The sequence below is a fragment of the Amycolatopsis sp. CFH S0740 genome (assembly GCF_004522315.1).
Classification (GTDB): Bacteria; Actinomycetota; Actinomycetes; order Mycobacteriales; family Pseudonocardiaceae; genus Amycolatopsis; species Amycolatopsis nivea.
This window is the reverse complement of the sequence record NZ_SDLS01000003.1, coordinates 343,447-530,304: the sequence shown is the minus strand read 5'-3', so window position 1 is coordinate 530,304 and position 186,858 is coordinate 343,447. Positions and strand designations below refer to the sequence as shown.

The following is a 186,858-nucleotide window of genomic DNA, read 5'->3' as shown; positions in this document are numbered from 1 at the left end:
AGTCTAACTAGCGACGAATTTACGACGCAGGACACTAGCAGCGGGCGGTGCATTGGTGCTAGCACTGCCGTACCTGTGGAGCGCGACGGCTTACGCAGCAGTCACCTCGATCGCGACGGTGGGCTTGTACGTCGCGTACGTGATCCCGGTCTTCCTCCGCGTCCGCCGCGGCGACAGCTTCGAGAAGGGCCCATGGAACCTGGGCCGCTGGGGCAAACCCATCGGCATCGTCGCGACGGTGTGGGTCGTGGTGATCTTCGTGCTCTTCATGCTGCCCCAAGCAAGCCCGATCACGGTCGACACGTTCAACTACACGCCGATCGCCTTCCTGGTAGTCCTGGGCGGAGCAGCCCTGTGGTGGGTGTTGTCGGCACGGAAGTGGTTCACCGGCCCGAAGGTGCAAGGTTCGGCGGAGGAATTGGCTGCGGTGGAAAAGGAACTGAAGGAACTCGGCTAATCCGGAGGGCCCTCGCGACGGACGACCGCTCTCCACCCGATGCCGCTCTGTCCGACACGGCTCGCTTCGGCGGCGCTCCGTTCGGCAGGACTCCCTTCGGCGACGCTCCCTCCGGCAGGGCTCCGTTCGGCAGGGCTCCCTCCGGCAAGGCTCTCTTCGGCGGCGCTCTGTTCGGCGGTGCTCCACGTTCGTCCGGCACCGCTCCGCTCGGCAACACTCCGAGGTCGGCTGCGCGGTCGTCCTGTGCCGCGCCACCCGGCAGCGTTTGGGCCTGCATCTCTCCATTCAGCAGCGGTGCGTTCGGCGGCAGTGCGTTCGTCAACGCTCCACCGTCGTCCGGCACCACTCCATCCGGCGGAGTTGGCCCCGCATCGCTTGACCGCCGAGCACCTGACCGGAGTCCGCGAGCAGAACCAGCCGTTCGCCGAACCACGGCGCACCGACCACGAGCCCGTCCCGCGGCGAGGTGAACCGGCCGCCACCGCGTCGCAGCGTCCGTCTGCCCGGCTCCTCAGCGCCGCACGTCCACCATTCGCGCGGTGCCGTCAGGCGACCTCGCCCGTCGCTGCCCGACCTCCGCACCGCCTACCGACCGCCGAGCCCGGCCGCCTGCCTCCGCGGCAACGCTAGGCGGCCATTGCGAGCCCACGACCCTTCCGGAGGCACCCCGCTGCCCAACCATCGCCGTCCCCCAACCACCGCGGCCACCCGCTGACTGACCCGTGGGCGCTGCCCTCCAAGTAGCAAGCCCGGCACCCGCTACCGATCCACGCCCACCGACCACCGCCGAACCTGGCACCGCCGCACCGGAAAGCGCCATGCCCATCCCACTCACCAACGCTCCACGCGGCCCACCAAACAAGCCGCCCCCAACCAACCCATCCGCCGCACGCCGAAGGGAGTCCGACACGAACCCACACCATCCGCGCCTCGCCTGATCCATGAGTCAAGATGCGAAGCATGGAGACCTTGACGCTGGTCGGCGTGCTCGCCGGGTCGCTGGGGCTGACCGCGGTCGCTCGGCGGTTCAACCTGTCCGCGCCGCTGCTCATCGTGGTGGTCGGGCTGGGGATCGCGTTGATTCCCGGCGTTCCGCGGGTCGAGCTGGAGCCCGAGCTGATCCTGACCGTCGTGTTGCCGCCGTTGCTGTACTCGACGTCGCTGGAAAGTTCGATCTCCCACTTTCGTGCGAACTTGCGGCCGATCATCACGCTCGGCGTGCTGCTCGTGGTGGCCACCGCGTTCGTGATCGCGTTCGTCGTGCACCTGCTGCTGCCTGATTTGCCGTGGGCGTCGGCGCTGGTGCTCGGGGCGGTCGTGTCTCCGCCGGATGCCGTGACCGCCGTCGCGATCGGGCGGCGGCTCGGGTTGCCGCGCGGGGTGATGACGGTGCTCACCGGCGAGAGTCTCGTCAACGACGCGGCCGCGCTCACGCTGTACAAGGTCGCGCTCGCGGCGGTGGTCGGGACGGCCGGGTCGCTCGGGCACGGGTTCGCGGTCTTCGCCGTCGCGACGGTGGTCGGCATTCTGGTCGGGCTGGTCGCGGGCGGGGTCGTCGAGGTGATCCGCACGAGGCTGGACGATCCGCTGCTCGAATCGGCGTTCGGGATCGTGGTGCCGTTCGCGGCGTACGTCACCGCCGAACACCTGCATCCGTTCGGGGCCGAGTTCAGCGGGTCCGGGGTGCTGGCGGTCGTCACGGCCGGGTTGTTTCTCGGGCATCGGTCGCTGAGGGCGTCGCCGGCGACGCGGGTGCAGGACCGGTCTGTCTGGGCGTCGATCGACGTCATGCTCGAAGCGCTGGTGTTCGCCTTGATGGCGCTGCAACTGCCGTTCGTGCTTGACGGGGCGCAGCATGCTGCGCGGGACAACGGTACGCTCGCGTTGTCGGCGATCGTCGTGTTGCTCGCCACGATGTTCGTGCGGATTCCGGCTGTCTTCCTGTCCAGCTATCTGCCGCGGTCGCTGCAACTGCTCAGACGCACTCGGCACGATCCGCCCGCTTGGCGGTCGCTCGCGGTGATCTCCTGGACCGGCATGCGCGGCGTCGTCACCATCGCCGCCGCGTCTGGGGTGCCTGCGGATACGCCTGGTCGTGCGGAGATTCAGCTGTTCGCGTTCGCCGTCGCGGTCGGGACTGTGCTGATCCAGGGGCTCACGCTGCCGCCACTGATTCGGCTGCTCAAAGTTCAGGACCCGGACGAGGACGCCCGCGACCAGGCCGAGGAGCTGGCCGCGCGCAAGGTCGCGCAGAAAGCCGCGCACGAGCGGTTGCGCGAGCTTGCTCGCGACCAACTGTCCACTTTAGACATTGAGCCGGAGAAGATGAAGCGGCTCGAGCAACGGCTGGAACGCGTGGTGGACACCCGTTACCGGTTCGCGCAGGCCGCGATCACGCTGTCCGGGGAGGAGCGTCGTGACAGTCCGCAGGCGCAGTTCGCCAAGGCGCGGCGGGAACTCCTCATCACCCAGCGGGCGGCGATGATCGAGGAGAACCGCGCCGGACGCCTTGACGACGACGTTCTGCAGAAGGTCCTGCGCGAACTCGATCTGGAGGAAATGTCCGTAACGACAACCCTTACGAACCGGATGAGTTGAGCTCGCCCGTCAGCCGCCAAGTGCGCCGTCGGTCTTCGTCGGTGTGCAGGGCGGTCTGGGTGAGCAGCACGTCGGTCGCGCCGGCGTCGAAGTAGCGCTGCACCCCTGCGGCGACCGTCTCCTCGTCGCCGATCAGCACCAACTCCGCCGCGTTTTCGACGCCGCCCTCCTTCAAGATGCGCTGGTACGACGGGATCGAGCCGTAGAAACCGAGTTGCTGTGCCGCGATTTCGCGCACCGCGTCGACGTCGCTGGTCACCACGGCCGGGACAGCCGCGATCACCCGCTTGCCCGGGCCTATCCCGGGCACGATCAGGTTCGCAATAGCCCGCGGGCTGGCCAGGTACGGCAACGTGCCGTCGGCCAGTTCCCCGGTGACGCGCAACGCCTGCGGGCCCATCGCGGCGACGAGCACCGACACCGGGGTGGCTGACGCCGGCTCCGGCAGGTGCGCCTCCACCGTCGAGCCGGTGAAATCGACCTGTTCTCCGGCGAACAGCGCCCGCAAGACGGTCAGGTATTCGCGCAGGTGCCGCACCGGCGGCGGATACGGCGTGCCGTAGACGGGTTCGAGGAAGTTCTTCGCGCCAAGGCCGATGCCGAGCGTGAACCGCCCGCCGGACGCCTCGCTCGCGGTGCGTGCGGCGGCCGCCAAGACCAGCGGGTGCCGCGGATAGATCGGCACGACGGAGGTGCCGATCTCGACTCGCGACGTCACCTGGCCCGCCAGCGCGGCCACCGCCAGCGCGTCGGGACCCCAGGGCAATTGGGCGAACCAGATCGACGCCGCGCCTGCCTCCTCCGCCTCTCGCGCCTGGTCCAGCACTTCGGTCACGGTGATGTTTTCCCGCGGAAGGGCGGGCAAAGTCAGTCCGACGCTCATACCTTCGAATTATTCAGGCGCACCACCGGTTTCTCACCAGCCGGAACAACCGCGCGGCTTTGTGCCAGCCGGATTCTCAGCCGACGAGAGCCCCTACCCGTCGACCGGGCCGACCCGCACCCTGGACGCCCGACGACTCCAGGAGGACCGATGTCACTGACCGACGTCATCGACGGCACCCGCCAGGCCGTGCAGACGGACCGGCACAACGCGGCGGTGTCGTTCAGCGTCGACCACGCGCTGGCCGCGAACACCGCGACCGTGGTGGACGTCCGGGTGCGCGACCACGCGTTCACCGTGGACGAACCGCCCGCGCTCGGCGGCACCGACCAGGCGGCGAACCCGGTCGAGTACGCGCTGGCCGCGCTCGGGTCCTGCCAGGTGATCACGTACCAGTTCTGGGCCGCGCGCCTCGGCATTCCGCTCGACGCGGTGCGCGTCAAAGTGGACGGTGACCTTGACCTGCACGGCTTCTTCGGCTTCGACGAATCGACCCGACCCGGCTTCAGCGACGTACGCGTGTCCGTGGAACTCGACGGCCCAGCCGCACCCGAGGCCTACGAACGACTCCGTCGCGCGGTGGACGAGCACTGCCCGGTGCTCGACCTGTTCCGCAACCAAACCCCAGTCACCACAACGGTTCGCTAAGCACAACGGCCAGGCCGGTACGAAACCAGCCTGGCCGCTCCGACCGAAAAGATCAGGCGAACTCGTGCCGCACGATCGTCTGCTCCCGCCCAGGGCCGACGCCGATGGCCGAGACCCGCGCGCCCGACAGTTCCTCGATCCGCTCGACGTAAGCCCGCGCGTTGGCGGGCAGCTCGTCGTACGTGCGGCAGTTCGAGATGTCCTCGAACCAGCCCGGCAGCTCTTCGTAGATCGGGACCGCGTGGTGCACGTCGGTCTGGGTCATCGGCATGTCCGAGGTACGGAAGCCGTCCACCTCGTAACCGACGCACACCGGGACCTTCTCCAGGCCGGACAGCACGTCCAGCTTGGTCAGGAAGTAGTCGGTGATGCCGTTGACCCGCACCGCGTAGCGGGCGATCACCGCGTCGAACCAGCCGGTGCGCCGGGAGCGGCCGGTGGTGACGCCGAACTCGCCGCCCTGCTTGCGCAGGTACTCGCCGGACTCGTCGTCCAGTTCGGTCGGGAACGGGCCGGAGCCGACGCGCGTCGTGTACGCCTTCAGGATGCCCAGCACGGTCGTGATGCGGCCCGGGCCGATGCCCGAGCCCGCGCTCGCGCCGCCGGACGTCGGGTTCGACGACGTGACGAACGGGTACGTGCCGTGGTCCACGTCGAGCAGCGTGCCCTGCGAGCCCTCCAGCAGCACCGTCTCGCCGCGCTCCAGGGCCTGGTTCAGCTGCAGCCGCGTGTCGGCGATGCGGTGCGCGAACTTCTCGCCCGCCGCGAGGACCTCGTCGGCGACCTGGTCGGCGTCGAGCGCCTTGCGGTTGTAGACCTTGACCAGCACCTGGTTCTTGAACTCCAGTGCCGCCTCGACCTTCTGGCGGAAGATCTTCTCGTCGAGCAGGTCCTGCACGCGGACGCCGACGCGGGCGATCTTGTCCTGGTAGCACGGCCCGATGCCGCGGCCGGTGGTGCCGATCTTGCGGCTGCCGAGGTAGCGCTCGGTGACTTTGTCGATCGCCACGTGGTACGGCATGATCAAGTGCGCGTCGGCCGAGATCAGCAGCTTGCTGGTGTCGACGTCGCGCTCCTCGAGACCCGCCAGCTCGTCCAGCAGGACGCCGGGGTCGATGACCACGCCGTTGCCGATGACGTTCGTCACGCCCGGCGTCAGGATCCCCGACGGGATGAGGTGCAGCGCAAAGTTCTCGCCGTTCGGCAGCACGACCGTGTGGCCCGCGTTGTTGCCGCCCTGGTAGCGGACGACCCACTGGACGCGGTCGCCGAGCAGGTCGGTGGCCTTGCCCTTGCCCTCGTCCCCCCACTGGGCACCGATCAGCACGATGGCCGGCATGTGACACTCCAGGTGTTCGGCAATAGGAATAGTGGCCCCGGACGGGGACACGGGTGGCGCTGGTAAATGCCGGTGCATGACTTTAACGGAGGACGCCGGAGTGCGCGGAATAGTGGTGGCCTGCGGCGCCGCGGCGGATCTCCCCGCACGGCTCGGCGACGTCCCGCTGGTGCACGCCGGGCACCGTCCCGGCAAGACGGAAATCGACCCCTTGCTGGGGGAACACGACCGGCTCGTCGTGCTGGGCTCCGACGCCGACCTCGCCGCGGTGGTGGTGCGTCTCATGCGCCGCGAAGTCCTCCCGGGCGTGTCCGTCGGTTTCGTGGCCACGGAGTCCGGCTCTCGCGTCGCCGCGCACTGGCGGCTGCCCGCGGACCCGGACGAGGCGTTCGCGCTCGCCTGGAAGGGTGAGGACGCCGAAACCTCCCTCGTGCGCGACGACACCGGCGGCGTACTCCTCGGGCACGCGATCCTGCGCGATGTCAAGGGCCAGGCGTATTGCGACGAACAGGTGGCTTTCGACGGCTCGGTTTCCGGCATCGAGGTCGCACCGGACGACTCTGGGGTGACCGCCCGAATCACCCGCGGCAAGCTCGTCAAACGGTCCTCGACGTTCCGCGGCCGCGCCTTCCAGCTCGGCTGCCTGCCGACGTCTTCACTGGTCATCGACGGTGTACCGCAGGAGCGCGAGGTCACCCGGCGGACCTGGTACCGGCACACAGTCGATCTTCGGGCAGTCCGCGGCTGACCCGCCCGCGCCGGACAGGGTTCAAGCGAACTGGGACGCTCGGTGACTTTCCGTTTACAGAAGGTCGGTTAGCTGTCACCTGACGGTGTTGCGCACGCCACTTTCGTGGTCAAAGGTGAATCAGTCCCGCATCTGACCAGGAAGGCAGCAATATGCCGACCACACGTACAGTTCGCAACTCCTTGACCGTCCTGGCCGGCGTCGCGCTGCTCGGCTCGGTCACGGTCGGCGTCGCCGACGCCACCCCGCCGGGCATCCCGTCGGCGGACACCGCGAAGAGCCAGCTCGCCGGTCTCACGGTGAAACCGGACGGCTCGCAGGACGGCTACAGCCGCGACAAGTTCCCGCACTGGATCGACCAGGGCAACAGCTGCAACACGCGCGAGATGGTGCTCAAGCGCGACGGCACGAACGTCCAGGTCGGCTCCGACTGCTACCCGACGTCCGGGAAATGGACCTCGCCGTACGACGGGGCGACCTGGAGCTCTCCGTCCGATGTGGACATCGACCACGTGGTGCCGCTCGCCGACGCGTGGCGCACCGGAGCCTCGTCCTGGACCCAGGATCAGCGCCAGGCCTACGCCAACGACCTGTCCGACCCGCAGCTGATCGCGGTGACCGACAACGTGAACCAGGAAAAGGGCGACAAGTCGCCGGACCAGTGGAAGCCGCCGTCCACCGGCTACTGGTGCACCTACGCCAAGATGTGGGTGACGGTCAAGTACAAGTTCAAGCTCACCGTGAATTCGGCGGAGAAGTCTGCGCTCACGGACATGCTGGGCCGCTGCTGACTCGATCGGCCCTACCGCGGGCACCGCTGCCGTCCTATGGTCCGAACCTATGCGGAAGATTACGGCGGCGGTGCTGGCGGTGTTCCTGGTGCTCTGCGGAGCAGCCCCGGCGACGGCGGCGACCGGACGCAGAGTCGTTGTGTACTACCAAACAACGCACCAAAACGGGTCGTACATCTCCCCGCTGGGGCTCATCGACCACGACGCTGGCGTCACTGACGTGATCGTCGGAGCCGTGCACCTCAACGACGGCGGAACCATGACGCTCAACGACGATCCGCCGTCGGACGCCAAGTTCACGCAGATGTGGGCCGATCTCGCCACGATGCAAAGCAAAGGCGTGCACGCACTCGCCTTCGTCGGCGGCGCGGCGAAGGGCAGCTTCCAGCGCCTGGAGCAGGACTTCGGCACCTACTATCCGTTGCTGCGAAACCTGATCCGCGACCATTCGCTGTCCGGGATCGATCTCGACGTCGAAGAACAGATGTCGAACGACGCGCTGAACCGGGTGATCGACGCGCTGCGGGGCGACTTCGGCCCGGACTTCCTGATCACCCTCGCGCCGGTCGCGACCGAACTCAGCGGCGGAGGCGGTCTTTCCGGTCTCGACTACGACCGGCTCTACCGCGAGCGCGGCGACCAGATCTCCTGGTTCAACACTCAGTTCTACTGCGGTTGGGGTTCGCTGGCGGACACCTCGGGCTACGATCAGGTCATCAGTCACGGCGTCGTCCCGGCGAGCAAGGTGGTCGCCGGAACGGTCACGAATCCCGCCAACTGCAACGGTTACGTCGACATGCCGACGCTGAAGAACACCGTCGGCAGCCTCGTCCAGAAGTACTCGGACTTCGGCGGCATCGACGGCTGGGAGTACTTCAACTCGCTGCCCGGCGACACCGCCGCACCGTGGGAATGGGCGCAGCAGATCGCACCGACGGTCAAGGGTTAGCCAGCCGCAGGATTTCCCGTGCCAACGCGTCGTTCTGCCGGAACGAGATCGCGTTCGTGCGCGGCCGGGTGAAGGCTCCCGCCGAACGGACGCTCGTGTGCGGCCCCACCGCGAACCGCCGCGGATGCACCCCTCCGTCCACAGTGACCAGTCGGAAGTCGTTGAGTGTCGTGGCGATCCGTCCGGACGGCAAGGTCGCACCGTCGACATCCGGCACGGTTTCCTCGACCAGCGCCCCGGTGTCCCGCAGGTTGCGCAACAGCGGATCGGACACTCGCGGCACGCTCGCGTCCGGCAGACGCGCCTCGATCAACGTGCGTGCGGTGACAGTGTCCGGATGGCTGACGCTCGACGCGACGAACGTCCCGGTCGTCTCGTCGGCGGCAATCGAGATGTCCGCACCGAGGAACGACACGACTCCAGCGTCTTCGAGGGCGAGCAGCTCTTCGAGCCGACGCGGCGGCGGACCGCTTGCGTAGTAAGAGAAGAAGCCGTGGAACCAGCCGTCCATATCGGACACTTGTGACGCGGCGGTCAGCCGTCCGGTCGCGAGCAGCGTGGGCAATTGGCTGACCACTGACAGCAGGGCCAGGAACGCGCCGAGGTCCGCACTGTGGTGCACATCGGCCCGGCGTGCGAGGTCGGACTCGATGTATTTCCGCACCGATTTCCCGAATTCCTCGCCGGAATCGAACCGGCGGCCCGCGAACGGGCGGTCCAGCCGCTCCAGGTCGAGTCGATCCTCCAGCGCTGGCACCGCGTCCGCGATCAGCGCGTCCATTTCGGACGACAACCACGGCAGGTCGGCGAATTTGTCCGCGAACACCGCGAAATTCGTGCGCACGCGATCCGGATGTCCGGTGAACAGCTCGGTGTAATACGCCCAGGCGAGTTCTTTCGCGATGAGCGGCCACACGTCCGCGCGGAAGTCGAGCGGGCCGGTCAACCCGTCGATGGCTCGCTTGTCGAAGAACCTGGGCAGCTGCAACGGTTTCCCGCGCAACCGGTAACCGGTCTTCGCGTGATACGGCACCCCGCGCCGGGAGCCGACGTGCAACACCGGTTCGGCACCGCTCGGGTGGTAGCGCAGGCCGCCGCACGGCAGTTCCTCGAATCGGCCGCCGCGCCCCTCCGTGAGCAACAGCATCAGGTCCACGAACGCGAGGCCAAAACCGCGTACAAGCACCGGTTCTCCGGCAGGCACCGCGGAGTAGTCGACGTCCGCGGTGTAGCCAGCGGGGTAGTAGGACAGTTCGTGCTGCTGGGCGAATGCCTCCAGCTCGCGTTCGCGAGAGTCGGGCACCGCGTCGAGGTGGCCGACGGTCAGCACCACCGCGTCGGCGGACACGGTCGTGCCGTCGGAAAGCCGCACGGTCTCATCGTCGTCAATGCTCTCCGCCGTGGCGAGATGCTCGACCACCGTGATGCCGGGCGGCAATTCGGCCACCACCTTGCGGTAGAACCACTCCAGGTACCGGCTCTGCAGCCGCCGGGTCGGGAAATCCGTGGAGGCGAGGGTTTCGAACTCGGCGCGGACATCGTCCGGCACCGGGTAGTCGAGGGTCCCCGCGCGCACCTGCCGCACCCACTCGATCAGCGACGGACCCGGCCGCACCGGACCGTCGATCCGGACGGAGTCGTCGGTGAACACGGTGACGTCCTCGGGCATCGAGTTCATCCGCAGCAGCGACGACTGCTCGTACCGCCACACCCGGCCGGGGCCGGGCGGGAACGGGTCGACGAGGTGGACTTCGATCCGCCGGTCGCCGAGCAGGCCGGAGGCGCTCGCGGACAGCCGTTCGAGGACGCCGACCCCGCGAGGTCCGGCGCCCACGATGGCGAGCGTGAACGTCGGGAGAGCCGTCACTCGGGCGAAGCTACGCGGCTGGGCGCCTCCGCGGCGGCCGTTCCACACTGCGGACGGACCACCCGAAAGGATGTGTCACAAACCACAAAGATCGAAGCGTCCCCGGCGGAGAGTGCGGAGCGCTATCGTCTGGACACGTGGCGAACTGATCGTGACCTGTCGGATACCGGCGAAAGAACCTAGAGAATCACCAACAGTCACGAGACACTGAGCTTGACAACTCACTTCGTGTGACCGGCCCGTGACCAGGAGGATCTAGGGTCACCCGTTGGTCACTAGTGCGGCACAGTCCGCACACAGCAGCGGGGAGAACACGCATGACGACAGCACCACACCGGGTCACGTTCCGCGAGGTGTTCGGAGTCGCCGAGTTCCGCGCGATGTGGTTCGGCGAACTGCTGTCGATCGCCGGTGACCAGCTGGCCAGGGTCGCGTTGTCCGTCCTCGTCTACGCCAACACCGGTTCGGCGACGCTGACCGGCCTCACCTACGCGCTGACGTTCTTCCCGTCGCTGCTGGGCGGCATCTTCCTCACCGGATTCGCCGACCGCTTCCCGCGCCGGGCGGTCATGGTCACCGTCGACCTCACGCGCGCGGTGCTGATTCTGTGCGTAGCCATTCCCGGACTGCCGTTCTGGGCACTATGCGTGCTCGTCGGCTGTGTTTCGCTGCTGAATCCGCCGTTCAAGGCGTCTCAGCTGGCGTTGCTCCCGCAGGTGCTCGAAGGCGACCGGTTCGTGGTCGGCATGGGCATCCGGAGCATGACCGTCCAATCCGCGCAGCTGCTCGGTTTCGCCGGCGGCGGCGCCCTGCTGCTCGCGATGGACGCCCGCCTCGCCCTGGTGCTCGACGCGGGCACCTTCGTGCTCTCCGCGCTCTTCCTCCGCTTCGGACTGAAGGCCCGCCCGGCCGCGGCCAGCGGCGAAAAGCGCAAGCCGTTCTTCTCCTCGCTGAGCGCGGGCGGCCGCGTCGCCTTCGCGACCACGGCGTTGCGTTCCTTGATGGTCTTCACCTGGCTCGCCGGCCTGATGCCGGTGTACGAGGGCATCGCCGCGCCGTACGTCGCTTCGTCAGGCGGTGGGTCCGAGATGATCGGTTTCCTGCTTGCCGCCGACCCGGTGGGCAGCGTGATCTTCACGTTCGTCTACACGCGCTGGGTGCCCGCGGCGATCCGGCCGAAGCTGATCGGCCCGATGACCGCGCTCGCCGCGATCCCGCTGCTGCTCTGCTTCCTGCAGCCGGGTCCGATCGTGTCGGTGGTCCTGTTCGTGATCTCCGGCGGCTTCGGCACGATCGCGCTGCTGCAGGCGACGGCGTCGCTGACGGTCGCCGTCCCGGACGAGAGCCGGGCGCAGACGATGGGACTGTCGAACACCGGACTGACCACGACGATGGGCGTCACTCCGCTGATCGGCGGGGTCATCGCGGACCACGTGAGCGCCCAGACGACAGTCGGGATCTTCGGCTTGGCCGGCCTGCTGATTACGATTCCGCTCGCGATCGCGTGGCAGCGGCACGTTTCCGGGCAGGCCGAAGAGGGGTCAGCGAAGGAAGCCACACGCGCCGAGCCTGCCTGATTACCCCGGCATGCCCCGCGCGTGAGGCTCTGACCTGCGCGACCTTGCGGTGCTGCTACGCGGTCACTGTTCCTTGCTGCGCATCGCTGGTCACCCTTCATCCGGCGTGTTCGGGAAAAATGTACACACCTAAGGCCCTTGTGGACAGGCGGCAAACGGTCTGAAACTGTGAGTAAGGCGAGTGTCACTGGAGATCCGCGCAAGACCCGGGGGGAAGAATGGTCACATTGGGGGAATTTTCTGGTCTGGGGCTGCGCGATGCGGTTTCCCGGTGGTCGCTCTGGTCCCGGCCGCGGCAGTGGGTCGCGGTCACGCTGACGAGCATGGCCGTCACGGTGGTGCTCACCGTGGTCAGCGCGCTGGTGTTCCCGGTCAGCCTGAGCCAGGTCGGCATCCTCGGCATGCTCGCCGGACTCGCGATCGCGCAGACCGAGGTCACGCGCCAGATCGAGCGGCAGCGCCGGATGCTGAGCCAGGGCCCGCACATCACGGTGACCTCGGTGTGGCTGCTTCCGGCGGCGCTGCTGGTGCCGCCGCAGCTGGTGGCCGCGCTGGGCGTGATCATCTACGTCTACCTGGCGTTCCGCAGCTGGAACGGCACGCGCCCCGGTGAGGCGCACCGCGTCGCGGCCAACGCGACCACGATGATCCTGTCCGGCTTCGGCGCCGCGCTGGCCGGACACCTCGCCGACGGCCACAGCGTCACCACGGTGGTGGCGGGCGCGCTCGGCTATTTCCTGGTCAACACCGCCCTGACCGGCCTTGGCCTGTTCCTGACCGACCCGGCGAAGGCGACGGCCGAATCGTGCCTCGGCACGATGGACGACAACCTGCTGGAACTGGCGACCCTGTGCGTCGGCGGGCTGCTCGTGATGGTGCTGAGCCACGAACCGCTGCTGTCGGTGCTGGTGATCCTGCCGCTGTACGTGCTGCAGCGCTCGATGCTGATCAAGCGGCTCGAGGAGCTCGCGACCACGGACCAGAAGACCCAGCTGCTCAACGCCACCACCTGGCAGGACGGCGCGCAGCGCGAGATTTCCCGTGCCGAGCGCGAGAACGGCAGCTTCGGCGCGCTGATGATCGACCTCGACCACTTCAAGCGGATCAACGACACGTTCGGCCACCTCGCGGGCGATGACGTGCTCAAAGCCGTGGCCGCCGTGGTGAAACAGGAGACGAGGGCACACGACCTCGTCGGCCGCTTCGGCGGCGAGGAGTTCGTGGCGCTGCTGCCGTCGACGTCGAAGGAAGACGCGATCGTGACGGCGGAACGGATCCGGCAGCGGATCAGCGAACTGGTGATCCCGACGCAGACGAACGAAGGCGAGTCGGTCTCGATCGAGAACCGGACCGCGTCGATCGGGGTAGCCGCGTTCCCGCTGGACGGGACGAGCATCGAAGAAGTGATGGCCGCGGCGGACGCGGCGGTGTATGCGGCGAAGAACAGCGGCCGCAACCGGGTCGTCGGCTCGGTAACCCCGACCCGGGAACTCGCGGCAGTCGCCTGACGACCTCGGACCCGGCCGGCACCCTCCCCCGGCCGGCCGGGTCCATCCTTCGTCAGCTCCGGAATTTCCGATAGGGAACCTGTGCCGCTCACCGAGATCCGCCCGGCCCACGACGACGAACTCGCCGCCGTCGCCGCGTTGCGCTGGCGGTGGGTCGCCGACCAGGGCGGTCCGCTGCCCCGGGATCAGGACGATTTCGTCCGAGAGTTCGCCGCCTGGGCCCGTGCGCACGCCGAAACGCATCGCTGTCTGGTCGCGGTGCGGGACGAGCACGTGCTCGGCATGGCGTTCCTCGCGCTGACCCCCAGAGTGCCGACACCCCAAGACTTTTCGCGGATCTGCGGCGACGTGCAATGCGTCTACGTCGTGCCGGAAGAACGCGACAGCGGCGTCGGCGGTCTGCTGATCGAGGCGACGCTGCGGCTGGCCGCGGAATTCGGACTGGAGCGGGTGACCGTGCATTCCTCGGATCGCGCGATCGCCGCCTACCTGCGGCACGGGTTTTCGGTGTCGAAGAACCTGCTGCAAGCCGAACTGCGGATCGCCGTCGACGTTCCGGCTAACCGAGCATATTCCTAGGCCCCTCCGACTTTTTCCGCTGCGCGATCTCCCTGAACTCCTGCGCGGTGCGCTGCACGAACGCCGCCGACGCGCGGGAGTCCAGGGAGATTTCGCGGACCCGGTCCGCGACCTCGCAGTACGTGTCGGTCCCCTCGTCGAGGAGGAAGGCACCCGCGTGCTGGTGCTCGAAATAGACGATCGGGTCGCCGACCTCCACGTAGTACACGCAAAACCGGCCGGCCAGACCCGGATGCCCGCCGATGCCCGCGGGCACGACGCGGACCGACAGCTTCGCCGACGTCGCCATGAGGTCGGCGAGGAAACGCAGCTGCCGGGCCATCGTCGCGGGTCCGCCGACCGGATTGCGCAATGCTGCCTCGCCCAGCAACACCTCACACCGGATCGCGCCGGGACCGACCACGAGCGGACGGCGCATCATCCGGATCTCCGCCTGGCGTTCCGCGTCCTGCACCGGCAGTCCGTCGGCGAGGAACAGCGCCCGCGCGTAATCCGGGATCTGCAGCAGTCCCGGGACGAGCATCGGCTGCCATTCGACGACCGATGTCGCGGCGCGTTCGCAGGCGAGCAGCCCGCCGAGGTGGTCCGGGTCGGACTGCTTGCCGCGGGCGACCCAGCCCGGTTCGGCGGTGCCGCGCGCCAGTTGCAGGATCCGTTGTTTCTCCGCACCCACGACGCCGAGCGCGCCGAGGATGCCCGCGACGTCCTCGAGCGCGGGAACCCGTTGTCCCAGCTCCCAGTTCGACACCAACGCGGGGTTGGTGCCGACTCGCCGGGCGAGTTCGCGCAGTCCGAAACGGGCGTCGATCCGGGCCTCGCGCAGCGCGGTGCCGAGGGTGCGGATCCGGGGGGTGAGCATGGCCGTGCCTCGCATGGCCGTCTTTGTAGGTGTCACCAAATGCGAACACCTCTAGCTGTCACCCGAAGGTGGGCAGCCGGCCCGGTCGCGCCCGGGTTTTCGCCGGGACGCGACCGGCGCGGGGTCACTTCAGGCCGGTCACTTCAGGCCGGTCGCCTCGGCCGCGGCTGGGTCGGAGTCGGCGAGGAAGGTCTTGCAGCGCTCGTACTCCTCGGACTCGCCGATCCGGCCCGCCGCGGTGCCGAGTACCGCGAGCGCGCGCAGGAATCCCTGGTTCGGCCGGTGCGCCCACGGCACCGGGCCGAAGCCCTTCCAGCCGGCGCGGCGGAGCTGGTCGAGGCCGCGGTGGTAGCCGGTGCGGGCATAGGCGTAGGCGGCGACGGTCTCGCCGTCGGCGAGCGCGCGTTCGGCGAGCGTGGCCCAGGCCTCGCTGTAGTCGGGGTGCTCGGCGGCCACGGAGGACGGGTCCGTCCCGGAGTCGAGCGCGGCCTGCGCTTCGGTGTGCTCGGGCAGCAGCGTGGGCTCGGGGCCCAGCAGGTTGTGCGTCATGCCGCCATTGTGCCCACGATGCTCCCTGCTCAGAGGAACAGGCTGGTCAGCACGCCTCCGCCGGCCAGAACGAGTGCTGCGATCAGCACGGCGGCGACAGCTCGTTTCGGCATCATGGGCCGACACCCTGCCGTGCCGGGCGGCGCGAGGGCAAATCCGCCACCCGTAGGGGTGAACCCCGGTTTTTGCCCCTTCTCCCGCCGCGTCCCCTTGCGGCAGGGAATGATGGCGCCTATGACGAAGGCGGTTGAAGACGTCGCCGGCCCCGCGGTCCCGCGCGGACCAGTGGGCAAGACCAGGCTTTTCTTCGCGACGCACTGGCACCGCGGCGCACCCGGAGCACCGACGCCGGCGTGGGTGCTGCGGTTCTGTTACGGCATGTGGCTGACCGCGTTCGCGTTCAAGCTCGTCGGGTCGTCGTGGGACATGTCGTGGCACTTCAAGTGGCTGCGCGACGACCTCGCCCCGCCGCACCTGATCAACACCGTCGGCACGGTGATCATCGTCGTGCTGGTGGCGATCCACAGCTACACCGGCCTCGGCTGCGACCGGCGCTCGCTGCGGCTCATGCAGGCCGGGCTGATCGTGTTCCTGGTCGCCGCGCCGCTCGACGTGATCAACCACCGCGTGAACGGCCTCGACCTGACCGCGTGGAGCCCGTCGCACATGATGCTGTACCTCGGCACCGGCATCATGCAGGCAGGCGTGCTGCTCGGCTGGCTCCGACTGGCCCCGCCGGGCCGCTTCCGCACCGGGGTGCTGCTCGCGCTGTGGGCGTTCTTCCTTGAGAACACCTTCTTCCCGAACGGGCAGCAGGAGTACGGCATCCTCGGCCTGCGCGCCTGGGAACGCGGCACGCCCGAAGCGGAGCCGACGCTGCTTTCCTTCGCCGCCAACCAGATCGGCCACCCGGTCGACCGGGCCGCGGTCGTGCACTTCACGATGCCGATCCCGGAGTGGGTGTACCCGCTGTGGGGCATCGGGGTTTCGGCGCTGATCCTGGTGCTCGCTCGCCAGACCGTCGGAAAGCGCTGGGCCGGGCTGACCGTGGCCGGCGCATACGTCGCGTACCGGTGCGTGATGTGGCCGCTGCTGCTGGCGCTGGGCTTCCCGGTGTCGACGGTGCCGTTCTATCTGCTGGCCGTCGGGCTCGCGGTGGACCTCGCCTTCCTCCTGCCGCGACCAGCGGTGGCGGGCGCGGTTTTGGTCACTGCGCTCGGGTATGGCGCGTTCTGGGTGCAGTCGCAGATGCGGCCTTGGCTGCTCGGGGAACAGCAGACGGAATCCGCGCCGCCGGTGGCATATTGGACGGCGTTGGTCGCGGTGGCGGCGGTGTTCGCGTTGTGGGCTGGGGCCGGTCCGGCGAAGGAGTGGTGGGCTTCGCGGCGCACGGTCGCGGCGTAACGCGGGGGCTCCGTGGCACTTAGCGCGCACGCCCGCAGGCAAGTCCAGCGACAAGCCACGCACCTGATCGCGGAGCGGTTCCAGGATTCCTTGCGGCGCAACGCGTTGACCGGGTTGCTGGAGCGGACCGCCGAAGGCTGGCACCTCGCGGTGCGCACCGGAGATCCGGGGACCGCCGACGCCTTCCTGATCGGCCGCGCCGGGGTGTTTGCAGTTGTTGTCACCGATCCGCCGCCGGACGAAGCGACGATGCGAGAGGTGGCGCGGGACGCGGAAGAGCGGTTCGCCGGGCTGCCCGGCCCGGGCGGACAGCGCATCGCCCGGAGCGCGGTGACCCTGGTCGCGATCGTCGGCGCGCAGTCTCCGCGGGGACCGCGCGACGCCGGGCCGTTCTGGGTGCTGCCCGCGGCCAAACTGGACCAGCTTTTCCGCCGTGACACGGTGCATCTGACCGTTCGGCAAGCCGCCAAAATCGCCGACGGGCTCGCCGCGCGGTTGCGTGGCTACGAGTGGCTCACGGTCTCGGCGCCGGAGAAGGAAGCCGGGTCGTTCGAGTTGCTCTCGGCGGAGAGCGTCGCGGACGACCAGCTGATCGCGGCGGTGGAGCGGCCGTTCGAAACGTGGATGACGTTCCTGCACCCCGACCAGGCCGCGCTGGCGGCGCGGAACTACTCCGGCCCGGCACGGATCAGCGGTCCGGCCGGGACCGGGAAGACGGTGGTCGCGCTGCACCGGATGCGGCACGTCGGCCGCCGAAGCACCGGTCCGCTGCTGTTCACGACCTACGTGCGCACGCTGCCGCCGGTCAACGAGACGACGTTCCGGCGGCTGGCTCCGGAGCTGGCGGACCGCGCGCAGTTCATCAGCCTGCACGCGTGGGCACGGGAGTTTCTCGAGCGCCGGGGGATCGTGCTGAACACCCATTCGCGGCTGACCAAGGACGCTTTCGGGCGCGCTTGGAAGGAGCACCGCGAACCCCTCGAGCGGCTGGGTCCGAACTACGACTACTGGGAGACCGAGGTCCAGCGCATCATCAAGGGCCAGGGCATCCGGACGCTGGAGAAGTACCAGTCTATTCACCGGGCCCGGCGCGGGCTTCGGCTCGATCGTGGCCAGCGCGAGAAGGTCTGGCAGTTGTACACGACGTACGAGGAGAATCTGGCCGCGAACGGGTTGCACGACTTCCATGACCTGCTGTCCCGGGCGAGCACCGAACTCGAACGGCAGCCGCTCGAAGAGCCGTATGCGTCCGTGGTGGTCGACGAAGCGCAGGACATGACGCTGACCGGCCTCCGGCTGCTGCGCACGATCGCGGGCGACGGACCGAACCAGCTGCTGCTCGTCGGCGACGGACAGCAGCAGGTCTATCCCGGTGGCTGGCGGTTGTCCGACGCGGGGATCCCGATCCAGGGCCGCGGCGAGGTGCTCAAGGTCAACTACCGCAACCGCGCGAGCATTCTCGACTTCGCCCGGCGGATCAACGCGGTCGACGACCTGGACGGCGCGGCGGGAGTTGCGCTGCGGGACGCGGATTCGGTCAACGAGGGCGGCGTCGTGCAGTCGTGGACCGGCACGCCCGCCGAACTTCCGGATGCGATGGCTGGGGCGGTCCGTGCGCTGGAAATTCCGCTCGGCGAGACGGCGCTGATCACCTTCAGCAATGCGGATGCCGATCAGTGCCGACGGTTCCTGGAATCCGCTGGCGTGCCGACGCGTGCGCTCGAACGCTACGTCGGAGCGGCGGAGGATCGGCTGCACGTCGGGACTGTGCACCGGGCGAAGGGGCTCGACTTTCGCGCGGTGCTAGTCGTCCAATTGCCGCGTCCCGCACCGGAAGACCCTGCTGAGCAAGAGGAACAGCGTGAATTGCTCAGCAGGCAACGGCTGGTCGCGGCTACCCGGGCGCGGGACTTTCTGTGGTGGGGTGTCGTTCAGTCCTAACTGGACAGAAGGCGACGGTAATAGTCGGTGGCCGGTTTGATGCCGTGGTCCGGGTCGGCGTTGTACAGGCCGTCTGGACCTTTCGGGCCGAAGCTGTACGGCTGGTACAGCGTCGCGCAGGAGGGTTCGGTCTTCGCAAGTCGTTGCCAGCGTTGCCATTCCGCGTCGTAGCGGGCGAGGTGGTAGCGCATCGCGGCTTTGTCGTGTGCGCCGGCGTAGCCGCGCAGCATTACTTCCCAGCCGTGGTGCACGACGCGGTGCCAGGATTGGCCGTAGCGCGCGGACACTCGCAGGTACGTCCGGTCGGCGTGATTGCGCAGCGGGAGCGTGCCGGACAGCGCGACGATTTCGTCCCACATCCGGGCCGCCTCGGCTTTTTCGGCGAGCACCGGTTCGACCCGGCCAGCGGCGACGATCGCGGCGTAATCGCTGGTCAGATCCTTGTCGGAGCCGCCGAGGAACTGGTCGCGGGTCCACATCAGCCTGCCCATCGGGTGCACCACGCTGTAGTGCCCGCGCAGTACGGCGGCCGCCGAGAGCAACGCGAGCCGACGGAAGCGGCGGACTTGGTCGCCGTGGAAGCCGAGGCGCGTCGTCGCGTATTCGGTAAACGCGCCTTCCTCGCCGAGGCCGGTGTCTCGGGTCCAACGGGCGATCACCCAGGTGTTGAGGTCGCACCACAGTTCGTTCTGCAGATACGGTCCGCGCCATCCGCCGCCTCGGGACCAGGTCCAGATTCCGGCGATGATCGGGTTGTCGGCCACCTCGGCGAGTCCGATCGGACCGGTGCGCGGCTGGGTGCGGAATTCCTCGAAACCGTTGACCACGCCGTCGATCACGTAATTCGGGAACGCTCCTTTGCCCTCGTACTCGCGTTGGCACTCCACTTCGATGATCTGCCGGTGCTTGCCGACGCCGACGGTCCGGTTGAACGGAATGGTCCGCCAGAAGTCCTTCGCGGTGTGCTTGATCGAGAAGACCAGGTTTTCGTGCGTTTCGACCTGGTCGGTGACCTCCCGGTAGAAATCGGGGTCGCTGGTCAGCTTGTCGCTGCCGGTCGACCAGGTGCGGTAGAAGACCCGCTTGCCAGCCCGTACACACAACTCGTCGCGGAGGATGCCGAGCAGGGTGAGGTGGCTCGTAGCGCCATTGGTGATCGGGTTGTTTCCGGTGTGGAACGGCACGTTCTGCACGTACGTCTCGCCGGTGCGCACGACAATTCCGTCCAGACCTGGGAAACGCGCGCAGATTTCGCGCAGCATCAGCCGGTGGATCTGCTGAGTGAGCGGGCGGTCGAAACTGATTCGGCCTTGGCTGTCGAGGATTTGGTCGCCGTACAGTTCGACCAGACGTTTCGGCAGCACGATGATGTCAGTGAAGAAGTACGCCGCGATGCCCGCCGCGTGCGCTCGCGCGATGTGTGCGTCGATCTTCTTCGCGGTCGCCTCGACCCAGGCGCGACCCGGTGAGCCAGCGGGAAAAATGCGCTCGTCGAACGTCTCGAAGGTCGTCGCGGTTTGCGGCGGGGTGAATTCGTTGATCACCTGACCGTCGTAGCCGTAGCTCTTCAATGTCGCGGGATCATTGAAGCGACTGGAAAACAGCGGTTCGCCCGGGTTGTTCTGGACCATGTCGAGCAGGAACGGCAGCCGTCGCCCCGGCCTCGGATCGGCGAACGCGGTCCCCGCGGTGGCAGCGAGAGCCGCAAGGGCGACCCCGCCGCGCAACGCCGTCCGCCGACTGGTTTCCCACGCTGCACCCATTGCGGCCACCCTCAATAGATCTGATGTATTTGCCTGACCATAAGAACGGCATTCGACCACGTCAATCGGCCAACCGTCGCGTTCATGCTTTTGAACAGCTGTCTTGACCAGACAGGATGCTTGCCGGTCGTTCGCCGAGCTGGTACCCCTGAAAGGCCAAGACATCTGATGACCGCCGCCGCCGACGGGAGTGGATGCGTTCATGGACCAGGCAGGAATCAGCCGCCGCAGCATGCTCGCCGCCGCGGGCTTGCTCGGACTCACCGCGACACCGGCGCAAGCCACCCCCGCGGCCACGCCTTGGTACCCGTCGGCAAAATTCGGCATCTTCATCCATTGGGGCGCTTATTCAGCCGCAGCCTGGGGCGACGCCAGACACGCCGCCGAGTGGTACCTGTACGCCATGAACGTCACGGATCCCGCGCGCGGCACCGGAACTCGTGACCACCACCTGAAAACCTACGGCGCGGATTTCGCGTACGACCAGTTCATCCCGCGCTTCACCGCCCGTCGCTACAACCCGCACTCCTGGGTACGCCTGTTCGAACAAGCCGGAGCCCGATATTTCGTGCTGACTTCCAAGCACCACGACGGTTTCCAGCTGTTCCGCAACACCGCGTCCGACCGCAATTCCGTCCGCATGGGCCCAGGCCGCGACCTGGTCGGCGAACTCTTCTCGGCCGCCGCGCACACCCGGCTCAAACGAGGCCTCTACTACTCACTGGGCGAGTTCTACAGCCCCGCGCTCGGCACCGCCCCCAGAAACCCTTACACTGGCGCGGAAATCCCTTATACCGGCTACCGTCCCATCGCCGACTACGTGACCCAATACGAGCACGTACACCTCAAAACCCTGATCGACCAGTACGATCCGGATATCCTGTGGGCAGACGGCCAGGGCTACCACGAATTCGGCGGCGGCCCGATCTTCCGGCCGAAGACGTGGGACTGGCGCAGCGACGAAATCCTGTCCTACTACTACCGCAACGCCGCCGATCGCCGTTGGCCGAAGAGCGTACTGGCGAACGACCGTTTCGAAGCTTCGCACGCGGATTTCGCGACCGTCGAGGGTGACAACAAGAAGTACGTCCTGCGCCCGGATCCCTGGGAAGCGTGCCTGAACATCGGAAAGTCGTGGGGTTACAACGAAAACGAGGATCCGGCGAAGATCAAATCCTCGGTACAGCTGCTCCGGCTGCTCGCCGAAGTGGTCAGCAAGAACGGAAACCTGCTGCTCAACATCGGCCCCCGCGAGGACGGCACGATCGCGGATTGGATGAGCTCGCGCCTGCTGGACATGGGCCGCTGGCTGCGAATCAACGGCCGCGCGATCTACGGTTCCACGCCGTGGACCCGAGCCATGGACGGCGACCTCTGCTACACGCGGACGAGCGGCGCGTTCAACCTGATCCCACTCCATTGGCCGGACGGCCGACTCCTCGTGCCGGGGGATGTGCCGATCGGCACCCGATCTCGAATCCGCCTGCTGGGCGGGCATTCCCGGCCACTGCCGTGGACCCGCACGACGGACGGGATCGTGATCGAGTTGCCGAGGCACCGGACGGATGACTTCACGGAGGAGTTTCCGGCAGTGCTTTCGGTGACGGATTGGTAGGGCGAACCGCTGCCTCGCCATGGCGCGTTTTGCCAGTTAGAAGTTCCGCGTTTTGCTGGCTAGACCAATCACCCGAGGTCAGGCGTCGGATGCGGGGAGTCAACAGGGCAGCATGTAGCTCGGTGAGCTACAACGGACTACACTGATGCTGTGAAGGTGATTACCCAGCGAGAGTTCCGCAACAACTCCGCTGCCGTCATGGACGCGGTCGAGGCAGGCGAGGTCTACTACGTCACTCGCAACGGCGTCGAGGTGGCCGAGTTGCGGCCGATACCGCGCAGGCGTCGCCTTACTGCCGAGGAGTTGGTGGAGCGGCATCGGCGGTTGCCCACAGTCGAGGCGGCCCAGCTGCGGCAGGAAGCTGACGAGTTCTTCGGCACTGAGGACCGGCTAGGTCCGGACGACGTGTGGGAGTGATCTCGTGACTGAACGCCACGAGGCAGGCGTGCTCGACACCTGTACTTATATCGACCTGGGCCTGCTCGACCCCGCGGCATTGCCCAAGATCCCGGAACTCACCGCTGTCACCATGGCTGAACTGCATCAGGGTGTGGCGATGGCGAAGGATGCCGCTGTCCGTGCGGCGCGCACCGAAAAGCTCGGTGCCGCCATCGTCGACTTCGCGCCGCTGCCGTTCGACGGCGAAGCTGCCGTCCGCTATGGGACGTTGGTCGCCTTGGTGCTCGCGGCGAAGCGGGACCCTCGCCCTCGCCGGATGGATCTCATGATCGCCGCCATCGCGTCCTCGCGGGAACTGCCGCTCTACACCCGCAACGCGGACGACTTCAAAGGGCTGGGCACCATGGTCGAGGTCATAGCGGTTTGAACCAACTACGTCCTCAGCTCAAGCTGATCCCATCGGTCGTCGCTGAGGTGCGCAACCGGTAACGACGCCGCGGACCAGTTCACCAGCCGCGTTCGCGCCACTCCGGAAGCTTCGGACGCTCAGCCCCCAACGTGGAATCCCCGCCGTGCCCCGGATAGAACCACGTCTCGTCCGGCAGCTCCCCGAAGATCTTCTCCTCCACATCCTTCAGCAGCGACGCGAAACGAGCCGGATCCTTCTCTGTGTTCCCGATCCCGCCCGGGAACAGCGAATCGCCGGTAAAGAGGTGCGGAATCCCCTCCGGATCACGGTAAACGAGCGCGATACTCCCCGGCGAGTGACCGACCAGATGCCGCGCCGTCAACTCGACCTCGCCAACGCGGATGGTGTCGCCGTCGTCCACCGGAACGTCGATGCGGGCCTTGATCCCCTCGATGTCGTCGCGCCCGGCATAGGTGCGGGCACCGGTTGCCTCAGCGACCTCCGCGAGTGCGATCCAGTGGTCCCAGTGCTGGTGCGTCGTCACGATGGACGCGAGACCGCCGTCGCCGGCCAGGGCGAGCAGTGTCTGCGGGTCGGCGGCCGCGTCGATCAGCAGTTGTTCGCCGGTGGCACGACAGCGCAGCAGGTACGCGTTGTTGTCGATCGTGCCGACTGAGACTTTCGAGATGGTCAGGCCACTGGTCTCCCGCACGTCGGCGGGGCCGCCGGTGGTCACCACTCCGGTGTAGGTCAATGGAGTTCCTCCCTCGTTACGACTCCGGAATAAAGCAGAAAGGCCGCCCCGATCACAAGATCGAGACGGCCTCCCCGTCGGAAACCCCGTCAGCCCAGCTTCTTGCCAGCCGAACCGAGCGCCTGCGTAGCCTCGACCACCCGGGTCGCCATGCCCGCTTCGGCGGCCTTCAGGTAGCTGCGCGGGTCGTACACCTTCTTGTTGCCGACCTCGCCGTCGATCTTCAGCACGCCGTCGTAGTTCTTGAAGAAGTGGTCCGCGATCGGGCGGGTGAACGCGTACTGCGTGTCGGTGTCCACGTTCATCTTCACCACGCCGTAGGACACCGCCTCGCGGATTTCCTCCGGGAGCGAGCCCGAGCCGCCGTGGAAGACCAGTTCGAAGGGCTTCGAGCCGGCGTCGAGGCCGAGCTTCTTCGCCGCTGCTTCCTGGCCGCCCTTGAGGACGTCCGGGCGGAGCTTCACGTTGCCCGGCTTGTACACGCCGTGCACGTTGCCGAACGTCGCGGCCAGCAGGTAGCGGCCCTTTTCGCCGGCGCCAAGCGCGTCGATCGTCTTCAGGAAGTCGCCCTCGGCGGTGTACAGCTTCTCGTTGATCTCCGCCTCGACGCCGTCTTCCTCGCCGCCGACGACGCCGATCTCGACCTCGAGGATGATGTTCGCCGCCGCGGCCTTGGCGAGCAGTTCCTGCGCGATCTGCAGGTTCTCGTCCAGGTCGATGGCCGAACCGTCCCACATGTGGGACTGGAACAGTGGCAGGCCGCCCGCCCGGACGCGTTCGGCGGAGATCTCGATCAGCGGGCGGACGAAGCCGTCCAGCTTGTCCTTGGGGCAGTGGTCGGTGTGCAGCGCGACGTTGACGTCGTACTTCGCCGCCACCACCTGAGCGAACTCGGCCAGCGCGGTCGCGCCGACAACCATGTCCTTCACCTTCTGCCCGGACGCGAACTCCGCGCCGCCGGTGGAGAACTGGATGATCCCGTCGCTCTCCGCCTCGGCGAACCCGCGGATCGCGGCGTTCACGGTTTCCGACGAGGTCACGTTGATGGCCGGGTAGGCGAATTCGTCGTTCTTCGCCCGGTCGAGCATCTCCGCGTACACCTCGGGGGTGGCGATGGGCATCGGTTCCTCCTCGAGACGACTGGCTTCTACAGCGGCATCGTACGAGGTGGACCGGCCGGGGCGACCGGTCCTACCTCACACGAGACGAAACCGACTGGAGCGATTCAGAGCAGCTCCGCCGCGATTGCCCGGTAGGCAGGGAACGGATCGTCGTCCAGCGACTGCACGCTGACGTGCTCAGCCCCGGCGTCGAGGTGCGCCTGCAGGCCCTTGGCCAGGGCTTTTCCGTCGCCGTGGACGGCCAGCGCGTCGATCAGCCGGTCGCTGCCCTTCCCCGCGATGTCCTCCTCGGAGAAACCGTGCTTGAGCAGGTTCGCGGTGTAGTTGGACAGGCCGAGATAGAACTGCACCGTCTTGCGGCCGGTCTCGCGCGCCCGCTCCGGATCGGTGTCGAAGACGACCTTCTGCTCGGGGGCGAGCACGGCTCCAGCACCGAGGAGCTCCCGCGCGGCCCGGGTGTGCTCCGGAGTGGTCAGGTACGGGTGCGCGGCCGCGGTGCGGTCGCGGGCGAGTTCGAGCACCTTCGGGCCGAGTGCGGCCAGCGCGCGCGACTGCGTGGGCACCCCGGCCGCGTCGAGCGCGTCGAGGTAGTCGACCAGCGCCGCGTACGGCTTCTTGTACTCCTGCGTGTGCTCGCGGTGGCCCGCGCCGACGCCGAGCAGGAACCGTCCCGGGTGCTTGCCCTCGATGCGGTGAAACGCCCGCGCGATGTCCTCGGGCGCGTCGGCCCAGATGTTGACGATCCCGGTGGCGATCTTGATCCCCTCGGTCGCGGCCAGCAGCTCGTCGACGATCGCCAGGTCGCCGCCCGGAGACCCGCCGAGCCAGATCGTGCCGTAGCCCAGTTTCTCCACCTCGGCGGCGAACGCGCTGTCCACCGCGGTCGACATCCGCCACACGCCTAGCTTGCCCAGTTCGATAGCCATGTCCCGCCCAACGCGCGAGAACCCGGTTTTCCTCCCGTCCCGGCCGGATTAGGTTCGAAAGCATGACGAAGCTCGGCACCACGGAATTGGACATCCACGGCCTCAACCTCGGCTGCAACGTCTTCGGCAACACCGCGGACGAACCCACGTCATTCGCTGTTCTCGACGCGTACACCGCGGCCGGCGGCAACTTCCTCGACACCGCCAACACCTATGGCGGCGGGGGCGGTTCCGAAACGATCATCGGCAACTGGCTCGCCAAGCGCGGCCGCCGCGACGACATCGTCATCGCCACCAAGGTCGGCATGGGAGACCAGCGGCCTGGCCTCTCCGCGGAGAACATCGCCGCGGCCGTCGACGAATCGTTGCAGCGCCTGCGAACCGACCACATCGACCTGTACTACGCGCACAAGGACGATCTCGACACCCCGCTCGAAGAAACCCTCGGCGCGTTCGACCAGCTCGTCCGCGACGGCAAGGTCCGCTACATCGCGGCCTCCAACTACGAGCCGGACCGGCTCGCCTCCGCATTGTCCATTTCGGACCGGAACGGGCTCGCCCGATACGTTGCCCTGCAACCGCACTACAACCTGGTCGAGCGGGATTACGAGCGAGAGCTGGCCCCGCTCGTCGCCAAGGAGAACCTGGCGACGCTGCCGTATTTCGGACTGGCCAAGGGATTCCTCACCGGAAAGTACCGTTCGAAGGACGAACCGGGCGACTCGCCGCGTGCTCCGCGGGCGCTGGCCTACCTCGACGCCCGGGGTGAACGGGTGCTCGCCGCGCTGGACGAGGTGGCCGCCGCGCACCAGGCCTCGGTCGCCAGCGTCTCGCTCGCGTGGCTCCGCCAGCAGCCGACCGTCGCCGCGCCGATCGCCAGCGCGCGGACCCCGGAGCAGCTCGTTGACCTGCTCGCTTCGGTCGAGCTGACCCTGACCGACGCCGAACTCACCGCTTTGGGCGAAGCGTCGAACTGATACTTACCGAACAGTAGCTTACTGCGGGTAGGTTGTTGTACGGTGCCCTCCGGACAGGCAAAACCGGCTCAGGAGGGCACCGTGGCTCAGAAGCAGGTCGACGGCAAGGTCGTGCTCATCACCGGAGCCGCTCGCGGGATCGGAGCCGGCCTGGCCGAGCGGCTCGCCGCGCGCGGAGCCAAGGTCGCGCTCGTCGGGCTCGAGGCCGACGAACAGGAAGCGGTCGCCAAGCGGATCGGACCGAACGCGAAGTCCTGGGAAGCCGACGTGACCAGCTGGGACGACCTCGAGCGCGTCACCGAAGGCGTGGTCGAGCACTTCGGCGGCATCGACATCGTCATCGCCAACGCGGGCATCGCGACCGCCGGGTTCGTGCGTTCGGTGGACCGCACCGCGTTCGAGCGGGTGATCGAGGTCGACCTGCTCGGCGTGTGGCGCACGTTCCGCGTCACGATGCCGCACGTCATCGAACGCCGCGGCTACCTGCTCGGCATCTCCTCGCTCGCCGCGATCACGCACGCGCCGGGCATGGCGAACTACGCCGCCGCGAAGGCGGGCGTCGAAGCGTTCTGCAACAGCCTCCGCGCGGAGGTCGCGCACCTCGGCGTGAAGGTCGGCGTCGCGCACCCCACCTGGATCCGCACCGACCTGGTCGAAAGCGCCGACGCGCACCCGGTGTTCGGCAAGCTGCGCGCCGGGATGCCGGGTCTGCTCGGCAAGACCTACCCGCTGGACGTCGCGCTCGACGACCTGGAGGCCGGGATTCTGCGCCGCGCGCGGACGATCCACGTGCCACGCTGGGTCGGCGGCCTGAAGCTGCTGCGCTCGTTCCTGCCGCCGATCGTCGAACTCGGCGCGCGGACGCGGGTGCCTGCGGCGGACCGGGCCGCGCTGAAGGACGTCGAGGAGCGCGGCGCGTTCGAAGCGTCGGTCACCGGCCACGGCGGACGCGCGGCCACCAAGCGCAGCTGAGGAGCGTCATGTCCCGTCGCGACCAGATCCGGATGAAGCCGGACGAGGTGCAGGCCTACCTGGCCGAGCAGAAGGTCATCAACGTGGCCTCGGTCGGCCCGAACGGCAGGCCGCACCTCACCGCCCTCTGGTACTACCCGCACGAGGGCGGGGTCGCGACGTGGACATACGGCACCTCGCAGAAGGCGAAGAACCTGCGCCGGCTGCCCGAGGCGACCGTGCTGATCGAAAGCGGCGATTCGTACGACCAGCTGCGCGGGCTCTCGTTCGAGGCGGACGTCGCGTTCGTCGAGGACACCGAGCAGGTCACGGCGATGGGGATCGCGCTGATGATGCGCTACTCCGGGGCCGAACCGGGCGCGCCGGTGCCCGACGAGCTGCGGACCTTCATCGAACGGCAGGCGCCCAAGCGGGTCGGGCTGATCCTGCGTCCGACGAAGATCGCGAGCTGGGACCACTCGAAACTCGGCGGCGTCTACTAGGGCACGAGCGCGACGAAGCTCAGTCCGGAAGTGCCTTCCGCCAGGTCGAGAGCGGATTCCGGATCGTCGAGGCCCACCTTCAGGAGTTCGACGGCGGAGAGGTCCAGCGCGCCTGAGCGGACGAGGTTCCACACCGTCCGCACCGTCGCGTCGTCGCTCATCCAGGAGCCGCGCAGGGTGAGCCTGCGGTGCATGAATTCGCCGTACGGAATGGTCAGGTCTTGGCGTACGCCGCCGACGAGCACCAGGGTGCCGCGCACCCGAAGGCAGTCGTAGGCGGCCATCGTCGCTTCCGCCGTCGGGGTGGCACCGAGAGCGTCGAGGGCTACGTCCACCGGGCCGATCGCCGCTGCGTCCGTCGCCCGATCGCCGGTCAACTGGTGGGTGCGCACGCGCGGATCGAGTTCGGCTAGCCGGTCGAGCGCCACTTTGTTGCGGCCCACCGCCGTCACCGTCGCCGCGCCTTCCGCCAGCGCCAGCAGCACGGCCGCGCCGCCCATCTGACCGGTCGCACCGATCACCGCGACGTCGCGTCCGGCCAGCGGACCCGCGGTGTGCAGGCCGGCGGCGGCAACGCAGAGCCACGGCAGAAACGCCAGCCGCGCCGGGTCCGGGTAATTCTCGGCACCGGGCAGCTTGATCATCGTTTCCTTGGCGCACAACGCTTTCTCCGCGAAGGTGCCGTCATGCCACACCTCGTGCATGCGGTCCGTGCGCTCGTTGCGGCCAGACGCGCCGAGGCCGACCCAGCCGACCAGGATCTCGTCGCCGTCGCCCGCGTTGAGCAGCGCTGTGTCCAGCACGAAGTCGCCCGGCGCGACGTGGAAGACGTCCGGCGCGACGTCGGTCACGCGTCCGATGCACGAGGGGCCGAGGACCAGCGGGACCGGCAGGCCGCCGCGCCCGCCCGTCACCGCCGCCTTCGTGTAGGCCGGGACGTGCGCGGCGAGCACCTCCACGACGACGCCACCGCCCTGGAGAGCGGGTTCCGGCAGTTCAGAGAGACGCAGGCCTTGCGCGTCGACATTCCAAGCTCGCATACGACCCAGCCTCGCGCGTCGTTAAGCTGGTATCCAGAATCGCGTTATTCTGGTACTGGAGGTTCTAGAGTGAGCGTCGAACTGGGCACCTTCCTGCGCAGCCGCCGCGAGCGGATCGCCCCGGCCGACGCGGGCCTGCCGGTCACCGGACGCCGCCGCACGCCCGGATTGCGCCGCGAAGAACTGGCTCTGCTGGCCGGAATCAGCGCCACCTGGCTCACCTATCTCGAACAGGGCCGCGACGTCCGTCCTTCCGACCAGGTGCTCGACGCCCTGGCCCGGGCGCTGCGGCTGACCAGCGCCGAGCAGGAACACCTGCGCCGTCTCGCCGACGGCGGAGCCACCGCCGAGGACGCGCCCGAGGAAGCCGCGCCCGAGGTCGCGGGCGTCCCGGCGATGCTGGGCGACAACCCCGCGTACGTCACCGGCATCTGCTACGACCTGCTCGCGTACAACGACGCCGCCGCGGAGCTGTTCCGGAACATCGAGCCGGGCGCGAACGTCGTCCGCTGGATGTTCACCGAGCCCGCCGCCCGGGAGGTCCTGGTCGACTGGGAGCAGGAGGCGCGCAACATCCTGGCCCGGCTGCGCGCGATCGCCGGACGGCATCCCGACCACCCGCGGGTGACCCGGCTGGTGGCCGAGTTGACCGAGGCGAGCCCCGAGGTGCGCGAGTGGTGGCCGCACTACGAAATCCAGTTCAGCCACGCAGGTCAGAAGCGCTTTCGGCATCCAACGCTCGGCGTGGTGACGGCGACGCACGCCGCGTTCCACGTGGCCGAGCGTCCGGAGCAGACGCTGGTGGTCTATCGGCTGCCGAGTGGTACTGACGAGTAGGAAGTATTTTGAAGTAACTGTTACCTGAGGTAACATCAACGCTGCCAGACCCCCAGCGCAGCGGAGGCCGACAAGATGACCGAGCGGTTCAAGGCCGTGATCGTGGGCACCGGGTTTTCCGGGCTCGGCCAGGCGATCCAGCTCGAAAAAGCGGGCATCCGGGACTACGTGATCCTGGAGAAGGCCGACGAGGTCGGCGGCACCTGGCGGGACAACTCGTACCCGGGCTGCGCGTGCGACGTGCAGTCGCACATGTATTCGTTCTCCTACGCGCAGAACCCGGACTGGAGCCGGTCGTTCTCGCCGCAGCCGGAGATCTTCGACTACCTCAAGGGCGTCGCCGACAAGTACCGGTTGCGGGACAAGATCCGGTTCGGCACCGAGATCACCGGCGCGCACTGGGACGAGGGCGAACGCCGCTGGACGGTGGAAACCAAGGGCGGCACCGAGTTTTCCGCGCAGTTCCTCGTCGCCGGCGTCGGCGGACTGCACATCCCGCAGATCCCGAAACTGCCCGGCATCGCCAAGTTCAAGGGCCAGACCTGGCATTCGGCGCAGTGGAACCACGAGTTCGACCTGGCGGGCAAGCGGGTCGCGGTGATCGGCACCGGCGCGAGCGCGGTGCAGTTCGTGCCGAAGATCGCGCCCGAGGTCGGCGAATTGACGCTGTTCCAGCGCACCCCGCCGTGGATCATGCCGAAGCCGGACCACGCGATGCCGGGCTGGGCCAGGCAGTTGTTCAAGCGCGTTCCGGGCACGCAGCGGCTGTACCGCAACGCGTTGTACTGGATGCTCGAATCCCGCGCGATCGGGTTCAACGGGCACCCGAAACTCATGCAGGCCGCCGAAATTCTCGCGCGCAGGCACATCGCGAAGGGCATCAAAAACCCCGCGCTGCGCCGGAAAGTCACGCCCGACTACACGATGGGCTGCAAACGCGTCCTGCTGTCGAATGACTACTTCCCCGCGCTGGATCGGCCGAACGTCGATGTCGTCACCGACGGCGTCGCCGAGGTCCGCGCGCACAGCATCGTCGACACCGCCGGGGTCGAGCACGAGGTCGACGCGATCATCTACGGCACCGGCTTCAAGGTGACCGACGCGCTGGAGTACCTCGACATCACCGGCGTCGGCGGCCGCGATCTCGCGAAAACCTGGGCCACCGAAGGGATCCAGACGCACAAGGGGATCACCGTGTCCGGGTTCCCCAACCTGTTCTTCCTGCTCGGCCCGAACACCGCGCTCGGCCACAACTCCGTGGTGTTCATGATCGAATCGCAGTCCCGCTACGTGGTCGACGCGATCCGGCTGGCCGATTCCCGCGGCGCGGCGGCACTCGACGTGCGGCCGTCGGTGCAGGACGAATTCCAGGAACAGATCCAGGACAAGCTCGTCAAGGGCGTGTGGACCCAGGGCGGCTGCAAGAGCTGGTACCTCGACGCGAAGGGCGTCAACCGGACCATCTGGCCGGGCTTCACCTGGCGGTACTGGCTGGAGACGCGGCGCGTCGAGCCGAGCGATTACGAGCTGAGCGGCCGGTCATGAGTGCCGACCACGAACAGATCGTGCTCCACGCGCGCGACGTGGAGTTCGACTGGTCGAAGCTGCCGATGCACTGGATTCCCGGGCAGCCGCAGGCCACGCACAGCATCAACGTGCTGCACCTGGCGCTGCCCGAGGGCGAACGCTGGTTCGTCGAGGTGTTCAAGCAGGCCGTCCCGCTGATCCGCGACGAGCGGCTCAAGGAGGACGTGCTCGGGTTCATCGGCCAGGAGGCGATGCACGCCGTTGCGCACGACGGCGCGGCCGAACACCTGGAGTCCGCCGGGGTTTCCGTGCGGCCCTACATCGCGCAGATGGAGTGGATGTTCCGGCGGCTGCTCGGCGACCGGCCCGGATCGAGCCGGGAATGGCTGATCGAACGGCTCGCGCTGGTCGCGGCGATCGAGCACTACACGGCGTTTCTCGGCCAATGGATCCTCGACGCGAAGGAACTCGACGCGGCCGGCGCGGACGAGACGATGCTGGATCTCCTTCGCTGGCACGGCGCGGAGGAGGTCGAGCACCGGTCGGTGGCTTACGACCTGTTCTGTCACCTCGACGGCCGCTACGGTCGCCGAGTGCGTTCGATGCTCGTGGTGACGCCGGTGCTGGCGTGGATTTTCTTGCGCGGCACCCGGTTCCTGATGAAGAACGACCCGACGCGTCCCGGCCGCACCAGCTGGCGGGCCTACCGGCGCGCCGCCCGGCAAGGCTTCTTGCCCGGACCCCGCGAGCTGCTGCACGAGATCCGGCCGTACTTCCGGAAGTCCTATCACCCCACCGAAACCGGCAACACCGACCAGGCGGTGGCGTACCTGGCGAGTTCGCCCGCGGCCAAGGCCGCCGACGCTCCGCGATGACCGCACCGCAGTTCCCGCCAAGACTCGACGGCAGCGGCAGGCGCGACCGGCTGATGTCCACTTTGGTCGCGGTCGGCGCGGCTTATCGAAGGCTGGCCGAGGTTTCCGGCCGGCGACGTCCGCCGGTGCAAGAGGTCGACCGTCGGCTGCCGTTGGTCGTCGACGCCGTGCGCGCCGAAGCCGACGGCGTGGTGAGTCTTCGGCTCGTACGACCGGACTCGACACCGCTGCCCGCGTGGCGTCCCGGCGCGCATATCGATCTCATCCTGCCTTCCGGAACGGTGCGGCAGTATTCGCTGTGCGGTTCGCCTTCGGACCTGTCGCACTACCGGATTGCCGTGCGGCACATCGGTTCCGCGTCCGCCGAGGTGCACGCGCTCACCGCCGGAACCCGCGTCACCGTGCGCGGGCCGCGCAATGCTTTTCCGTTCGTCGCCGCACCCGCGTATCACTTCGTGGCGGGCGGAATCGGGATCACGCCGATCCTGCCGATGGTGCGCCGCGCGGAGGAGATCGGTGCCGATTGGCGGCTGGTTTACACCGGCCGTTCTCGTGAATCGATGCCGTTCCTCGACGAGCTTCCCGCCGAGCGAGTGCGGGTCCGGCCGGACACGGAGTTCGGCATCCCGGCGTCCGGCGCGGAACTGCTGGAGGAAATGCCCGAGGGCGCGTCGGTGTACTGCTGCGGCCCGGTGCCGATGATCGCCGGCGTCCGCGTCGACCTGGCCCGCACGGGCGCGACCGCGGTCTGCTTCGAACGGTTCTCGCCGCCGCCGATCGTGGACGGCGAACCGTTCCGCGTGGTGCTGCGGCGCAGCGGCCGTACCCTCGACGTGCCTGCCGACCGCTCCACGCTCGACGTGGTGCGCGAGGTGCTGCCGGACGTGCCGTACTCGTGTCGCCAGGGCTTCTGCGGCACCTGCGAGGTAGCGGCCGAAGACGGCGGGCGCGTGCGGATCTGCGTCGACCGCGGGCCCGCCGTCCTGGAACTGTAGGTGTCGTGAGTGTTTATGCCGGTTAGAACCGGCATAAACACTCACGACCCCTACTGGACCCAGGCCCCCAGCAGCGGCTTGAACTCGCGCACTGTCCGCTCCGCCACCACACCCTCAAGCGCGTACGGGTCGTTGTCGATCAGCTCGGCCAGCGCCGCCTCGTCCTCGGCCTGCCAGAGCACCAGCCCGCCGGAGTTGTCGGCGAGCGGACCGGCCACCGCGACGCGGCCTGCCTCGACGTGCTCTTTCAGGTAGTCCCGGTGCCGCGGCCGGACGTCGGCCAGCTTCTCCTGGACATAGCGGATTTCGACGAGGTACCAGGCCATGCGCTTACTCCTGGGGTGAGCACGACAGTGACGCCGCAGACGCTACCGGTGACAGCCGGGCGGACGCACCATGCGAGCGGTGGCAGCGGCAGGCCAACCCGATAGGCTAGGCGCGGGCGGAACCTGTGTGCACGCTGTGCCTATCGCGCACGCGTTGGGGCCTGCGGAGCGGACACGTCGAGGACAGGCGGGGATACATGCTGGAGGGGAACGCGGAACGCAGCGTCGAGGCGACCCTCGGCCACCTGCGGACCATGGACGGGCCGGTCCCGGCGCAGCCGCCGACCGCCCCGTTGAACCTGGAAGACCTCTACCGGCAGCACCGGATGCGGCTGGTCCGGCTGGCCATCCTGCTGGTCGACGAGCCTGCCACGGCCGAGGACGTCGTGCAGGAGGCGTTCACCGGCCTGCACCGCAACTGGGGCAGGCTGCGCGACGCCGCCGCGGCCGTCGGCTACCTGCGCACCGCGGTGGTCAACGGATCGCGCAGCGTGCTGCGCCGGCGCAAGACCGCCCGCGAGTACGTGCCCCCGCACGCGGTGAACGCCCGGTCCGCGGAAAGCCTCGCGATGCTCTCCAGCGAGCACCAGGCCGTGGTCAACGCCCTGTCGAAGCTTCCGCCGCGCCAGCGCGAGGTGCTCGTGCTGCGCTACTACGGCGGGCTGAGCGAAGCGGAGATTTCGGAAGCCGCGGGCATTTCGAAGGGCACCGTGAAGTCAACCGCCAGCCGGGCGCTGGAAGCGTTGCAGAAGGCAATGCAGCCGCCTCAGTGACCTGGGCGGACCAATCTCGCGCTGGTCGACCCTCCTTGGTCCAGACCAATATATGCTGGACCGCGTGAAGCACCCCGGAGACTTCGTCATCACGGGCGGCCGCGTCGTGGCCCCGGACCGCGTACTCGACGACGGCTGGCTCGCCGTGTCCGGCGGACAGATCGCCGCGGTAGGCACCGGAACGCCCCCGAGCAGCCCGGACGCCGCCACGGTCGACGTCGCCGGGGCGCTGGTCGTGCCCGGTTTCGTGGACACCCATTGCCACGGCGGCGGCGGCGCGTCGTTCTCGACGCTCGACCCGGACGAGATCCGCACCGCGGTCCGCGCGCACCGGCGGCACGGCACCACCACCATGCTCGCGAGCCTGGTCTCCGACCCGATCGACCTGCTCACCGAACAGATCGCCGCGCTGCGCGAACTCGTGCAGGAGGGCGACCTCGCGGGCATCCACCTTGAGGGCCCGTTCATCTCGCGCGCCCGCTGCGGCGCCCACGATCCGGACACTCTGCGCGAACCGGACACCGGCACTGTCGAGAAGCTGCTGCGTGCCGGGCACGGCGCCATCCGGATGGTCACGCTCGCGCCCGAGCTGCACGGCGGCGTCAAGGCGGTCCGGCAGCTCGCCGAGTCCGGTGTGATCGCCGCGATCGGCCACACCGACGGGGTCGCCGACCAGCTGGTTCCGGCCATCGACGCCGGCGCGACGGTCGCCACCCACCTGTTCAACGGCATGCGCCCGCTGCACCACCGCGAGCCGGGCCCGGTCGGCGTGCTGCTCGACGACGAGCGCGTGACGGTCGAGCTGATCTGCGACTTGGTCCACCTGCACCCGACGGTCGTGCGGCTGGCCGCGCAGCACGCGGGCCGTGGCCGGACGGTGCTGATCACCGACGCCATGTCGGCCACCGACGCCGCTGACGGCCGCTACACGCTGGGCAGGTTGGAGGTCGACGTCCATGACGGCGTCGCCACCCTGGACAACGGTTCGCTGGCCGGAAGCACGCTGACCATGGACAACGCCTTCCGCAACCTGGTGAAGGGTGCGAAACTCGACGTACTGGACGCCGTCCGGGCGACGTCGGCGCGACCGGCCGAACTGCTCGGCATCGCCGACCGCACCGGCGCACTGCGCCCCGGCCTCGCCGCGGACGCCGTGATCCTGGACGACGACCTGCGCCCGTCCCGGGTACTGCACCGGGGCGAATGGGTGGCCGAGGCGGGCCGGGCTACCTTGAGTACGTGACGAGCTAGCACTTCGACAGGCGGACGGAGCGGATGAGCGAGCCGAAAGACCCGGAACGGTTACTGGCCGACGCGCTGCGTGCACAAGCCGTCTTCGCTCCGCACGTCCTGCCGAATCCAGCGGAAGACCAGGCCGGTTCGGAAGCTTCGGGTGCCGGCTCGGTCCAGCCCGGTGCTTCCGGCACGGGCTCGTTCAGCGCGGCAGGCGGTCCCGGCATCTCCGGCCCCGGCACCGCCGGAACCGGTTCGTTCGGTGCCGCTCCGGCGTCGGGCACCGGCTCGTTCGGCGCCTCGGCCCCGACCGGCCCGACCACCGAACTGCCGCCCAACTACGGCCTGCTGTCCGGCGCGGGTGCCGACTCGCTCGCCCGCGAACGCGCCGCCCTCGACGCGGCCGACACCTCGCCCGGCACCACCGGCTCGATCCCGCCGGTCGGGTCCGCCGACGCGACCGTCCGCCGCCCCGCCCAGGCGGCGCAGAACGGCCCGCTGCCCGCGCACTGGGTCCTGCTGCTGGCGGTGCTGCTCGGCCTCGCCGCCGGGTCCGTCATCGGCCTGCTGACGCTGATCTGAGCCCCGCCGCGCCCTCGGTTGCCCGGACGGCCACTGCCGCGGGGCACTCGCGGGCCAAGTTCTTAACCCCGATCCCACACCGATGACCTGCGATTCCTTGCCCGATGAGGCCACCCTGAGTCACCCTGTACCGTTTTCGGTGTGATTCTCGCCCAGAACACAGTGACCACCATGTCCCTGCTGCCGTCGTGGCTGGACCCGCAGCATCTGCTGAACGGGCTGACGGCCCCCGTGATCGCCGTGCTGTGCTTGATCATCTTCATCGAGAGCAGCATCTTCCCGGTCCTTCCCGGCGACTCGCTGCTCTTCACCGCGGGCCTGTTCATCGCCAACGGCACGCTGAAGGCTCCGCTGTGGCTGGTGTGCGTGCTGGTCACGGTCGCCGCGCTGCTGGGCAACGTCGTCGGGTACTACCTCGGCTACTTCGTCGGGCCGAAGCTGTTCAGCAGGCCGGACTCGAAGTTCTTCAAGCAGGAGTACGTCGACAAGACGCACACCTTCCTGGAGAAGCACGGTCCGAAGGCCGTCGTGCTGGCCCGGTTCGTGCCGTTCGTGCGGACGTTCATCACCTGGATCGCCGGCATCGGCCGGATGGACCCGAAGCGCTACTTCACGTACACGGTCATCGGCGGCATCCTGTGGGCCGCGGGCATCACCGTGCTGGGGTCGCTGCTGGGCAACATCGGCTTCATCCGGGACAACGTCGACGCGATCTTCGTCCTCATCGTGCTGGTGTCGGTGGTGCCGATCGCCATCGAGTACCTGAAGAGCCGCCGCGAGAAGAAGGCCCGTCCGGCCGACGGTTCGGCCGACGTCACGCAGCAGATCCCGCGCGTGCGCGACTGATTCCTGGTTTTACGACGAAGCGGCGTCCGGACTTTCCCGGACGCCGCTTCGCTGTTTCGGGGTTCAGTCGGTCATCGAGAACATCGAGCCCGGGTTGAAGAGGTTTTCCGGGTCGAGGGCCTGCTTGATCTGCCGGTGCACGCGGATCCCGACCGGGCCGATTTCGCGAGCGAGCCATTCGCGCTTGATCTTGCCGACGCCGTGTTCGCCGGTCACCGTGCCGCCGAGCGACAGGCCGACTTCGAGGATCTCGTCGAACGCCTGCTGGGCGCGCGCGAATTCGTCCTCGGAATCGGGCGCGTACACGATGGTCGGGTGCATGTTCCCGTCCCCGGCGTGGCCGACGACGGCGATCTTGAGCCCGACTTTTTCGCTGATCCGTTCGCAGCCGCGGATCAGCTCGGCGATCCGGGTGCGGGGCACGCTGACGTCGTCGGTGAGCCAGACGCCGTAGGTCTCCAGCGCGGTCAGCACGACGCGACGGGCCTGCAGCAGCATCTTGCCCTCTTCGAGGTCGTCCGTGGCGTAGACCAGGTCCGCGCCGCAGTCGGTGCAGATCTGCTCGAGCAGGGCCAGTTCGCGGCGAGCCGCCTCGCCGCCCGCGTCGGACTGGCCGAGCAGCAGGGCCTGACAGTCCGAGCCCGCGCCGAGGTCGGTGTTGAGGTAGGTCTCGGACGCCTTGATCGACGCCGCGTCCATGATCTCCAGCAGCGACGGCACCAGCCCCTCGCGCACCGCCCGCGCGACCGCTTCGCCGGCCGCCTCGGTGGTGTTGAACCCGGCGACAAAAGTGGCCGGGGCCTGCGGAAGCGGCCGCAGCGAGACGGTCGCCTGGGTGATGACGCCGAGCGTGCCTTCGCTGCCGATGAACAGCTTGGTGAGGTCGTAGCCCGCGACGCCCTTGACCGTGCGGCGGCCGGTTTTCAGCAGCGATCCGTCCGCGAGCACCACCTCGAGGCCGAGCACCGAATCGGTGGTCACGCCGTACTTCACGCAGCAGAGGCCGCCGGCGTTGGTGGAGAGGTTGCCGCCGATGGTGCACCAGTCGTAGCTGGACGGGTCGGGCGGATAGAACAGGCCGTGCTTCTCGACAGCGGACCGGAAGTCGAGGTTAACGACGCCCGGCTGCACGACGGCGAGCCGGTTGCCCGCGTCGACCTCGACGATCTCGTTCAGTTTCACCAGCGAAAGCACGACACAGCCGTCGATGGCGTTAGCCGCGCCGGAAAGCCCGCTGCCCGCCCCGCGCGGCACGATGGGGACTCTCGCTTCGGCACAGGCACGGACCGTCGCCTGCACTCCCGCGGTATCCGCCGGAAGCACTACCGCCAACGGTTTTCCCGAGGGAGCGAGCGGCATCATGTCGCGCGCGTAGGCGTCGGTGACGTCAGCGTCGGTGAGCACCGCGGCCGGGCCGAGGTCGTCCCGAAGCCGCTGGAGGAGGGCGTCGTTGCTCATCTCCGCATGGTAAACCGGGATCTCCGCAGTGCGGAATATTAATTCCGATATTAGCTGGTCCGCTGCGCGCGGAGCACGGTGTCACGGGTGTGCGCGGTGCCCGGCGGAGCGGGTTTTACCCGCGGCCGGCTCTCGTTGACGAGGACGGTCCACTCGTCCCCGAGAGCCCGCGCGATGTCGTCCGGCTGGCAGTAACCGGCGTGCTCGGGCGACAGGTCGCGCGGATCGTGACTGGCGAAAAGGAAAGTCCCGCCGGGCGCGACGGCGTCGAGCAGTTTCCGCAGCACCCCGTCGTCCTGGCGAAGCGGGAAATACTGGACGCTGACCAGGTCGAACGCCCTCGCCGGAACCGGACTCGCGGCCAGATCCGAACACACCCAAGCGATCCCGGCGTTAGCCGCGGCCGCCCGTTGCAACGCGGTGCGCGAGATGTCGAGCGCCGTCACCTGCCATCCGCGCGCGGCCAGCCACCGCGCATCAGCCCCCTCGCCGCACCCGACATCCAACGCCTGCCCCGGCGGCAACCCCTCGACCTCGGTGACGAGCACCCCGTTGGGCTCGCCGCTGAACACCTGCTCACGGCTGCGGTAGAGGTCTTCCCAGAACTGCGCGGTCTCCCCGGACGGAACCATTTTCGTTGCCACCTCCGCCGTTCACGATTCCGCTGACCGCGCTGAACGACAAGGTTCTTTGCCGGAACCGCAAATCAGCTCCGGATGTTCTCCAGGTCCGCCAGCAGACCGGGATGCGTCGGAACCCAGCCAAGTGCCTGCTGCGTGTGCGTGCTGGACGCTGGCTGATCGATCGCGAACAGCGGACCGAGCGTGCCGTACGTTTCCTCCGGGACCGATTCGACCGGAAGCCCCAGCCGCCGTCCGATCACTTCCGCGATGCCAGCGACCGCAACCCCTTCGTCGGCGACCGCGTGCCAGGCCGTTCCCGGTTCAGCCTTCTCCAACGCGAGCCGGAAAAGAACCGCCGCGTCGAGCGCGTGCACCGCCGGCCACCGCTGCGTGCCGTCGCCCGGATAACCGGAGACTCCCGTTTGCCGGGCGATGGTGGTCAACAGACCGGCGAACCCGCCCTTCCCGTCGTTGTGCACGGTGCGCGGCAGCCGGATCGCGGACGTCCGGACCCCACGATCCGCGAACCCCAGCACCTCGGTGACCGTGCGCCCCCTCCCGCCGACGGGCCCGTCAGTCGACAGCGGATCGGACTCGGTCGACGCGCGCCCCGGCACATACGGCGTCCCGGAAACCGTGACCAACGGCCGATCGCTTCCGACGAGCACCTCAGCCTGTGCCTTGAGCGCCGCCGTTTCCTCGGCGACCGCGTGCGCGAGGGCTTCGGCGCTGTTGAACGCATTGGCGAAGGCGAGGTGAATCACCCCGTCCGCTTTGGCCGCAGCCTCGCGAATGACGTCCAGATCAGCCAGCGCACCCCGCACCGGCTCAGCACCCGCCTTCTCAGCCGCCGCGGCAGAGTCGTCGGACCGAGCGAGCGCGACGACGGAATGCCCGCTGCCCAGCAGTTCGGCGACGACCGCGGAGCCGACCAACCCGGTCGCTCCGGTGACGAACACGCGCATGGATTTCTCCCTCAGAGTGATGGGACTCTTGTCCCGTCAGACGCTACCAGAGTGACGGGACAAAGGTCTCGTCACATAGGATGGCGTCATGGCCCGATGGGAACCCGGAGCACGCGAACGGCTGGTCGTAGCGGCCGTCGACCTGTTCGCCGAACAGGGCTACGACGCCACGACGGTCGCGCAGATCGCTGAGCGCGCCGGTGTCACGAAGAGCACGTTCTTCCGGCATTTCCCGGACAAACGGGAGTTGTTGGTGGCCGGACAGGAAACGCTGAGCAAGCTGCTCGCGGAGGGAATCGCCGATGCCCCCGCCGACGCCAGCCCCCTGGAAGCAGTAGCGGAAGGCCTGCGCCGCGCCGCGACGGCCATGGGCCCGATGAACCGGGAACTCGCCCCTCGGTTGAAGGCCGCGGTCGCGGCCAGCACGGAACTCCAGGAACGGGACGCACTGAAGAGCGTCGGCCTAGCCGCGGCGATGACTGCCGCCCTGACCTCCCGAGGCCTACCCGAGGCGACTGCCGCGCTCGCTAGTGAGTTGGGGGTGTTGGCTTTTAAGCGGGGGTACTTCGCGTGGTCGGAGAGCGATCGCAGGGATGCTGATCCGGCGGAGTTTTTGGTGGCTGCATTGGAGGAGTTGCGGGCGGCGAGCGCTTCGCTGGGGTGACGGCACGCTTCCGGCGCCTCTTGCCTGGGAGCCCGGACGCCGAATCGGTGGAGTTTTGGTGGCAGCGCTGAAAGAAGCTTCGACGAGTGCTTCGCTGGGCTGCACGGACGATGCCTGCCCACTCCCGCGCGCATTAGCGCGGGACGGGTCCGCGCCGAAGAGGCGACGTCGAACGCGGCCATCCCGAGGACTCGGAGAACGACCGCGGGGACGAACGCCGACCCAGCGGAGCATCCGGAAGAACCTTGCACAGCAAGCACTTCACTGACCCGAACGGCCGACTCCCGCACGCCTTGGCACAGAACGGGTCCGCGCCGGACAAACGACTGCCGCCCTCACCAACGGGAACGTCGAACGCGGCCATCCCGAGGACTCGGAGAACGACCGCGGGGACGAACGCCGACCCAGCGGAGCATCCGGAAGAACCTTGCACAGCAAGCACTTCACTGACCCGAACGGCCGACTCCCGCACGCCTTGGCACAGAACGGGTCCGCGCCGGACAAACGACTGCCGCCCTCACCAACGGGAACGCCGAACGCGGCCATCCCGAGGACTCGGACAGCGACCGCAGGGACGAACGCCGACCCAGCGGAGCATCCGGAAGAACCTTGCACAGCAAGCACTTCACTGGCCCGAACGGAGGGCTCCCGCTAACTCTCGCGCGCGGACGCCGGACCGATCCGCACCGGACAAACGACTGCCGTCCTCGTCAGCGGGAACGCCGAACGCGGCCATCCCGAGGACTCGGACAGCGACCGCAGGGACGAACGCCGACCCAGCGGAGCATCCGGAAGAACCTTGCACAGCAAGCACTTCACTGGCCCGAACGGAGGGCTCCCGCTAACTCTCGCGCGCGGACGCCGGACCGATCCGCACCGGACAAACGACTGCCGTCCTCGTCAGCGGGAACGCCGAACGCGGCCATCCCGAGGACTCGGACAGCGACCGCAGGGACGAACGCCGACCCAGCGGAGCATCCGGAAGAACCTTGCACAGCAAGCACTTCACTGGCCCGAACGGAGGGCTCCCGCTAACTCTCGCGCGCGGACGCCGGACCGATCCGCACCGGACAAACGACTGCCGTCCTCGTCAGCGGGAACGCCGAACGCGGCCATCCCGAGGACTCGGACAGCGACCGCAGGGACGAACGCCGACCCAGCGGAGCATCCGCAAGAGCCTTGCACGGCAAGCGCTTCACCGAGCTGAACCGGCGGGATCCGAGTAGTGCCAGGCGTCCGCCCGCTCCGGAGGCCCTAGCGCCTCTTCGGCCGGGGCGGTACCCGCGTCGGCGGACAGCCGTCCGGTCTGAAGCATTTCCCTTACCCGGCAACCGGAACTGCGCTGCCCGTCAGGCAGGCGGGTGGTGTTCGCCTGCCTGACAGGCACCGAATCATGCGCACATCGCGGGCTCCTCCCGCTTGGTGTCCTGCGGGCGGTTTCGCCGACGGCCCAGCAGGAAGTACGCCTGCAGTGCCGTGTACACGAGGATCGCGGCGCCCACCCACGCACTCGTGTGCAGTGCCGTCACGAAGGATTCGCGGGCGGTGGTCAGCAGCTCCGCGCCCTCGGCGGCGGGCAGGGAGTGTGCGGTGGCTACCGCGCCGCCGAGGGTGTCGTGGGCTGCTGCGGGGGCGGTGGCGGGCAGGCCGGACTGGTAGACCGCCGTGGCGAGGCTGCCCAGCAGGGCGGTGCCGAGGGCGCCGCCCAGTTCGTAGCCCGTTTCCGAGATCGCCGACGCGGCGCCGGCGCGGTTGACCGGGGCGGCGGAGATCACGAGGTCGTTCGTCAGAGTCTCCGAGAGGGCCACCCCGCCGCCGACCAGGACGAACGCCACTACTACTGCGGCCAGTCCGGCGTCGGCTCCGATGGTGGTCAGGACCAGGAAGCCGGCCGCGCCGAGGAGCAGGCCCAGGCTGACCAGGACCGGCACCCGGACTCGGCGGGCGAGCCAGGCGGCTGCCAGGGCGCCGACGACGCCGGCGACCGTGGCGGGCAGCATCCACAGTGCCGCGGTCAGTGGCTTCAGGCCGAGCACCAGCTGCAGGTACTGCGGCAGCAGGAACAGCAGCCCGACCAGGGCGAACACGCCCAGCAGGTTCGTGATCACCGATCCGGCGAACTTGCGGTTGGCGAACAGGCCGAGGTCCAGCATCGGCTGGTCAAGCCGTCGCTGCCGGCGCACGAACGCCGCGCCCAGCGCGAGTCCGAGCACCATCGCGGCACCGGCCGACCAGCTGATCCCTTCCGTCGCGGCGATCTTCACGCCGTAGACGACCGGCAGCATCGTGCCGAGCGACAGCAGCGCCGACCACGGGTCGAAGCGGCCCGGGTTCGGATCGCGGAACTCCGGCAGCAGCAACGGGCCCGCGACGAGCAGCAGCACCATCACCGGCACGTTGATCAGGAAGACCGAACCCCACCAGAAGTGCTCGAGCAGCCAGCCGCCGACCACCGGGCCGACCGCCATCCCGCCGGAGAACGCCGCGCTCCAGATCGCGACCGCGGTGCGCCGCGTGCGGTCCTCGGTGAAGATGCTGCGGATAAGCGACAGCGTGGAGGGCATCAGTGTCGCACCGCCGACGCCCAGCAGCGCCCGCGCGACGATCAGCATCAGCGGCGACGTGGCGAACGCCGCCAGCACCGAGGCCGCACCGAACGCGGCACCGCCGATGAGCAGCAGCCGCCTCCTGCCGATCCGGTCGCCCAGCGTGCCCATGAAAACTAGCAGTCCGGCCAGGACGAACGAGTAGACGTCGACGATCCACAGCTGCTCCGCACCCGTGGGCGCGAGATCCTCGCTGAGATAGGGCAGGGCGAACCCCAGGACTGTCGTGTCCACGCTGATCAACAGGACCGGCAGCACCAGAACCGCCAAAGCCCACCACTGGCCTCCGCGCCGCACCATGGCGCACTCTTCCTTCCTTGTACCGTCCAGACGGTACAGTTTCGTTCCTGAGGTAGAAGGTAAACCGTCTGGACGGTATAGTCAAGGTGATGGCTAAACCTTCAGCACGAGAACGCATCCTCGGTTCGTACGAGGTCATCCTCGCCGACCGCGGCCCGGCCGAGATCACGCTCGACGCCGTCGCGGCGCACGCCGGGGTGTCCAAGGGCGGGCTGCTCTACCACTTCGGTTCGAAGGACGCCCTGCGCGACGGCCTGCTCGAACGCCTGGAGCGGCTCACCGACGAGGACCTCGAACGCGCGCGGAGCGCCCCGGAAGGCGTGGTGCGGCACTACCTGCGCTCGTCGATCACCGACGTCACGCGCGACCTGGCGCTGCACCGCACGACGATGGCCGCGCTCCGCCTTGTCCTCAACGACCCGATCGCGGCGGAGGTGTCGCGGCGCTGCACCGAGCGCACCCGCGAGCTGATGCTGGAGCACGTCGAGGACCCGGTGACGGCGGAGCTGGTGATGCTGGTCGGCGAGGGCCTCTACATGCGCGCGGCACTGGGCGAAGAGGTGACCGACAGCCTGCTGGAGCAAATCGAGGACATCGCGGACCGGATCGAGGCCGGGGCGCCGGTCCAGGCGACGGTCGCCGCGGGACGACGGAAGGGCTGAGCCGCGGGGACCGCCAGGCACCTGACTTCAAGCCAGCGAGGAGAACTCCCTCCAGGCGTCACTCACGGACGACCACCTCAGCGAGCCAGCCCGTAAACCCGCTCGATCTCCACCGTCAGCACCAGCCGCCGATCCGCCACCATCGCCGCTCGGTACTCGTCCCAGTCCGGATGCTCGCCCGCCACCTTGCGGTACAGCGCGATCAACGCCTCCACCGCCTCGTCGTCCGGAGCCGAAGCGACCGGGGACAGCACCGCCCGCCCCTCCGCCACCGCGTATGACCAGCCGTTCGACGACGCCACGTGGTAGCTCACCCGCGGATCCCGGCGCATGTTCTTCGTCTTCGCGCGCGTGTCCGTGATCGACACCTGCAGCTGGCGGGCGTCGCGGTCGAAGTAATGCGACACCGTCGACAGCTGCGGGCGGCCGTCTCGTTTCAGGGTCGCCAGGACGCCGTGCTTACCCGCCGCGATGAGGTCGTAGAGCGCTGTGTCGTCAGTCATACCCCTATGAAACCCCGGCGAGAAGGATCTGTTCCCGCCCTCAAACCCCTAGTGACCAGCGGCGTCCGCATACCGGGAGAAACCGGACGATACCCCTCCGGTTGAAATCTGCTTGCATGCGGCAACTAAAGTGTCTTGTGACACAACCATGGGCCGGCCGCTTGCGAAATACGCCGTACGGGCACACTCTTGCTTAAGGCAACTAGTTGCAGTCGCCAACCAATGGTTTGCTCCACCCCAAGGAAGACCCACATGGCACCTCAGAACTCCGCCGTCAGGCCAGAGGCCGACCTCGACCTTGCCGACCAGCTCGGGCACGAGCTGGTCCGGTTCATGCGCTTGATCACCAAGGCGAAGTCCCAGGTCGCCAAACACGGGCCGGACGGGATCGAGAGGGCCGCGTACGCGATCCTCTTCTGCCTCGTCCACGAAGGCCCGCAACGCACCAGCAAGCTGGCCGAGTTCCTGCACTCCGAGATCTCCACGATCAGCAGGCAGTCCAGCTCGCTCGTGCAGCACGGACTCGTCGAACGGCAGGCCGACCCCGAGGACGGCCGCGCCTGCTTGCTCGCCCCGACCGCCGAAGGCCTTCGCGTCTTCGACGAAAACCGCAAGCACCGCGCCCGGTGGCTCGCCGACGTACTCGGCGACTGGAGCCAGGAGGAGCGCGAGACGCTCAACGAGCTTCTCGCGCGGCTCAACACAGGTATCGAAAAGAACAATCCGTCGCTGTCCGACACCGCGGCGACGGCACAGGCCAAGGGGGCCTCGAACGCATGACGTCCACTGTTGAAAAACAACCTCAGTCGCGAGGGGGAGCGCCCGCTGAAGACAGCGACGGCGGTCTGCGGCTGACCCACCGCCAAATCGTCACGATCATCAGCGGCCTGATGTGCGGCATGTTCCTCGCCGCGCTCGACCAGACGATCGTGGGCACCTCGATCGTCCGGATCGCCAACGACCTGCACGGCTTCGACCTGCAGGCGTGGGCGACCACGGCGTACCTGATCACGTCGACGATCGCGACGCCGATCTACGGCAAGCTTTCCGACATCTACGGCCGCAAGCCGTTCTACCTCGCCGCGATCGCGATCTTCGTCGCCGGTTCGGCCGCCGCGTCGTTCTCGACCTCGATGTACGAACTGGCCGCGTTCCGCGCGGTGCAGGGTCTCGGCGCCGGCGGTCTGATGTCGCTGGCCATGACGATCATCGGCGACGTGGTCCCGCCGCGGGAACGCGCTCGCTACCAGGGCTACTTCCTCGCCGTGTTCGGCACTTCGACCGTGCTCGGCCCGGTGCTCGGCGGCTTCTTCGCCGGCTTCGACACCCTCGGCGGCCTGCACGGCTGGCGCTGGGTCTTCCTGATCAACGTGCCGATCGGCATCGTCGCGCTGTTCGTCGTCGCGAAGGTGCTGAACGTCCCGCACAACCGCCACGACCACAAGATCGACTGGTGGGGCGCGCTGACCATGGTCATCGCCGTGGTGCCGTTCCTGATCGTCGCCGAACAGGGCCAGAAGTGGGGCTGGGGCGACCAGAAGTCGATCTGGATGTACATCATCGGCGGCGTCGGCATCGTGTTGTTCATCGTCGTCGAGAAGCTGATGAAGGACGCCGCGCTGATCCCGTTGCGGCTGTTCAAGAACTCGACCTTCACCGTGGCCATCATCGGCGGCGTGATCGTCGGCGTGGCGATGTTCGGCGCGATCACGATGATCCCGCAGTACCTGCAGGTCGTGCAGGGCTACACGCCGACCGAATCGGGTCTGCTGATGCTGCCGCTGATGGTCGGCATCATGTCCAGTTCGATCATCTCCGGCAAGATCACCTCGAAGACCGGGCGCTACAAGATCTTCCCGGTCGTCGGCACGATCCTGATCGCGGCGGGCGCGTTCTTCTTCGCCATGGTCAAGTACGACACCCCGATCTGGCACCCGCTGGTCGCCGCGCTGATCATCGGCCTCGGCCTCGGCCAGTGCATGCAGACGCTGATCATCGCGGTGCAGAACGCGGGCCCGCGCAAGGACATGGGCGTGTCGACCGCGTCGGCGACGTTCTTCCGGCAGATCGGCGGTACCGCGGGGGTCGCGGTGTTCCTGACGATTCTGTTCAACGTGCTGCCGGGCAACATCACCAAGGCGTTCGGCGGCCACCTGCCTCCGGGCGGGGGCGCCAACCTCGGCGACCTGTCGAGCAACACGAGCGTCATCCAGACGCTGCCGGAAGCGGTGCGCACGCCGATCCTGATCGGCTTCACCGAGTCCATCACCACGGTGTTCTGGGTCGCCGGCGGCGTCGCGCTGCTGGCCACGCTGGTGCTGCTGTTCATGAAGGAGATCCCGTTGGCGGGCATGAACCCGGCGGCGGCCGCGGTCGAAGGCGGCGAAGCGCTGCTGGAAGACCTCGACGAGCCGGTCCCGGCCCAGGAAGAAACCGCTGAGCTGAAGACGGCGGGTTCGCTGTTCGAGGAGGCCCCGAAGGAGCCGGTGCTCGTCGGAGCCGGCGGCAGGCACGCCCTGACCAACGGCCACGGCGACGCGCAGGCGGTGGCTGACGCCCGTCCGATGCCGATCACCAACTCGGTGGCCGACGCGGAATTCGGCACGGCCACCGGCTCGGGCGGCGTCCCGGTCACCGGCCACGTGCGCCGCCAGGACGGCAGCCACGTGAGCGCGGCCGCGCTGACCCTGATCGACCAGCAGGGCCGTCAGGTGGCCCGGGCGACCGGCAACGGCGACGGCAGTTACTCGATCCCGACCCAGGGTCCGGGAACGTACGTGCTGATCGTGTCCGCTCCCGGGCACCAGCCGCAGGCCTCCAGCGTGGTGGTCGGCGGGCACCCGGCGAACCTGGACGTCACGCTCACCGGTTCCGGCGAGCTGACCGGCGTGGTCCGTTCGATCGGCACCGCGACCCCGCTGGCGAACGCGACGGTCACGCTGACCGACTCGCGCGGCGAGGTCAACGGCGCGTTCATCACCGCCGAGGACGGCGTCTACACCTTCAGCGGCGTCGGCGCCGGGCAGTACACGCTGGTCGCGAGCGGCCCGCACTACCGCCCGGTCGCGGTCACGCTGACGGTGCCGGACAGCGGCGTGCTGCGCCACGACGTCGAACTCGCCGGCGCGGTGCTGCTCCAGGGCGTCGCGCGCACCGAGGGCGACCGGATCGTGCCGGACGCGCGGATCACCGTGCTCGACGCGAACGGCAACGTCGCGGCGGTGGCCCGCACCGACAGCGAGGGCCGCTACGTGGTCAGCGACCTGCCGATCGGCTCCTACACGGTCGTGGCGAGCGGATACCCGCCCGCCACCAGCCAGGTGACGCTGGACGACGGCGAGGCCCAGCACGACGTGCGGCTGAGCTACGACCAGGCGCTCGACGAGCTGGTCGACCGGTCATGAGCGGGGGCCTGCGCGCACAGCTGCGCTCGAACGGCGGATGGCCGGTCGAGAACGCGGTGCTCACGGTCACCGACTTGAACGGGCGACAGGTCGCGCGGCAGGTCACGGACGCGAAGGGGGCGGTGGTCACCGACCCGCTGCCCCCTGGCGTCTACACCGCCGTGATCACCGCGCCGGGGTACACGCCGCTGGCCCGTACCGTGCAGATCGGCTCCGACGGGGCCGGGCTGCTCGGCGACATCGCGCTCGTGCCGGTTTCCGGCGCGGTCGAGCTGCCGCCGGAGGGTCCGTGGACGATCGACCCGATGCACTCGTCGGTGGTCGCCACCGCGCGGCACATGGGCATCGCGAGCATCAAGGTGCGGTTCCCGGACGTGGCGGGGCGGATCGAGGTCGCCCGGCCGGTCGAGCGCTCGAGCGTGCGCGCCGAGATCAAGGCGGGCAGCATCGAAAGCGGCATCAAGATGCGGGACGACCACCTGCGTTCGGCCGAATTCCTCGACGTCGACGCGTATCCGCTCATCACGTTCGAAAGCACCGGGCTTTCCCAGCTCGGCACGGACAACTGGGCGTTGCGCGGCGTGCTGACGCTGCACGGCGAACGCCGCGACGTCACGCTCGACCTGCGCTACACCGGGCACGGCCCGGACCCGTGGGGCGGCGTGCGTGCCGCGTTCCACGCCGAAACGCAATTGCACCGCAACGATTTCGCGATCAACTACAGCGCGATGGTGCGGGCGGGCGTGGCCGCGATCGGCACGACCGTCAAGGTGGAGCTGGACATCGAGGCGGTGCAGGGCGAGTCCCTGCCGCAGTTCTAGAGAAAACCGCGACAGGCCGCCCGGGAACTGTTCCGGGCGGCCTGTTCGTTGTCCTGGGCGAAAAGGGTGAACAGTCTGGTTACCCCAGGAATACCCAAAGTCACCGAATGCGGAGGATTCGATGGTTGCGTACTGCAGCCGGTCCCAGCCACGTAGGCTCTTCGCGTGAACCTCGACGCCGCCCAGCCCGCGCACGCCGCGGGAATCGGCCTGAGCTGGCTGGACACCGCCGGCCCGGTGCTCGTCTGGGTCATCGTGCTGTCGTTCGTGCTCATCGAATGCGCGCTCATCATCGGGCTGTTCCTGCCCGGCGATTCGCTGCTGTTCGGCGCGGGCGTGGTGCTCGCCCAGCACGGCTCGGACCTCAACGCGTGGCTGCTGTCCGCGGCCGCGTTGCTCACCGCCGTGGTCGGCAACCAGATCGGCTACTACATCGGCCGCGGCGCGGGCACCACGCTGATCGCCCGGCGCGGCGGGCGGATGCTCAACCGGCACAACCTCGAACGCGCGCAAGCTTTCCTGGACCGCAAGGGTTTCTTCGCGATCGTCGCGGCACGGTGGATCCCGTGGATCCGCACGCTGGCCCCGCTCATCGCGGGCGCCGCGCGGATGGATTCGCGGCGGTTCCTGCTCGCCACCACCGTCGGCGGCCTGCTGTGGGTGCCGACGCTGGTGCTGCTCGGCTACTACGGCGCAGGTCTGCTCGACGCCATCCCGTGGGTCAAGACCGCGGCGCTGTGGGTGAGCATCGCGTTCTTCGTGTTCGGCACCGCGTACGGCGTGCTGCGCTACCGCCAGGAAATGCGGCGTCCGGTCGACGAACCCGACGACGCGCACGCCTGATTTTTCAGGCCGGGTCGGACCAGACTTCCAGCTGGATGCCGTCCGGATCGCGGAACACGATCACCGCGGAACCCGCGAAGGTCTGCGATTCCGTCGCGGGCAGGTAGGAAACGCCGTATTCGCGCAGGCGGTCCTCCCATTCGGCGACCTCGGCCCGGGACGACACCGAGAACGCGACGTGGTCCAGACCAGTGCGTCTTTCGTCGAACGCGGGCCGTTCGGTGTCCGGATGCTGGACAAGCACCACGGAGAATCCGTCTCCTGCCGAACGCAGAACTACTTTGCGCACCCCGGTTTCCGGGTCTTCGCGCCGATGGCTTTCCTCGAGGTCGAGCACCCGGACGTACCAGGGAACACTTCGGTCCACATCGGTCACGGTGAGCGCCAGATGGTGCACAGACGTGAGCTTGGGCATGACTTTCGCGGCCGTCCTTTCAACCCCTCGTTCCAGACTCGCACACCGGGACAACCGCTACGGGCGAGTTCACCGAGTTCCGGGGTCAATCGTGATCTGCCCGTCGCCGGGCGTCTCACTGTCCGAGATGGATCAGCGGCCGCCGCCGACCTCGAGCACCGCGCCGACGGCGAAGGACGCCTCCGGGGACAGCAGCCACAGCACGGCCGCGGCGATCTCTTCCGGCTGGCCGGCGCGCCCGAGCGGGATGACCGGACTGAGCCGTTCGACCCGGTCCGGCATTCCCGCGGCGGCGTGCAATCCGGTCTCGACCAGGCCGGGCGACACGACGTTGACCCGGATTCCCTCGTCGGCGACCTCTCGTGCGAGGCCGAGGGTGAGCGTGTTGACCGCCGCTTTGGACGCCGCGTAGTGCACCCATTCGCCCGCCGACCCGTTCCGCGACGCCGTGGACGAGACGTTCACGATCGCTCCGCCGGACCCGCCGTAGCGCGTCGACAGCCGTCGCACCGCCTCGCGGCAGCACAGGAAAACGCCGGTGACGTTGATGTCCAGCACCCGGCGGACGGTCTCGACGCTCTGCTCGTCCAGCCTGCCGGGCGTGTTGCCGGTGACGCCCGCGTTGTTCACCAAGCCGACGAGCGGGCCCAACTCGGCCGCCGCCGAAAAAAGGTCGCTGACCTGCTGTTCGTCGGACACATCGGCGCGGTGCGCAAGCGCTTGCGCACCGTGGGACCGCACCCGTTCGGCGACCTCCTCGGCCGGGGCCGGGTCGCCGGAGAAGTTGACCACCACGTCGTAACCGCGGGTCGCGGCCAGTTCGCAGATCGCCGCGCCGATGCCCCGGCTGCCGCCAGTGACGACCAAAACCCCCACGGGTCACTCCTTACGAACGAGGCTTGAGCGGCTCCACGAACTGGGCGTCGAGCCACCGCATCTGCGCCATCCACATCCACCACGTCGCGTCGTCCGGACAGTGCTGCCCGTCGACCGCTTCACCCCGCAGCCATGCTCCCAGCAGCGCGGTGATGGCCGTGCACACGTCGAGCAGCGCGCGTCCCCACCACCACTGGTGCATCGGGGTGTGCAACTCGAGGACACCGCCGTGTTCCGGCAGCACCGACAACGCCCAGTCCAGCCGGGTCCGGACCTCGCTGAGCACCTGCGGTTCGAGCTGCGGTTCGCTGGTGGTCTCGCGCATCCGCTCGACCAGCAGCGCCAGCCTCGGATCCGGCCCCTGACCAGCGGGTTCGGACAACCGCCGGTCGACCAGCGTCCGCAGCCCGGTCAGGTGCGTGCGCACGAGCGGGACATACGGCGGGTACAGCACGGCGATCCGGGCTTCGCCGGCCCGGTCCCAGGTGACCGCGCCGGCGTAGGGATCCGTCGTCGCCGGATCGTCGAACATCACCCTGCTCAGAGGGCGAAATTCGTCAGCGGCAGGTTCTCGAGCACCAGGTCGGCGCGGTCGCGGGTGTTCGCGATCAGGTCCGCGTTGCGCTGGTCGGAACCGAGCGCGCGCTGCCGGGCCTCGACCAGCGAACGGCCGTAGCGCCGGTGCCGGGACACCAGCCGCTCGATCCGCTCCGGCTCGTCCGGCGCGAGGAACCACGCCTCGGTGAGGTACTGCCGCACGCCGCTCCACGGGTCGTCCGGAAGCAGCAGGTAGTTGCCCTCGGTGATGACCAGCTGCACCTCGGGAGCGACCGGGACGGCGCCGGCGATCGGCTCCTCGATCTCGCGGCGGAACTCCGGCGCGTACACCGTCTCGCGGCCCTCGGCGAGCCGGCGAATCAAGTGCACGTAGCCGGCCGCGTCGAAGGTGTCCGGCGCGCCCTTGCGGTCGGTGCGTCCGAGCCGCTGCAGTTCGACCTGGGCCAGGTGGAAGCCGTCCATCCCGACGACCGCGGCCCGCGAACCGAGCGCGTTGGCGATCGCCCAGGCCAGCGTGGTTTTTCCGGAGGCGGGCGCGCCGATGATGCCGAGCACGTGCCGTTCCCGCGGTTTGGCCAGCTTCTCGGCCCGCGCCAGCAGATCCTCGAACGCCGTCATCGCACTCCCTCTTCTCTGCTCTTCGCCAGTTCCCCGACCGGCCCCGTCCACGAACGCGGACCGGCATGCCGGACCCGTTCCGCTGCCACCGCGTTCGCGTATCCGATCCAGTCGGCGACCGCGCCTTCCCGCGTCGCGACCGCGTACGCGAGCGCACCGTGCCACACGTCTCCGGCCCCCAGGGTGTCCCGCGCTTCGACGAGCGGCACGGGGACCTGCCCAGAGTCTTCCGTAGTGCTCCAGGCGACCGGCTCCGGGCCCGCCGTCGTGATCGTCACTGACACTCCGCGTTCGGCCAAACTCGGTGCGGGAGCACGGAACCGCGCGGAACAGGCTGCCACGTGAACCAGTGGCAGCAACTGGTCCAGTACTGGTTTCCAGCTGCCCGCGTCGAGGACGACCGGCACTTCGCGGGCGCGGGCTTCCTTGGCGACAGCAAGCGCTAGCTCGGGATGATGCCCGTCGACGAGGACGGCGTCTACGCGCTCGAAAATCTGGGCGAGGTCAGGCAGTTCCAGTGGCTCGTCGGAGGCGGCGTTGCGGGAGACGACGGTGCGTTCGCCGTCGCCGTCCCGCACCACGACCGCGCTGACCGCCGGTGCCTGCGCGCGTTCCGGAGCGAGGTCGACTAGGTCGACGCCGCAGGCTTCGAGGTCAGCCCGGGCGAGCGCGGCCAGCGGGTGCGCACCGAGAGCCGTCACGAGAGTCGCTTCGGCCCCGAGCGCCGCGACGGTCACCGCGGCGTTGGTCGCCGGCCCACCGGCCGCGACATCCACCTGCAGCGACTGCACTTTCTCGCTCGGCTCCGGGAATTCCGCGACCCGCTGTACGACATCGACGGTGCACAACCCCGCCAGCAGCACTCGCACGTCAGGTCAACCCGGCGTGCGTGGTGGACGCGACCTCGACGACTTCGCCGTTGTCGTCGAGCTTCAACGCACCGGTGAGGAGGCCGACCACCTGGTTCATGCTGTGCGTCTTCGGCGTCACCACGGCGACGCGCTTGCCGAGCCGGTGCACGTGGATGCGGTCGGCGATTTCGAAGACGTGCGGCATGTTGTGGCTGATCAGCACCACCGGCAGGCCGCGGTCGCGGATCCGGCCGATCAGTTCCAGCACCTTCGCGGATTCCGCGACGCCCAGCGCGGCCGTCGGCTCGTCCATGATCACCGCTTTGGTGCCGAACGCCGCCGCGCGCGCCACCGCGACGCCTTGCCGCTGCCCGCCGGACAGCGTTTCCACCAGCTGGGTAATGGATTTGACCTTGATGCCGAGGTCGTCCAGGATCCGCTGCGCCTCGGTGCGCATGGTCGCGCTGTCGAGCTTGCGCAACCCGATGCCGAACGGTCCCTTCAGCCGCTTTTCCCGGCCCAGGAACATGTTCGACGCGATGTCCAGCGCCGGCGCGACCGCCAGATCCTGGTACACCGTCTCGATTCCGTAGTGCCTCGCGTCCAATGGGGACTTGAAGTGGACCGTCTTGCCGTCCACTTTGATCTCACCGGCGTCCGGCACCACCGCACCGGACAATGCCTTGATGAGACTGGATTTCCCGGCCCCGTTGTCGCCGACGACGGCGAGCACTTCGCCGGGGTAGAGGTCGAAATCGGCGCCGTCGATGGCGGTGACCCGGCCGTAGCGTTTCACCAGGCCGCGCGCGGAAAGGGTCGGCTGCTGCTCGTTCGAGGAAGTCATGACTGCTGCTGCCTCCGTGCGATCCGGTCCACGACCACCGCGGCGATCAGCAACGCGCCGGTCGCCAGGTCCTGGTAGTTGCCGTCCACGCCCATCTGCGTCAGCCCCGAACGCAGCACGGCGACGACCAGCGCGCCGAACAGCGTGCCCAGCACCGAACCGCGTCCGCCGAACAGGCTCGTGCCGCCCAGCACCACCGCGGTGATCGAGTCGAGGTTGCCGAGCTGGAACTGGTTCGGGTCGGCGTTCGGCGTGCGGCCGAGCGCCTGCCACGCGGCGATGCCGAAGCACAGCCCGGCGACGAGGTAGACCGACAGCACGGTGCGGTTGACCTTGATCCCGGACAGCCGCGCGGACTCCGGCGCGTTGCCGACGGCGTAAACGTGCTTGCCCCACGCGGTTTTCGTGAGCGCGTACCAGACGGCGAGGAACATGAGCAGCGCGAGCGTCATGCCGTAGGTGATCGGGATGCCGCCGAAGAGGTACCGCTTCGTGCCGAGCCAGGTGAGGAGCCCGTCGGACACCGGAACCGCCTGGCCGCCCGCGATCAGCTTCGCGACCGCGGTCAGGCCGGTGAACGTGCCGAGCGTGATGATGAAGGCGGGCAGCTTGATCCGCGTCGCCAGGGTGCCGATGAACAGGCCGACCACGACGGTCAGCGCGACTCCGGCAAGCAGAGCGAAGAAAACGTTCGTGACCGCGGCCAGTTTCGCCATCACCAGCGTCGCCACGACCATCGACGACGCGTTGGAAAGGTCGATGCCCGCGATCAGGATGATCAGCGTCTGGCCGAGCGCGAGCGTGCCGACCACCAGCGACTGCTGGACCACTGTGGACAGATTGTCCAGGTCGAAAAAGGTGTCCGTGGCAAACGAAAACACCAGGACCGCCACGACCAGCGCCAGCGCGGGACCGACCGCGGGGGCGCGCAGGAAGAACTCGCCGAGCGTCTCGCGCTCGCGGTTGTTGACCGTCGCGGTCGTCATTTCCCGCCTCCCCAGCAGTTCTGCAGACCCCAGGCGGTGTCCTTGCTCGGCACCCCCGGCATCGGGTGGTCGGTGATCGCGGTCGAGCCGGTGTTGACGAACCCGCTCGGCTTCTTGCCGGTCTTCGCGTACTCGACCGCCGCGAGCACGCCCTGTTCGGCCATCTTCCGCGGGAACTGCATCACGGTGACGGCGAACTGGCCGTTCTTGACGTTCTGCACGCCCTCGCAGCCGCCGTCGATGGAACCGACGGTGAGCTGGTTGGTGAGGCCGCGCGCTTTGAGAGCCGCGTACGCGCCGCGGCCCATCGGCTCGTTCATCGTGTACACCGCGTTGAGGTCGGTGGTGCGCTGGAGGAGGTTCTCCATGCCCTGCTGGGCGAGGCTCTGGTCGCCGTTGGCGTTGGTGTGGCCCTTGATCTCCGGCGCGCCGTCCTTGAGCCCGATGCCCTTGAGGAACCCGCCGTGCCGCTGGGTGTCGACCGAACTGCCCGCGGTGCCGTCGACCATCAGGAGCTTCGGGTCCGCGCCCTTCAACGCCGCCTTGACGTACGCGCCCTGCTGCTCGCCCGCCGCGAAGTTGTCGGTGGCGAAGGTGGCGTCGACCGCGTCCGGCGGTTCGGTGGCGGTGTCGAGGGCGATCACGAGGATGCCGGCGTCGCGGGCGTCCTTGATGGCCTTGAGCACGCCGGTGGACGAGCTCGGCGTGATCAGGATGGTGTTCACGCCCTGCTGCATCAGGTTCTCGATGGCGCGCACCTGACCGTCGTTGTCGCCGTCGAACTGCCCGGCGAGCGCGCTGAAGTCAGCGCCGTTGGCCTTCGCCGCGGCGGCCGCGGCGCTGCGCAGTTCGACGAAGTACGGGTTGGTGTCGGTCTTCGTGACGAGGCCGACCTTGGCCTTGCCGCTGCCGCCGGTTTTGGAGCTGCCGCCCCAGTGGCGTTCGACGGTGCACCCGGCGGTGGAGACCGCGACAGCGGCCGCCAAGGCGAGTGCGGTGAGACTCCGGTGTCTCATGGAGATGCCCTCCGAATCGAGGTGCGAGCTTGCCGATGGACGGGAAGGTAGACAGACTCATGCCATGACGCAAGCGTTTGCGCAAACGCTTGCCAACGCTCCTGGTTTCGCTCTCTTGATGAAGGACAGACATGCCGCGACCCCGCTCCGCCCGCCCGACCCAGCGCGACATCGCCGAAATGGCGGGTGTGTCGATCACGACGGTCTCGCACGTCGTCAACGGCACGCGGGCGGTGGCCGAGGAGACGAAAGCCGCGGTGCTGCGCGCGATCGAGACCACCGGGTACACCGGCGACGCGATCGCGCGCTCGCTGGTCACCGGGGGCACGCGGTCGATCGGGATGGCGATCTCGCTGGTCGCGAACCCGTACTTCGCGGCGCTGATGCACGCGATCGAGCGAGAAGCGTCGGCAAACGGATACACCGTGCTGCTGGCGGACACGCACGACACCGCGGGCACCGAACGGGACGTGGTGCGCGCGCTGCGGTCGCGACGGGTCGACGGGCTGCTGATCACGCCCGCGCCCGGCGACGGGTCGGTGCTGGGCGAACTGGTGTCGCTGGACGTGCCGACCGTGCTGATGGACCGGCTCACCACCCGGACCGACATCGACCAGGTCGGCGCGGAGAACATCCAGGCGACGTCGGCGCTGACCGCGCATCTGGCGTCGCTGGGCCACCGCCGGATCGGGATGATCTCCGGCGCGCCCGGGCTGACGACGAGCGACGAACGCGTGCTGGGCTACCGGCTCGGCCTCGGCCGGTCGGGCTTGAGCTGGTCTCCTGACCTGGTGGCGTGCGGACAGTCCTCCCGCGACGGCGGCGGCTTGGCGTTGAGCACGCTGCTGGCGCTGCCGGATCCGCCGACCGCGCTGGTGGTGGCGAACGACAGCATGATGGTCGGCGTCCTGCACGAGGCGCGGCGACGGGGTTTGCGGATCGGCCAGGACCTGCCGGTGGTGGTGTACGACGACGTCGAATGGGCCGATCTCGTGGACCCGCCGCTGACGACGATGGCCCAGCCGATCGACGAAATCGGCCGCCGGGCGGTGCAGTTGCTGCTCGCTCGACTGGCGGATCCCGGGCGACCGGCCGAGACTGTGCGGTTGCCGCCGACCTTGCGGCACCGGGCTTCGTGCGGGTGCGCGTCGTGACTGCCCCGCGTAACCAGGCACACGGCCGTTCACTCACCTCAGTGATTCTCGGGACCCGATCGTCTCGGACCCTCTCTGGTGCGGCCCGACTGTGGCTACTGTTGGGTAGGTAACGACGACGAGGGCCATGTGAGATGACCGTTCTGGCGCCGGAGGTCCCCCACTGGGACCTGCCGGTCACCCATCGGTTCGGGGTGGCATTGGGGAGGCACGCCAGCCCGTACCACGACCAGCTGCTGCGTGCTATCCGCGGCGCTGCCGCGCGGGCGGGTTGCGACCTGCTGCTGGCCGACACCAGCGACTGTCCGCGCGCGGAAGCCGAAGTGCTGCGCGCGCTGCAGGCGGACCGGATCGATGGCGTCCTTCTGGTGCCCGCGCCCGGTGACGAGGCGGTCGTGAACGGTCTTGTGCGGACTGGGGTGCCGACGGTCCTGGTCGACCGGATCGCCGGCCGCAACGACGTCGACCAGGTCGGTTCGGAGAACTTCCAGGCCATGTCCGCGCTGGTCGAGCACCTGGCCGCACGACGGCACCGGCGGATCGCGTTGATCACCGGCACCGAAGGCACCACCGTCAGCGAAGAACGCGCCCTCGGTTACCGCCTCGGCCTTGGCCGCGCCGGGCTGCGCTACAACCCGGAACTGGTGGCGTCCGGCCAATCCACCGCAGGCGGCGCGGCCCGAGCTGCCGCCAAACTCCTGGACGGCTGGCCCTCGCCGACTGCCTTGGTGGTCGCTGGTGAAGCGATGCTGATCGGCGTGCAGTGGGAAGCACACCGCCGCGGCATCCGGATCGGATCGGAACTGGCGGTCGTCGGATACGGCGACATGGACTGGGCGCGCACGGTTTCCCCCGGCGTGACGACGATGGCACAACCCATCTCGGAAATCGGCCGCCGGGCAGTGCAGTTGCTGCTGGCACGCTGCCGCGAGCCGGAGCGCCGACCGGAGTCCGTCCGCCTCGCGCCGCGGTTCTTGCACCGCGCTTCGTGCGGCTGCTGAGTTTCACAGGGTTGCCGCGGCCTCCAGCAGCATCCACCCTCCAATTTGGACAGACAGATCCCGCTCCGCCTTGCCCGGCGGGTTCGGTGCTGGCTTGTCCCAGTACGCACTGAACAACGGTCCGGTTTTCTCTTGTGCCGCACCGTTCCAGCACGCTTCCGCTGAGGTTTGGACCAGCCTTTTCGCTGCTTCGGCTTCCGGCCTAGGAAGTTTGTTGGCCTTGTTGGCCGCGAGCGCGAGGTAACGGGCGGCGATCGCCGAGAAGAGCCCGCCGTCGCCTCCGTCTGATCCCGGGAGAATCCCTTGTGGTGCCAGGTGTTTCTCCACCGCACGGATCGTGCGTGCCGCGTCTTCCCAGCGGGACTGCTCCAGGCATGCGCCGAGGTAAACCCCTTGGCAGTACGAGAAAATATGCTTGACCACTTCGCCGGTGTCCGCCCGGATCCCGTCCCAGACCAAGCCGGTCTCCGGGTCTACGAGGGTGTCGGTGAGCCATTGCGTCATGGCACCGGCGCGTTCTTGATCACCCGTCCGAGCGTGAAAGATAGCGGCAGGCCCGTTCGCGGGGGTATTCTTGAAGGAGTCGCCGCGCCGCCACCAAATTCCCCCGCCAAGGTCTTCTGTCCAGCCTTCGTGCAGCCGTTTGCTGATCGCCTCGATCGGTTCGTCCACTGTGGATAGTTGGAGTTGACGCACTCGCTGCAGCGCGAGCCCTAGCCAGGCTATGTCGTCGTAGTAGTCGTTGACCCAGGAACCGAAATTGCGCCGATGCACCGTCGCGATGAAGCGGTCGATCAGCCACGCGCGTTCGCCGGTGGGCTGACGGAGCTGCGCGTCGACGAGACTGTCGAGGAGATGGGCCTGCCACCAGTAGTTCCAGTGCCAGTGCAACCGCTGGCTCATGGTGGGCGGCCATCCACTGCGACCGAGGACGGTGCCGGGGAGGGCCCACAGGCGGCGGAGGTGGCGGGCGCAGACCGCCTGTTCGGCTGAGGCGGCGCGGTCGAGTGCTGCGGCACGCGCGGCTGAGGCGGGATGCTCGCTCGCTGCGGTGCTCTCGGCCGCCGCAGGGCGCTCGGCCGCCGCGGAGTCGTCCGAGGGCGATGCGGCAGGGCCGGGCGCATCGCCGCGTGCAGCGGGATTGGCGGGGTCGGACGAGTCGGCAGTCATGACCTGATTCTGCCTGCGCTGCGGAGAACTTGCCTCTCTACGCGCCTCCCGTCTGAACCGCGCGATCGGCGCTAGGCCTGGGTTCTCGTGAGCGGCCCCGGTTCTAACCGGCGCAGCCACTCACGAAGCACCCCATCGGTGGCAGACCGCCGGGAGTCACCAGGCCTTGGAGAGGTCCGCATGCTGTCGGATCCATGCGTGCATCACGATTCCGGCCGCAACTCCCGCATTGATAGACCTTGTGGTGCCGAACTGGGCGATGGAGACCACTTTCGCCGAGTCCGTCTGTGCGGCTTCGGACAGACCAGGGCCTTCCTGGCCGAACAGCAGCAGGCACTTCCGGGGCAGTTCGGCGGTTTCCACCGGCTCTGCGCCGGGCGTGTTGTCCACCGCTACCACCGTCAAGCCCTCTGCGGTGGCGAATTCCAGCAGCGTCGCGACGTTCTCGTGGTGGCGGAGGTGCTGGTAGCGGTCCGTCACCATCGCGCCTCGGCGGTTCCAGCGGCGGCGGCCCACTATGTGCACTTCCGCGGCGGCGAAGGCGTTCGCGGTGCGGACGACCGTGCCGATGTTGTGGTCGTGCTGGAAGTTCTCGATCGCGACGTGGAACGGGTGTCGTCGGGTGTCCACATCGGACACGATTGCTTCGCGGCGCCAGTAGCGGTAGGCGTCGACCACGTTGCGGCGGTCGCCGTTGGCCAGGAGTTCGGGGTCGTAGCGCGGGTCGTCCGGCCAGGTGCCTGGCCAGGGGCCTACGCCTACCTCCTCGCGGTTCACCCACTCGGTGGGGCCCGCTTCGGGTTGTTCCGTCGTCACGAAGGACGATTCTCGCTCAGCCGAGGCTGACGCCGTGCGCCGGACTGTCGTCGTGGCGGTGGCGCCACCTCAGGTAGGCGCCCAGGTACGAGATCACCAGCACTGCCAGGGCCACCACGACCACCACCGGCAGCAGCGAGCGCGGGATCACCGTGCCGTAGAGGTAGTACGCGTTGAACCCGCCGGGCAGGTCGCCGAGGCCCTGCTGATGCCGGAAGAAATCCTCCAGCGCGGTGAGCGGGCACGGAATCGGCGTGACATTGACCAGCACGCCCCACACCGCGAAGAAAATGTGCACGAAAACGACCTTCGGCCACCGCCACGCGAGGAAGCCGCCGAAGCCGATGAAGAGCAGGGCGAGGATGTGCACCGCCACGGTGACATCGGCCAGAACATGCGCGACCGTCGTGTCCACCTTCGCCCCCTTCCCAGTGCACCTACCAGCGACGTTACTCCGATTACCCGTCCAGGGAGCGGGAAATAGGGGGACCTGATGTGATGTTCGACCCACCGGAGCAACGAGTTCACCCGGCAGGTAACGGAGGGATCACTCCGGGTAGGAGATGGTGCGGAACACCCCGCACGAAGGAACCCGACGCGCCGTAAATGACTTCGTTCCGTGCACGCGAATCGACGGAGAAAACGAGGGAAAAGCGGGGTGACGAACGCGGAAGAAGGACCTCAGGCCGGCGAGCCGGTGCCGCCGAAACCCGGCCATAGGGTGACCCCATTGAGCTTGAGGTCGTCGGGCAGCTGGCCATCGCGGTGCCCGTCCGCCGTCGCCCAGACGACCTCGGAGTCGGGGTAGAGAGTCACCACGAAGCCCACGTCAGCGGGGTGCGCGTACTCGATCGAGAGCACGTCGTCGACGCTGAGCACGACTTCGTCGCCATAGGGTTCGACGTTCCAGGTCCGGGGCTTGTCGTCGTTGTTGGTCACCTGGATCCGGATCATCCGCGCCCTCCCGTGGCTCGAAGCCGACGATACGCGGAAAAGGGCGTTCAGCCAGCGAACGCTGCTCCGTCGATGTCCGTCACGACGAGGCGGATGCTTGCGTCCGCCCACTCGGTCCCGTCGAGTACCTTGCGCACCTGGACTTCGGCGGCCGACAGCAAGGGCGGCAGCGGCAATCGCAGCGCGACCACCCGGATCTCCACCGATTCCGCGGTCAGATCCACTGACCCACCAGCGGGATCGGTCGGCAGCCAGCTGATTTCCGCGGCCACGCTCGTCGCGGGGCGGAGGCCGTCGACGGCCGACAGGGCGTCGGCGAGTCTTCCGGTCAGCGAACGCGGATCGGTCACTTCCGCCCCACTTCGATGTCCAAAATGGACACTCGAACGGCGTCCACGGAGCGGCCGGTCTGCGCGAGGACTTCCCGGAACACCGCTCGCTGCACCGCGCGGCCCACGGCGGCGGCCTGGTCCGCACCCGAGATGACCACGTCGACCTCGACCGTCAGGCTGTCCTCGTGGGCGCGGACCCGGACGCCGTCCGCGGGAGCCGGTTCCAGGCCCTTCCAGCGTTGCCTGGCTTCGCGGGCCCACGCGGTCGCCAAGCCGCGCAGGCCGGGTTCCAGGCGCACGACTCCGGCGGTTTCGGCGGCCGCGCGGGCGGCAACGCTCGCGATCACCGGGGCGGCGATCACGTATTCGGCGGTCATTCCCCGTCCTCGTACACGTCTTCCACCAGCAGATCCAGGCTGACCAACGAAATACCCACCCGCGAGGTCGCGGCAGCGGACACCAGTTCTCGTACGCGGGCCAACGTGTCAGCGCCGCTGGTGTTCCCCAGGCGCGCCGCGAGGGTGAGTTCCACCTCGACCTGAGCCGCGCCGGACGAATCAACACCGACCTTTCGCACCCGCACCCGGCGGGCGCGGACGTCGCCGGCGGAATCGGCCGCATAGCGGAGCACGACCGCGACGGCTTGTTCGCTCACTTCGACCGAACCCGGTTCGGCGGCGGCGAGATCCAGCATCTGGCCGCGGCGCACTTCGGCGCGGACGGCCGACATGATCCGGCCGAACAGGTCCGGCGGGGTCGGGTCGGGCTCGTCGATCAGTTCCTGCGTCGCCGAGCGCAGGGCCAGCAGGCTTTCCCGCGCGGTGCGGCAGTGGACACACTCCGCCTGGTGGTCGTCGGACTCGTCCAGGTTCTCCCAGAGCGTTTCCAGTTCCCGGCCGCACGGCAGTTCGTAGTCCTGGTTCACCTCCACGGCTTCATCACCTCCGCCAGCTGCGCACGGGCCCGGGCGATGCGCCCCCGGACCGCGGTGGGGTTCGCGCCGACGATCTCGCTGATCTCGTCGTACGACCGGCCGTGCACTTCACGCAACAGCCAGCACGCCCGTTGCTGCGGGGTGAGCGTCTGAAGCGCCTCGTCGAGTGCCGCGAGCTGGCCGCTGACCTGCACCGCGTGCTCCGGCTGCGTGTCGCGGCGCGGCGATTCGGCCAGGTCGAGGTCGACGTCGGCCTGCGGGCGGCGCGCCCGGATCACGTTGAGACAGCGGTTGGTCGTTCCGCGGTACAGCCAGCCGACGAACGCGTTGTCGTCGTTCAGCTGCGCCAGCTTCCGCCACGCGCCGAGGAACGCTTCCTGCACTACGTCCTCGGCGTCGCCGCGGTGATGCAGCATTTTCAGGGCGAGCCGGAACATCGGGCCCTGATAACGCTGCACGAGCTGTTCGTACGCGCGCACGTCGCCGTCTCGCGCACGGCCGACGAGGGTGGCGTCGTCGAGCGGGACACTGGTCGTGGTCACGGCACCCCCTTCCGTCAGGGGGACACCGCGTGGCGGGCATTCGTCACGCACGCATTGTGGGTGACTGTGCTCACTTCCGCTCGGTTGACTCCTCAGCTGAGCCCGAGGTCGTCCTTGCTCAGCAAGTACCGGTACTCGAGCCCGGCCTTCTCGATGGCTTCGCGCGCGCCGGTGTCGCGGTCGACGACCGTCGCGACGCCGACCACGGTGGCCCCGCCTTCGCGCAGCGCCTCGACCGCGGTGAGCACGCTGCCGCCGGTGGTGGAGGTGTCCTCGACGGCCAGCACCCGCTGCCCGCGCACCTCCACGCCCTCGATCCGGCGCTGCATCCCGTGTTCCTTGATCGCCTTGCGGACGACGAACGCGTCGAGCACCACGCCCTCGGCTGCGGCGGAGTGCAGCATCGCCAGCGCCACCGGGTCCGCGCCGAGGGTGAGCCCGCCGGTCGCGACGTAGTCCCAGTCAGCGGTGAGCTGCCGCAGCAGCTTGCCGATGAGCGGGGCGGCCGCGTGCTGCAGCGTCGCCCGCCGGAGGTCGACGTAGTAATCGGCTTCCTTGCCCGAGGCCAAGGTGACCTTGCCGTGCACGACGGCCAGTTCGCTGACCAGCCTGGCCAGTTCGAGTTTCGCAGTTTGATCCAACCCGGGGTACGCCACGGCCGAGAGTCTTACACACGGCACCGACAACTTCCGCGCGTCACTCCCCGGTCGCGACGGCCGTCACCGGACGCGTCCGCGTCGCCACCCAAGCGGGCAGGACCGCGGCGACCAAGGCGAGCACGATCGCGGTCGCGACGATCACCAGGTAGATGGAGATCGGCCCGTCCGGCAGCACCCGTCCGGTCGCGACGAGGCAGAACGGCACGATCGCGCCCGCCGAGACGACGGTGCCCAGCAGGATGCCGATCGCGGCGATCAGACCGCCTTCGCTCGCGGCCATCCGCAGCACCTGGCCGCGGGTGAAACCGCCGAGGCGCTGCAGCCCGAACTCCCGCCGACGCCGCGAGGTGGCCATGACCAGGGTGTTCACCACGGAGATCACCGTGTAGCCGACGATCATGCCGACCAGCAGGTAGTTCACCCACGCGCCGGTCTCGTCGTTCTTGGCGTTCGCGGCGGCCAGCGTGCTCCGGTCGCCGACGGACACCGGGAGACCGGCGGTCGCGGCGGTCAGGCTGCGCGTCAGCCGGGCCTGGTCGACGCCGGGTTCGGCGCGGACGAGCACCTGCCGGGGGAGACCCGCGGCAGTGTGCGCGGCGAGCAGGTCGGCGGGCAGGAGAAGCTGTTCGGCACCGTCTCGCTGCTGCACGATCGCGACGATGCGAAGGGTCCGGTCGGTCCCGTCGCCGAGACGGAGCGTGACGGAATCGCCGACGGACCGGGAGACTTCGGCGGCGTCGGGCAACGCGATCGTGTCGCCTTTGAGGTCGGCGAGATTGCCTTGCACGACCGTGGCCGCGTTGATCGTCGCGTCGGTGAGGCCGAGCGCCGGGTAGCCCTTCTTGGTCTGGTTCTCGTCGAACGGCGCGGTGATGAACGCGCGACTGCTGACGTACGACGAGACCGCCGCGACGCCGTCCGCGTGCCGGACACGGTCGAGAGCCTCCGGAGAAATTCCAGTGGGGCCCGCGACGACCGCGTCGGCGCGGAGGTCTTCGGCGAAGGCTTGCGCGGAAGCGGCGGTGGTCGTGGTCTGCAGGTAGATGTTGGCGGTCGCGATGCCGACGGCGAGCATGATCGGCGTGACCGCGCCGGCCACCCGGGTGGCCGCGTTGCGCGTGTTGGTGATCGCCAGCCAGCCGGTGACGCCGCTGATCAGCCGCATCGGGCCCTGCAACAGGATCGCGGTCAGCTTCGTGACGCCCGGGCTGATCATCGCGACGCCGATCGCCCACAGCATCACCGCCGGACCCGCCGTGCTCGCCGCGATGGGTCCCGTCATCACTGTGAGCGTGACGATGCCCAGCGCGGTCCCGCCGCCGAAGCACAGCAGCGCGACGATCAGCCGCACCGGAGTCAGCCAGCTGCGCGGCACGGAGGCCTCGGCGAGCGCCTCGGTCGGCCGGATGCGACCGACCCGGAATCCGGCGACCAGCGCGGAAATCCCGACGGCGAGCATCGTCGCGCCCGCCGCGATGATCATCGGGATCCAGCCCTGGTGGAACTGCACCTCGGGCGAAATGAACCCGCCCGAGGTGAACTGTTCGAACAGCCATCGGCCGAACACCGGACCCAGCGCGGCCGCGACTCCGGTCGCGAGCACGCCGATGACCAGCGCTTCGCCGAGAACCATGCGCCGCAACTGCCGCGGCGTCGTGCCGATCGCGCGCAGCAGAGCCAATTCCCGCTGCCGCTGGCGCACCGACAGCATCAACGTGCTGGCGATGACGAACACCGCGACCGAAATCGACAGTCCGCCCGCGACACCGGCCAACGGAATCAGCCGTGCGCCGCTCGTTTGCGCCTCCGGGAATTCAGCGAGGCCGCGCTCATCCCCAGTCAGCACGGACACCCCCGACCCGAGATGCAACGCGGCCGGATTGTCAGTGACGACGCCGAAGTAGTCGACCTTGCCGGGGTGGCCGGAGAGCTGATCGGCCACGTCGTCGGCGAAGAACACGTCGGATCCCTCAACCGTCCGAGCGACGCGGTAGTGATTGATCTTCCCTTGCACCGCAAGGTCAACCGTCGCGCCAGCCGACACCCCGCTGACGGCGGGCAGCACCACTTCACCGTCTCGCGGCGCGGGTCCGGGCAGCCGAGCGGACTCCCAACCGTGCGCGACGAGAGGCTGTTTACCCAGCGATACCGGGAAATTCACCTCACCGACCACAGTGGACACGCCAGGCGTCGCGCGGATCGTCTCCGCCAGCGATCGGTCCAACCGGACCCGCTCGGACAGCGCGACCGACTGCGTCTTGGGCTTGTCGGAATGCTTCTGCAGCTCGAAATCCTTTTGTCCGGCAACAACTGCCGTCGCCCAAGCCAGCCGGTGCGGCGGCGCGGCGGACCGGATCCCGGTCTCCATCAGACCGGCGCAGGCGGACACGATCACCGCGCCGAGGAACGCGGCCACGAACGCGGCGATGAACCCGCCGGTGCGGAAACGCAAGGTGCGCAAGGCAAGACTGAACATCAGAAGCCGCCCACCGGCGTCCGGTCGGCCCAGGCGCCGAGGTGCGTCATGCGTTCGGCGACCGCCGTCGCGGTCGGCCGGTGCAGCTCGCCGGCGACGCGGCCGTCCGCGAGGAAGACGACGCGATCCGCGTAGGAGGCCGCGACCGGGTCGTGTGTCACCATCACGACGGTCAGCCCGCCGCGCACCGATTCCGAGAGCAGGCCGAGGATTTCACTGGCGGTACGGGTGTCCAGCGCGCCGGTCGGCTCGTCGGCGAACAGCACGGCCGGGCGGCTGACCAGCGCGCGAGCGATCGCCACCCGCTGCTGTTGACCACCGGACAACTGACCCGGCAGGTGCTTGCGCCGGTCGCCCAGCCCGACGTGCCCGAGCATCTCGGCGACGCGGCGGCGGTCCGGACGACGACCGGCCAGCCGTAGCGGCAGCACGACGTTCTGCTCGACGGTCAGCGCGGGCAGCAGGTTGAACGCCTGGAAGACGAATCCGACCTTGTCCCGGCGCAGCTTCGTGAGCCGCGTTTCGGAGAGCTTGCCCAGTTCCTGGTCGTCGAGCAGGACCGAACCGCTCGTCGGCCGGTCGAGTCCGGCCGCGCAGTGCAGGAACGTGCTCTTGCCCGAGCCCGACGGGCCCATCACCGCGGTGAACCCCCCGCGCGAGAAGGACAGGCTCACCCCGTCCAGTGCCGTGACCCGGCCGTATTCCTTGCGGACGGATTCAAGCCGCACCGCTTCCCCAGTCGCCATGGGGAAAACGCTATGGCCTGCCGGGGGAAAACACCCTGGGGCGCACACGCCGGGACGGGGTAGGGCTGTCCCTACCGCTAGGTGCGGCGGCGGTTGCCGAACCCGCCGGCGAGCTTGCGCAGCACCGGACGCGGCAGCAGTCCGCCGATCCCGACCAGGGCCTTGTACTGCAGGCTCGGCACCGAGATCACCTTGCCGCGGCGCAGGTCAGCGAGGGCTTCGTCGACGACCTGGGCCACGTCGAGCCAGAACGCCTTCGGCCCCTCCCGCCGCAGCCCGGCGCGCTCGTGGAACTCGGTGTGGGTGAAACCGGGGCACAGCGCCATCATCCGCACGCCCTTCGGCAGCGACATCGCGATGCCCTCGGTGAACGACGTGACCCAGTTCTTGCTGGCGGTATACGTCGAACCGCGACCGGAGAAGAAGCCCGCGACACTGCTGACATTGATGATGTCGCCGCGGCCGCGCTCGACCATGCCCGGCAGCGCCGCCCGGGTCAGCTGCAGCACGGCGGTCACGTTCACGTCGAGCTGACGCTGCAGGTCCTCGGCCGGGATCTCCCAGAACTCGCCGCTCAGCCCGAACCCCGCGTTGTTGACCAGCAGGTCGACCGGCCGGGTTTCGAGCAGCTCAGCGACCCGGCCTCGACCGTCCACTTCGGACAGATCGGCGGACAGCACGGTCACCTCGACGCCGTGCTCCGCGCGCAGCTTCTCGGCCAGCGCGGTCAGCCGCTCCTCGTCCCTGGCGACGAGGACGAGGTCGTGCTTCTCGGCGGCGAGCCGGCGCGCGAATTCCGCGCCGATGCCCGCGGTGGCTCCCGTGATCACAGAACTGGTGGTCATGTGGGTGAAGCTACCCGTTTTTCAGCTGCGTTTGCGCTGGTGGCGCAGTATGGTCCGGCGCATGGGCAAGCACACCAAGCGGACGCCCGGATATCTGCCCCGGATGGCCGCCGGTGCGGCGCCCCTCGCTCTGTTGCTCGCCGGCCCGGCTGCGGCGCTGGCGGACACCCCGCGCGGGGAACTGCCGCTCGACCTGCACCAGCACGGTTCCTCCTCCGACCTCCAGTTCACCCGCGACGAGGCGCTCACAACACGCGATCTGCCCGCGTCCGCCGCGTCGAACCTGCACCAGGCGCTCGCTCCGGACGCCGCCGGCCAGTCCCAGACGCACGACCTGCGTCTCGGCGAGGCAGGCCGCGCGTTCACCGGCAACGACCTCGGTGCGCACCACACGCAGCCGTTCGACGGTGCGCACGTAGCAGGTCTGGACCAGTCCATGCGGCACGGCGTCCGGCTGCCGCAGGGCGTCGAAGCGCTCTCCAGCAGCAAGACCGGCGCCGAATCCGGTCTGGCCGGCCGGTTCTCCGGCGACCTGATGAGCGGCAGCCGCGTCGAACGCACCTCCGCGGACGCCGTCGACCTCGGCCCGGCGGGCTCGGTGGTCGCGAACTCCGACGAAAGCGTGCTCGGCCAGTTCACCGGCAAGCTCGACGTCGCGCGGCTGGAGTCCACCGAGCGGCACAGCGTGTCCGGCGACCTCGGCCCGGTGCACACGCTGGCCGCGACGAGCCAGTCGACCGCCGAGCGCACCGAGCGGTTCCACGGCGAACTGTCGGCCGCGGACATCGCGGCGGCGCGGGCGAGCACCGCTTCTACCGTGGGTGTCCCGGTTACCCGGAGCCAGCACGTGGGCGCCGAGGTGCTCGGAAATCCGGTCATCGACAACGGATGGACAGTTTCCGGGCCGCCGTTCACTTTCTCGCCCGGCTGAGTTCACCGCCAGGCCGGGTCCGCTTTCGGCAACCGAGTCCGGACCGTTTCCGGATCGTGAAACGGCCCTCGGCCGAAGCCGCCGTGAGCTGCGGGACGTCACCCGTTCGCCGTAACGAGGGCCGCGCTTCCTTTACCCACCGTGGCGGTTCGGCGCGCGAATCCGGGCTCGACCAGGTGGCGCCGCCACCTGGAGAGTCCCCAGCGGGAGGCCCGCATCCGCTTGGATAGCCTGCGGGGCGTGGTCGACCTCGAATCCGCTGCCGCCGAATCGGCGTCTCCGACAGCTGCCGGCAAGAGCAAAGCCGGGCGTCGGGCGCGGCTGCTCGCTGCGGTTTTCGGAATCGCCGGCGCGATTCTCGCGATCGCGATCCCGTTCCTGCCCGTCACGCTCGAGCAAACCACCCTCGACTGGCCGACCGCCCAGGGCGGCACCAGGGCGGTGTCCGCCCCGCTGACCGCGCAGGCGCCGATCTCGCTTGACGCGAAGGTCTCGTGCGCGACCGCGCGGGCGCTCGACGCGCGCACCGACGGCAACGCCGTGCTGTTCAGCACCAACCCGCCGAACTCCAGCATCGGCACCGTCACCGGGATGGCCCTGCAGGTCGGCGACGGTCAGCTCACGCTTTCCTCACAGGGCCAGCAGCTCGGCGCGGCCCCGATCGGCGAGGGCGACTGCACGATCACCGTGCATTCCGACCCGAAGCACACGACCGCGTCCGTCGGCGGCGCCCACCTGGCGGACGTCAGCGACGACCACCGGCCGCAGCTCACCGGCTTCTTCTCCGACCTCAACAACCAGGACGACACGCACGGCCTTTCGGTTTCCGCGCAGGTCGACAACCGCTGGGCCAGCACGGCGACCGGCATCAAGCTGGCCGCCATCGTGCTGTCGGTGCTCTGCTTCATCGGCGCGGTGCTCGCGCTGTACCGCCTCGACCGGCTCTCCGGCCGGCGCGCGCCCCGGCTGGCCAAGCGGGGCTGGTGGAAGCTGAAATTCCTCGACATAGCCGTCCTCGGCACGCTCGGCGTCTGGTGGCTGATCGGCGCGATGACCGCCGACGACGGCTACTTCACGACCATGGCGCGCGTCCGCGGCGACGCCGGGTACATCGGCGAGTACTACCGGTGGTTCGCCGCGCCGGACGCGCCGATGGCCTGGTTCGTCGACATCTACGCGGCCATGACCAAGGTCAGTTCGCTGACGCCGTGGATGCGGCTGCCGTCGCTGTTGATGGGCGTCGCCTGCTGGATGTTGATCAGCCGGGGCGTGCTGCCCCGGCTCGGCAGGCAGGTGCGGATCAGCAGCGCAGCCGGCTGGGCGGCGGGCGCGGTCTTCCTCGCGTTCTGGCTGCCCTACGACAACGGCCTGCGCCCGGAAAACCTGGTCGCGCTGCTGTCGCTGATCACCATCTGCGCGGTCGAACGCGCGGTGGCGACCCGGCGGCTCGGCCCGGCGGCGGTCGGGCTGACCGTCGCGGCGTTGTGCGTTTCGGTCAACCCGCACGGGCTGATGGCCGTGCTGCCGTTCGTGGTCGGGCTGAAACCGCTGGCGAAGATCGTGCTCCGGCACGCCCGCCAGTTCGGCTGGGTGCCGGTGCTCGCGCCGGTCGCCGCCGCCGGACTGGTGATCCTCGCGCTCATCTTCTGCGACCAGACGCTGAGCGGCGCGCTCGAATCGGTGCGGCTGCGCTCGTCGCTCGGGCCGACCGGGGCCTGGTACAACGAGCTGGACCGCTACACAATGCTGTTCAGCAACGGCCCGGACGGCTCGATGACGCGCCGGTTCCCGGTGTTGTTGATCTTCCTCTGCCTGGCGACCTGCGCGGTCGTGCTGCTGCGGCGCGGCAACATCCGCGGTGCCGCGCTCGGCCCGAGCCGCAGGCTGCTCGGCATCAGCGCACTGTCCTTTGTGGTCCTCGCGCTCGCCCCGACCAAGCATTCGCACCACTTCGGCATGCTGGTCGCGGTCGGCGGTCCGCTCGCCGCGCTCACCGCGTTGTCGACGAGCACGACCGTGCTGCTGTCGCGCCGCAACCGCGCCGCGTTCTTCGCCGGGCTGATGGTGATCGTCGCGCTCGCTTCGACCGGGCCGAACGCCTGGTGGTACGTCTCGGCGTGGGGCGTGCCGTGGTTCGACCTCCCGCCGCAGGTGTTCGGCATCAAGCTGAGCACGATGGCGCTCGTGGCGGCCGCGGTCGCGCTGGCGATCGCGGCGATCGAACACATGAAGCACAACGAGCACGAACCGTTCGTGCCGCCCGCGCCGGTGCCGCGGTCCGACCTGGAAAACCGCGGCCGGGCGCTGCGGCTCGGGCTCGCACCGCTGTCGACGGTGTGCGCGATTCTCGTGCTGTTCGAGATCGGCAGCATCGCCAAGGGCATCCAGAAGCGCTGGGACACCTACAACATGGGTGCCGACAACATCCGCCAGCTGGCCGGGAAGAGCTGCGGGCTGTCCGACTACATCAAGGTCGAGCGCGATCCGAAGGCCGGCATTCTCGAAGCCGCGCCGCAGCAGCCGCAGAACGCCGCGCCCGGCTGGCAGGTGCCCGCCGGCGCCGACCGCGGGACCACGCCGCAGGAATGGCTGACCAGCACGCAGAAGGGCTTCGTCACCAACGGCGGGCTGCCCACGGACGACAAGTGGAAGCCGCCGCACGGCTTCGGCAAGGACGCCGCGCCGATCTGGGGCAGCTACCACGAGTCCGGCGACGGCGCGGGCGACCTGCGCACCCAGTGGTACTCGATCCCGGAACGCGCGCGCGACGGCTCGGTGCCGATCGTGGTCGCGCTCGCGGGCAAGACCGAGGACCCGAACGGGCTGACCGCCGAATTCGGCAAGAACACCCCCGCCGGGTTCGAGGTGCTCAGCCGCGAGAAGCTCGACGCGAAGAAGAAGGACACCGACTGGCGGGACGCGCGGGTCAGCGTGCCCGACGGCGCCGACCAGGTGCGGATCGTGGCGAAGGGCCGCGGGCTCGGCAGCGAAGGCTGGGTCGCGTTCAGCGCGCCGCGGGCGCCGAAGATCGCGAAGATGACCGACGTGGTCGGGAAGGACCCGGTGTTCCTGGAGTGGGCCGCCGCCGCACAGCACCCGTGCCTGCGCCCGTCCTCGATCCACAACGGGATCGCCGAGATGCCGAAGTACCGGATCAGCGCGGGCGACGACCTGCGCACGGTCGGCCGGTACTGGTCTTCGCCCGCGGGCGGCGGGCCGTTCGTGTGGATGAACGCGAGCGTCCAGATGGAGGCGTTGCCGACGTATCTGGAAGGCGACGTCGACCGTGACTGGGGGACGTTGTACGAGGTGACGCCCGACGTCGCGAACGCGCTCCCGGCTTCGGCAGCGCTGCATCAGCAGTCGGTGACGCATTCCGGACTGTGGTCGCCTGGACCGCTGGCCAAACCCGCCAACCCGACCGGCGAGACGTAAACCGGCTGTGTCGCGAAGGGCCCGTTGAGTCGATCAAGGGGCCCTTCGCGCTTTTCAGCAGCGATACCGGGTGAACTGCTCGTTCATGATCAGAAACGCGCCGAGCCCGTGGAAGTCGTTCGTCAGTCGCTTCCGCGCGAAGTAGAACTTCAGGTCCCCGACGTTCGTCCCTTCGCAGATGTCGGCGATGTTCGTCAGCCCGTCCGACCCGATCGACACCTTCTGCAGCACTCCCGCGTAGCCGCGCTGCGCGACCGAGGCATAAGAAGCGGGCAGATATCCGCGCTCGACGCCCCGGGAGACGGTGAACGCGTACATCGAGGACGCGGACGTCTCCAGCCAGTTCCCGTCGTCCCCGCCGTGGTCGACGACCTGGTACCACCTGCCAGTCCGCGGATCCTGGAACCGGCGGTATCCGTCGGCGAGGAACTGGACGATCCCGACCAGCTCCGGCCTGCGGGGATGGTCGGCGGGCAGCACCTCGAGGATGTCGATCGCCGCCATCCCGAACCAGCCGATCGCGCGGGCCCAGTGGAAGCTGGAGTGCTTGCCGGGCCCGGTCGCCCACGGCTGGGTGCCGCTTTCGTCGTAGGCGTGGTAGATAAGGCCCTTCGCGGGTTCCTTGAGGTGTCCGAAGTAGACGGACAGGTTCTTGGCGGACTCCTCGTAGCAGTACGTCGGGTCGTGGAAAACCTTGCCGTACAAGGCGAGGAACGGTTGCGCCATGTACACCCCGTCGCCCCACAGCTGGTGCTGACGGCTGACCGCGTGCCACATCCCGCCGTCGCTCGTGCGCGGATAGGTCTCGAAGCGTTTGCGCAGCTGATCGGCGGCCTTGCGGTACTTGGCGTTGCCGGTTTCGTTGTACAGCAACGGAAGCATCTGACAGGCGCGCATCGAGTCGAGGCTGCTGAAGCTGTTGGAGATGCCGTCGTCGGTGATGAACCGGTCGTACCAGGCGACGAGGTAGTCGAGGTACTTGCGCTCCTTGGTCCGCCGATAGAAGAGGTACTGGCCGTAGAAGTAGAGGCCGAGCGGATAGCTCCAGCCGCCGATGGACGCCGGGGTGTAGCGCTTCATGGTGGAGTCGATGACGGCGCGGGACCAGTCGCGCGCGCCCGCGGCCGCCGCGACCCCGGGCAGCGCGAGCGAGCCGAGCGCCGCCGCGGTCCCGGTCAGTACCGATCTTCTCGAGAGGGACATGCGGGTGTCCTTCCTGCTGTCGGCGGCGGCGGGAAAGGCTGTCGAACGACCTCTACCCGGCGCGGGAGCGGTCCGGCAAGGTTCCTGTCCGGGATGTCCGGCGCGATCGCTGGATAGGCCCAGCGGGGCGTCCGGTCAGCGGGAACCCGTTCGCAACGGACACCCAAGCCGGGCGATTAGCCGATTTGTCGACGCGACCTGGCGGGTTCCGGCCAAACGGGGCGCGCCGACACGGTGCGGCCGTCCCGGTAGGAGGGCTCGGCAGCGATACCCTGACCGGCGTGGGTATCTCGGCGTGGATCTGGTTCGTCATCGCCGCCGTCGCGCTGGTGGCGGGGCTTGGCCTGCTCTTCGCGGACCGGGCCAGGGAGGGCTCGCGCAACCGTGAGCGGCAGCGCTGGGCCCAGTTGCGCGGCTGGCAGTTCGTGGAAGAGGACGAACGGCTGCCCCGGCAGTGGTCGGGAGGCGCGATCGGCTACTTCGGAGCCGACGCGGCGGTGAACGTCGTCGCGGGCTCCACCTTCACCTCCGACGGCCGCCGTCCGGTGTTCATCTTCGACATCGAGTCCCAAGGCCAGGTGCCCGCGGTGGTCGTGGCCGTGCGCTGCAACAAGACGCACCGGGTGCCGGTCGAGATGTGGCTGTCGAGCGTGCCGTTCCAGCGCGAGAACATGCCGGAGATGCTCGGCCCGATCGGCCAGCGCTACGCCTTCGCGGACGACTCCGAGGGGGCGCGCCAGGTCATCACCCAGGACCTGGTGGACGCGGCCGACCAACTGGGCGGCGACGTCGGCGTGGCGTGGCTGGAGAACGAGTGGGTGCTGGCGAGCGTCGTGCCCGGGGCTGGGCCGTCGCGGCTTGAGCGGCTGCTGCGGGATCTGGGCGAGATCGCGGACATCGTGGACCCGTTCGACGAGGACTACGACTCGAACCGCACGTGGACGCCTTCCGCAGGCACTCCGGCTGGGCCTCCGACCAGCGCTCCTTCTCCGGCGGACACCCAGGCGACGCGGCCGGTCGATACTCGCGCAGTGGAGACGTCGGCGCCGTCGCCGGCGGACACGCGGGCTACGGAGCGGCAGCCGTCTCCGCCCGCGCCGCGGACTCCGCCGCCGGGTGGGGGCGCGACTCCGACGGCTCCTGCGCGTCCGGTGGAACCTGGGCACGGCGAGGACGCCTGAGGGTTTGGTTTCGGAACCGCCCGGCCGCGCTACTGCGGCCGGGCGGTTTCGCGTTCCGGGCTGGCAACTTGTGCCTGCGACAACGGGGTCGTGAGCGGAACCCTCACGGACTCTGATTCCCCATGCCAGGAACTTAAGCGGTGCGGCAGGTGCATTTCGAGGCGTACTTGCCCAGGTCGGCGGCGTGGCCGGGGTGGGATGTCGGGTCAGCGGTTCGTGAGGGCCACCCTGAGGGAATCTGATTCCCTCAGGGTGGCCCTCACGAACCTTCCAAGCGGCGACGCTAACCGGGGGTGATGGATGGCAGGGCGGCCTTGACGAGGTCATAGTTTCGGGCCGCCGGAGTAGCCGCTCTCAATCCGCGTCGCGCTTACCCCAAACGCCGTGAAGGGCTCCTTGAGGGAATCCAATTCCCTCAAGGAGCCCTTCACGGACCAAACGTCAGGCCCGCGACACCGTCAGCGTGTCACCGGTTTCCAGTTCCGGCAGGTCCACCCGCACGGTGTCCCCGTCCCGGACTTCGCCGGCGAGCAGCTGCTTGGCCAGCTGGTCTCCGATCGCCGACTGCACCAGGCGGCGCAGCGGGCGGGCGCCGTAGATCGGGTCGAAGCCGTTCAACGCCAGCCATTCCCGGGCGCCGTCGGTCACCTCGAGGTGCAAACGGCGCTGGGCGAGCCGCTTGGCGAGCCGGGCGACCTGGATGTCCACAATGGACGTCAGCTGCTCGGTGCCGAGCGCGTGGAACACCACGATGTCGTCCAGCCGGTTCAGGAACTCCGGCTTGAACTGCCGCTGCACGACCTCCATCACCGCGTCGCGGCGCTGGCGTTCGTCGAGCGCCGGGTCCGCGATCGCTTGCGAGCCGAGGTTCGACGTCAGGATCAGGATGGTGTTCCGGAAGTCCACCGTCCGGCCTTGGCCGTCGGTGAGCCTGCCGTCGTCGAGGACCTGCAGGAGCACGTCGAACACGTCCGGGTGCGCCTTTTCGACCTCGTCCAGCAGCACCACCGTGTACGGGCGGCGCCGGACGGCTTCGGTGAGCTGGCCGCCCTGGTCGTAGCCGACGTAACCCGGAGGCGCACCCACGAGCCTGGCCACCGAGTGCTTCTCGGAGTACTCGCTCATGTCGATGCGCTGCATCGCGCGCTCGTCGTCGAACAGGAACTCCGCCAGCGCCTTCGCCAGCTCGGTCTTGCCGACACCGGTCGGGCCGAGGAACAGGAACGAGCCGGTCGGCCGGTCTGGGTCCGCCACGCCTGCCCGCGCACGGCGCACGGCGTCCGCGACGACCTGGACCGCCTGGTCCTGGCCGATGACGCGGCGGTTCAGCTCCTCCTCCATCCGGAGCAGCTTGCCCGTCTCGCCTTCCAGCAGCCGTCCGGCGGGAATGCCGGTCCACGCGCTGACCACGTCGGCGACGTCGTCCGCGCCCACCTCTTCCTTCAGCATGACGTTCTGCTTGCTGGCCTCGTTCGCGGCCATCGCGGCCTCGAACTCCTTCTCCAGCACCGGAATCCGGCCGTACCGCAGCTCGGCGGCCTTGCCGAGGTCGCCGTCGCGTTCGGCGCGTTCCGATTCGCCGCGCAGTTGCTCCAGTTGCTCCTTCAGCTCACGGACGGTCTCAATCGAGCCCTTCTCGTTCTGCCAACGGGCGGTCAGCGCGGTGAGTTCCTCGCGCTTCTCGGCCAGTTCGGCGCGCAGCGCGGTGAGCCGTTCCAAGGAGGCAGCGTCGTCCTCTTTGGACAGTGCCATCTCCTCGATCTCCATGCGCCGCACGGCCCGTTCGACCTCGTCGATCTCCACCGGACGCGAGTCGATCTCCATCCGGATCTTCGAAGCGGCCTCGTCGACCAGGTCGATCGCCTTGTCCGGCAGGAACCGCGCGGTGATGTAGCGGTCCGACAGCGTCGCGGCGGCGACCAGCGCGGCGTCCGTGATCCGGACCCCGTGGTGCACCTCGTAGCGCTCCTTCAGCCCGCGCAGGATCGCGATGGTGTCCTCCGGCGACGGCTCGCCGACCAGCACCTGCTGGAAACGGCGCTCCAGCGCCGGGTCCTTTTCGATGTGCTGGCGGTACTCGTCGAGCGTGGTCGCGCCGACCATCCGCAGCTCGCCGCGGGCGAGCATCGGCTTGATCATGTTGCCCGCGTCCATCGCGCCCTCGCCGGTCGCGCCCGCGCCGACGATGGTGTGCAGCTCGTCGATGAACGTGATGACCTCGCCCGCGGAGTCGGTGATCTCCTTGAGGACAGCCTTCAACCGCTCCTCGAACTCGCCGCGGAACTTGGCTCCGGCCACCATCGACCCGAGGTCGAGTGCGACGACTCGCTTGCCGCGCAACGATTCCGGCACGTCGCCCGCGACGATCCGCTGGGCGAGGCCCTCGACGATCGCCGTCTTGCCGACGCCCGGTTCGCCGATCAGCACCGGGTTGTTCTTGGTGCGCCGGGAAAGCACCTGCACGACGCGGCGGATCTCGGTGTCGCGGCCGATGACCGGGTCGAGTTCCCCGGAACGGGCCCGCTCGGTCAGGTCGACGCCGTACTTCTCCAGCGCCTTGAACGTGCTTTCGGGATCCGCGCTGGTGATCCGGGCCGACCCGCGCACCTTCGCGAACGCCTCGCGCAGCGCGTCCGGCGTGGCGCCGTGCCGCTTGAGCAGATCCGCGACCTGGGCTCCTTCGGTGGCGAGGCCGACGAGCAGGTGCTCGGTCGACACGTACTCGTCACCGAGTTCGGTGGCGAGCTTCTGCGCCTGCGAGAGCGACTTGACCGCGGGCGCGTCGAACTGCGGCGTCGACACGGTCGCGCCGGTCGCCGACGGCAGTCCGTTGATGATCGGCTCGAGCTCCTTGTGCACCGTCTCCGGGTCCGCCCCGACCGCGGTCAGCAGCGGTGCGGTGGTCCCGTCACCCTGCGCCAGCAGGGCGCCCAGCAAATGGGCGGCCGACACGTGCGGGTTGCCGGCCACGGTGGCCGCCTGCGCCGCGGACGAGATCGCCTGCTGGGTCTTCGTGGTCGGGTTGAAAGCGTCCATCCCTCACCTCATGCGTTTGTGGAAATACCTGGTGACAGGCCCGACCAAGGCCCGTCGACAGGTATAACGTCAGCAAAGTTGAGTCTGTTCCGCTCAACTCTGAATTGGTGCCACCGCGGCCGCGGGCAGCCTCGGTCCCAGCCTGCCGAGCCCGAGCGCGGCAAGGCAAGCGCAACCCCCGACCAGCACCCAGGGTAACCAAGCCGCCACGGAAAACAACGACACGATCGCTGGAGCGAGCACCTGAGCCACAGTGAACGCGTATTGGAACGCGGCGAGGTAACGACCCTTCGCTTCGGGCGGCGCGGCGGCCTCGGCGAGCGCACCGGAACGCGGCCCGAACACCAGGTCGCCGGCGGCGAACACGAGCGTGGCGGCCAACAGGTACGGCACCTGCCAGCTTCGCGGAACCAGCAGCACGCCGACGCTCGTCAGGCACCACGCGGCGAACAGCGCTGACCCGGCGCGCATCGCGCTGATCCGGCTGAGGCCCCGGGTGAGCCGCAGCGCGACCGTGCCGCCGGCGCTGGTCAGCACGGTCAGCAGGAACAGGATCGCGCCGGGCAGCCAGGTGGGCGCGTGCAATCGGTCGAGCACGAACACCGGGGTGCCGATGAGGAAGAAGTCGAGCGACAGCCCGAACAGCCCGCTCAGCAGGATCAGAGTCAGGTACGGGCGGTTGCGCCACACCCCGCTGCGCACGCGCGCCGCGGGCGCGAACCGGCGGCCGGGCGGGATGAACACCGCGACGAGGCCCGCGGCCGCGAGGAAAGTCAGCACGTCCACGAAGAGCGCGATGGTGTAACCGCTGTCGCCGAACCAGGTGAGCAGCGCCGACGACATCAGCCCGCCGAGCCCGAACCCGCCCGCGCGCACCATTCCGACCTCGGCGAACGGCCGGTCCTTCGGCACGTCCCCGGCGACCGCGGCGACGAGCGCGAACAGGCAGCTGAAGAACAATTGTTGCCCGGCACCAAGAAGGATGGCGGCGACCACAACTCCGCCGATGTCGTGCGCGAACAAATACGCGCTGATTCCGGCGGCCTGCAACAGTTGCGAGGCAAGAACTCCGGCTCTCGGCCCAGCGCGATCCACCAGCCGCCCGGCCAGCGGCGGCATGAGAAGCCCTGCCGTGGTGCCCAAAGTGACCGCGGTGCCCGCTTCGACGAGCGGGATTCCGATCACCCGCGTCACGTAAAGCAGTGCGAGCGGAAGGAAAAGTCCGGAACCGAAGTTGTCGATCCCCATTGCCAGCAACATCGCGACCCTGCTTCGCGTCACATATTCGACGCTACCTCCGGGAGAGGGGGACGAGGCAGGGCCGGGAGGGCGCATCGCTTGGCGGCAAATGCCACTCCCAGTAGAAAGCTCGTGAGTGTCTACCGCGGCGAGAACCGCGACAAACACTCACGAGCCCCTTTAGTCGACGCTGAGTGTTCCTTGGTGCCTAACGAACTCTCGTTCAAGAGCCTCGCTCAGTTCGACGTCGTGCTGTGCCGCCGCACCGTCGCCGACCGTCATCGTCTCGGCGTGCGGCGTGTATCCGTGTGCGGACACAGTGAGCGTGTAGGCGCCCGGTTCGATTCCCGTGAAGCGGTACGCGCCATCGCCGCCCGCGATGTGCGTTGCGGTGACAATGCCCAGGCGGTCCGTAAGAGTCAGCACCGCGCCTGCGACCGCGGCGTGGCGACCGGCTGCGCGTACGCGACCTGAGATGGCGCCCTGGCTGTCCAACAGCAAGTCGTGCCAACGCGCGTTGCCGTTAAGCCGCACGGTCGACACCGCGGGCCGCGTCGAACCAGCTGTCGCCAGAAGGACGTGCTCGCCCACAGTGTCCGCCGACAACTCGTACGCGCCCGTACGTCCCGTACGCCCAACGTCGACCTGACGCCCGGTCATGTCGGTGAGCGTGAGCACGACACCCGACACTGGACGACCGCCCGCGTCGAGAACCCGGCCGCGCAGCACGGAGGTCATCTCGACCGGAGCTTCGACCACCGAGACGGCCTCGACCGAAACCGCCGCCGGAGCCGGTGCCGGCGCGTCCGCGTCGAGCGTCCGGCGCAGCGGCACCTCCTTGATGAACAGCACCGCGAGGAAGGTGACCACGGCGATGCAGCCCGCGACGAAGAACACCGTGCCGGTCGCGTCGCCGAAGGCACCGCGCACCACCGGCTGCAGCGCCGGCGGGAGCGACGAGATGGCGAACGTGCCGCCACCGCCGGAAACTGCTCCGCCCGAGTGAATACCCATCTGCGACAGGGAGTTCGCGATGTTCGTGGCCACCCGGGCGGCGAGCACCGCACCGAGCGCGGACACGCCCGCCGCGCCGCCGAGCGACCGGAAGAACGTGACGACCGAGGACGACGACCCGATGTCCTTCATCGCGACCGTGTTTTGGACTACCAAAACCAGGTTCTGCATCAGGAAGCCCAGTCCGAGGCCGACCAGCGCGAGGTAGACGCCCATCAGCGTCAGGTTCGTCGCGTGGTCCACCGTCGAGAGCAGGAACAGCCCGGCCAGCAGCGAAACCCCGCCCGCGACCATGAACGGCTTGGTGCGCCCGGTGCGGGAAATGACCTGCCCCGCACCGGTGGAGGCGACGGCAAGCCCCAGCACCATCGGCAGCGTCATCAGGCCGGCGTGCGTCGGCGAGAAACCGCGCGCGATTTGGTAGTACTGGCCGAGGAACACCGAACCGCCGAACATCGCGGTGCCGACCGCCAGCGAGGCGAGCACGGACAGCGTGAAGGTGCGGTTGCGGAAGAGCCGCAGCGGAACCACCGGCTCCGCGACCCGGGATTCGACGAGAACCGCCAGCGCCAGCGCGACGATCGCACCGCCGACGTACGCGGCGCTCGACCACGAAACCCAGCCGAAGCTGCCGCCCGCCAGCGAAACCCAGATCAGCAGCAGCGCGACGCCGCCGACCAGCAGGGTCGCGCCCAGCCAGTCGATCCGCACCTTGCGCTTGAGCACCGGCAGCTTCAGCGTCCGGCCGAGCACGATGAACGCGACGACGGCCAGCGGCACGCACACCCAGAAGCACCAGCGCCAGCCGAGCGGCGAGTCCACGATCAGCCCGCCGATCAACGGGCCGGACACGGTCGCGACGGCGAACACCGCGCCGGTGTAACCGGTGTAGCGGCCGCGGTCGCGCGGCGCGATCATCGCCGCGATGACGACCTGGATCAGCGCCTGCAGCCCGCCGAGCCCGATGCCCTGCAGGGCGCGGTAGGCGATGAGTTCGGGCATCGACTGCGCGATGCCGCCCAGTGCCGATCCGACGGTGAAAACGACGATCGCGATTTGGTACAGCAGTTTCTTGCTGAACAGGTCGGAGAGTTTGCCCCAGATCGGGGTGGTCGCGGTCGACGTCAACAGCGTCGCGGTGACGACCCAGGTGTACTCGCTCTGCGAACCGTGCAGGTCGGCGAGGATCGTCGGCAGCGCGTTGGACACGATGGTCGACGACAGCAACGCCACGAGCAGGGCCAGCAAAAGGCCGGTGAAGGCCTTGAGAATTTCCCGGTGCGTCATCGGCTGCCCGGATGCGGTGGTTTCCACTTTTCGCTACTTCACTTTCCCGACTGCGGCGCGCCGGCGCAGTACCCGGACGGGCCGAGCGTCGCGCGCAGACCTTCGTTCAATTCGGCGAGCTGCGACGTGAGGCCGGAGATCCGGTCCTCGTCCCAGCCGCCCAGTGCCGTCTCGAAGAACTCGAGGTACTGCTTGCGCCAGAGTTCGAGCCGGGCGAGACCGGCCTCGGACACGCTGATCAGCGACGCGCGCCCGTCCTCGGGGGCGGGGCGGCGCTCGATCAGCCCGGCGGCTTGCAACTGGGCGATCTGCCTGCTGATCACCGACAGGTCGACGAGCCTGCGCTTCGCGACCTCGGACGGACGGGCCTCGCCGTGCTTGGCGAGGTCGGACAGCAGCATCGCCGAGGCCGGGTGCAGCCCTGGCTCGTTCTGCCACGCCTGCATGATCCACAGGTGCTGGAGCTGGGCGGACGCCTTCAGCTCCCGCAGCAGTTCGAGCCGCACGTCGTCAGCTGGGCTCATCGTTCCTCCCGGGCCTGTGCCCACTTGCTTGTATTCTACAAGTTTAGCTGCCGAAGGTTGCGTAGGACAACTATCTAATCGGTGAGCTGCCCCACGTCCTGACTGGCCGGTAACCCGACCGGAGCAACGATGCGGGCTTTCCGCCTCAGTGCGGCTACTCTGCGGACCAGACGCCCCGCGATGCCGACGCGGCGAGCACGTCGTGGACAACGAGGAGCAGGAGTGGCGAATTCCCCCGCGCGGCGGCGCGAGCCGAATCCGACAACCTCGGCCGCCCTGCTCTCGTGACCCTTCCCTCCCAACCCCCCGGCCTCCGGTCCCGACCCATGAACGACGACAGCCCGATGACAGCCGATTCGATCAGCCCGCTCCCGCGGACCTCAGCCGCGCCCCGGCAGGCGCCCGCCGCCGTCGTCGCGATGGTGCAGCTCATCCGCGACACCTGGGCCAAATCGGAGCCGTACGCGCCGGAGATCTCGCAGTTCTTCTACGGGATGCTGTTCACCCTCGCGCCCGCCACGCGCGATTTCTTCCCGATCAACATGGAAGTGCAGGGCGGGCGCATCATCCGCGCGCTGGCCCGCGTCGTGCAGATGGTGGACCGGCCGGACGACCTGCTGCCGTTCCTGCGCCAGCTCGGCCGCGACCACCGCAAGTTCGGCGTCGCCCCCAAGCATTACGAGGCCGTCGGGACCGCGCTGCTGGCCGCGTTGAAAAACCACCTCGGCCCGGACTGGACGCCGGAGGTCGAGCGCGCGTGGGCGGAGGCGTTCACCATCGTCGCGCGCGCGATGCAGGAGGCCGCGGCGGCGGACGAGAACCCGGCGTCGTGGTCGGCGACCGTGGTCGAGCACCGGCGGCTCACCTGGGATCTCGCGCTGGTGCGGGTGATCCCGGACCAGCCGGTGCCGTATTCGCCCGGCCAGTACATGAGCGTCGAGGTGCCGCAGCGGCCGCGGTTGTGGCGGTATCTGTCGCCGGCGAACGCGCCGCGCGAGGACGGCGGCATCGAATTCCACGTGCGCGCGGTCGACGGCGGCTGGGTGTCGCGGGCGATCGTGAGCCACACGCAGGCGGGCGACGTCTGGCGGCTCGGTCCGCCGCTGGGCCGGATGACCGTCAACCGCGAACAGTCGCGCGGGGTGCTGATGGTCGCGGGCGGCACCGGGGTCGCGCCGCTGCGCGCGATCCTCGACCACCTCGCGCTGTGGGGCGAGAACCCGAAGACCCGGCTGTTCTACGGCGGCCCGACCCGCGAAGACCTCTACGACCTGGAAGAACTGCGTGCGCTCGCCGCGACCAACCCGTGGCTCACCATCACCCCGGTCGTCGAACGCGGCGACCATCTGCCCGGGTGCGAACACGGCACGCTCGCCGAGGCGGTCACGCGGTACGGCGCGTGGCCGGACCACGACATCCTGGTGTCCGGTTCGCCGGCGATGATCCGCGCGACGGTGTCGCGGATGCTGGTCGCGGGCAGCGCGCTGGACCAGATCCAATACGACCCGTTCACGGCGGACTGAGGCGATGGACATCCGGATTCCGGTGGCGGACGGGGAAATCGACGGTTATCTGGCGGTGCCGTCCGGCGACGGCCCGTTCCCGGCGGTCGTGCTGATCCACGACATTTTCGGGCTCAACCAGGACGCGCGCGAGATCACCGACCGGTACGCCGCCGCGGGATATCTCGCGCTGAGCCCCGATCTGTACTCGCGCGGCGGCATGATCCGGTGCGTCAAGCGGACGTTCCAGGAGATGCTCGCCCGCGAGGGCCGGGCGTTCGCGGACATCGAGGCGGCGCGGGCGCTCGTCGCCGGACGGGACGACGCGACCGGCAAGGTCGGCGTCGTCGGGTTCTGCATGGGCGGCGGGTTCGCGTTGGTGGCTGCCTCGCGGGATTTCAACGCTTCCGCCCCGTACTACGGGGCGCTGCCGAAGGATCTGTCCATTTTGGACGGCGCCTGTCCGATCGTCGGCAGCTTCGGCGGCAAGGACCTCTCACTGCGCGGTGCCGCGGCCAAGCTCGACGCCGCGCTCACCGAACGCGGAATCCCGCACGACGTCAAGGAATACCCGGACGCCGGGCACGGTTTCGCGAACCACTACCGGCCCGCACCGCTGGCCGCGGTCGCCCGGGTCGCCGGAATGGGCTACCACGAGCCCTCGGATTCCGACGCCTGGCGACGCGTGATGGCGTTCTTCGGCGAGCACCTGAAGTAGTCAGCCCAGCGTGCTCACGTAGCCGAGCGCGCCGACCGCGACCGCGCCGAGGCAGGCGAGGCCGAACGTGCGTCGGTCCGGGCGTTCGGCTTGTTTCAGCAGTTGGACGCCGGGAGGCACCAGCGCAACGCACAGCCCGGCCGCGGCGACGATCGACCACGGCGTCGTTCCTTTGAGGACACCGAGCGGCATGAGCATCGCCGCGGCGAGTGCTACTGCGCGCACCCGCCCGAGCACTCCGGCGCGATAGGCGGCGAAAGCCAGCAGCGGCCAGCCGAACATGATCGTGAACGACAAGAAGCTGAACAGGTGCAGGTCGCCGTAGGCGTCCGCGACGAACGCGGTCGCGTAATCCGCTCCGCGGTGCCGCGCGAGATCCGTTGCGGCCTGGTCGAATCCGCCATGGAAGACCCGCTCCGCCAGACCGATCAGCACCAGAGCACCGGACCACGCCGCCCAGCGCGGCTTCCGCATCGCGATCTGCCGGACCACTGTGGACACTGCGAAGAGCAGAACCACCTGACCGGCCACGAAACAGGTCGCAGCCGCGGTCATCTGGGCTGGATGCTGCACCGAAGCGGCTAGCTGGTGCGGGAAGAAGAACGGATACGGCAGGCGCAGCAGCACGCCGGCGAGCACGAGCACCGGGCCGAGGACGAGCGCCGCTCCGCCGAGGCGAGGGCCGGGAAAGGTCGACATGCCGCTCACCGTGCCCGGCCGGGCGCCCCGCGCACATCGGTCCGGGGCGGACAGTTCCCCGCCGCGGAATCAGCCCAGGGGATGACCCACCACAGCACGATGTGCGCGCCCGCCGCACTGGCTAACGTGGGGTTGCCCATCCGACCGAAAGCAGGCCGACCTGAAGCGGCACGTAACCTTCGCAGCGAAGTCATTCGGCCGTGGCGGCGGCCGGATCAGCAACGATCGGCAGACTATGTCCCCTCTGCGAGTGAGCGACGTCGCGCTGGCGGCCGGCCTGCTCGTCGTGGATGTGGGGCTTGCCGGAAACCTGCTGATCGGCGAGGAGCCCTGGCGGCTGCCCGTGTCCGCGGTGATCGCGACGCTCATCGCCGCCGCGGTCCTGCTGCGGCGGCGGGCTCCGGTTCCGCTGTTGATCGGCACCGTGGTCATTTCCGCGGCTGCCGGGGCTTTCGGGCTGCTGTGGGATCCGTTCGTCGGCGCGGCCGCCGTGCTGTACCTCGTGCGTCCGCCGCGGGCTTTGCCAGCCGCGGGCGGGGTAGCAGCGATGTCGGCGGCTACCGCGGTCGTGGGGCAGTGGTGGTACGCGTTCGGGGTCCCGCTGGCGTTGCTCACCTGGGGGCTCGCCGAAGCGGTGCGATCCCGGCGCGCGCAAACCGCGCGGCAGGAGCGGCAACGCGAACACCGGATCCTGGTCGACGAACGCGTCCGGATCGCACGCGAACTGCACGACGTCGTCACCCACGGAATGGGCTTGATCGCGGTGAAGGCGGGGGTCGCCAACCACGTCGCGGACAGCCGCCCGGAAGAAGCGCGCGACGCGTTGCGGGTGATCGAGGAGACCAGCCGCGCGGCGCTCGGCGAGATGCGGCGGTTGCTGCAGGTGCTGCGCGACGAGACCGACGAAACCCCGGCCGATCCGCTCGCCGCGTTGCCGCAGCTCGCCGAACGCGCGCGGCAAGCCGGGGTCGACGTCGAGTTGTCCGTCCTCGGTACCGCGCAGGCGCCGGAACCGGTCGCGCTCGCCGCGTACCGGATCGTGCAGGAAGCGGTGACGAACGTCGTGAAGCATGCCGCGCCGGCCCGGTGCCGGGTGGTCGTGGCGGTCGCCTCGGAGGAGATCCGGATCCAGGTCACCGACGACGGCACGGCCCCGATCGGCGAACTGCGGCTCGGGCACGGACTGACCGGCATGCGCGAACGCGTCGCCCTCTACGGCGGCGAACTGGTCGCCGGACCTGGCCAGGACGGCGGGTTCCGCGTCGCCGCCACGCTGCGGTGCGCCGATGAATGACCAAATCCGGGTCGTCGTCGCGGACGACCAAGCCTTGCTGCGCGGCAGTTTCCGGCTGCTGCTCGACAGCGAACCGGACTTCACCGTAATCGGCGAAGCCGCGACCGGGGCCGAGGCTGTCGAGCTGGCGGTGACGGAAGAGCCCGACGTGGTGCTGATGGACGTCCGGATGCCGGTGATGGACGGCATCGAAGCGACCCGGCTGATCGGCGAGCTGCGACTCGGGCACGGACTGACCGGCATGCGCGAACGCGTCGCCGCCACGCTGCGGTGCGCCGATGAGTGACCAAATCCGGGTCGTCGTCGCCGACGACCAAGCCTTGCTGCGCGGCAGTTTCCGGCTGCTGCTCGACAGCGAACCGGACTTCACCGTAATCGGCGAAGCCGCGACCGGGGCCGAGGCCGTCGAGCTGGCGGTGACAGAAGAGCCCGACGTCGTGCTGATGGACGTCCGGATGCCGGTGATGGACGGCATCGAAGCGACCCGGCTGATCGGCGAGCGCGCCCCGGACGTGCGGGTGCTGGTGTTGACCATGTTCGACCTGGACGAGCACGTCTTCGCCGCACTCCGCGCCGGAGCGACCGGCTTCCTGCTCAAGGACACCCGTCCGGCCGACTTGTGCGCGGCGGTGCGCGTGGTGGCCGCCGGGGACGCGTTGCTCGGCCCGTCCATCACCCGGCGGCTGGTCGCGCAGTTCGCGCGGATCCCGGACGCCCCGCCGCGTGCGGACGTCGCTGCCTTGGCCCCGCGGGAACGCGAGGTGCTTATGCTGGTGGCGAGCGGACTGTCCAATGTGGAGATTACCGAGCGGATGCAGCTGTCGATGGCGACGGTGAAGACCTACGTCGGACGGCTGCTGGCGAAACTCGACGCCCGGGACCGCGCGCAGCTGGTGATCGTGGCGTACGAATCCGGGTTGGTGCGTGCCCGGAACTAGCGCCACACCGCCTCGGCGCGATCGCTGGCCTCCGGGGTGAAGTAGTCGCCGGTCTCCAGGTCTTCCAGCAACGTCGCGTGGCTCGGCGTCCAGCCCAGCAACTCCTGGGTGTGCGCGCTGGAGGCGGGCACGTCGAGCGAGAAGAACCTTGCCAGGAACGGGTTGCCGAGGTGTTCGGCGGCTTCTTCGAGAGTCAAGGACGTCGTGGGGATGTCCAGCAACTGCGCGATCTTCTCCGCGACGCTCTTGATCTCGACAATTTCCCCGACCCCGTGCAACATGCTCCCGGCAGGCGCTTTCTCCAGCGCCAGCCGGAAAAGCACCGCCGCGTCCTCGCGATGGACGGCGGGCCAGCGGTTCGTGCCATCGCCGATATACGCCGAAACGCCTGCTCGACGCGCGCCCGCGATGAGTGCCGGGATGAAGCCGTGGTCGCGCGGTCCGTGCACAGTCGGCGCGAGCCGCACCACGCTGGCCCGGACGCCACGGTCGGCGAATCCGAGACACGTTTGCTCGCCGGGGATGCGGAAGTAGGCGACCGAATTCGGATCGGCCGGGTCGAGTTCGGTGCTGACCTGGTCGGCCTTCAGCACCAGGGTGCCCGACGTGCTGACGAACGGTTTTCCGGTGCCGACCAGGGCCTGGCCCAGCGCGTCGATCGCCTCGCAGTCGCGGCGGATGAGGTCGTCGGGATCGGCGTAGCTGCCGCCCTGGGCCATGTGCAGCACGCCGTCGGCGGCTTCGGCACCGCGGCGCAGGCTGTCGAGGTCGTCGAGCGACCCCCGGTGCGGTGTCGCGCCGAGCGATTCCAGCCGCGCGGCGGAGGCGTCCGAACGAGCCAGCCCGGTGACCGAGTGTCCGGCCCGGACCAGCTCGGTGACGACGGCGGGACCGGTCTGGCCCGAGCCGCCCGTGACGAAGACATGCATGAAAGGCTCCTTAGTGTCAGTCACTGACTCTACGCGTAGCGACAGTGACTGACGCAATGTGGCGTCAGTCACTGCCGTAAAAGCCGGGTAGGCTCGGGACGTGCCACGGAGCGGAGCAGAAGCGCGTAGCCGCCTCAAACAGGCGGCGCTGGAGCTGTACCGGGAAAACGGGTTCGACAAGACGACCACCGCGGAGATCGCCGCCCGGGCAGGCGTCACCGAGCGCACGTTCTTCCGGCACTTCCCGGACAAACGCGAGGTGCTCTTCGACGGCGAAGCCGACCTGCGCGAGGACCTCACCCAGTCGGTCGCCGATGCCCCAGACGGCCTTGCGCCGCTGGAAATCCTGCTGCGCGCCTTCACGAAGGCCGGGCGGATCATGGAGCGCAACCTGCCGTTCGCCGAGCCGCGCCGCGATTTGATCGCCGCGACGCCGACGCTGCGCGAACGCAACCTCGCCAAGGCGGCGACCATCGCCGAAGCACTCGCGGAAGCCTTGCGGCAGCGCGGAGTCGAGGACCGGCTGGCGCGGCTGGCGGCACATGCCGGATGGGCGACGTTCCATCACGCCACGCAGGCGTGGATCAGCGATCCCTCAAGGAGTCTCGACGACTATCTGGCGGAGGCGTTCGCTGACCTGCACACGCTCGCCGAAGTCCACTCAGGACAGTAAAACGGCCCTCCCGCACCAGGCGGGAGGGCCGTGAAGAAATGCTCAGCGGCGCTTGGGTTTCCACACCACCAGCGAGGTGGTTTGCCGCAGCGGCACCAAATCCTTGCGATAGGACGCGTGCACCGCGGCGGCGGCTTGTTCGGCGGCCGCGTACGCGGCGGCGAGTTCTTCGGTCAGCTCGTGCACCCGGGACTGCAGCGCGTCGACCTGGTTCTCCAGTTCGATGATGCGCTTGATCCCGGACAGGTTGACCCCGTCCTCCTGCGAGAGGCGCTGGACCTCGCGCAGCAGGGCGATGTCGCGCAGCGAGTAGCGCCGCCCGCCGCCCGCGGTGCGGCCCGGCGAGACCAGGCCGTGCCGGTCGTAGGAGCGCAGCGTCTGCGCGTGCAGCCCGGAAAGCTGGGCCGCCACCGAAATCACGAACACCGGGGTGTCCTCGTCCGCGCCGTGCGGGAGTCCCGGATTACCGCCGAACATCACCCTCACCTGCCTTCGAGCAACTCGGTGATCTCAGGCCGCGGGTCGTGGCCCTTCATCGCCTCGGCGTAGGCCTCGAGTGCCGACCGCGCCGCATCGTCGAGCTTCGCCGGGACCGCCGCCTCCAGGGTGACCAGCAGGTCGCCCTGCGCGCCGTCCCGCTTCTGAATGCCCTTTCCGCGCACTCGCAACACTCGTCCGCTCGCGGTACCCGCGGGCACCTTGAGCGACACCTTGCCTTCGAGCGTCGGCACCGTGACCGTGGTGCCCAGCGCGAGTTCGGTGAAGTCCACCGGCACGGTGAGCGTGAGGTTGAGGTCCTTGCGCCCGAACAGCTTGTGCGGGGCCACGTGCACGCGCACGTACAGGTCGCCCGCCTGCGCGCCGCCCCGGCCGGGTTCGCCCTGGCCCGCCAGCCGGATCCGCTGGTCGTCCTTCACGCCCGGCGGGATGCGCACGGTGAGCGTGCGGGTGCGGGTGCTGACGCCCTCGCCGCCGCACTCCGGGCACGGGTCGTCGATGATCTTGCCCCGGCCGCGGCAGTCCTGGCACGGCTCGGAGAACGCGAACGCGCCCTGGCTCCGGCTGACCAGCCCGGACCCGCTGCAGGTCGGGCAGATCCGCGGCGAAGTGCCCGGCTTCGCGCCGTTGCCGCCGCAGGTGGAACAGGTTGCCGGGCTCGACAGCCGCAACGGCAGCGTCGCGCCCTTGACCGACTCGAGGAAATCGATCCGCACGTCGGTCTCGACGTCCGCGCCGCGCTGCGGCCGGTTCGCCGTGGCACCGGCGGCCCCGCCCCGGCCGCGGCCGAAAATGCCGCCCAGGATGTCGCCGAGCCCGCCGAAACCGCCCTGCTGACCCTGCGCGCCCGCCTGGTTGAACAGGTCGCTCATGTCGAACCCGCCGGCGCCGCCGCCACCGGGGAAGCCGCCGAATCCGCCCGCGCCGCCGGAGCCGAAGAGCGTGCGCGCCTCGTCATACTCCTTGCGCTTGGCCGGGTCGGACAGCACGCCGTACGCCTCGGACACGGCCTTGAACTTGTTCTCGGCCGCGGTGTTGCCCGCGTTGGCGTCCGGGTGGTTTTCCTTGGCCAGCTTGCGATAGGCCTTCTTGATCTCGTCCGCGGTCGCGTCGGAGGAGACACCCAGCTCTTTGTAGAAGTCCTTGCCGATCCACTCCCGAGCACTCATCGGGTGTCTCCTCCTTTCGCTGCAAACCGATTGTTACTGCTGGCCGGACTCATCGACCGAACCGTCGAGCGGCAGTTCGCCGCCGACCGGCGGATCGACCGGCTGCCCCGCCGGGGCTTCGCCGGGCTCGTGGTCGGTCACGCCGACCAGAGCCGCGCGCAGCACCCGCTCGCCGAAGCGGTAGCCGCGACGCATCACCAGGGTGACGGTCGGGCCCTTCACGTCCGGGGACGTGGTGTGCTGCACGGCCTCGTGGATGCTCGGGTCGAACTCTTCGCCCTCGGCCCCGAACGCTTCCAGGCCGGACCGCTCCAGGCTGGAGACCAGCTTGTCGGCCACCGCCTTGAACGCGCCGGTGAGGTCGCCGTGCTGCTCCGCGCGCTGGAGGTCGTCCAGCAGCGGCAGCAGATCGCCGACCACGGACGCCTTCGCGCCCTGCACCACGGCCTCGCGGTCGCGGTCGACCCGCTTGCGGTAGTTCGCGTACTCCGCCTGCAACCGCTGCAGGTCGGCAGTGCGCTCGGACAGTTGCTTCTCGACGTCCGAGGCGGCCGGAACGGCTTCGTCCACGGAATCGCCCAGCGAGGGGCCCGCGTGCTGCACGGGCTCCTCACCGGCCGGAGTTTCCTCCGCGGCGGGCGGGCGGACCTCGCCGGTCTGCGGGTCCACCCGTCGCCGATCCCGCACGACTACCGGTTCCTCGGGGCCAGGACCCTCGGTCTCGGAGTGGCGGGGGGTCACTTCTTCTCGTCCTCTTCCACGATCTCGGCGTCGACCACGTCGTCCGCCTTCGACTTCGGAGCGTCGCCCGCGGCACCGGCCGCGCCCTCCGCACCCGGAGCGCCCTCGGCACCGGCCGCGCCCGCGTTCGCGTACAGCGCGCTGCCCATCTCCTGCGAAGCGGTGTTCAGCTTCTCGATGGACTCGCGGATCTTGGCCGAGTCGGTGCCCTTGAGCGCCTCGTTCGCCTCGTCGATCGCGGTCTTGACCTTGCCCTTGAGGTCCTCGGGCAGCTTGTCGTCGTTGTCCTTGACGAACTTCTCGGTCTGGTAGACCAGCGTCTCCGCCTGGTTGCGGGTCTCCGCTTCCTCGCGGCGCTTCTTGTCTTCCTCGGCGTGCGCCTCGGCGTCCTTGACCATGCGCTCGATGTCGTCCTTCGGCAGCGCGGAGCCGCCGGTGATCGTCATCGACTGCTCCTTGTTCGTGCCGAGGTCCTTCGCGGTCACGTGCACGATGCCGTTGGCGTCGATGTCGAAGGTGACCTCGATCTGCGGCACGCCGCGCGGGGCCGGCGGGAGACCGGTCAGCTCGAACATGCCGAGCTTCTTGTTCGCCGCGGCGATTTCGCGCTCGCCCTGGAACACCTGGATCTGCACCGACGGCTGGTTGTCGTCCGCCGTCGAGAAGATCTCGGACCGCTTGGTCGGGATCGTGGTGTTGCGCTCGATCAGCTTGGTGAAGACGCCGCCCTTGGTCTCGATGCCCAGCGACAGCGGGGTCACGTCGAGCAGCAGGACGTCCTTGACCTCGCCCTTGAGCACGCCCGCCTGCAGCGCGGCGCCCACGGCGACGACCTCGTCCGGGTTCACGCCCTTGTTCGGCTCGCGGCCGCCGGTCAGCTCCTTGACCAGCTCGGACACCGCCGGCATGCGGGTGGAACCGCCGACGAGGACCACGTGGTCGATGTCGCCGACCGCGATGCCCGCGTCCCGGATGACGTTGTTGAACGGCTGCCGGGTGCGCTCCAGCAGGTCCGAGGTGATCTTCTGGAACTCGGCGCGCGACAGCGTCTCGTCGAGGAACAGCGGGTTCTTGTCCGCGTCCACCGTGATGTAGGGCAGGTTGATGCTGGCGGAGTTGGAGCTGGACAGCTCGATCTTCGCCTTCTCGGCCGCCTCGCGGATGCGCTGCAGCGCCATCTTGTCCTTGGTCAGGTCAATGCCGTTGGCGGCCTTGAACTTGTCGACCAGCCAGGTGACGATGCGCTCGTCCCAGTCGTCGCCGCCGAGGTGGTTGTCACCGGAGGTCGCGCGGACCTCGACGACGCCCTCGCCGATCTCCAGCAGGGACACGTCGAACGTGCCGCCGCCGAGGTCGAAGACCAGGATGGTCTGTTCCTTCTCGCCCTTGTCCAGGCCGTAGGCCAGCGCGGCCGCGGTCGGCTCGTTCACGATCCGGAGCACGTTCAGGCCCGCGATCTGGCCGGCCTCCTTGGTGGCCTGCCGCTGCGCGTCCTCGAAGTACGCCGGGACGGTGATCACCGCGTCGGTGATCTCCTCGCCCAGATACGCCTCCGCGTCGCGCTTGAGCTTCATCAGCACGCGCGCGCTGATCTCCTGCGGCGTGTAGGCCTTGCCGTCGATCTCGGTCTTCCAGTCGGTGCCGATGTGCCGCTTCACGGACCGGATCGTGCGGTCGACGTTCGTGACGGCCTGGTTCTTCGCCGGCTGGCCGGTGAGCACTTCGCCGTTCTTGGCGAAGGCGACGATGGACGGGGTGGTACGGGAGCCTTCCGAGTTGGCGATGACCGTCGGCTCGCCGCCCTCAAGGACGGCGACGACCGAGTTGGTCGTGCCGAGGTCGATGCCGACCGCTCGCGCCATGGTGCTTCCTCTCGTGTTCTGGACTGGGTTGCTGCTATGTTCGTGACCTGCGGTTTCGAGGCACTCTTGAGTACCTTCTTAGCAGGTTCTCGAGGTCTCGCGCACGGCCCGGTTTTCCAGACTTGAGCCGACCGCGCTCAACCTTGCTATCAGGATAACGGCGGACCCCCCGGTCTTGTTCCCGGGTTCACCCGCAGAATTCGCCCCGCGGCGGTGTGACGCCACTCACCAGGTACCTGGCCTCGGCCCGCCGCACGCATTCGGAGTTGAGCAGCCCGGTGTGGCCGTCGCCGAGGTAGGTGAGCAGCGCCGATCCGTCGATGCTCGCGGCGAGCCCGCGGGCCCACGGCAACGGCGTCGCCGGGTCGTGCGCACCGCCCACGACGAGGATCGGCGGGGCTCCGCGCACCGGATGCGGCTGCGGCGGGTTCATCGCGGGAAGCGGCCAGCCGGTGCAGCCCGCGGAGAGGTCCCAGTACTCGCTGTAGCGCCAGCTGTGCGGGGCGACCGCGCGGATCACCCCGGCTGTCGCGCGCAGGTCCGCCAATCCGGTGAACGGCGACGGGAAGTCCTGGCAGCCGATCGAGCGGTACGCGCCGTAGGTCTCGCTCGCGAACGACGCGTGCTGGGCGAGCGCGCTCGCGTCCGGGTCCGCCAGAGCGCGGCTCAGCTCGGGCCACTCGGCGGGGAGATAGAGGTAGCCGTACGCGCCGGAAGCCAGTTCCTCACCGGTTGCCTTGCGGCCCAACGCTTTCGCGTACGCGCCGTGGGTGACGAGGTGGTCGTAGCGGGCGAGCGCGTTCTTTCCATGCAGCGCGCAGTCCGTCGAACGGTCGCACCACCCGGCGAACCGCCGCAAGGCGTCCTCGGTGGCAGCGGCCTCCTCGACCATCGCCTGCCGCATCGGCCGGGCATGGTCGATCGCGCCGTCGAGCACCATCGTGCGCACCCGGTCCGGATGCTTCGACGCGTAGACCGCGCCCAGTTCGGTGCCGTACGAGACGCCGAGCCAGGAGATCTTCTGCTCGCCGAGCGCGCCGCGGATCGCGTCGATGTCCTCCGCGGCGCTTTGGGTGTCGACGTGCCCGAGCATCGGGCCGGTCTTGGCGAGACAGTCCTCGCCGGCCGCACGGTTGTGCGCGACGAAGGCGTCGTACTGCTGCTTGGTGGCCGGGAAGAGACCGATCTTCGGGTCGTGCAGCTTCGCCGGGTCACAGCTGATCTTCGGGTCGCTGAACCACACGCCGCGCGGGTCGAAGCCGATGATGTCGAAGCGGTCCCGCAACGGTTTCCGCGCCGAGCCGATGACCTTGGGGTCGAGTCCGCCGAAGCGCACGAAGCCGACCCCGGATCCGCCCGGCCCGCCCGGATTGACCAGCAGCGACCCGATCCGGTGCTGCTGGTCCGCGGCGGGCAGGCGGGTGAGCGGGATGTGCGCCGTGCCGGTTTCCGGATGGGCGCGGTCGATGGGCACTTCGACCTGGCTGCATTGCGCGGTCGGTTCCTGCTCGGTACCGCACGGCGTCCAGGTCAACGCCGGGGTCGGTGCGCTGACCAGCGGAAGCAGGGTCAGCACGGCGGCGGCCAGGTTCATGCCCGGCGCACCCGCGCCGTCCCGTCGTCGGCCGCGGTGCGGAGCACGACTGTCTCCGCGTTCCGGACGACCCCTTGCTGCACCGGGATTTCCACCACCGCGACCGGCGTGGTGGCCTGCGGTTCAGGCGAGTGGCCGACCGCCGCGGTGATCGCGAACGCCCCCACCGCGCCCGCCAGCACCGCGGCGAGCAGCCGCGTTTCGAGTTTGCGCATGATGTGTCTGTTCTCCCCTTCAGACGGCCTTGACGGTGACGCTGCCGCTGTCCGTGTTCAGCTCGAGCGTCTTCGCGTCCGGACCTGAGTTCTGCGGAATGTCGATGCTGCGGTGGCCGCTCTCGCTGTTGCCGGTGACCTGGTAGGACCCGGTGCGCGGCACGGACACCTCGACGCGGCCGGAGTCGGCCTGCGCCTTGACGTTGTTGGGCTGGGTCAGCGTGAGCTCGATCCGCCCGCTGCCCGCCGAGACGTCGACCGGCCCGCGCAGGCCGTCGCCCTCGATCCGGCCGGACTGGCTGTGCACCCGCACCTCGCCGACGTTGTGCAGTTCCGTCGAACCGCTGTCCAGCTGGAGCTTGACCAGCCCCGGAACGTCCTGCATCCGTGCCTGCCCGGAATCGGCGGTGACGTCGACGCTGCCGACGCCCGCGAAGTCCAGCGTGCCGGAGTCGGTGTTGCCCGTGACCGGAATGCCGGGCGGGACGATCAGCTCCATGTCGGCGGTGCAGTTGCGGCCGCAGTCGACGATGACGAGCTGGTCACCCTCGACGCGGTAGGCGTCGCCGGGCGCGCCGCTGAAGTGGTAGCGAAGGGTCTGGTGCACGCGAGCCGCGCCGGGAGCCGTGCGGATGCGCACGTCGCCGGAGCCGTTCTCCAGCTTCACCCCGCGGATCTCCTGCGTCAGCGTCGCGTCCCGCGAAACCGTGGAACCGAACCCCCACCCGCCGAACCCGATCGCCACCCCAACGCCGATCACCGCGATGCCGGCCACTGCCAGAAGCGGGCGTGCCATGTCAGTTCCCCTCAGTACCACTCTCGGCTGTCTGGAGAGACGTTAGAAGGTGCGGGGCCCCGGGGACATCCGGTAAACCCCCCGAAACATCCCTGAGGCGGCGACCGGAGGGCCAGGGTCCTAACCTGGCGGCCGGAGAGCCCCGTTGATCAGGAGGAACCCATGCCCCAGCCGCCCAATCCGTACGACTACCTGCCGTCGGTTCCCTCGTTCACGCTGCGCAGCACGGACATCGCCGACGGCGAGACCCTGGCCCAGCCGCACCTGTCGGGCATCTTCGGCGCCGGCGGCGAGGACCGCTCGCCGCAACTGGCGTGGGAAGGCTTCCCGGAGGGCACCCGCAGCTTCGCGGTGACGGTGTACGACCCGGACGCCCCCACTGCCAGCGGATTCTGGCACTGGGCCGTGTTCAACATCCCGGCTTCGGTGACTTCGCTGGAGGCTGGCGCCGGCGACTCCGCAGGGTCGGGGCTGCCCTCTTCGGCGGTCACGCTTAAGGGTGACGGCGGGGTTCGGCAGTACCTGGGCGCCGCGCCGCCTCCCGGACACGGGCCGCACCGGTACTTCTTCGTAGTGCACGCGCTGGACGTAGAGACGTTGGAGGTGCCGGAGGACGCTACGCCCGCGTTCCTGGGGTTCAACATGTTCGGGCACACGCTCGGGCGGGCCACGTTGGTGCCGGTTTACGAGAACAAGGGCTGAGTTCGTCCGTGGAAGAGCCGACGGTGGAGGTTGCGGACGGCGTGGTCTTTCCGCAACCTCTGCCCGACACCGCGGGCGGAGTGGTCCTCGGCGCCGACGGACGCGCGTTCGTGCAGTTCCGGAGCCCGGACCGGCCGCGGTATCCGAGCACGTGGGACGTCGTGAGCGGCCACCTCGAACCGGGCGAGACGACGCTGGGAGCGCTCGCCCGCGAGGTCTTCGAGGAAACCGGCTGGCGGCTGCGCCGCGTGGTCGGGAACCTCGGCCGCCACCGCTGGCCGCTCGACGACGGCGAAGAGGTCGGCGATTTCTACCTGATAGAAGTCGAGGGCGACCTGGCCCGCCCGGTCCTGGAATGGGACAAGCACCCGCACAGCGCGTGGTTCGGCAAGGAAGACCTGGACCGGCTGCTGGTGAACTGCGCACCCGGCGACACCTTGATCCGGGACGTCGTGGCCGCCGCCCTCTCCGTCCACAATGGACCTACCGGAGCGACTCCCGGTTGACCCCCTCGCGTTCGAGGAACCGGCCCTTCGTGTGCTCCTCGAACCCGAACTGCCGGTACAACCCGTGCGCGTCCGCGGTGTGCAGCATCCAGCGGAAGCCTGCTCCCGGCCCGTGGTCGATCATCTCGCGCACGAGTTCCTTGCCCAATCCGCTTCCGCGGGCGGACTCGACCACGAACACGTCGCCGAGATACGCCGAGGTCACTCCGTCGGAGAAGGCTCGCGCGAAGCCGACCTGCCGTCCGTCCGCGCGCGAGTAGGCCCCGACGACCCGCCACGATCCGGCGATCGCCGCTTCCACCTGTTCTCGCGTCCGCCATCGGCCCCAATAGGCCTCGGTGGAAAGGAATTCCCACAGCACGTCGAGGTCGAGCCGCTCCCGCCGGTCGTCGACCTCGTATTCACCCACGACCCTCATGCCCGGCAAGCTAGCCGACCGGCTCCGGGAAACTCCACCGAATTCAGGCGGGCTTGAGCAGGTAATCCACCACCGGACGCAGCTCCTCCGCGGACGGCGGCTCGTCGTCGATCAGCCCCTGGATCAGCAGCCCGTCGATACCCGCGAGAAACACCCGGAACGCGACCTCGTCGTCATGCCGGACCATCGACGTCAACACATCCAGCCACCGCCGCGCCGCCGGGCGCAGCTCGGGTTTGCGCGCGGCCAGCAGGTACAGCTCGTACTCCGCCATCGTGCGACCCCGCCGCGGCCCGAGCGCCTCGGCGAGCAGGCCAGCCACCTCTTCGGCACCGCGGCTGCCGCGCGACCGGGCGCGGTCGATCATCCAGTACACCTCGGTCGCCATGTCGCGCGCGCACGAGATGAGCGTCGCTACGAGCAGGTCGTCCAGCGAGGAGAAGTGATAGGTCGTGGACGTCGTCGGCACGCCCGCTTCAGCGGCGACCGTGCGGTGCGTGACCCCGGCGACGCCGTCGCGTTCGATCACTCGCAGGGTCGCCTCGATGATCTCCGTCCGGCGCTTCTCGCCGCGCGCCTTGCGGCCGTCCGTCTGGATTTTCACGACTGGCTCCCGACCTCGATGAGCACCACCCCGCCGACCACGAGCACCAGCCCGGAGATCACCGCGAGGTTGATCGGCTCCTTCAAAAACAGCACGCCGACCAGCGCGACCAGCGCCACGCCCGCCGCGGCCCAGATCGCGTAGGCCACCCCGATGGGCAGCCCGAGCTTCAGCACCCGCGACAGCGCGAAGAACGCCAGCCCGTACCCGACGACCACCAGGATCGACGGCGTCACCTTGGAAAAGCCCTCGGAGAGTTTGAGCGAAATCGTGGCGGTCACTTCTGCGGCGATGGCCAAAGCGAGGTACAAGTAAGCACCCATAGCACAATAAAGTACCTGAACGATCGTCCCACTTGCTAGCGAGGCGTGCACCACATCGGTGGGACTTGGGACCGTCGGACCGGTTACCCATCAGTAAGAAGCGTTACCCTGCTCGGCACCGGCGCGCTCGCGCGGCGGCACCACCACACCGGACGAAAGGCACCCGACGATGGGCGCTGTACAGCTGACGCTCGGGGGGATTTCCGTCCTCCTGGGCATCGTCGCCTGGGGAATGTTCATCGCGACCATTGCCCGCTTCGTGCGGGTGATCAAGCTCGGCCAGCCGGACGCCACCCGCAACGGCCCGTTCATGGCGCGCTTGATGACCCTCATCAAAGAGTTCGCGGCGCACACCCGCATGGCGAAGTTCCGCCAGGTCGCCCCGTGGCACTGGCTGGTCATGTGGGGCTTCCTGATCGGGTCGCTCGCGCTCTTCGAGGCCTACGGCGAGGTGTTCGTCCCGACCTGGGGCTGGCCGATCCTCGAGGACTGGTCGCTGTGGAGCCTCCTGATGGAGCTGCTCGGCGTCGGCACGGTCGTCGGCGGCGTCGCGCTCGCGATCATCCGGCAGCTGAACCACCCGCGCCGGGCCGATCGGCTGTCGCGCTTCGCCGGCTCGAACTTCAAGTGGGCCTACTTCGTCGAGGCCGTGGTGATCGTCGAGGGCATCGGCATCATCGGCGTGCGCGCCGGCAAGGCCGCGATGCACGTCCACGAGACGCCGACCTGGGCCGCTTTCGTCTCGAACCCGCTCAGCGAGCTGCTGCCCTCGAGCGCGGCGCTGGTGTCGGTGTTCGCCTTCATCAAGCTGATGAGCGCCACGGTCTGGCTGATCGTCGTGGCCCGCACGATGACCATGGGCATCGCCTGGCACCGGTTCAGCGCGTTCTTCAACATCTACTTCAAGCGCGAGGCGGACGGCGGCGTCGCACTCGGCAAGGTCAAGCCGATGATGAGCAAGGGCAAGGTGCTCGACCTCGAAGAGGCGGACCCGGACGAGGACACCTTCGGCGTCGGCGCGATCGAGGACTTCAGCTGGAAGGGCTGGCTGGACTTCTCCACCTGCACCGAATGCGGCCGTTGCCAGTCGCAGTGCCCGGCGTGGAACACCGGCAAGCCGCTGTCGCCGAAGCTGCTCATCACGCAGCTTCGCGACCACGCCTACGCGAAGGCACCCTACCTGCTCGCGGGCGGCAAGCGCGACATGGCCGGTGACGAGGTCGGCCTGTCCGGCGACAACATGTACGCGGGCATCGACGTCCTCGCGATCGCTGAGTCGCAGAAGGCGCTCGTCGGCGACGACGGCGGCGTAATTGACCCGGACGTCCTGTGGTCCTGCACTTCCTGCGGTGCCTGCGTCGAGCAGTGCCCGGTCGACATCGAGCACGTCGACCACATCGTGGACATGCGCCGCTACCAGGTGATGATCGAGTCGTCGTTCCCCACGGAGCTGAACGGCATGTTCAAGAACCTGGAGAACAAGGGCAACCCGTGGGGCCAGAACGCCAAGGACCGCCTGCAGTGGACGGAAGACCTCGACTTCGAGGTCCCGGTCTTCGACGGCGACCTCGGCGACGCCGAGTACCTGTTCTGGGTCGGCTGCGCCGGTGCGTTCGAGGACCGCGCGAAGAAGACCACGCGTGCCGTCGCGGAACTGCTGCACATCGCGGGCGTCAAGTACACCGTGCTCGGCTCGGAGGAGTCCTGCACCGGTGACCCGGCTCGCCGCGCGGGCAACGAGTTCCTGTTCCAGATGCTGGCGCAGCAGAACGTCGAGGTGCTGAACTCGGTGTTCGAGGGCCGGGAACGCAAGGCTCGCAAGGTGGTCGTCACCTGTGCGCACTGCTTCAACACCCTCGCCAACGAGTACCCGGAGCTGGGCGGCCAGTTCGACGTCGTGCACCACACGCAGTTGCTGAACCGCCTGGTGCGGGAGAAGCACCTGACGCCGGTCGCGCCGGTCGCCGAGGACGTCACCTACCACGACCCCTGCTACCTGGGCCGGCACAACAAGGTCTACGACGCTCCCCGCGAGCTCGTCGGCGCGTCCGGCGCGCAGCTGCGCGAAATGCCGCGGCACGGCGACCGCTCGATGTGCTGCGGCGCGGGCGGCGCGCGGATGTGGATGGAAGAGAAGATCGGCAAGCGGATCAACGTCGAGCGCGTGGACGAGGCGCTCGGCACCGCTCCGTCGAAGATCGCCACCGGCTGCCCGTTCTGCCGCGTGATGCTCACCGACGGCGTCACCTCGCGCCAGAGCGACGGTATGGCGAGCGAAAAGGTCGAGGTCGTGGACGTCGCGCAGCTGCTGCTCACCGCGGTGAAGCGCAAGCCGGAGCCGGCGCTGGTCGCCTCGGGCGCGCCGTCGCTGGACGAATCGGACGCGGAACTGTCCGCCAAGCCGGACGTCCCGACCGACGAGAAGCCGACCGGAACACCGTTGCCCGAGGGCGACGACTGACCCGGTCAGCACTGAAGACGACCCTTTCAGCCTCGCGCTGGAGGGGCCGTTTTCGGCTGCGGCCATTAGGCTTTCCGGCGTGAGCGACGAATCGGAGGGCGGCGGCGAAAGCACTCTCACCGTGGTGCTGGCCGGTGGGGTGAACCTGGCGATCGCGGTGCTGAAGCTCGTCGCGGGCATCATCACCGGATCGGGCGCGATGCTGTCCGAGGCCGCGCATTCGGTCGCCGACACCATCACCGAGGTGCTGCTGCTCACCGCGTTGAAACGGTCCGAGCGGCCCGCGGATCGCCGCCATCCGTTCGGGTACGGCAAGGAGCGGTACTTCTGGTCGCTGCTGGCCGCGGTGTCGATCTTCGCTTCCGGTGCGGTTTTCGCGCTGTACGAAGGATTCACCACCGTTTTCGGGGAAGGCGCGGAGCAGACGAAACCAATCGTCGGCTACATCGTGCTGGCGCTGGCTTTCGCGCTCGAATCGGTGTCGTGGGCGCAGGCGGTCCGCCAGGTCCGGCGCGACGCGAAAGCCGAGCAGCGGCCGTTCTTCGCCTATCTGCGGATGATCGACGACCCGGCGCCCAAGACGGTGCTCTTCGAGGACTCGGCGGCGCTGGTCGGGCTGCTGCTCGCGTTCGCCGGGATCGGGCTGCACCAGCTGACCGGCTCGGACGTGTGGGACGGCATCGCGTCGATCCTCATCGGCGTGCTGCTCGCGTGCGTCGCGTACCTGCTCGGCAGCACGAACCGCGGTCTGCTGGTCGGCAGGCAGGCGGATCCGCGCCTGGTCCGCGGCATCCGGGATCATCTCAGGGCCGCGCCGGAAATCGACGCGTTAGTGGATCTGCAGACCATGCTGATGGGCACCGATCACGTCCTGGTCTGCGCCCGCGTGGACTTCGATGACGCTCTCGGCGCCGCCGACCTGGAACGCGCGTGCGTGCGGATGGCCGACGAATTGGGCGAGCGGTTCCCGGACGTCGCCGAGGTGTTCATCGAACCGGTGCCGCGGACGGATCCAAAGCTGCGCGCGACGGTGCTGGCCCGGTACGGCGTGCCGCCGCGACCGAATCAGTAGCCGAAATCCTGCGTCCAGTACCAGCCGTCGGTCGTGACGCCGACGCCCAGCTTCTTCAACGAGCAGTTGAGGATGTTCTTGCGGTGCCCGCTGGAGTTCATCCACATCCGCATCACCTGGTCCGCGCTGGTCGCGCCCTTCGCGATGTTCTCCGCGCCCGGTTTGGGATATCCCGCGGCGGTAATGCGGTCGGCGAAGCTCTCGCCTTCCGGGGTGTCGTGGGAGAAATAGTCGCGCTGGGACATGTCGTCGCTGTGTGCCTGCGCCGCCTGGTCGAGCTGGGGTTCCTCAGCCACCGGATCGCAGCCCGCCTTGTCCCGCTCGTCGTTGACCAGTGCGATGACCTGGCCCGCCAGCGTCGGCGCGCTGCGCGGCTTGGGTGCCGGCTTCGCGCTGCTGCTCGTCGAAGTGTCCTCTTTGGACTCTTCAGTCGACGGCGGTGGCGGGGGCGGCGCGGGAGTGGCCGAGGTCGACGGTGGCGCCGTAGTCGCGGGCGCACTGCTGCTCGGTGTCGCCGACGTGGAGGACGCCGGCGACACCGCGAACGGTCTCAGCGCCCCCGAGGACAACCCGCCGTCGCGCGTTTCCGGGACAGCGACGCTCAGTGTGTCGAGGTGCCCGGAGCGCAGCGCGAACGTCCCGCCAGCTGCTCCGAGCCCCCCGAAGAGAACACTGAGAGTCACACTTACGACCCGGACGCGCACACTAATGGAGGACACAGCCGCGGAAACTATCACGAACTGATTACGATGGTTACCTCCAAATGGCGCAGCGGCCGGAGACCCACTACCCAGCGTCGAGGACCTCGACGTACCCGTCCGTCCCGTTGACGCGGATCCGTTGTCCGTCCTTGATCAGCTTCGTGGCGTTCTGCACGCCGACGACCGCGGGCAGGCCGTACTCCCGCGCGATCACCGCGCCGTGCGTCATCTGGCCGCCGACCTCGGTCACCAGGCCGGTGATCGCCACGAACAGCGGTGACCAGCTCGGATCCGTGTACGCCGTGACGAGGATGTCGCCCGGTTCGAGATCGGCGTCGCCGAGATCCAGGATGACGCGGGCGCGGCCCTCGATCGTCCCGGCGGACACCGGCAGCCCACCCAACGCGCCTTCGGGCAGGTCGTCGCGGCGGTAGCTGCCGGAAACGGCCTCGCCGTCCGACGTGAGCACGCGGGGCGGCGTCATCGATTCATAGGACCGGAACGCTTCCTTGCGCTGCTGGATCAGCTCGCGGTCGACCTCGCTCGTCCGCACGACCTCCTGGAATTCCTGCAGGCGCAAGAAAAAGAGGTCCTCCGGCTCGTCGAGGACACCAGCCCGCACCAGCCGCTCGGCCTCGCCCAGCAGAGCTTCCTTGTATACGAAATAGCGGCTGATCATGCCGTACTTCGGATACTCGCGGTACCCGGTGAACGTGCGGACGCGCTCGATCATCCGCTCGGTTTCCTCGGCCTTCGCCGCGCCGTCCGGCAAGGCACGCAACCGTTCCAGGACCTCCTGCGCCTTGTCCAGCGCTTCCTGACGGCCCTGTTCGAAGCGGCGCTGCCCGGCCCCCGGCTCGAAGTTTTTGATGTTGGACAACAACATCGGCACCAGCGCGACCGGCTGTTCGCTCCACCGCGGCCGGGTAATGTCGATCTCGCCGACGCAGCGCATCCCGTACTTGTCGAGGTACCCCTGGATCGCGGCGCGCGATTCCTCCCCGCCGGCCAGCTTCGGCAGTTCGTCCAGGAACCCGTTGTCCTCGACGTCCTGAAGGAACGCGACGACCTCGGGATGGGCGCGGAGCACGTCGGCGACATCGAGGAGCGCCAGCCCCATCTCCGCGGTGACGTTGTGCGGGACGGACTGGGTGAGCGTGTCGGCGACATTCTTTTCGCCAAGCCACTCTTGGAGGTGGTCATTCAGCCACCAGGTCGCCTGCATCGCCGCGGTGAACACCTGGTGGCTGCGCCGGTCGAAGAGGATCCGGCGCATTTCCTCGACGTCCTCGAAAATGAAGTCGAGCAGTTCGCTGCCGGACTTCGCAGCGATTTCTCGCTGCAGCTTGGCGATGGAGGCCTCGCTGTGCTGGATCAGCTCGGTGACGACGGCCGGATCGGTTTCGATGGTGGCCGGTGCGGCGCCGGGGATCTGCTCGCCGGGTCCGTCGTCGTCGGACAGCGGGAGGAAGCCCTCGCGGGAAAGGACGGTCTCCAGCGCGTCCGCCATCAGCGGATCGGATTTCCCTACCACCGCGAGGAAACTGGCGCGGCTCTTGGGCACCGACAGCAACGCGGTGGCGTCCGCGAACAGCCGCCCGCCCGCCTCGGCCATCGGACGCGGGGTCGTCAACTGCCAGACCGACAGGCCCAGCGGCTTCATCGCGTCGGTCATCATCTGCTGGTGGCCGACGGAAAGGTAGACGTGGTTTCCCTCGTCGGCGGCCGCCGGGAGCGGGAACAGCGTGGTGATCGGGCGGCTCTGCACGATCTGGAACTCGTCGTCGGCCAGGCACCATTCGATGTCCTGCGGGCGGCCGAAATGCGCCTCGATCGTGCGGCCGAGTTCCACCAGCCGCAGGACCTGGTCGTCGGTCAGCGCGGCCTGTTCCTGCTGGTCCGCGTCGATCACCTGCTCTTCGGTGCCGCCGCCCTCGACGGCCAGGATGGCGCGTTGCTTGGCGGAGATCGCCTTGTCGACGATCGCGCCGTCGCGCAGCTGGTAGTTGTCGGCGTTGACCAGACCGGAAACCAGCGCCTCGCCGAGCCCGAAGCTGGCCTCCACGACGGCGGTCTTCCGATTGGACGTCACCGGGTCGGCGGTGAAGAGCACCCCGGCCGCCTGCGGGAACACCATCTGCTGCACGACCACGGCCATGTGGACTTTCCGGTGGTCAAAGCCGTTGCGCAGCCGGTAGGTCACCGCGCGTTCGGTGAACAGCGACGCCCAGCACCGGCTGATGTGCCGCAGGACCGCCTCCGCGCCAAGGACATTGAGGTAGGTGTCCTGCTGCCCGGCGAAGGACGCGCCCGGAAGGTCCTCCGCGGTCGCGCTCGACCGGACCGCGTAGGCGCGTCCGTCCACCAGCGCGTCGGTGATCTCCTTCGCCAGATCGTCCGGGATCGCGATCGCTTCCAGCGCTTGTCGGATCTCCGCGCTGCCCTCGCTGATCGCGTCCCGGTCGTCCGGGTTCAGGTTCGCCAACCGGTCCAGCGGCCCGGCCAGTTCCGGCGCGTTCTCGATGATCCGCTCGAACGCTTCGGTCGTCACGCAAAAACCGGGCGGCACGCGGACCCCGTCGATCCGCGCGAGTTCGCCCAGATGCGCGCCCTTGCCCCCGACGATCGCGACCTGCTCCCGGTCGATCTGCCCGAGACCGAGCACGTAGCTGCCCATTCGTTCGTTTCCCCCGTCTGTGGTCGTTCCCGGCTTTCGCTCGCCTGTCGGACGGAAGCCGGGTCGGCTGGAGATTCTGCGGTACCACCCGGGTCTTGCGGCAAGCCCCCCGATGCGTTATAAGTTAAATACGGCAGGGAGAGATATTCTTCGCTGCCTTTTCTTTTGCCCGCTTCAAGGGCTCACCTTCGTCGTCGTGGTGGCTTCCTTGGTCACCGGGCGTCCGGTCTGATCGGTCGCGGTCGCGGTGGTCGTCGTGGTGACGTCCGCGCGAGCCGAAAGCGTGCAGGCCCTGGTGACCTGTTCGCCAGGGGCCAGCTGGGTGACGGTGAACGAGCAGGCCGGGTCCGCGGCGCGAACGGTCACGTCGTGCAAAAGCGCGTCGCCGGTATTGCGGAGGGTGCTCACGTAGGTCACCGGGTCACCCGGCCGGATCGGCTGGTCCAGGTGATCGCGGCGCAGGTCTAACGCCGGGTGCAGCACCGCGAAGTCGGCTTTCCCGGTCGCGGTCACCGGCGGGCCCCACGGGGCGGCTGCGGTCGCGGTGAGCGGGGCGGCGCTTGCCGGTGCGACGCACTGGTAGCGCTGGGTTCCGCCGACCGGCAGCTCGGCGAAGGCGTGCGCACAGGCAGGGTCGCCGGCCACCCGGACGTCGTGCAGCGGCTGGTCGCCGGTGTTGGTCACCACGACCTCGAACGGCACCGCGTCGTCGGCTCGATACGCGCTGCCGGTGGCGTGTTTCGCGACGGACAGCGCGGGCTTCTTCACCTTGAACGACGCCTGGGCGGAAGCGTTGACCGTTCGCTGCGTCGGGTCGGTGCCGGTCACCTTCGCAGTGTTCGTGAACCCGGCCGCGCCCGCGGTGATCGAGCACTGGTATTCGATCTGCGCGTCCGGGGCCAGGCTCGGGATCTGGTGCGCGCAGGCCGGGGTGCGATCGTCCACAACGGACACCGCGGTCAGCGGGACGTCGCCGACGTTGCGGACCAGCAGCGAGAAGGTGACCTTGTCGCCCTGGCGCACCTCGTACGGCTGGGCGTCCTTCATGATCGCGAGTTCCGGGTGGATGACGTCGATCTTCGCCGAGCCGGACGCGGTGACCGGGCGGTTCGTGGGGTCGGTTCCGGAGAGGGTGGCGAGGACGGCGAAGTCGTCCGGTTTGGCCTTCACCGTGCACTGGTAGCTCTGCGCGGCACCGGGTTCGAGGCGGTCGAACTTCTTCGGGCACGCGGGATCAGTGCTGGTCACCGCGGTGAGCGGGACGTCGCCGGTGTTGGTGACGGAGACCGTCACGGTGAGAGGGTCGCCGACCCGCGCGACGGTCGGGTTCGCCGAGGTCAGCACGGTGAGCGCGGGATGGATCACGTCGATGTGCGCGTCAGCGGACGCGGTGAGCGGCGGGCCGACCGGCGGGGTGCCGGCGACGTGCGCGGTGCTGACCGCGTCGTCGGCCGGGGCGGGGATGGTGCAGTCGTAGGTTTTGTTCGCTTTCGGGGCGAGGGTGTCGAGGGCTTTCGCGCATGGGCCCTGGTCGGTGACCTTGACGGCGGTCAGCGGGGCGTCGCCGGTGTTGGTCGCGGTGATGGTGAAGGTGACCGGGTCGCCGGCGCGGAAGGGTCCGCCGTGCACGGTCTTCGTCAACGACAATCCCGGGTGCACGACGGTGAACGCAGCGTCCGCGGTGGCGGTGACCGTGCCGCCGATCGGGTCTGCGGCGGTCACCTTCGCGGTGTTCGAGTAACCGTCATGCCCGGCTTTCGTGGTGCAGGTGCAGTGCTGTTCTTCGCCAACAGCCAGGGTGGGGAAGTCGCGGGCACAGCCGGGGGTCTTTTCGTCCACAATGGACACCTTGGCCAGCGGGACGTCTCCGCTGTTGCGCACGGTGATCGTGAAGGTGACTTCGTCCCCTTCGCGCACCTGCGTCGGCGCGACAGTTTGGGTGAGCTGGACGGCGGGGTGGATGACGTCGACGTGTGCGCTCGCGTTCGCGGTGACCGGGCGGCCGGACGGGTCGGTGCCGGTGACCGTCGCGTCGCTGGTGAGGTCGTCCGTCGCGGGCCGAGTGCAGGTGTAGGTCTGCTTTGCCTGCGGGGCAAGGGTTCCCAGCCGCTTCGCGCATTCCGGGACATTCGGGTCGGCGACCTGGGTGTCGCGGAGTTCGGTGTCGCCGGCGTTCGTGACGGTCAGGGTGAACGTCGCGGGTTCACCCGGGCGCACGACGGTCGGCGCCACGCTCTGCGCGAGCGTGACGAGCGGGTGGATCACGTCGATTGCTGCCTCCGTCGCCGCCGTCACCGGCGTTCCGACCGGCGGTTTCGCGGTGACCTGCAGTGCTTCTGTCACGTCGGCGCCCGGTGCGGTGGTGGTGCAGTCGAACGTCCAGTTGGCTCCGGGGGCGAGGGTGTCGTGCTGTTGTGCGCAACCTTCGGCACGGGCCATCGTCGTGACGGCCAGTCCGGTGAGCGGCACGTCGCCGGTGTTCGCCACGACGACATGGATTGCGATGGAGTCGTTTTCGCGGAACGGTCCACCTTGGACAGTCGCGGTCAAGGTGACTGCCGGATGCTGCACGGTGAACGACGCGCTCGCCTTTGCGGTGACTGGACGGCCGGTCGGGTCGGTGCCGGTGACGGTCAGGTCGTTCGTGAAGCCTTGCGTTCCGGCGACCGTGGTGCAGGTGAACGTCTGCTTTCCTTGTGCGGCAACGGTCCCGAGGGTTCGCGCGCATTCCGCGACCCGGTCGTCTGCCACGGTAACGTCATGGAACTCGGCGTCGCCAGTGTTGCTTACCGTGACCGTGAAGGTGACACGGTTCCCCTCGCGCACCTGCGCGGGCGCGGCGGCGACGGTGGCTTCCAACGTCGGGTGAACCACATCGATCCGCGCCTCCGCGGTCGCGCGCTGTGTCGTTCCGAGCTGATCTTTGCCAGTCGCGACAACGGTATTCGTCACGTCGTCCGCCGGAGCTAACTGTTCGCACTTGTACGCCTCGACCGCATTGGGTGCCAACGTGCCGAACTTGCGGACACAACCGGGCACGTTGTCGTCGGCCACCGCGACGTCGTCGAGCGGCACGTCCCCGGTGTTGCGCACGGTGACAGCGAAGGTGACACGGTCCCCCTCGCGCACCTGCGCGGGGGAGGCGGCAGCGGTGACCGCGAGGGCCGGATGGATCACCGTGACGGTGGCCGAGGACTTGGCCGTGACCGGTCGGCCGGTGGCGTCCGTACCCGTGGCGGTGACGCTGTTTGTGGTGGTGAGCGCGGGTTTCGCGGTGCAGGAGTAGGTCTGCTGGGTGCCCGGCGTCAGTACGCCGAAGGACCGCGAGCACTCCGGAGTCAGGTCGTCGGTGACGTCGACCGGGTTGAGCGGGCTGTCACCGGTGTTGCGCACGGTGATCTTCCAGGCGACCTGGTCCCCGCCGTGCACCACCGGCGGGACAGCCTCCTTGGAAACGGAGATCGCGGGCGTGATGAGGGGGACTTTCGCGTCCGCGGTCGAGCTGACGACTTTGCCGAGCGGGTCGATGCCCTTCACGGCCGCGCGAGTTCCGTTCGGCAGCGGCACGGTTGCCGTGCAGGTGCCCACCACCGATTGGCCCGGCGCAAGGGCTCCGATGGCGCGTGCGCACGAGGGGACCGCTGGGTCGGCGATGGTCACGTCGTGCAGCGGAACGTCGCCGGTGTTGCTGGTCTTGAGCGTGAAGGTCGCCTGATCGCCAGCACGGTAAGCCGGTTTGTCGACCTGTTGACTCAACTTCAGGGCCGGGCGGAGGACATCGACGTTGCTGCCCGCCGAAGCCGACACCTGCTGCCCGCCGGAACCCACGCCAGTCGCCTTGACCGTGGCGACAAACCCCTTCTCCGGCGCGGCGAACGTGCATTGATAACGCGCACTGGCCCCCGGAGCGAGGGTGCCGATCTTCTTGCCGCACTGCGGGTTCCGCTCGTCCACGACGTCCACATCGGACACCGGGACGGAAGCCGGATTCGTCACGCTGACCGTGAACGTCACCTGGTCGCCCGCGTGCACCCGATGCGGTTCGGCGACCGCCGTGACCTGCAATTCCTGCGCCGGCCGGGGTGCCGCATACGCCGCGGGGGTCAGCAGAGTGGCCACCAGGCCGAGGACTAAGAGCAGACGTTTCCCGGCCGAAACCATGCGGGCAAGTTTTCCACCATCCGGTGACGCCGCGGCGATTTCTTACCCGGCAGTGGGATTACCTCACTCCGCTGAGCGATGAGTGAGACGCACGGTTGACTCGTGGGTGATCGCCGCCGCCTGATCGAGGAAACCGATCACCGTTTGGAGTTGCTCGTCGGAGTAGCCGGCCGCGACCGACTTCGTCGCGGCGACGATGTAGTCCCACAGCGGCGCGACGCGCTCGACGTTCGCCGGGTCGACCCGGACGAGGACCTTCCGCCGGTCGTCGGGATGCGGCATCCGGTTGACGACGCCCTTGCGCTCGAGCCGGTCGACCAGCGCGGTGACCGACGCGGGCGCGAGCCCGGCGTACTCGGCCAGCTCCTTCGGCGTGAGCGGACCGAGCCGGGCGAGGTAGTCGGCGACCTTGCTCTCGACCGGCGAAAGACCGTTCTGCTCGGCGAGCGCGGTGTGGAACATGACCGTCTCGGTCGACAGCACCCGCGCACGAAGCAGCAGCTCAGCGACCAGATCCTCGCGTTCGCTTGACATGCCCCGGAGTCTAGCGGACTATTTAGTTCGATAGAACGAATTACTTTCCAAGATATTCGAAGGGCCGAATCATGGCACGGATCTTGATCGCGGGCGGGGGCATCGCGGGGGCGATCACCGCGATCGCGCTGCACGAGGTGGGGCACGAACCGGTCCTGTACGAGGCGTACGACCGCAGCGCGGAAGGGGTCGGCGCGTTCCTGACGCTCGCCGTGAACGGCCTCGACGCGCTGACGCCGTTAGGGCTGAAACCGCTGGTCAAAGACCTGGGTTTCGACACGCCGCGGATGACGCTCGGGCTCGGCAACGGGCGCCGGCTCAGCGAGTTCCCGCTCGGCGGCGCGCTGCCGGACGGCACGGTGAGCCAGACCGTCCTGCGCTCCGATCTCTACGTGACGCTGCGCGACGAAGCGGTCAGACGCGGCGTGCGCACGGAGTTCGGCAAGCGGCTGACCGGTGCCGAACAGTCGGCGGACGGCGTCACCGCGGTCTTCGCCGACGGCACGAAAACCCACGGCGACCTGCTGATCGGCGCGGACGGGCTGCGGTCGACAGTCCGCCGGATCCTGGATCCCTCCGCCCCGTCGCCGCGGTACGTGCCGCTGCTCAACACCGGCGGTTTCGCCCGCGGCCTCGACCTCGACGACGAGCCCGGCATCATGCACATGGTGTTCGGCCGCAAGGCGTTCTTCGCGCACGTGCTCGCCCCGGACGGCGCGGTCTGGTGGTTCGCGAACGTGCCGCACGCCAGCGAACCGACCGAATCCGACCTCGCCGCGATGCGCGGCCCCGGCTGGCGGAAGCGGCTGCTCGACCTGGTCCGCGCGGACCGCACTCCGGCCGCGGCGATCATCGAGGCCAGCGAAAACATCTACGAACCGTGGGCGACGTACGACTTCCCGACGGTCCCGGTGTGGCATCGCGGCCGGATCGGCCTCATCGGCGACGCCGCGCACGCGACGTCACCGGCGGCCGGGCAGGGTGCGGCGATGGCGATCGAGGACGCGGTGACGCTCGCGATGTGCCTGCGCGACGTCGCCGACCCGGCGGCCGCGTTGACCACCTTCGAGGCGCTGCGCCGCGAGCGAGTGGAAGCCGTTGTGGCCCAAGGCAAACGCAACGGCGACGCCAAAGCCCCCGGCCCGATCGGCCGGGTGCTCCGGGACTTCTTCATCACGCGCGCGATGCGCAAACCGGCAACCGACGACCCGAACCGGTTCATGTGGGAGCACCGGATCGACTGGGCGGCCCCGGTGAAGGCGGCTTAGCGCCAGGTGTCGACGCGGTGGAAGTTCTTGTACGCGCGGCTCGGCGTCGGCCCGCGCTGCCCCTGGTAGCGGGAGCCGGCCTCGCTGGAGCCGTACGGGAATTCCGCCGAGCTGGACAGCCGGAAAATGCACAGCTGGCCGATTTTCATCCCGGGCCACAGCGTGATCGGCAGGTTCGCGACGTTCGACAGCTCGAGCGTGATGTGCCCGGAGAAGCCGGGGTCGATGAAGCCCGCGGTGGAGTGGGTGAGCAGCCCGAGGCGGCCGAGGGAGGATTTGCCCTCGAGCCGTCCGGCGAGGTCGTCGGCGAGCCGGACCTGCTCGAACGTGGACCCGAGCACGAACTCGCCGGGGTGCAGCACGAACGGCTCGTCGCCCTCTTTTTCGACCAGCGAGGTCAGCTCGTCCTGCTGCAATTGCGGGTCGATGTGGGTGTACTTGCTGTTGTCGAAGACCCGGAAGTAGCGGTCGAGCCGGACGTCGATGCTGGACGGCTGGACCATGGCAGGGTCGAAGGGGTCGATGCCGAGACGGTCGGCGTCGAGCTCTTTGCGGAGGTCACGGTCACTGAGCAGCACGGATGCAGCCTATCGGGCGGGCAGGCGCGGCCGGGGCACCCCTCCGTCCGAACACCGCGTCCATCCGCTTGAGGTACCGCCGCCGCCCGAACGCGCCGAGCGCTTCCTGCAGCGCAGTCGCACCGGGCACCAGCTGCCGCACGGTCTCCGCCGCGTAATTCACCCCCGCGGCGGCGAGCACCGCGGCCTGCGCGACCGGGTTGTCCGGCAGCCCGAGAAAGTCGGCGTTGTCCCGCCCGAGCACGAGCCGGCTGATCGCGGAATGCACGCCGACGTTCACCTGTGCGAGCACCTTCCCGGCCGCCCCGCGCCCCTCGCCGATCGCCGCGTGCGTGTCGACGAGGGCGCGGGCGAGCCGGATTGAGTCGTCGTCAGGGATGAATTCGGTGGCGGCGAGCATCCAGAGCAACCGCCAGGCGTCGTCCTCATCCGCGGGCAGCAGCTCGTCGGCGACGCCCATCAGCCAGCCGACGTAGCGCCAAAGATGCAGGATGTCGGCCTTCTCGCGGGCGGTGTAGCGGAGGCCGAGCAGCTGGGTGCCGAAGACGTAGACGAGCGAGAAGAGCAGGAGCGTGCCCGCGGTCTGGACCTGATTGACCGGCCGGTCCCACCGCTCGTAATCCCAGTCGGCCCGGTGGTTCATCGCACGCCGGACGTGCGCGTGCACCAGCCGGATCCTGAGCGCGGCCTGATACCCCGTGCGGTGCTTTTGGAGCGCCCCCGGCGTGGTGACGTCAATCCACCACGCGGCGGTCTCCACCAACCGCCGCGGTGCCCGGTGCTCGATTTCCCCGGTCCCGACCAGGGATTTCGTCGCGCGCGAGGCCAGGTAGCCGCCCATGAGCGACATGTCGCCAAGCGGGAAAAGCCCGAGCAGCCCGGTGCGGGTGATGGCCTTCGCGCCGCGGACGAGCCTTTGCTGGTCGACCCAGTACGGGGTGGCCTCGACCTGGTCGATGAAGGCTTTCAACTCCGGGTGAACCTGTTCCCCCGCCAACGCCTGGTCGACGCGGCTTTGCTGGTGAGGCTCCCGATGCAGCCACTCGACGACGGCGTCGGCCAGGGCGTCTTCCTGCTGCGCGAAGGTGCGAAGCCGCTTGAGCTGCGCTTCGTCGGCGGTTGCACCCCGGCTCCGGGCGGCCAGCCGGAACCCGCCTTGCCGGAACATCTCAGGAGACATCTCGGGGTCGTCCATCGCGCACCTCCGCACCGTGGGTCGACAACAAGTGTTGTCACTTTGGCGGGGGAGCGTCAAGGCGTGGCCCCGCTGGACATGGGGGTGCCGTGGTTGTGTATGCTGGCGGAGCACTGCGGATGTAGTTCAATGGTAGAACATCAGCTTCCCAAGCTGAATACGCGGGTTCGATTCCCGTCATCCGCTCTCATAGAGAAGCCCCAGGTCAGTGGTTGTCCACTTTAGACCTGGGGCTTTCTTTATCTGCGCTCTTCACTTCTCGCGTGCGAGCCCGCGGACTAGCGTCGACCAAGCGAGGCAGTCCTCCGCTAACGATCCGGAGGAGACCGTCCGCGCCGCAACTCGTATCGCTCATTCGCCCTCATCAAAGTCGGGCGTGTGGCGCATCTGCACGGAGCTGAGCCTGCCCTGGGTCGGAGTCGTGATCTGAGACGAGCAGCCTCTCAAGAGGTGATCTACGGGGCGGAACGATTTATCCGACACAGTCTTCGCTGCGGCCTTCTTGTCTCTGCCGAAGACACTAGGAAGGCAGTAGGGTGAACGACGAAATATGCCTTGGCTTGACAACCGAGAAATGACGCGTATCGAGGGTTGCCACCCGCGTAATGCCGAGCCGCTCAGCCAGTGCGATGACGCACGCATCGGCGGTTCCCAACGGGAGATCCGCGTACTTCTCCACAAGGTCGGCTGCCCGCGCGATATCGGCGAGCATCATGGACTCGACGGTGTAGAGCCCGTCAGCGACGTCGCGAAGAAAATCGGCTTCCGCTGAAGCGCCGGCACGCGAGCCAAGCATGTAGCCAATTTCCACAAGCAGCGGCTCCGGCAAGATCAGTGGCTCTAGAGTCGAAGCCAGGAGTTCGGTACAGCGTTCGTGGTCGTCATCGCGCCGGTTGCCCATGGCGACCACGACTCCAGTGTCGACCAGGATCACGCCGATTTGCCCGATCCGCTGCCAAGCTCTCGACGGGCCACTTCCTTGGCGCGCCGGCCTAGGTCATGTTCACCTTCGAACACGCCTACCGTGCGAAACCGCCGACGCGGCGGTTCAGCGTCTGGTGACACCTCCGCCAGCTGCCGAAGCGCCGCCAACGCAGCGGATACCCGTTCGTCGGGAACCGCCTCGAGGAGGCGTCGAGCCTCTTCACGAGGAGCGCCCGGATCAGGGGCTTCGCTAGTCGCCATGCCACCATCCTAGCTGCAACCACACACAATTCCGACGAACGCGAAGTACGCAATCGCTACTGCGGGTGCACTTGAGCAGCTCTACGCATCAACCGGAAGAGGCTCGGCCCCAGGTCGGAGGCCAGGGCGAGGATCACGGTCAGGGCCCCGTAAGCGTTGCCCTACTGGCTGGTTACGACACCACCCGCCCGACTTGACGGTGCTCGCGTTATCCGGCCTCGGACATCGCGTCTTCCTTCGGCTCCGACGGCGTTACCCTGCGGTGGAACCAAAACAGCCCGCACAACACCGCCAGCCACACGACCCCGACGAGCAGCGCCAGGCGGGTGTCCTCGGCGAACGCCATCACCACGAAGATGAACACCATGAACACCATCGTCAGAACCTGGCCCACCGGCCAAAACGGCACCGGGAACTCCAGATCAGCGGCAGACGAGCGACGTCGCGAGCGGTAGTGCGTAAGCAGGATCATGAACCAAACCCACACCGTCGCGAAGGTGCCCACCGAAGCGATCAGCAGGAAAGCACTGTTCGGCAACAGATAGTTCAAGACAACAGCCAAACTCAGGGCAGCAGCAACCACCAGGACGGTCATCCACGGGATGCCATTACGCGTAACCCGTGCCATCACAGCGGGGGCTTGGCCGCGTCGAGCCAGGCCATAGATCATTCGGCCGGCACCGAAGATGTCGCTGTTGATCGCGGACAACGCCGCGGTCACCACGACGATGTTCAAAACCGTTGCGGCAGAATGCAATCCCAGGCCGGCAAAGATTTGGACGAAGGGGCTTCCCGAAGTGCTGATCGTGTTCCACGGGTTCAGCATCATGATGATCGCCAGGGTCGCCACGTAGAAAAGCAAAACCCGGACGGGGACCGTATTGACCGCTTTTGGCATGGCGGTGCGCGGGTCTTCGGATTCGGCGGCGGTGAGGCCCAAAATCTCCGTACCGCCGAAGGCGAACATCACCAAGGCGAACGAAGCGATGAAACCGCTTACCCCCTTGGGGAACCAGCCGCCGTGGGACCAGAGGTTGGTTACGCTGCCGGAACTCGAACCCAGGCCGAAGATCAGGATTGCCGCGCCGCCGAGGATCATCGCTACGATGGCGACTACCTTGACCAGCGTGAACCAGAACTCCAGTTCACCGTAAACCCGTACGCTCACCAGGTTCGCGGCGGCGATGACCAGGATCGTGAGCACTACCCAGATCCACCGTGGCACATCGGGGAACCAGAATCCCATGTACACAGCCAAAGCCGTGACATCGGCGACGCAAACGATCACCATCTCGAACGCGTACGTCCAGCCGGTCAGGAAACCTGCCAAGGGACCCAGGTGCTTCCGTGCGTATTCGCCGAAAGAACCGGGCGCGGGATCGTTGACGGCCATTTCGCCCAAAGCGCGCAGCACGAAGAAAATCGCCGCGCCGCCAATGAGATACGCGAGCAGCACCGACGGTCCGGCCTTGGCGATCGTGTCCGAGGAGCCGTAGAACAATCCGGTGCCGATCGCCGAACCTAGGGCGATGAACCGGATGTGCCTGCCGTTCAACCGGCGGCTCAAACCGTCCCCGGACTTCGTCGTCATCGACGGAACCTCCCGAAATCAGTGGCCCGCGTGCGAGCGGGTCGGCACAGTAGAACTGATCCGGCCCGGACCGCCCAACCAACGACTCCCGGAAAGCGTCTGCGATTTCAGACAGTCCACAAAGGACGTCAGCCTTCCACCAATTCCCACGGCGCGCCCGGCTCCGCGCGGTCGAACACCTGGCCCGGCGCGGCGAGCAGAGCCGGTACGACGTCCGGGTACAGCTGCACGACGTGTTCCAGTTCCAGGCCCTCCACCTCGAAATCCTCCGCTTCGGGGACCTCGAAGCCGACGAACAGCCACGTGCCGTCCTGCTCGCGCACGACCTGGCGGACTGCCCGCGCCGGCGCGTCGGCGGTCGTGCCGATTTCGGTCAACCCGGTGCTCAGCTGGACTTCTTCCAGCGGCGACCCGGGGTGCGTCCAGGCGGCGATCCGGGCCTCCTGGTGCACGAGATCCTCGTCCAGGTCGTCAGAGTCCGACACCGAGCTGAGCAGCCAGGTGCGACGGTCCGGGTCCCAGTCCGCGGCCATCCCGGGCGGCACGTCGGCCAGCGCGACCAGGTGCGGCAACAGGGTCACCGCCGCGCGCAGGGCCGTCGCGCCGAACAGCTGGCGGTTGACCTCCATGTCCTCTTCGAACTCGGCGCCGTCGCTGATGAACCAGTCGTCGTCATCGTCCAGGACGACAAAGGCCAGATTCTCCGGGTGATCCACCAGGTCGTGCGCGATGATCACCGGGGATTCCGGGTCCTGTCGCAGCGGCCATTGCTCGGACATGCTCACTCCCCGTCGTCGATTACGTGCAGCCACTCGGCATCCGGAGCCTCGCGGAAGAACACCTCGCCCGGTTCCGCGTCCAGCAGTTCGACCACCTCCGGGTACAGCTGCGCCACGTGCCCGAGCTCCAGGGTGTCAACCTCGACCTCGGTCTGCTCGTCGGGATCCGGCACCTCGAAGCCGACGAACATCCACGTGCCGTCTTCTTCCCGGCTGACGTACCGCACGCCGCGCGCGGGTGCGTCCGGCGCGGTGCTGATCTCCATCAACCCCAGGCTGAGGTTCACCTCGTCCATCGGCGACCCGGCGTGCGGCCAAGCGGCGGCGCGCGCCTCCCGGTACGCGCGGGCCTCGTCGTCATCGCTCGGCACGAGCGGCGAAATCAGCACCCAGGACGCGTTGCCGGCGTCCCACTCCGCGCCCATCCCGGCGGGCAGCTTCCCCAGCGCCGACAGCTGCGGCAGCAGCTCCACGACGTCGTGCAGGCACATCGTGGCGAACTGTTCCTCGTCCAGCTCCGGATCCTCGCCGAACTCCGTGCCGTCGCTGACGAACCAGCCTTCCTCGTCGTCGAGCAGCACGTGATCGAGCTGCTCCGGATGCTCGATCAGCCCGCGCGCGACGAGCACCGCCGCGTGCGGTTCCTGCCCCATCGGCCAGTCCTCGGACATACCCGCTCCCCACCTCGTGTCCACGTGCGCGCCCATCCCACCAGACCCGCCCGCTCAGGTGCACAGCGCGTCTCCGGCAGGAAATTCCACGCACGTTGGATTATGCTCGGCGGCATGGTGCTGCCCGAACGTCTCGCCCGGTTCAACCGCGTGGTCACCAACCGGGTCACGAAACCCTTCGCCGACAAACTGCCCGGATTCGGGGTGATCGTGCACCGCGGCCGCAAGTCCGGCCGCGAATTCCGCACCCCGCTCAACGTCTTCCGCACCGACGACGGATTCGTCGTCGCGCTCACCTACGGACCGGACGCGGACTGGGTCCGCAACGTCCGCGCCGCGGGCGAGGCGGAGCTGATCACGCGCGGCCGTAAATACCGCGTGCGCGATCCGGAACTCGTGCATGATGAATCGCGCCGGCCGATGCCGCCCGGGGTGCGGCAGTTCCTCGGACTGGTCGGCGTCACGGATTTCCTTGTGCTGAAACGAGAATGAGGGGGAGCGCGGATGCTCACGGGGAAGCTGGTCCGGCTGCGGGCGATCGAACCGTCGGACGCCGAATCGATCTACCGCTGGATCCACGACCCCGAGATCGGCCGGTACATGACCGCCGATTACCCGCGTTCCCTCGCGCAGTTGCGCAAACGGGGCGAGGACCGCCCGGTGAACACGTACGAGAACGTCGTGCTCGGCATCGAATCCCTCGAAGCGGGCAAGCTGATCGGCGTCGTCGACCTGCGGGACGCGCGCCCAGAGATCGGCCGCGCCGAGTTGGACATCTACATCGGCGAGACCGACCACTGGGACGGCGGGTACGGCACCGAGGCGTTGAAACTCATGTGCCGCTACGGGTTCAACGTGATGCGGCTGCACCTGATCGCGCTCTGGGTCGTCGCCGAGAACGAGCGCGCCCGGCACGTCTACCGCAAGGTCGGGTTCGTGGAGGACGGCAGGCACCGCGAATGCCATCGCGGGCCCGACGGCCAGTACCACGACATGTATCTGATGAGCCTGCTCGAGCCGGAACTGAACGACTGAGCTAGCTCTTGACCTGCCGCTTGCCCCACAGGCTCGCGGCGAGCGTCACGCCGATCGCGGCGAGCACGACCTGGGTGATGATTTCCAGCCAGTCGATGCCCTTGGTGTCCGCGTAGCCGATGCCGCGCGCGATCGCGGTGCCGACGAACGCGGCCACGATGCCGACGATGATCGTCAGCCAGATCGGGATGGATTGTTTGCCAGGTGCGACCAGCTTGCCGAGCAGGCCGAGGATCAGGCCGATCACGACCGCGCTGATGATGCCGGAAACCGCCATGCCGAACTCCTTCTGCCGAGAGGACCGGGCCCGACCGGTTTAGCCCGGAACCCGTGGGTTCAAACCCGGCTTACCGCCCGCATGGGGCCACCGCCACCGGAAGCACGAAAAATGCCCCGGTCCGGGTGCGGAGCGGGGCATTTTTCCAGCCAGTGCGATCAGAACGCGGCTTCGTCGATCTCCATGAGCGCGTTGTCCGCGGCCTCCACGATGGCGCGGCGCGAGGTCAGCTCCGGCAGCACGCTCTTCGCGAAGAACGACGCCACCGCCAGCTTGCCCTCGTAGAACGGCTTGTCCTTGGCCGACGCGCCGTTGTCGAGCTTGGCCAGCGCGACCTCGGCACCCTGCAGCAGCTTCCAGCCGACCAGCAGGTCGCCGACCGACATCAGCAGCCGCACGGTGTGCTGGCCGACCTTGTTGATGTTCTGCGGGTCTTCCTGCGACGAGGTCAGGTAGCCGATCAGCGAGCCCAGCATGCCCTGGGTGTCCTCGAGCGCCTGCTTGAGCAGCGCGCGCTCGTTCTTGAGCCGGCCGTTGCCCGCCTCGGACTCGATGAACTTGGTGATCTCGCCCGCGACGAACGCGAGCGCCTGGCCCTTGTCGCGGACGATCTTGCGGAAGAAGAAGTCCAGCGACTGGATCGCCGTGGTGCCCTCGTACAGCGAGTCGATCTTCGCGTCGCGGATGTACTGCTCGATCGGGTAGTCCTGCAGGAAGCCGGAACCGCCCAGCGTCTGCAGCGACTGCACGAGCTGCTCGGTGGCGCGCTCGGAGCCGACGCCCTTGACGATCGGCAGCAGCAGGTCGTTGACGCCGTGCGCGAGCTTCAGCGCGGCCTCGTCGCCCTCGCCGGTCCACAGCTGGTCCTGGAACGACGCGGTGTACAGGTAGATCGCGCGCAGGCCCTCGGCGTACGCCTTCTGCAGCATCAGCGAACGACGCACGTCGGGGTGGTGCGTGATCGTGACGCGCGGCGCGGCCTTGTTCAGCATGTTCGGCAGGTCAGCGCCCTGCACGCGCTCCTTGGCGTACTCGAGCGCGTTCAGGTAACCGGTGGACAGCGTGGCGATCGCCTTGGTGCCGACCATCATCCGGGCGTACTCGATGACCTGGAACATCTGCGCGATGCCGTCGTGCACCTCGCCGAGCAGCCAGCCCTTCGCCGGGGTGCCGTGCTGGCCGAAGGTCAGCTCGCACGTGGTGGACACCTTGATGCCCATCTTGTGCTCGATGTTGGTGACGAAGGCGCCGTTGCGCTCGCCCAGCTCGCCGGTCTTGGAGTCGAAGTGGAACTTCGGGACCAGGAACAGCGACAGGCCCTTGGTGCCCGGCTTGGTCTCGATGCCGGGACCCTCGGGACGGGCCAGCACCAGGTGCATGATGTTCTCGACCATGTCGTTCTCGGCCGAGGTGATGAACCGCTTCACGCCGTCGATGTGCCAGGAGCCGTCCTCCTGCTTGACCGCCTTGGTGCGGCCGGCGCCGACGTCCGAACCGGCGTCCGGCTCGGTGAGCACCATGGTGGCTCCCCAGCCGCGGTCGATCATCAGCTGAGCCCAGTGCTTCTGCTCTTCGGTGCCGTTCTTGTCCACGATCATGGCGAAGTTCGGACCCGCCAGGTACATGAACAGCGGGGCGTTCGCGCCGAGGATCAGCTCGGCCGCGGCCCACTGCACCGTCGGGGGCAGGCCGAAGCCGCCCAGCTCATTGGTGAGGCCGAGCCGCCACCATTCGCCGTCGACGAGCGCCTGGTAGCTCTTCTTGAACGAGTCGGGGATCGTCACGCTGAACGTCTTGGGGTCGTACACCGGCGGGTTGCGGTCCGCGTCGGCGTAGGACTCGGCGAGCGGGCCGGTGGCGAGGTTGTTCAGCTCCGACAGCACGCCGCGGGCGGTCTCCTCGTCCGATTCGGCGAGCACGCCCTTCCCGAGCCGTTCCTGCACGCCGAGTACCTCGAAGAGGTTGAACTCCAGGTCTCGGACGTTGCTCTTGTAGTGGCCCATGTCGTCACTCCGTGTCGTGTTCGGCTTTCCGGCCGGGCACTGGCTCCCTTACTCGCCGGTAACATCAGGATATTACCTACCAGTAACCAGAGCAAGCGAATCCGCCCTTCCAGGGGGTGGATATTCGCTCGGAATGACAGGTCGACCAGGGGGCCGGGCTCACCGCGTGCCGCGCGCCACGGCCTCCTGCACGGCCGGCGGCCCGGCGCTGTCGTCGAGCTGGGGGACCAGGATGCCGCTGCGGAACGCGATGGTCACCGCGTGTGTCCGGTCGCGGGCGGAGAGCTTGCGCAGAATGCTCTTCACGTGGGTCCGCACGGTTTCCACGGACAGGAAGAGCAGCTTCGCGATCCCCGAGTTCTCCAGCCCTTCGGCGACGAGCTGCAAAACCTGGTACTCGCGTCGGGACAGCGGCATGGCGCCCTTGGGCTGCACGAGGTGCCCGTCGACCGGAGCGGCTCTTGGCGACGGCTCGCGTTTGGGCCGCGCGGTGAGCGCGGACAGCGCCGGGTCGATGTAGCGCCGGTCGTGGTGCGCGCGCCGGACCGCCTCGGCGAGCCGCCGGGAATCGACCGCACGCGGAACGATGGCGTGCGCACCTGCCCCGATGGCGGCCGCGAGGTACTGCTGGGTGCGGTTGGTGTCGCGCACTAGGGTGACCAGCACGAGTGCCGGATCGCCCGCGTTGAGCAGCTTCGCGAGATGGCAGTTGGGGTCCAGCGCGGAGTCGAGGATCACGACGTCCGGACGGACCTGCTCGCACAACTGCATCGCCGCGTGGTGGCTCGCCGCCTGGCCGGACCAGTGCAGGCCCAGCGTGCGGTGCACCATCGCCGCGATGCCCTCGCGGAAAATCGGGATCGGGTCGACGACCGCGACTCCCAGGCTTCGACCGCCGGCTGGCTGACCGGCCGACATGGGCGTTCGGTGGGGCTCGATGCCACGCATCTCGGGCCTCCGTCCATCTCGGTCGCTCCCGGTGACCGGCACGCCCCCTCGGCGTGCCCGCCGGTCCCCCCTGCCGGAACCGGCCGGGAACGACACCTTGTCCCTGGTTCGACTCCGCCGAGAGCAGCTTGTGACGCGGTTTCCCCCTCATGGCCGTAACGGCTGGTCGCGGCAAACTCTGAGTAGAAAATCGGCCGGGAAATGCGGGGGAACGGCGCAGCGAGGGTCCGCCCGACTGGGTTAGCTCTACTGAGGGTTTACCTGCTCGGGTGAATCTCCGATGACCGCCTGTGCGCGCAGCCGACCGAACTCCCCGGCGAGCGTTTTCGGGGTCCAATGGGCGTTCAGACCGCTCGGATTGGGCAGCAGCCACACCCGAGTCGTCCCGATTGTCCGGTCTTGCGGCCCGACCGCGGCCCGCCGATCGCCGAACGCGACGCGGTAGGCGGTGATTCCCACCACTGCCAGCCAGCGCGGACGGTACTTCTCGACCTTCTCGGTCAGGATCTGCCCGCCCTCGCGGAGTTCGTCGTCGGTCAGCTCGTCGGCGCGAGCGGTGGTGCGGGCCACGACGTTGGTGATGCCGAGGCCGAGGTCGAGGAGTTCGTCCTGTTCGCTCGGGTCCAGCAGGCGCGGGGTGAACCCGCTGGCGTGCAGCGCGGGCCAGAAGCGGTTGCCGGGACGGGCGAAGTGCAGGCCGAGCGCACCGGAGTAAAGGCCGGGGTTGATGCCGCAGAACAGCACGTTCAGGTGCGGGGCCAGGACGTCCGGGATGGTGGTCCCGTGCGCGGCAGCTTGTTCGGCCTTGGTGGGTTTGGCGGGCATGGGTCCAGTTTCCCGGCAAGCTGAGCGGTATGAGCGTGACGCCTGACGGCTGCCCGGTCGACCTGTATCTGGAGCTGCCCGCCGCTGGCGAGCCCGAGGTGATTCACGGTGCGATCCCGGCTGGTGCCGCGGTGCTTGAACTCGGCTGCGGAACGGGCCGCGTGACGCATCCGCTGCTCGCGCTCGGACATCCGGTGGTCGCGGTCGACGAATCGGCGGAGATGCTCGCGCACGTCGCGGGCGCGGAGACCGTCCGCGCGCGCATCGATGAGCTGCAGCTGGACCGGCGGTTCCCGGTCGTCGTGCTCGGCAGCCACCTGGTCAACGGGCCGGATCGGCAGGCGCTGCTGGCGGCGGCGCGGCGGCATCTGGCTCCGGACGGGCAGTTGCTGGTCGAATGGCATCCGCCCGCCTGGTTCGATCAGGTCGCCGACGGTTCGGGCGGGCAGCTGGGCGACGTGCGCATCGCCCTCGAAGACGTCCGCCGCGACGGCGACCGGCTCTCCGCCACCGTCGCGTACTCGCTCGGCGATCGAACCTGGAAACAGCCCTTCACCTGCGAAAACTTCCCTCTCGAACCAGCGCTCGCCCAAGCCGGGCTGAAGTTCGGGCGCTGGGTCACCGCTGAGCGGGATTGGTTCTCCGCACGACCTTCGAACGCGGGGTAGCCAACCCGGCGCCGGGCTCGGTAGCCTGTGTGATCTCTCGCACAACGGCGTCGATGAGGAGAGCACATGCAACTGTGGCTAGTGCTCGGCCTGGTAGCACTGATCATCGCCATCGCCTCGTTGATCGTGATCCTGGAAGACCGCCGCGCCGCGCGCCAAGCCGCGATCGCGAGACGAGCCCGGTTAGCGCGTCTCGGCGAGGTCGATCCGCTCGCTCCGGGCAGGCTCCACGCGGAGGGTTGAAGAGATCGGCCGGAGCGCGAGCAGCAGCGCGCCGGCCAGCCAGCCGAGACCGGAGCCGAAGGTGTTGGTCATGAGGTCGTCGACGTCGAAAATCCGGTAGACGAACGGCGCGGTCCCGAAGTTCGCGGTGAGCTGGGTGATCTCGACGGCCAGTGAGGCCGCGAAACCGATCGCCAGCGCGCCGACCAGGCCGCGGCGCCACAGCACCCGGGCGAAGAAACCGAGCGGGACGAACAACAGCACGTTCATCGCCGCCTGCTGGAACGTCTGGGTGGTGAACCATTCCGCCGCCGACAGACCGTGTTTCACCAGCTCGGTGTGGATGTCCGCGATCCACTGGAACGGCTCCAGCTGCACCGTCTGCTCCAGCCGCCTGCTGTGCGGGCCGGGCAACGGCAGGAAGACGACCGCCAGCGCCATGCACGCGTAGAAGACGACCGCCGCCGTGGTCGCGAGGCCGCGCAACCGCGGGCGGCCGTGGCGTGCGAACTGAAGCACGAGCTGCGGGACCAGGATCGTCGCCCATACCGCGAGGAACCCGATGAACCCGTACTGCAGGGCGGTGACCTGTGCGTTCGTCATACCTAGAACGCTATTGATCTTGCCGCCGCGGCACTTCGGTCGAAGAGCCCGACGGTTTGGACCACGGATCGGCCAGATGGCCGAGTACGCGCCGACCGATCGGTCAGCGCTCGCCCGAAGGCGGTTCGTCGTCCTGGTCCACCCGCTCCGAGCGCCAGGCCGCGAAGACGGTGCCGGCGATCAGCAAGAGCACGACGGCGAGCGTCAGCACAACGAGCTGCAGTTCCATTTTGTCCCCCTCGGCACCCAACGCACTGATCGGCGCGGCGCGGGCGAACGTTACCGAAACTTTCACCCGGTACCGGCCGTTCCGCCCTGGTCAGGACCGTCCGATTTGGGCAGACTGCTTCGCCGGGCGTCCGCATCAGGGGTCAGGCGGGCGCGAACCCCGGAGGAAACATGAAGCTCTTCACCAGGCTCGCGGCCACCGCCGCGGCCGCACTGGCCACCGTGGCCGTCACGAGCGCGCCCGCCGATGCCGCGCAGACCGCCGACGTCCGGATCATCGCGTTCAACGACCTGCACGGGAACCTCGAACCGCCGTCCGGGTCGAGCGGGAAGATCACGCTCCCGGACGGGAGCAAGGTGGACGCGGGCGGCGCGGCCTACCTCTCGACGCACGTCAAGCAGCTCGAGGCGCAGGTGCGCAATTCGATGGTGCTGTCCTCGGGCGACAACATCGGCGCGTCGCCGGTGATCTCGGCGCTGTTCCACGACGAACCGACCATGGACTTCCTCAACGAACTCGGCGTGAAGGCGTCCGTGGTGGGCAACCACGAGTTCGACGAGGGGTACCAGGAACTGCTGCGCATGCAGTTCGGCGGCTGCAACAAGACCGACGGCTGCCAGTTCCGCAAGACCTACGACGGCGCGCGGTTCCCGCTGCTCGGGTCCAATGTGTACTTCGACAACGGGCTGCCCGCGCTGCTGCCGTTCACCATCCAGTACTCCGGCGGCGTCCCGGTCGGCGTCATCGGCGCGACGCTCAAGGACCTGCCGTCGGTCGTGACGCCGGAAGCCATCAAGGGCCTCAAGTTCGGCGACGAGGTCGAGGCGATCAACCGCACCGCGAACATCCTCGACCGGCTCGGCGTGAAAGCCCAGGTCGTGCTGCTGCACCAGGGCGACGAGGCGCTGCCGGGCGCGGGCCCGAACGACTGCAAGGTGCAGCCGGACGGCGACGCCTCGGCCATCGCGAAGAACGTGACGCCGAAGGTCGACGCGATCTTCACCGCGCACAGCCACCAGCAGTACAACTGCGTCATCAACGACCCGGCGGGCCAGCCGCGTCCGGTGATCCAGGGCGCGTCGTTCGGCAGGCTGCTGTCGGTCGTCGACCTGAAGATCGACCGGCGCACGCGCGACGTGGTCCGGTCGCAGACCAAGGCGCACAACGAGATCGTCACCCGCGACGTCACGCCGGACCCGGCCGTGACGAAGCTCGTCGACGAGGCCAAGACGAAGGCCGCGCCGATCGCGAACAAGCAGGTCGGCACCATCACCGCGGACCTGCCCGCGGCGGGCGGGCCGTCCGGCGAATCGCCGCTCGGCGACGTGATCGCCGACGCCCAGCTCGAAGCGACCAAGTCCAACAACGCCGTGATCGCGATGACGAACCCGGGCGGCATCCGCGCCGACCTGACGTACAAGTCGTCGTCGGCAGGGGAAGGCGACGGCGTCGTCACCTACGGCGAGGCGTTCACCGTGCAGCCGTTCTCGAACATCATGCAGACGATCACGCTCACCGGCGCGAACCTGAAGAACGTGCTGGAACAGCAGTGGGGCCAGTCCGGCGGCACCAAGATCCTGCAGATCTCGAAGTCGCTGCACTACACGTATTCGGCGGCCGCTCCGGTCGGCTCGCGGGTCTCGAACATCACGGTCAACGGCACGCCGGTCGACCCGGCGGCCAAGTACCGGGTGTCGGTGAACAACTTCCTCGCCGCGGGCGGGGACGGGTTCACCGAGTTCACCAAGGGCACCGACCTCGCGGGCGGGCCGGTGGACCTGGACGCGTTCATCGCCTACCTCGGCGCGCACCCGGGTATCGCTCCGCCGCCCGCGGACCGGATCACCGCGACTCCGTAACCCGCGGCGCTCCAGGAGCCCTCGCCCTCCCGGGCGGGGGCTCCTCTCGTTTCTCCAAGACAACTCGCCGCTGCCGGGCCACGATGGACGGCATGACGACGACCTGGGACGACGTGACCGCGTGGGCGCAGGAAGAGCTGCCGGAAACCGAGGTGGCGACCTGGTATCGCACCCCCGCGCTCAAGGTGGCGGGCAAGGGTTACGCACGGCTGCGCACCGAGGCCGAAGGCGGGCTGGTGCTGTTCGTCGGGCTCGACGAGAAGGCCGCGCTGCTCGCGTCCGGCGATCCGGCCTTCTTCACCACGCCGCATTACGACGGGCACGGCTCGATCCTCGTGCACCTCGACCGCGTCGATCCGCAGCAGCTGCGCGAACTGCTCACCGAGTCCTGGCGGTCGAAAGCCCCGGCGCGGCTCAGCAAATGACGATCGGCTGCGGCGAGTACGTCGTGCTGCGGCTTTCCTCGCGGACCTCGCCGCCGCTGGCCAGGTCGTAGAACACCCGGGTGTCGCTGACGGTGAACCCGGACGCGCCCGGCGACGCGTGACACTGACCGTCCGGACCAGGCCCCAGCTGCACCGGCGGCGGCACCTGGTTCGACGGCGCGCCGCTGCGGCCTTCGACGCGGAAGTGCTTGGTGCCCCAGATCTTCACCGTCACCGAACCGCCGCTGGCGCTCGCCTGGATCACGAAGCCGGTCGGATCGTTGTTGGCCAGCTTGAGGTCCACGGCATTGCCGGAACTGTCCACAGCCGCCGCGTCGCGACCCGCGGGGTAGCGGTCGATGAAGTGGTCGTGCGCCGCGTGGCCGCCGTCGCCGAGGCCGGCCAGGTAGGCCGCGTTGTACAAAGTGGACGAAAGCTGCGACAGCCCGCCGCCGGTCACCGACGGCCCGGTCCCGTCCTCGTCGACCGGCGCGGACGCGTACCCGCCGCCGCGATAGTCGTTGAGGCTGAACGATTCTCCCGGCTTCACGAGGACGCCGTTGATGCGTCCGGCGAGGGTGGCGACGTTGTCCGCGGCCGGACCGCTGAGCCCGCCGGTGGTGTACTCGCCGATGACCTCCTTGACGCCAAGCGCGTTCGCGCCGTCGGTGGTCAGCGTCGGGTGTTTCTGGTCGTAGGCGACCGGCAGGTCGCGACCGGCCGGCTTGCCGAGCACCGCGGTGAGGGTCTTGAAAGTGTTGGCCCAGTTGATCTTTCGCCCGTCTTCGGACGGGGTGACGGCCGGAACGCCGGAGTCGAGGGTGATCTGCGCGTCCTTGCCGTTCGCCTCGGTGGACGCCAGATCCGGCTGGACGGCCGCGCGCAGCTTCTCCTGGTCGATTCGCAGTTCGAGCCCGCCGCCCCCGTTGGGCTGGAACTGGAACGACGACGCGATCGCGGACGGCTCCAGCGTGCTGTCCTTGCCCTCGCCGTGCAGCACCACCGGCGCGGCGACCGCGGGCGCGACCACGGTGTCCAGCAACCGGTGCACGTCAGCGGAGGTGGTTTGGGGCGGGGTCACCGCCATCTTCACCGTGACCCCGCGCGGCGAAAGCCAGTCGGCGACCACGGCTTGCACCGCGGCCGGGACGTCGGACAGCTCCTGGCCCTGTCGCGGCTCGACCGCATACGCGGTGACCCCGTTGTTTTCCTTCGGCGTGAACCCGATGCTGCCCTCGACCAGCGGATGGTTGAGCTGCTTGCCGGCGAGCTGCTGGACCGCGTCGGTCACCTCGAGCTGGTCGCTGCGCGTCACGACGCCCACCTCGCGGGTGGTGAAGAACGACAGCAGCCGGGTGAGCGGGCTCCACGGCTGGTGCCCGGCCTGGGCGAGCGTGCCGGGCCAGTCGAGGCCGAGCCCGGAATCCGCGGGGACGAGCGTCCCGGTGACGTCCCCGGCGTGGACCGCCACCGGACGGGTCAGCCGCGGCTGGAGTTCGGTGTGCAGCTTGGCTTCCGCCTCGGCATAGGACAGGCCGCCGACGTCGATCCCGGCCACCTGCACGCCGCGCGGCACGTCGCCGGCGCTGGTCATCAGGTCGACGGTGTAGAACAGCACGAACAATCCGAGCAGACAGCCGACGATCATGAACGTGCGGCCGACGCGTTTGCGGAACCGGCGGAACGGCGTGTCCGGCGGCGGGGGCGCGTCGGCGACCGCGAAGATCTCCGTGGCCAGATCAGCTTCGCTGGCCAGGGCGGGGTCGTTCAGCAGCTCGTCGCTCAGCAGGTCGTCGGCGAAAGCCGACGAACGGTCTTCTTCACGCAACGCCTGCCTCCCCTGGTACGGGAGCTACAGGTAAAGCCCCGTGCCGTGTTCGGTCCGCTCCGTGGCCACCGCGTGGATGTCGCGTTCGCGCATCACCAGATGGCCTTCGCCCTGGATCTCGACCTCGAGCTGGTCCTCCGGGTTGAACAGCACCCGGTCTCCCTGCTTGACGTTCCGCACGCTGTTGCCGACACCCAGTACATCACCCCACACCAGCCTGCGCGCGACTTGCGCGGTGGCGGGAATCACGATGCCGCCGCTGCTGCGGCGCTCGCCTTCCTCCTGCGACAACCGCACGAGGACGCGGTCGTGCAGCATCTGGATCTCGAGCTTGGGCGTGTCCGGCACGCCAGCCATGCTACTGACCGGTTGCCGGAGCCTTGGGCTCGCCCGCCATCATCAGGCTCAGCGACTTCCCCCCTCCGTTCTCGAACCGCACCGGAACGCCCCAGTCCTGCCGGGTGATCCGGCACGCCGGGTGCTCGCCGCCGTCGTCGCAGCTCGCGGCCTGCGCCACTACCTGCAAAACACCTTCGGTCGCGCCTTCGGCGAACTTGATCCGCCGAACGAGATCAGTTCCGACCCCGGCCCCGTCGGCGAGCAGTTCCGGCGGCGACGCGGTGATCTCCAGCCGCGTCGAAGGCCCGTAGCGCTCGTCGAGCTTCTCGCCCGGCGGCGGGGTGAAGACGACGGAGAACTCGATCTCGCCGGGAGCGAGCACGGTCGGCGGACGCCGCACGGCTTGCCGCGTGCCGGCGACGGCGGTCGCCTGGCCATTGCCCCCGAGCGGGGTAACCCGGTTGCCCGCCGACTCGACGACGTACAGCTCGCCGTCGTGGCGCACCAGGCCCTGCGGTTCGGCGAACCCGGTCGCGAGTGTCGTGACGTCGCGGGTGAACGGGTCGTAGCGGCGGATCGCGCCGTTGTAGGTGTCGGCGATCGCGACCCGGCCGTCGGGCAGCACGGCGAGGCCGAGCGGATGCTGCAGCAGCGCCTGGTCGGACGGGCCGTCGGCGTGGCCGAAGGTGAACAGGTCCGTGCCGACCGCGGTGTGCACGGCGAACGACTCGCCCGCCGGTTCGATCCAGCGCAGGGCCGAGGTTTCCGCGTCGACGAGCCACAGTTTCTGGCCGTCCACGGCGAATCCGGACGTCTGCGCGAAGAACGCCTCGTGCACGTCGCCGTCGCGCAGGCCCTCGACGGTGGTGCCGGCGAACCGGCGGATGGCACCGGAGACCGGGTCGAAGACGCTCAGCGTGTGGTTGCCGGCCATCGCGACGACCACGCCGCCCGCCGGGGCCCACCACGTGACGTCCCACGGGCTGGTGAGGTCGATGTCCAGCGCTTTGCCGGTGTCGGTGCCGTCGCGCCACTGTTTCCCGGTTCCGGCAACGGTTTTCACCTCGCCGGTGTTGAGGTCGAGGCCGCGCAGGCGGTGTCCGGCGGTGTCGGCGACGATCGCGTGGTACCCGGCGCGCTCGGCGACTTCGTTGGGCAGCAAGGCGATTCCGGACGGTTCGGCGAACTGGGCCAGGTCGAACGGCCCGTCCTGCGTCCCGCGCACGCCGCTGCCGAAGCGGCGGATGACGGTCTCGCCGTCCGAAGCGAACTCGACGATGGAGTGATGCCCGGTGTCCGCGACCAGGATCCGCCCGCCCGCGGTGACCACGGCCTTGCTGGGGAAACGCAGTTCCGTGCGCTGCTCCTCGACCGGCACGTACGGGCTGCCGCCGCGCCGGAGCGTGCCCTTCGCCTCGTGCTTGGCGACGAGGTCGGCGATCACGCGGCGTAGCGCCTCGCCGTGGCCTTCGCCCGCCGCGACGTGCACGACGTAGCCCTCGGGGTCGACGACGACCAGCGTCGGCCAGGCCCGTACGGCGTACTGCGACCACAGCTCCATCTTCGGGTCGTTGACCACCGGATGGTGCACCTCGTACCGGCGCACCGCGGCCTCGATCGACGTGCGCTCGCCCTCGCGGCTGAACTTCGGCGAGTGCACCCCGACGGTGACCAGCACGTCGGCGAATTCCTGTTCAAGCGGACGCAGTTCGTCCAGCACGTGCAGGCAGTTGATGCAGCCGCTGGTCCAGAAGTCCAGCAGCACCACGCGTCCGCGCAGTTGCGCCAGAGTCAGCCGGTGGCCGCCGGTGTTGAGCCAGACGTCGCCGGTCAGCTCGGGCGCGCGCACGCGGGCTTGCCGGGCTTGCGGTGAGGAAGTCACGGGAGGAGTGAACTACATCCGGTCACTCAGTGTTCCGTCAACCACGGCTGGAGAGAAGAACCTCACCCCGGCGAGGGAGCTCATTCCGGCGAAAAAGGACGCGCGGACGCGGGCCGGCGCTACGTACGCTTCGGGCATGACACACGTTCAGCCGGCCGAAGCCTTCACCGTGGAGGAGGCCCGCATCCTGCAGCAGAATCTCGGCGAGCCCTTGCGGCCTGGCCTCACGCCCGCCGAACTGAGCGACGTCGAGGACCAGTTCGGGTTCACCTTTTCCGACGACCACCGGATTTTCCTCACCGCCGGGGTGCCAGTGGGCGACCGCTGGCCAGATTGGCGCCATGGCGACCCGGACCAGCTGCGCAAACGCCTGGACTGGCCGGTCGACGGCGTCCTGTACGACGTGGAGAACAACGACCTGTGGCTGCCCGAATGGGGCACCCGGCCGCGGTCGATGTGCAACGCGCTGGCGGTCGCGCGACGGCAGCTCGCGACGGTGCCGCAGCTCGTGCCGGTGTGCGGGCATCGGTATCTGCCCGCGACCGCCGGGGAATCCGGGTATCCGGTGCTCTCGGTGTACCAGACCGATGTGGTCTATTACGGCTGGGACCTGCGCAGCTACCTGCGGCACGAGTTCGGCGGGGAGCCGCTGGGGGAGGAACCCGCGAACGTCAAGGTCGTGGAGTTCTGGTCCCGGTTCGTGGAATGAGCGCTACTCGACCGCGCGCTTGAGCCGGGCGAGCGTCTCCTCGATGTTGATGCGGTTGGTCACCGAACGGTCCTTGACCCCGGTGGCCACCACGGTCAACGGCGTGAACCAGCCGGGCCGCTGGTCCCACATGCTCTCGGTGACGACGCAGCCGTCGCCGGCGGGTTCGATCACGTACTCCCAGCGGGAGACCGGGATCGGCCCGAGCTTGACGTCGAAGGCGAACCGGCGTCCCGCGTCCGCGGCCGTGATGACGACCGTCGTGGACCACCGGCGCACCCCGCGGCGGTTGCTGCCGCGGAATTTCGCGCCGACGGCCGGGCCGGTCGCGCCGCCGAGCCAGCGGTGCCCGCAGTACTCGGTGGCCGCCCCCGCGAGCGCGCCCGGGTCGCTGACCAGCGCGTACACCTTCGCCGGAGCGGCGCTGACCTCGATTTGACCAGTCGCATCAGGACTCACATACCCAGAGTATGCGATCAAGACTCCCGGCGCAGCATCCGGCTCACGCCCGCCGCGACCGTCGTCGCGAGGATCCAGCCGGACGCGGTGAACCCGGCCGCCACCCAGTTGTCCGCGCCGTGCATGTACCAGCGCGACTTGTTGCCGAAGTCGACGATCGGCACCAGCAGGTCGGCGGTGTAGATGACCGGGTTCCACTGCAGGCCGGAGTCCTGCTGGTTGACCAGGCAACGGGGGCCGCTGGTCATGTAGCGGCCGGTGTGGTCGTTGACGCAGTCGTCCTTGCCGAGGCCGAACCAGAGGCTGCCGAGGACCAGCAGCGTGAGCAGCCAGCCGAGCGCGCGCACCGGACGGAAGCCGTAGCCGACCATCGACCGTTGCAGCCAGCTCCACGCGCGGACACCGGGTCCGAAGAACTTGAAGCCCTTGGCGAGCGCTTCGTAGCGGAACTGCTGCTTTCGCAGGGCGACCGTCGATGCGTGCTCTTCGTTTCCGGCCGCGCGCAGGGTCGCGGCCAGCTGGTCGTAGGGGCCGGGCCGGTAGCCGCGCATTGCCTTGCGCAGCAACTCGATCCGGTGGTCCAGCGCCTTGTCGTCATCGAGGGCGATGCCGTGTTTCAAGGCGTCGTAACGGAAATCATCAAGTTCGAGACCGTCGGTGGCGTTCCAGATCTCCTCGTTGTCGGCGAGCGCACCGCAATGCGCCCTGCGCAACCGCACCGAACCGGTTGGCGGCTCGGCGGGAGACAGGATGAACTCGTCCGCGGTGACGTCGCTGGCGTCGAGCGCGATGTCGTGCGGGGCAAGAGATCCGAGCTTCGCGCCGTTCATGTCGAGCCTTCGCGCGATCTGCGCGCCGTCGAGGTTCACGCCGCCCTCAGCGAGGAACGGACGGTCTTTGTCCTCGGTCAGCACCAGGTCGCGGCCGATCCGCGCGGTACGGATGTCAAGGGAGAAACTGCTCGATTTCCGTTGCCCTGGCTCGGTGAGCAACGTGCCGAACATGTTCACGCTGCCGCCGACTTCCGCGCCCTGAAGCCGCAGCGTTCCCTTCACGGTGGCGTCCGTCAGCTGGAAATTCCCGGAGATTTTGGCCCTGCGTGCGGAAAACGCGTCCCGCCCCGGGTGCAGGAACATCGAATTCCAGGCGAGGAAGTTGCCGCCGACCGTGATGTCCGCGAGCCGCAACTGCCCGATCGGCACGCGGAGATTGGTCGCCTCGATGTCACCGCCGATGGTGGACCCGTCGAGGTGGAGCGCCCGGTCGTAATACGGCGTCGCACGGCCGCGCACCATGGTGATTTCCGCGCCCGCGAGCCTGAGCGATCCGCCGATGCGCGCGTTGACCATCCGCAGGGTGCCGAATGCCCGGAGCCCGTCGGACAACTCGAGATTGCCGTCGACCTTCAGCCGATCCGCGACCAACGCCGGCCGCGGATCGAGGTACGGATCCCCGGACTTCCACGCGTCCATCACGATCGGACCCCGCTGGTCGACCTCAAGACGCGCCTCGCGCAGGACGATGTCACTGTCCACAGTGGCGCTCGGCAGATAGAGAACTCCCTTGGCGGAGAACCTTTTCCGCTCACTCGCCGGCCCGTAATTGTCGACCTCGCACAGCAGACTGCCGCCAATGTGCAGCCCGTTCCCGTTGAACGCGAAGCCGTCCGGATTGTCGAACGTCGCCCCGGAAAAGTTCACGTTACCGCCGGTCCGCATGCCCGGCAGCCGAACCTCGCCCTTGGCGACCATGCGATAAGCCAGCAGGGCCCCGGTAATCACCAGGCGGTCGCCCTGGATCGCCTTGCCGTGTGGATGGCTGATCGTGGTCCGGGTGAGCACGACCGACCCGTCGATTACCGCGTCGGTGAGATTGACCGCGGCATTGGGCATCCCGCGCTCGCGATCGTCCCCGCGCTGCACGGTGGTCGTCTCCACCTCGAATTCATCCGCCGCGATTTCCACGGTGCTGCGAATGAGCCGCACATCATTCCGGCTGCGCAAATTGCGCGCGCGTAGCCCGGGAAGCCAGCATTTCCGGAAAACGAGCCCGAGAAGCGTCGCCTCGCGCACGTCCGGCGGATGCTCGAACCGGCAGCGTTCGAATTGGAAGAGAAAATTGAGATCGGCGGCGCGAAGATCGAGAGTCCCGGTGATGTAAGCGTCCTCGACCAGCACGATCGGCGCGTTGGTGGCCTGCCGTCTCCAGCGAAGGATGCCGCTGCTGCCAGGTTTCAGCAGGTCCGCGGCCTTCACCTCGTACCGCTTGTCGGGAACCCCGGCAAACGGATCAAGCGGCGGCAAGGTCGTATCGGTCGGCACGAGCCCCTTCTCCCCACGATCGTCGGCCCTCAGGGAATCGGATCAACGGCGGATGGGCAAGGGGCCGGGCGGAGTAGTGCCCGGTCGTCCTTGTTGGCGGTCACTGACTGCTCGCGGATGACTACTGAATTGATCCACTGTCCGAGCGATCTTGCCCGAACCGCCTTCCGGGCCTGGGCACGGCTGCTATGGTCACTTGCCGAAGCTGATCAAGAACAGAGGGTAGGCCGCCCCCACGAAGCCGCGGCCCGTGCGGGGAGGCACGACAATGCCAGACGGAACGCCGCGACGTCCGGCGACAACAGCTGCGAATTCTATCTCGACGCGGTGGACACGGTCCTCCAGAAACTCGCTGGCACTTCGCGTCCTGGTCTCACTCGCTTTGGCGATCCTGCTCTCGGGCTGCGGCAGCCAGAGTTCCCCGCTTCCCGCGGAACCGCCTTCTCCGGGCGACACCAGCAGTGCCGATGCACCGCCGAGGATCACCGACCCGATTACGAACACCTCAGCAGCCGAGAAGGATCCGTGCGCCGCTGTGCCCACCAGCGAAGTCGAGAAGATCGTCGGCAAGGTTCGCACGACGACGGTGGACACCACGCCAGTCGGCACGAGCTGCGGCTGGATCTTCGCCGACAAAAGCGGATCCGTTAACGGAGGCCTCGCCAGCGGCGCGAACGGACTGCACGGCCTTTATCAACGGAGGGCCATGGGCGGGCTGAAGAAGTTCGAGATTCAGCCTGCGATTCAGGGCTACCCGGCGATCGTGTACGACATAGGCCTGAGCGGCTACGGGGCTTGCGCACTTGCCGTCGGGATCAACGACCGGGTGGCGTATGCCGTCAACACGCAACTGCGGCCCGGAAACCCCAACGCCGACACCCCTTGCGCACTGGCGACCAAACTGGCCGCAGCGGTGGTCAGCAGTCTGAAGGCGAAATGAGGGGACTTGCCCCGCTGCGGACACCTGCCACTGACGAGCAACCTTTGCCCAGGTCGCACGCTTGCCAGCACATAACTGCCCGCATCGGTCGATCTTGCACGAACCACCTTCCTGGGCGGTTCGTGCCTGCTAGAGTCACTTCCTGAAGCTGACCAGAAACAGAGGGTAGGCCGCCCCCGGAAAGCCGCGGCCCGTGCGGGGAGGCACGACATGCCAGACGGAACGAACAGCGGACTGCAGGGCGTCCAGAACCAGCTCATCTCGACGGCCCCGACCGCTCCTCCGCCCGGATCCGGGTTCATCGCGGGAGCCAACTCGGCCACGCCGCCGACCCAGCCGCCGGACTACGAGTCGCTGGGCAAAAAACAGGCGTCGGCCGACTTCGCCGCCGCGTCCGGGAACAACGGCTGGGAGTTCGACCCGGCCGCGATCGACGCGGTCATCAAGAACCTCGAAGACAGCATCAACGGCGACCATCAAGAGAGCGTGACGAAGGCCGCGGTGTTGATGCAGATCGTCCCGCCCGGCTCAGAAGTCGGCAGCGAGGGCTACGCCGACGTGGCGAACAAATCAGGGGCTTCCTACTACGAATTCGCTCAAGGAGCCCAGACGTACATATCCGCGTACGTCGATACCTTGAAGCAAATTCGCACGGCCTACCAGAACAACGATCAGAACGCCAAGGATCAGCTGCGATCCGCCGGGAAGGTTGACTAGATGCGCCCCTGCAAGTCCCTAGCGGCATTGATCGCCGCGGCCGCCGTTTTGTCAACGGCAGCATGCGGCGGCTCGAACGCGGGGTCCGCCACGCCTGCGCCGTCCGCAGCCTCGTCCTCCAACACCAACGGCGACGGCGCACCTAAGGTCGAGCAGCCGATCACCAACACGTCCGGGTTCGAAACCGACCCGTGTTCGGTGATCCCCACCGCTTCCGTCGAAAGCGCAGGCGGCAAGGTAGACCGGACCAAGGTGGAAAACTCCTCAACCGACAAGACGTGCGCCTGGGTCTTCACCAGCGGCGGAAACTTCAGCGGCAGCCTGGTCACCGGCAATACTCACGGACTCGACGGCGTCTACATGCAGCACCGCAGCGGAGTAATCACTTACTTCAAGCCTCAGCCTGCTATCCAGGGCTACCCGGCTGTCGTGTACGACCGCGGGCAGCCGGCCCCCGGCAGGTGCAATCTCGCGGTCGGAATTCGCGATGACCTCACCTATACCGTCGTGACCCAGCTGATGAGGGAAAGCCCCGCGTACGCCGACCCTTGCGCACTGGCTACGAAACTCGCCGGGGCGGCCATTTCCCACATGAAGGGCCAGTGACGTGGTCTACAGTGGATACGACGTCTTCACCAAAGTTCACGACCCAGGAGATACGTCTTCTCTCGACAGCGCTCGGGACACGTCGAGTCAGCTCAAGACGATCCACGAAAACATCGTCCGGCACCTGACCGAGAGCCAGGAGAAGCTCAACGCGTTTTGGAAGGGCAAGGCCGCCGACGCCGGCACAGCTGGCCTGACTCCGTTGATCCAAAGCTCGCAGATCGTCGCGGAAAACATGGACCGGGCGCACCGCTCCATGCAGGAACAGTCCGACGCGTTCAGGTACGTCAAGCAAAATGCCCGGCAGGTCGCCAAGGATCGGCCGGACGACCAGAAGCTGTCTGACTACGTCTCGATCGGTGCCAGCGACGACGAGAAGGCCGCGGCGCAGTTCGATTCGGACACCAAATTCAACGTCGAACTGTACGAGCCTTATTACCAGAGCACGCAGCCACGCAAGAGCACGTTGGCTCCGGATTATCCGGCCGCGCATGATCCGAATGTGTCGGCGACCGGCATCACTCCGGATCCCTCGACGCCTGGGACCGCGACCGGGCGGGTCGGCTCCGGTATTGGCCACCATTCGTCCGGTGGCGGTTCGTCGCACAACTACGGCGGTGGCTACAGCAGCGGGCCCAGCACCTACTCCGCTCCTCCCGGGGCGGCTGGCATGCAGGCACCTCCGCCGCCCGGGCACGGCGGGGTCGTGACTCCGCCCGTTACACCGCCGCCGAATGACAGCACCAGGGCGGCTTGGGCTGATCCCACGCCGCCTCCTTCCATGCCTCCCACCTGGCAGCCGCCGTCCTCGGTGCCGGGCGGCGGGAATCCTGGGACTGGCGGGTTGAACGGCGGTTTCGGTCCGGTCAGCGGGTTCGGCGGCGGCTTCGGGCCGACTGCCGGCGGGAGTGGCAGTGGTGGCTTCGGGCCCGGTGGGTCCGGTTCCGGTGGCGCGGGTAGCAGTGCCGGACCGCGGGGTGTCGGAGGCGGTACCGGTGCGGGGGCGCTTGGCGAGGGTGCAGGGGCAGCCCGGCCGGGTGCGGGCGGTGCTGGTGCGGCCGGAGCGAAAGGGCAGCCCGGGATGGGCGGCATGGGCGGCGGCGGCAAGGGTGGCAAAGGCCCCGAGGACGAGGAACACCAGCGCAAGATCCTGCTGGCCGAAGAAGACCCGGATTCGATTTTCGGGGGTTACGACGGCAATCGGCCTACGCCGCCGGTTATCGGGGCTTAGCGGAATGGCAAGGGGGAGGGAAAGTCGGTGCTGCGCAAGCCCGTTGAGCTGAGCCTGCAAACCTTCGAAGTGCTGCTGGAACGCCTGAACCTCGGCGACATCCACCCGACGCTGGTCCGCGGCGCTCTGTGGTACTCGCCGGAGGAAAGGCGGCAACTGGCTGCTGACACTGACCGCGAGTTGCACAACGTCGGTCTGATGCAGCGTGGACGACTCAGCGACGAGTTCGTCGAGACGATGCATCTGCTGCAGCGGCCGGGTGTCGAGTACTACTCGTGGGTGAAATCGGAGCGTGGCGAGCGGACGGTGCGCGCCGCCGCGAGCGGTCGGGACGCGGCGACTGTTGTTGCGGTGAACCAGAAGTTGTATATCGCGCCGTGTTCGGCGGATACGTTGGTTCGGGAGTTCATCGCGCTGCTGCCGGAGGCTCCGGCTGCGCGGGTTCTTTCGCTTAACTGCTCCGACGAGGACCTGAATCTGGTCAAGAGCGGCAGCCAGCCGTCCGGGCGGACGAGTCCGAGTGTTCGGGACGCCAAGCAGGTATTGCAGTGGCTTGACAAGCCGCACACGTACTTCGGGCGGCTGTACGTCGCGGTCCGGGACAGTCGCGGGAAGCGGCGACGCAACGAGAATCCGCCGGGGTGGGCGGATATGGAGGAGGGGCGGATCCTGTTCGGGGTGGACAAGTCCGGATGGATCAGCTTGGCCGGGGCTGGGCCGCAGGAGATGGCTAAGAAGGTGCAGCAGTTGGAGAATGAGCTGCGTTCTGGACGGTGAGCTGCCCGTCACCGCTACTTCTTAAGTATGAATGATGCGGCTCTCCAGGCATGCAGTCTTCGGTGTGATGGGACTTGCGGCGGTCGGGTTGGCTGGATGCAGTTCGGCAAGCACGCCGCCGAGCCCATCGCTGCCGCTATCGAGCGCCCGGAATGCTCTGCCATCGCACGGTGCACCAGCCGTGCCTGCGCCCATTGGCAGTACTGCCGAGGTTGAGTCTGACCCTTGCCGTGCCGTAAGCACGGCAGAGGTGGAAGCGTTAGGGACCAAGGTCGTCAACGCCGCGCCGGAAGGCGACCAGAGCGGGAAGAGCTGCGTGTGGACCTACGCCGGCGAGTACGGCACCATCAACGCTGGCCTCACCCCCGGCAACAAGGACGGGCTCAGCAGCCTGTACGCCAGCAGCGAAGACGGCACATTGACTTCGTTCACCCCGCTGCCGCCGATTGACGGATACCCCGCTGTCACCTACGCACAGGGCGGGGAAGGAGAAGGTGTCTGCACACTGGCAGCCGGAGTCCGGGACGAGCTTCTCTACACCGTACACCGCTCATAAAAAAGGCCGCCCGGATAATCTCCGGGCGGCCTCCACAAGCCTCAAGCGTTCGGATTCAACACCCGAGCCAAGAACGACTTCGTCCGTTCATGCTTCGGATCCCCGATCACCTCATCCGGAGAACCGGACTCCACGACAACCCCACCGTCCATGAAGAAGACCTTGTCGGCTACCTCGCGGGCGAACTGCATTTCGTGGGTCACCACGACCATCGTCATGCCGTCCTTCGCAAGTTGGCGCATGACGCCTAGGACGTCGCCCACCAGTTCTGGGTCCAAAGCGGACGTTGGCTCGTCGAAGAGCATCAGCTTCGGTTGCATCGCGAGCGCGCGTGCGATGGCGACCCGTTGCTGCTGGCCGCCCGAAAGCTGGCCGGGGTAGGAACGGGCCTTGTCTGCCAGGCCGACTCGGTCCAGCAGTTCCAAGGCCCGCTCCCGGACCTGCGCCTTCGGTTCCCTGCGGACCTGGACCGGGGCCTCCATGACATTTTCCAGCGCTGTCATGTGCGGGAACAGATTAAACCGCTGGAAAACCATGCCGATGTTCTTGCGCTGCGCCGCGATTTCCTTGTCTCGCAGCTCGTGCAACCGGCCGCCGCGTTCGCGGTAGCCGACTAGCACTCCGTCGACATACAGTCTGCCCGCGTCGATTTTCTCCAGGTGATTGATACAGCGCAGCAGGGTGGACTTGCCGGAACCGGACGGGCCGATCAGGCAGAGCACCTCTCGGTCGTGCACCTCCAGGTCGATGCCCTTGAGCACGTCCAGGGAGCCGAAGCTCTTGCACACCTTTTGCGCGGAAACGACGGGAGTCACTGGACGCTACCTCCGCTTCCGCTGCCGCCGCTGCCGAAGCGGAAGCCCAGCATTCGCGACCCCCACTTGTTCCGCTGTGCGGTCGCCCGTGAAGTGCCGCGGGCGAAATACCGCTCGATGTAAAGCTGCACGATCGTCAGCACCGACGTCATGAACAAATACCACGTCGCCGCGACGATCAGCAGCGGGACTGTCTTGTAGTTCTGCGAATAAATCGTCTGCGCCGACACGAACAGCTCGAAGTATCCGATGACGACGACCAGCGACGTGGTCTTCAACATCGAGATGGTCTCGTTGCCGGTGGGCGGGATGATCACCCGCATCGCCTGCGGCAGGATGATCCGGCGCAAGGTCTTGCCCCGGCTCATGCCCAGCGCGGACGACGCTTCCAGCTGACCGCTGTCGACGGACTGGAGACCGCCGCGGACGATTTCCGCCATGTACGCCGCCTCGTTGAGGCCGAGGCCCAGCAACGAGGCGACGAACTGGTTGATCAGCGTGTTCGTGTCCCAGCTGATGAAGGTCGGCCCGAACGGAATGCCGAGTCCGATCTTCGGGTACGCCAGCGCCAGGAAGTTCCAGATCACCAGCTGAGCGATCAACGGCGTGCCGCGGAACAACCAGATGTAAATCGACGCCGCGCCCGACATCAGCAGGTTCGGCGACAGTCGCATCACCGCGAGCAGTACGCCGCCGACAATGCCGATGAGCATCGAGAGCACCGTGAGCAGCAACGTGTTCCGCAGGCCGTTGATAATCCGGCCGTCGAAGAGGTACTCGCCGACGACCGGCCACTGCAACGCGGAATTCGTGACGACGCTGCGGATCACGATGAACGCGACGAACACGATGATCACGCCGGCGATCCAGCGTCCGTAATGCCGGACCGGGACCGCCTTGATCGGGGTGGTGTCGACCTCCTGCCAGGAATCGGCGGGGCCGGGGGAAGTGGACACGAGTAACTAAGTCCTCAGTTTCGTCAGGAAGTCAGGAAGCGGACGGGTTGATCTCCGACTTGGTGATGGCACCGGAACCCGACAAGCCCCACTTGTCGAGGATCTTCTTGTAGATTCCGCTGTCGATCAGCTTCTGCACGGCGCCCTGGATCGCCTTGCCGAACTCGCCGCTGCCCTTCGGCAGCACGATCCCGTACGGCGCGGTGTCGTACGGCGCGCCCGCGGACTCGAGCTGGCCGCCGGTCTGCTTGACCGCGTAGTCGATCACCGGCGAGTCGGCGAGTTCGGCCTGCACGCGCTTCGCGGTCAGCGCCAGGTTCACGTCGGTCTGCGCCTGGAACTGGGTGATGTTGATCGGCTGCTTGCCCGCCTTGGTGCACGCGGTGTTGCGCTTGCCGAGATCGTCGACCTGCGTGGTGCCCTTCTGCACGGCCACATTCTTGCCGCACAGGTCGTCCACCGACAGTTTGTCCGGATTGCCCTTGAGCACCGCGAGCGAGGTGCCGGCGCTGTAGTACGAGATCATGTCGACGGTCTGCATCCGCTCGGCGTTGATCGTGAACGACGAGATGCCCATTTCGTACTTCTTCGCCGAAATACCGGGGATGATGCCGTCGAACGCCGAGTTCTGGAACTCCGTCTGCACGCCGAGCACCTGGCCGACCGCGGTGGCGAGGTCGACGTCGAAGCCGGTCGCCTTGCCGTTCTCGACGAATTCGTTCGGCGGGTAGGTCTGGTCCTGCCCGATCACGATCTTGCCGTCGGCCTTGATGTCGGCGGGCACCATCGCGGCCAGCGCCGCGTCCTTCTGCGCGGTCGGCGCGGCTTCGCCGCCGGGAGCCTGGCTGGCGCCGGCGTCGGTGCCGCCGGCTCCGTTGCCGCCCGCGCCGCACGCCATCGTCATGCCGACCAGCGCGAAAGCGGGGAGAAGGGCGAGCGCCTTCATTTGCTGTCCTCGGGCCACTTCGTCACTCCTCGTAGTTCTCAAGGGCTGAGAGCTGGCATATTGCCACCCGGAAGCGGGTATGCACAGCACTGCTGCGTCACGGGGAAGTTTCGCACAGGACTTGCCGGAAGACGGGTGTCACGGCCGTCCGGCGCGGTAAGTCAGGATGTCTCCCATGAACAGCAACCCCGGTCCCCGGCTGCCGCCAGCCGGACGACGTGCGCGAACGGTGAAAGGCCGCCGCGCGGCCCGGCCCGGCGCGCAGTTCGACGGATACCTCGCCCCGGAGCGGCCGCACGCCGGCGCGTACGACGAGATGTTCGCGCCCGACGGCACGGTCCGCGGGCCGTACCGAGCGCTGTACGGCTCGATCGCCGCCCTCGACGCCAGCGACCTCACCAACCGCTCGCAGGCCCTCGACCGGGCGATGGTGGACCAGGGGATCACGTTCTCGCTGTCCGGCCAGGAACGGCCGTTCCCGCTCGACCTCGTGCCCCGCGTCATCCAGGCGACCGAGTGGTCCCGGCTCGAACGCGGCGTGACCCAGCGTGTCCGGGCGCTGGAGGCGTTCCTCGCCGACGTCTACGGCGACCGGCAGATCCTGCGCGACGGAGTCCTGCCGCGCAGGCTGATCACCTCGTGCGAGCACTTCCACCGCGAGGCCTACGGGATCAAACCGCCCAACGGCGTGCGGATCCACGTCTCCGGCGTCGACCTCGTCCGCGACGAGGAGGGCACTTTCCGGGTCCTGGAGGACAATCTCCGCAACCCGTCCGGCGTCTCCTACGTGATGGAGAACCGGCGCACGATGGCGCGCGTGTTCCCGGACCTGTTCGCGCGACACCGGGTCCGGCCAGTCGGTGACTATGCGTCACACCTGCTTCGCGCACTGCGAGCGGCGGCCGCGCCGAACGTCGCCGACCCGATGGTCGTCGTGCTCACCCCCGGCGTCTACAACTCGGCCTACTTCGAGCATTCGCTGCTCGCCCGGCTGATGGGCGTGGAGCTCGTCGAGGGCCGCGACATGTTCTGCCGCGACAACGTGGTCTACCTCCGCACCACCGAGGGCGAACGCCAGGTCGACGTGATCTACCGGCGGATCGACGACGAGTTCCTCGACCCAGTGCACCACCGGCCGGATTCCGTGCTCGGCGTCGCGGGCATCCTCAACGCGGCCCGCGCGGGCAACGTGGTGGTGGCGAACGCGGTCGGCAACGGCGTCGGCGACGACAAGCTCGTCTACACCTACGTGCCGGAAATGGTGCGCTACTACCTGAACGAGAAACCCATTCTGCCCAATGTGGACACGTTCCGCTGCTGGCTGCCCGACGAGTTCGACCACGTCATGCAGCACGCCGACGAATTGGTGATCAAGCCGGTCGAGGGTTCCGGCGGATACGGCATCGTCTTCGGGCCGGACGCGTCCAAAAAGGAGCTGGACGCGTTGCGCCGCAAGGTGCGCGCGAACCGGCGCGGCTGGATCGCGCAGCCGGTGGTGCAGCTGTCGACCGTTCCGTCCAAGGTGGACGACCGGCTCGCGCCGCGGCACGTCGACCTGCGGCCGTTCGCAGTCAACGACGGCAAGGAGATTTTCGTGCTGCCCGGCGGGCTCACCCGGGTCGCGCTGCCCGAGGGCAGTCTGGTGGTGAACTCGTCGCAGGGCGGCGGTTCGAAGGACACCTGGGTGCTCGCTTCGCGGTCCTCGACGTCGGAGCAGGAACTCGACCGTCCCGCGCTCGGCGATGTGTCCGTTGTGGACGGTGTCGCCGCGGAACAGGGTCCGGAACTGTCCACGTCGCAGCAGCAACAACAGCAGCAACAGAGCTGAGGGAGGGAAAACATGATGCTGGCCCGCAACGCGGAGTCGCTGTACTGGATCGGCCGTTACGTCGAACGCGCCGACGACACCTCCCGCATCCTGAACGTCTCGGTGCATCAGCTGCTGGAAGACGCGAGCGTCGACCCGGACCACGTCAGCCGGCAACTGCTCGCCGTGCTCGGCATCCCGTTCGACGCGGGCGACGCACTCGACGTGTGGAAGCTGACCGAACTGGTCGCCTACGCGAAGGACAATCCGTCGTCCATCGTCGGTTCGATCAACTCCGCGCGAGAGAACACCCGCGGCGCGCGCGAGGTCGTTTCGACCGAGCTGTGGGAATGCCTGAACGCGACCTGGAACGCGGTACCGGACCGGCAGCGTTACGCCCGCCGCGCCGGACCGCACGCCTTTCTGTCCTTTGTGGAGGAACGGGCGGCGATGTTCGCCGGGCTCGCCGATTCCACGATGAGCCGCGACGACGGCTGGCTGTTCCTCGTGCTCGGCCGATCGGTCGAACGCGCGGACATGGTGGTGCGGCTGCTGCTATCGCGAGTTTCCGACCGCGCGTCCTCGCCGGGGTGGATGACCGTGCTTCGCTCAGCCGGCGCGCAGGACACGTACCTGCGCACCAACCGCGGCGCGCTCGACGCGGCCCGCGTGGTGCAATTCCTGCTCAGGGACACGTTGTTCCCGCGTTCGGTATTCCACGCGCTGCGCCAGGCGGAGGATTGTTTACGCCAGCTCGATCCGGGAATCAACGCTCGGGGCAACGAAAAGTCCGAGGCCGTCCGCCTGCTCGGCCGCGCCCGAAGCGAGCTGGAATTCCTCCACCCCGCGGCACTGCTGGACGACCTGCCGCGGCGGCTGCGCGGATTGCAGGAAGCGATCAAGGAAGTCGGGGAAGCAGTGTCCATTCAGTACTTCCACACGTCGCCGTGGGTGGCGTGGAGCGGTGCGGAGGTGTCCCTGTGAGCTGGCAACTGCGGGTGACGCACCGGACCGGCTACCGGTACGCGACGCCGGCCACCCAGTCGTACAACGAAGCCCGGCTCACCCCGCGCTCCGACCGGCGGCAGACCACTTTGGCCACTCGCATCGAAACCTCCCCGGCCACCCGGGCCTATCGCTACACCGATTACTGGGGTACCGACGTCACCTCGTTCGACCTGCACGCGCCGCACACCGAGTTCACCGTGCTCGCCACGTCGGTCGTGGAGACCGCGGACGAGGCGGAACCGGTGCGTTCGGCGACGTGGAAGGAACTGCAGAGCGAGACCGTCCGCGATCAGCGCACGGAGTATTTGACGCCGACGCCGTACACGCCGAACGACCAGGAACTGTCCAAACAGGCCCGAGCGCTGCGCAAGGGCTTGGACCCGGCGGACGCGGTGCTCGCGATCTGCGGCTGGGTAAACGAGCAGTTGAAATATCAGCCGGGCACCACTGGTGTGCACAGCACGGCGACCGATTCGTGGCGGGCGCGCGAGGGTGTGTGCCAGGACTTCGCGCACGTCTCGCTGGTGATGCTGCGCGCGATCGGCATCCCGGCGCGGTACTGCTCGGGCTACCTGCACACCAAGCCCGAGGCCAAGCTCGGCGAGAAGGTGGAGGGCGAAAGCCACGCCTGGGTCGATGTGTGGACCGGCGGCTGGTGGGCGCACGACCCGACGAACGCGATCCCGGTCGGACCGCGGCACGTATGGGTCGCGACCGGCCGCGATTACGCGGACGTGGCTCCGTTGAAGGGGATCTTCACCGGAGCCAGTCAGTCCACTTTGGATGTCTCGGTGGAACTGACCCGGATGGCTTGATCACGCGGTCTGGCGGCGCCGGGAAACGGTCAACAGCCACAACAGATACCCGCCGCCCAGCGCCGCCGCGACCACGCCCACCGGCAGCAGCGAAGCGTCCAAAACCCGCTGGCCCACGAAGTCCGCCGCCAGTACCAGCACCGCACCCATCGCCGCGGAGGCGAGCAGGTTCGGTCCCGGTCGACGGGTCAGGCGGCGAGCGAGTTGCGGCGCGGCAAGGGCGACGAACGGGATCGGCCCGGCCGCCGCGGTCGCGGAAGCGGCCAACGCGACCGCCGCCAGCAGCACCACCGCACGCACTCGCGGCACCGCGACGCCCACGGCGACAGCGGCGTCGTCGCCCATTTCCAGCATTCGCAGCGCGGGCTGGTGCACGAAGATGAACGGCGCGAGCACCACGACGGCCAGGCACAGCGGGATGAAGTAGTTCCAGTCACGACCGGCGAGGTCGCCGGTCAGCCAGCCGACCGCCTGTGCCGCGACTTCGAGTTTCGCTCGCACCAGCAGGTAACCGTTCACCCCGGCCAGCACCGCGCTCACCGCGATGCCCAGCAGCACCAGCCGTGAACTGAGCAAACCGTGCGGCGCGCACAGCGCGGTGACCAGTAACGCGGTGAGCAGGCCACCCGCGACCGCGCCGACCGACACCAGGCCGGGACCCGCGCCGAACAGCAGGATCATCATGATCCCGCCGGTCGCCGAGCCGGTGGTGAAGCCGATGATGTCCGGGCTGCCGAGCGGATTCCGGGTCACCGTCTGGAATACCGTGCCCGCCAGCGCGAGCGCGACGCCGACGAAGATCGCCACCAACGCGCGCGGCAACCGGCCGGTGACCACCAGGTACTGCGCCTTCGTGCCGGATCCGGCGAGCGTCTGCAGCACTTCGAGCGGAGACATCTCGTAATCGCCGGTGCCCACGGCGAGCACCAGAAGCACCGCCGCCACCAGCGTCAGCAGTCCGACGACCACCCACGTCCTCATCGCCGCACCGCCTTCAACCGCCGCGCCACGATCACGAAGGCGATGCCGCCGATCACGTCCGTCATCAGGCCCACCTGGATTTCGCCGTTGCCGCCGAGCAGCCGGCCGAGCACGTCGCAGCCGAGCAGCAGCACCGGCCCGAGCAGCGCGGACAACGGCAGCACCCACCGTTCGTCCTGGCCGACCAGCGCGCGCACGACGTGCGGGATCATCAGCCCGACGAACGCGATGGGACCGCACGCCGCGGTCGCGGTCGCGGAAAGCAGGCCGACCGCGATCATGCCGACCGCGCGGGTCAGCACCGGATTCGCGCCGAGCCCGCGCGCGCTGTCGTCCCCGAGCGCGACCGCGTTGAGCGGCCGGGCGAGCACTCCCGCGACCACCAGGGCGGCCAGGAAGAACGGCAGCAGCCCGGCGAGACTGTCGAGGTTCCGGTTCACCAACGAGCCGACGAGCCAGTACCGCATCTGGTCGAGGCTGTGCGTGTTGATCATCTGCATGCCCTGGTTGATCCCGACGAACACGGCCTGCACCGCGACGCCCGCGAGCACCAGCCGCAGCGGGCTCACCGAGCCGCCGATCACCGTGACCAGGACCGTTCCGGCCAGCGCGCCGAAGAAGGCGAACCACACCAGCTGCTGCGGCGAAGACACCGAGAACACCGCGCCGCCCAGCACGATCGCGACCGCCGCGCCGTGGTTGATGCCGAGCAGGCCGGGGTCGGCGACCGGGTTGCGCGTGATCGCCTGCAGCAGCGCGCCGGCCAGCCCGAGCCCGACGCCGACGGCCAGCCCGAGCAGCGTCCGGGGCAGCCGGTCGTCGCGGATCACCACGTCCTCGAACGTGCCGCTGTAGGAGAACAAGGCGTGCCAGACGCTGCCGAGCGGCAACCGGTTGGAGCCGAAGGCGATGGACAGCACCACCACCGCGACGAGGGCGACGAGCGCCGCGACCAGGACTGTCGCGCGGACGCCCCAGCGCCGGGATGTGACGCGCTCCCCAAGCAGGACCATGGCGTTCACCCTAAGGCAAGGCTAACCTCAGGCGGTACCTCACCCGATCCTCCGGAGTTCCGATGACCCTCTCACCGGCGCGGCTGTCCCGCCGCGGTTTTCTCGCCGGCACCGCCGCCGCGGGCACCCTCGGCCTGCTGAGCGCCTGCGGGTACAAAGACGACCAGCCCGCTGCCGGCGGCGGCGCGACGTGGTCCTTCACCGACGACCGCGGCCGCAAGCTCAGCGGCGAACGTCCACAGCGGATCGTCGCACAGGTGACCGCCGCGGCCGCGCTGTGGGACTTCGGCGTGAAATCGGTGGGGATCTTCGGCCCGTCGAAGCTGCCGGACGGCAAGACCGATCCGCAAGCGGGCGGCGTAGACCTGAAGTCGGTGACCTCGCTGGGCAACGTCTGGAACGAGTTCAACTTCGACAAGTTCGTGTCGCTGAACCCGCAGCTGCTGGTCAGCGTGATGTATCTGAAGCAGCAGATGTGGTACGTGCCGGACACCTTGGCGGACAAGGTGGACAAGGCCGCGCCGAGTGTCGGCATCGGACTGCAGGACATCGCGATGCCGCAAGGGATCGCGAAGTTCGAGGCGCTCGCGAAAGCCCTCGGCGCAGACGTCGCGACGCCAGAAATCCAGCAGGCGAAGGAAAAGTACGAGGCCGCGGACGCCAAGTTCGCCGAGGCGGTCAAGAAGACGGCCGGGCTGAAGGTCGTGCTGCTGTCCGCGCAGAAGGACACGGTGTACGTGGCCAACCCCTCGAAGTTCGCGACCTCGAAGCACTACCAGGACAAGGGGATGCAGTTCGTCCTGCCGGAGAAGCCCGACGAGAGCCAGGGCGGCTACTACGAGCAGGTGAGCTGGGAAAACGTCGGCAAATACTCGGCCGACGTGATCATGTACGACTCGCGCGGCGGTTCGCTGTCGCTCGGCCCGGACGGCCTCGGCGGCGTCCCGACCTGGCAGCAGCTGCCCGCGGTGAAGGCGGGCAAGCTGATCCCGTGGAACAACGAGACGCCGTTCTCGTACCAGCGGTTCGCGGCGGAGCAGACCCGGGTCGCCGACGCGCTGGCCAAGTTCGCCTAAAGCACCCCAATGTGGCATTGGGTGCATGCGACGCACCCAATGTGGCATTGGGTGCATGCGACGCACCCAATGTGGCATTGGTTGCGTTAGATGCACCCAATGCCACATTGGGGCGCGCGCCAGGTCAGCTGCGGGCGTGCGCGTCCAGGAGGTGCGCCACCGCTTCGGTGACCTGCTGGGCGTAGTCCAGGTTCAGCCACTCGTCGGGCACGTGGATGTTCGAGTCCGCCCCGCACGCGCCGGTGACCAGGAACTGCGCCTCCGGGTACTTCTCGCCGAGCAGGCCCATGAACGGGATCGACCCGCCCATGCCCGCGGCGCGGTGCGGACGGCCGAACACCTCGTCGTCGACCCGGCGCAGCGCGTCGGTGAGCCACGCGGCTTCCTCCGGCGCGTTCCAGCCGTTCTCCGCCTGCTGGTCCTCGGCGATGGTGACCTTCGCGCCGTACGGAACATCCGTGGTCAGCACCCGCTTGATCGCCGCCAGCGCGTCGTCCGCGACCGCCGTGGGCGGCAGGCGGAAGCTCAGCGTGATGGTGGTGCTCTGCCGCAGCACGTTGCCCGCTTCGGCGGGCAGCGGGAGCCCTTCGCCGCCGATGATCGACAGCGTCGGCCGCCAGTAGTTGTTCAGCAGCAGCTCAAGCGCGTCCTCGGACACCGTCTTTCCGCCGCTCACCAACGGGAACGCGGTGCGCAGCGCGTCCGGCGCCACCTCCGCGACCGCCTCGATCTCGGCGCGGCGGCTGGCCGGCACCTCGACGTTCAGCTCGGACAGCTTGATCTCGCCGGTTTCCGAGTTCTCGATCCGCTCCAGCAGCTGCCGCAGCACGCGGAACGAACTCGCGACGACACCACTGGCCAGCCCGGAGTGCTGCGCGGTGGCGAGCAACTGGACGTTGACCGTCAGGTGCACCATGCCGCGCAGGCTGGTGGTGAGCCACAACCGCTCGTAGTCCATGCCGCCCGCGTCGAGGCACACGACGAGGCTGACTTCGCCGAGCCGCGCGCGCAGGTGCTCCAGGTAGGCGGGCAGGTCCGGGCTGCCGGATTCCTCGCCGGTTTCCAGCAGCAGCGCGATTCGCGCGTGCTCGCCGCCGGCCGCGTGCACCGCTTCCAGCGCGGCACTGGCCGCGTACCCGGAGTAGCCGTCGTCCACCGAACCGCGGCCGTACAGCCGTCCGTCGCGGATTACCGGCGTCCACGGGTCGAGGCCCTCGGACCAGCCGCCGACCGGGGGCTGCTTGTCCAAGTGGCCGTACATCAGGACGGTGCCCTTGTTCGTCGCGCCCGGGGTGGCCGGCACGTCGACGAACAGCAGCGGGGAACGGCCTTCCAGCTCGACGACCTCGATCCGCGCGCCCGGCAGGTCACGCCCCTCGAGATAGGTCTTGACGTGCTGGACGGCGGCGGCGAGATGCCCGGTCGACGCCCAGTCCGCGTCGAACGCCGGGGACAGCGCGGGGATCGCGACCAGACCGGACAGGCTCGGCGTGACGTCGTTGATCCACGTCGAGACCACGGATTCGCGTACGGATTTTTGTTCCACAGCGCCATCTTGCCACGGTGACCGACGTCACCGGCACGAGTGAACGTCGTGAGTGTTCAGTCCGGTTAGAACCGGCGTTGCCGCTCACGAGGCCTGGTCGGGACCCGGTTGAGTACCCGAGTGTCGTCCGTCCGATCCTCGGGCTTCCAAGCGTTTCCCCTGTTCAGCGAGGTTTTCTCAGCAACAAATCAGCAACTGCCGCTCTCCATCGGAGCAATTCTCGTGCCAGGATGTGGCCACGAACCGTCAACGCCGACGGTGGCCGGGAGCCTCAGACCCGAGGAGCCGGTCCCCGCCGGTGCAGTCGCTGTGGCCGCCACAAGCGGCCGCTCGCGGCGCCGACACCGAGGAGAACAGCTCATGCCGTCCGAACAGTGGACGCACCCGGAACCTGGAGACGGGCCGGCCGCCGTAGCGGCCCAGCCTTCCCCCGAACAGGTGATCGCCGGTTTGCGAGCGACAAGCGAAGGTGGCGCTGAGCTCACTCAGCTGCTCACCCCCGAGGGCCAGCGGGTCCCGTCCGAGCGGTTCGACCGCTACGTCGAGGACGTCGACGACGAAACGCTGAAGAACCTCTACCGCGACATGGTGCTGGTGCGCCGCGCGGACCGCGAGGCCAACGCGATGCAGCGGCAGGGGCAGCTGGGCATCTGGGTGCCGCTGCTCGGCCAGGAAGCCGCGCAGGTCGGGTCCGGTCGCGCGCTGCAGCCGCGCGACATGGCGTTCCCGAGTTACCGCGAGCACGGCGTCGCGTACACCCGCGGCGTCGACATGCGCGATCTGATCGGCATTTTCCGGTGCACCGACCACAGCGGCTGGGACTACCAGGCCCACCGGTTCCACCCGTACACGATCGTCATCGGCAACCAGGTGCTCAACGCGGCCGGTTACGCGATGGGCCAGAAGTTCGAGGGCAAGGTCGGCGACGAGGGTGGCGAGGCCACCATCTGCTACTTCGGTGACGGCGCGACTTCGCAGGGCGATGTCCACGAAGGTTTCGTGTGGGCCGCGGTGTACGACGCGCCGCTGGTCTTCTTCTGTCAGAACAACCAGTGGGCGATTTCCGAGCCGACCGAACGCCAGTCGCGGCTCCCGCTGTACCAGCGCGCCCGCGGCTACGGCTTCCCCGGCATCCGCGTGGACGGCAACGACGTCCTCGCCTGCCTCGCCGTCACCCGGTGGGCGCTGGAGGAATGCCGGCACGGCAACGGCCCGGTGCTGATCGAGGCGTTCACCTACCGGATGGACGCGCACACCACGACCGACGACCCCACCCGCTACCGGCTCTCGGACGAGCTGGAGGAGTGGAAGCTCAAGGACCCGATCGAGCGCGTGCGCGCGTTCCTGGCTCGGAACGGCCACGCCGACCAGGCCTTCTTCGACAGCGTTCAGGCCGAGGCGGACCAGTTCGCCGCGGACCTGCGCGACTACACGTTCAACATGCCGGAACCGCCGCCGGACCGGGTGTTTTCCCAGGTATACGCAGAACCCTCGCCGGTGCTGGAAGCGCAGCGCGAAGAGTATCTGTCCTATCTCGACGGGTTTGCCGCGGCAGGTGAGCACTGATGACTGATCTGCAGAAGCTCACCATCGGCAAGGCGCTCAACCTCGGTCTCCGGCGCGCGATGGAGGAGGACCCGAAGGTCCTGATCATGGGGGAGGACGTCGGCAAGCTCGGCGGCGTCTTCCGGATCACCGACGGATTGCAGAAGGACTTCGGCGAGCAGCGCGTGCTGGACACGCCGCTGGCCGAATCGGGCATCATCGGCACCGCGGTCGGCCTCGCCGTGCGCGGTTTCCGGCCGGTGTGCGAGATCCAGTTCGAAGGATTCATCTTCCCCGGCTTCGACCAGATCTCCTCGCAGCTGGCGAAACTGCACTACCGCACGCAGGGCAAGGTCAAGATGCCCGTCGTGATCCGGGTGCCGTTCGGCGGCGGGATCGGCGCGGTGGAGCACCACTCGGAATCGCCGGAATCGCTGTTCTCGCACATCGCCGGCCTCAAGGTGGTGTCGATTTCGAACGCGGTGGACGCTTACTGGGGCATCCAGGAGGCCATCCGTTCGGACGACCCGATTCTCTTCTTCGAGCCCAAGAAGCTGTACCACTCGGGCGCGTTGAAGATGGAGGTCGACACCTCGACGGCACCGTCGAAGGTGTTCGCGTCGCAGGTGGTGCGCGCGGGCACGGACGCCACGGTGGTCGCGTACGGCCCGTCGGTGAAGGTGGCGCTCGAAGCCGCTACGGCCGCCGAGTCCGAGGGCAAGTCGCTGGAGGTCATCGACCTGCGCACGCTCTCGCCACTCGACCTCGGACCGGTGTTCGAATCGGTCCGCAAGACCGGACGGCTCATCGCGGTCAGCGAAGCGCCGTCGGAATCCTCGCTGACCTCGGAGATCGCGGCCCGGGTCCAGCAGGAATGCTTCTACTCCCTTGAGTCCCCCGTCCTGCGCGTGACCGGATTCGACACGCCGTACCCGCCTGCGAAGCTCGAGGAGCATTACCTCCCCGACCTCGACCGGGTCCTGCACGCTGTCGACCGTTCGCTCGCCTGGTAAGGGGGTTCCCGCAGAAATGCCTGAGTACAAACAATTCCCCCTGTCGGACACGGCGGAGGGGCTCACCGAGGCCGACATCCTCGCCTGGCGCGTGAAGCCGGGCGACACGGTCACAGTCAACCAGATCGTGGTCGAGGTCGAGACCGCGAAGGCCGCCGTCGAATTGCCGATCCCGTGGGCCGGTGTGGTCACCGAACTGCACGTGGAGCCGGGGCAGACGGTGGAGGTCGGGACGCCGATCCTGACGATGGACGTGGATCCGGACGGGAAAGCCGCTCCTGCTCCCGCGGCCGCTTCCGCCGAGCCCGCCGCTCCGGCCGAGGAGGAGATGAAGCCGCTGGTCGGCTACGGCTCCAAGGCGGCCGGTACCACTCGCCGGGCCCGAAAGCACCCCAATGTGGCATTGGGTGCTCCATCCATGCCCCCGCCGCCGCCCTCAACGGAGGCGCCACGCGCCGCTGGCTCATTCAATGCACCGAACGCCACATTGGGTGCGTCGCATGCACCCAATGCCACATTGGGGCAGTCCCCGGCACCAGTGGCACCGGCAGGATCGGCGGCACCGCGTGGCGGTTACGTCCCGCTGGCCAAACCGCCGGTCCGCAAGCTGGCCAAGGACCTCGGCGTCGACCTGCACACGCTCACCGGCAGCGCGGACGGCGGCGTGATCACCCGCGACGACGTCCACCGGGCCGCCAACGGTTCCGCCGCACCCGCAGTGTCCACTGTGGATTCCGGCTACGACCCGGCGACCCGCGAGCGGCGCGTGCCGATCAAGGGGGTCCGCAAGGCGACCGCGGCCGCGATGGTGCAGAGCGCGTACACCGCTCCGCACGTCACGGAGTTCCTCACCATCGACGTCACGCCGATGATGGAACTGCGCGAGAAGCTCAAGAAGTCGCGCGAATTCAGCGGCGTCAAGCTCACTCCGCTGGCGTTCGCGGCGAAGGCGGTGTGCCTCGCGGCGAAGCGCACGCCGGACGTCAACGCGGTGTGGGACGAGGCGGCGCAGGAGATCGTCTACAAGGACTACGTGCATCTCGGCATCGCGGCGGCGACCCCGCGCGGTCTCGTGGTGCCGAAGATCCGGGACGCGGATTCCTTGTCGCTCAAGGAACTCGCGGTCGCGCTCACCGAGCTGACCGACGTCGCGCGCGAGGGCAAGACGACGCCGGCGGCGATGCTGGGCGGCACGTTCACGATCACCAACGTCGGCGTGTTCGGCGTCGACACCGGCACGCCCATCATCAACCCGGGCGAGTCGGCGATCCTGGCGGTCGGGGCGATCCGCGACACCCCGTGGGTGGTCGACGGCGAGATCAAGGTGCGCAAGGTGATGCAGTTGTCGCTGAGCTTCGACCACCGGGTGGTCGACGGGCAGCAGGGGTCGGAGTTCCTCGCCGACGTCGGTGCGCTGCTCGCCGATCCGGCGGTCGCGATCACGTACTGAGCCGAGGGGGCCGTGTGCGCACGGCCCCTTCGTTTTAATCCGTTGACGGAGTGAGCACTCACTCCGTACCGTGGAGCGCATGGAGACAAGAAAAAGAGCGCCCGGGATGGCGCCGGACGACCGGCGGCGGATGATCGTCCGCGCGGTGCTTCCGCTGGTCGTCGAGCACGGCCGCGGGGTCACGACCGCGCAGATCGCCCGCGCCGCCGGGATCGGCGAGGGCACCATCTTCCGGGTTTTCCAGGACAAGGACGAACTGTTCGACGCGTGCGTGGAAGCCGCGCTCGATCCGGCGGAGGCACTGGAGATGATCGGAGAGATCCCGGCTGAGCTGCCGCTGGAGAAGCGGCTGGCGGAGGCCGCCGAGGCGATGAACGCGCACCTCCAGCGCATGGGCGCGGTGATGGCCGCGACGATGAAGGGACGGCCGCGCGCGGCGGCGGAGGCGGCGCGCAACCGCAAGTCGGTGACCGGGGACAGCCGCCGCGAGTCGCTCGAAGCGATGCAGCGCGCGGTGCGGGAACTGTTCGTCCCGGACGCCGCCCGGCTGCGGCTGCCGGTCGACAAGGCCGCTTCGCTGTTCCTGGCGCTGCTGTTCACGCAATCCCGCCCGATGCCCGGTTCCCCGACTACTGACGAGGTCATCGACGTCTTCCTGCACGGTTCGGTGCTGGCGTGATCCCCGGCGGTGGGGGCGGGATCGAGATGGCCCTCGGCCGCCGCGGTCGCCGCAGGATGGCGCAATCCGTGCCGGACAGCGGACTCACCGGGCCGGTCGACATCCCGGAACCGGAGCAGCCGGAACAACCGAAAGGCGTGCGGGCGCGCCTTTCGCGGATGCGCACGTCGGTGGCGGGCACCGTCCGCGGCCTGCCGAAGGTCGCGAAGCTGACCTGGCAGGCCAGTCCGACGCTGACGATCGTGCTCGCGGTGATCACGCTGGCCTCCGGCCTGCTGCCGACGGTCACCGCGTACCTCGCGAAAATCCTGCTCGATTCGGTGGTCGCGGCGATCCAGCATCGCGGGTCGACCGCGGACATCGTGCGCATCACGCTGTTCCAGTTCGGCGTGCTGGCGGCGACCGCGATCAGCAGCTCGCTCACCACGATCGCGCAATCCCTGCTGCAGGAACGGATGACGCTCACCATCCGGCACCAGGTCATGCGGCACGCGAGCGACCTGCACCTGGCGTACTTCGAGGGTTCGTCGTCGTACGACATGCTGCGCCAGGCCGCGCAGGAAGCGCCGACCCGACCGTTGTCGATGATGACCTCGGCGCTCGGCCTGATCCGGACGCTGATCACCTTCGCCAGCATGATCGCGTTGCTGGTGTCGATCAGCCCGCTGCTCGCGCTGGTCGCTTTGCTGGCCCCGATCCCGGCGTTCATCTCGCAGTCGAAGTACGGTTCGCGGGCGTTCTGGCTCACGTTCATGATGTCGCCGATCAAACGGCGGATGGACTATCTGTCCTCTTTGGTCACGACGGACACGTATGCCAAGGAGACCAAGCTGTTCGGCCTCGGCCCGTACTTCGTGGACCGGTTCCGGAAGCTCGGCGTGGTGGCTTACGAACGGCAGCGGAAGCTGACGGTGAAACGGAATGTCAGCTCGACGTCGTGGGGACTGCTCAGCACGCTGGTCGGCTCGGCGATCGCGTTGTACATCGCGCTGGAAGCGGTCGGCGGACGGCTCACGCTGGGCGATCTGGCGCTGTACACCGCCGCCGCGACGTCCGTGCAAAGCTCGGTGACCGGGTTGTTCACTGCGTTTTCCGGGATGTACGAGAACAATCTCTACCTCGACACGCTGTACAAATTCCTCGACACCAAACCGGAAATCACCGCACCGGCGAAACCGCGCCCGCTTCCGTCCACTGTGGATGGACACATCCAGTTCGAGTCGGTGAGCTTCAGTTATCCGGGTGCGGACGAACCGGCGCTGCACGGGGTGAGTTTCGAGATCCGTCCCGGCGAAACGGTCGCGGTGGTGGGCCGCAACGGCGCGGGCAAATCGACGCTGTTCAAGCTGCTGTGCCGGCTCTACGACCCGACCGCGGGCCGGATCCTGCTGGACGGCGTGGACATCCGCGAGTACGACCCGGCGGAACTGCGCACCAAGATCAGCGCGATGTTCCAGGATTACGTGACGTACCAGGGAACCGCGGCGGAGAACATCGGCCTCGGCGACCTGAACCGGCTCACCGATCGCGAGCACATCGAGGACTCCGCCCGCCGCGCCGGAGCCGACGAGCGCATCGCCCGGCTGCCTACCGGGTACGACAGCCCGCTGGGCCGGTGGTTCGACCAGGGCGTGTCGCTGTCCGGCGGGGAATGGCAGAAAATCGCGCTGGCCAGGGCTTTCCAGCGCGAGGCCCCGATCCTGATCCTGGACGAGCCGACGTCGGCGCTGGACGCGCAGGCCGAGCACGACCTGTTCGACCGGCTGCACACGTTGTCTCGCGGACGGACGACGCTGTACATCTCGCACCGGTTCTCGACGGTCCGCCAGGCCGAGCGCATTCTGCTGCTGGACCACGGGAAGGTCGCGGAATACGGCACCCACGAAGCGCTGATGGCGGCCGATGCCGGGTACGCGGAATTGTTCACGCTGCAAGCGGAGGCGTACTTGAAGTGACTATCTTGGGGTGATCAGCCGAGGGGGTTTCGTGCTCATCACCACTCAAGACCTGGGGGTCACCGCGGGCGAGACAGCGCTGTTCAGCGGTCTCGACCTGGCCGTCGACGCCGGCGAATGCCTGGTCGTCCGCGGTGCAAACGGAGCGGGCAAATCGACGTTGCTGCGCTGTCTTTACGGGAATCAGGCACCGACGTCCGGTTCCGTGTCCGTCTGCGGCGGGCCGCCGGACGAGCGGTCCGCCGCTTTCCGCCGCCGGGTTTCCGTGCTTTTCGACGATTCGGCGCTCTTCGACGAGCTCACCCCGCGCCAGCATCTCGATCTGCTGCGCAATTCCTTCGGCGGCGAACTGGCCGAAGGCCCGGTCCCGGCTCCCGATGTGCCCGCGGCGGAACTCTCCGCCGGGCAACGCCGTCGGCTCCTGCTGCACGCCGCGGTCGCGCGTCCGCACGAGGTGCTGCTGCTGGACGAACCGGAACGCGCCCTGGACGCCGAGGGCCGGGCCTGGCTGTCCACCCTGGTCACCACCAGCACGCGGCGCGGCGCGGCGGTCGTGGTGGCGAGCCATCACCCGCCGCTCGCGGACGAGGTCGCGGATTACGTGGTGGACCTGTGAAACGCCCGGACCTGGTACTGGCGCTGGTCATCGCGGCCGGCCTGCTGGGGTCGCCGTTCTACAACACCGAACTAGTGCGCAGCCAGCTGATCGGCGGTGCTCCGGTGGGCGCGCTCGGCAGCCTGCTCGTGCTGTGCACCGGCCTCGCCCTGGCCTGGCGGGCGACGCTGCGCCGCGGGTACGTCTGGGCCCATCCGGCCACGCTGACCTGGGACGATTTCGACGGCCAGCGTCCCGCCGTGCTCACCCGGCGGCTCGTACTGGACTGGGCCGCCCGGTTCGCCGTGGCGGCTTATTTCTTCGCGGTGTCCGGGATGCTCATCGGCTTTCCCAGCTCGCTGGTCGGCCCGATCGCGCTTTTCGTAGTCATCGCCGCACTGGCCTTGGCGCTGGGCCGCCGACGTTCGTTTCCCGGCGAATCCCTTCTCCCGCTCACCCTCGCGCTGCCGCTGGTCATTCCACTGTGGACCTACGTGGTCGCCGCCGGTCTCGCGACGATCGCCTTGCTCCGGTCTTCTCCCTTGCCGCACACGGCTTCTCGAGACACCCTGATCCGGCACTACACCGAGCGCATGGTGCGCCGGACATCCGCCGCCTTCCTGGACGTCTGGGCACTTCTCCCGGCGGGCCGCCCGGTTCCGTGGCGGAATGCGCTCGCGAGCCGGTTCGTCGTCACCCGATACGTCCTCACCGGAGTCCTCGCCCGGCGCTCCGCACTCGGCCTGCCGGTTTTCTTAGCACTCGCCGTCGTCGCGACCCACGCGACCTTCCCGGCCGTCACATCGGTCTGGCTGATCGGCATCGGCGGCTACCTGGGTTTATTGCCGTTCACCGCCCCGATCGCGCAGCTGCACCGGGTACCCGGACTGCGGCGCTGGCTGGCCGCGTCCGATCTGCACCTGCACGCCGTGACCTGCGCTTTTCTCTGCGTCCTCGCCCTGCTCTGGACCGGCGTCGTCCTGCTGCTCGGCATCCCAGCGTCGATCGGCGCGCTCGCGGCGGCCCTGATCGCGGCGCTGTCCGCCGTGCGCTCGGTGACCCGCGGCCCGCTGGACTTCAGCTCGATGGGCATGGTGCTGTACGAGGGAGTCCTGATCCCCGCGGGCTTGGTGCGCCAGCTGGTCCGGGGCCCGGAGCTCCTCGTGCTGGGATTAATTGCCGCGAGCTTCCTCCCGGTCTGGCCCTAGGCTCCCCGCTCATGGGGCGACGCATCATGGTCACCGGATGCTCCGGGGCCGGAAAATCCACGCTGGCCAGGCAGATCGGCGCGGCATTGGACATTCCGGTCACCCATCTGGACCGCCTGTACTGGCGACCCGGCTGGGTCCCGGCCCCGCCGGCGGAGTTCCGCGCCGCGGTCGCCGAAGCCGCCAGCACGGACAACTGGGTGATCGACGGCAACTACAGCAAGACCTTCGACCTGCGCCTGCCGTTCGCCGACACCGTCGTGCTGCTGGACGCGTCGCGCTACACCTGCCTGTTCCGCGCCGTGCGGCGGCAACTGCGCGAATGGGGCCAAGAGACGCAGGCCGCCGGATGCGTGTCGAAGATCGACGCCGAGCTGGTCCAGTGGATCTGGAAGTGGCCGACCCGGCGCCCGCTGATGCTGCAGCGGATCGCCGAGGGAGCCCCGACCGCGCGGCAGGTGCTGCTGCGCTCACCGCGCGAGGTGTCGGCGTTCCTACAGCGCCTGCGGTGATCGCCTTGCGGGACCGGGAATACAGTGCCGCGCATGAAGACGGGAACGGCCGCGGAGACCGCCGCACAACTGGAAGCCGAGCTGGAGAAGTATCCCGAGGAGCGGGGAGAGATCCTGCTCGAGGCGGCACAGGCGTGGCGTCAGGCCGGTGACGACGACCGCGCCATCGCATTGCTGACCCAGGCGGTCGCTGCGGGCGGCGAGGACGGGGGCAACGCCCGGGTCGAACTCGCCGAGGTGCTGTTCGACCTCGACCGGGCCGAGGAGGCCCAGACCTGCCTTGACGAGTTGCGGAACGAGCCGCTGTCCTCACCGGTGCCGTATTACCTGGCCGCTGAGCTGCTGGAACACCGCGGCGAGCTCCAGCAGGCACTGACCTGGTTCGACCTGGCCGCAGCCCGGCTGTACGCGCCGGAGCCGACCGGCGGGAACGCGGAGTTCGGGTTCTTCACCCACGCGAACCACATCTTGACTGCTCGCCTACGGGTGCGCCGCGCGCTGGGATTGCCTCCGGACGAGCAGGACGAGTCAGTCCAGAGCCCTTCGGATGATGCCCCTGCTCCCGCCCAGCCCGCGCCGCCAGGGGAAGTGCGAGTGTTGTTCTGGCCCCGCGCCGAGATCCCCCGCGCGCACGAGGCCTGGCCGAACCTGGTCCAGCACGCCGATGCGGACGCCGCCATCGCCGACCGCGAGGCCGCCAACCGGGAGCTGTCCGAGTCGGGCATCGCGCGGATCGCGCTGGTCCCGTTGACCACCGCGAAGCTCCAGGAGTTCGCGACCCGCACCGGTAGCGACCCGGCCGCCGAAGACACCCGGCTGGCCTGCATGAACGAGATCTTCGAGGAAGGCGGCGCGATCGACTGGCCACCGGCGCGCAACGAGCGCTGCTGGTGCGGCTCGGGCGGGAAGTACAAGAAATGCTGCGGCCGTCCCGTAAGCATCTGACCTGCGATTATCTATCCTCGGGAGCAAATCGCGGCACTCGTTCGTTCACTGGGTATGGCTGTCGTGTTCCTGCTCTACGTCATCGCTGAAGTCGCCGCCATCTGGGCGGTCGGCTCGGTCGTCGGTGTGCTCGGCACGATCGGTCTGCTGATCGCGGGCGCGTTCGTGGGTTCGTGGCTGGCGCGTCGCGAGGGCGGCAAGGCGATGCGCGCCTTCATGGCGACCGCGCAGTCCGGCCGCAATCCGGAGAAAGAGCTGACCGACGGGATGCTCGTCGCGCTCGGCGGCGTGCTGATCATGGTCCCCGGCTTCGTCAGCGACGTGCTGGGCCTGCTGTTCCTGCTGCCGCCCACCCGCTCGATCGCCCGGCGGTTCTGGCTGCGCCGCGCGGAGAAGCGCGCCATCCGGTACGCCAACCAGCGCCGCGGTCCGGTGATGGTGGTGGACAGCGAGGTCGTCGCGGAGGAACCGCGGCAGGCGAAGAACCACCCGGTGATCGAAGGCCGGATCGTCGAGGGCTGAACCGCGCGCCACAATGGCTCCCGTGGAGCGGCTGGAAACGACTTCCGCGGTGAGCGCCCGCATGAGCAAACAGAAGTCGCGCAACACCGGGATCGAAATGGCGTTGCGCAAGATCCTGCACGCCGCCGGGTACCGCTACCGAGTGCACCGCCGTCCGGTGAAAGGCGTCCGCCGCGAGGCTGACCTGGTGTTCGGCCCCGCGCGAGTAGCGGTTTTCGTGGACGGCTGCTTCTGGCACGGCTGCCCGGAACACGGCACGTGGCCGAAGAACAATGCCGATTATTGGCGGACCAAGATCGAAACCAACCGCCGCCGGGACGCGAATACCGACGCACTGCTGCACGAAGCGGGCTGGCTGTCGGTGCGAATCTGGGAACACGAGGCGACCGATGTCGCCGCGTCGCGGGTGATCGAGACCGTGAAAGAACGCCGTCCCCATTAATGTTGGCGCCATGCCTCAACCGGGTCAGCCCACCGCCGCGGAGTTCTTCGCCGGCATCGGTCTCGTGCGCCTAGGCCTCGAACCGGCCGGCTTCGACGTCGCGTGGTCCAACGACATCGAACCGGCGAAGCAGGCCATGTACGAGGCACACTTCAACGACCAGGGCGCACATGAGTACGTACTAGGCGATGTCGCCGCCCTCCGCGGCGCCGATCTGCCCGCCGGCCTCAGCCTGGCCTGGGCGTCGTTCCCCTGCACAGACCTCTCGCTGGCCGGCTGGCGCCGCGGCCTGGCGGGCTCGCACTCGTCGACGTTCTGGCAATTCACCCGCATCCTCGACGAACTGGGCCAAGACCGTCCGCCGGTAGTCGCGCTGGAAAACGTAGTCGGCCTGGCAACCAGCCACGGCGGCGACGACCTCCGCGCGGCGATCGGAGAACTCAACCGCCTCGGCTACTCCGCCGATGTCCTCACCTTGGACGCCCGGCGGTTCGTCCCGCAATCCCGGCCCAGGTTGTTCATCGTCGGCGCGCAAAACCCGCCCTCGGACTCACCCGCGCCGTCGCCGCTCCGCCCTCCTTGGCTCGCGCTAGACCCGGCGTTGCGGACACATCGCGCCGCCTTGCCCGCGCCGCCCCCGCTGCTGGTCACCGGGCTGTCCGCCGCCGTCGAACGCCTCTCGCCCGATGACGAGCGCTGGTGGACCGCACCGCGCGCTGACGCGTTCATCGGGTCGCTGTCGCCGCTCCAGTTGGAGCGATTGGCGCAGCTCAAGGCAGGGAAGAAGCTGGTGTACCGGACGGCCTATCGGCGCACCCGCAACGGAAAACCAGTGTGGGAAGTCCGGCCGGACGACATCTCGGGCTGCCTGCGCACCGCCCGCGGCGGATCGTCCAAACAAGCCGTCGTACAAGCTGGCCGCGGCTCGGTGCGGGTGCGGTGGATGACGCCGCGCGAGTACGCGCGGCTGATGGGGGCGGGGAAGTACGCGCTGGAGGGGCTGCGGAACAACCAGGCCCTGTTCGGCTTCGGGGACGCGGTGTGCGTGCCGGTGGTGCGGTGGTTGTCGGAGAATTACTTGATGCCGTTGGCGCGTGGGGAAATGAGCCTCGAAGCCACGGGCTAGTCCGCCCCAGTCGGCTTGGGGATGTCGAAATACCCCGACAACCGCACTGCCGGCGCGTACTCGCCCTTCACCTTTACCTTGCCCGTCACGAACATCGCCGCCACAGCCGCGTTCCCGGTCGCCATGCGGATGAAGTCCTCAACCGCCACCGTGATCGTCGTGTCCGGGGTGCGGGCCAGGTCGGTGCTCGACACGCACAGGCCGTCCTCGATGACTGTTTGGTAGCGGTCGAAATCGTCCCCGGCGGGGAAGCGCCAGGAGACCACAACGTCTACATGCCGGGCTCGGTCTGGGCGGAAGTGTTCTGACATCCGGCGGAAGATCTCGTCCAGGAAGACCGAGCGCAGTTCGTCGTGGTCGGCGATGCCTTTGAGCTGCTCCCGCGAAGCCGCCGCGACGACGTCGACCAACGACTGTGTGGTCAGCGAAGCGATTTCGATGCCGGCTCCGGCGGTGCCGAGCATGTGCAACGTCTCCAGGACCTGCACGAACTGCTCCGGGGTCAGTTTGCCCACCTCGAGAGAGCGGGCGAAACCGTTCACCGCGTGCTCACCGGGTGAGTGCGCGGCACGCATGCGCGAACGCCAGCGGGACACGGAGCGGCTCAGGCCGGTCGGGGCAGGTCGAAGTGGCCGACCAGCCCGGCTGCGAAGGCCAGGTCGCCCTTGACCTTCAGTTTTCCGGTCACGAACAGCACCGCGGGCGTTGCCTGGTGGGTGATGATGCGGAAGAAGTCCACGGGCGAAAGCGTAATCGTCACGCGGGCTTTCTCGCGCATTTCGCGGGACACCGTGCAGGTTCCGTCGGAAAGCACGGTCTCGTAGCGGTCGTAGCCGCCCTCGCCGGTGCCGCCGGACAGCCGCCAGTGGACCACCGCGCGCAGTGACTTCGCACGGATGTGTGCTCCCATGCGCGCGAAGATCTCGTCCAGCACTCGCTCGCGCAGCGGACGTTCGGCGACCACGGCTTCCAGCTGCGCCCGCGACGCCCGCGCGACCAGCGTGGCGAACTTCGTCGGGTCGACCTTGTCCAGCGAGAACGCCGGCACCTGTTCCGACAGCCGCATCAGCGCCGCCAGCAGCCGGTTCATGTCGGAGCGGCCCAGTTCGCGGGGGTCGATGGCGTCCGCGACCGCGTTGACGTCGAGCGCGCTCGCGTCGACGGCTTCGGTGCGGTCCAGCGCGTCCAGCAGCGCGACCCCGCGCAGGCCGGCCAGGTCAGAGCTGGTCGCCTCCGGGTTGTCGGCCATCTTCCACCCCTTCCGGAACTTTCCGCCGTAAGGCTACCGGTGAGTAGGTAGCGCGGCAAGCAACGCCGCCGACCTGGGGACGGGTACCGTCCGTGCCAGCGAGAGGGAGGAAACAGTCACCGTGTCCGACGAAGATCAGCGCCCACCCGAGCGAGCGAGGCGGCTCCCGAGGGCGGTCCGTGAACGCCAGATCCTGGACGCCGCGGTGCAGGTGTTCTCCCAGCACGGCTACCACTCGGCGTCGATGGACGAGATCTCCGAGGTCGCGGGCGTCTCCAAACCGATGATCTACACCTATCTCGGCTCGAAGGAAGACCTGTTCGGCAAGAGCATCCAGCGCGAGGCGACGCGCCTGCTCGAGGCCATCCAGGCAGGCGTGCAGCCCGATCTGCCGCCGGACATGCAGCTGTGGCACGGCCTGCGCTCGTTCTACCGCTTCGTCGCCGAATACCGCGAGTCCTGGACGGTGCTGCACCGCCAGGCATTGACGGTCGGCGGCGGCTTCGCGGCGGAGATCACCGCGATGCGCACGCGCGCGATCGAACTGGTCGCGGCGCTCGTGGTGGCCGCGGGCACCCGCAAGGGCCTCGGCGAGCAGACGGAGTTCTCCGGCCCCGGTTTGGCCGCGGCGCTGGTCGGCGCGGCGGAATCGCTGGCCGACTGGGCACTGGACCACCCGGAGATCTCCGACGGCGTGCTCGCGTCCTGGCTGATGAACCTGGTGTGGCTCGGGTTCAACGACCTGGTTGAGGGGCAGGTCTGGAAGCCCTCAGAGTGAGCGGCGCGGCTCTGCCCGTCTCGATCTGTGCGTTGGTGTTCACGGTCTTCTCGTTCTGGTGCTCAACGCGCGACCGGGTCGGCTGAAGACCTTCCCACCGCACACCTTTGCCTCCGGCCCAGAGCGGGACGGCGGGCAGTCGGTGCTCATCCCGCTGGTTCTCCACAACACTGGTGTGCTGCCGATTGTTGTGCGAGATCTCCGTGTCGTGGTGCTGGAAGAACGAGAAGCCCTCAGAGGGCTGAGATCACCCCGTCCAGGTGCGGTTTCGGCTTCCGGGCGTGCCACAGCTCGAAGGCCCACCCGTCGTCGGTCTGCCAGGTCGTGAATGCCGCGCGGCCAGGCAGCAGCACCGGCTGTTTGAACCGCACCGCGACGCTGTATGCGTCCGGCAGCCTGCCCTCGAAGGACGCCAGCGCGTGCGCCTTCGTCCACATCCCGTGCGCGATCGCCTTCGGGAAGCCGAACAGGCGTGCGGTCAGCGGGTGCAGGTGGATCGGGTTGCGGTCGCCGGAAACCTCGGCGTAGCGGCGGCCGATGTCGCCCGGGACGTGCCACAGCGCGGACGGTTTCGGGGGCGTCAGCTGGGTGCGCGGACCCGACGAACCCGAGCCCGAGCCGGTGCGGCGGAGATAAGTCGACACCTCGCTCCACACCGTGTCCGCGCCCGCGTGGACCTCGCTCACCATGTCGAACTGGCTGCCTTTTTCGTGCGGGCGCAGGTTTTCCGCGCGCACACTCACCCGGAACGTCTCGCCCAGCAGCAACGGACGGTGTTGCGTGATCCGGTTCTCGACGTGCACCAAACCCAGCAGCGGGAACGGGAACCCCGGCTCGGTCATCAACGCCATCTGCAGTCCGAAGACCAGCATGTGCGGATACGTCGCGGGCAGCTCGTCCGAGAAGCGGAATCCGCAGACTTCGTTGTAGGCCGCGACGTGTGCCGGGTCTACGACGACCTCGGGGCGCACCAACTCCGTACTAGGCAGAGTCGAGCCGCCGCCGCGGCGCAGCAGGGCTTTCGGGTACAGCGTCGCCAGGCTGGGCACGCTCGTCACTTCACGAACAGCCATCCCTCACGCCCCCAGCAGCGCCTGGCCGCACACGCGGACCAGGTTCCCGTTGACCGCGGCCGACGCCGGGTTGGCGTACCAGGCAATGGTTTCCGCGACGTCCACCGGCAGCCCGCCCTGTCCGAGGCTCGACAGCCGCCGTCCAGCCTCGCGGATGAACAGCGGTACCGCGGCCGTCATCTTGGTCTCGATGAACCCGGGCGCGACCGCGTTGATCGTGCCGCCGTACTCCGCGAGCTGCGGCGCGCCGACGTTCACCATCCCGATCACGCCCGCCTTCGACGTCGCGTAGTTCGTCTGGCCGACGTTGCCCGCGATGCCCGCGATGGACGAAACCCCGATGACACGGCCGTTTTCGCGCAGGATCTTGTCGCCGAGAAGCTTGTCGTTCACCGCGAGCTGCGCGGCGAGGTTCACCGCGATGACCGAATCCCAGCCGCCTTCGGTCATGTTGCCGAGCGTCTTGTCGCGGGTAATGCCGGCGTTGTGCACCACGACATCCACCCCGCCGTGGCGCGAGGTCAGGTACTCGGCGAGCTTGGCGGGCGCGTCCGCGGCGGTGATGTCCAGTTGCAGCGCCGAACCGCCGATCCGATTGGCCACAGTGGACAGATCGCCGCCCTGCGCGGGGATGTCCAGCGCGACCACGTGCGCGCCGTCGCGGGCGAGGGTTTCGGCAATTGCCTCGCCGATGCCCCGCGACGCACCGGTCACCAGCGCGACCTTGCCGTCCAGCGGCTTTTCCCAGTTCTCCGGCGTCGGCGCGGTCTTGGCGTGCGTGCCGACGCGGATGACCTGGCCGTCCACGAACGCCGACTTCGCCGACAGCAGGAACCGCAGCGTCGACTCGGCCGCGTCTTCCGCCCCTTCGGCGACGTACACCAGCTGCGCCGTCGCGCCGCGCTTCAGTTCCTTGCCGACCGAGCGGACGAAACCCTCCAGCGCGCGCTGCGCGATCCGCTCGCGGCCCTCGGCCAGCTCCGGCGGCGTGCCGAGCACGACCACCCGGCCGGATGAACCGACCTTCCGGATCACCGGGTGGAAGAACCGATAGACCTCACGCAGCTGGCCCGGGTCCTTCACGCCGGTGGCGTCGAACACCAGCGCCGCGTTCCGGTCGGCAGGCGCGCTGATCACCTCGATACCCGCCTCGGTGAGCTGCGCCCGGACGGTCTTCTCCAGCCGTCCGCCCGGCGCGGCCCCGAGAAGTGCGGGACCCTCAAGAGCGGGTTGGCCGGGACGGTACCGGCGCAACGTCGCGGGGTTGGGCAGGCCGAGCTTCGGCACCACGAACTTCCCCAGCGGGGTCTTCGTGAACTGCTGGTACCTGTCCGCCATCACGTGCCTCCCGTGCAGTCTGCGTCACGTCGCAGTCTAACCTACTCGCTAGTAGGTTACAGTGTGAAAGGCACGACTCCAGAGAGGTGGACGGCATGGCGACCAGGAAAACCCCGGCGGTGCGCAAGGTCGCGATCGTCGGCGGGAACCGGATCCCCTTCGCGCGGTCGAACGGCCCGTACTCCCGGGCCTCGAACCAGGACATGTTCACCGCCGCGCTGGACGGTCTGGTCAGCCGGTTTTCGCTGCAGGGCGAGGTGATCGGCGAGGTCGCCGCCGGTGCGGTGCTCAAGCACTCCAAGGACTTCAACCTCGCCCGCGAAAGCGTCCTCGGCAGCAAGCTCTCGCCCGCGACGGCGGCATCGGACGTCCAGATGGCGTGCGGCACCGGATTGCAGGCAGTCATCAACGTCGCCCACAAGATCGCGCTCGGGGAGATCGATTCGGCGATCGCGGGTGGCGTCGACACCACGAGTGACGCCCCGCTGGCGGTCAACGCCAACCTGCGCCAGATCCTCGTGCAGCTCAACGCGGCGAAGACGCTCGCCGACCGGCTCAAGCTGGTCGCGAAGATCCGCCCTGGCCACATCGTGCCGGAGATCCCGCGCAACGCCGAACCGCGCACCGGACTGTCGATGGGGGAGCACGCCGCCCTCACCGCGCAGGTCTGGGACATCACCCGCGAGGCGCAGGACGAACTGGCCGCGACCAGCCACCGCAACCTCGCCGCCGCCTACGACCGCGGCTTCTTCGACGACCTGGTCACGCCGTACCTCAAGCTCGCCCGCGACCAGAACCTCCGCCCGGACTCCTCAGTCGAAAAGCTCGCCAAGCTCAAGCCGGTCTACGGCGGCCCGGACGGCACGATGACCGCGGGCAACTCGACCCCGCTCACCGACGGCGCGTCGACCGTCCTGCTCGCGACCGAGCAGTGGGCGAAGGCGCACAAACTGCCGGTGCTGGCGTACCTGACGTTCAGCCAGACCGCGGCTGTCGACTACGTGCACGGCGACGAGGGCCTGCTCATGGCCCCCGCGTACGCGGTGCCGCGGATGCTCGAGCGCGCCGGATTGACGTTGCAGGACTTCGACTTCTACGAGATCCACGAGGCGTTCGCGTCTCAGGTGCTCGCCACGCTCAAGGCGTGGGAGGACCCGGCGTTCGCCAAGGAGAAGCTCGGCCTCGACGCGCCGCTCGGCTCGATCGACCGCACCAAGCTGAACGTGAACGGCTCCTCGCTCGCGGCCGGGCACCCGTTCGCCGCGACCGGCGGCCGGATCGTCGCGACGCTCGCGAAACTGCTGAACGAGAAGGGTTCCGGACGCGGCCTGATCTCCATTTGCGCGGCGGGCGGCCAGGGCGTCACCGCGATTCTGGAGAAGTAAGCACGCCGACAAGGCCGCCGCCCGGAAACCCGGGTGGCGGCCTTGTTCGCGCACTCAGTCGGTAAGCGACTTCTCCGCGCGCTTGGCCAGCTTGTCGGCGCGCTTGCCCGCCTTCTTCGCCGCGCGCCGGGCCCGCCAGCCCAGCGACGGCTTGCCCGCGGTGTCGCTCGCGGCCAGCAGCAGCCCGCCGGCCAGCGACGCGTTCTTGAAGAACTGGATCTGCTGGGCCTGCTTCTCGCCCGGATCGGACAGCTGCCAGAACCGGTGCGCGGCCAGCGTCGTCGGCACCAGCGAGCCGAGCAGCGCCACGGCCGCCAGCCGCGGGGCCTTGCCGCTCGCCAGCGCGAGCCCGGCCCCGATCTTGACCGCCGCGTCGATCCGCACCAGCGTGGCGGGATCGCGCGGGACCTGGTCCGGAACCAGGCCCTCGACCTTGTCGAAGGTCTCGGCGAGGAACGGTTCGGCCGCCTTCGCGTGGCCTTGGGTGTCACGCAGGGCACCGATGCCGCCCAACACGAAGATCGACGCGAGCAGTGGACGTGCCACCCGGCGCAGTATCACGGTCTCGCCTCTCTGATCTGGAATCCCTGGAGATGAACCTACAACCGGGATTGCCCGCCACGCTCCCCGCCGAACCGAGCTAGCGATACCTAGGCGAATATTGCTTTTATTCTAGATTCCCCTAGACAGTTCTAGCGGACTTCGTCCTTGACCTTGCCGCTACGTCAACCTCTACCGTCGAAGCCGTGGTCAGGACGGAATGGTCGATCCAGGACATCGCCCGGTCCGCGGGCACGACGAGCCGGACCCTGCGGCATTACGACGCCGTCGGGCTCCTGCCGCCGACCCGGATCGGCAGCAACGGCTACCGCTACTACGACGGGGACTCGCTCGTCCGGTTGCAGCGGATCCTGCTGCTGCGCGAACTGGGACTGGGTCTGCCCGCGATCGCCGAGGTGCTCGACGGCCAACGCGACGGCGCCGCGGCCCTCGAAACGCACCTGGCGCTGCTGGAGAAGGAGCGGCAGCGGATCGGGCGGCAGATCGAGTCCGTGCGGACCACGCTCCGGAAACTGAAGGGAGGTGAACAACTCATGGCAGAGGAAATGTTCGACGGGTTCGACCACACCCAGTACAAGGAAGAGGTCACCCAGCGCTGGGGCGCCGACGCCTACCGCAAGGGCGACCAGTGGTGGCGGTCGCTGTCCGAGGCCGAGAAGAAGGCCCACCAGCAGGAGCAGGTCGACATCGGCTTCGCGTTCGGAGCCGCTCGCGACGCTGGTCACGACGCCGGTTCGGCCGAAACGCAGGCGGTCACCGCGCGGCTGCACGAGTGGCTGAAGGCTACCGGGATGGAGATCTCGAAGTGCTACTTCGCCGGTCTCGGGCAGATGTATGTCGACGACCCGCGGTACGGCTCGTACGACGAGAAGCACGGCCCCGGCACGGCCGAGTACATCCGCGACGCGATGAAGATCTACGCGGAGCGGAACCTGACGGACTAACGCTCCGTCAGAGTGGGCGCTGGGGGTAAGGATGGACGGGGCTGCAGACCCGGCCATCCTTCGGCGACACGCACTAGCTGTATATGGCGGAATATCGGGCCCACGCTAGATACCTCGATACGGTGACAGAGTGGACCCCATCCGCAACCCCTTCGCGCCCGGTGCCGGGCAGCGGCCGCCCGAGCTGGCTGGCCGGGAAAGGGAGCTGAAGGCGTTCGAGGTCGTCCTTGAACGCGTCGCTCGCGGACGGCCGGAGCGCAGTCTCGTGCTGACCGGCCTGCGCGGGGTCGGCAAAACGGTGCTGTTGGGGGAGCTGCGGTCGATGGCCGTCCGGCACCGGTGGGGTGCGGGCAAGATCGAAGCGCGGCCGGACGCGGAACTGCGGCGTCCCTTGTCGGCGGCGTTGCACCGGGCGATCCGCGACCTCGCCGTGCGGCATCGCGCGCCGGACCGGGTCGAGGAGGTGCTCGGGGTGCTGAAGGCGTTCGCGCTCAAGGCGAACAAGCCGGACGCGAAGCTGCGCGACCGCTGGCAGCCCGGCATCGACGTGCCCGCCGCCCAGGGCCGGGCGGATTCCGGCGACATCGAAATCGACCTGGTCGAGCTGTTCACCGACGTCGCCGAACTGGCCGCGGACGTCGGCACCGGCGTCGCGCTGCTGATCGACGAGATTCAGGACTTGCAGCCGGACGACGTCTCGGCGCTGTGCGCGGCTTGCCATGAGCTGTCACAGTCCGGCGCGCCGCTGGTCGTGGTCGGAGCGGGGTTGCCGCACGTGCCCGCGGTGCTGTCGGCGTCGAAGTCGTACTCCGAGCGGCTCTTCCGTTACTCGCGCATCGACCGGCTCAGCCGCGAGGACGCCGACTACGCGGTGATGGCTCCGATCGAACGCGAGGACGCCGGGATCGAACCGGAGGCGCTCGACGCGCTGTTCGACGCGTCCGGCGGGTATCCGTATTTCATCCAGGCCTACGGCAAGGCCGCCTGGGACGCCGCGCCCGCCGACCCGATCACGGTCAAGGACGTGCAGGTCGCCGCGCCCGAGGCGGAGTCGGAGCTGGCGGTCGGGTTCTTCGGGTCGCGCTACGAACGCGCCACGCCCGCCGAACGCGAGTACCTGCTCGCGATGGCCGAGCTGACCCAAGGCCGCGACGAGGCCGCCGGCACCGCCGATGTGGCGGTTTACCTGGGGCGCAAGCCGTCGTCGTTGTCGCCGGCGCGCGACAGTCTCATGAAGAAAGGCCTGGTCTACTCCGCCGAACGCGGGCAGATCGCCTTCACCGTGCCGCACTTCGGGCACTACCTGCTCGGCCGCGACTGAGCGGATCTTCCCTTCGCTACCGGTCTATGCGACCGCCTAGCTGTTTCTAGCGATTTTGCTAGATATCCGTAGAAGAAGTTAGCGCGTTAGCGGTTTGTGACCGCCAACACGAGATCTGTCCGGTGGAGTCCAGGTGGCTGCCGATGATTATTCGGCAAGTGCCCCATGTCACCGTAGATTCGTTGGCTTCCTTGTGAAAAAAGGTGCATACTAGAGACACAGCCACCGAAGACCTCTGAAGGGGATGCAGAAGACAATGAGCAACATCGCCGCCAAACTCCGTGCCCGTCGCGCCGAGGCTCGCACTCGCCGGGCGCTGAACCGGGCGATCGACACCGCGGCCACCTCGACGGTCCGCCAGGAGCTCATCGCCCTCGCCCAGGCGCGTCAGCCGTTCATGCGCTGACCTGCACGGATAACCTGTTGGTGGGTCACTCACGCGAGTGATCTAGACCACAGCGAATCCTGGGTGTAACGCCGCGGAGAGCCGCGTCGATACCCACTACGACCCCGTGATGCTGGCGGACCCCCGACCTGGCAGCATCACGGGGTTTCCATATGTCTGGACCATTTCGGCCGCTCGCCCACCACCGGGGGAATTCCCTTGCCCCGAGCGGGCGGCGGGGCGATGCTTGACTCAGTCAACGATCGAGTCAAGGTGGTCCCCGTGCCGGATTCCGTCCTCACCGAACGCGTTGCCACGGTTCGCGCATTCAACCGGCTCTACACCGGCGTGATCGGCGTCCTCGACGAGGGACCCGCCGACGCCGAATACTCGCTGAGCGAAGCGCGGGTGCTGTTCGAACTCGCCCAACAGGACCGGCTGCAGGTCAGTGATCTGCGCAAACGGCTGTCCCTCGACGGCGGCTACGCGAGCAGGCTGCTCGGCAGGCTGGAAACCCGCGGTCTCGTCACCCGGGAACGCTGCGCGGACGACGCGCGCCGCCAGCTCGTCACGCTCACCGAGGAGGGCCGCGCCGCCTTCGCCGATCTCGACCACCGTTCGGCCAGCCAGATCGGCAGCCTTCTCGACCAGTTCGCGGACGCCGACCAGCGCCGTCTGCTCCGCGCGATGGGGACCATCACCGCACTCGTCGGCGAATCGGTGCCGGAACCGACGATCTCCCTGCGCGCCCCACGGCCGGGCGACCTCGGCTGGGTGGTGCACCGGCACGGTGCGTTGTACGCCGAGGAGTACGGCCTCGACGAACGCTTCGAAGCCCTGGTCGCGCGCGTGATCGCCGACTTCGCCGACCACCGCGACGACCCGCGCCAAGCCGGCTGGATCGCCGAACTCGACGGCGAACGAGTCGGCAGTATTTTCTGCACCCCCGGCGACGAGGAAGGCACCGCGAAGCTCCGGTTGCTCCTGCTGGAACCGGCCGCGCGCGGACACGGCGTCGGCAAGCGGCTGGTGCGGGAATGCGTCGAATTCGCCAGCGCGCAGGGGTATCGGTCGATGGAGCTGTGGACCCTGTCGCTGCTCGCCGCCGCGCGCGGGATCTACCGCAGTGCCGGGTTCGAACTCGTCGGCGAGGAAGAGACGGACGCGTTCGGGCCGTTGGTGACCGGCGAGACCTGGCGGCGGGAGTTATAGATGTTCGTCTTGTACTGCGCCGTGTGCGATCGCCGGACATTGCTGGGCGTCGACGAGGTCGACTGGGTCGAGAACCTGACGCGCGGCGTGATCTCGGTGTCCGGCCACTGCCCGCTGGGACACGACGCGGTCATCCTGACCGGCGACGCGTTCACCCCGCACGCGGACCCGAGGTATTTCGGGCCCGCGCCGCGAGTATGGACGAAACCGGTGCACCGCCTGCGCGGCTGGCTGCGCACGAGGTTCCAGATGAGCCGCGACCTGCCGGGCCCGTTCTATCGCTTCTGACGCCCCATCAAGTAAAACTCCGGATTCGGCTTGAGCGCGGTCAGATGCGCGAGCCGGTTGGACATCGCGAACAACGCGGTGATCGCGCCGACGTCCCAGATCTCGTCCTCGGTCAGCCCCGCCTCGCGGGCCGCCTCCAGATCGCCCTCGCCGAACAACGCGGACTCGTGGGACAACGCCAACGCGAGATCGAGGATCGCCCGGCCGCGCTCGTCGAGTTCGACCTGCCACGGATTCGCCGCGACCTGGTCGGAGAGTTCGGGGTCCTTGGCGCGGATCCGCAGGATCGCTCCGTGCGCGACGATGCAGTAGGTGCAGTGGTTCGCGCCGGAGGTGGCTACGACGACGAGCTCGCGTTCGGCCTTGGTGAGTCCGCCTTCGCGTTCCATGAGCGCGTCGTGGTAGTCGAGGAAGGCCCGCAGCTCGGCCGGACGGTGGCCTAGGGCGCGGAAGATGTTCGGCGTGAAGCCGGATTTCTCCGCGATGGCGCCGATGCGCTCGCGGAGATCGTCGGGAAGGTCTTCGAGTTCCGTCACGGGGAACCGGCTCACGGGGTTGGTCATGCCGCCCACGCTAACCCGCGCGGTTCGCGTACGGGAGGGGGTCGGGTGGGACAAGGTAGCCGGATGGACGAGCGACCGGCGTTGCGGCCGATACCGCGGTGGGTGATCTGGGCTGGGCTTCCGGCGATGATTCTGCTTGCTGGGGTGGCGGTGTGGGTGCTGCTTGCGTTCGCGCCGGACTCGGCGCAACTGGATGCGATCCGGACTGGCGGGACGCTCGGGGTTGGACTCGGTGGGGCGGTGGCGTTGTGGCTGGCGGTGCGGAAGCAGCGATCGACCGAGTTGGATCTTTTGCAGAAGCAGGAGTCGCATCGGCTCGCGGAGCAGGTCGCTGCGGATACGCGAGAACATCAGCTTCGTACGGCCGCTGATGCTCGGGAGGATGCGCTGGCTCGGCGGGTGACTGAGCAGTATGGAAAGGCTGTTGACCAGCTCGGGTCGGAGCGCGCGCCGGTGCGATTGGGCGGGTTGTATGCACTGGAACGGCTTGGACAGGACCATGCAGATGGTCGGCTGCGGCAGATGATCGCTGATGTGTTGTGTGCGTACCTGCGAATGCCCTCGGAAGGATCGGTCGAGGAAGCGCAGGTCCGCAGGACCGCCCAGAAGATCATCGCGGACCACTTGCATCCAGTTGAAGAGCGGCACTGGCCCGGGCTACTTCTCGATCTGTCCGATGCACACCTCGACCAGGTCTCATTCGACGGCTGCCGCTTCGGAGAGGCCCTGTTCACCGGAACGAATTTCAGTGGCGTCGCCAACTTTGCCGGCGCGGTATTCGACGGCCGGGCCGACTTCAGCCGAGCACACTTCGCCTCACCGGCAGACTTCCGTGGCGCGAAGTTCGCGAACGAGACCATCTTCGACGACACGGAGTTCGCGCATAACGCAACGTTCCTGGAGATCGAGTTCGGCGGGGACGTTGCCTTCGACAACGCGACGTTCAGGCGTGACGCCTGGTTCTACAAATCACAGTTCTCCGGTCTCGTGACGTTCGTGGGCATCTCGTTCCTGCATTACGTGAGCTTTCGTTCCATCGTCTTCGACAGCCTGGTGCATTTCACCGGTGCTCGGTTCGGCGGCAACGTCAGCTTCTACGATTCCCAGTTCGTCGTTCCGCCCGCGCTGGACGACGCGCGGGTGCAGGTCGGCTTGGACGATTCCGCCAAGAGCCACTGGCCGGAGGGATGGACCCTCGGCGATCCCGAAGACGGCTGGGCACCCCTGATCCGAACCACCTGACCCCGGATGCGCCCCGTTCACCCGGAAGGGGTTTGCTTACCCCGTGAACTGGACCGCGTACGTGGACGGTTACTGCGAGCGCACCGCGCCCGGACTCTGGGGAGAGCCGCTCAACGACCTGGCCAACCTGGCCTTTCTCGTGGCCGCCGGGATGGTCTGGTGGCGGGCCGACGGGCAGCGCGCCGGGCGGGTGCTCGCTGCGCTGATCGGGTTGATCTTCGTTGCCAGCAGCGTGTTCCACCTCGTCGCCACGCGGTGGGGAGCGGTCGCCGACTCCGCGGCCATCCTGGTCTTCACCTTGTTCTACGCCGCGGCCTTTCCCCGGGTGTTCTTGCGGGCGAAAGCCAAGTGGTCCTGGCTCGGGGCACCGGCGTTCCTGGCCGTCACCGGTGCGTCGGCGGCACTCGGCGGCGGGTTGTATCTGCCCGCACTGGCAGGGCTCGCTGGGTTCGCGATCGCGTTGGCGGTAAAGCGCGAGCCGTACTGGCTGCACTTCACGATGGCCGCCGCGGTGTTCGCGTTGTCGTTGTCCTTCCGGACTGTCGACGGAGTGATCTGCGGAGACTTCCCGGCGGGCACGCATTTCCTGTGGCATTTGCTCAACGCGGTCGTCCTGTACGTCGTCGCGAAGGCGATGATCGGCAAAACAGAAGAGGCCTCCGCGCCGGAAACCGACGCGGAGGCCTCTGTCTAAAAAGGACTCAGTGCGCGCCGATCGGGCGCAGGTCCTTGTCGTGTTCGTCGGCGTGGTAGTCCTCGGGCGCGGTTTCGTCGTTGCCCGGGCTCCACTTCAGGGCCCGTGCGATGACCGAGACCACCGCGGCCACCACGATGTTCGCGATCAGGGCCACGAAACCGGGGTAGATCTGAACCACGGCGAGTGCGGTGCCGCTGAACGGGTGCCAGCCGAAGATCGACAGGTTGCCCATGGCCAGCGCGGAACCGCCGAAGTGGAGTTTTCCGTTGGTGGGGTTGGGGATTCCGTACAGCATAATCAGGCCCCAGCCCATGCCGACGATCCAGCCGGCGATGAGGCCCGCCTTGTGGAACCAGCGCGTGTACAGGGCGATCGCCACCGCGGGCAGGGTCTGCAGGATCAGCACGCCGCCGATCAGCTGCAGGTCGATCGAGAACTGCGGGTCGATCAGGATGATCACCAGCACCGCACCCAGCTTGACCACCAGCGACGCCAGTTTGGCCTGCTTCGCCTCCTGCTTCGGCGTCGCGTCCTTGCGGATGTACTCCTTGTAGATGTTGCGCGTCCACAGGTTCGCCGCGGCGATCGACATGATCGCGGCGGGGACCAGTGCGCCGATGCCGATCGCGGCGAAGGCGATGCCCGCGAACCAGTTCGCGAACTGCGAGTCGAACAGCAGCGGGACGATCGTGTTGCCGTCCGGCTTTCCGGTGGCGGCGTTCGTCAGCGGCTTGACGCCCGCCGAGATCGCGACGTAGCCCAGCAGCGCGAGCAGGCCCAGCACGAACGAGTAGGCAGGCAGCGCCACCATGTTCCGCTTGATCACGTTGCGGCCGCGCGAGGCGAGCACGCTCGTGAGCGAGTGCGGGTACAGGAACAGCGCGAGTGCCGAACCCAGCGCCAGCGTCGCGTACTGCAGCTGGTTGCTCGAGGTCAGCAGGATCGAACCGGACGGCTTGCCCGTCTTCGGATTCGGCTTGGCGAGCGTTTCCTTGGCGGTGTTGAAAATGTGGTCCCAGCCGCCGAGCTTCGAGGGCAGGTAGATGACCGCCACGATGATCACGATGTAGATCAGGATGTCCTTGACGAACGCGATCAGCGCGGGGGCCCGCAGGCCGGACTGATACGTGTAGAGCGCCAGGATCACGAACGCGATCAGCAGCGGCAGGTGCCCGACGATGCCGGAACCGTTGATGCCCATCGTGCGCAGCACGGCTTCCAGGCCGACCAGCTGCAACGCGATGTACGGCATGGTCGCGACGATGCCGGTGATCGCGACCAGCAGCGCCAGCGTCGGCGAACCGAAGCGGCCGCGGACGAAGTCGGCGGGGGTCACGTAGCCGCGCGAACGGCTGACCGACCACATGCGCAGCGCGGGCAGCAGGACGATCGGGTAGACGACGATCGTGTAGGGCAGCGCGTACAGGCCGAGCGCGCCGGCGCTGAACACGAGCGCGGGCACGGCGACGAAGGTGTACGCGGTGTAGAGGTCGCCGCCCAGCAGGAACCAGGTGATCCACGAACCGAACTTGCGGCCGCCGAGGCCCCATTCGTCGAGATGGTCGAGGCCGCCGCCGGCCTTCCACCGCGAGGCGACGAAGCCGAGCACGGTGACGACGACGAACAGGAACGCGAAGACGATGAGTTCGACCCACTGGATGTTGCTCATCGGGCGTCCCCCTCGTCCAGGTCGTCAACGCTCAGCTCGTCCCGGCCGCCGCCCCGCGGCTTGTTCTTGGTGGCCAGGTAGACGATGCCGGTGCACAGCACGCCCAGCACCACGAACGCCAGCTGGAACCAGTAAAAGAACGGAAGGCCGAACAGCCGCGGCCCGTCGAAGTTGAACAGCGGCGTGACCAGGATCAGCAACGGGATCAGCAACAGCAGGTTCCAGGCACTGAACTGGAACCCGCGCACCCGACCGCCCGGTTTGGCAGTGGACATCGAACCTCACCTAACACTCACGTGACACGCGACCGCCTGACCCTAGACCCCGGTCATCCCGCCGTCATACGAGTTCGATATCGATTCGATCAGCACTACGAACACGTTCCAGGGTGTGGACAACCTCGGGGACAACCCGCTTCCGCGCCGCCCCGGCGAACCGTTCGCTACCCCTATCGGCGGGACCAGGCCGCCCCGAATGCCCCAAGAGCTTGTGCCGGACGGCGGTTGTCCACGGGGTTCGGCAGCTTGTGCACAGAGTTATCCACAGGCAGTGGACAACTCTGTGGCTAAACTGAACGGCATGGTCCGCGTGCCCCTCACCGACGAAGAACGCTCCCGCGGCGAGCGGCTCGGCCTGGTGCTGCGCGCCGCCCGGGCCGGACGCAGCATGGTCGACGTGGCCGCGGAAGCGGGCATTTCGGTCGAAACCCTGCGCAAGATCGAGACCGGACGGATCCCGACGCCCGCGTTCTTCACCGTCGCCGCGATCGCTGACGCGGTGGGGATGCCGCTGGACCGGGTGCGCGTCGCGTGCGAGGGCGACGCGGCGGCGTTTTCGCAGGCCAGCTGAGTTTTTCCAGGCTGATCGGGCAGTACCGCGGGACGGTTGAGCGGGCACCCGTGGGCTGAGGGATTCCCCTGTGGACAAGTCCGGCAGCTCAGCTGACCGGCGACTCTTCGCGTAGCGCCACCGCGGCGCGGACGAGTGCGGCCACCTCGGGGGAGCGGCTGTTCGGCGGCCAGCCGATCACCGTGGTGACGTCCGGGGCGTCGACGACCGGCACCGCGACGTGTTCCGGCCACTGCCAAGCCCGGCTCGACGCGGGAATCACCAGCAGTGTCCGGCCGAGCGCGACGAGCTGGGCGAGCGTCGACTGGGTGCGCACCTCCGGGCCGGGGCCGTCCGGGTAGGTGCCGTCGAGGAGAGGCCAGCGGGCGATCGGCAGGTCCGGCACGTCGCTGACCTCGGCCAGGGTCAGGGTTTCCCGCGCGGCGAGCGGATGGGTGGCCGGGAGGATCGCGACCTGGCCCTCGACCTGGAGATCCTCGGTGTCGAAGCCAGCGAGGTCGTCGTACGGGCGGTGCATGATCGCCACGTCCGCCGAACCGTCGCGCAGGAGTCCGGCTTGCTCGCCGACCTCGCACAACAGGATCTCGACCGGCGGACCCGCGGCCAAGAGCCGCTGCAGGAGGTCGTGCGACGCTCCGGCTTTGGTCGCCAGCACCAGCGGATGATTCCCGGCTCGACGCGTGCGCCGGGCAGCGGCCGCGGCGGCGGCGAGGGCCAGCCGGGATTCGCGCAGCAGGACCCGGCCTGCCTCGGTCAACGCGACGCCGCGGCGGTTGCGTTCGAGGAGTTGCACTCCGAGCCGTCGCTCCAGCTGGGCGATCGCGCGCGAGAGCGGCGGCTGAGCGATCCCGAGCCGTTCGGCGGCGCGGCCGAAGTGCAGTTCTTCGGCGACCGCGGCGAAGTAGCGGAGTTCGCGGGTCTCGAGGTCGTCCACCAGCGCCAGCGTAATACCCCGCGGGTATCACAGCGGACTCACTTGATCTTGGACGCGACAGGAACCCGTGCCGACCATGGACGGAGTGAACAACACGAAGACCGCGCTGGTCACCGGCGCGAACAAGGGAATCGGCCTCGCCATCGCGCACGGCCTCGGCTCGATCGGCTTCACCGTCGCCGTGGGTGCGCGGGACGAAAACAACCGCGAGCAGGCCGTCAAAGAACTGCGCGGCGCGGGCATCGACGCGTTCGGGGTCGCGCTCGACGTCACCTCCGACGACAGCGTCGCCGCCGCGGCCAAGTCCATCGAACGGCTCGACGTCCTGGTCAACAACGCCGGCATCAGCGGCCCGTTCGACGGCGGCGCCCAGGATCCGACGACACTCGACCTCGACGTCCTCCGCACGGTCCTGGACACGAACGTCTTCGGCGTCGTCCGGGTCACGAACGCGATGCTGCCGCTGCTACGCCGCGCCGAGTCGCCGCGCATCGTCAACCTGTCCAGCAACATGGGTTCGCTGAAGCTGCGAACCGGACCGATCCTCGCCGCTTACGCGCCGTCGAAGACGATGCTCAACAGCATCACCGTGCAGTACGCCCGCGCGCTCGCCGACACGAACGTCATCATCAACGCCGCGTGTCCCGGTTACGTAGCAACGGATTTCAACGGCTACGCCGGAACCAGGACCCCCGAGCAGGGCGCGGCGATCGCGGTCAAACTCGCGACTCTGCCGGACGACGGGCCGCGCGGCGGGTTCTTCGACGACGCCGGGGAGGTCCCCTGGTGACGCCTCAGCCGCGCAGGTCGGCGAGGACCCGTTCCCGGTCGTTGAGGTAGCGGCAGTCGCGGACCGGCAGTTCGAACGAGTTCAGCAGCTTCTCGAAGTCCGCGTACTCGTCCGGGTTGAGCTGGATGCCGGTCACCTCGAAGTGCGCGGCCAGGGTGTCGGCCAACTCCTCCCATTCGCCGGACCACTGCAGATCGCGGTAGTGCTCGAGGTCTTCGGCAGGCATCCGGTCGGCGAGCAGGCGCAGGACGCTGTCGACGAAGTAGCTGATCCGGTTGCCCGCGCGGTCGTCGACGGTCGGGTTCGCCGGGTCTCGCGCGGCGTCCGCGTTCCGGACGACGCCGGGGCCCGGCAGCGGGTAACTGGTGTGCACGTTCCCGTCGCCGTTGACCAGGACGACCACGCGCACGCCGTAGCGTTCGCCGACGCAGCGCCAGCGGCCGTTGTACTGCTGCCGCCGGGGTTCGCCCGGATCGTTGGCGACGTCCTTGACCACCGCGATGATCTGCTCGTCGCTCCATCCGGGCGGGAACTCGCACGTCGCCCTGCGTCCGATGCCGGAAGCGTGTCCACCGCCCACGTTCGGCTCCTCTCGTCGGCACGGAGCCTAACCCGGACTACGCCGTTCAGCCGAGTTGTGCCAACACCAGGATTCCGACCGCCAGCAGGTCCGGACCGCGGAACAGTTGCCGCATAAGGTTTGCTGGCATCGGGCCAGCGGGGGTGTCGACGAAACCCGCGCTGCTGTAGTCGACCGGTTGCCGCGTGACGGTACGCAACACCGACAGCACCGCCAGGGCGACGGTCACCCACGAGAGCGGCGAAAATGCGGTGCCCAAAGCCAAAAGCGCCACTGAGAGCAGAACGCACCAGACCAGCGCGACCACCGTCAGCGCGACACCGTGGGCGATCACCAGCTCCTGCGACGACGAACCCAGCCACCGTCGCCGACCCGGATTCCGCCACAGCACGCCAAGACCGGCCCCGAAAGGAGTAAGCGCGACGTACGCGCCGATGCCGATGAGCACCGGTCCCGGCAAAGTGGGAACAGCAACATGTCCGACGGCTACCGCGAAAGCCACTAACAAAACCGCGCCCGCGTACCGGGAACGGCCGACGATCCCGACCCACGCGAGCCGGAACGCGGTGGGCGGGCGCAACGACCACGAACCGGCGGGCGCGGACTCCGGCAGCATCATCATCGGGTCGAGGAACGTCACCGCCATCGCGCGCAGGACCCGCGCGTTCCAGCCGTCCAGCAGCACCGCGCGACCGGCGCCGCTGACCGCTTCGCCGCCAAAAGCCAGCAATAGCCCGCATAACGCGAGCGCCGCACCGACGTACTGCACCGCCATCGCGTCGAGCCTCGCTGCGGCGATGACGACGCCAGCCACCGCAAGCAGCAGCGGTCCGGCGGCTTCGAAAATGAACGCGGTGCGCCGCGCGGTGGTGAACGCGAGGATCGTGCCGCCCGCGACGAGGGCCGCGGCGGCACGCCACCAGTCGACCGAACTGCCGCCGACCGCCAGCATCAGCGCGGCGAGATATCCGATCACCACCACGAATCCGGTGAGCACGCCGACCAGCCGGGTCGCCACGACGCGGCGACGGTCCACCTGCGCGAAATCCATCCAGGTCAGCTCGGCCGGTTCGGCCCAGACGAACCCGCGGCGCAGCAGGCTTCGCCAGCCCACGGCGGCGCACAACGCGACCAGGCCGAGCACCGCCGAATAGTCCACTGCGGACGGTCCAAAGAGGACTCGATGCCAGGCGTCGGTGCGGAAAAAGGCGGTGAACAGGAAGCCGACGCCGAAGATCAGCACGAACGTAGGACTGTCACCGCTGAAAATGCCGCCGAACCGCTTGCGGCCGGGCACACGCAACCGGGTCACCACAGTTCGAGCACGCTGTCTGCCGTGTCCAGCAACGGTTGATGGTGCGTGGCAACGACAACTGCCGCGCCTGCCGCGGTGGAGCGGCCGATCAGTTTGACCAGCCATTCCTTGCCCGCGGTGTCGAGCGCGCGTTCCGGCTCGTCCAGCAACAGCACGCGATGCGGCCGCGCGGTGACGCCGAGCAGCAGCAACCGGCGACGCTGTCCGGCCGAGAAATGCCCGGCGGTGACGCGGGCGCGTTCGGCGAGCCCCGCGTCCGCGAGCAGTTCGCCGTAATCGCCGAGGTCTTCGCCGAACGAGCCGGAGAGCAGTTCCAGGTGCTGCATCGGAGTCAGTTCGGCGAAGAAGTCCGAATCGTCGAAGAGCACGGAAACCTTGCGGCGGAAGGAAACACTGCGTTCGTCCGGTTTGGCTCCGTCGATCAGCACCCGGCCCCGCTGCGGTTCCTGCATTCCGTACAGACACCGCATCAAGGTGGATTTCCCGACGCCGTTAGGCCCGACGAGCACCGCGCATTCGCCGGGGTCGACGGAAAAATCGAGATCCTCCAGCAACCACAGGTCACCGGCCTTCACGCCGAGCCCGCGCGCGTCCACTATCGGCGACACAGCAGCTCCACCACCGGGGCCAGCACTTCGAGATTCGGCTCGAGGACAGTGAAATAGCTGAAACCGAACCGAGCGCGATGCGCGACCAGCTGCTCGGCGATTCCCTCGACGGTACCGACCAAGACAGTGGGCACTTCAGCCAATTCGTCCAGCGTGAGCGTGTCGCTGAGGCGCGCATGGATTTCGCGCAGCGCGCTTTCGCGATCATCAGTGATCTGGACGAATTGCACGAGCAGGTTGAATTCCGCGTCGCGGCCGGCGAGCCGCTCAGTGACAAACCGCGTGCGTTCTTCCACCGCGTCCGCCGTCGCCAGCATCAGCGGGGCACCGTCGCGCACCTTTGCCATGCCGCTGAAGGCAATCGTCGCCGCGTGTTCGGCGGCGAGCGAAAGCAACCGGTCGCCGCGGCCGCCGATCATCAACGGGGGACCGCCGGACTGCACGGGTTTCGGCGCGTATTCCGGATCCGCGTACAGCCGCGCGAGTTCCTTGATCGCGAGTTCGAGGTGATCGACCCGGGAGCCCGCACTGGGAAACGGCATTCCGGCCGCTTCGAACTCCGCTTTGACATAACCGGCACCGAGCCCGAGTTCGAGCCGTCCGGACACGAATTGGTCCGTGCCCGCGACGTCGCGCGCGAGCAGCACCGGGTTGTAGAACGGCGCGTTGAGCACGAAAGTGTTGAGCCGCACCCGTTCGGTGACCGCACCGGCCAGCACGAGCGCGGGAAACGGCGGCGCGATGCCGAGGTGGTCGGCCACGCTCAGCACGTCGTAGCCGAGTTCCTCGACCCGGCGGCATTTCGCGACCCACTCGTCACGCGGGCCCGGCCGCACCAGGTTCACGCCGAACCGGAAAGTCTTCTCCCCAACAGAGGCCATGCGGCCCACGCTACCGTTTCCGGGAACGAAGAAGGGGACGTCCGCGCCCGGTGCGAACGTCCCCTTCCTACGGCAGTGCGACGGCGTCAGCCCAGCCGCTGGGCCAGCGCGTCCAGCTCGTCGCGCAGCGAGGACGGCACCTCGCCGATCTTCGCGAACCACTCCTCGATGAGCGGCAGTTCCTCGCGCCACTCCTCGTTGCGCACCTCCAGCGCGGCCTGGATGTCCTCGACCGGCTCGGAAAGGCCCTCGAGGTCGAGGTCCTCGGCGTTCGGCACGAACCCGATCGGGGTCTCGACCGCGTTGCCCTTGCCCTCGACGCGCTCGAGCACCCACTTGAGCACGCGCGAGTTCTCGCTGAAGCCCGGCCACAGGAAGCGGCCGTCGTCGCCGCGGCGGAACCAGTTGACGTAGAAGATCTTCGGCAGCTTGTTCGCGTCGGCGTTCTTGCCCAGGTCCAGCCAGTGATTGAAGTAGTCGCCGGCGTGGTAGCCGAGGAACGGCAGCATCGCCATCGGGTCGCGGCGCACGTTGCCGACCGCGCCGACCGCCGCGGCGGTGGTCTCCGACGACATGGTCGCACCCATGAACACGCCGTGCTGCCAGTCGCGGGCCTGGTTCACCAGCGGCACCGTCGTCTTGCGTCGTCCGCCGAACAGGATCGCCGAGATCGGCACGCCCTTCGGGTCGTCCCACTCCGGCGCGAGGATCGGGCACTGCGACATCGGCACGCAGTACCGCGAGTTCGGGTGGGCGGCCTTCTCCTCCGAGTCGGGCGTCCAGTCCTGGTGCTTCCACGAGGTGGCGTGCGCGGGCTTGTTCTCCATGCCCTCCCACCACACGTCGCCGTCGTCGGTGAGCGCCACGTTCGTGAAGACCGTGTTGCCCTTCTCGATCGTGCGCATGGCGTTCGGGTTCGTGTGGTTGTCGGTGCCCGGCGCGACGCCGAAGAAGCCGTACTCCGGGTTGACCGCGTACAGGCGGCCGTCCTCGCCGAAGCGCATCCACGCGATGTCGTCGCCGAGGGTCTCCGCGCGCCAGCCCGGGATGGTCGGCTGCAGCATGGCGAGGTTGGTCTTGCCGCAGGCGCTCGGGAACGCCGCCGCGACGTAGTGGACCTTGTCCTCGGGCGAGATCAGCTTGAGGATCAGCATGTGCTCGGCGAGCCAGCCCTCGTCACGGGCGATGACCGAGCCGATGCGCAGCGAGTAGCACTTCTTGCCCAGCAACGAGTTGCCGCCGTAGCCAGAGCCGTAGCTCCAGATCAGCCGCTCCTCCGGGAAGTGCGAGATGTACTTGGTCTCGTTGCACGGCCAGGCGACGTCCTTCTCGCCCGGGGCCAGCGGCTTGCCGACCGAGTGCAGCGCGGGCACGAACTCGCGCTCCGAACCGTCCGGCGCGATGAACTTGTCCAGCGCGGCCTTGCCTGCCCGGGTCATCACGCGCATCGACGCGACGACGTAGGCGAAGTCGGTGATTTCGATGCCCAGCTTGGGGTTTTCGTCGCCGAGCGGGCCCATGCAGAACGGGATGACGTACATCGTGCGCCCGGCCATGCAGCCGCGGTACAGCTCCGTCATGGTGGCCTTCATCTCGGCCGGGTCGACCCAGTTGTTCGTCGGGCCCGCGTCCTTCTCTTCCTTCGAACAGATGAAGGTGCGGTTCTCGACCCGCGCGACGTCGTCGGGGTCCGAGGTGGCCCAGTAGGAGTTCGGCTTGGCGTCCAGCTTCACGAAGGTGCCGGCGTCGACCAGCTCCTGGTTGATCCGGGCGGCTTCCTCGTCAGACCCGTCGACCCACACCACGCGGTCCGGGGTGGTCAGCTCGGCGACCTCCCGGACCCAGGACAGCACGCCACTGTGCGTCGTCGGCGCGTTGTCCAGTCCGGGGATGGCGACTGCGGTCATCTCTACTCCTGACTTCCGACGACAAAAGAGCCCACACCGCGAACGACAGTGTTCTTGGTGCGGGCTTCGTTGCCGGCGACCGAATGGCTTCGCACACCGGCGGAAGACCGGTGTGCGGGTTTTGGGATTCCCCGACTGTAGCCGGATGGACGGCAGGTAACCGAGAGCTGACCTGTCGGTTCTCTCACAAGAACGATAAGGGAATCGATTCAGTTTCACCGGAACGGGCCAGCGCCGAAAATCTTTCCGCGTGGCCCGCGTCGCATTCGTGCCGGATGCCGGGAGAGGGGCTGCGCAGTTCCGATCTTGCGCGGACGCTGCCGGGCGCCGGTTCGCTGGAGCCGGGCGGATCGCGTCGGGATTTGGCGGCCCCGGAGACAGCGAAACGGGCCCGGCGCGCGGCCGGACCCGTTCGTGTGACGTCAGTTACCGAGGGCTCAGTTGGGGCTGATCCACTGCCCGGTTCCGCTGTCGATCTTCGCGACGCCGCTGAGCAGCTGGGCGCCCTCGCCGCCCCAGGCCGAGTCGCTGCCCGGGTCGGCCGCGGCCGCGTGGTTCGAGCCGCCGTCGGCCTCGGTCCACTGGCCCTGGCCGGTGTGCTCGAACGTGTGGGTGGAGCCGTCCGCACCGACCTGCACCGCGACGTCGGCCTGGCCGTCGCCGTTGGTGTCGGTGAACGCGATCGTGCCGCCGGACTTCGTCTCGACCACGGCGGTGTCGTTGTGCCCGTCGTGGTCGGTGTCGATGGTGGCGACCCCGGCGTCGACGTTGCCGTCCGGCAGGTCGGCGTGGATGTGCCCGGTGGTCGAGGTGTCCTGCGAGTGCGTGTCGGTGCCGTCGGAACCGGACTGGCCATGGCCGGATTCGACCCAGCTGCCGCTCTGCTCGTCGTAAACCGCCTGGTCCACGACGTGCCCGGTCGAATCGAGCACCGCGTAGTGGTCGGCGACGCCGTCGTGGTCGGTGTCGGCGAACGCCTGCGCGGAGCCGTCGTCGTGCTCGACGACCGCGGTGTCGGAGACCCCGTCGTGGTCGGTGTCGTAGTTGACCTCGGCCTGGTACTCCTGGCCGTCGACGTGGACGGTCAAGGCCTCCGGGCCGGTCGCGTCGGTGCCGCCGCTCTCGTCGACCCACATGGGTTGGTCCCCCTTAGTACGCCGGGTCTGCCGTTTCTCGCTCGGTATGACTCACGTTAGGCCGGTTCGGTTCCCGTCCACAAGCCGATCACGTGCTCACGGCGGCAGGTTGAGCGGAAGGCCGCCGCCGGTGACGAAAACGCACCAGGTCCCGGCTTCCTCGCGGTTCAGATCCAGCCGGGTGGTCGTCGCCGGATGGGCGTTCCGGGTGACCTCGACCTCGAAGAACGCGCCGTCGCCGGGGCCGGTGGTCGGCTTGCCGAGGCGGATCCGGACGTTGTCCTCGTCGAAGCTCTGGACCGACCGGGTCGCCGGGTACTCGGTGGAGGCGTGGCAGTCGACGTTCTGCAGGCCGATCGGGTCGCGCCTGTTGACCGCGTCGACGTACGCCTTGGCCACGACCTCGGGCCCGCCTGCCGGGCGGTGCACCTCGACGCTGTCGTCGGTCGCGACGATGAAGATGGCGACGCCGCCACCAGCAAGCAGCACTACGGCACCCAGGCAGATCCCGATGATCAGCCCGATCCGGCGGCGCTTCTTCGGCGGTTGCGGCGGTTGCCACTGTTGCGGCGGAGGGCCGCCCCACTGCGGTGGTTGCGGCGATCCAGGTCCGTACGTCACCCGCTGATCATGCCCGATCGCGGACCGTGCGAATGCGGGAAAGCAGAGTTTCGGCCCGGGTATGGCCCTCGGTCACGTCCTTGAGGCGTTTCGAGACGATCGCGATCTTCTTCGCCCGCTCCTGCGCGCTCATCTTGATCGTCTGGTCCACCTCTTTCAGCTCCGCCTCGATCGCCTCGATGCGGCGGCCGAGCGCCTCGTCGAGAGCGAGCGACAGTTGCTGCTCGGCCTCGATGAGCTGTTCGGCGATCAGCTGGTCGAGCGTTGAACGGGCGTCGGCGATCGCTTCGACCAGCCATTGCTTCAGATGTTGTTTGTCCGAGGCGTGTTTGCGGGTGCGCGCCATCCACCAGCCCGCGCCGAGGCCGATCACGATCGTCGCCGGGAGCACGACCGGGTTGAGGATCGCGACGCCCGCCAGCGGCAACGCGGCGATCTTCCCTGCGCCGACGCCGCCGGAAATGCCCATGAACACCAGCAGTTTGTCTTCGGCGGTCGGCGGTTTCTTGTCCGGCGGGCGCAGCACCACCGGCGGGCCGCCGGCGCGGGCGAACTGGGCGCGGATCACGTCGAGCTCCTCGGCGGAGAACAGCTCCGACAGCGCCGTGTTCGTCACCTGGTTCAGCCGCCTCGACAACTGCATCGACACCCGCTGCGACGCGGTCTGCAGCGCGATGTCGACTTCTTGCGGCAGCGCGGCCAGTTCGTCGCGTTTGGCCGCGTCGATGCGCTGGCGGAAATGCGCCTGCGCCTCGCGCATTTCGCGGCTGCTCTCGTGGCCGACCTCGACCCGCGTGCGCTGGATTTCGCCGCGCAGGCGCAGTTGCCAGCCGCGGGTGGAGGTGCGGCGCTGGGACTGCAGATCGTCGCGGCGGGCGCGGAGTTGTTCGGCTTCCGCTTCGCCCGCGGACAGAGCCCGGCTTTCGCCTTGCAGCTTCGCCTTGATCCCGGCCAGCGCGCTCGACAGCGAGCGGAGCGTGTTGGCTTCCTTGAGCATCATCGAGCGGCCGACCAGCAGTTCCTGCAGCGCGACCTGCACCGCGGCGATGCCGGACTTCTCCCGGAGCATCGCGGCGACCTGCGCGTTCGGTGCTTTCGCGGCGGTCTCGAACACGCGCGCCGACACCGGGTGGAAGACCGCGTCGGCGAAGCGCGGCGCGTGTTCGGCGAGCAGTTGCCGGTCGGCTTCCAGGATCTCGCGCCAGCCGCGGAAGGCGTCGGTTTTGGCCAGCACGAAGACCACCGTCTCGACGCGGTCCGCGACCTCGCGCAGGAACTGCAGCTCAGTGGAGGTGAAGGGGGCCGACGCGTCGACCACGAACACCAGCGCGGTCGCGCCCGCGGCGGCTTCCTTGGCCAGTTCGCCGTGCAGCGAATCGAGCCCGCCGACGCCAGGAGTGTCGACCAGCGTCAGCCGTTCCAG

At 68.5% G+C, this 186,858-nt stretch carries 181 protein-coding genes, 1 tRNA gene and 2 pseudogenes (1 of these 184 only partly in view); 87 read left to right on the top strand and 97 right to left on the bottom strand.

Annotated features, from left to right (window positions below; translation table 11 throughout):
• Nucleotides 1-34 precede the first annotated feature (34 nt).
• Nucleotides 35-457 (top strand): annotated as a pseudogene (locus EIZ45_RS08750) (amino acid permease); the annotation flags it as partial.
• A gap of 960 nt (nt 458-1,417) precedes the next feature.
• Entirely contained in the window at nt 1,418-3,055 is a 1,638-nt protein-coding gene (locus EIZ45_RS08745; RefSeq protein WP_043834743.1) for a Na+/H+ antiporter, read from the top strand.
• Here the strand turns inward: EIZ45_RS08745 and EIZ45_RS08740 are convergent.
• A complete protein-coding gene (locus tag EIZ45_RS08740; RefSeq protein WP_043834744.1) occupies nt 3,036-3,938 on the bottom strand; it encodes a TIGR03564 family F420-dependent LLM class oxidoreductase in 903 nt (300 codons plus the stop codon). The genes EIZ45_RS08745 and EIZ45_RS08740 overlap by 20 nt on opposite strands.
• A 150-nt stretch (nt 3,939-4,088) precedes the next feature.
• Here EIZ45_RS08740 and EIZ45_RS08735 point away from each other — a divergent pair, with 150 nt between their 5' ends.
• Complete coding sequence (locus EIZ45_RS08735) at nt 4,089-4,586, top strand: OsmC family protein (RefSeq protein ID WP_043834745.1); 498 nt, start codon at nt 4,089-4,091, stop codon at nt 4,584-4,586.
• Nucleotides 4,587-4,638: 52 nt separating this feature from the next.
• Here the strand turns inward: EIZ45_RS08735 and EIZ45_RS08730 are convergent, their stop codons facing one another.
• On the bottom strand, nt 4,639-5,925 hold the full coding sequence (locus tag EIZ45_RS08730; RefSeq protein WP_037808782.1) for an adenylosuccinate synthase: 1,287 nt from the start codon (nt 5,923-5,925) through the stop codon (nt 4,639-4,641).
• A 76-nt stretch (nt 5,926-6,001) separates the two neighbouring features.
• Here EIZ45_RS08730 and EIZ45_RS08725 point away from each other — a divergent pair, with 76 nt between their 5' ends.
• From EIZ45_RS08725 to EIZ45_RS08715, 3 genes are all read left to right on the top strand, one after another.
• Nucleotides 6,002-6,673, top strand: a complete 672-nt coding sequence (locus EIZ45_RS08725) for a hypothetical protein (protein WP_235146857.1) — start codon at nt 6,002-6,004, stop codon at nt 6,671-6,673.
• Nucleotides 6,674-6,825: 152 nt separating this feature from the next.
• Nucleotides 6,826-7,464, top strand: a complete 639-nt coding sequence (locus EIZ45_RS08720; protein ID WP_043834747.1) for an HNH endonuclease family protein — start codon at nt 6,826-6,828, stop codon at nt 7,462-7,464.
• Between the two features lie 49 nt (nt 7,465-7,513).
• A complete protein-coding gene (locus EIZ45_RS08715) occupies nt 7,514-8,413 on the top strand; it encodes a glycosyl hydrolase family 18 protein (RefSeq protein WP_134664392.1) in 900 nt (299 codons plus the stop codon).
• Here the strand turns inward: EIZ45_RS08715 and EIZ45_RS08710 are convergent.
• Nucleotides 8,403-10,280, bottom strand: a complete 1,878-nt coding sequence (locus tag EIZ45_RS08710; protein ID WP_134664390.1) for an FAD/NAD(P)-binding domain-containing protein — start codon at nt 10,278-10,280, stop codon at nt 8,403-8,405. The genes EIZ45_RS08715 and EIZ45_RS08710 overlap by 11 nt on opposite strands.
• A gap of 317 nt (nt 10,281-10,597) precedes the next feature.
• On the opposite strand from EIZ45_RS08710, the gene EIZ45_RS08705 reads away from it, so the two are divergent.
• The 3 genes from EIZ45_RS08705 to EIZ45_RS08695 all read left to right on the top strand — a co-directional run bounded on the left by EIZ45_RS08705 (nt 10,598) and on the right by EIZ45_RS08695 (nt 13,944).
• Complete coding sequence (locus EIZ45_RS08705) at nt 10,598-11,857, top strand: MFS transporter (protein ID WP_134664388.1); 1,260 nt, start codon at nt 10,598-10,600, stop codon at nt 11,855-11,857.
• A 323-nt stretch (nt 11,858-12,180) separates the two neighbouring features.
• Nucleotides 12,181-13,365, top strand: a complete 1,185-nt coding sequence (locus EIZ45_RS08700) for a GGDEF domain-containing protein (protein WP_051172575.1) — start codon at nt 12,181-12,183, stop codon at nt 13,363-13,365.
• A gap of 81 nt (nt 13,366-13,446) precedes the next feature.
• Complete coding sequence (locus EIZ45_RS08695) at nt 13,447-13,944, top strand: GNAT family N-acetyltransferase (protein ID WP_134664386.1); 498 nt, start codon at nt 13,447-13,449, stop codon at nt 13,942-13,944.
• Here EIZ45_RS08695 and EIZ45_RS08690 read toward each other — a convergent pair.
• Nucleotides 13,925-14,818, bottom strand: coding sequence for a Scr1 family TA system antitoxin-like transcriptional regulator (locus EIZ45_RS08690; protein ID WP_043834755.1), 894 nt, complete (start codon nt 14,816-14,818; stop codon nt 13,925-13,927). The genes EIZ45_RS08695 and EIZ45_RS08690 overlap by 20 nt on opposite strands.
• A 123-nt stretch (nt 14,819-14,941) precedes the next feature.
• Nucleotides 14,942-15,352, bottom strand: coding sequence for a DUF3151 domain-containing protein (locus EIZ45_RS08685; protein WP_037808797.1), 411 nt, complete (start codon nt 15,350-15,352; stop codon nt 14,942-14,944).
• 234 nt (nt 15,353-15,586) lie between these two features.
• On the opposite strand from EIZ45_RS08685, the gene EIZ45_RS08680 reads away from it, so the two are divergent.
• Together EIZ45_RS08680 and EIZ45_RS08675 are read left to right on the top strand one after the other, a co-directional pair.
• Entirely contained in the window at nt 15,587-16,756 is a 1,170-nt protein-coding gene (locus EIZ45_RS08680) for a hypothetical protein (RefSeq protein ID WP_205670012.1), read from the top strand.
• Between the two features lie 12 nt (nt 16,757-16,768).
• Nucleotides 16,769-18,697 (top strand): UvrD-helicase domain-containing protein, encoded by a 1,929-nt coding sequence (locus EIZ45_RS08675; protein WP_134664380.1) that lies wholly within the window; start codon nt 16,769-16,771, stop codon nt 18,695-18,697.
• Here EIZ45_RS08675 and EIZ45_RS08670 read toward each other — a convergent pair.
• Nucleotides 18,694-20,460 carry a hypothetical protein gene (locus tag EIZ45_RS08670; RefSeq protein ID WP_205670011.1) on the bottom strand — a complete coding sequence of 589 codons (1,767 nt, stop codon included), beginning with the start codon at nt 20,458-20,460 and terminating at the stop codon, nt 18,694-18,696. The two genes, EIZ45_RS08675 and EIZ45_RS08670, sit on opposite strands and share 4 nt — an antisense overlap.
• A gap of 202 nt (nt 20,461-20,662) precedes the next feature.
• Between EIZ45_RS08670 and EIZ45_RS08665 the strand changes: the two genes are divergently transcribed.
• The 3 genes from EIZ45_RS08665 to EIZ45_RS08655 all read left to right on the top strand — a co-directional run bounded on the left by EIZ45_RS08665 (nt 20,663) and on the right by EIZ45_RS08655 (nt 22,901).
• A complete protein-coding gene (locus tag EIZ45_RS08665; protein WP_051172559.1) occupies nt 20,663-22,075 on the top strand; it encodes an alpha-L-fucosidase in 1,413 nt (470 codons plus the stop codon).
• A 150-nt stretch (nt 22,076-22,225) separates the two neighbouring features.
• Nucleotides 22,226-22,492, top strand: a complete 267-nt coding sequence (locus tag EIZ45_RS08660) for a type II toxin-antitoxin system Phd/YefM family antitoxin (protein WP_043834762.1) — start codon at nt 22,226-22,228, stop codon at nt 22,490-22,492.
• A gap of 4 nt (nt 22,493-22,496) precedes the next feature.
• Nucleotides 22,497-22,901 (top strand): type II toxin-antitoxin system VapC family toxin, encoded by a 405-nt coding sequence (locus EIZ45_RS08655; RefSeq protein ID WP_043834765.1) that lies wholly within the window; start codon nt 22,497-22,499, stop codon nt 22,899-22,901.
• A gap of 79 nt (nt 22,902-22,980) precedes the next feature.
• Here EIZ45_RS08655 and EIZ45_RS08650 read toward each other — a convergent pair whose 3' ends face one another.
• From EIZ45_RS08650 to EIZ45_RS08640, 3 genes are all read right to left on the bottom strand, one after another.
• Entirely contained in the window at nt 22,981-23,637 is a 657-nt protein-coding gene (locus EIZ45_RS08650) for an MBL fold metallo-hydrolase (protein WP_043834766.1), read from the bottom strand.
• 89 nt (nt 23,638-23,726) lie between these two features.
• Nucleotides 23,727-24,758 (bottom strand): class II fructose-bisphosphate aldolase, encoded by a 1,032-nt coding sequence (gene fbaA / locus EIZ45_RS08645; RefSeq protein WP_134664378.1) that lies wholly within the window; start codon nt 24,756-24,758, stop codon nt 23,727-23,729.
• Between the two features lie 104 nt (nt 24,759-24,862).
• Nucleotides 24,863-25,684 (bottom strand): LLM class F420-dependent oxidoreductase, encoded by an 822-nt coding sequence (locus EIZ45_RS08640; RefSeq protein ID WP_043834768.1) that lies wholly within the window; start codon nt 25,682-25,684, stop codon nt 24,863-24,865.
• Nucleotides 25,685-25,746: 62 nt separating this feature from the next.
• Here EIZ45_RS08640 and EIZ45_RS08635 point away from each other — a divergent pair, with 62 nt between their 5' ends.
• From EIZ45_RS08635 to EIZ45_RS08625, 3 genes are all read left to right on the top strand, one after another.
• Nucleotides 25,747-26,661, top strand: a complete 915-nt coding sequence (locus EIZ45_RS08635; protein WP_043834769.1) for an aldo/keto reductase — start codon at nt 25,747-25,749, stop codon at nt 26,659-26,661.
• A gap of 81 nt (nt 26,662-26,742) precedes the next feature.
• Nucleotides 26,743-27,633: an SDR family oxidoreductase gene (locus EIZ45_RS08630; protein ID WP_134664376.1), complete on the top strand. Its 891-nt coding sequence runs from the start codon at nt 26,743-26,745 to the stop codon at nt 27,631-27,633.
• Between the two features lie 8 nt (nt 27,634-27,641).
• Nucleotides 27,642-28,115 (top strand): pyridoxamine 5'-phosphate oxidase family protein, encoded by a 474-nt coding sequence (locus EIZ45_RS08625; protein WP_134664374.1) that lies wholly within the window; start codon nt 27,642-27,644, stop codon nt 28,113-28,115.
• On the opposite strand, the gene EIZ45_RS08620 is transcribed toward EIZ45_RS08625, so the two are convergent.
• Nucleotides 28,112-29,155, bottom strand: coding sequence for a zinc-binding dehydrogenase (locus tag EIZ45_RS08620; protein WP_134664372.1), 1,044 nt, complete (start codon nt 29,153-29,155; stop codon nt 28,112-28,114). The two genes, EIZ45_RS08625 and EIZ45_RS08620, sit on opposite strands and share 4 nt — an antisense overlap.
• A 69-nt stretch (nt 29,156-29,224) precedes the next feature.
• Here EIZ45_RS08620 and EIZ45_RS08615 point away from each other — a divergent pair, with 69 nt between their 5' ends.
• The 4 genes from EIZ45_RS08615 (at nt 29,225) to EIZ45_RS08600 (ending at nt 33,389) form a co-directional block, all read left to right on the top strand.
• A complete protein-coding gene (locus tag EIZ45_RS08615) occupies nt 29,225-29,992 on the top strand; it encodes a helix-turn-helix transcriptional regulator (RefSeq protein WP_167756375.1) in 768 nt (255 codons plus the stop codon).
• A gap of 75 nt (nt 29,993-30,067) precedes the next feature.
• Nucleotides 30,068-31,537, top strand: a complete 1,470-nt coding sequence (locus EIZ45_RS08610; protein WP_134664368.1) for an NAD(P)/FAD-dependent oxidoreductase — start codon at nt 30,068-30,070, stop codon at nt 31,535-31,537.
• Nucleotides 31,534-32,394, top strand: coding sequence for a metal-dependent hydrolase (locus tag EIZ45_RS08605; RefSeq protein ID WP_037808816.1), 861 nt, complete (start codon nt 31,534-31,536; stop codon nt 32,392-32,394). Before EIZ45_RS08610 ends, EIZ45_RS08605 begins: the two co-directional genes overlap by 4 nt.
• On the top strand, nt 32,391-33,389 hold the full coding sequence (locus tag EIZ45_RS08600) for a PDR/VanB family oxidoreductase (RefSeq protein ID WP_134664366.1): 999 nt from the start codon (nt 32,391-32,393) through the stop codon (nt 33,387-33,389). Before EIZ45_RS08605 ends, EIZ45_RS08600 begins: the two co-directional genes overlap by 4 nt.
• 50 nt (nt 33,390-33,439) lie before the next feature.
• Here EIZ45_RS08600 and EIZ45_RS08595 read toward each other — a convergent pair whose 3' ends face one another.
• Nucleotides 33,440-33,715 carry a YciI family protein gene (locus tag EIZ45_RS08595; protein ID WP_043834783.1) on the bottom strand — a complete coding sequence of 92 codons (276 nt, stop codon included), beginning with the start codon at nt 33,713-33,715 and terminating at the stop codon, nt 33,440-33,442.
• 197 nt (nt 33,716-33,912) lie between these two features.
• Between EIZ45_RS08595 and EIZ45_RS08590 the strand changes: the two genes are divergently transcribed.
• From EIZ45_RS08590 to EIZ45_RS08575, 4 genes are all read left to right on the top strand, one after another.
• Nucleotides 33,913-34,488: a SigE family RNA polymerase sigma factor gene (locus EIZ45_RS08590; protein WP_051172562.1), complete on the top strand. Its 576-nt coding sequence runs from the start codon at nt 33,913-33,915 to the stop codon at nt 34,486-34,488.
• 52 nt (nt 34,489-34,540) lie between these two features.
• Nucleotides 34,541-35,731: an N-acetylglucosamine-6-phosphate deacetylase gene (gene nagA, locus EIZ45_RS08585; RefSeq protein WP_043834785.1), complete on the top strand. Its 1,191-nt coding sequence runs from the start codon at nt 34,541-34,543 to the stop codon at nt 35,729-35,731.
• Nucleotides 35,732-35,763: 32 nt separating this feature from the next.
• Nucleotides 35,764-36,303: a hypothetical protein gene (locus tag EIZ45_RS08580; protein ID WP_043834787.1), complete on the top strand. Its 540-nt coding sequence runs from the start codon at nt 35,764-35,766 to the stop codon at nt 36,301-36,303.
• A 141-nt stretch (nt 36,304-36,444) separates the two neighbouring features.
• Nucleotides 36,445-37,149, top strand: coding sequence for a DedA family protein (locus tag EIZ45_RS08575; RefSeq protein ID WP_037808826.1), 705 nt, complete (start codon nt 36,445-36,447; stop codon nt 37,147-37,149).
• Nucleotides 37,150-37,212: 63 nt separating this feature from the next.
• Here EIZ45_RS08575 and EIZ45_RS08570 read toward each other — a convergent pair whose 3' ends face one another.
• The 3 genes from EIZ45_RS08570 to EIZ45_RS08560 all read right to left on the bottom strand — a co-directional run bounded on the left by EIZ45_RS08570 (nt 37,213) and on the right by EIZ45_RS08560 (nt 40,195).
• Nucleotides 37,213-38,607: an FAD-binding oxidoreductase gene (locus tag EIZ45_RS08570; protein ID WP_134664363.1), complete on the bottom strand. Its 1,395-nt coding sequence runs from the start codon at nt 38,605-38,607 to the stop codon at nt 37,213-37,215.
• Between the two features lie 50 nt (nt 38,608-38,657).
• A complete protein-coding gene (locus EIZ45_RS08565) occupies nt 38,658-39,239 on the bottom strand; it encodes a bifunctional 2-polyprenyl-6-hydroxyphenol methylase/3-demethylubiquinol 3-O-methyltransferase UbiG (protein WP_037808830.1) in 582 nt (193 codons plus the stop codon).
• A 74-nt stretch (nt 39,240-39,313) separates the two neighbouring features.
• Nucleotides 39,314-40,195, bottom strand: a complete 882-nt coding sequence (locus tag EIZ45_RS08560) for an SDR family oxidoreductase (RefSeq protein WP_134664361.1) — start codon at nt 40,193-40,195, stop codon at nt 39,314-39,316.
• A gap of 88 nt (nt 40,196-40,283) precedes the next feature.
• Between EIZ45_RS08560 and EIZ45_RS08555 the strand changes: the two genes are divergently transcribed.
• A complete protein-coding gene (locus EIZ45_RS08555) occupies nt 40,284-40,859 on the top strand; it encodes a TetR/AcrR family transcriptional regulator (RefSeq protein ID WP_134664359.1) in 576 nt (191 codons plus the stop codon).
• Between the two features lie 1,391 nt (nt 40,860-42,250).
• Here EIZ45_RS08555 and EIZ45_RS08550 read toward each other — a convergent pair.
• Entirely contained in the window at nt 42,251-43,765 is a 1,515-nt protein-coding gene (locus EIZ45_RS08550; RefSeq protein ID WP_134664357.1) for an MFS transporter, read from the bottom strand.
• Between the two features lie 89 nt (nt 43,766-43,854).
• On the opposite strand from EIZ45_RS08550, the gene EIZ45_RS08545 reads away from it, so the two are divergent.
• Nucleotides 43,855-44,427, top strand: a complete 573-nt coding sequence (locus EIZ45_RS08545) for a TetR/AcrR family transcriptional regulator (protein ID WP_037808838.1) — start codon at nt 43,855-43,857, stop codon at nt 44,425-44,427.
• 77 nt (nt 44,428-44,504) lie between these two features.
• On the opposite strand, the gene EIZ45_RS08540 is transcribed toward EIZ45_RS08545, so the two are convergent.
• Nucleotides 44,505-44,930 carry a PPOX class F420-dependent oxidoreductase gene (locus tag EIZ45_RS08540; RefSeq protein WP_134664355.1) on the bottom strand — a complete coding sequence of 142 codons (426 nt, stop codon included), beginning with the start codon at nt 44,928-44,930 and terminating at the stop codon, nt 44,505-44,507.
• 252 nt (nt 44,931-45,182) lie between these two features.
• On the opposite strand from EIZ45_RS08540, the gene EIZ45_RS08535 reads away from it, so the two are divergent.
• The 4 genes from EIZ45_RS08535 to EIZ45_RS08520 all read left to right on the top strand — a co-directional run bounded on the left by EIZ45_RS08535 (nt 45,183) and on the right by EIZ45_RS08520 (nt 49,998).
• Nucleotides 45,183-45,710, top strand: a complete 528-nt coding sequence (locus EIZ45_RS08535; protein ID WP_037808841.1) for a MarR family winged helix-turn-helix transcriptional regulator — start codon at nt 45,183-45,185, stop codon at nt 45,708-45,710.
• Entirely contained in the window at nt 45,707-48,334 is a 2,628-nt protein-coding gene (locus EIZ45_RS08530) for an MFS transporter (protein WP_205670010.1), read from the top strand. The genes EIZ45_RS08535 and EIZ45_RS08530 overlap by 4 nt, the downstream gene beginning before the upstream one ends.
• Nucleotides 48,331-49,155, top strand: a complete 825-nt coding sequence (locus EIZ45_RS08525) for a YceI family protein (RefSeq protein WP_037808843.1) — start codon at nt 48,331-48,333, stop codon at nt 49,153-49,155. The genes EIZ45_RS08530 and EIZ45_RS08525 overlap by 4 nt, the downstream gene beginning before the upstream one ends.
• 165 nt (nt 49,156-49,320) lie before the next feature.
• Nucleotides 49,321-49,998 (top strand): DedA family protein, encoded by a 678-nt coding sequence (locus tag EIZ45_RS08520; RefSeq protein WP_037808846.1) that lies wholly within the window; start codon nt 49,321-49,323, stop codon nt 49,996-49,998.
• A 4-nt stretch (nt 49,999-50,002) separates the two neighbouring features.
• On the opposite strand, the gene EIZ45_RS08515 is transcribed toward EIZ45_RS08520, so the two are convergent.
• The 8 genes from EIZ45_RS08515 to EIZ45_RS08480 all read right to left on the bottom strand — a co-directional run bounded on the left by EIZ45_RS08515 (nt 50,003) and on the right by EIZ45_RS08480 (nt 56,162).
• Nucleotides 50,003-50,413, bottom strand: a complete 411-nt coding sequence (locus EIZ45_RS08515; RefSeq protein ID WP_043834805.1) for a VOC family protein — start codon at nt 50,411-50,413, stop codon at nt 50,003-50,005.
• Between the two features lie 132 nt (nt 50,414-50,545).
• Complete coding sequence (locus tag EIZ45_RS08510; protein WP_134664353.1) at nt 50,546-51,289, bottom strand: SDR family oxidoreductase; 744 nt, start codon at nt 51,287-51,289, stop codon at nt 50,546-50,548.
• A 10-nt stretch (nt 51,290-51,299) separates the two neighbouring features.
• Nucleotides 51,300-51,821, bottom strand: coding sequence for a hypothetical protein (locus EIZ45_RS08505; RefSeq protein WP_205670009.1), 522 nt, complete (start codon nt 51,819-51,821; stop codon nt 51,300-51,302).
• A gap of 8 nt (nt 51,822-51,829) precedes the next feature.
• The gene (locus EIZ45_RS08500) at nt 51,830-52,465 is read right to left on the bottom strand and encodes a nucleoside/nucleotide kinase family protein (RefSeq protein WP_009084950.1); all 636 of its coding nucleotides are present in this window, start codon (nt 52,463-52,465) and stop codon (nt 51,830-51,832) included.
• Entirely contained in the window at nt 52,462-53,328 is an 867-nt protein-coding gene (locus EIZ45_RS08495) for a PfkB family carbohydrate kinase (RefSeq protein ID WP_134664423.1), read from the bottom strand. Before EIZ45_RS08495 ends, EIZ45_RS08500 begins: the two co-directional genes overlap by 4 nt.
• 7 nt (nt 53,329-53,335) lie before the next feature.
• Nucleotides 53,336-54,160 (bottom strand): ATP-binding cassette domain-containing protein, encoded by an 825-nt coding sequence (locus EIZ45_RS08490; RefSeq protein WP_037808853.1) that lies wholly within the window; start codon nt 54,158-54,160, stop codon nt 53,336-53,338.
• Complete coding sequence (locus EIZ45_RS08485) at nt 54,157-55,146, bottom strand: ABC transporter permease (protein WP_009084957.1); 990 nt, start codon at nt 55,144-55,146, stop codon at nt 54,157-54,159. Before EIZ45_RS08485 ends, EIZ45_RS08490 begins: the two co-directional genes overlap by 4 nt.
• Nucleotides 55,143-56,162 (bottom strand): substrate-binding domain-containing protein, encoded by a 1,020-nt coding sequence (locus EIZ45_RS08480; protein ID WP_037808854.1) that lies wholly within the window; start codon nt 56,160-56,162, stop codon nt 55,143-55,145. The genes EIZ45_RS08485 and EIZ45_RS08480 overlap by 4 nt, the downstream gene beginning before the upstream one ends.
• Nucleotides 56,163-56,293: 131 nt before the next feature.
• Between EIZ45_RS08480 and EIZ45_RS08475 the strand changes: the two genes are divergently transcribed.
• Entirely contained in the window at nt 56,294-57,316 is a 1,023-nt protein-coding gene (locus tag EIZ45_RS08475; RefSeq protein ID WP_037808855.1) for a LacI family DNA-binding transcriptional regulator, read from the top strand.
• A gap of 134 nt (nt 57,317-57,450) precedes the next feature.
• Nucleotides 57,451-58,317 (top strand): LacI family DNA-binding transcriptional regulator, encoded by an 867-nt coding sequence (locus EIZ45_RS08470; protein ID WP_037808857.1) that lies wholly within the window; start codon nt 57,451-57,453, stop codon nt 58,315-58,317.
• A 3-nt stretch (nt 58,318-58,320) separates the two neighbouring features.
• On the opposite strand, the gene EIZ45_RS08465 is transcribed toward EIZ45_RS08470, so the two are convergent.
• The 12 genes from EIZ45_RS08465 to EIZ45_RS08410 form a co-directional block, all read right to left on the bottom strand.
• On the bottom strand, nt 58,321-59,487 hold the full coding sequence (locus EIZ45_RS08465; protein ID WP_134664349.1) for a glycoside hydrolase family 76 protein: 1,167 nt from the start codon (nt 59,485-59,487) through the stop codon (nt 58,321-58,323).
• A 156-nt stretch (nt 59,488-59,643) separates the two neighbouring features.
• On the bottom strand, nt 59,644-60,303 hold the full coding sequence (locus EIZ45_RS08460) for an RNA methyltransferase (RefSeq protein WP_037808860.1): 660 nt from the start codon (nt 60,301-60,303) through the stop codon (nt 59,644-59,646).
• A gap of 16 nt (nt 60,304-60,319) precedes the next feature.
• Nucleotides 60,320-60,718, bottom strand: coding sequence for a DUF2784 domain-containing protein (locus EIZ45_RS08455; protein WP_037808862.1), 399 nt, complete (start codon nt 60,716-60,718; stop codon nt 60,320-60,322).
• Nucleotides 60,719-60,984: 266 nt separating this feature from the next.
• On the bottom strand, nt 60,985-61,257 hold the full coding sequence (locus EIZ45_RS08450) for a hypothetical protein (RefSeq protein WP_134664347.1): 273 nt from the start codon (nt 61,255-61,257) through the stop codon (nt 60,985-60,987).
• Nucleotides 61,258-61,304: 47 nt separating this feature from the next.
• The gene (locus tag EIZ45_RS08445; protein WP_134664345.1) at nt 61,305-61,607 is read right to left on the bottom strand and encodes a hypothetical protein; all 303 of its coding nucleotides are present in this window, start codon (nt 61,605-61,607) and stop codon (nt 61,305-61,307) included.
• Nucleotides 61,604-61,966, bottom strand: coding sequence for an Asp23/Gls24 family envelope stress response protein (locus EIZ45_RS08440; protein ID WP_037808867.1), 363 nt, complete (start codon nt 61,964-61,966; stop codon nt 61,604-61,606). Before EIZ45_RS08440 ends, EIZ45_RS08445 begins: the two co-directional genes overlap by 4 nt.
• A complete protein-coding gene (locus EIZ45_RS08435) occupies nt 61,963-62,520 on the bottom strand; it encodes a hypothetical protein (protein ID WP_043831552.1) in 558 nt (185 codons plus the stop codon). Before EIZ45_RS08435 ends, EIZ45_RS08440 begins: the two co-directional genes overlap by 4 nt.
• Nucleotides 62,511-63,065 carry an RNA polymerase sigma factor gene (locus EIZ45_RS08430; protein ID WP_037808869.1) on the bottom strand — a complete coding sequence of 185 codons (555 nt, stop codon included), beginning with the start codon at nt 63,063-63,065 and terminating at the stop codon, nt 62,511-62,513. Before EIZ45_RS08430 ends, EIZ45_RS08435 begins: the two co-directional genes overlap by 10 nt.
• 92 nt (nt 63,066-63,157) lie before the next feature.
• Nucleotides 63,158-63,721 carry an orotate phosphoribosyltransferase gene (pyrE, locus tag EIZ45_RS08425; RefSeq protein WP_037808870.1) on the bottom strand — a complete coding sequence of 188 codons (564 nt, stop codon included), beginning with the start codon at nt 63,719-63,721 and terminating at the stop codon, nt 63,158-63,160.
• A 40-nt stretch (nt 63,722-63,761) separates the two neighbouring features.
• Nucleotides 63,762-66,185, bottom strand: coding sequence for an ABC transporter permease (locus EIZ45_RS08420; RefSeq protein WP_370318131.1), 2,424 nt, complete (start codon nt 66,183-66,185; stop codon nt 63,762-63,764).
• A 14-nt stretch (nt 66,186-66,199) separates the two neighbouring features.
• Complete coding sequence (locus EIZ45_RS08415; RefSeq protein ID WP_043831556.1) at nt 66,200-66,946, bottom strand: ABC transporter ATP-binding protein; 747 nt, start codon at nt 66,944-66,946, stop codon at nt 66,200-66,202.
• A 77-nt stretch (nt 66,947-67,023) separates the two neighbouring features.
• Entirely contained in the window at nt 67,024-67,791 is a 768-nt protein-coding gene (locus EIZ45_RS08410; protein WP_134664341.1) for an SDR family oxidoreductase, read from the bottom strand.
• 61 nt (nt 67,792-67,852) lie between these two features.
• On the opposite strand from EIZ45_RS08410, the gene EIZ45_RS08405 reads away from it, so the two are divergent.
• Both EIZ45_RS08405 and EIZ45_RS08400 read left to right on the top strand, forming a co-directional pair.
• Nucleotides 67,853-68,722 (top strand): hypothetical protein, encoded by an 870-nt coding sequence (locus tag EIZ45_RS08405; RefSeq protein WP_134664339.1) that lies wholly within the window; start codon nt 67,853-67,855, stop codon nt 68,720-68,722.
• 240 nt (nt 68,723-68,962) lie between these two features.
• Nucleotides 68,963-72,157 (top strand): arabinosyltransferase domain-containing protein, encoded by a 3,195-nt coding sequence (locus EIZ45_RS08400; RefSeq protein WP_205670008.1) that lies wholly within the window; start codon nt 68,963-68,965, stop codon nt 72,155-72,157.
• Nucleotides 72,158-72,211: 54 nt separating this feature from the next.
• Here the strand turns inward: EIZ45_RS08400 and EIZ45_RS08395 are convergent, their stop codons facing one another.
• Nucleotides 72,212-73,360 (bottom strand): glycoside hydrolase family 105 protein, encoded by a 1,149-nt coding sequence (locus EIZ45_RS08395; RefSeq protein WP_134664335.1) that lies wholly within the window; start codon nt 73,358-73,360, stop codon nt 72,212-72,214.
• A 281-nt stretch (nt 73,361-73,641) separates the two neighbouring features.
• Between EIZ45_RS08395 and EIZ45_RS08390 the strand changes: the two are divergent.
• Nucleotides 73,642-74,289 (top strand): annotated as a pseudogene (locus EIZ45_RS08390) (hypothetical protein); the annotation flags it as partial.
• Between the two features lie 693 nt (nt 74,290-74,982).
• Here EIZ45_RS08390 and clpB read toward each other — a convergent pair.
• The 4 genes from clpB to EIZ45_RS08370 form a co-directional block, all read right to left on the bottom strand.
• On the bottom strand, nt 74,983-77,577 hold the full coding sequence (gene clpB / locus EIZ45_RS08385; protein ID WP_134664331.1) for an ATP-dependent chaperone ClpB: 2,595 nt from the start codon (nt 77,575-77,577) through the stop codon (nt 74,983-74,985).
• Nucleotides 77,578-77,670: 93 nt separating this feature from the next.
• Entirely contained in the window at nt 77,671-78,858 is a 1,188-nt protein-coding gene (locus EIZ45_RS08380) for an MFS transporter (protein ID WP_134664329.1), read from the bottom strand.
• A gap of 138 nt (nt 78,859-78,996) precedes the next feature.
• Nucleotides 78,997-81,117, bottom strand: a complete 2,121-nt coding sequence (locus tag EIZ45_RS08375; protein ID WP_134664421.1) for an MFS transporter — start codon at nt 81,115-81,117, stop codon at nt 78,997-78,999.
• Between the two features lie 38 nt (nt 81,118-81,155).
• Nucleotides 81,156-81,641 carry a MarR family winged helix-turn-helix transcriptional regulator gene (locus EIZ45_RS08370; RefSeq protein ID WP_037808892.1) on the bottom strand — a complete coding sequence of 162 codons (486 nt, stop codon included), beginning with the start codon at nt 81,639-81,641 and terminating at the stop codon, nt 81,156-81,158.
• Nucleotides 81,642-81,985: 344 nt separating this feature from the next.
• Here EIZ45_RS08370 and EIZ45_RS08365 point away from each other — a divergent pair, with 344 nt between their 5' ends.
• Both EIZ45_RS08365 and EIZ45_RS08360 read left to right on the top strand, forming a co-directional pair.
• Nucleotides 81,986-83,164 (top strand): globin domain-containing protein, encoded by a 1,179-nt coding sequence (locus EIZ45_RS08365; RefSeq protein ID WP_199817392.1) that lies wholly within the window; start codon nt 81,986-81,988, stop codon nt 83,162-83,164.
• 4 nt (nt 83,165-83,168) lie between these two features.
• Nucleotides 83,169-83,861: a dienelactone hydrolase family protein gene (locus EIZ45_RS08360; RefSeq protein WP_134664327.1), complete on the top strand. Its 693-nt coding sequence runs from the start codon at nt 83,169-83,171 to the stop codon at nt 83,859-83,861.
• Here the strand turns inward: EIZ45_RS08360 and EIZ45_RS08355 are convergent, their stop codons facing one another.
• Nucleotides 83,862-84,560, bottom strand: coding sequence for a hypothetical protein (locus EIZ45_RS08355; protein ID WP_134664325.1), 699 nt, complete (start codon nt 84,558-84,560; stop codon nt 83,862-83,864).
• Nucleotides 84,561-84,810: 250 nt separating this feature from the next.
• On the opposite strand from EIZ45_RS08355, the gene EIZ45_RS08350 reads away from it, so the two are divergent.
• Genes EIZ45_RS08350 through EIZ45_RS08340 form a run of 3 tightly spaced genes read left to right on the top strand, consistent with a single transcriptional unit; the run spans nt 84,811 to nt 86,792 of the window.
• Entirely contained in the window at nt 84,811-85,854 is a 1,044-nt protein-coding gene (locus EIZ45_RS08350) for a sensor histidine kinase (RefSeq protein ID WP_205670007.1), read from the top strand.
• A complete protein-coding gene (locus EIZ45_RS08345; RefSeq protein ID WP_134727696.1) occupies nt 85,847-86,140 on the top strand; it encodes a response regulator in 294 nt (97 codons plus the stop codon). Before EIZ45_RS08350 ends, EIZ45_RS08345 begins: the two co-directional genes overlap by 8 nt.
• The gene (locus EIZ45_RS08340) at nt 86,133-86,792 is read left to right on the top strand and encodes a response regulator transcription factor (protein WP_134736038.1); all 660 of its coding nucleotides are present in this window, start codon (nt 86,133-86,135) and stop codon (nt 86,790-86,792) included. Before EIZ45_RS08345 ends, EIZ45_RS08340 begins: the two co-directional genes overlap by 8 nt.
• On the opposite strand, the gene EIZ45_RS08335 is transcribed toward EIZ45_RS08340, so the two are convergent.
• Nucleotides 86,789-87,721, bottom strand: coding sequence for an SDR family oxidoreductase (locus tag EIZ45_RS08335; RefSeq protein WP_134664313.1), 933 nt, complete (start codon nt 87,719-87,721; stop codon nt 86,789-86,791). The genes EIZ45_RS08340 and EIZ45_RS08335 overlap by 4 nt on opposite strands.
• 100 nt (nt 87,722-87,821) lie before the next feature.
• On the opposite strand from EIZ45_RS08335, the gene EIZ45_RS08330 reads away from it, so the two are divergent.
• Nucleotides 87,822-88,394 (top strand): TetR family transcriptional regulator, encoded by a 573-nt coding sequence (locus tag EIZ45_RS08330; protein ID WP_134664311.1) that lies wholly within the window; start codon nt 87,822-87,824, stop codon nt 88,392-88,394.
• Between the two features lie 42 nt (nt 88,395-88,436).
• Here the strand turns inward: EIZ45_RS08330 and EIZ45_RS08325 are convergent, their stop codons facing one another.
• From EIZ45_RS08325 to EIZ45_RS08295, 7 genes are all read right to left on the bottom strand, one after another.
• Complete coding sequence (locus tag EIZ45_RS08325) at nt 88,437-88,871, bottom strand: heat shock protein transcriptional repressor HspR (RefSeq protein ID WP_037808901.1); 435 nt, start codon at nt 88,869-88,871, stop codon at nt 88,437-88,439.
• Nucleotides 88,872-88,876: 5 nt separating this feature from the next.
• Complete coding sequence (gene dnaJ / locus EIZ45_RS08320; RefSeq protein ID WP_134664309.1) at nt 88,877-90,061, bottom strand: molecular chaperone DnaJ; 1,185 nt, start codon at nt 90,059-90,061, stop codon at nt 88,877-88,879.
• Between the two features lie 33 nt (nt 90,062-90,094).
• A complete protein-coding gene (gene grpE / locus EIZ45_RS08315; protein ID WP_134664307.1) occupies nt 90,095-90,802 on the bottom strand; it encodes a nucleotide exchange factor GrpE in 708 nt (235 codons plus the stop codon).
• Nucleotides 90,799-92,664 (bottom strand): molecular chaperone DnaK, encoded by a 1,866-nt coding sequence (gene dnaK, locus EIZ45_RS08310; protein ID WP_037808908.1) that lies wholly within the window; start codon nt 92,662-92,664, stop codon nt 90,799-90,801. Before dnaK ends, grpE begins: the two co-directional genes overlap by 4 nt.
• Before the next feature lie 187 nt (nt 92,665-92,851).
• Nucleotides 92,852-94,258: an alpha/beta hydrolase gene (locus EIZ45_RS08305; protein WP_134664305.1), complete on the bottom strand. Its 1,407-nt coding sequence runs from the start codon at nt 94,256-94,258 to the stop codon at nt 92,852-92,854.
• Nucleotides 94,255-94,473 (bottom strand): hypothetical protein, encoded by a 219-nt coding sequence (locus EIZ45_RS08300; protein ID WP_037808913.1) that lies wholly within the window; start codon nt 94,471-94,473, stop codon nt 94,255-94,257. The genes EIZ45_RS08305 and EIZ45_RS08300 overlap by 4 nt, the downstream gene beginning before the upstream one ends.
• Before the next feature lie 19 nt (nt 94,474-94,492).
• Nucleotides 94,493-95,269 (bottom strand): DUF4097 family beta strand repeat-containing protein, encoded by a 777-nt coding sequence (locus EIZ45_RS08295; protein WP_134664303.1) that lies wholly within the window; start codon nt 95,267-95,269, stop codon nt 94,493-94,495.
• A gap of 162 nt (nt 95,270-95,431) precedes the next feature.
• Here EIZ45_RS08295 and EIZ45_RS08290 point away from each other — a divergent pair, with 162 nt between their 5' ends.
• Complete coding sequence (locus EIZ45_RS08290; RefSeq protein ID WP_037808916.1) at nt 95,432-95,971, top strand: YbhB/YbcL family Raf kinase inhibitor-like protein; 540 nt, start codon at nt 95,432-95,434, stop codon at nt 95,969-95,971.
• A 23-nt stretch (nt 95,972-95,994) separates the two neighbouring features.
• On the top strand, nt 95,995-96,477 hold the full coding sequence (locus tag EIZ45_RS08285) for an NUDIX hydrolase (protein ID WP_205670006.1): 483 nt from the start codon (nt 95,995-95,997) through the stop codon (nt 96,475-96,477).
• Here EIZ45_RS08285 and EIZ45_RS08280 read toward each other — a convergent pair.
• Genes EIZ45_RS08280 through EIZ45_RS08270 form a run of 3 tightly spaced genes read right to left on the bottom strand, consistent with a single transcriptional unit; the run spans nt 96,455 to nt 97,822 of the window.
• Nucleotides 96,455-96,895: a GNAT family N-acetyltransferase gene (locus tag EIZ45_RS08280; protein ID WP_134664299.1), complete on the bottom strand. Its 441-nt coding sequence runs from the start codon at nt 96,893-96,895 to the stop codon at nt 96,455-96,457. The two genes, EIZ45_RS08285 and EIZ45_RS08280, sit on opposite strands and share 23 nt — an antisense overlap.
• Nucleotides 96,896-96,938: 43 nt before the next feature.
• Complete coding sequence (locus EIZ45_RS08275; RefSeq protein ID WP_009085017.1) at nt 96,939-97,499, bottom strand: TetR/AcrR family transcriptional regulator; 561 nt, start codon at nt 97,497-97,499, stop codon at nt 96,939-96,941.
• Nucleotides 97,496-97,822, bottom strand: a complete 327-nt coding sequence (locus EIZ45_RS08270) for a multidrug efflux SMR transporter (protein ID WP_037808919.1) — start codon at nt 97,820-97,822, stop codon at nt 97,496-97,498. The genes EIZ45_RS08275 and EIZ45_RS08270 overlap by 4 nt, the downstream gene beginning before the upstream one ends.
• A gap of 169 nt (nt 97,823-97,991) precedes the next feature.
• Here EIZ45_RS08270 and EIZ45_RS08265 point away from each other — a divergent pair, with 169 nt between their 5' ends.
• On the top strand, nt 97,992-100,283 hold the full coding sequence (locus tag EIZ45_RS08265; protein ID WP_037808921.1) for a (Fe-S)-binding protein: 2,292 nt from the start codon (nt 97,992-97,994) through the stop codon (nt 100,281-100,283).
• Between the two features lie 79 nt (nt 100,284-100,362).
• The gene (locus EIZ45_RS08260) at nt 100,363-101,355 is read left to right on the top strand and encodes a cation diffusion facilitator family transporter (RefSeq protein WP_043831598.1); all 993 of its coding nucleotides are present in this window, start codon (nt 100,363-100,365) and stop codon (nt 101,353-101,355) included.
• Here the strand turns inward: EIZ45_RS08260 and EIZ45_RS08255 are convergent.
• The 4 genes from EIZ45_RS08255 to EIZ45_RS08240 all read right to left on the bottom strand — a co-directional run bounded on the left by EIZ45_RS08255 (nt 101,349) and on the right by EIZ45_RS08240 (nt 109,428).
• On the bottom strand, nt 101,349-102,038 hold the full coding sequence (locus tag EIZ45_RS08255) for a CAP domain-containing protein (protein WP_205670005.1): 690 nt from the start codon (nt 102,036-102,038) through the stop codon (nt 101,349-101,351). The genes EIZ45_RS08260 and EIZ45_RS08255 overlap by 7 nt on opposite strands.
• A gap of 103 nt (nt 102,039-102,141) precedes the next feature.
• The gene (gene rph / locus EIZ45_RS08250; RefSeq protein ID WP_134664295.1) at nt 102,142-104,733 is read right to left on the bottom strand and encodes a rifamycin-inactivating phosphotransferase; all 2,592 of its coding nucleotides are present in this window, start codon (nt 104,731-104,733) and stop codon (nt 102,142-102,144) included.
• Between the two features lie 174 nt (nt 104,734-104,907).
• The gene (locus EIZ45_RS08245; protein WP_134736037.1) at nt 104,908-108,894 is read right to left on the bottom strand and encodes a DUF11 domain-containing protein; all 3,987 of its coding nucleotides are present in this window, start codon (nt 108,892-108,894) and stop codon (nt 104,908-104,910) included.
• Nucleotides 108,895-108,957: 63 nt separating this feature from the next.
• Nucleotides 108,958-109,428: a MarR family winged helix-turn-helix transcriptional regulator gene (locus EIZ45_RS08240; protein ID WP_134664293.1), complete on the bottom strand. Its 471-nt coding sequence runs from the start codon at nt 109,426-109,428 to the stop codon at nt 108,958-108,960.
• A gap of 71 nt (nt 109,429-109,499) precedes the next feature.
• On the opposite strand from EIZ45_RS08240, the gene EIZ45_RS08235 reads away from it, so the two are divergent.
• The gene (locus EIZ45_RS08235) at nt 109,500-110,696 is read left to right on the top strand and encodes an NAD(P)/FAD-dependent oxidoreductase (RefSeq protein WP_134664291.1); all 1,197 of its coding nucleotides are present in this window, start codon (nt 109,500-109,502) and stop codon (nt 110,694-110,696) included.
• Here EIZ45_RS08235 and dcd read toward each other — a convergent pair.
• Nucleotides 110,693-111,274 carry a dCTP deaminase gene (dcd, locus tag EIZ45_RS08230; protein WP_037354328.1) on the bottom strand — a complete coding sequence of 194 codons (582 nt, stop codon included), beginning with the start codon at nt 111,272-111,274 and terminating at the stop codon, nt 110,693-110,695. The genes EIZ45_RS08235 and dcd overlap by 4 nt on opposite strands.
• Nucleotides 111,261-112,469: an oxygenase MpaB family protein gene (locus tag EIZ45_RS08225; protein ID WP_134664289.1), complete on the bottom strand. Its 1,209-nt coding sequence runs from the start codon at nt 112,467-112,469 to the stop codon at nt 111,261-111,263. The genes dcd and EIZ45_RS08225 overlap by 14 nt, the downstream gene beginning before the upstream one ends.
• Before the next feature lie 115 nt (nt 112,470-112,584).
• Here EIZ45_RS08225 and EIZ45_RS08220 point away from each other — a divergent pair.
• Nucleotides 112,585-112,655 (top strand) — tRNA-Gly (locus tag EIZ45_RS08220).
• Between the two features lie 334 nt (nt 112,656-112,989).
• On the opposite strand, the gene EIZ45_RS08215 is transcribed toward EIZ45_RS08220, so the two are convergent.
• From EIZ45_RS08215 to EIZ45_RS08195, 4 genes are all read right to left on the bottom strand, one after another.
• A complete protein-coding gene (locus EIZ45_RS08215; RefSeq protein WP_037808933.1) occupies nt 112,990-113,403 on the bottom strand; it encodes a type II toxin-antitoxin system VapC family toxin in 414 nt (137 codons plus the stop codon).
• A 459-nt stretch (nt 113,404-113,862) separates the two neighbouring features.
• Nucleotides 113,863-115,245, bottom strand: coding sequence for an amino acid permease (locus EIZ45_RS08205; protein WP_134664285.1), 1,383 nt, complete (start codon nt 115,243-115,245; stop codon nt 113,863-113,865).
• 128 nt (nt 115,246-115,373) lie between these two features.
• Complete coding sequence (locus EIZ45_RS08200) at nt 115,374-116,024, bottom strand: hypothetical protein (RefSeq protein ID WP_134664283.1); 651 nt, start codon at nt 116,022-116,024, stop codon at nt 115,374-115,376.
• A gap of 2 nt (nt 116,025-116,026) precedes the next feature.
• A complete protein-coding gene (locus tag EIZ45_RS08195; RefSeq protein WP_199817328.1) occupies nt 116,027-116,695 on the bottom strand; it encodes a hypothetical protein in 669 nt (222 codons plus the stop codon).
• 114 nt (nt 116,696-116,809) lie between these two features.
• On the opposite strand from EIZ45_RS08195, the gene EIZ45_RS08190 reads away from it, so the two are divergent.
• Nucleotides 116,810-117,187, top strand: coding sequence for a nitroreductase family deazaflavin-dependent oxidoreductase (locus EIZ45_RS08190; RefSeq protein WP_037808940.1), 378 nt, complete (start codon nt 116,810-116,812; stop codon nt 117,185-117,187).
• Nucleotides 117,188-117,199: 12 nt separating this feature from the next.
• Nucleotides 117,200-117,730 (top strand): GNAT family N-acetyltransferase, encoded by a 531-nt coding sequence (locus tag EIZ45_RS08185; protein ID WP_037808942.1) that lies wholly within the window; start codon nt 117,200-117,202, stop codon nt 117,728-117,730.
• A gap of 1 nt (nt 117,731) precedes the next feature.
• Here the strand turns inward: EIZ45_RS08185 and EIZ45_RS08180 are convergent, their stop codons facing one another.
• The 4 genes from EIZ45_RS08180 to mug form a co-directional block, all read right to left on the bottom strand.
• Nucleotides 117,732-118,007, bottom strand: coding sequence for a GlsB/YeaQ/YmgE family stress response membrane protein (locus EIZ45_RS08180; RefSeq protein ID WP_037808945.1), 276 nt, complete (start codon nt 118,005-118,007; stop codon nt 117,732-117,734).
• A 158-nt stretch (nt 118,008-118,165) separates the two neighbouring features.
• Nucleotides 118,166-120,010 (bottom strand): acyl-CoA dehydrogenase, encoded by a 1,845-nt coding sequence (locus EIZ45_RS08175; protein WP_134664281.1) that lies wholly within the window; start codon nt 120,008-120,010, stop codon nt 118,166-118,168.
• 159 nt (nt 120,011-120,169) lie between these two features.
• Entirely contained in the window at nt 120,170-120,958 is a 789-nt protein-coding gene (locus EIZ45_RS08170; protein ID WP_051728643.1) for a response regulator transcription factor, read from the bottom strand.
• Nucleotides 120,959-121,204: 246 nt separating this feature from the next.
• Nucleotides 121,205-121,783, bottom strand: a complete 579-nt coding sequence (mug, locus tag EIZ45_RS08165) for a G/U mismatch-specific DNA glycosylase (protein ID WP_043831623.1) — start codon at nt 121,781-121,783, stop codon at nt 121,205-121,207.
• A gap of 29 nt (nt 121,784-121,812) precedes the next feature.
• Here mug and EIZ45_RS08160 point away from each other — a divergent pair, with 29 nt between their 5' ends.
• Entirely contained in the window at nt 121,813-122,451 is a 639-nt protein-coding gene (locus EIZ45_RS08160) for a class I SAM-dependent methyltransferase (RefSeq protein ID WP_043831624.1), read from the top strand.
• A gap of 183 nt (nt 122,452-122,634) precedes the next feature.
• On the opposite strand, the gene EIZ45_RS08155 is transcribed toward EIZ45_RS08160, so the two are convergent.
• Both EIZ45_RS08155 and EIZ45_RS08150 read right to left on the bottom strand, forming a co-directional pair.
• Complete coding sequence (locus EIZ45_RS08155) at nt 122,635-123,276, bottom strand: VanZ family protein (RefSeq protein WP_043831626.1); 642 nt, start codon at nt 123,274-123,276, stop codon at nt 122,635-122,637.
• A gap of 103 nt (nt 123,277-123,379) precedes the next feature.
• Nucleotides 123,380-123,571 (bottom strand): hypothetical protein, encoded by a 192-nt coding sequence (locus EIZ45_RS08150; RefSeq protein ID WP_037808952.1) that lies wholly within the window; start codon nt 123,569-123,571, stop codon nt 123,380-123,382.
• A 104-nt stretch (nt 123,572-123,675) separates the two neighbouring features.
• On the opposite strand from EIZ45_RS08150, the gene EIZ45_RS08145 reads away from it, so the two are divergent.
• Together EIZ45_RS08145 and EIZ45_RS08140 are read left to right on the top strand one after the other, a co-directional pair.
• Nucleotides 123,676-125,364 (top strand): bifunctional UDP-sugar hydrolase/5'-nucleotidase, encoded by a 1,689-nt coding sequence (locus tag EIZ45_RS08145; RefSeq protein ID WP_134664279.1) that lies wholly within the window; start codon nt 123,676-123,678, stop codon nt 125,362-125,364.
• Nucleotides 125,365-125,456: 92 nt separating this feature from the next.
• Entirely contained in the window at nt 125,457-125,789 is a 333-nt protein-coding gene (locus EIZ45_RS08140) for an MmcQ/YjbR family DNA-binding protein (RefSeq protein ID WP_106961282.1), read from the top strand.
• Here EIZ45_RS08140 and EIZ45_RS08135 read toward each other — a convergent pair.
• Genes EIZ45_RS08135 through EIZ45_RS08125 form a run of 3 tightly spaced genes read right to left on the bottom strand, consistent with a single transcriptional unit; the run spans nt 125,779 to nt 129,805 of the window.
• On the bottom strand, nt 125,779-127,617 hold the full coding sequence (locus tag EIZ45_RS08135; protein WP_134664277.1) for a VanW family protein: 1,839 nt from the start codon (nt 127,615-127,617) through the stop codon (nt 125,779-125,781). The genes EIZ45_RS08140 and EIZ45_RS08135 overlap by 11 nt on opposite strands.
• A gap of 24 nt (nt 127,618-127,641) precedes the next feature.
• Complete coding sequence (locus EIZ45_RS08130) at nt 127,642-127,974, bottom strand: co-chaperone GroES (protein WP_037808959.1); 333 nt, start codon at nt 127,972-127,974, stop codon at nt 127,642-127,644.
• Between the two features lies 1 nt (nt 127,975).
• On the bottom strand, nt 127,976-129,805 hold the full coding sequence (locus EIZ45_RS08125; protein WP_134664419.1) for a thioredoxin-like domain-containing protein: 1,830 nt from the start codon (nt 129,803-129,805) through the stop codon (nt 127,976-127,978).
• A 169-nt stretch (nt 129,806-129,974) separates the two neighbouring features.
• Between EIZ45_RS08125 and EIZ45_RS08120 the strand changes: the two genes are divergently transcribed.
• Nucleotides 129,975-130,547 (top strand): hypothetical protein, encoded by a 573-nt coding sequence (locus EIZ45_RS08120; protein WP_134664275.1) that lies wholly within the window; start codon nt 129,975-129,977, stop codon nt 130,545-130,547.
• 3 nt (nt 130,548-130,550) lie between these two features.
• Here EIZ45_RS08120 and EIZ45_RS08115 read toward each other — a convergent pair whose 3' ends face one another.
• On the bottom strand, nt 130,551-131,006 hold the full coding sequence (locus tag EIZ45_RS08115) for an SRPBCC family protein (RefSeq protein ID WP_134664273.1): 456 nt from the start codon (nt 131,004-131,006) through the stop codon (nt 130,551-130,553).
• A 17-nt stretch (nt 131,007-131,023) separates the two neighbouring features.
• Complete coding sequence (locus EIZ45_RS08110) at nt 131,024-133,327, bottom strand: hypothetical protein (protein WP_043831638.1); 2,304 nt, start codon at nt 133,325-133,327, stop codon at nt 131,024-131,026.
• Nucleotides 133,328-133,709: 382 nt separating this feature from the next.
• Between EIZ45_RS08110 and EIZ45_RS08105 the strand changes: the two genes are divergently transcribed.
• The 6 genes from EIZ45_RS08105 to EIZ45_RS08080 all read left to right on the top strand — a co-directional run bounded on the left by EIZ45_RS08105 (nt 133,710) and on the right by EIZ45_RS08080 (nt 138,154).
• Nucleotides 133,710-134,267: a DUF3558 domain-containing protein gene (locus tag EIZ45_RS08105; RefSeq protein WP_158714416.1), complete on the top strand. Its 558-nt coding sequence runs from the start codon at nt 133,710-133,712 to the stop codon at nt 134,265-134,267.
• Nucleotides 134,268-134,477: 210 nt separating this feature from the next.
• Nucleotides 134,478-134,984, top strand: coding sequence for a PE domain-containing protein (locus EIZ45_RS08100; protein WP_037808962.1), 507 nt, complete (start codon nt 134,478-134,480; stop codon nt 134,982-134,984).
• A complete protein-coding gene (locus tag EIZ45_RS08095) occupies nt 134,985-135,590 on the top strand; it encodes a DUF3558 domain-containing protein (RefSeq protein ID WP_037808964.1) in 606 nt (201 codons plus the stop codon). It begins immediately after the preceding gene.
• Between the two features lies 1 nt (nt 135,591).
• A complete protein-coding gene (locus tag EIZ45_RS08090; RefSeq protein WP_134664271.1) occupies nt 135,592-136,821 on the top strand; it encodes a hypothetical protein in 1,230 nt (409 codons plus the stop codon).
• Nucleotides 136,822-136,848: 27 nt separating this feature from the next.
• The gene (locus EIZ45_RS08085) at nt 136,849-137,598 is read left to right on the top strand and encodes an ESX secretion-associated protein EspG (protein ID WP_037808967.1); all 750 of its coding nucleotides are present in this window, start codon (nt 136,849-136,851) and stop codon (nt 137,596-137,598) included.
• Nucleotides 137,599-137,629: 31 nt separating this feature from the next.
• Nucleotides 137,630-138,154, top strand: a complete 525-nt coding sequence (locus tag EIZ45_RS08080) for a DUF3558 domain-containing protein (protein WP_134664269.1) — start codon at nt 137,630-137,632, stop codon at nt 138,152-138,154.
• Nucleotides 138,155-138,195: 41 nt separating this feature from the next.
• On the opposite strand, the gene EIZ45_RS08075 is transcribed toward EIZ45_RS08080, so the two are convergent.
• From EIZ45_RS08075 to EIZ45_RS08065, 3 genes are read right to left on the bottom strand one after another with little or no spacing between them, the layout of a single operon-like run.
• On the bottom strand, nt 138,196-138,969 hold the full coding sequence (locus tag EIZ45_RS08075) for an amino acid ABC transporter ATP-binding protein (RefSeq protein WP_037808968.1): 774 nt from the start codon (nt 138,967-138,969) through the stop codon (nt 138,196-138,198).
• On the bottom strand, nt 138,966-139,925 hold the full coding sequence (locus tag EIZ45_RS08070; RefSeq protein ID WP_134664267.1) for an amino acid ABC transporter permease: 960 nt from the start codon (nt 139,923-139,925) through the stop codon (nt 138,966-138,968). Before EIZ45_RS08070 ends, EIZ45_RS08075 begins: the two co-directional genes overlap by 4 nt.
• A 31-nt stretch (nt 139,926-139,956) precedes the next feature.
• Nucleotides 139,957-140,871 carry an ABC transporter substrate-binding protein gene (locus EIZ45_RS08065; RefSeq protein ID WP_043831651.1) on the bottom strand — a complete coding sequence of 305 codons (915 nt, stop codon included), beginning with the start codon at nt 140,869-140,871 and terminating at the stop codon, nt 139,957-139,959.
• A gap of 166 nt (nt 140,872-141,037) precedes the next feature.
• On the opposite strand from EIZ45_RS08065, the gene EIZ45_RS08060 reads away from it, so the two are divergent.
• From EIZ45_RS08060 to EIZ45_RS08050, 3 genes are read left to right on the top strand one after another with little or no spacing between them, the layout of a single operon-like run.
• Nucleotides 141,038-142,699 carry a circularly permuted type 2 ATP-grasp protein gene (locus tag EIZ45_RS08060; RefSeq protein WP_037808973.1) on the top strand — a complete coding sequence of 554 codons (1,662 nt, stop codon included), beginning with the start codon at nt 141,038-141,040 and terminating at the stop codon, nt 142,697-142,699.
• Between the two features lie 15 nt (nt 142,700-142,714).
• The gene (locus EIZ45_RS08055) at nt 142,715-143,662 is read left to right on the top strand and encodes an alpha-E domain-containing protein (RefSeq protein WP_009085091.1); all 948 of its coding nucleotides are present in this window, start codon (nt 142,715-142,717) and stop codon (nt 143,660-143,662) included.
• Nucleotides 143,659-144,501, top strand: coding sequence for a transglutaminase family protein (locus tag EIZ45_RS08050; RefSeq protein ID WP_037808975.1), 843 nt, complete (start codon nt 143,659-143,661; stop codon nt 144,499-144,501). Before EIZ45_RS08055 ends, EIZ45_RS08050 begins: the two co-directional genes overlap by 4 nt.
• Here EIZ45_RS08050 and EIZ45_RS08045 read toward each other — a convergent pair whose 3' ends face one another.
• Both EIZ45_RS08045 and EIZ45_RS08040 read right to left on the bottom strand, forming a co-directional pair.
• The gene (locus tag EIZ45_RS08045) at nt 144,502-145,482 is read right to left on the bottom strand and encodes an iron chelate uptake ABC transporter family permease subunit (RefSeq protein ID WP_134664265.1); all 981 of its coding nucleotides are present in this window, start codon (nt 145,480-145,482) and stop codon (nt 144,502-144,504) included.
• The gene (locus tag EIZ45_RS08040; RefSeq protein ID WP_037809425.1) at nt 145,479-146,495 is read right to left on the bottom strand and encodes an iron ABC transporter permease; all 1,017 of its coding nucleotides are present in this window, start codon (nt 146,493-146,495) and stop codon (nt 145,479-145,481) included. Before EIZ45_RS08040 ends, EIZ45_RS08045 begins: the two co-directional genes overlap by 4 nt.
• 62 nt (nt 146,496-146,557) lie before the next feature.
• On the opposite strand from EIZ45_RS08040, the gene EIZ45_RS08035 reads away from it, so the two are divergent.
• Nucleotides 146,558-147,571, top strand: a complete 1,014-nt coding sequence (locus EIZ45_RS08035) for an ABC transporter substrate-binding protein (RefSeq protein ID WP_134664263.1) — start codon at nt 146,558-146,560, stop codon at nt 147,569-147,571.
• 124 nt (nt 147,572-147,695) lie between these two features.
• Here EIZ45_RS08035 and EIZ45_RS08030 read toward each other — a convergent pair whose 3' ends face one another.
• Nucleotides 147,696-149,117, bottom strand: coding sequence for a M20/M25/M40 family metallo-hydrolase (locus EIZ45_RS08030; protein ID WP_134664261.1), 1,422 nt, complete (start codon nt 149,115-149,117; stop codon nt 147,696-147,698).
• A 360-nt stretch (nt 149,118-149,477) separates the two neighbouring features.
• Here EIZ45_RS08030 and pdhA point away from each other — a divergent pair, with 360 nt between their 5' ends.
• From pdhA to EIZ45_RS07970, 12 genes are all read left to right on the top strand, one after another.
• On the top strand, nt 149,478-150,683 hold the full coding sequence (gene pdhA, locus EIZ45_RS08025; protein ID WP_037808983.1) for a pyruvate dehydrogenase (acetyl-transferring) E1 component subunit alpha: 1,206 nt from the start codon (nt 149,478-149,480) through the stop codon (nt 150,681-150,683).
• Entirely contained in the window at nt 150,683-151,675 is a 993-nt protein-coding gene (locus EIZ45_RS08020) for an alpha-ketoacid dehydrogenase subunit beta (RefSeq protein WP_037808984.1), read from the top strand. Before pdhA ends, EIZ45_RS08020 begins: the two co-directional genes overlap by 1 nt.
• 16 nt (nt 151,676-151,691) lie before the next feature.
• Nucleotides 151,692-153,125, top strand: a complete 1,434-nt coding sequence (locus tag EIZ45_RS08015; RefSeq protein ID WP_043831657.1) for a dihydrolipoamide acetyltransferase family protein — start codon at nt 151,692-151,694, stop codon at nt 153,123-153,125.
• 106 nt (nt 153,126-153,231) lie between these two features.
• Complete coding sequence (locus EIZ45_RS08010; RefSeq protein ID WP_167753960.1) at nt 153,232-153,804, top strand: TetR/AcrR family transcriptional regulator; 573 nt, start codon at nt 153,232-153,234, stop codon at nt 153,802-153,804.
• Nucleotides 153,805-153,824: 20 nt separating this feature from the next.
• Nucleotides 153,825-155,759 carry an ABC transporter ATP-binding protein gene (locus tag EIZ45_RS08005; protein ID WP_106961287.1) on the top strand — a complete coding sequence of 645 codons (1,935 nt, stop codon included), beginning with the start codon at nt 153,825-153,827 and terminating at the stop codon, nt 155,757-155,759.
• Nucleotides 155,760-155,790: 31 nt separating this feature from the next.
• Nucleotides 155,791-156,375 (top strand): ATP-binding cassette domain-containing protein, encoded by a 585-nt coding sequence (locus EIZ45_RS08000; protein WP_043831750.1) that lies wholly within the window; start codon nt 155,791-155,793, stop codon nt 156,373-156,375.
• Nucleotides 156,372-157,562: a hypothetical protein gene (locus EIZ45_RS07995; RefSeq protein WP_134664257.1), complete on the top strand. Its 1,191-nt coding sequence runs from the start codon at nt 156,372-156,374 to the stop codon at nt 157,560-157,562. Before EIZ45_RS08000 ends, EIZ45_RS07995 begins: the two co-directional genes overlap by 4 nt.
• An 11-nt stretch (nt 157,563-157,573) precedes the next feature.
• Nucleotides 157,574-158,074 (top strand): DNA topology modulation protein FlaR, encoded by a 501-nt coding sequence (locus tag EIZ45_RS07990; protein ID WP_134664255.1) that lies wholly within the window; start codon nt 157,574-157,576, stop codon nt 158,072-158,074.
• Between the two features lie 33 nt (nt 158,075-158,107).
• Nucleotides 158,108-159,019 carry an SEC-C metal-binding domain-containing protein gene (locus tag EIZ45_RS07985; RefSeq protein WP_134664417.1) on the top strand — a complete coding sequence of 304 codons (912 nt, stop codon included), beginning with the start codon at nt 158,108-158,110 and terminating at the stop codon, nt 159,017-159,019.
• A gap of 54 nt (nt 159,020-159,073) precedes the next feature.
• Nucleotides 159,074-159,541 (top strand): FxsA family protein, encoded by a 468-nt coding sequence (locus tag EIZ45_RS07980; RefSeq protein WP_037808993.1) that lies wholly within the window; start codon nt 159,074-159,076, stop codon nt 159,539-159,541.
• Between the two features lie 13 nt (nt 159,542-159,554).
• Nucleotides 159,555-159,983 carry a very short patch repair endonuclease gene (locus EIZ45_RS07975; RefSeq protein ID WP_107050910.1) on the top strand — a complete coding sequence of 143 codons (429 nt, stop codon included), beginning with the start codon at nt 159,555-159,557 and terminating at the stop codon, nt 159,981-159,983.
• A gap of 10 nt (nt 159,984-159,993) precedes the next feature.
• Nucleotides 159,994-161,109, top strand: coding sequence for a DNA cytosine methyltransferase (locus EIZ45_RS07970; protein WP_134664253.1), 1,116 nt, complete (start codon nt 159,994-159,996; stop codon nt 161,107-161,109).
• Here EIZ45_RS07970 and EIZ45_RS07965 read toward each other — a convergent pair.
• Both EIZ45_RS07965 and EIZ45_RS07960 read right to left on the bottom strand, forming a co-directional pair.
• Nucleotides 161,106-161,684, bottom strand: coding sequence for an SCP2 sterol-binding domain-containing protein (locus EIZ45_RS07965; RefSeq protein ID WP_205670003.1), 579 nt, complete (start codon nt 161,682-161,684; stop codon nt 161,106-161,108). The two genes, EIZ45_RS07970 and EIZ45_RS07965, sit on opposite strands and share 4 nt — an antisense overlap.
• A gap of 29 nt (nt 161,685-161,713) precedes the next feature.
• Nucleotides 161,714-162,358: an SCP2 sterol-binding domain-containing protein gene (locus tag EIZ45_RS07960; protein ID WP_037808997.1), complete on the bottom strand. Its 645-nt coding sequence runs from the start codon at nt 162,356-162,358 to the stop codon at nt 161,714-161,716.
• 121 nt (nt 162,359-162,479) lie between these two features.
• Here EIZ45_RS07960 and EIZ45_RS07955 point away from each other — a divergent pair, with 121 nt between their 5' ends.
• On the top strand, nt 162,480-163,136 hold the full coding sequence (locus EIZ45_RS07955; protein WP_134664251.1) for a TetR/AcrR family transcriptional regulator: 657 nt from the start codon (nt 162,480-162,482) through the stop codon (nt 163,134-163,136).
• A gap of 233 nt (nt 163,137-163,369) precedes the next feature.
• On the opposite strand, the gene EIZ45_RS07950 is transcribed toward EIZ45_RS07955, so the two are convergent.
• Both EIZ45_RS07950 and EIZ45_RS07945 read right to left on the bottom strand, forming a co-directional pair.
• Nucleotides 163,370-164,209 carry a MaoC/PaaZ C-terminal domain-containing protein gene (locus tag EIZ45_RS07950; protein ID WP_134664249.1) on the bottom strand — a complete coding sequence of 280 codons (840 nt, stop codon included), beginning with the start codon at nt 164,207-164,209 and terminating at the stop codon, nt 163,370-163,372.
• Nucleotides 164,210-164,212: 3 nt separating this feature from the next.
• On the bottom strand, nt 164,213-165,547 hold the full coding sequence (locus tag EIZ45_RS07945; protein ID WP_037809002.1) for a 3-oxoacyl-ACP reductase: 1,335 nt from the start codon (nt 165,545-165,547) through the stop codon (nt 164,213-164,215).
• 95 nt (nt 165,548-165,642) lie between these two features.
• On the opposite strand from EIZ45_RS07945, the gene EIZ45_RS07940 reads away from it, so the two are divergent.
• A complete protein-coding gene (locus tag EIZ45_RS07940) occupies nt 165,643-166,932 on the top strand; it encodes an acetyl-CoA C-acetyltransferase (RefSeq protein ID WP_037809004.1) in 1,290 nt (429 codons plus the stop codon).
• 54 nt (nt 166,933-166,986) lie between these two features.
• On the opposite strand, the gene EIZ45_RS07935 is transcribed toward EIZ45_RS07940, so the two are convergent.
• A complete protein-coding gene (locus EIZ45_RS07935) occupies nt 166,987-167,493 on the bottom strand; it encodes a DoxX family protein (RefSeq protein ID WP_134664247.1) in 507 nt (168 codons plus the stop codon).
• Nucleotides 167,494-167,678: 185 nt separating this feature from the next.
• Here EIZ45_RS07935 and EIZ45_RS07930 point away from each other — a divergent pair, with 185 nt between their 5' ends.
• The 5 genes from EIZ45_RS07930 to EIZ45_RS07915 all read left to right on the top strand — a co-directional run bounded on the left by EIZ45_RS07930 (nt 167,679) and on the right by EIZ45_RS07915 (nt 171,643).
• Nucleotides 167,679-168,437 carry a MerR family transcriptional regulator gene (locus tag EIZ45_RS07930; protein ID WP_134664245.1) on the top strand — a complete coding sequence of 253 codons (759 nt, stop codon included), beginning with the start codon at nt 167,679-167,681 and terminating at the stop codon, nt 168,435-168,437.
• A 130-nt stretch (nt 168,438-168,567) separates the two neighbouring features.
• Entirely contained in the window at nt 168,568-169,758 is a 1,191-nt protein-coding gene (locus EIZ45_RS07925) for an ATP-binding protein (RefSeq protein ID WP_037809009.1), read from the top strand.
• 256 nt (nt 169,759-170,014) lie between these two features.
• The gene (locus tag EIZ45_RS46005) at nt 170,015-170,164 is read left to right on the top strand and encodes a hypothetical protein (RefSeq protein ID WP_162836041.1); all 150 of its coding nucleotides are present in this window, start codon (nt 170,015-170,017) and stop codon (nt 170,162-170,164) included.
• A 261-nt stretch (nt 170,165-170,425) separates the two neighbouring features.
• Nucleotides 170,426-171,355, top strand: coding sequence for a bifunctional helix-turn-helix transcriptional regulator/GNAT family N-acetyltransferase (locus EIZ45_RS07920; protein ID WP_240690706.1), 930 nt, complete (start codon nt 170,426-170,428; stop codon nt 171,353-171,355).
• Entirely contained in the window at nt 171,356-171,643 is a 288-nt protein-coding gene (locus EIZ45_RS07915) for a hypothetical protein (protein ID WP_037809011.1), read from the top strand.
• Here EIZ45_RS07915 and EIZ45_RS07910 read toward each other — a convergent pair.
• Nucleotides 171,631-172,206, bottom strand: a complete 576-nt coding sequence (locus tag EIZ45_RS07910) for a peroxidase-related enzyme (protein WP_037809430.1) — start codon at nt 172,204-172,206, stop codon at nt 171,631-171,633. The two genes, EIZ45_RS07915 and EIZ45_RS07910, sit on opposite strands and share 13 nt — an antisense overlap.
• 63 nt (nt 172,207-172,269) lie before the next feature.
• Here EIZ45_RS07910 and EIZ45_RS07905 point away from each other — a divergent pair, with 63 nt between their 5' ends.
• Nucleotides 172,270-173,448, top strand: a complete 1,179-nt coding sequence (locus EIZ45_RS07905) for a pentapeptide repeat-containing protein (RefSeq protein WP_134664241.1) — start codon at nt 172,270-172,272, stop codon at nt 173,446-173,448.
• 43 nt (nt 173,449-173,491) lie between these two features.
• A complete protein-coding gene (locus EIZ45_RS07900) occupies nt 173,492-174,142 on the top strand; it encodes a hypothetical protein (protein WP_134664239.1) in 651 nt (216 codons plus the stop codon).
• Nucleotides 174,143-174,149: 7 nt separating this feature from the next.
• On the opposite strand, the gene mctP is transcribed toward EIZ45_RS07900, so the two are convergent.
• Both mctP and EIZ45_RS07890 read right to left on the bottom strand, forming a co-directional pair.
• On the bottom strand, nt 174,150-175,814 hold the full coding sequence (mctP, locus tag EIZ45_RS07895; protein ID WP_037809015.1) for a monocarboxylate uptake permease MctP: 1,665 nt from the start codon (nt 175,812-175,814) through the stop codon (nt 174,150-174,152).
• Entirely contained in the window at nt 175,811-176,089 is a 279-nt protein-coding gene (locus tag EIZ45_RS07890) for a DUF3311 domain-containing protein (protein ID WP_043831686.1), read from the bottom strand. Before EIZ45_RS07890 ends, mctP begins: the two co-directional genes overlap by 4 nt.
• A 304-nt stretch (nt 176,090-176,393) precedes the next feature.
• Between EIZ45_RS07890 and EIZ45_RS07885 the strand changes: the two genes are divergently transcribed.
• Nucleotides 176,394-176,663, top strand: coding sequence for a helix-turn-helix domain-containing protein (locus tag EIZ45_RS07885; RefSeq protein WP_037809018.1), 270 nt, complete (start codon nt 176,394-176,396; stop codon nt 176,661-176,663).
• Between the two features lie 88 nt (nt 176,664-176,751).
• Here EIZ45_RS07885 and EIZ45_RS07880 read toward each other — a convergent pair whose 3' ends face one another.
• Complete coding sequence (locus tag EIZ45_RS07880) at nt 176,752-177,597, bottom strand: LysR family transcriptional regulator (RefSeq protein WP_134664234.1); 846 nt, start codon at nt 177,595-177,597, stop codon at nt 176,752-176,754.
• Nucleotides 177,598-177,673: 76 nt separating this feature from the next.
• On the opposite strand from EIZ45_RS07880, the gene EIZ45_RS07875 reads away from it, so the two are divergent.
• Nucleotides 177,674-178,387, top strand: a complete 714-nt coding sequence (locus EIZ45_RS07875) for an SDR family oxidoreductase (protein ID WP_134664232.1) — start codon at nt 177,674-177,676, stop codon at nt 178,385-178,387.
• 4 nt (nt 178,388-178,391) lie between these two features.
• On the opposite strand, the gene EIZ45_RS07870 is transcribed toward EIZ45_RS07875, so the two are convergent.
• From EIZ45_RS07870 to EIZ45_RS07835, 8 genes are all read right to left on the bottom strand, one after another.
• Nucleotides 178,392-178,967, bottom strand: coding sequence for an EndoU domain-containing protein (locus EIZ45_RS07870; RefSeq protein WP_037809021.1), 576 nt, complete (start codon nt 178,965-178,967; stop codon nt 178,392-178,394).
• Nucleotides 178,968-179,013: 46 nt separating this feature from the next.
• Nucleotides 179,014-180,282 (bottom strand): DUF6297 family protein, encoded by a 1,269-nt coding sequence (locus EIZ45_RS07865; RefSeq protein WP_134664230.1) that lies wholly within the window; start codon nt 180,280-180,282, stop codon nt 179,014-179,016.
• Entirely contained in the window at nt 180,276-180,881 is a 606-nt protein-coding gene (locus tag EIZ45_RS07860) for an ABC transporter ATP-binding protein (protein WP_134664413.1), read from the bottom strand. Before EIZ45_RS07860 ends, EIZ45_RS07865 begins: the two co-directional genes overlap by 7 nt.
• Nucleotides 180,878-181,771, bottom strand: a complete 894-nt coding sequence (locus EIZ45_RS07855; protein ID WP_134664228.1) for a TIGR03621 family F420-dependent LLM class oxidoreductase — start codon at nt 181,769-181,771, stop codon at nt 180,878-180,880. The genes EIZ45_RS07860 and EIZ45_RS07855 overlap by 4 nt, the downstream gene beginning before the upstream one ends.
• 86 nt (nt 181,772-181,857) lie before the next feature.
• Complete coding sequence (locus tag EIZ45_RS07850) at nt 181,858-183,678, bottom strand: phosphoenolpyruvate carboxykinase (GTP) (RefSeq protein ID WP_037809023.1); 1,821 nt, start codon at nt 183,676-183,678, stop codon at nt 181,858-181,860.
• A 437-nt stretch (nt 183,679-184,115) separates the two neighbouring features.
• The gene (locus tag EIZ45_RS07845) at nt 184,116-184,814 is read right to left on the bottom strand and encodes a hypothetical protein (protein WP_037809024.1); all 699 of its coding nucleotides are present in this window, start codon (nt 184,812-184,814) and stop codon (nt 184,116-184,118) included.
• Between the two features lie 96 nt (nt 184,815-184,910).
• Nucleotides 184,911-185,435, bottom strand: coding sequence for a hypothetical protein (locus tag EIZ45_RS07840; RefSeq protein ID WP_134664226.1), 525 nt, complete (start codon nt 185,433-185,435; stop codon nt 184,911-184,913).
• 7 nt (nt 185,436-185,442) lie between these two features.
• Nucleotides 185,443-186,858, bottom strand: partial view of a dynamin family protein gene (locus EIZ45_RS07835; RefSeq protein ID WP_134664224.1) — the 3' portion only. The gene runs 411 nt beyond the window's last position; only the last 1,416 of its 1,827 coding nucleotides appear in the window; its start codon lies off the right edge, out of view; its stop codon occupies nt 185,443-185,445.

What these genes read in the sequence shown, in the direction of transcription:
- EIZ45_RS08530 (WP_205670010.1), top strand. Translation starts at nt 45,707, where the DNA reads ATGACGTCCACTGTTGAAAAACAACCTCAGTCGCGAGGGGGAGCGCCC.
- EIZ45_RS08725 (WP_235146857.1), top strand. Translation starts at nt 6,002, where the DNA reads ATGACTTTAACGGAGGACGCCGGAGTGCGCGGAATAGTGGTGGCCTGC.
- EIZ45_RS08270 (WP_037808919.1), bottom strand. Translation starts at nt 97,822, where the DNA reads ATGGGTGCTTACTTGTACCTCGCTTTGGCCATCGCCGCAGAAGTGACC.
- EIZ45_RS08190 (WP_037808940.1), top strand. Translation starts at nt 116,810, where the DNA reads ATGGTGCTGCCCGAACGTCTCGCCCGGTTCAACCGCGTGGTCACCAAC.
- EIZ45_RS08060 (WP_037808973.1), top strand. Translation starts at nt 141,038, where the DNA reads ATGTCTCCCATGAACAGCAACCCCGGTCCCCGGCTGCCGCCAGCCGGA.
- EIZ45_RS08325 (WP_037808901.1), bottom strand. Translation starts at nt 88,871, where the DNA reads ATGTTCGGCGGTAATCCGGGACTCCCGCACGGCGCGGACGAGGACACC.
- EIZ45_RS08120 (WP_134664275.1), top strand. Translation starts at nt 129,975, where the DNA reads ATGACACACGTTCAGCCGGCCGAAGCCTTCACCGTGGAGGAGGCCCGC.
- EIZ45_RS08465 (WP_134664349.1), bottom strand. Translation starts at nt 59,487, where the DNA reads ATGACTGCCGACTCGTCCGACCCCGCCAATCCCGCTGCACGCGGCGAT.
- EIZ45_RS08440 (WP_037808867.1), bottom strand. Translation starts at nt 61,966, where the DNA reads ATGACCGCCGAATACGTGATCGCCGCCCCGGTGATCGCGAGCGTTGCC.
- EIZ45_RS07990 (WP_134664255.1), top strand. Translation starts at nt 157,574, where the DNA reads ATGGGGCGACGCATCATGGTCACCGGATGCTCCGGGGCCGGAAAATCC.
- EIZ45_RS08625 (WP_134664374.1), top strand. Translation starts at nt 27,642, where the DNA reads ATGTCCCGTCGCGACCAGATCCGGATGAAGCCGGACGAGGTGCAGGCC.
- EIZ45_RS07910 (WP_037809430.1), bottom strand. Translation starts at nt 172,206, where the DNA reads ATGACCAACCCCGTGAGCCGGTTCCCCGTGACGGAACTCGAAGACCTT.
- EIZ45_RS08175 (WP_134664281.1), bottom strand. Translation starts at nt 120,010, where the DNA reads ATGGGCCACTACAAGAGCAACGTCCGAGACCTGGAGTTCAACCTCTTC.
- EIZ45_RS08415 (WP_043831556.1), bottom strand. Translation starts at nt 66,946, where the DNA reads ATGGCGACTGGGGAAGCGGTGCGGCTTGAATCCGTCCGCAAGGAATAC.
- EIZ45_RS08640 (WP_043834768.1), bottom strand. Translation starts at nt 25,684, where the DNA reads ATGGCTATCGAACTGGGCAAGCTAGGCGTGTGGCGGATGTCGACCGCG.
- EIZ45_RS07915 (WP_037809011.1), top strand. Translation starts at nt 171,356, where the DNA reads ATGTTCGTCTTGTACTGCGCCGTGTGCGATCGCCGGACATTGCTGGGC.
- EIZ45_RS07975 (WP_107050910.1), top strand. Translation starts at nt 159,555, where the DNA reads ATGGCTCCCGTGGAGCGGCTGGAAACGACTTCCGCGGTGAGCGCCCGC.
- EIZ45_RS08335 (WP_134664313.1), bottom strand. Translation starts at nt 87,721, where the DNA reads ATGCATGTCTTCGTCACGGGCGGCTCGGGCCAGACCGGTCCCGCCGTC.
- EIZ45_RS08450 (WP_134664347.1), bottom strand. Translation starts at nt 61,257, where the DNA reads ATGATCCGGATCCAGGTGACCAACAACGACGACAAGCCCCGGACCTGG.
- EIZ45_RS08040 (WP_037809425.1), bottom strand. Translation starts at nt 146,495, where the DNA reads ATGGTCCTGCTTGGGGAGCGCGTCACATCCCGGCGCTGGGGCGTCCGC.
- EIZ45_RS08735 (WP_043834745.1), top strand. Translation starts at nt 4,089, where the DNA reads ATGTCACTGACCGACGTCATCGACGGCACCCGCCAGGCCGTGCAGACG.
- EIZ45_RS08100 (WP_037808962.1), top strand. Translation starts at nt 134,478, where the DNA reads ATGCCAGACGGAACGAACAGCGGACTGCAGGGCGTCCAGAACCAGCTC.
- EIZ45_RS07960 (WP_037808997.1), bottom strand. Translation starts at nt 162,358, where the DNA reads ATGGCCGACAACCCGGAGGCGACCAGCTCTGACCTGGCCGGCCTGCGC.
- EIZ45_RS08515 (WP_043834805.1), bottom strand. Translation starts at nt 50,413, where the DNA reads ATGCCCAAGCTCACGTCTGTGCACCATCTGGCGCTCACCGTGACCGAT.
- EIZ45_RS08010 (WP_167753960.1), top strand. Translation starts at nt 153,232, where the DNA reads ATGGCGCCGGACGACCGGCGGCGGATGATCGTCCGCGCGGTGCTTCCG.
- EIZ45_RS08670 (WP_205670011.1), bottom strand. Translation starts at nt 20,460, where the DNA reads ATGGGTGCAGCGTGGGAAACCAGTCGGCGGACGGCGTTGCGCGGCGGG.
- EIZ45_RS07845 (WP_037809024.1), bottom strand. Translation starts at nt 184,814, where the DNA reads ATGTGGGTCGACGAGAGCGGCGGCACCGACGCGACCGGCCCGGAGGCC.
- EIZ45_RS08160 (WP_043831624.1), top strand. Translation starts at nt 121,813, where the DNA reads ATGAGCGTGACGCCTGACGGCTGCCCGGTCGACCTGTATCTGGAGCTG.
- EIZ45_RS07940 (WP_037809004.1), top strand. Translation starts at nt 165,643, where the DNA reads ATGGCGACCAGGAAAACCCCGGCGGTGCGCAAGGTCGCGATCGTCGGC.
- EIZ45_RS08065 (WP_043831651.1), bottom strand. Translation starts at nt 140,871, where the DNA reads ATGAAGGCGCTCGCCCTTCTCCCCGCTTTCGCGCTGGTCGGCATGACG.
- EIZ45_RS08705 (WP_134664388.1), top strand. Translation starts at nt 10,598, where the DNA reads ATGACGACAGCACCACACCGGGTCACGTTCCGCGAGGTGTTCGGAGTC.
- EIZ45_RS08605 (WP_037808816.1), top strand. Translation starts at nt 31,534, where the DNA reads ATGAGTGCCGACCACGAACAGATCGTGCTCCACGCGCGCGACGTGGAG.
- EIZ45_RS08635 (WP_043834769.1), top strand. Translation starts at nt 25,747, where the DNA reads ATGACGAAGCTCGGCACCACGGAATTGGACATCCACGGCCTCAACCTC.
- EIZ45_RS08545 (WP_037808838.1), top strand. Translation starts at nt 43,855, where the DNA reads ATGGCTAAACCTTCAGCACGAGAACGCATCCTCGGTTCGTACGAGGTC.
- EIZ45_RS08360 (WP_134664327.1), top strand. Translation starts at nt 83,169, where the DNA reads ATGGACATCCGGATTCCGGTGGCGGACGGGGAAATCGACGGTTATCTG.
- EIZ45_RS08590 (WP_051172562.1), top strand. Translation starts at nt 33,913, where the DNA reads ATGCTGGAGGGGAACGCGGAACGCAGCGTCGAGGCGACCCTCGGCCAC.
- EIZ45_RS08045 (WP_134664265.1), bottom strand. Translation starts at nt 145,482, where the DNA reads ATGAGGACGTGGGTGGTCGTCGGACTGCTGACGCTGGTGGCGGCGGTG.
- EIZ45_RS07970 (WP_134664253.1), top strand. Translation starts at nt 159,994, where the DNA reads ATGCCTCAACCGGGTCAGCCCACCGCCGCGGAGTTCTTCGCCGGCATC.
- EIZ45_RS08095 (WP_037808964.1), top strand. Translation starts at nt 134,985, where the DNA reads ATGCGCCCCTGCAAGTCCCTAGCGGCATTGATCGCCGCGGCCGCCGTT.
- EIZ45_RS08680 (WP_205670012.1), top strand. Translation starts at nt 15,587, where the DNA reads ATGACGAAGGCGGTTGAAGACGTCGCCGGCCCCGCGGTCCCGCGCGGA.
- EIZ45_RS08535 (WP_037808841.1), top strand. Translation starts at nt 45,183, where the DNA reads ATGGCACCTCAGAACTCCGCCGTCAGGCCAGAGGCCGACCTCGACCTT.
- EIZ45_RS08365 (WP_199817392.1), top strand. Translation starts at nt 81,986, where the DNA reads ATGACAGCCGATTCGATCAGCCCGCTCCCGCGGACCTCAGCCGCGCCC.
- EIZ45_RS08485 (WP_009084957.1), bottom strand. Translation starts at nt 55,146, where the DNA reads ATGACGACCGCGACGGTCAACAACCGCGAGCGCGAGACGCTCGGCGAG.
- mctP (WP_037809015.1), bottom strand. Translation starts at nt 175,814, where the DNA reads ATGAGCAACATCCAGTGGGTCGAACTCATCGTCTTCGCGTTCCTGTTC.
- EIZ45_RS07875 (WP_134664232.1), top strand. Translation starts at nt 177,674, where the DNA reads ATGGACGGAGTGAACAACACGAAGACCGCGCTGGTCACCGGCGCGAAC.
- EIZ45_RS08155 (WP_043831626.1), bottom strand. Translation starts at nt 123,276, where the DNA reads ATGACGAACGCACAGGTCACCGCCCTGCAGTACGGGTTCATCGGGTTC.
- EIZ45_RS08470 (WP_037808857.1), top strand. Translation starts at nt 57,451, where the DNA reads ATGACCGTTCTGGCGCCGGAGGTCCCCCACTGGGACCTGCCGGTCACC.
- EIZ45_RS08690 (WP_043834755.1), bottom strand. Translation starts at nt 14,818, where the DNA reads ATGCGAGGCACGGCCATGCTCACCCCCCGGATCCGCACCCTCGGCACC.
- nagA (WP_043834785.1), top strand. Translation starts at nt 34,541, where the DNA reads ATGCTGGACCGCGTGAAGCACCCCGGAGACTTCGTCATCACGGGCGGC.
- EIZ45_RS08225 (WP_134664289.1), bottom strand. Translation starts at nt 112,469, where the DNA reads ATGGACGACCCCGAGATGTCTCCTGAGATGTTCCGGCAAGGCGGGTTC.
- EIZ45_RS08180 (WP_037808945.1), bottom strand. Translation starts at nt 118,007, where the DNA reads ATGGCGGTTTCCGGCATCATCAGCGCGGTCGTGATCGGCCTGATCCTC.
- clpB (WP_134664331.1), bottom strand. Translation starts at nt 77,577, where the DNA reads ATGGACGCTTTCAACCCGACCACGAAGACCCAGCAGGCGATCTCGTCC.
- EIZ45_RS07980 (WP_037808993.1), top strand. Translation starts at nt 159,074, where the DNA reads ATGGCTGTCGTGTTCCTGCTCTACGTCATCGCTGAAGTCGCCGCCATC.
- EIZ45_RS08145 (WP_134664279.1), top strand. Translation starts at nt 123,676, where the DNA reads ATGAAGCTCTTCACCAGGCTCGCGGCCACCGCCGCGGCCGCACTGGCC.
- EIZ45_RS07945 (WP_037809002.1), bottom strand. Translation starts at nt 165,547, where the DNA reads ATGGCGGACAGGTACCAGCAGTTCACGAAGACCCCGCTGGGGAAGTTC.
- EIZ45_RS08490 (WP_037808853.1), bottom strand. Translation starts at nt 54,160, where the DNA reads ATGACTTCCTCGAACGAGCAGCAGCCGACCCTTTCCGCGCGCGGCCTG.
- EIZ45_RS07850 (WP_037809023.1), bottom strand. Translation starts at nt 183,678, where the DNA reads ATGACCGCAGTCGCCATCCCCGGACTGGACAACGCGCCGACGACGCAC.
- pdhA (WP_037808983.1), top strand. Translation starts at nt 149,478, where the DNA reads ATGCCGTCCGAACAGTGGACGCACCCGGAACCTGGAGACGGGCCGGCC.
- EIZ45_RS08525 (WP_037808843.1), top strand. Translation starts at nt 48,331, where the DNA reads ATGAGCGGGGGCCTGCGCGCACAGCTGCGCTCGAACGGCGGATGGCCG.
- EIZ45_RS08665 (WP_051172559.1), top strand. Translation starts at nt 20,663, where the DNA reads ATGGACCAGGCAGGAATCAGCCGCCGCAGCATGCTCGCCGCCGCGGGC.
- EIZ45_RS08265 (WP_037808921.1), top strand. Translation starts at nt 97,992, where the DNA reads ATGGGCGCTGTACAGCTGACGCTCGGGGGGATTTCCGTCCTCCTGGGC.
- EIZ45_RS08305 (WP_134664305.1), bottom strand. Translation starts at nt 94,258, where the DNA reads ATGAACCTGGCCGCCGCCGTGCTGACCCTGCTTCCGCTGGTCAGCGCA.
- dnaJ (WP_134664309.1), bottom strand. Translation starts at nt 90,061, where the DNA reads ATGAGTGCTCGGGAGTGGATCGGCAAGGACTTCTACAAAGAGCTGGGT.
- EIZ45_RS08550 (WP_134664357.1), bottom strand. Translation starts at nt 43,765, where the DNA reads ATGGTGCGGCGCGGAGGCCAGTGGTGGGCTTTGGCGGTTCTGGTGCTG.
- EIZ45_RS08610 (WP_134664368.1), top strand. Translation starts at nt 30,068, where the DNA reads ATGACCGAGCGGTTCAAGGCCGTGATCGTGGGCACCGGGTTTTCCGGG.
- fbaA (WP_134664378.1), bottom strand. Translation starts at nt 24,758, where the DNA reads ATGCCCATCGCCACCCCCGAGGTGTACGCGGAGATGCTCGACCGGGCG.
- mug (WP_043831623.1), bottom strand. Translation starts at nt 121,783, where the DNA reads ATGCCCGCCAAACCCACCAAGGCCGAACAAGCTGCCGCGCACGGGACC.
- EIZ45_RS46005 (WP_162836041.1), top strand. Translation starts at nt 170,015, where the DNA reads ATGAGCAACATCGCCGCCAAACTCCGTGCCCGTCGCGCCGAGGCTCGC.
- EIZ45_RS08720 (WP_043834747.1), top strand. Translation starts at nt 6,826, where the DNA reads ATGCCGACCACACGTACAGTTCGCAACTCCTTGACCGTCCTGGCCGGC.
- EIZ45_RS08340 (WP_134736038.1), top strand. Translation starts at nt 86,133, where the DNA reads ATGAGTGACCAAATCCGGGTCGTCGTCGCCGACGACCAAGCCTTGCTG.
- EIZ45_RS08300 (WP_037808913.1), bottom strand. Translation starts at nt 94,473, where the DNA reads ATGCGCAAACTCGAAACGCGGCTGCTCGCCGCGGTGCTGGCGGGCGCG.
- EIZ45_RS08035 (WP_134664263.1), top strand. Translation starts at nt 146,558, where the DNA reads ATGACCCTCTCACCGGCGCGGCTGTCCCGCCGCGGTTTTCTCGCCGGC.
- EIZ45_RS08170 (WP_051728643.1), bottom strand. Translation starts at nt 120,958, where the DNA reads ATGCGTGGCATCGAGCCCCACCGAACGCCCATGTCGGCCGGTCAGCCA.
- EIZ45_RS08015 (WP_043831657.1), top strand. Translation starts at nt 151,692, where the DNA reads ATGCCTGAGTACAAACAATTCCCCCTGTCGGACACGGCGGAGGGGCTC.
- EIZ45_RS08700 (WP_051172575.1), top strand. Translation starts at nt 12,181, where the DNA reads ATGGCCGTCACGGTGGTGCTCACCGTGGTCAGCGCGCTGGTGTTCCCG.
- EIZ45_RS08555 (WP_134664359.1), top strand. Translation starts at nt 40,284, where the DNA reads ATGGCCCGATGGGAACCCGGAGCACGCGAACGGCTGGTCGTAGCGGCC.
- EIZ45_RS07985 (WP_134664417.1), top strand. Translation starts at nt 158,108, where the DNA reads ATGAAGACGGGAACGGCCGCGGAGACCGCCGCACAACTGGAAGCCGAG.
- EIZ45_RS08055 (WP_009085091.1), top strand. Translation starts at nt 142,715, where the DNA reads ATGCTGGCCCGCAACGCGGAGTCGCTGTACTGGATCGGCCGTTACGTC.
- EIZ45_RS08620 (WP_134664372.1), bottom strand. Translation starts at nt 29,155, where the DNA reads ATGCGAGCTTGGAATGTCGACGCGCAAGGCCTGCGTCTCTCTGAACTG.
- EIZ45_RS08020 (WP_037808984.1), top strand. Translation starts at nt 150,683, where the DNA reads ATGACTGATCTGCAGAAGCTCACCATCGGCAAGGCGCTCAACCTCGGT.
- EIZ45_RS08580 (WP_043834787.1), top strand. Translation starts at nt 35,764, where the DNA reads ATGAGCGAGCCGAAAGACCCGGAACGGTTACTGGCCGACGCGCTGCGT.
- EIZ45_RS08200 (WP_134664283.1), bottom strand. Translation starts at nt 116,024, where the DNA reads ATGTCCGAGCAATGGCCGCTGCGACAGGACCCGGAATCCCCGGTGATC.
- EIZ45_RS08130 (WP_037808959.1), bottom strand. Translation starts at nt 127,974, where the DNA reads ATGGCTGGCGTGCCGGACACGCCCAAGCTCGAGATCCAGATGCTGCAC.
- EIZ45_RS08410 (WP_134664341.1), bottom strand. Translation starts at nt 67,791, where the DNA reads ATGACCACCAGTTCTGTGATCACGGGAGCCACCGCGGGCATCGGCGCG.
- EIZ45_RS08195 (WP_199817328.1), bottom strand. Translation starts at nt 116,695, where the DNA reads ATGTCCGAGGACTGGCCGATGGGGCAGGAACCGCACGCGGCGGTGCTC.
- EIZ45_RS08570 (WP_134664363.1), bottom strand. Translation starts at nt 38,607, where the DNA reads ATGAGCAACGACGCCCTCCTCCAGCGGCTTCGGGACGACCTCGGCCCG.
- EIZ45_RS07855 (WP_134664228.1), bottom strand. Translation starts at nt 181,771, where the DNA reads ATGGCCTCTGTTGGGGAGAAGACTTTCCGGTTCGGCGTGAACCTGGTG.
- rph (WP_134664295.1), bottom strand. Translation starts at nt 104,733, where the DNA reads ATGGGCAGCTACGTGCTCGGTCTCGGGCAGATCGACCGGGAGCAGGTC.
- EIZ45_RS08370 (WP_037808892.1), bottom strand. Translation starts at nt 81,641, where the DNA reads ATGAGCCCAGCTGACGACGTGCGGCTCGAACTGCTGCGGGAGCTGAAG.
- EIZ45_RS08595 (WP_043834783.1), bottom strand. Translation starts at nt 33,715, where the DNA reads ATGGCCTGGTACCTCGTCGAAATCCGCTATGTCCAGGAGAAGCTGGCC.
- EIZ45_RS08205 (WP_134664285.1), bottom strand. Translation starts at nt 115,245, where the DNA reads ATGACGACGAAGTCCGGGGACGGTTTGAGCCGCCGGTTGAACGGCAGG.
- EIZ45_RS08740 (WP_043834744.1), bottom strand. Translation starts at nt 3,938, where the DNA reads ATGAGCGTCGGACTGACTTTGCCCGCCCTTCCGCGGGAAAACATCACC.
- EIZ45_RS08080 (WP_134664269.1), top strand. Translation starts at nt 137,630, where the DNA reads ATGATGCGGCTCTCCAGGCATGCAGTCTTCGGTGTGATGGGACTTGCG.
- EIZ45_RS08480 (WP_037808854.1), bottom strand. Translation starts at nt 56,162, where the DNA reads ATGAGACACCGGAGTCTCACCGCACTCGCCTTGGCGGCCGCTGTCGCG.
- EIZ45_RS07905 (WP_134664241.1), top strand. Translation starts at nt 172,270, where the DNA reads ATGGACGAGCGACCGGCGTTGCGGCCGATACCGCGGTGGGTGATCTGG.
- EIZ45_RS08685 (WP_037808797.1), bottom strand. Translation starts at nt 15,352, where the DNA reads ATGACGCACAACCTGCTGGGCCCCGAGCCCACGCTGCTGCCCGAGCAC.
- EIZ45_RS08280 (WP_134664299.1), bottom strand. Translation starts at nt 96,895, where the DNA reads ATGAGGGTCGTGGGTGAATACGAGGTCGACGACCGGCGGGAGCGGCTC.
- EIZ45_RS08295 (WP_134664303.1), bottom strand. Translation starts at nt 95,269, where the DNA reads ATGGCACGCCCGCTTCTGGCAGTGGCCGGCATCGCGGTGATCGGCGTT.
- EIZ45_RS08355 (WP_134664325.1), bottom strand. Translation starts at nt 84,560, where the DNA reads ATGTCGACCTTTCCCGGCCCTCGCCTCGGCGGAGCGGCGCTCGTCCTC.
- EIZ45_RS07950 (WP_134664249.1), bottom strand. Translation starts at nt 164,209, where the DNA reads ATGGCTGTTCGTGAAGTGACGAGCGTGCCCAGCCTGGCGACGCTGTAC.
- EIZ45_RS08140 (WP_106961282.1), top strand. Translation starts at nt 125,457, where the DNA reads ATGACGACGACCTGGGACGACGTGACCGCGTGGGCGCAGGAAGAGCTG.
- EIZ45_RS08565 (WP_037808830.1), bottom strand. Translation starts at nt 39,239, where the DNA reads ATGGTTCCGTCCGGGGAGACCGCGCAGTTCTGGGAAGACCTCTACCGC.
- EIZ45_RS08730 (WP_037808782.1), bottom strand. Translation starts at nt 5,925, where the DNA reads ATGCCGGCCATCGTGCTGATCGGTGCCCAGTGGGGGGACGAGGGCAAG.
- EIZ45_RS08240 (WP_134664293.1), bottom strand. Translation starts at nt 109,428, where the DNA reads ATGTCAAGCGAACGCGAGGATCTGGTCGCTGAGCTGCTGCTTCGTGCG.
- EIZ45_RS08405 (WP_134664339.1), top strand. Translation starts at nt 67,853, where the DNA reads ATGGGCAAGCACACCAAGCGGACGCCCGGATATCTGCCCCGGATGGCC.
- EIZ45_RS08500 (WP_009084950.1), bottom strand. Translation starts at nt 52,465, where the DNA reads ATGACGGCGTTCGAGGATCTGCTGGCGCGGGCCGAGAAGCTGGCCAAA.
- EIZ45_RS08245 (WP_134736037.1), bottom strand. Translation starts at nt 108,894, where the DNA reads ATGGTTTCGGCCGGGAAACGTCTGCTCTTAGTCCTCGGCCTGGTGGCC.
- EIZ45_RS08715 (WP_134664392.1), top strand. Translation starts at nt 7,514, where the DNA reads ATGCGGAAGATTACGGCGGCGGTGCTGGCGGTGTTCCTGGTGCTCTGC.
- dnaK (WP_037808908.1), bottom strand. Translation starts at nt 92,664, where the DNA reads ATGGCGCGAGCGGTCGGCATCGACCTCGGCACGACCAACTCGGTCGTC.
- EIZ45_RS08290 (WP_037808916.1), top strand. Translation starts at nt 95,432, where the DNA reads ATGCCCCAGCCGCCCAATCCGTACGACTACCTGCCGTCGGTTCCCTCG.
- EIZ45_RS08375 (WP_134664421.1), bottom strand. Translation starts at nt 81,117, where the DNA reads ATGACGCACCGGGAAATTCTCAAGGCCTTCACCGGCCTTTTGCTGGCC.
- EIZ45_RS08745 (WP_043834743.1), top strand. Translation starts at nt 1,418, where the DNA reads ATGGAGACCTTGACGCTGGTCGGCGTGCTCGCCGGGTCGCTGGGGCTG.
- EIZ45_RS08560 (WP_134664361.1), bottom strand. Translation starts at nt 40,195, where the DNA reads ATGCGCGTGTTCGTCACCGGAGCGACCGGGTTGGTCGGCTCCGCGGTC.
- EIZ45_RS07890 (WP_043831686.1), bottom strand. Translation starts at nt 176,089, where the DNA reads ATGTCCACTGCCAAACCGGGCGGTCGGGTGCGCGGGTTCCAGTTCAGT.
- EIZ45_RS07885 (WP_037809018.1), top strand. Translation starts at nt 176,394, where the DNA reads ATGGTCCGCGTGCCCCTCACCGACGAAGAACGCTCCCGCGGCGAGCGG.
- EIZ45_RS08475 (WP_037808855.1), top strand. Translation starts at nt 56,294, where the DNA reads ATGCCGCGACCCCGCTCCGCCCGCCCGACCCAGCGCGACATCGCCGAA.
- EIZ45_RS08505 (WP_205670009.1), bottom strand. Translation starts at nt 51,821, where the DNA reads ATGTTCGACGATCCGGCGACGACGGATCCCTACGCCGGCGCGGTCACC.
- EIZ45_RS08395 (WP_134664335.1), bottom strand. Translation starts at nt 73,360, where the DNA reads ATGTCCCTCTCGAGAAGATCGGTACTGACCGGGACCGCGGCGGCGCTC.
- EIZ45_RS08345 (WP_134727696.1), top strand. Translation starts at nt 85,847, where the DNA reads ATGAATGACCAAATCCGGGTCGTCGTCGCGGACGACCAAGCCTTGCTG.
- EIZ45_RS08185 (WP_037808942.1), top strand. Translation starts at nt 117,200, where the DNA reads ATGCTCACGGGGAAGCTGGTCCGGCTGCGGGCGATCGAACCGTCGGAC.
- EIZ45_RS08600 (WP_134664366.1), top strand. Translation starts at nt 32,391, where the DNA reads ATGACCGCACCGCAGTTCCCGCCAAGACTCGACGGCAGCGGCAGGCGC.
- EIZ45_RS08235 (WP_134664291.1), top strand. Translation starts at nt 109,500, where the DNA reads ATGGCACGGATCTTGATCGCGGGCGGGGGCATCGCGGGGGCGATCACC.
- EIZ45_RS08540 (WP_134664355.1), bottom strand. Translation starts at nt 44,930, where the DNA reads ATGACTGACGACACAGCGCTCTACGACCTCATCGCGGCGGGTAAGCAC.
- EIZ45_RS07965 (WP_205670003.1), bottom strand. Translation starts at nt 161,684, where the DNA reads ATGCGTGCCGCGCACTCACCCGGTGAGCACGCGGTGAACGGTTTCGCC.